The organism is Leptospira kmetyi serovar Malaysia str. Bejo-Iso9, assembly GCF_000243735.2.
Lineage (GTDB): Bacteria > Spirochaetota > Leptospiria > Leptospirales > Leptospiraceae > Leptospira > Leptospira kmetyi.
In genome coordinates, this window is sequence record NZ_AHMP02000003.1 from 3,243,736 (window position 1) to 3,427,500 (window position 183,765).

A 183,765-nucleotide genomic window follows, 5' to 3' on the forward strand; every position below is an offset into this window, starting at 1 on the left:
ATATTTGCCTAAGCTCGCTTCAGGAGAATGGATCGCCGGTCTCGGTTTGACCGAACCCGATTCCGGTTCCGACGCGGCCGGTATGAGAACCTACGCTGAAAAAACCGAAGGCGGTTTTATTCTCAACGGAAGTAAGATGTTTATCACGAATGGACCGATCGGCCAGATTTTTATCATCATGGCTCGCACTACGAAGTCCCGCGGACCTATGGGTGTTTCCGCGTTTATCGTAGAATCTCATCGCAAAGGTTTTCGTGTTTCCAAGGTTTTAAAAAAGTTAGGACACAACACATCGACAACCGCGGAACTTTCGTTCGAGGATATGTTTATACCCGATGAAAATCTTTTAGGACCTTTGAACTCGGGCTTCTTAAGAATCGGTAAAGCGACCTTGGAGTGGGAAAGAACCGTGTTGCTCGCGGCCTTGATGGGAGGAATGGAGAACGCGGTCGAAAGTTGTATTCAATATGCGTGGCAAAGACACCAGTTCGGAAAACCCATTCTTTCCTTTTTTGCGATGAAGGAAAAAATCGCAAGAGTTTGGGCTTATCTTTGCGCTTCGAGAAGAACATTATACTTCGTTGCCCGTAAAAAAGACAACGAACCCGACGTGAGTCTTCCTATGGAAAGCTCTATCTTAAAACTTTTCGCATCCGAAGTAAGCGAAGAGATCGCGTCCGACGCCGTTCAAATTCACGGAGGAATGGGTTACATGAGAGAGGTTCATGTAAGTCGTTTATTCAGAGACGTTAAGTTGGGAACGATCGGAGGAGGAACTTCGGAAGTTCAAAGAAGTATCATCTCCGCGAGTTACGGCGGATACGATAAGTTTAGAAACATCATCGAAAGCGCCGCTTCGGATGAAATTCGAAACGTAACCGAACAAAAAATCAAAGGAACCGCGATCGGAGATTTGGTTCGTTGTTTGGATTCCTTGGTTCGATCGGTGGGAGAAAATCCGGAACGGAAAAAAAGACAAGCCCTTGAATTCGGTTTTGCGGATCTTTTGACGACGACCACGATTTTAAAATTGAGCGTTTGGGACTTGATGACGGACAGCAATCACTATAAAACCTCCGATAAGGAAAGAGATCTCAACATTCTCGCGTATTATCTCACGGCTCGTTATATTAGAGGAATCGCATATCTCAAAGAGTTGGATGAGAATGGCGTAAACGAACTTCTTCGTGCGTTCGGAAATTTAAACGCGCCGGAAAAAGAAATAGAAAGTTGTATAGAATTCCTGAAAGAAGGAATCTTAGGCAACGCGGTGTCGGTTTAATAGAACGGAGAAAATTCGAATGTATCAAAAAGGGAAATCCTACGAAGAAATAGAAATCGGAGACAAGGCGAGTTTTTCAAAAACGATCACGGAAACGGATATCTATCTTTTCGCGGGAATCAGCGGAGATTTTAATCCGCTCCACGTCGACGAAGAATATGCAAAAACCACGATGTTCGGAACTCGGATCGCACACGGAGGTCTTGCGGCTTCCTTGCTCGCGCCCGTTCTCGGGATGAAACTTCCGGGACTCGGAACCGTAGCCTTGGAAACGGTCACCAAGTTTCGTAAGCCGGTTTATCCGGGAGATACGGTGACTTGTACGGTCGAAGTGAAGAATAAGATCGCGAAGATGAAGATGGTGGAGATGAAAATTCTCTGGACCAATCAGAAAGGGGATACGATCGGCAAGGGAGAATGTAAGGTTCTTCCGCCCGGATCGAATTGATTCTTTCAAACGATCCGAACGTTCGTATCGACGTCGATCCGCATGAAAAAAGTTTTTAACGTAGAAATCGATTTCACAAAAATCAAAAATCATAAGGAAGATTCATGAATCCTGTCTTACTGGGAATAAGCGACTCCGTCGCCTCCGACTTTTCGGAAGAGTATAAAGAATGGTCCGGAGAAAAAAAAGTATTAGAACATTATAAAAAATCAATATCCGATCTTCTCGGTTTTCTGGAAATGAAACCCGAAACTCTCAAGGACATTCTCACGGATTTTGTGAGCATCGAACCCGCGTCCTTGGGTAAAACCGGATACGGTCATAGCGTTCGGATCGCAAACGAACTCGGTTATACGGGCTTTCGTTCTCATCTTGTGGATTTAGGCGGAGCGAGCGTGACCGGAGCCTTGGGGCAAGCGAGAACCATTCTCCAGTCCGATCCGGAAGCCGTCGTGTTGATCGCCGCGGCCGATATACCCAAGTCGTCGTTTAGACAAGTATCGGATATGAAACGTTTGAACGAAACCGTATGTCATCCCGTGTACGAACTCAACTACGGAGCGACCTTGATCGCGATGTACGGACTTTTGATGAAAAGAATGATGTTCGAAAACGAAATCACGCAGAAGGATTTGGAAACGATCACGAAAAAATTCAGAGCGAACGCGATCGTAAATCCGAGGGCCAGCGTTTATCAACAAGAGATCACCGAAAAGCAACTTTCAAGAACGATCGCGGATCCCTATCCGGCTCCTATGATCGCAATCGTAACGGATCACGGCTTTGCGACTCTTCTTATGTCCGAGAAGAAGGCTAAAAAACTCCAATCGCAAGGTAAGATCAAAAAAGAAATCGATCCGATGTATCTGATCGGTGCGGGTCACGCGGCCCATGCCGAATACTTTATGCTCAAGGGAGATTTTGCGACTCCGGCGGGAAGAGCGGGTGATATCGCCTTTGCGTCCGCGGGAATCGCAAGAGAAGACATCGACTACGCTTGGATCTACGATTGTTTTACGGGAATGGTGATTCTACAATCCTCCGAATACTTCGGAATGTCCAAAAAGGACGCGGCAGAAAGTTTAAAGAATGGAAAGCTAATATTCAAAAACGGTAAAACGATTTCCGTAAACGAAATGGGCGGAATTCTAAATTACCAAGCCGCCATGTCCATGTCCGCTGCCACGGGTTTGATCGACGTCGCCGCGCATTACGGATTGTATTCCCGTTCGGTTCCGAACGTTCAAACGACTCGTCCCGGAAAATCCTTGGTGGGCGGAAATGGAGGAGTGGACAGCATCAATTCGGTCGCGATCTTTTCTTCGACGCCTTCCAAGTTAAAACCGAAGAAGGTAAAGCCGAGACGTCTTTTTCTAAATCAAAACGGAGCCAAGGAAAACGAAGTCGGAACCGTTTATTCTTCCACAACCGTGAATATGAATCCCGGTTCATTTACGAAGGCGCCTTATTCTTTAGCGCTCGTAAAAATGAAAGCGGGAAGATATGTGATGGTAAACGTCTTTGATTCCAAAGGAGAACTTCTCAAAACCGATCAGGCCCTGCAAATCGATCGTTCGAAATTAAAAATCGTAAATGAAAACGGTTTTTTGAAAGGAATTTTATCTTGAACTGAAAGAAATTTCCACGATCATAAGTCAGTACATTTTCCAAGAGTTCGAAGTTTTATCGAGTCAAAGTAGTGAAGGGCTCTTGCGGATTCTAAGATGAGAGAAATTCTCTAGGGAATGGATCGCTATGCACATAAAGGCTGAGAATGTTCAAACGGGTCAAGTCAGGATTTTTAACGGTTCCGATTTGATTTTGATCCCGGATTCCGATTCTTCCAACGAACAGGAAGGAACGATGTTTCTTCACGGAAGAAGGGTCGAAAACTGTCTCAATCTTAGAAAATATTCCACCTTCTTCGTAGTTTCCGATTCTGTCTCTAAAACCGGCTTTCCCGATACGATTAAATTGCAGGAAGTCGGACCGGACGGATCCGTTTTCGAAATTTCGGAAAACAAAATGGACTGCTATCGAGTGATGGGAATATTTTTAGAATAAGAATCACTTTCTGCTGGATTCGAACCGAAGCAAGGTTAGAATCCGTCTTCAGCATTCTTTGCCTAGGGGAATTCAATCATGGTCCAAAAGAAAAAGACCAAAATTCAGAAAGCGGCTCCGAAAAAAAATAAAAGGCCGATAAATTCTTCCGTTAAAAAAAACGACATCCGTCTTGCGGATATGGTCGATCTTGCCGCGGAAGAATTCGTAAAAACGATCGAGATCATGGCCAAACTCAGCGCCGGAAGTAGAACGAAACTGAAGAATTCCATCAAGGCGGCCGCAAAGAGTATTCTAAAAGACTGAGATCGGATTCGTCCTCTCTCAAAACGCCCGTTTTAAATTCAGTCAATTTTTTTCCAAAAAGATCGAAACGATTCTTAAAAACTTTGGAAAAAAATTTCCAAAATGAATCGATTTTTCGTGGGAATTATAGTCAACTGTATGTATGGAAAACTTATTTCTGATAACACTACTATTCTTAATTCTCTTTGAGCAGTATAAAACCAGGGTTTCCCGGGAAAGAATTCCTATTCGCGCTCTAAAACAATACGTTCACCGTTAGTTTTCGAGTCCATTGAAACCGGGGAAGCCGTAACGCTCCCGGTTTTTTTATTTTTCCGCCCTCCTTTTTCCGTTTCCTCGTATTCGTTCGCTTCTTTAGAGAGTTGAAACATTCTCATTCCGCTGGAACCTTGTCTAAAGACCGAGGAAAGCATGTATAAAAAACCGATGACTCCCACTCGCGCAGTCGAAACATTCATTCGATACAAAAAAAACCGGGAACCGATCTCGGACGAAGTTACGTTGGTATTGGATTCTTTTCAGATTTGGAACGAGATCGAACTTACGGGCCTTCTCAATTCTTCTTTTTATTATCCCGAAATATTAAACGAATATAGAACCGAAGAAGCGATTCGATCCCTTCTCGAAAAATTTAAACAGAGAATCGTGGAAATTCCCATTCAATGACAATGACTCATTCAACCGAACCGAAAGTAATCTATCAGGAAGCGAACCCTTACGGAACCTTCACGGCGTATTTGGAAGACGATGGAAGATCCGTGTATCTTTATCTTCAAGGAGAACAAAATCCGGAATTTGGAATCAAATCCGTATGGGTTTGTAATCGGATCGAAGCTCCGGAAAAACGAAGCGTAAAGGATCTTTCCAGCGGACTCGCGCCCGTTTTAGTTCGTTCCGAAGTGAACGAAACGAAAGCTCATCCGCCTTTGGAGGAAAAGGATCTTTATTTTATCTGGACCGAAGAAGGGGACGGCGTTGCGCTTTTTTATAAGGAGAATTTGATCGCGTTTCTTCCTCCCTGGTCGGGAATCAAAGGGTTTCACGGTTATTCTTTGCATGCAAAGGTGGAATCGATCACGGCGTATCCTCTCGGAAATTCGGAATACGGAATTATACCCGATCGAGTGCGGGCTTCCCGCGATTTTTGGGAAGCGAGGTCCAAACAAGGCGCTTGGAAAGAAATTCAAGAGAAACGTCTTTCGTTTTTGGAATCTAAATTCGGAAAACATGATAAATATTGGTCCGCGGACGGAGGAAAATATCCTCAACTCGGAATCGCGCGTTTTCAATCCGATCGATATCCGGGAATTCTAATCTATTCCACGATCGGAATGAGCGCGCAGAACATGCCTACCGTGGAACTTTTTCACAAGGACTACGAGGATCACGCGAGAATCGAATTGCTTCTCGCCGTTAAAATCGGTTCGGAAGGATTGGAACGATCGGAATCTTGGGTTCCTCATTTGATCGGAGAATTGATTCGTTTTCCTTGGAACATGGCCAAGTGGTTCGGCGACGGACATACGATTACGATGTCGCGCAAAGATCCCGAAGCGTTGTATTTGAATTTTACTTCCGTTCTTTTCAGAGACATGGGAAGTTTTACTTCCTTAACCGATGCGCCGGATTTATCGGGACTCGTTTCCGAAAACGGAAAACAAGTTAAATTCTTAACCTTATTGCCGACTTCGGAAGAGGAAAAAGAATACGCGCAAAAAGGCGGAATCGATTCTTTTTTTCGGATTTGGAATGAAAGACAATATCCTTGGTATCACGACGCGGAAAGACAGACTCTGATTTAAAATGATTCTTTTGGAAGAAATTACACGATCGATCCGACGTTATGCGGATCATTCCGCCTTTTTATTGGCGTTGATCTGCGTAACAACGTTGTGGATTACGCTTCCGTTGTCCCTGTTATCGGAAAGCACGGATCCGTTGAGCGCGCAAGCGCAGGAAAAGATCTGGCAAGAGATATACAATCAGGATTTTCATTCTTCCAAGAAGATGGTTCAACTTGAACTCGCACGTAGTGGTAAAAATGAGACGATTCCTCTCTTATCATTGCTTGAAATTTCTTTAAACGGACTTCAGAGACACAAACAAGCGAACGAAATCCGCAAAAAGATTCTTTCTATATGGGAAAGTAAGTACAAGAAATCCTTTATAGACGAGAATTATCCGATCAATCTCGCCACTTGGACGAGAATGGTGATCGTAAAATCGGATTCGCTCTTGATCGGCGCTGAATATTTTATTCCTTATCCGATCAACGCGAACAAAGACGGCTTCTATTATCATAAATTCACCTTATACAATCGTTTCTCGAAGAAGCCTACGCGTTTCTTTAAGTTGGAAAAATCATCTGCAACAAACCAAGAATATCGTCTTTACGAGATCAATTCGGACGGAGAATCCAAACAGATCAAGACTTACGGTGATATTTTACCAGAGATGAAGGATGAGATGGGTTATCTCGGCGGATTTTTAGGAATTTAATGCGATTTACGCTCGATTGAGCGATTCAAAACGATTGAAAGAGTGTCCTTAAAAGAAAAAACCCGCTTCGAGAAGCGGGTTTTAAAGTTTCATCCCTTCTTAGAATGAAAGTGTGTTGCTAGATTACTTATTTCTTCTTCGCAACTTTCTTTTTAGCTGCTTTTTTCTTAGCAACTTTTTTCTTAGCTGCCTTCTTTGCTGCTTTCTTTTTTGCAACCATTGACTCTTCCTCCGTGTTACTAACATTAAGTTCTGAATGTTCTTCAGAGCTTAACGCCGTGATTAGGGACATAATTAATGGATCAAGATAAAAATGTAAAGTGTTTTAATAAATTTTTACATTTTTTTTTAAAATTTATTTCTAAGAGAGATTTCTTTTTAATTCGTTAGTCTTCTCGTTCACTTCAAGACAGATGAACGATATATCATCGCTAGGATCTTTCTTTCCACGATAGTCTTGAATTGTTTTTAGTACAAGATCCGTTAGATCTTGCGGATTTAATTGGTGATTGTTCTTCAAAAGATTTAAAAAATTCTCATCACCGAAGATCTCTTCGTTATCATTGAACGTTTCAGTGACTCCATCGGTGAATAAAATCAACTTATCACCCGGATAAATCGGTATCGTTAAGTGTTTATACTCGGTAGGAAGCACGCCTAAAACTCTTTGAGTCTCGGTTCTTAATTCTACTTTTCCGCTTTTTCGAATACAAATCGGAGAAGAATGACCCGCGTTGATGTATTTAAACGTTTCTTCCTGAGAATTATATTCTCCGCAGATGAAAGTCATGAACTCGCTTCCTCTATATCTCTCGATAAGAAACGAGTTGATCACTCTAAAGATCGTCGATAAGTCCGATTTTTTTCGAATTTGATTCTGTATGATGCCTCTAATCGCGCTCACTAGGTATCCTGTTCCCAATCCGTGACCTGAAACGTCTCCTAAAGCCAACAACATCGTATTCGAATTTAATTTTTGCAGATCTAAGTAGTCTCCGGAGATTCCCACCGCCGGAATCGAAAAGAATCCTATGTTAATTCCTTTGATCGGTTCTCCTTCCGCAACGTGAAGAGTTTTGTCGATGATCGAAGCCATGTTGAGATCGCGTACGATTCTTTTTTTCTCGACTTCTTCGGCCAAAAGCGCGTAATTCTGCAACAACATCGAAGCCATTCGCGTACATTCCTTCAAAAAGTGAAGTTCTCCGAGATTGAAGTTCTTTCTGTTGTTCTTTTCGCCCACGAGAAACACGCCCAAAACCTCTTTTCCCTTGGAATAATTGAAGATCGGATACGTTAGCTGCACTCCCGAGTTATGCAAAAATTTATAGACCGATTCGCGGATTCCGAGCCCGTACGCGAGGTGTGTGGTTACGATCACCTCGGTATTGGAGGCGAAATACTGCCAGATTTCTGAATTTGAGGAGATTCTAATGAAGTTGATATTCTTTAGATCCGTTCTCGGAAACTTATCCGCGGGAATCAAAACGAGAACTTTAGAGATGTCCAACGCCTCGGAAACCTTTCTCATCAAACTGTTGATCGTCGCCCTCATCGAAATCGGGGCGCTGATCATCGCCGAAATTTCCTCCAAAGCGGAATGTAATTTTTGATTCCGTTTAAAACCCCACGTGTCTACAAGACTCGAAAGACGTCTGTTGATCGAACTCGCCGTATAAACGCTCGAACATAAAAAGAGAATATTGAATTCCTCTAAGTATTTATCCGCGGCGATCGGATTGAATTTAAAAAACGCTCCGAGTAAGAAAAGATAACCGCCCGCCAAGATCAGAATCAGATAAATCGACGTGAGCGAAGAACTGAACGCGATCTGAACCGGAACGATCGAATACGTAAACGTTCCGTATATGATCAGCGCCGGAAAAATCAAAAAGGCGGATAAGATCAAAAGTTTGGAAAGATCGGGTGAGATGAGTTCCGAAAATTCGACGGAAACGAAAGGAAGAATCGAAATCGCGCTGAAGGCGACGATCAGACTGAACTTCTTGAATAAACTCTGAAGAGGAAAAAGATTCCGTATCGAATCCAAGACGAGAAAGAAGATACAAATCACGGAGCAGAAAAGAATAAAATAAACTCCGTTGGTCGCGATGATTCCGAAAATATGCGGATCCGCTTTCTGAGATTTGCCCACAAAACCCGCGATCAAGGAAAAGATGATCTCCGGTGCAAACCAGCGCGTTGGAAGTTCCTTTCCTCGAAGACGGAATGAAATATTCAAGATTACGAATGCTGTAAAATAAAGAAAAAAGAAAAATAGGAAGTGAAATTCGTGAAACCCGACCAGGAAAAAGTTGAACAAACTCAAACACGATAAGGATCCGAACAACAAAAGCATATAGAGATCTCTCGTGTAAAAGAAAAACCAAATCGCAACCGAAAGATACAAAAGCGAAATCAGAATGTCTCTTGTAAAATCCTGAATGACCGCGTAATCGGATTTGGGTGCGAGAATCACGGGAATCGTTTCACTGACTCCCTTGTTGTAAACGTGTATTCCGTTTTCGTAAGATTGTCCGGACTCGGCCATCTTCACCGCGATTTCCAATTCCAGAAGATCGACTTTTTTACCGAGAATGCCCGGAAATTCTTCGCTGCTTTGGATGATCGTTCCGTTCGGATAATAATAAAAAGGAGGTCGTAACGTTTCCGACGAAGATTGTAAAACTCCGACGAGCAACGCAATGCTGAGAAGAATCAGCGAAATGAATAATAAAAGTATGTTTCTCACGAAGAAAACCTCAGATCATGAATGGAAATCATCGGTCTGCTCTTCCAAGTAAGAATCAACGGATCGTTTTCGATGTTTTCTTCCACTTCCCAACCCGCGGAAAGAAGATTCTTACCGAAGTTCGAATTTCTATGAACCTTGAAGTTTTTGCCGGAAGTTTTGAGCGATATCGTATTCTCGCTTCTTCGAATGACTCCGACGAGAAGATCGTAGTCTTCGTTCCAGGAGATTTCCTTTAGATAGGATTCCACGAGATTCTTGATGTAATTCAGACTTTGGACGGACCGCGAAGTTCTCGCGGAATATAAGATTCCTAATATATAACAAAGAACTAATACGGAAATCTGGTTCGTAACCCCTAATTTGAGAATGACGAAGTAGGTTTCTTCTCCGTCCGAATTGAGAAATTCAACGAGTTCGCCCGGTTCTCTGGAAAGAATTTCGATTCGGATGTTTCCGATCATCGGAGGTTCCGCGGCTTCGAGAAATTTACGGATCTTACCGGCGGTTTCCAATTCTTTTCTATATTTTTTATTCTCCGCGACCTGAGAGGAAAGAATATGATTGTGAACCGCGATTCCGCATTTCCCGGAAAGGAAACTCAAATCCTGTCTTACGGAATCTTTCGGAATGTTGGAAACAGCGAGAAAACCGAACAAAGTTTCTCGATATACGAACGGCAATATGAAATTCGCTCTCAGACTTACGAAGTCCTCGTTGATCTCGTGATTCTGATCCGGTTCTCCGATAATCGCTCCGTTCTTTTTGTTGAGGATGTATTGCAGAAGTTTTGCGTCCGGGTTGATCCCGTCGTGTGTGATCACCTTTCTCTGTTTTTTCTTCGCGTATGTGTAGAGTTCGAAAGTTCTTAGATCGTTGTTGAGAAGCGCGAGTTTTCCGTAATTGCTTTCTGTTAAGCGAACTAGATCGGGGAATACGTTTCGAATCAGACCTTCGTGATCGAACTTGCGATACGCGAGTCTTGAAGAACGCGGATCGTCGCTTAAATATTCGGAAATGAGAATGGACTTCAGTTTACCGCTGAGTTTTTCCTGAAGAGGAAACAGGATGAACACCGCGAAGATCAAGGTCGAAAGAAGACTGACTTCCATGTAGTATTCGATTGCGGTCGGAATTACGGTGAGAACGAAAAAATAAAGAGCCAACGCAATGAGAATCGAAATTCCCTTTGCGAACAGGTTGATGATCCCGGAAATAAGATAGTAATCCGTTACGAGCGAACGGAACGCTTCTTTAAAACCGGGTTGTATATCCTCGTTTTCAGGTAGTGTAGTAAGCATTCTCTTCGATATATTTTTCCGTAAAATCGCAACCCCAAAATTTCATGGAAACGGTCCCAACATTCAATACTACATTTAAGGAAATTTCAGTATTATTTTTTAGATATTCGGAAAGCTTTTTCAATGTTTCGGGGTTCGCTTCCTTAACCGGAAGAGTTCCGAAATAAATCTGAAGACCTTCAAAAGGGATCGGTTCGTCGAAAACCTTGCCGACGGCCATCACCAATCTTCCCCAATTCGGATCGCCGCCGTAGATCGCCGTTTTGACAAGCGGAGAATTGAGAATGGACTTCCCGATCTTTCTCGCTTGTGTTTCGTTTTTCGCGCCCGTGATCGTGAGTTCGATCAGCTTCGTCGCGCCTTCCCCGTCGATCGCGATGAGTTTGGTAAGATCGATGCTGATTTCAGTAAGCGCTTTCGAAAACTCATCCACGGAACTTTCTCCCGCGAGTCCGTTGCACAACAATGCGACCGTGTCCGAAGTGGAAGTATCCGAATCGATCGTCAAACAGTTGAAACTCTGATCGACCGAAGTTTTTAAAACGGAATAAAGATTAGTTCCTTCCGGAAGAGAAACGTCCGAAAGAATATAACAGAGCATCGTCGCCATATTCGGTTCGATCATGCCTGCGCCTTTTGCGATCCCGTAAATCGTACCTTCTCCCGATTTCGTTTTAATTTTTCGGAAAGAAATTTTCTTTCTCGTGTCCGTAGTCATGATCGCTTCCGCGACTTCTTCCAAGTTTCCGGGTTTCAGAAGCGATTTCGCTTTTTTACAAGCGGGAAGAATCACCTCCATCTTTAACGGAACGCCGATCACTCCGGTCGACGAGGGAAGAACGAGCTTTTCGGAAATGCCTAACGATTCTCCGATTGCCTTGCAGATATCTCTGGAGTTCTGAACTCCTTTTTCACCGGTTGCGACGTTCGAGTTTTTAGAGTTGATGACTACGGCTTGCAACACGCCGGATTGTACGTGTTCCTTTCCTACGATCACCGGAGCTCCGGGATAATTGTTTTTTGTGAATACCGCGGTCGCTTTGCAGGGAACTTCGGAATAAATGACTCCGAAGTCTTTTGTGTCGTCTTTGATGCCGATATTGATTCCGAAAGATGAAAAGCCTTTAGGCATGTCCATGAAGTTGATCCTTTCTCCAGTCGATTGGATCTATCTTTGGAAAATTAACTCTGCCGAAAAGAAGAATTCAGGACGCGTCGGCTTGATAACGGATGGGAATGGTGACCGCGAAAATGGTTCCGCCTTCGGGATTGTCGTAAACCTTTACGGAACCGTGATGCAAACGTACGATATGTTTTACGATGGAAAGTCCCAAACCGGTTCCGCCTTCTTTGCGGGAACGATTCTTATCGACTCGGAAAAATCTTTCGAAAATTCTGCTTTTGTCCTCGTCTTGAATTCCGATTCCCTGATCGATCACTTGGAACTGAACCTGATCCGTTTTTACGGGAAGAATTTTCAGAGTGATCGTTTTTCCTTCGGGTGAATAAGAGGAAGCGTTCGAGATCAAGTTGAGAAGCATGTGTTCCAAAAGAACCCAATCTGCCGCAATCATCAAAGGTTCCGGCATCTCCACGGCGAACTTCTGACCCTTGGAAGACACGACTCCTTCCACGGTGTAACTTAAATTCTCCACAAGAGATTTGAGGGAGAATTCTTCGTCGCCCGCGATCTTTGTTTGGTTTTCGATTCGGGTGATCGTTAACATGTCTTCGACGATACGAACCATACGATCCGTATTTCTCGAAATCGCGTCCAAAAATCTTTTTTCATGACTTTCGGGAGAAAGACGAAGACGATCGAGTAACGTTTCCGTATATCCCTTGATGGACGTGATTGGAGTTTTGAGTTCGTGAGAAGCGTTTTGAACGAATTGTTCTCGGATGATATGAGATTGTTTTTCTTCGGTGATGTTTCGAATCACCCCGATATACATCAACGTTTTGCCGTTCGTCTTCAACGGATACATCTTGATCGTGTAAAAATTATGCCCGAGATCCAATTCCATTTTGGAATCGCCGGAACCTTTGAGATGACTCGATACGAATTCCAAAAGTCTCGGATCTCTCGTTGCGTCGGTCACCTTTCTCGATCTTGAGTTCGGTTCGATCAAAGAACCCGGAATACTTTTATTCTGAAAAAGAATGGAGGCGTTTTCGGGATCGATCGCAAAAACTCCTTCCTTTAAGTTCTGCAAAACCGAATCGAACTTTTCCTTTTCGATCGTGAGATCCACGAATTGATTCTTGAGTCTTGAGGACATCAAGTTGATCGAAGAGGCGAGATCGGCGAGTTCTCGAATATCGGATAACGCGAGTTCGGAACCGAAGTCACCCGCATTGATATCGCTCGTTTTCTTTTCGATTCGATCAAGGGGCTCGGCCACTCTTTTTGCGATCGAGTAGGACATATAGAACGTCCCGAACATCGCAAAAAGAACGTAAAACGAAAACAGAAGAATTTTGAAGTCGGGATGAACAAACTTCTCCACAAAAAGAACCGCGCCTGCGGCCACGAGGAGAACTAGCAAAAGTAACCAGTTGCTAAGAAGAAGTTTTGAAAATAAGCTACGCCTCATTGAATCTATAGCCGATTCCGCGTATAGTCTCGAGTCTTTCCTTTTCTTCTCCGAGTTTATCGCGTAATCTCTTAATATTTACGTCGACAGCTCTGTCGGTTACGTAAATATCTTTTCCCCAAACCCGATCCAATAACTTGTCCCGAGTAAAAGCCACGCCGGGGTTTGTCATGAAAAGATTCAGGATTTTATATTCGATCAACGTTAAATCGACTTCGGAGTTGTTTATAAATGCCTTATGCGCTTTCAAGTTGAGAAAGATGCTTCCGATGGTGATATTTCCTTCGAATTGTTCCTCTTCTTCGCCTTCCTTCGTTCTTCTCAAAACGGAACGAACTCTCGCGATCAACTCTCTCGTGCTGAAGGGTTTACGAACGTAATCGTCCGCGCCGAGCTCGAGTCCGAGAACCGCTTCGGTTTCTCCGGATTTTGCGGTAACCATAATGATCGGCATGGAATATTTTTCTTTGATCTTTTTGCAAAGATCCATACCGCCGATTCCCGGAAGCATAAGATCTAAAATGACGAGGTCCGGAGTATTCTTTTCGAGTTTCGGAAGTACTTCCAATCCGTTTTGGCAAGTGTCGACTTGGTAGCCGTTTTCTTCGAGGTGGAATCGGATCAGCTCGGCTATGTCTTCCTCGTCGTCAACGACGAGGACTTTTTGCCCTGGGTTCCCTGATTGGTTTTTCATGAGTCCTATTCATCTTTCCGGATCTGTATTTCGACCGGACAAAGTTTATAATCCATAATATTCCAGAAATTCGTTACAATTAGAATACGAAAAAATTACAAACTACAGAAATTCGATTCTCCCTTTTCGAACAAAATGACAGAGAGAAAACAAACGTTATTCTTTATCGCCCAATTGTGAATTGATCTTACGAATCAGAACGCGTTGACGGAAAATCGAAAAGATTAAGAAACCTGAAAGTAATAAAGCTCCGATGAGATAAACTTCATTCAAACTTTTTAATCTTTCGTGTTCTTCTTCGATCGCTTTGATACTTTCCAAGTGGGAAATCAAAAAATAGAATTTGTCCGCGTTAGGCCACTCTTTCTTGGATTCTTCCCGAATTTGAGTGATGAGGATTGCGGCCTCTTCCTTTTTCATCTTTTGGATGATCGGAAATATTTTGTCCAAGTCCGAGTTCAGATAATCCTTCGCTGCCATCGCGGGTTTGGAACCGGAATCCGCCGAGGGAGAATTCTTATCCGCAAAAACTCCGTTTGTCGACGTCAGAGTAAAAAGAATCAAAAGGGACAGGAGGGAAGTTGAAGTTCTAAAAGTATTCGAATTCATTCAAAAAAACCTAATTTATTTTTCCATTCTTTGGTGTAAGGGTTTCTATAATGGACAAGATAGATTCCCGCTAAAATAGCGAAAACACAAAAGAGAATGCTACTCGTGACTAAAATAAAGGGAAGAATGCCGGTCTCGATCAGAAAATCCAAATCCAAAAAGAATAAAACGGACAAAGGCGAAAATCCCAAAAGAAACAAACCGGATAAGATAATCTTAATGTGGCGGACCGGAACGATGTGCAACATCACTCTTCGTTTTAAATCGGGAGGAACGGGCGTGTTCTCGCGGAGATTCAGCGTTTCCTCTTCGAAGAAATGAAGTTTTTCCTCGAGTTCGGCGGGAACGGAATCGACCTCCGCGGAATGGGAAGCGGAATCATTCTTGTTTTTCATTCTCTTCCTTATTTAACCAATCTCTCATGATTTCCTTACCCCTGAAAATATAACTCTTCAAAGTGTTCATTTTCAAGTTTAATTTTTTCGAAATTTCTTTATAGGACATATTCTCAAAATAGTGGAGAGCGATGGGCTTTCGATAGAGTTCGGGCAGGCTTTCTACGAGCTTTCGGATCTTCTCGTAACTTTCCTGTTTTAAGAGTTTGGTTTCCTGTTCGGAGGAGATTTCCGATTTCTTTTCTATTCCGTTTTCGGCGAGAAGAAGCGCATCGAGTCCGGCGACTTCGGGGTGTTCCTTTCGATATCTTCGGATGATTTCGTTTCTTGCGATGACGAACAACCAAGTGGAGAATTGGGATCTTCCTTGAAACGTGGATAAACTTTCGAAGGCTTTTAGGAAAATGTCCTGGGTGAAGTCTTCGGCTTCGGTTTCGTTACGAAAGGCTTTGATCGCCTGAGAGTAAACCAATCCCTGATAACGGTTCATCAATTGTTCGAAGGAATTGAAATCCCCGTGTAAAACTTTTTGAATGCAGTCCCAGTCCTCCGGGTTGCATACAATGGGAAAGTTTTCCCTCATCGAGATCTGGAGAATTTATAATAACAGAGCAATCCCAAACCGGTTCCGAGTGGAACGAGTCCGCCGAGCATTGCGAGTGATTGTCCTAATACGGAAATGAATCCGATGGAGAGTGCGATTCCGACAAAGGTGAGAATCAATCCTAAAAAGAAGGAATACGTCCTAAGATCGAAGGTTTCTTTTTTATAAAGCCCGGCTTTGATGATCTCGATCCTTTGTCTGTACCACCAGTAGAAAACGAAAAACAATAGAGAACAACCGAATACGATTCCGAAGATGGGAACCAAATAAAGGACCACTTTGTAGTCGGATCCGGAGTTTGAACTTTGATTCTGAAGGTGTTTCAGAATCAAATCCAGCGTTTCTAATAATTTTGCTTTTTCTTCTGGGTTCATCTTACAATGGCAGTTGCTTTTTTATTTTCCGCTTTGGTCTTGAAGTAAGGAATTCTTTCTTCGATGCCGGGACGGTTGATCAAGGATTGATACCATTCTTCTTCTTGAAAACTTTCTTTTAAGAATGAATTGCGTATTTCTGTTTGAAACAAGTTCTTGATGATCTTCATAGTTTTTTACCTCCTTTAAAATATTACAGCGCGTTTGAACGTTAAAATGCCTTATCAAAAAAAATCAAACTGCAAGGTTCCGGCCCGTTAGGGGACGGATTCTTATGTCTTATAAAATTATCGGCAGACTCAAAAAATTTGCCGTATAATTTCTCACGTTCCCTCGAACGATTTTTCAAAACAAGGAAATTCAAAATTCCGCCGCTCGATGTTTAGCGACAGAATCTTATCCACAATTTTCAGACGGCAAACTATCTGAAGAAAAAAATGTCTTTTTAATTTTTTTTAGAGAATTTTCGGATCGGATCAAAAAAAGGAGGAGTGCCTAAATTCGGTTCGACTTTGGTTGCTTCTCTTTCAAAGCCCGCATATTCGCGTAAAAAGTTTACGATAATTCTTCCCGTGGCTCCCCAGAGTAATCCTTCTTCCAGATCGAAATAATAAATTTCGATTTCTCTCGCGCCGGATCTTCGGATTCGAATCGAATAAAACGGCGCAGTTTCCAATCGTTTGAGATCGAGTATGATAGAACGTTCTACTTCTTCCGGATTCGTGTTGAACGAAAACGTTCCGTTGTAACGAGCGATGAACGGTGAAATATGAAATCCGGTATGCGTAAAGAGTCCGTGGTATTCTCCCAAAACGTCGAGAACGGAACTGGATTCTCCCATTTCCTCTTCCCATTCCCGCAAGGCCGTATCCAAAAGATTCTTATCCGTTTTGGAATGTGCGCCGCCGGGAAACGAAATTTGTCCGGGGTGTGCTTTTAAATTGGAATTCCTTTTTTGAAGAATGATTCCTTGCTCGTTGTCCGGTTTTTCGTAGATGGGAAGAATTACCGAAGAAGCTCTGGATTTTTCCTCGCCCAACGGAGGAGCGGGAATTCCCGTAAAAGTTTCCTGAGGAACTGCAAGCCGATCTTTGAGCGATTGAAAATCAAATCTCATTCTTAACCTGCATTCAAAATTTTGAATATTCCTCTATTCGAATTTTTTATTAATCGGAATCAATCCTTTGATGTTCGATTCGTACGGTATGTTTTCCAAGGCCGCGAGAATCGAAGGTCCGTAATGAATCACCTTCCATTCCGAAAAAAGATTCATCTCCCTCAGTTCGTCGAGGGTCTTCGGATTTTTGTGCGCGAGTTCCGCGATCATTTTGTTCGAAGGCATCATCTGATGACTCATTCTTCGTATGGACATGATCGTTTCTCTCCAGATCCGCAGACGTTTGAATCGTTCGCCTTCTTCGTTCGTCAAATTCTCGCCCGGCTTTTTAAAAAGTTCGGACTTTTGAATCGGAGGTCCGCTCGGATTCGCGTAAATCTGAAACAAAGTCTCCGCGTCTTTTTTGCCGAGAATTTCGGTTAACTTTGCCATGTCCCTTCTCGACTTTACGAGAAGAACCACTTTCTCGTTATTGAATACTCGGAAAGGAGCCTTGTTCAACTTTCTGGATTTATCGTCCCGAAAAACCAAAGTGTCGTAGATGAATCTTCTTTCGTCCGCGCTGTATTCCAAAATCTCGGGAAATTTATCCATCGAAATGGAATTTCCTTCCGCTCCCGGTTCTTCCGATGCGATCTTTTCGAACTCGGAAAGAGCTTCCTCGTAGAGGTTTCTCTTCGTGAGTTCTTCCTTCATCTTTTCCCAGATCGTTTCTAAATAGACCGTGTCCAAAGCCGCGTATTGAAGCTGGCTCTTTTCAAGAGGGCGCTTTTCCCAATTAGACTTCTGTTCCTTCTTTGAAAGTTTAATTTTATGATAATAATCCACGAGATAGGTTAGGGAATATTGCTCGTGATCCAAAAGACGGGAACTGAATCCGGTATCGGCGATATTTACGAACTTAAAACCGAAGTCTTTTTTGAGCGCTTTTATATCGTCAATGGCGGAATGGAATATTTTTAGAATTTTTTTATCTTCAAAAAGCGTTCCAAGACCATCTAAGTTTTGTAGCTTTAACGGATCGATGATGTAATTTTTTCCCTTAGCCGAAATTTGAATCAGACAGACCTTGGAAAAATACGTATAATAACCGGAGGATTCGGTATCGATGGATATGGAGTCCGCCTGGCTCAAATTAATGAGAACGAGTTGTAGGCTTCGAATTGTATCTACGACTATGTAATCGGAATTTATTTGCATGAAAAACGCGACCTGAGATTTTAAGCTTAAGAAGGCAGAGAATGAGTCGAATTCCCGATAAATCCAGAGTAAGAAGACAAGCCCAGGATGACAAACCAAAAGATGAATGTGCGATTTTTGGTATATTTAATTCTCCGGAAGCATCCAATTTCACATATTTAGGTCTTTACTCGATGCAACATCGGGGCCAGGAATCGAGTGGAATCGTTTCCTCCGACGGAGAGCACCTCTACCGCTACGCCGGAATGGGTTTGGTCGCCAATATCTTTACCGAAACCAAGCTCAAAGAACTTCAGGGCAATTCGGCCATCGGCCACAATCGTTACTCTACCACCGGAGCGAGCTTTTTAAGAAACGCCCAACCGCTTCGGGTCGAATCCCATCTCGGAGCCGTTTCCCTGGCCCACAACGGAAATTTGGTCAATTCCTGGGAACTCAGAAGCCAACTCGAAAAAGAGGGAAGCATCTTCCAAACTACGATCGATTCCGAGGTCATCGTTCACTTGATGGCCCGTTCCGGAGAATCCGATTTCCTCTCAGCGCTTTCTTCTGCGCTCAAAAAAGTGAGGGGCGCTTACTCGCTCGTCATTCTTACCAAATCCCAACTGATCGCGGTGCGCGATCCGAACGGATTCCGTCCTTTGGTGATGGGCCGCCGCGAAGACGGTGCGATTGTATTCGCTTCCGAAACCTGCGCTTTCGATATTACGGATACGAAATATGAAAGAGACGTGGAGCCAGGCGAGATGATCGTCGTGGATAAGAACGGAGTGAATTCTTATTACCCGTTTCCGAAAGCGACTCCGAGTCTTTGTATTTTCGAATATATTTATTTTGCAAGACCCGATTCCAATATCTTCGGAGAATCCGTTTACAAGGTTCGCAAGAACTTGGGAAGATTCTTAGCCAGAGAATTACCTGTGGAAGCGGACGTTGTGATTCCCGTTCCCGACTCGGCGAGTATCGCGGCCTTGGGTTACGCGGAAGAATCGGGTATTTCGTATCAATCCGGTTTGATCCGTTCGCATTACATCGGTAGAACGTTTATCGAACCCGATCAGAAGATCCGAGATTTCGGAGCGAAGATCAAATACAACGTGGTTCGCAACGTCGTCGAAGGAAAACGAGTGATCGTGGTCGACGATTCCATCATGAGAGGGACGACGAGCCGAAAGATCATCAAGATGATTCGAAACGCGGGTGCCAAAGAAATCCATCTCCGAGTTTCCGCTCCTCCTACCATTTCCCCTTGCTACTACGGAATCGACATTCCGACCCACAACGAACTGATCGCCGCAACACATACCATCGAAGAGATCCGCAAATATCTGAGAGTGGACAGCATCGCTTATCTTTCCGTGGAATCCATGAACCGCGCGGTTCTGGATCACAAAGGCGGCGGATTCTGCAACGCTTGTTTTACGGCTCAATATCCTGTTGAGTTTCAGAGCGAAGTCGGAAATCAGAAAAGTCTTTTTAAAGAATATCAGGTGGAAGAAAGAGCCGTTTATTGATCAACGGCTTAACTTCTGTTCGAGATTTTTTACGGAAATTCGGAGAATGTGTAGTAGTTCCTACACATTCCGTCACATCGCATAGGCTGCGAGTCCCTCGGAGAATATTTCTCGTCCGATTTTTGTAAGAGTTCCCACATTTTAGATTTTAGGAAAGGATTCTCGCTCCTCAAATCTTATCGCCGGTCGGATGCACCTTATCGATCTTGATTTTCATGTTGTGAAACGGTCTTTCGATGATCAGGTATAGAATCCAACAAACCAAAAAGATTTTCAAACATACGATCACATAGATCGAAAAGAATCCCGTCCAAGAAAGACTGTCCAATCCCATTTCCTTTCTTACGAACCGAATCGCTAATACCCCGTGCCATAGATAAATCGTGTAACTCAATCTTGAGATCGGTCTGAACACGATCGACGCGAAAAATTTATAGACCGGACTCGAAGGAATCATCGCCGAAAAGGTAAGAAGAATAAAAACAACGTGATATACGTTATAACTCAAAGTATGGGATAAAAGTTCGTTCTTACGGATTTGAACTCCGATAAAAAACAAAACGACCGAACCCACAAAAAGAAGAAACGCATGTAAACCGTTCCATTTATCGAAATATCTTTGATTAAAGATTTCGAATGCTATGATTCCCACGAAAAGCGCGTCGAAACGAGTATGTGTCGCGTAATAAATTCCGCCGATCGGTCCGTTGTAGAAATGATAGATCCGAAAGAATATGGGGAGAATGTAGATCGCCAATAAAACCAAAATTCTTTTTTGAAACGGAAGTTTGAAAAGAAGAAACGAACAAAGAAACGGAAGAACGATATAAAAATGTTGTTCGAGGGAAAGAGACCAGCCGAATTCGAACATACGATTCGGATTGTAATTGGAAAAAAGAAAAATATCCGACCAAGGATTCGAGATCGCTTCGGCCGCGCGGTTTAAAACGAACAACTCCACTTCGTTCGGATTCGTTTTTACTTTCATCTCGTTGTAGATTACGAGCGAGAATAAAAATGTGATGATCAAAACCGTATAATAAGCGGGATAAATTCTTAGAATTCTTTTGAGATAAAATTCCCGGATGTTGATCGTGGAATACTTTTCATAAACGCGAAACAAGCCCGCGTAAATCAGAAGTCCGCTCAAAAGAAAAAACAAATCCATAAAGTGACGCATACTCAGGATCGATTCCAAAGTAGCTTTGGTAACGAGTCCGTTTTCCAAAAAACGATGCGTGTTGTTTTCCCATAAGTGGAAGAAGAGAACGATTAAGATCGAAAAGGCTCTCAGTCCGTTTAACGATTCGATCTCCTTAGGATCTTTTTTAAATACGCCGAAAAAATAATCTAGAATCTTTGTCTTCATTTGTGTCTTTGTGATTTGAATCGAATATCCGCTAATTCTTTTTAGAACTCCACCTTGATGACCGTTGTAAGCATCATTGTCAACTTGGAAACTTCTTGGAATTCTCCGTCGATTCGGTCGATCGGCTCAGCCCCGGAGTTTGTCCGCCAACTTTCCTAACGTTTTGATTTTTTCTTCGACCTTGGAAGTCAATCGAACCCCGCCGCTCAGTCTTAGGAAGTTTCTAAAATTTCCCGTTCCCGAAAAGATCGGACCGGGCGCGATCGACACGTTGTGTTTCCACGCTTCGTTTTGCAAAAGAAGGCTGTCGATCTTATCCGGGAGTTCGATCCAAAATACGAGACCGCCTTGCGGATTGGAGATGTAAGTCGATTCCGGAAAATGTTTCAAAACGGATTCCCGAATCTTTGCGAGATTGGAGGAAAGATTTCTTCTCAGAGGTTTTAAATTTCTTTCGTAAGAAGTCTTTAAGTATTCGCTCAACGCGATTTGCGGGATGCTCGGAAGCGCAAGTCTTGAGAGTTTGATTTCTTTCTGAAGCTCGTGACTTTTTTTTCCGGGAACGATCCAACCGATTCTCAGATCGGGCGAAATGATTTTGGAATAAGAAGAGATCTTATAAACGTTTTCTTTTTTATCAAAGGACTTCAACGAAAGGGGTCTTGAAGCGGTGAAGTATAGATCGCCGTAAATATCGTCTTCGATGATCGGAATATTCTTACCCGCACAAAGATCGACCAGGATCTTTTTGTTTTCGTTGGAAAGAAGACTGCCTGTCGGATTTTGAAAGTTCGGATTAATAATCACACATTGGATCGGATAACGATTGAGAGCTTCTTCGAAATGGGAAAGACTCATTCCGTGAATCGGATTGACCGGAATTTCGATCAGCTTTCTTCCTAGTCTTTGGACGCTTTGTAAAATGCCGAAATAAACCGGAGATTCCACCGCGATCAAGTCGCCCGGTTTTGTGAGAACTTGAATACAAAGATTGAGCGCGTCCTGACATCCGTTGGTCACGATGATTTCGGATTCGTGAGTGGCGACTCCTTGTAAAGAAGAACGAAGAGACAACTGTTTTCTCAAGCCGGGATATCCCTGAGAATTTTGATAGTTATGACTATCCGCCATAAGAATCGCCTTCTTCAGATTTTTATGAAGCGACGGAATCGGAAGATATTCCTTTTCGGGGATTCCGGTTCCCAAAGGAAGGATATTAGGATTTTGTAATGAATCGATGAGCGATGAAATCCGTTCGTCGATTCCGAAGGACGAAACAAGTTTCGGTTTTTTGGGCATGGTCGGAATCTTGGAAGTTCCCTTTCGTGCGAGAACCACGTAACCCGACTTGGGTTTCGATTCTATATAACCTTCGTTTTCCAAAAGTTCGTAAGCCTGTAAGACGGTGGAAATGCTGACCTTCTTTTCCAACGAAATCTTTCTTAAGGAAGGAAGTTTGTCCCCCGCGCGCAAAACACCCGATTCCAACATGGATTTTAAGGTTCCCGCGATCGTTTCGTATTTAGAATTCTGATCTGTACCGGTTAAAATGTTCATTTCTGTATCTGTTATGATCGAAGTAAATTTGTTATAACATGAGTAACGCAGTAAGGAAATCATTTTTTATGAAACTGAGAATTCTCCAAATCGACGCTTTTGCGGAAAAAGTCTTTCAGGGAAACCCCGCCGCGGTATGTCCGTTGCAGGAATGGATTCCGGACGAACTGATGCAGAAGATCGCCTTGGAAAACAATCTGAGCGAAACCGTATTTTTCGTCCGAGAAGGAGATTCGTATCGGATTCGTTGGTTTACTCCCTTGCGCGAGGTCGATCTTTGCGGTCATGCGACCTTGGCGACCGCGTATCATTTGTTTTTTCAGGAAGGATTGGCCGGTGATCGAATCCGTTTTCAATCGGCTTCGGGTGAATTGAACGTATTCAAAAAGGAGAATATTCTTTATCTGGACTTTCCTTCTCGAAAAGCGGACAAGACCGAAGTTCCGAAATCGGTATTAAATTCGTTTTCGATTTCTCCCTTGGAAGTTTTGAAGTCCAGGGATTACGTTCTCGTCTACGAAAACGAAGCTCAACTTAGAAACGTAACCTGCTCGGTCGAAGGTTTGCGCGATATCGACGCGTTAGGCGTCATTCTTACTTGTCCGGGCAACGGAGAATTCGATTTCTTTTCCCGATTCTTTTCCGCGAGCATCGGTTTGGCGGAAGATCCGGTAACGGGTTCCTCTCATTGTACGTTGATTCCTTTTTGGTCCGAGCGTTTAGGCAAAAAAAATCTCAAAGCGTTCCAAGCGTCGAGTCGAGGCGGAAAACTTTTTTGCGAAGATCTGGGAGATCGAGTTCGCATCGGAGGAGTTTGTGTTCCTTACTTGGAAGGATGGATCGAAGTATGAATGAGAACCGATTTTCGTTTTCGGATCGGATCTTAAAATCGAACCGTTCCTTTATCCGTGAAATTTTAAAAGTGACTTCTCATCCGGAAATCATTTCGTTTGCGGGCGGTCATCCCGATCCGGCTCTGTTCCCGGTTCAAGATCTTGCGGCTTCCACCGAATCGGCGTTTCAAAAATACGGATCGAAACTTCTTCAATACGGAATTTCAGAGGGATTTACACCGCTTCGGGAAAAGATTTTCGAAAGATATTATAAAAACATAAACTATTCTTTGAGTCCGGAGAATATTCTCATCACGACCGGTTCTCAACAGGCTTTGGATTTGATCGGAAAAGTTTTTATCAATCCGGGAGATTCGATTCTCATCGAAAGACCGGGATATTTGGGCGCGATCCAAGCCTTCTCTTTATACGAACCGAATTTGGTCGGAATTCCGTTGGAAGACGACGGATTGGATCCGGAATTTTTGAAGAACGTTTTTGTCGACGTCGATCCGAAATTCTTATATTCGAATCCTACGTTTCAAAATCCGACGGGAAAAACTTTGCCTCTCGAAAAAAGAAAACGAATCTCCGAAATTTTGAAAAAGGAGAATTGCATTTTCATCGAGGACAATCCGTACGGCGAGATTCGTTTTGACGCTGAGATTCTTCCGAGCGTTCAATCCTTTTATCCCGAAGGTACGATCAGCTTGGGAACTTTTTCCAAAACCTTATCGCCCGGTTTTCGAGTCGGTTGGATCTGCGCTCCGAAAGAAATGATCGATAAACTTTTGATCGCGAAACAGGCGAGCGATCTTCATTCCAATCTTCTTTCTCAGATCGTTTTGGACGAATATTTGAATCGATACGATTTGGATTCTCAGATTGAAAAAACCCGTGCTTCGTATCGAATCAAAAAAGAACGGATGGAAGAATTTTTGAATCGGTCTATGATCGATTTTGCGGATTGGGTTTCTCCGAAAGGAGGAATGTTTTTCTGGCTGAAGTTGAAAAATGGAGTTCGATCGATGGAATTGTTCGACGTCGCGATTGCAAATAACGTTGCTTTCGTTCCGGGAATTCCTTTTTACGCGGACAAACCGGAATTGGATACGATGCGGATTAACTTTTCGCATTCTTCCTTGGAAGCGATCGAAATGGGGATCGATCGTATCGCGGAGTCGGTTCGTGAAATTTCCAAAATTCGCGTTTAGTAGAATCTTATGTTATCACGGGAATACTGCGGACTTTTGACGCAATCGGGTCACGACGTAGGAATCACCGATCTTCTTTGGATGTAAGTTTATTCGCGTGTGGATTTTTCGGAGGAGAGAATTCTTTCCTTTAAGATCAAGAACGGTTTTTCTACGATCAAATACAAAAGCCAAGAGAATAAAAAACAATAAACGATCGCGGTCAAAATCGCGAATAAGAAATGTTCCGCGTGCGGTTGGGAAACTCCGGAAAAAACTTTGGAAACCGCGATGCCTGCGATTAGAATATTCCAAAGATACATCGTATAACTGAGTCTTGCGATCGGTCTAAAGATCGCAGAACTTAAAACACGGGCGATTCTTCCTTGATCGTTTAAAGAAAAATAGATCCAGATCGCATACCCCACGTTGAAGAAATTGTAACCGAACGTTTTCCGAAACCAGTGTTCGAGAGGAAACATGTGTCCGATCGTCAACGCCGCGATTCCAAAAAACAAAAGAAAAGTATCTATAAGTTTTGGATCGATTAAACTCGAGGTTGTTTGCGGATTCGGTGCATCGAGATCGACGTTGTGATTGCGAACGGCGTTGATCGGGGCGGGGACGGATTGAAAACCGCGCAGAGACGATAAAACTTTGATTTCCGCGAGGATCATCCCGATCACAAGGCTGTCCATTCTCGTATGAGAATAAATCAAAACTCCGAGATCCGCATCTCTAACAACATAAAAAATTCTAAATATTAGAGGAATTGCATACAAGGCCGAAAGGATCAAAATTCTCCGTTTGGCGTTGAATCGAAAAAGAAACAAAGTCGTAAAAAAGGGAAGAATCAGATAAAACTGTTCTTCGATCGACAAGGACCATCCGACCAACGAAAGCCTTTGTTTCGTATAATTGGAAATATAGAGAAAATCCGCGTAACTGCTTCGTAAAACTTCGGAAACAGATTTGAGTTCCGCGAGTTGGAATTCGTTCGGATTTTCGATCAGAGACAATCGATCGAATTGTCCTTGAAAATATAAATACAGAATCGAAAGACAAAAGTAATACGCCGGGAAAATTCTCAAGGAACGCGCGAAAAAGAATCGTTTCTTATCGAAATGCTCCGGACGATCGGAGTATTTTAGAATTCCTGAATATATCAAGAAGCCGCTGAGCACAAAAAACAGATCCACACCCGAGTTGAAGTTCGAGATTACATTCTTAATAATTTGCGGAAAATCGGCGACGCCGAACGGGAGCCACACGTGGTAGACGATCACAAGGAGAATCGCGATCGCTCGGATTCCGTTTAAGGATTGGACTTCTTTTTCGTTTTTTAAAAAGGGCGAGAATAGATAACTAAAAATCGTACGCTTCATTGTAAACGATGAGATTCAGTTTTTGGAATGTCTTTGTTTGGATAAAAGTTCTTTGATGAGATTCTTTTCGGATCTTCCTAAAATTCCTTTCTCTTCGAAAATTCCCAGAATTTCCATCGTGATTTCCGGTTCCAGCAAGGATAAGTCCGCGAACAAGGATTGATGATTGAGTTTTCCGGATCTGTATTTTTCAAGAATTACGTGAGAAGATTCTATGATCTGTTGTTTTCTCGAAACCAAATCTTCCATCGTGGAAAGAATCAAAAAGATCTCCGGATCGTCTTCGAACAATTTTAGAATATGATGATAGATTCCTGGGCTTCGGATCGGCAATTCGTAGATTCCGTCTTTAAGAGAAAGGTAAAGTTCCTTTTCTTCCTCGATGTTTAATCCCGCTAGATGTTTTAAATCCGAAACGGCTTCGGGGGGAAGTACGGTTAAGAATTGAGAAGCGAACTCCGGATCTTTCGCTTCTTGAAGACAATACGCGATAAAACTGCAGATTCGTTGCGGGCTTAAGGAATTCCAATATTCGTTCGTTTTTAAATCCAAAAAGGAGGCGGTTTTTTTGAGCCTTCTTCTTTCGTCTTCGGTTTGCTGAAAGATATTATATTCGTGAATTATGATTTTATAAAGAAGTTTGTTGCTGAACGCCTCGATAACTTCCTTGATCTTCGCGGGTTCTATGATCGCGAGAAAATATCGGAGAACCTCGAAGTATACTTCTCCCTTGGAAATAAATTCTTCCAAGACCAAAGGATGGGCTTGTAAGAACGCGGATGCGCCCACATTGATTCCTGCTTTTCCTTCCGCGAATGCGTTCATCTTCTCGCCGGCGATGCAGGATTCTCTGATTTCCCGGCTCCATTCGTTCGGGATCAAATTCTGTCTGCAGTTGGCCGGGCACGGTTCTCCGAAGGAAATTCCGATTTTACAATGTGTCTTGATTTCTTTTTCCAGGAAAATTTCCACGCAACCTTAGGGAACTAAGTCTCCGCAATCTCTCATTTCGGGAGCGTATGGGTTTTGAATTTTGGTCCCGTGGCTCACCCAAGTTTTGTTTACCATAGGACAAAAGAATTTGTTAAAAACCCCGGTTCCACCGGCCAGCTTGAGACTTTCCGCGAGGTTCTCGGAAAAGGAAGAATAGGCCAGAAAGAATTTTTCGACGTCCTTCGTTTCCTTGTCTTTCAAAGAATTTCCCATTTTTTCGGCGGATTCTTTCAAACCTCCGTTGAGAGAGGAAAGTTCCTGCACGCGAGCGACTAACTTGTTTATGTCGGGAATACGATTTTCTTCCTTCATTAGGAAATCGTGAATGGATTCGTTTTCCACAAGAATCCGTTGTAGGGCGTCCTTTTCGGCTTCGGTGATTTGAGGTTGGGCTTTTTTACAGACGGATAAAAAGATGAGAATACTGATTGATAAGAATAAAATTCTCTGCATTATAACCAATCTCCAAGATCGTTAATAAAGTTTAAGTCTACAATTCTCGAAAAAACCTTGGTGTAAAGTACGGAATCGTTTAAAATCCAAAAAATGCTCATATTTGTTTTTCGATTACCAAGTTCTCAAACGAAGCAATTCGATTTAAAACCGCTCAGAATGACAGGTTATCATACGTCTTTCAGCTTAAGAATGATCGTTAGACCGTCCTCGGGTTCTTTTAAGTTGTTTTTCGAAAGATTCTTCGCATGGAAACGGGTTGCAGAATCGACCGGGCATCCGATTCTACTGAAAATGAAAATCGAGGTTTCTCGTTGATGTCGAACTTTTATACCAAACATATTTTCGTCTGCGAAAACGTAAGAGCGGAAGGGGAAAGGGTTTCTTGCGGACGATCGGGTTCGATTCAACTTCTTGCCTCTCTCAAAAAAAAGATGAAGGACCTGCCGATCCAAGGAAAAATCAGAATTCAAAGAGCGGGTTGTCTGGATCGATGCGAACTCGGTCCCGTTCAAGTCAGTTATCCGGAAGGAAGATGGTTCTCCCTAAGAACGGAAGAGGACGTCGATATATTCTTAAAATATTATATACAATCGGAACAAATTGAAAAGATCGAACATTTAATCATTAAGGAAAACCAATGAACCTCCCAAAAACATACAAGGCGTTAGAACTCAGAGAATACAGCGAAAATAAGAATCGGGCGATCATCGTCGAAAAAACGATTCGACCTTTGAAAAAAGGAGAAGTGTTGATTCGGATGCATTCCGCTTCGATCAATCCGTCCGATCTTATGTTTTTGAGAGGGCTCTACGGAATCAAAAAGAAACTTCCAGTCGTTCCGGGTTTTGAAGGAAGCGGAAACGTCGTCGCTTCCGGCGGCGGACTTTACGGTTCTTATTTAAAAGGGAAGAATGTAGCCTGCACCGCTCCCGGAAGAGGCGACGGTGTTTACGCCGAATATATGATCACCGACGCGTTCAGTTGTCTTCCGATCGGAAACGATCTTTCCTTGGAACAAGGAGCTTGTCTTTACGTAAATCCGATCACCGCGATCGCGATGGTCGAACAAGCGCAGAAAGTAGGTGCAAAGGCTTTGGTTCAAACCGCTGCCGCGAGCGCGCTCGGAAAGATGGTGGTCGGAATCGCGGCTCGCAAAGGAATGAAAGTGATCAACGTGGTTCGTAAGCCCGAACAAGAAGCGGCGTTGAAGGCGGTCGGCGCGGAACATATTCTCAATTCGGAAACTTCCAACTTCGAAAGACAGTTAAGGGTTCTTTCCAACGAACTCAAGGCCACGGTTTGTTTGGACGCGGTCGCGGGAGAATTGACCGCAAGAGTTTTAGGAGCGATGCCTTACGGAAGTAGAGTGATCGTTTACGGAGCGCTTTCCGAAAAAGAAATCCCGTTACATGCAGGACTTATGATATTCCAAGATAAGAAGGTGGAAGGGTTTTGGCTGTCGACTTGGGCGCCCCAACAAAGTTTTTATAAGATTTGGAAACTTTCGAGAGAACTCAGGTCTCTTGCAAAGAAGGAATTGAAGACCGACATCGCCGCGAGATTTCCTTTGGAAAAAGCCGTGGAAGCGATCGACAATTACGCAGCGAACATGACCAAAGGAAAAGTTCTGATTCAAACTCCTTTTGCGGAAGGTAAATAAGATTTTGAACCAGTTCGTTTTCCGGTTTTCGAGAGTTTTGATCGGATGGATTTTTCTTTTAGGAATTTTGATTCTTTTCCATTCTTGTTCGGCCCTAAAGGACAACTACAAGGCGCTTCAAAAATGTAAGTTTCAGGTTTTGTCTTTGGAAACACAAAGGGCGGAATTGATTTCTTTTCCTCCCGTTCCGAAGATCATTTTTTTGGCGAAGGTCGAAATCGAAAATCCGAACGAGATCGACGTGACTCTTCATAAGTTCGATCTTTCTTTTTTCGTCCCCGATCAAACGGAAAAGGAATCGGAGCTGGCCCGGGTTTTATCCAACGAGAAAATCGTTCTACCCGCTCTCCAGAAAAAGATAGTCGATCTTCAGGTGGAAACGCTTTTTGAAAAGAAGATGGATCGAAACCTTCTTCAGATCGCGTTGGGAATTTTACAAGCCGGGCTTGCGGGAAAGGAACTCAACTTTTCGGTTCGTGGAAGTTTCGAATACGAGACGATCTTCGGTCCGGTTCAAATTCCGGTGAACGAAAAAATTCCTTTGAAAACGGGTAAGAAGAACGGACTTGGAATCTGAAAAATTCTTTGGGATTTGATTCCAATCTCTCTTTGATAAGAATGGTAAATATGAAGACTTTCAGGTTCGATCTCAACCTGTTTCCTAAACTCGCTTTGTTCGGATTGATTTTTTGTTTAGGCTGTTATCAGAAAAATACGGACGCGGATTTCTACACGTTCGAAGAGGCCAATACGAAATTGATTTTCGCATACGAATCCAAGGACGTGACCTGCAATACGAACAGAAGAGTTACCGCCTTTGTTCCAGGACGTTCCCGTAAAAAGGACATCGATCTTTGTGTGAGCGCCGTGCTCGCGGTGAGTTGTCAGTCTTGGTCTTCGACTTCCGCGGATTCAACGCCTGCGACTTGTAAGGCGATCGAGTTCCGATATTGAGAAATTAAAATGAAACCCGCGGAATGGTTTTTTATCCTCAGTTTATTCTTTGCGGGTTTGATTTATCTGTTTCTTCTTCTCGTACGGAAAAAGGAAAAAACCGAAGGCAATTCCGTCGTTAAGTATTCTCTTCCAAAGGACGATCCGAACGCTTCGATCAATCGCGGAGCCGACGCAAGGGAGAATAAAAATCAAAAGACGAACATCTTGGAAGTTTTCGATTACAACGGAATCAAGATCATGCACGAAAACGGAATTTATACCGTAAACACCGGCGGCGAGATCGAAGTCTACGGTTCTTGGCAAACTCTTCCTTCCCGTTATCAAAGAATGGTCAAAGAGATGGATCATCGTGCGACCGGAGAAAAAAAAGCCGGTAAGTATTATATGGAGATTTTAAACGGGGTGTATTACGTGATTTTTCCCGATGGAAAAAAACATAAGTACAAACACTTCGAAGATATTCCCGAAAAAATCCGAAAGAATCTCGGTTATTGATTTCGAATACGACAAAGATCCGTTGTTACTAAAGGCGCGTAACGCCTTATCGTTCTTGGCGTAAATCGTTACTGAATTCGAATCGCTCTTGGAAACGTGGGACAAGCGGAAACACATTGACCGCAACCCGTACAACTTTTTGAAAACGAAGGTTTGTTTCCTTTAAAACTCACAACGCCTTCCACGGGACAACTGTCCTTGCAATTCGAGCAAGTCGATTCTCCCGTTTTATGATTGATACAAAATTCGAAAAGTCCCTTTGCTTGGCCGAACTTAGGCGCTTCCGTTAAGGGAAGAAGGGCCTCGTCCTTACACGCGTTGATACAAGGCCAATCCTTACAAAGCATACAAGCGTTGAGATTGACGTCCATTCTCGGGATATGTTTTTCCGAGGTTTCGTCGAAGACCGGAAACAAAACGCTGTAAGGACAGGCGTAGATACAATCTCCGCAGCCGGTGCATTTTTCGAGAAACGCAGTTTCGTCTAACGCACCGGGCGGGGACTGAACGTTTCGAATCTTTCGTTTTCGATTCGGTTTGATTTGTTGCGGAAGAACGAATCCGACTTCCTTCGAGGATTTTTTCGCCTTCGTTTTTTGGGAAGCAGGTTCTGTTTCGGTTTGAGCGCGTTTGTTCTTTGCAAGTTCGGAAGAGGGAGAATCTTCGGAAACGATTTCCTTAAAACCGGAAGCGAGATTGGCCGCGCTTTCCTGAGCGAGGTCGAACATTTTCGCAAAACCTTTTTTAAAAAAATCCTTTCGGTTCAATCTTCCCTAACTCTTTCGATTCTTGCGCCTAACGCACGCAGACGAGTGTCTATGTTTTCGAATCCTCGATCGATTTGACCGATGTTGTGAATATAACTCGTTCCTTCCGCGCAAAGAGCCGCGATGATCATCGCCATACCGGCGCGGATATCGGGGCTCGCGACCTTTTGCCCGTACAATCTAGAATGACCGATTACGATGGCTCTGTGCGGATCACAAAGAATGATTTGAGCTCCCATGGCGATGATATTATCCACGAAGAAGAGTCTTGACTCAAACATTTTCTCGTGAATCAAAACGGTTCCCTTGCACTGGGTCGCGGTAACGAGCGCGACCGAGGTCATATCCGCCGGAAAACCCGGCCAGGGAGAATCGTCTATCTTCGGAGTCGCTCCGTGATAATCGGGAATGATTTCCATTTTCTGATCGGAGGGAACTAAGATTCCGTTTTCGTGCGGTCGCACTTCGATTCCGAGGCGAGAATAAACCATTCGAATCATACGAATGTCTTCGAGTTCAACGTCTCGGATCATGATTTCTCCGCCGGTAACGGCGGCTAAACTGATAAACGAACCGACTTCCAAATAATCCGATCCGATCTTGTGTTCTTTCTCCGAAGGCTTTAAGGATGAAACGCCTTCGATGGTAAGGATGTTCGAGCCGATTCCGGAAATTTTCGCACCCGAAGAATTTAAAAAATGACAAAGTCTTTGTACGTGCGGTTCGCTCGCGGCGTGCCGAAGAATCGTTGTACCTTCGGCGAAAACAGCGGCCATCACCGCATTCTCCGTTCCGGTAACGGAGGCTTCGTCCATCAAAATGTCCGCGCCTCGAAGACGATCCGCTTTGATTTCGTATCCGTCCGGAAAAACCTCGATGCTTGCGCCTAACGCTTGTAAGGCGAGAAGATGCGTATCCAATCTTCTTCTTCCGATTTTATCTCCGCCGGGTTTCGGAAGAAACACTCTTCCCGTCATCGCAAGAATCGGACCCGCTAAAGTTACGGCTCCTCGAATGCGAGAACAGAGTTCCTCGGGTAATTGATTTTTTAAGTTGCCGTCGTGTTTGAACGTATAAGTTCCGGGTTCTTCTTCCGTAATCTCCATACCCAGATGACGCAGAACTTCCATCAGCATCAACACGTCGGAGATGACCGGGATATTGCTGATACGAACGGTTCCCGGAACCATACAAACGGCGCCAAGTAACGGAAGTGCCTCATTTTTATTTCCCTGTGGAACCACGGTTCCATGAAGAGGGGTCTTTCCAATGATCTTAAAATACGAAGAACTCATAGTGATAAGCTGTAGGATCCGGTCTTTCTGGCAATCGAATTGTAATCGGAACAACCGTTCCCGCTGAATTCTGTTGACTTCCCGTTCCGATCAGGAGATGAACGTTTTATCCATGGACAATTTACATCATCGTTTTCAAGAGTTCCAGAAAACAATCTGGTTCAATATCTTTTGTTATTTTTGGACGGGCCTTTTTTCCTTCTTAGCGTTCGCACCCGTTTCACTCAGTCATTTTGTATGGATCGCGCCTTTCGGACTTTTCTGGTTGAGTCTGAAATATCACGGAAAGTATAAAAAACTTTTTTACCACGGTCTTATCATCGGAGTCGTCTTTTATGCGATTTCGTTTCACTGGATCATTCATATGTCGATTACGTTCGGGAATTTTCCGTATGTGGTCGCGATTCTCATTCTTCTTTTTGCGGGACTTTTATTCAGTTTAAAGTTTCCGATTTTTATGATGAGTTTTTCCTTTTTATCGGGAAAGATCGGACGTCATTCGGTTTGGGTCGCGGGGTTCTGCGGGCTTTTGTCCGAGTTGATCGGTCCTCAGTTGTTTCCTTGGTATTGGGGAAATCTCGCGGCCGGGAATCTTCTTCTCGCGCAGAATGTCGAGATCACCGGAGTTTACGGAATCAGCTTTTTAGTCTTCGTCGTTTCTTATACTTTGTTTCAATCGAATCCATGGCATTGGAAAGAAATTATTAACTCAAAGGAAAAGAGAAAACAATACCTTCGTTTTGTGGCGTTGCCCGCGCTGTTACTCTTGAGTTTCGTCGTTTCGGGAGCGATTCTTTATAAAAAATGGGAGAATGTAAAACCTTCCAAATCGTTGAACGTTTTAATCATTCAACCGGACGCTCCTCTGAGTTTTAGAGACGGAAGAGAAGTCAAAGAATCCATCGAAGCGCTTATGGCCCGTATCGAGAAGTTGACGGACGAAGGCGTGGCGAAAATGGGAAAGAAGCCCGATCTGATCGTTCTTCCCGAGGCGGGTGTTCCGTTCTTTTCCGCGCACAATACTCCTGTTACGACCGTTGCGCGCAGGCTCTATTGGCATCGATTCGATTCTTTGATGTTTCTTTTGGCGAATCGATATAAGGCGAACGTGTTTTTTAACGAGATCGACGCCGGTTATAAGGGAGAACCCGGAGCTCGTAATTTAAGATATTATAATAATAACGTATTGTATGATCCGAACGGAGATCGCAGGGACGCGTATCAAAAGAAATTTCTTTTGATGTTCGGAGAATATATGCCTTTCGATTTTCTTTACGAACTCAGTCAACAAACGGGAAGATTCGAACCGGGCCTGACTCATAATTTGATTCGTTATTATTCTCCGGCGGATAAGGAAAAGGCGCCGAAAGGTTTGCATTTAGGTTGGCTTGATACGGAGAATCTGAATCACGAAGCCGTCCGTTCTTATTACGAACCCGCGAAAACCGAAGTTCAAGAATCCGGTAAGTTTCTTCCGTTGATTTGTTACGAGGTGATTCTTCCCGAGTTTGTCCGAGAATTTAGAACGGCCGGAAATCCGGAGTTTATAGTAAATCTTACGAACGACAAGTGGTATGGAACCACGACCGAAAGCGATCAGCATATGGAACTCGGTCGATTGAGAACCATCGAGTTACGAAGATGGATGGTGCGTTCCACCAATTCCGGAATCTCCGCGAACATCGATCATCTCGGAAGATTCGTGGGAGATAAAAAAACGGATTTGATGAAAGCAGAGGCGCTTTCTGAAACGATCGATGTGATCGATTCTCCCCCGACTTTTTATACTCAGTATGGAAATTTGATTCCTTGGTTGATGCTTTTTTTGACCGGACTTTATTATCTCAATCTTTTGATCGGGATCCGAAAAGGGAAAAAAGCTAAGTCTGCTTAAGGGAGAATTTTGGCGGTTGTAGTTGCTGTGGCCTTGTCTTTTGTCGGGCAAGGCGGTCGCGATCGAGCTGGCGGGGCCTATTGCTATGGAGCAGCGGGTTTTTTGTCTGTCTGCGTAGTCAGTGATCGGTAGCGTTTGCGTTTTGCCGCTCTGTGTTATGTCGGAGGACTTTAGATTTTTTGAAAGCTCTACAGGATCGACGCGCTTCTTTTTTGAATTTTCCGATTTTAATTTTCTAAAAACGATTTTTTCCTTCGTGTCTGAGAACCGTTCCTTATATGGGAATTCTTCTTTTAAACTCGGATCAAAATCTTAGTTCCATTCTTCAAGAGAGAAAAACGGAAGTGGTTACTCTTCTGATTCCTGAATCCACTTTTCTTTGTTATGGTCCGGAGGAACAAAGGCTTCTTGGGAAAAGAATTCCCGCTCTTTTGCGGAGGTACGGAAAATATCTTTCTGCGATCTCTCGGTTAGGGAAGAATGCGCGGAAAACATTGTATCAGGTGAGTCCGGGTGCGAAGAAGATGCGTCGAGTGAGTGTCCGACTGAGCACCGGGAGTTGGGCTTTTTTAGGAATGCTCGCACTCGTGCATGGGGTGTCTCGTTGTTATCTTTTCAATTATCTTCTTTGGTTGGATGAGGTAGGAGTCGGAGATTATACCGTGAATACGATGAATGAAGGAGGTCCCACATTTCACAAGAATTACAGATATATCCTCCACCTCGATCTACTCAATAACAACATAGTCCGCAGATTAGAATGCGACCCGACCGACACATTCTACGTTTTAGATTACAGAGACTGGTTCGATTCCTAAAAACTAAAGTCTTACGGATTGATCAGATAATACGAAAGAATTCCGCTAAAAGTTTCCGTGGAACCTGCGGGTAAATTCTTACCCGAACACTGAACATTCAAATCCGCTAATGAATAAATTTGATACGGTTTGGCAAAAAACAAACGGATAAAAAACCGAAGCACCGAAGAAATATTCGAAAGCACGTTGATGCTTCCCACGGACTGTTTGCGAACGATCTCCGCGGAACAACCGTCTTCAAAATAAAATTTTTCACGAACGGGAAGATCGTAACCCGAAAAGGGTTCTTTTTCGGAGTCCAAAACTTCGAACTTCGTGACCTTGCCGGAAACGACCGTCTTTCCATCCGGACTTAACAAAGCCGCCGTTCGAAAGTAACCGCCCGGAAAAGAATCGTTCCCCAAAAAACCGCCGGTATAAAAACGAAATTCCTTTCCGTTGATGGAACGAAACAACTCCCATCTTCGGCTGTACTTATAAACTTCATAATTGGTGAGAAGATGTTCCAAGCCGCCCGTTCCCAACAGTTCCTTTTTCTTTCCGTCTTGAATCAAATAACCCCAAGCCGATTGAAAAGAATAGGCCATATCCGCTTGAACAAAACCGCCGGGATCTTTGACGGTATGTTTGCCGCCCGAAAGGGAAACGCCCTGTTTGAGATCCGATTTAAAGGATAAGAATAACTTAATATTCTCCGTATCTTGTTGAATTTCGATTCCTTCTTGGTTGAGGGACATCCGATTGTTTTCGATCTTGAGATCGAATTTTCCCTTTTCCGCGGTTAATTCTTTTGCCGAGAATTCCTTGGTGATAAACTGAGTTCCTTCTCCCAAAGTATGAATCACCAAACTGATTCCGCAGTTCTTGGTTCCGGGCCCCAAGTTGCTCACCAAAAAAGTCGCGTAGATAAAAGTTTTATCATCCTTATAAGAATAGTTCCAGGCTTGAAAGTAACCTTCCTGCGTATAAGGTTGAAAAGAATAATCCTTAATACCCGCTCTTTTGAGAACCGTCGCGTCGTCGGCCTTTAAAGCCCCGCTTCCATAAAAGGAAAAACAAAAAACCAACGATAAAAAGAATCGAAACGTTGGAAGAGACAGAATTCTAAACCGAATTTTTTCCGAGCGGATTTGGCTGAACATTTCAAAGATGCTTCAACCCGGGAAAAAAATGATCAAGCAGAATCTTTGACCTTCAGAGTTTTCGTTTCCTCCTCTTCTGCGAAAACACAATGGTTTTCATAAAGATCGGACAAGCAGATGATTTGAAAAATATCGTGATCCGTTTTTCCTTCTTTTAAAAAGCGATCCCTTTCTTCTTGAATTCCGTCCAGATGAATCCAAGATTCGAAACGACCATCCACCTTTAAGAAAACGAGGAACTCGCATTCTCGTTTTTTTTTGAAAAACACTTCGAAGTCTTTTACTGGATTCTCCGCAAGACGAAACCTCATTCTTTGGCCTTCGTTCAACTTAGAAAACGGAATTCTCGGAATGTAGAAGCGGTTTAACGTGGATACGATGCGACGGAATTCTTCCTTCTTTGAAACCAGCTTCATCCATTCCCCTTGATTTAGATCGATTGTGTCTTTCATCTTTGATCCTCCCTGAAAGCGGTTCCGAAAGGTCGAAACGAAGAGGTTCAAATTTGAATTTTTTTTTGCCGGATTTCGATTTTACGAATATGTCACGAATTTTCCTAAAGAAAACGGCGATTTGATGTTAAACTGAAGGGATATTCTTTGAGGGATTTTGACTTACCGCTTTGAAGCGAGTTCCTTTTAATAAATCTTGCTAAAATAGCGAAAATCAAAATAGTATCATTCAGAACTATGGAATCCGATCTACTGGCTATATTTTGGACAGAGAAAATCAAACTCACCCAATATATCATTCAGACCACTAAGAATTTTAGTTCCAAGCAACTCGATTTTTCGGTAGCGCCGAGAGAATCGGTTCGTTCCTTTCTGCAAGCCATGGTCGCGGGCGATTTTTTCCTCAGAGTTTCTCTTCCTATTTCCGTAGGAATCAGTTCCATTCTTCCCATCGCGAGACAATCCGAGGAAGAAATCGAAAAGGATCTCGTCCGCTTTCGGGATCAATTCGGTTCTCCCGCATTGCCGATCGGGCTTAAAGAAATCATCACTCAAAGCGCCGAAGAACTTTTTTTTGAGGATTGTAATCCCGAGTTAAAACCTCTTTTTCTTCGTTGGAAAAGAATTCTCGTTCGTTTGGAAAAAACGATCCAGGGTCTGAGTTCGAAGGATTCCTTGAAATACAGATATTTTTCGGTGATCGGAATCGTGTCCCTTCCGGTTGCCATCAATTATTTTGAAATGCAGAATCTCGCGTGGTTGAGAAACGGCGTTATGAAAATCACGGAGAATCCGAATTTTCCTTCCCAATAACCCGTTAGGACTTTAGAACAGAATAATATTCTATTATTATATCATCGCAAATTTTAAAGGAGAATTCAATGGCAAAGATCAAGGTAAAGACCCCGCTTGTGGAGCTTGACGGGGATGAGATGACCAGGATCATCTGGAAGGAAATCAAGGATCGATTCATTCACCCTTATCTCGATATCGAACTGGACTATTATGATTTAGGCGTAGAATACCGGGACAAGACCGACGATAAGGTTACGGTCGATTCCGCTCACGCGATTCAAAAATACGGAGTTGGCGTTAAGTGCGCTACCATCACTCCGAACCAAGACAGAGTTAAGGAATACAATCTCAAACAAGAATGGAAATCTCCGAACGGAACCATTCGTTCGATTCTGGACGGAACCGTTTTCCGTAAACCGATCATCGTAAACAACATTCCTCCCGCCGTCCGTTCTTGGAAAAAACCGATTACCGTCGGTCGTCACGCTTACGGAGATCTTTACAAAGACACCGAACTTTACATTCCCGAAGCCGGAAAAGTGGAATTGGTTTATACCGGAAAAGACGGAAAAGAAAAACAAAGAGCATTGATCCACGACTTCGACGGAGCGGGTGTGATCATGGGTCAGCATAACTTGGATAAATCCATTCTCAGTTTTGCTCAGGCTTGTTTCAATTACGCGATCTCCGAAAAGATCGATCTTTGGTTCGCGACTAAAGACACCATTTCTAAAAAATATCACGCGCGTTTCCGTGCGATTTTCGACGAGCTTGCAAAAGCGAAGGCCGGAGATCTTAAAAAAGCGGGAATCGAATATTCCTATTATCTGATAGACGACGCGGTCGCGCAGATCATGAAAAACGAAGGCGGAATGCTTTGGGCTCTCATGAACTACGACGGAGACGTGATGAGTGACATGGTCGCTTCCGGATTCGGATCCTTAGGTTTGATGACTTCCGTACTCGTTTCTCCGGACGGAAAGTTCGAATACGAAGCCGCTCACGGAACGGTAACGAGACACTATCGTAAATACCAACAAGGTGAAACCACTTCCACAAACTCCGTGGCTTCCATCTTTGCTTGGACGGGAGCTTTGATTAAAAGAGGAGAATTGGACGGAACTCCGGACGTGGTCGCTTTCGGTCAAAAACTGGAAAAGGCCGTGATCGATACGATCGAAGGCGGACAGATGACCAAGGACTTGACACTTCTTTGTACCGATCCGAATGCAAAGTCTCTGGATACCTTTCAGTTCATGGAAGCGATTCAGAAAAAACTTTAACCGTTCCGATATGAAGAATCCGCGTGTGAGCGACCTTTCGGTCTCTCACACGCGGCCCCCAATTCTAAACAACCTTCAAACCGAAACCGCAATGAACCCAAAGACTTTGATTCAAAATCGGATTCTTTCTTCCAAGGCCCCTTGGTGGTTCGTTTTCTTTTTTTTATTCTCCATTGTTTCACTCAATTCTCAAAAAGGTCCTAAGGAACCGACATTACCCACCGAGCCGACCGTCGGAGATTCCCGCAATTCAAGAGGGGAAACCGGAAAACAAACCGGAACCGGAGTCGACGAGAAGGGAGAAAAGAAAGTCAAATTGATTTTATGCGACGGCCGCGACGTGGAAGGATTTTGGAAAAATCCGCCGCTTGAATTTAAGTTTCAGCACAAAAAAAGTAATATAACATATTCAAAATCTCTAAAGTTAGAAGAAGTTTCCAAAATCAAAATCACCGGATGGAAGTTAAAGTCTTCCAATAAAAGAAAGGAAGGAACTCCCTATAAGGCCGAGCCGTATCAGATTCAGATGATCTCTTTTTCGGGAGAAACTTTTTTTAAGGAGCCTTCTCCGACCGGAGAAATCCAACAAATTCAATTCAACAATCAATTCGGCGATACGACGTTGTTCTTATATTGGAACGACTTGCAGTACGAAAACGGACAATGGTTTTCAGGTTTGAAACCTTTTACGGGAGAATTCAGAACGGATTGCCATCCCGATGTGATCCGAGAAATCCAATTTCCGGCGTCGAACTAAAAAGGACGAAAAACGAAGAATGGAAACGACGATCGAAAACGGAACCTGAAATAAAACGATTTCCCATCGAGATCGGATAAATCCGTCGCCTTACTCAATTAAATTTTTCGAATGTATTCGAGAATCTTTCTTTCGGAATACGGTTTTTGCAGAACGTGCACGTTCTTTTGAAGAACGGAAACGTTCAATCCCGCGTTTTCTTCCAATCCCGTGATGACCGCGATCGGAATTTTATCGAATCGATCCTCATTGCGAATCGCTTCCACGAGTTCTTCTCCCGAAAAATGCGGCATGATCCAATCGGTAAGAATGTAAGAGATCGTCTCAGTCGAAGCCCGAAGATATTCGAAAGCCTTTTTCCCTTCCGTAAAGGCTTGGAAAGAATAGCCGTTCTTTTTCAAAATTTTCCCGAGTAAAAGTAGGTTCAGCTCGGAGTCGTCTATGATGAGAATTTTTCCGAACTTCTGGGCTTCGTTGGAACTCGTAATGTCCGCGCCGTAGGCGAGTTCTATGATTTCTTTGATGACCGATTTGAACTCGTCGATTCCGGAAGGTTTCGGAAAAATCCCGTCGAAGCCGTATTCCAAAGATTTGGCGCGATTCGCTTCTATGTCGCCGGACGTGATCAAATATATTTTAGAATTTTTGCATGCGCTGTGTTTGTTGTCGCGTTGGTTGTTTCGAATGATTTTACAAACGGTAAAGCCGTCCGCGTCGGGAAGAATCATTCCGATCGTAATGAGATCGAAATTTTCCCGAAACGCGAGATCGAGCCCGTCCTTTGCGGAACCCGCTTCCACGATTTCGAAATCTTCCGCCGGAAAAAAGGAGGAAATGATTCTTCTTACCGTGGCGCCCGAATCCAAAACGAGTACTTTCAAATCGGCTTCTCTCCGAGTTTGATTTGTGAAATTCCGGATTCAAAAACTTGAATATGATTTTTTAATTCGTCTACAATTTGCGGACGATCGTTCGCGATTTCTCCGTCCGGTTTGGTCCAAACGAGTTGTTGGGAAGAATCCGTATCCAAACTGAGATAATAAATCGGAGAGGTTCCCGCGACCTTGTTTGCTTCCGCAGGAATCAAAGTAAAGGAGCCAAAAATGGAGAATACTGCCTTGTATCTTTTTTCCAAATGAATCATTTCATATTCGCGGGGCCATTCTTCCCCGTTTGATTTAAGTTCCAACGGAAATGTTTCGGAAAGAAAGGAAATCAAACCTTCCGTTTGTTCGATTCTTTTTTGAAACGAACCCGGCCCGTTCATTTTTCCAATCCTTTGGCCTCGTTCCAAAGAGAATCCATTTCTTCCAAATCGGAATCGTTCGGAGTTTTGCCCCGGCCTTGTAAGGTTTCTTCGATGTACTGAAATCGTTTTTTAAATTTTGCGTTCGTTCTTGTGAGAGCGGATTCGGATGAAATTCCGAGATGTCTTCCTAAGTTCACCAAGCTGAAAAGTAAATCGCCGAATTCTTCCTCGATTCTCACTTGATTGGAGCCGTCCGCTTTTGCGCGACCGAATTCGGTTAAGAATTCTTCCATCTCTTCCCTAACTTTTCCTTGTACGTCTTCAACGTTCTTCCAATCGAATCCGACCTTTGCGGCTTTCTTTTGGTATTTTTCCGCTTTCAGCAAAGACGAAAAATTCTCGGGAACGTTTGAAAAAATAGACGAGTAAGTCGGTTTCTTCTTTTCCTTGTCCTTGATTTTTTCCCAATTTTCCACGACTTCTTGAGAAGAGGAAAGGGTCAATTCTTCCGGTCGGAATACGTGCGGATGTCGGAAAATGAGCTTGTCCGAAATGCCTTTGGCTATGTCGCTTAAGTCGAATGCGTTTCTTTCTTCCGCAATTCTCGCGTGAAAGACGACTTGGAAGAGTAAATCGCCCAATTCTTCCTTAAGAAGCTCGTCGTCTTTTTTCAACACGGCTTCGATCACTTCTTGGGATTCTTCGATTAAATAAGGGACCAACGTTTGATGATCCTGTTCCTTGTCCCAGGGGCATCCGTTTTCTCCCCGGAGAACGGCAGTTACTTCTTGGAGTTTGGCGATTTCTTCGGTAAGCGATTTGGCCTGCATTGTTTTTCTCCGAAAGTGAACGGGGTTTGTTCCAATTTTTTATCGGGGAGCCAACTCTGCACTCCTTTTCGGTCGGTTTTGGATTGGGATTGGATTGACGGGAGCCGCAAAATTCAAGTATAGTAATAAAAAATACTTTCTAGGCGCTTTATGGTACGTTCAAAAAGTTTTATCGTTCTTTCACTCATTCTAATCGCGGTCGCAAGCCGTTATTTTCCACACCCGGCTAACTTTTCGCCCATCCTTGCGATTTCCCTTTTTGCGGGAGCCCATTTCGCTTCTAAGAAACTTTCTCTGTTTCTTCCGATCGTCTCTTTGTTTATCAGCGATTTGATTCTCGGGTTCCACGATCAAATGTTGCCGGTTTACGCGACGACACTTCTGGTTGTAGTGGCTGGATGGCAGTTGAGAACTTCTTCTTCCGTCGGAAAGATCGCTCTTACGTCTTTGGGAAGTTCCGTAGCATTTTTTATCCTTACGAACTTTTACGTATGGCTCGCGGGATATTATACGTACGATTTAAACGGACTCGTTCAGTGTTATATTATGGCGGTTCCTTTCTTTCAGAATACTCTCTTAGGCGATCTGTTTTATACCACCGTTCTTTTCGGCGGATTTTCTCTGATCGAAAAAGCGGGTTGGATGAAATTAGCTCCCGTTCCCGTTAAGTAAGATTCTTCCTAAAACGGTTGCCTCGGAAACTTGGAAAGAGTTCCCGCGAGGCAACCGATCGCTTTTCTTTCAAAGCGTTAAAGTAACTCCCAGATAAAATCCGTAATACGTATCGATGACTTCCTTTTGTAAGGCGGGTCTCGTCGTCGCTAAGTCCACCGGTTTCGTGATCGTATTCAAAGCGGTCGTACTTACGAGATCGGGAAATAAAAGATTCGCGTTGTAGTTGTAACCGCTCACGGACGATCTCATTTCCGTATATTGAAAACCGAACGTAAACTTCAACCAGCTCGTTCTTGAAAAAGAAACCCCCGTGTCGATTTGATAACCGGTTCGTTTTACGAGATTCTCTCCTGCGGAGCCGGCCGTTTCGGTGACTAAAAAGTTTTGAGCGCCGTTGTAAGACGTGGTCGCGTTGGTCTTTAGATGATATTTTCCTAATGTTTTAAAGTAATCCGCGTTCGCGTGAAATTGAAAGTAGTTGTTCAATTTTTTTACGATTCTAAATCCGATCTGCGGACCCAAACCTCCGGCCTTTTCCTCCATGTTTCCAAAACCTAAACCGCCCGGTAAGTTTCCGTATTCTTTGGAATAGATGTCCAAGTTTCTGACTCCGACGGAAGGACCGATTCTCGTTCCCGAACCGGTTTCAAAAAAATACAAAAGATTCAGTTGAATATCCGTTCTTCTGAGCTGCGGTCCGTAAACGCTGTAACTCTGATTTAAGTTTGCGGAAGAAGGATTTATGTTCAGGGAAGAATACGAAGGATTGATTCTAAAATCCAGAAAGGTTCCTTCCACTCCGAACTTTTTGGATTCGGTTAAGAATAAGAATCGAATCGGGTACGCGGTCTTCGTGTTTCCCTGAGGATCGGAATAAAAACTTCCCGTGTTGTTGATGAGATGCGCGTCGAATCCTCCGATCCTCGCGATCGAATTTACGTTTTGATAAAACCCGCTCGTATAAAGAAAGGTGTTCGTTTCGTTGATGGAAACGTTTTGTCTTCTCGCTATAGATTCGGGAACCCAAGTCGCTTGGTTGAAAAGAATCGAAATTTCGAACGTCGCTCCTTTCGGAGTTTTGGCGAGTTCCTGTTCGTGAAGTTTATCTCTGAGTTCCGAAGCCTCGGCTCTTTTTCTTTGAATTTCGAGAATCATCCTTTGTCTCGTGACCGGATCCTGAGCCTTGCCCGCTTTGATCTCGAGTTCGTTGGCTTCTTTTTCCAAAACGTCCGGATCGGGCCCGATCGGTTTTGCTTGGCCGAACACGTTCGATGCGCCGATTTGAAACAGAAGGAAAAAAATAGTAAGAAGGAAGGGAATCGTTTTTTGAATTCGTTTTTTCATAGGTTCTAAAGAGTGAGAGATAGATAAGACGAAAGAATCCTAAATTCAAACATTTTTTTCCCGGGCTAAGAAAAAGAAAAACGTTACAGAATTCTTTCCGATGAAAATAAAGAAATAGAACGAACGATTTTATAAAGAATTTACGTTCCTGAAAGTCATATTGAATAGAACTAAAAAGAGAGATTATGAATTCAACCAATTCGGCAGTTTGTGTTTTTTGCGGTTCCCGTTCGGGAACCAATCCGGTTTATACGAAGACGGCTCAGGATCTGGGTCGTTTGCTTGTGGAAAAAAATTTCGACTTAGTATTCGGAGGAGCGTCCTGCGGAATTATGGGAACGATCGCGGACGCGGTGATGGAAAAGGGCGGAACCGTTTCCGGAATCATTCCCGATTTTCTTTCCATCAAAGAAGTAAAACACGATCGGGTTAAGGATCTCATGATCGTTTCCTCCATGCACGAAAGAAAGTTTAGAATGTACGAAAAATCATCCGGCTTTATCGCGTTGCCCGGAGGAATCGGAACCTTGGACGAACTCGTGGAGATCACAACTTGGAATCAGCTGAAACTGATTTCAAAACCTTTGGGCTTGCTCAACGTAAACGGTTACTTCGACTATTTGCTGAAACAGTTGGGGAGAATGGTGGACGACGGTTTTTTAGACGCGGAAACGAAGGAAGGTTTGATCGTATCCGACGATCCGGAGGAATTGCTCGATCTTCTTAGTAAGAGATTCGTTTAATCCGAAATTCCTTTTCGAATCGGGAATCTATATCATTCCTTTTCGGGTTCCGGTTCCAAAAGAAGAATCAATTCTTCCTTTGTTTCTTCTTTAGCGATATCTAATGGAGATTTTCCTTCCAAGTTTTTTAGAAACTGGGAAGCGTTTAAACTCAACAACAGCGTAGCCGTCGAAATCCGGTCGTGAACCACGGCGACGTGAAGGGGCGTGTTTCCTCCCGCGTCGATCGCGTTCGGTGAAATTCCCAATCGAAGAATCGTTTTGCACAAATCGTCTTCACCGTGTTCGGCGGCTTCGAAAAGTTTTTCGGTCAGGACTTTTTTTAGAATTTTAGAAACATGATGATACTTTTGTCTTTCCGCTTCTTCGAGACCGGTTTTTCCCGAAGCGTTTACTTTTAAGAAGTCCGCTCCGATCTTTAAAAGTCTTTCCAAACATTCCACACTGTCGTGCGAAGCCGCGAGCAATAAAGCGGTGTTTCCGTCCGCGTCCCGATTTTCAAGAATACTTTTGGTTTCTTCTTTTTCCAAAAACAAATCCAGGATTTCGTAATCGTTGTGAAGGGAAGTTAAATGAAGAATGGTTCTTCCTTCCGAATTCTTTTTTAAAAAATCCGCGTCTTGTTCCAGAAGATATTCCACGATCGAAAGATGACCGAGATCCACCGCGAGAAGGAGCGGGGTATATCCTTCTCCGTTTCTTTCTTCCAGATCGGGGGTTTCGTTTTCGTTTTCGAAAACCATTTCCACGATTTCCAAGTTTCCGGTGCTTACCGCTTTTGTAAGCGGAGTGTTCCCGGAAAAATCTTTTTTACCGGAATCGGCTCCCGCTTCGAGAAAGATTCGAATCAAATCCTCGTTTCCCTGATCCAAAGAAGTTAAGAGAGGAGTTTCTCCCCTCGCGTTCGTTTCGTCGGGATCGGCTCCCGCTTCGAGAAGAAGTTCGATCGATTCCCGATCCAAATTCTTAACCGCCCAAGATAAAACTCCGGAACCGTAGTTGTCCCGGTATTCTTTCAGCCAATCTATGAGGACGGGTTCTCCTTCCATGGAAGAAAGAAGTTTTTGGATTTCATCCGTCTTTCCGGTTTTGACTGCGGAGAAGAGGTCGATCAATGAGTCTGAAAAATCAGTCAGAAAAAATTCTCCAATAAAGAATAGAGTATAAACAAAGTAGGAATCGAAACAAGAATTCCTACTCCGGGAAACGCCGCGGAAAGCGCCGGTCTAAAACCCATCTGCATCGAAACGATGGAAGCCGTAATCATGGGAGCCATTCCCGCTTCCAAAACCGCAACTTTCAAATGTCTCGGATTCACGTTGAAAAATCGATACACAAGAAAAACCAAAATCGGAGCAACAAGCAACTTATAAATCAGGCCAATCATCAAAGGTGGAACGAAGTTCTCGTTCTTTTCGTTTTGGGAACCCAAGGCGGGAAGTTCCATTTGAAATCCGACGGTAAATAGGGCGATCGGCACCAGAGTTTCTCCCAAGATTTTCAATACGGAATGAATCGATTCCGGAATGGTGAAAAGTCTGAGGAAAAACGAAAAAAGTAAAGCAAGAAACGGCGGGAAAGTGAAGAGCTTTTTCAAAATGGATTTCAAAGGGCTTCCGCTTTTTTCCCGATCGTTTTTGGAAAGGAAACGCAACGCTAAAATAAATCCGGGAATCGCCAAACAAAGAAAGGTGCCGAACTGATCGATGATCAATACGGAATTGGTGACTTCTTCTCCGTAAAACATTCTTAAAACGGGAAGTCCTAAAAACGACGTGTTCCCGAGTCCGCAACAAAGCGTAACGGCGATTCTTGTTTCCCGATCCCAATCTAAGAATTTTCCGATCGAATCAAAGAACAGGATCGAAAGTCCGAAGATCAACCAGGGCATCGTCGCCAAAAAGATCAAAGAACTTTCCAATCTCATCGTTGGAACATTCGCTAAAATCAAGGAAGGTAAGGAAACATAGATCACAAAACTCCCAAGAGATAATCCGGCGTTTTCGGGAAAAATTCTCCCCCGTTTGAGTATCCAACCCGCGATCAGACATACGGGAATGAGAATCAAATGAGACACGATGGACAGAGTGAATATCGAAAGCGAAAGGGCAAGAGATTTAGCGAAAGCCCGCTGCCGGAATTGAACCGGCGACCTTTTCATTACGAGGGAAATGCTCTACCCCTGAGCTAAGCGGGCTTGAAGTCGATTTCAAGTCGGGTTATCGCGTGTTACGATTCTTCCCTTCTCGATTTCTTGAATTCTTTTACCATCATTGCGGTGATGCTGTCAAGATGTTTCACCTGTTCTTTTAGGTCCGGTTTTTCGTGACGTGTCGAAAAAGAATAACAGGAATTTTTCACTCCTCGATCCTTCATCCACCAATGTCTTCCGATTTCCCTTCTTTCTCGGGCCGGAAGATCGCCTTCATACATTTTATATTCGTCGTATTGCGCCGGGAAATTTCTTTCCTTGAGATAAAACGCGTATGCGGAATGAAAATTCATCGCTGCGTTTTGGATCAGCTCGTTGATATGAAGACAGCCTAACGTTTTGTCGGCCGGAAAACGATTCATCAGTTTCGCGTAGGACATTTCCTCTCCGACCAAGTAATCGTATGTTTTCACCGCGGCGGGACAAGTTTCGTACGGAACCCTTTTTTCTTCCACCGCCGATTTCGCGATTTTCATCGTCGTAAGATCGACTTCGAGATACAAGGTCATGTCGTGATAGGGATCGTATTGATTCACTTCGATGACACAAAACGGAGGAGATTCTTCCGGAAACCAATAGTATCTGCTTTCGTAATTTCTTTGAAAGTCCGTGTTTCTAAAACGGATTCTCTCCTTAAGTTCCTGTAGAGCGCTACTCATTCCAACCTCATCTCGCTTTTGTTGCGTTCGATAGGATCATCTTTTTATCGGTTCGGATTCTCTAAAGGATTTTTCCCTCTATTTTCATTTGCTTTTTCGCGTCTTTCTGATATCTTCGATCGGGTTTTATGATCACATCCTTCTTTTTGGAAAAATCGTTTTTGGTTACCGGCGCCAGTTCCGGGATCGGAAAGGCTCTCGTTTTGGAACTCAATCGAAACGGCGCGGTAGTCGGCGCGGTCGCTCGAAGAAAAGAATTGTTGAAGGAATTAAAAAACGAAGCTTCGTTTCCGGACAAGGTGATTTCTCTTCCGGGAGACGTTTCGGATTCTTCCCAAATCAAAAAGATCACGGAAGAATTTAGAAAAAAAGTAAGACGGATCGACGGACTGATTCACAGCGCGGGAATCAGTATGCGCGGCCTTGCAAAAGAGACGGACTTTAAAGTTTACGAAAGTCTAATGAACATAAACTTTTATCCTTTGGTTCATCTGTTCCGTCTTTTGGAATCGGAGCTCAGACAAAACCAAGGACATTTTATCGCGGTCTCATCCTTGCAGGGAAAGTTCGCGACTCAATATCGTTCCGGTTACGCCGCGAGCAAACACGCGGTTCAAGCCTTTATGGACAGCGTTCGATTGGAAACCTACGAAAGCGGAATGCACGTTATGACAGTTTCTCCCGGTTATGTGAAGACCGATATTTCCGTAAAGGCTTTGTCGGGCGACGGTTCCGCATACGGGATTATGGACGAGGGAATTAAGAATGGAATGGCCGTCGAAAAAGTAGCCGCGATTATTTTGAAAGCGATCGAATCAAAGAAGAGGGACGTTTATCCGTCTCAGTTTCGGGAAATGTTCGCGTATTGGATCAGCAGATTCTCACCTTCTCTTTTGGATCAACTTTTGAGAAGGGCCAGAGTGACTTGATCGTTTGTCGGAAGAACGACAGCTAATAATTTATCTTGCAATAAAGTTCGTTTTGTGCTATGGAAATTTTTCCGAATTTTTCCCACAAAGCCCGCCACCTCCACCCAAACTCGGGCGGGGGCCGTTTCGTTTTCACGACAAGATCGTCGTAAGAACGACAATTCTTACTTTCCGGGCAAATCCCAAACGAGACGAATGCCCGCTCTTCGATCCGTTTTTAAATTAGGAATTCCACCGAAGGACCTGAAGTAAGTGGTCGATTCTTCTTTTGTGGAAGAATAAGAACCGCCTCGAATGACTTTATGCATTTTTCCGAATGCGTTTCGTTTTAAAGAATGTCCTCGATACGGAAGATAATCCGAACTCGTCCATTCCGCGACGTTGCCGCACATTCCGATCGCACCGTAAGGACTGGAAGATTTTTTTGCGAGTTCGTACACGGAGATCGTATCGGATTTTTTACTTTCCAACGTGTTGCAAAGAGAAGAATCGAAATCGTTTCCGAACGGATATTCCAACGGACTTGGAAAGAAAGAATACGATTCGTCCCGATTGATCATCCATGTCATCCCGGTTCCGCGCGCGGCCTTTTCCCATTCCATTTCCGTGGGAAGTCGTTTCCCGGACCAACGCGCATAAGCCTCGGCTTCTCTATAAGTGATACCGTTTACGGGATGATGTTCTTTACCCGAGGGAAAAACTCCCTGCTTCCAATGTGGAGGCGGAGGAGTGTTCGTCTCCTTTAGAAATTTAGAATATTCTTGATTTGTAACTTCGTATTTGTCTATGTAAAACGAGGAAATGTCCTGAAGGTTTCCCCGTTCCGGCTTGAAGTAGAACGGATTGTAGCTGTCTTCGGAAGGTTCGTTTCCTTGTCCGTGCAGAAAAAATCCCATGGACTCGTAGAACAATTCTCCGTTTTGTTCGTATCCGCCCGAAACGAGAACCATTTCCTTTCCGTCTCTAGGATGTCTGAGTTGTTTTGCGGGTCTGGTTCTTCTTCTATCTTCGGTGAAGAATGCGCCCGGTTCGACGTAGGCGACTTCCTGTTTGTAGTCTTGGATAAACGTTCCCGCCGTTAAAAGACTTTCAGGAACTCCGGTGTTCGCGCTAAACGTTCCGAAGAGTTCGATTTCGGAAGCCTTTTTTCCTTTCGGGTTGGATTGATAAGCGACGGAGATTTGTCGGATGGAAAAAGAACCGATTTCCTTTTCGGGATTCGATTGTAAAACCGCGTACTGAGATTTTCTCTCGAGAATGGCTTTGATTGCCTCTTCTTCTTTTCCGTAAAAAATAGAACCTCTTCGGATTCGAATTTTTACTTTTCCTTTTCCTCTATAAACGGCTTCGACTTCTCCTTTCCAAAACGGAACCATTCTTAAGTTGAGGGAAGCGTCTTCCTGTTCTTGTGCGAACAAAGACGAAATCGATCCCAACGATAGAATGAGAAGGATAAGAAGGATTCGTTTAAAAGGAGGAATGATATCGGAGATCATAAAAACACGACCATCCGATCCTATCGAAGGGATGGTCCTGTTTCAATTTTCGGCAGAAAACGTTCTTACTTCTTCTTTTTTTTGAAGGAAGAAGCTCCGCCGGTTTTTTTATCCCCTTTGGAGAATTTGGAACCCGAGCCGCCTTGAGATCCTCCGTGCGAACGAGCGCCGCCGCCCGAATGAGAACCCGATCCGCCGCCCGAATTGGCCTTGGATCTTGAACCGCCGCCGCCTCCGGATCTTCCGAAGTTACGATCTCTGTATCTTCCACCGCCCCCGGATTTCTTTTTGGAAGGATTTCTATCATCGTATTTAAAATCGGATTCGAACTTAACGGAATCGTCGAAGGTGACGCTGTCTTTCAGAATCGTCATCTTAAACAAAGCCGCCGCGATATCAAGAGCGGTATAATCGTCACCCATCAGTTTTTCAACTTGGTTAACGTAGTTTCCGATATGACCCGCGTCTACGATGGATCTTACTTTCTCGGTATAAGAATGAATTTTAGTTTCTTCGAGATCATCTAACGTTGGGATTTTTCCGAGTTCGATTTTGATTCCGTTGATACGTTCGATCTTTTTGAGGTTGTAAATTTGTTTTCCGACGATAAAGGAGAATGCGATTCCTTTTTTTCCGGCTCTTCCGGTTCTTCCGATCCGGTGAACGTAGTCTTCTCCGTCTCTCGGAAGATCGTAGTTGAACACCGCTTCCACGTTGTTTACGTCGATTCCTCTTCCCGCAACGTCGGTAGCCACTAGGATTTCGATACTTCCGTTTCTAAATCCGTTCATCACCTTATCTCTTTGTTTTTGATTGAGATCTCCGTGAAGCGCTTCCGCGAAATATCCTCTCGATTTCAAAAGCTCCACGACCGTGTCGACCTGGGCTTTCGTATTACAAAAAACTAATGCGAGTTTTACGTTTCTGTACTCGATCAAACGCGCGAGAGCTTCTCCCTTCGCGTTCTCCTGGATTTCGTAATAGATCTGTTCGATTTTAGGAGCGCTGAGTTTTTGATGAGTTACGTCGATGATTTGAGGATTTTTTTGAAACCGTTTCATCAAGGTGAGAATGTCGTCGGTCATCGTCGCCGAGAACATGATCGTCTGACGATCCGCCGGTGTGTCTTTGAGAATGAATTCCATATCCTCTCTGAAACCCATGTCCAACATTTCGTCGGCTTCGTCGAGTATTACGATCTTGATGTCTTCGAGACGGATGGAACCTCTTCTCATGTGGTCCATCATTCTTCCCGGAGTCGCGATTACGATCTGAGGATTCTTACGAAGCGCTCTTAATTGTCTGTCGATTTCCTGTCCGCCGTAAACGGGAACCACTTCGAAGTTTCCCTTGTATTTCATCAGTTTACGGAATTGTTCGCTGACTTGAATCACGAGTTCGCGCGTTGGACAGAGGATCAGCGCTTGTAGATGTTTGCTTTCAACTTCGAGAAGTTCTATCGTTGGAATGGCGAACGCGGCGGTTTTACCCGTTCCGGTTTGCGCGTGACCGATGATGTCTTTTCCTTTCAGGATGACGGGAATCGCTTCCGATTGAATGGGAGAGGCTTCTTCAAAGCCCATTTCCGCGATCGCGTTTTGGATCTCGGTGGATAAGTTTAGTTCATTAAACTTGAGTTTTTTCATGTTTGTTCCTTTCAAAGCAATGAATCGCCCGTATTCCGGGAACCTCTATACTTTGAATTTTCAAGATGAACTATCCGGAAGATCAAAAAGCCGATCGAAGAGAGGAAGAGCTGGAATCAGGAGATATTGTACGTCTTCGTTTGATAAGACGTCTGTTTTTACTACGATTTTAGAAGAAGTCATTTATACAAGTATAAAAAAACCGAATACAGTCTTCTCAAACTACATTCAACTTTCTGAAAGTTCTTTTTCGAGTTCGTTTTAAAATGAACCGTCATCGAACTGAGCCTGAGGTAAAAAACTCGTTCTTTTGAATTCGGACGAAACGGAACTATCGTATAACCGATAACCGGTGCGAATGCGTACGCGCCGTATTCTTGTCTTTCTTTATAGGCGCTTTTCGTTACAGGTTTGCCCGTAGAGGATCGAAATCGCCCCTCGTATCGGAATTCTCACCGAATGGAGGAATCTACGCTAAAATTGGGGATAAACAAATCGCAATTTTTCATTTCCAACAATAAGATGAGTGCTATGCTTGTGACAATCGCCGCCTTATACGGGGACGTGGTTTTATTGCGAGAATCCTATTCCGTCCGTACTTCCCCGTGATGGTCGAAGACGGATTGGTTTATGTTGCCGTAGAATCTTCCAAGGTGGCGAAATGAAAAACGCGAGGTATGTTTATGATACGCGACGGTTTCGGTAGGAGTTTTAAAACTCTTAGGATCAGCCTTCTGGATCGTTGCAATTTCGCCTGCACTTATTGCGTGGATCGGGAATCGACCGAGTTCGGTTTAAAAAGGATGGATCTTTTAAAAACGGAAGAATGGGTTCGATTGGTCGAAGGTCTTCATTCCACCTTGGATCTTAAGAAGGTTCGTCTTACGGGAGGCGAACCGACCCTTTATCCCGATTTAAAAATTCTCGTTAAAGAACTTAAGAATTTAAACATCCCGGAAATATCGATCACGACCAACGGTTCTGTTTTATCCAAACAGGTTTTAGAACTCAAGGAGGCCGGACTCGATTCGATCAATATTTCTTTGGACGCAGTGACGCAGGAATCGTTTAAAACGATGAGCAGACGTTCCGCGTTGAAACAAACGTTACGCGGAATCGAAGCCGCGATTTCCTCCGGTTTAAAGGTAAGAATCAACTGCACGCTCGTTCGCGGAAAAAACGAGGATCAGATTATTCCAATTCTTGAATATTCTTGGGAGAAGGGAATCGTTCCTCGGTTTTTGGAGCTGATGAGAATGGGTTATCTTCAGAATTCGGATACGGTTCCGATCTTCACTCAGAAGGAAATTTTAGAGCGAGTCGAAAACGAATACGGAAGTCTGACTTCTCAGGTTCGTAAGGAATCTTCCACTGCGAATTATTGGAACACGAAGGACGGAAATTCTTTCGGAATCATCGCCAACGAATCGGCTCCGTTTTGCAGGGATTGCGACAGGCTTCGTTTGGATAGCAAGGGAAATCTCTACGGATGTTTGAGTTCTTCCACGGGATTTCCTCTTCCCAAGTTGATGGAACAGGGAATCGACATGGAGCAGATTCTTACTCTTGCTTTGCGACAAAAACAGGATCTTCGTTTTAAAGGAAGCGATTTAACGATGATGGCGATCGGAGGTTAAGATGAACGTAACCGTAAAAACATTCGGAATTTTAAAAGATCATTTCCAATCGGACTTTATTCTCAATTTGGAAACTCCCGTCCGCGTATTGGACGTCGTTGAGGAAATGCGCAAATCAAAACCTGCGACAAGCGGAATCTTGGACGTATCGCTTTGGGCGGTTCAAGACAAAATGGTCGGCGCGGATCGAATCGTGGAAGAAGGAGAAATCGTTTTGATCCTTCCTCCTTTGAGCGGAGGTTAAGATGTATCTTCAAGAAGAAGCCATAGACCTTTCCTATTTAATCGCACAAGCTCACGATCCTTCGAGCGGAGCGATCGTACTATTTAGCGGAGAACCGAGAGACAGCGGCGGAGCCGAAAAAAAGAAAGTCATTCATCTTTTTTACGAAGCATACGCGCCGATGGCCGAACCGATGATCGCGCAAATATTAAGCGAAGCGACAACGATCTTTCATCTAAAAAAAGCGATCTGCGTTCATAGAACCGGAATCGTTTATCCGGAAGAATCTTCCGTTTGTGTCGTCACAACTTCCTCCCATAGAAAGGAAGCGTATGAATCGAACCGATACATCATCGATCGGGTGAAACACGAGGTTCCGATTTGGAAAAAAGAATTTTTCAGCGACGGAACCTCCGAGTGGACCTTGAATTGTGCGGGTTGTGCCGCGGGTGCGACCGGACATGAACGTTATACGCCTTTGAAGACTCAGGGATGAATTCCAAGAAGCCCATAGGATTGATACTTTGCGGAGGATATTCTTCGCGTATGGGTACCGACAAGGGGCTTATAGTAACCGACGGAAAAACTTGGGTTCAACGCAGAACGGAAACTCTGAGTCCTTTTGTGGAACGTTCGTTGATTTCCGTTCGAAAGGAACAAAGACCTTTTTATTCGGCGATCGATTCTTCCTTCGAGTTCGTCGAGGATTTGTATCAAAACCGAGGACCGATTTCAGGAATTCTTTCCGCGCATCTTTCGGATACGACCGCGGATTATCTGGTTTTGGCCTGCGATATGCCGGTTTTGGAAACTTCGATTCTAAGTCGTCTAATCGAAGTTTATCGTCAATTTCCAGAAAAACAGGCGTATGCTTGGAAGATCGACGGAAAAACCGAACCCTTCCCGGCGATCTACAAAGCCGAACTTTTAAAAGATATATTCAGAGAATGGAATATTCAAGAATCCGCTTATTCTCCTTTGCGGACTTTGGAAAACGGCCGAACTCATTGGATTGTCGATCCGGATTTTACGAATTCGTTTATCAATTTCAATACTCCGAAAGAAATCGGAATTTCGGAGTCGATCGTATAAATCCAAACACGGAAAGGTTTATTTGGTCGGAGTGGGACCGGGCGATCGCGAACTTCGTACTCGAACGCGAGATCGTGACCGGAATACGACCGCCTCGGAAGCCGCCGCGAGTCTCGGTTTTTCTCTCACATATCGGGAATATTCGATAGAGATTCTTTACATTTCGGGTTATGGAAAGAATGGAAAAAATTCCCATAGTTTAAAAAATCTTTCCTGGGAAGGAAAAACTCTAGTAGTATATATGGGTTTGAATTCACTGAAAGAGATTGTGGACGATCTGATAGAGAGTGGAAATCCGGAAAGTCTTGTGGGAATCGTAGAGAACGCGACTCTTGCTCATCAAAGAATGGTCACCGGAAATTTGGAAAACATAGTTCAAGTCGTCGAAGTCGTCGAAGTCAACGAGGTTCGTTCTTCAGCGCTTCTGATTATCGGAGATAAAGTGGACTACTATCAAAAAATGGATTCTTTAAAAACTCTCATCAATCGTCCTTATACGTTCGTTAGGACAAAAGAATGATCGACATCACAGAAAAAAGAATCAGCCTTCGTTCCGCGGCGGCTGAGGGGTTTGTATATTGTACTCCCGAAACCGTAAAAAGAATCCGCGAAAATAATTTACCGAAAGGAGATCTTTTCGGTATCGCAAAAGCGAGCGGCTTACTTGCTTCCAAAAAAACATCGGATCTGATTCCGCACTGTCATCCGGTGAACATAGATTTTTTCGATCTTACTTTCGAAGTCATAGAACGCGGAGTTAAGATCAACGCAGTCGCGAAGTCCATCGGTAAAACCGGAATCGAAATGGAAGTTCTCACGGGTTTGAGCGTCGCCGCGTTGACCATCTACGATCTTCTAAAACCCATCGACAAACAACTTGAAATTTCGGACATACGGCTTCTAGAAAAAAAAGGAGGAAAGAGCGAAACTCAATTCTCCAAGTTTGCGGAAGGTTCCAAAGCCGCGATCCTCGTTTGTTCCGATTCGACTTTTGCCGGAAAAAGAGAGGACGGTTCGGGCAAAACGATAGAATCTATATTAAAAGAATCGAATGTAGAAATTTCCGATTATTCGGTCGTTCCCGACGAACCCGGAACGATTCGTCAAAAAATTCTTTCCTGGGTCGAATCGGGAATCGATTTGATCGTCACAACGGGCGGGACCGGGCTCGGGCCGCGCGACAATACGACCGATACGGTAAAAGAACTTTTGGATCAGGAGATTCCCGGAGTTGCGGAAGCGATGCGTTCTTTCGGTCAGGACAGAACTCCTTATGCGATGTTGTCCCGTTCTCTGGCGGGAAGAATTAAAAAAACATTAATCGTTTGCGTTCCGGGAAGCTCCAACGGCGCGAGAGAAAGTTTAAAGGCGATCTTTCCCGCGATCTTTCACGCAAAAAAAATGATGCGGGGAGAAGGTCATTGATTTCCGTCGAAGAGGCACTTGCGAAAATTCTTTCCGAGGTTTCCAAAGCGAAAACGGAAATACTTCCTCTCCAGGAAAGTTTGGGAAGAATTTTGAGCAGAGATATTTCCGCGGATCGGGATTATCCGCCGTTTCATCGATCGACTATGGACGGTTATGCGATCCGCAGTCAAGACTACGATTCATCCAAGGTTTATACGTGCAAAAAGGAAATTTTCGCGGGAACGGAATCCGTTCTCGATCCCGGAGAAGAAATCGTAAAGATCATGACGGGAGCGGTCGTTCCCGAAGGACTCGATGCGGTGATTAAAATCGAGGAGAGCGAAGAAATTTCCAAGGACGAAGATTCCGTCCGAATTCGATTCAGCGCGAACAAAGTATTCCATTTTTTGAATATAGCGGCTCGAGGCGAAGATTTGAAAAAGGGAGAATCCGTTCTCAAAGCGGGAACAAAAATCGGAATGTCCGAACTTTCTCTTTTGGCATCCCTCGGAATGAATCGTGTTTCCGTAAGTTCATTGCCGAAGGTTACGATCATTTCGACCGGAAACGAGGTCGTTCCCGTCGACGCAAGGCCGTATCCGTATCAAATCCGGGATTCGAATTCTTATTCTCTGATCGCTATATTAAGAAAATATGAAATTCAACCCGAAGCTGCGTTATTGGTTCCCGACGACGAAGTAAAAATCGCGGATGCCTTGCGACAAGGTTTACAATCGGATATTCTTCTTTTATCCGGCGGAGTTTCCATGGGAAGTATGGACTTGGTTCCTCCTTTGTTAAAGCGACTCGGAGTTGAGGAAATATTTCACAAGGTTCAGTTGAAACCTGGCAAACCGATTTGGTTCGGTAAAAAAGGACAAACCGCGGTTTTTGGTCTTCCAGGAAATCCTTTCAGCGTTCAGGTTTGCGCGAGAATCTTTTTGGATCCGTATCTCCGTTCTTTTCTCGGAATGGAAATTTCAAAACCGCAACGTTATACGTTTTTTGGAACGCGTAAAAAGAAGAATTCTTTGCCGGAATATTTTCCGGTTCTTTTGGAAACAAAGGAACAAACCGGAATCGCGGCCAAGTCGTTTAACGGAAGCGGGGACATACGAGCGGGTCTTCTTTCCGATGGGATCGCCTTACATCCCGCGGATCAAAACGAAATTCCGGAAGAGCAGGTTTTGGATTTTTATCCTTGGTAAATATTTTAAAAATTCAGAATATTCTTAATTTTAAATGTATTTTTAAGTTCTTACGGAAGCGCTCATTTTACGGATTTTTTCTTGGCTGGAGTTTTCGGGGAACTCAAGGTTTCGACCATCTTTAGGATCCGCTTGGATCTCGTTTCGGGAGACTTCGCTTCCAAGATCGATTCGATATATTCTCTTTTGTGCGACCAAGCGAGGACCTCGAAGGATTCTTTCGCATTCTTATTTTTAGAAAAGGATTTTTTGACGTCGTCCGGAAGTTGAACCGTTTTCTTTTCGTAGTTTATATATTTGGAAAGTTCGGGTCGTTTTTGTTTTTCGGCTTTTGAACCGCCTTTTTTTACCGTGTCCGCTTTTTTAAAACGCGCCGCCGACCAAGTGTCGTTTAAAGAAATCAAAGAAACTCCGTCGTATCCGTTTTCGGAAAGGATATCCCAACCGTGATCCCGATCCAAATCCGTTTTAATCCCCGAAGATTTTTTCGGATAAGCGATCCAAAGCAGGGTTTCCCTTCCGATCGATTTGAGAATTTTTAAGAACGCGGATTTTAAAGAAGAAGACGAATTTGCAAAAAGAAGAATTCCGTCCGCTTCCGAACTTTGATTCGTAAAACGAACGCCGTCGATGGGAGAGAATTTATATTCTTTCTCGTTGTCGAGAACGATCAGGCTGTTGCCTTCCTTGAGTCGCATCTTTTGAATGAGTTCGGAATTCAGTTCGATCATAAATCGTATTCAGCGTTTGAGAGTTTTTCTTCCGTCGATCACTTTCTCTAAAAGTTCGGAGAGATCGCTTTTGCGAAACGGTTTTCTTAAACTTGCGTGAAACCCGTATTCTTTCGGCGAAGAAATAATCGGATCTTCCGAATAGCCGCTCGAAGCGATCGCGATGACATCGGAATCGATCTTTCTGATTTCGGAAATCGTTTTTTCACCGCCCAATCCGCCGGGAATCGTAAGATCGAAAATCAAGACGTCGAAGGGTTGACCCGAGTCTCTGGCTCGTTTGAAAAGTTGAATCGCTTCCGATCCGTTTTTTGCGTGTGCGGTCGTGTAACCCATTCTTTCCAACATATCCGAAAAAATTTCGAGTATAAATTCTTCGTCGTCCATGATGAGAATTTTTCCGCGTCCGTGATGACGCAACGGGTTTTTGGTCTGATTGTTTTCGACCTTGTTCTTGGACATTGGAAGATAGATGTTGAACGTGCTGCCCACTCCCGGCTCGGAGAATACTTCGATTCCTCCGTCGTGTTTTTGAATGATGGAATAAGAGGTCGCGAGCCCTAGGCCCGTGCCTTTTTGTTTTGTGGTAAAGAAAGGTTCGAAGATTCTGGAAATTAAATCTTTCGGAATTCCGATCCCGCTGTCCTTGACGGAGATCAGAGCGTATTCTCCTTCCTTTAAGTGTTTCGAGTTGTCCTTACTCAAGTATGTGTTCTTTGCCGTGACTTGAATCGTTCCGCCCAAGGGCATGGATTGAATCGAATTGATGATGATATTTTCTATCACTTGGTGGATTTGATTTTCGTCGAAATCGCAAAGACAAAGATTCGGATCGATATCGAAATGACAGGAAACGTTGGAACCGCTCAAAGCAAAAAGAACACAATCGTTTAAAAGAGGAGCCAAAGAGCCGGTTTTACGGATCGGTTTTCCGCCTTTGGCAAAGGTAAGAAGTTGTTGAGTAAGATCCTTTGCTCGATTGAAAACTTGAATCGCCTTATCGAGATACGGCGCGATCGGATCTTCTTCGTCCAACTTTTCTCGGGCTAGATCGATATAACCGAAAATTCCGCCGAGCAGGTTGTTGAAATCGTGCGCGATTCCTCCCGCTAAAACCCCGAGGCTTTCCAGTTTCTGAGCGTGTAAAAGTCTTCTTTCCAATTCGAGACGATCCGACTCGGCGCGTTTACGATCGGTGATATCGGTTCCGATGCTGATGGTTCCGATCACGTTGCCTTCCGGATCTTGGAGAAGAGTGTTGTCCCATTGAACCAATCTCTTTTCACCGCTTTTTGTTTTCAGATAATTTTCATAGTGAAGAGGAAGAGTTTTGGAAATCACCGCGTCCTTGAAGATGGATTTGACCTGATCCCTTTCCTGTTCGAGTAAAAAATAATCGAACCAGTTTTTGCCGATGATCTCTTCCCGTTTCCATCCGCTTAAATTGAGAAGATAATCGTTGCAGAACGTGATGGTCGCCTCCGCGTCCAAACCCAAGCCGATGAGATTTATGTTTTCAAGAGTGACTCTGAATCTTCTTTCGGATTCGATGAGCGCGGTCTCGGCTATTTTTTGTTCTTCCGATTCTTTTTTTAAAAGTAAAAAATATCGATTGAGAATGAAGAATAACAAAACGGTCGTAGTGATTACGAAAGCCCAACCCTTATACGTTTGTAAGGTAGTTAAGATAAAAGGATCGAAAGATAATAAGCTAATAAACTGATCGGAAAAAAAAATCCAAGCGGAAGCAAGCAACAGGTATAAAAAAGAAATCCGGGCCGGGGCTGAGATAGGCAGGTTCTTAATCATATATCGTAAGTTATAAAATGATACTTTCCTGTTTCAGAGAAAAAGAGTATTTAATTTTCGACGATTTAATCTTTTCAATTTCGGGAAAGTATTTTATCCTTCAAGGGTAGTTCCGAACGCATTTTATTTTATAACCCTTTGTACTTAGTTGTCGATTGCAAATTTTTTCAAAGGAAAAGAAGTTCAGAACTTTATTTCGCGCTTCGATCTCTCAAAAACGTTTCATTTTTTTAATCCGACATCCCGCGAAAAATTTAACGAGAGGCGGTTCGGAATTCCGACCAAAATGATCTTGTAAGCGGCTCAGGATGCATAAGATTGTGGCCTAATGATTTCAATTTTGAGTCGATTCCTTCCCGCAAAACCGAAACCTTTACTTCCCAAAGATACGATCGATCGTCTTTATCCTCGTTTTCGATGGAGAATTTTAGAAGCGACCTTTATCGGTTACGCTGTGTTTTATCTCGTGCGGAATAACTTTCCCGTCGTTTCCAAAGAAATGGGAGAGGCTCTTCATTATAGTCAGGAACAGATTACGAATATTCTCGCGGTGACCGCGATCACATACGGAATCGGAAAGTTTGTGATGGGCGCTTTATCGGATCGAAGCAATCCGAAATACTTTATGCCCTTAGGTTTGATTTTAACCGCGATCTGTAATCTTTGTTTCGGCGCATCCAGTCAATACGACGTTCATTTTTATCTTTGGGCTTTGAACGGACTCGTTCAAGGAATGGGATGGCCGCCCTGCGGACGTTCTCTCGGACATTGGTTCGGCGTTGCGGAACGCGGATCTAAATTCGCAATTTGGAATATAGCTCACAACGTCGGCGGCGGTTTGGTCGGAGTTGTCGCCGCGTACAGCGCTTCTTGGTGGGGTTGGAGAAACGCTTTTTATATTCCCGCTTCGATCGCGATCCTTACGGCCGTTTATCTTGTTTTTCGATTGTTGGACACGCCTCAATCGGTCGGACTTCCTCCCATCGAAGAATATCAGGAAGATCCGGATAAGGAACTTAGAATCTCCTCTCAGGAACAGGAAAGGGAACTTTCCTTTCGGGAAATCATCGTTGGATCCGTATTAAAGAATTATTATATATGGACTTTTGCATTCGCCAATTTTTTCGTTTATATCGTTCGATACAGTCTGACGGATATAGGGCCGACCTATCTTAAATTTGCCAAAGGCGCGACGTTGGAAAAGGGTGGGGTCAGTACTCTCATCTACGAATTCGCCGGAATCGGTTCGACTCTGCTTGTCGGTTGGGGATCGGATAAACTCGGAGGAAAAAGGGGAATGGTCAGCTTTTTATGTATGCTCCCGATTCTTTCCGCATTGATTGCGCTTTTATTCACGCCGCCCGGTCATCTTTGGTTGGATTTGACCTTGTTCGGAGTCGTCGGATTTTTTATTTATCCGCCTGTGATGTTGTTAGGGGTTGCCGGTTTGGATTTCACGTCTAAGAAAGCGGTCGGAACTGCGGCCGGGTTTATCGGACTTTTCGGTTATTTAGGAAGAACGGCTCTTTCCAAATCGGTGGGATGGCTCAGCAAACAACCCGGATTTCAATGGGAACAATCCTTGTATCTGATCATCGGTTCCACTTTGATCGCGCTTGCGCTTTTGGCCGTTACTTGGAGTTGGAAACCGAAAGCCTAAGGGAGAATTTTTCGATCTCGGTATTCTTTTTGAAAAAAGGTCGGAACTACGTCCGACCTTAAAGATAAAGTATATTCGTTTAAGAACTAAGAACTAAGATCGATCAAAGTTCCACACAAATGATGTTCGCGGAAGAACCTAACGCGTCGCAGGTGGAAGCAAAGTAAGAGAGCGCGTTCGAGTCGATGCTTCCGGCCCAACCGGTCATTCCATCTACGGAAGAAAGTCCGCTCGTCCAGTTGCTACAATTTTGACTCAACAGAACGGTCCAAGTATTATCCATTCCCGTAATATAACCGCAAGTGGTGCTACTAATCGGGCATGAAAAACCGGTAATCCCAGCATTTACTTTATTGCTCCAGGAAAAAGGAAGAATCGCGCCGCTGTTCGAGTTCGCGATGATCGTGGTAGTGTTATCCCGATAATAAGTATAAAGCGGTTTCAAAGGCCAATCGCTACTCGGAGTCGGCAACGGTTTTCGCGTCGAGGTTCCGATCATCGCTCCCACAGAACCGGAGATATAAGCCGGTTTATTAGAAGTGCAAAGAGTATCTGCACCCGTTTTCCCGCCGACGCTTCCGGTTCCGCTCGCGATATGAACCAGATACATTCTTTTGTCGTTGTCCGTGATCGTAATATCGGAAGTCACTGACACGTTAGTCGCACTTCCACTCGACTGGGCCACTTTTGCGGTGATCACTTCGCTTTCATTTGCAAAATCGGGAGTTCCCGTTTCGTTGGTGGCGCTTACGATACGATTGACCGCAGTGGTCGTGATCGTACTCGGCAACGCGGAATTCACGCTTAGATTGGTGGGAAAATTCGGATACGTGACCGCAACCCCGGACGCAGGGTTCGGTCCAGGCGGGTGAGAAAGGGCGATCGAAAGATTATTGGAAGAATTCGTGGTTCCTTCGACAACCGTTAAACTCGAAGTCAAAACAACCGAATAACAATAGACGTCGATGTCGGCCACGGTTGACGAAATCGTTCCCGAAGAATTAAAGATATTACAGGATAAATTATTGGGGAAAGAAGTGATCGAAACCGAATAAGAAGAACTGCTTGTCAAAGAAGAAGAGAATTGATATGTTCCCGCGCCGCCCGTAATTCCCGGCGAAGTTGGAATCAAAGTCACGGTCGAGGATCCGTTCGTAAGCGTGATACTTCCGCTTACGAGCCCGGAAATATTCCCGCCGAAATTAAAAGAAGAACTCCCGCTCCCTCCGCCGGAACCGCCGCTTTGCTGATTCGTGTTTACCGGAGCGTTGACCGTTTCCGTAGCCACAATCTGAATCACGCTTCCTAAGCCCTTGGAAGCATCAAATTGAATCTTATCTGCTTGAGAGCATCGAAAGAATAAAAACAACGAGATCAAAAGGATAGTTTTACGCATAGGGCTTGCCTCTTTTAACATAACCCTTCGGATACAATTTATTGATAAGTTTTTCCTGATTTATAATTAAATTTGATAAAATTTTTAAATCATAAATAGGGAACTATCCTTTTAAAATTAGGTGTAGGATCTCCCACGTATCAACTTTGCTAAAGCGACAGAAATCCGCCGAGCCATTCCTGTCAAATTGGCCTTTGAATCGATCGTATTTTACACTTGCCTTCCGCCTGCTCGTTAAATAGGTTTCAGTTATGGTACACCCTTGGCATGATATTTCTCCGGGCGAACAAAGCCCCGAATTCGTAAACGGCGTAATCGAAATCAAACGCGGAAGCCGTGCGAAATACGAAGTCGATAAAGAATACGGAATTTTAAAACTCGATCGGGTTTTATATTCTTCCTTTTATTATCCGGCAAACTACGGATTCATTCCCCAGTCCTATTGCGGCGATCACGATCCGCTCGATATTTTAGTTCTTTCTCAAGTGGAATTGGAACCTCTTTGTTTGGTAAAAGCTAAGGTGATCGGAGTGATGAGAATGTTGGATTCCGGCGAAGAAGACGATAAGATCATCGCGGTTGCGGCAAACGATATGTCGGTCAATCATATCAACGATATCTCCGAACTTCCTCCGCACTTCACATTGGAACTCAAACACTTCTTTGAGGATTATAAAAAACTGGAAAACAAAACGGTTGTCATCGAAGAATTTCAAAACGCGACTCTGGCGCGTAAAATCGTATTGGATTCTTTAGAACTGTATAAGAAAACCTTTCCGAAAAAATAATCGAGATCGTTTTCTTGTTACGTTAAAACATCTTTGATTGCGATCGATTTCTGTCAAAAAAAGATAAAGCGGTTCGAGTAACAAAAACAAACGATTACTTAAAATCGTTTCAAACCTGACCCGGAAAATCTCCGGGTTTGGTTCTCCATCTTCTGTGAACCCAAAAGTATTGTTCGGGATACAACTTTACTTCTTCTTCTAAGGCTCTTGTCCAAACCTCGGTATAATGACGGATGGCCGCTTCCCGATCCGGAAACGCTTTCTTATCTACAAAGCCCAAATCTTTTACACGAACGATCACCTTTCCATTCTCCCCGCAGAGAACCGAATACAAAAGCATCTTCGCTCCGGTAAGATAGGCCATCAAAGCAGGACCTTGATACGTCGAAGCAGGGCGGTTGAAAAAGTTTACGAAAATTCCCACCTTGCCTGCGTTTTGATCGGAACCGAAGCCGACCCAATAACCTTGTTTTAACATCTTGGTTACTTGGCTGGATTCTTCCGTGGAAACGAGTTTGATTCCGTTTTTTGTTCTGAGTTTATAAATCAGTTTATCAACGAACGGGTTTCTTACTTTCTTATAAATCCCTCCGCCTTTCATGCGGATTCCCATAAACTGAACGAGAATTTCCCAAGTGCCGAAGTGACCGGAAATCAAAACTACGCCGACACCTTCTTCGTTCGTTTTCTTTTCGATGGCCAAGGATTCGGGATCGTAAACAAGGTAACGATCCATCCACTTTTGATTCAAACGGGGAGCGTATAAGGTTCCTGCGACAAGATTCCCGATATGAAGAATACTTTTCCAAACGAGTTCTTTTTTCTGCGCTTCCGTATATTCCGGAAAAGCGTGCGAAATGTTTTCATATGCGATTCTTCTATGTCTTCTTGCGAGTGGATAAAGAAGAATTACGAGAAATCTTCCGTATAAAAGACAAAAACGATACGGCAAAATTCGAAACGGAAGATAAAATAAATAAACAAAAATAAAAGACGGTATATAACGAATCAAGGGAGCCCCAAATTGTTTTATATTACAAAGGGAACGTTTTCCATCCGGATTGACAAGCAAAAGAACTAGTCGTTCGGAGCTCCGAGAGTTGACCGCAAAGGGTAGGTAGGAAATTCTGGAATTTACCTTTTTATTTTTTTTACGATCTCCTTGCTTGTTTAAAGAAAAATCTTGTACTCGAAAGAACCCATGGACAATCTGAAAACCTCCGTACATGAAATTTATCTTTCTCTTTCGGGAGAAGGAATTTCAACGGGCATCCCGACCGTGTTCGTACGTATGGCGGGATGTTCTCTTCGATGCGGAATGGCTGTCGGAAGAAAGTTATGGTGTGATACTCCGTATACTTTGTCTCCGAACGCAGGGGAAGAATCGAACCTGAATCAAGTCTTGGATAAAATTCAAGAGCTGAGTCCGGTGAATACGCAGATTCTTCTTACGGGTGGAGAACCTCTCGAAGGAAAAAATCGAGACTTTAGTATCGCCTTAGGAAACGAAATTTTCAGAACTAGAAATTCTTCGGGTTTATATCCGAGACCGAGAGTGGAAACCAATGGAGCGGAATCGATCGAAGGTTTGGATCGATTCGTGTTTACGTTGGATTATAAACTTCCCGGTTCGGGTATGGAAGATAGAATGAATCTGAAGAATCTGGAAATCTATAAACAAAGAAACGAAGTGTTGGATGAGATTAAGTTTGTGATTCGTGACAGAACCGATTTTGAAAGATGCATTGAAGTAATCGAAACTTATAAACTTTCGGGAAATCTTTTGGCTTCTCCCGTTCAAGGAGAATTGTCCCCGGAAGTTCTTGCGGAATGGATGAAGTCGTTTCTCGGAAGCGGCCTTCGTCTTTCTTTACAAACGCATAAATACATTTGGGGCGATCAGAGAGGCGTTTAGTTGGAAAATACGGTACAACTCAGTCTCGATTTCGAGTCCAAATCCCGCTCCGGTTTTCGGGGAGATTTTTGTTATCTGACGAATTCTCCCGAATCGGGAATCGGAAAAATCGTAAGCTCGGCCGAAGGTAAGTTTACGATCGAGTTTGCGGCCACCTCTTCCAAGAAGACGATTTCCGAAAATTCTCCGCATTTAAAAATTCTACCGGGTTATCCTTCTCCTTTGCGGAACGTGGGAGAACAAGCCGGTTTGATGGAACTTTCCCTCACCGCTTACGAGTTGAAACTCACGCACGCTTTCGATAAACTTTCGGCGCTTTCCAACTCGAGAACGAGACTTCTTCCGCATCAGATCGAATCGACTTACATCGTGGTCAACAGTTTGCGTCCTCGTTTTATTTTGGCGGACGAGGTCGGTTTGGGAAAAACCATCGAAGCCGCGCTCGTGATGAAGGAACTGATTTTCCGCCGAGGTTACAAAAAGGTTTTGATCGTCGCGCCTTCTCCCTTGCTCGTTCAGTGGCAACAGGAATTGAAGAATAAGTTCAACGAAGATTTTGAAATCGTAAAACGGAAGAATTTTCACACCGAAGGCGATAAGAACTGGAGAAACTTCCAGCACGTTATCACGTCCGTAGACTTTATTAAAAATCCGAAATACGCGGAAGAAATTCTCAAAACGAAATGGGACATCGTCATCTTCGACGAGGCGCACAGACTCAGAAGGGATTATCATAAGATCACGCGCGCGTATTTGTTCGCGGAAAAAATTTCCAAAAAATGCGAATGTCTTCTTCTTTTGACCGCGACTCCGTTCCGAGGAAAACTCGAAGAACTTTATTATCTCATGCACTTGATCGATCCGAATATTTTGGGTCCGTATCATACATTCGTAAACGATTATATTCTCGGGAACAAAACCGATCTCAAGGATAAGATTTCGAAGGTTCTTTTAAGAAGAAGAAAGGTCGAAGTCGGCGGATTTACGAAACGATTCGCCAAAACCGTTCGTATCGAACTTTCTCCCGTCGAACGCGAGTTTTACGAAGAAACCACGAATTACGTTCGCAGAGAATATAATCTCGCGATGAGAACCCAAAACCGCGCGATCGGATTCGTAATGATCGTGTTTCAGAAACTTTTGGATTCTTCCGTGTTCGCGCTTTTATCCGCTCTTACGAAACGAAAGTTTCTTTTGGAGAATCGTTTCCATCATATTAAACAAATGAAATCCAGTTTGGACGAATGGGATCTGGACGAAACCGAGGACGTGGAGGAATTCGTTTCCGGTTTGGACGAATCGGTTCAACTCGATCTTCAGAGTTTAAAACGAGAACTTTTGTCGCTCAATCGATTGATTCTTCTCGGAAAAAAAATCAAAGAAGACAAGAAGTCCATCAAGTTGAAGGAAACGATTCTCAAACTTCAAAAGGAAGGACATTCAAAATTTATCATATTTACTCAGTTTAGAACGACCCAGGATTTTTTGGCCGGGGTTCTTTCCGATTTTCAAGTCACTTTGTTTCACGGTTCTTTGAGCGCGGACGCCAAAGAAAGGGCGATCGTGGAATTTAAAACGAAAACGGAAATTCTGATTTGTACCGAAGCGGGCGGCGAAGGACGAAATCTTCAATTTGCGAACGTTCTTTTCAATTACGATCTTCCTTGGAGTCCGCTGAAGATCGAACAAAGAATCGGAAGGATTCATAGGTTCGGTCAAAAGGATAACGTTTTTATCTTTAATTTTGCGAGTAAGGATACGGTTGCGGAAAGAATTCTCGAAGTTCTTACCAACAAGATCCGTTTGTTCGAAGAATCCATCGGGTCTTCGGACGAACTTCTCGGCGCGATCGAAGACGAGTTGGATTTTAATTCTTCCTTTATGAAGTTCGTTACGGGCAATAAATCCAAAATCGAAATGGAAGAGGAGATGGACAATCGAATCAAAATCGCAAAGAAAGGTTTTGAAAAACTCGGCGCGCTGGTAACTCCGAAGTTGATCGACTTCAATCTTCAGGATTATTACAGTCATACGCTCGAAGAGCGTTCGTTTAACAATACGCACTTGGAGGATTTCGTTTCTCGTTTTACCAGGATTTTTCCCGAAGACGCGGGTTTTAAACTGATCCGAACAAAGCCGCAGATTTACGAAATCGATTCTCCCCAGTACAAGGGCAAATACGGAACCTTCGATTCGGAGCTCGCGCTTCAAAACGACAGTTTGGAATTTTTGGCGTTCGGTCATCCTCTCATCGATAAAACGGTTTCGTATCTGATCCAGAATCAAAAAGGCTGGAGCACTTCGTTTCATTCTGTTTCCAATAAAGAATATTATGTTTTTCTTGTGGACTTTCAGTTCACTCTCAATCGAACGGAGTTGTTTTATTTCGAGACGAACCCGCGCACCGGAACCGTAAAACGTATCGAAGAACTTCCCGAAGAACTCCGAGAATCTCATTCCGTTTCAAAATCCTCGACGTCTTCGCAAGTCGAACTTCCCGCCCGTTTGGAGGAGAATTTAATCCGAACATTTCTCGCTTTGGACGAAATCGTGGAATCCAGAAAAAAAGAACTCGGAGATCAAACCCTCGATCTTTTTCAAAAGGAAGAATTTAAAATCAGAACGAACAATCAGAACACTTTGAGACAACTCGAGGAAAAACTGATGCGTCAGGAAGCCGCTTTTAAATGGGAAGGCAAACCCGAAAAGAAATCGGCGATGAACCGAACCCGCAACGAAATCCAAAAGGTAAAGGAAGATTTTGATCGTGAGCTCCGCAAGGTGAGAAACGGCAAAACGATCCAACACCGTTTTCAACTCTTTCAAGTATATCTTCCGGATTGAACCGAGAGGCGTTTTACTGCTCGACATCCGATTTTGATCGAGGTTTCTGGACCTTAGTAATTGGACCGGAGTTCTCGACGTGAAACTTTCCTTAGACTGGATGAACGATTTTACACCTTTGAAGGAGGTGGGGCTGGACGCGATTTTAAAGAAGATCGCGATCTCCGTTTGTGAGATTGACGGCGCCGATCCGTTTCGTCCCGAGTTGGATTTCGTAAAAATCGTTAAGATCGAATCTCTGGAAAAACATCCTTCCGCGGATAAACTTCAAATCGCGCAGGTTTCCACGGGGACGGGCAAATCTCAAATCGTAACGGGCGCGACCAACGTAAAAGTGGGGGATTTGGTTCCTCTTGCAATTCCCGGCGCGAAACTCGGCGATAAGGAAATTCTCGAATCCGAACTCAGGGGCGTAAAAAGTTCGGGAATGCTTTGCTCCGAAAAGGAACTTTCCTTGTCGGAAGAAAGCAACGGGGTCTGGATTTTAAACGGACTTGAGGGCGCCGAAATCGGAAAAACGATCCGCGCGTTGTTATATTACGATGATATAATATTCGATGTTGATAATAAATCGATCACACATAGGCCCGATCTCTGGAATCATTTCGGTTTTGCGCGAGAACTTGCCTCCCAGTTGAAACTTCCGATCCAGTTTAATCCGTTCGACTCGCTTTGGAATTTCGATCTTTCCGTGGAACTTCCGAAAGTATTAGAAAATCAGAATGCACATTCTTACTATGCCTCTTCGATCCGGGACATTTCCATTCTCCCTTCAAAGCGGAAATTTCAATCCCGTTTGCAGAAATGCGGAATTCGAGTCATCAACAACGTCGTCGACGTTTCCAATTATGTGATGCTTGAAATGGGACAGCCTACTCATTTTTTTGATAAGAAATTTCTCGAAGGTCAAGGTGGAGTTTCTCTCGAAGTTTCCTTTGCGAAGAAGGGGGAAAGTTTCCTTCTTTTGGACGATACTTCTCCCGCGCTGGAGGAAGAAATTCTTTTGATCCGCAATCAGGGAAAACCCGTTGCGATCGCCGGTGTAATGGGCGGAAAAGAATCCGCAGTTCAGAATACCACGACCGAACTCGTGATGGAATCCGCCGTGTTTGCAAGAGAAAGAGTTCGTAAGTCCATTCGTTCCACGGGAATTCGTTCCGATTCTTCGGTTCGATACGAAAAGGGACTCGAAGCGACCACAACTCTTCCGGTCATTCGTCGCGCTTTGAATCTTTTAAAAGAAAACGGTTGTCCTTCTTTGAAAGCGGGCGAGCCGGTAGGATTTTTACACGCGCCTCATAAAGAAGTTCATATTCATACCGACATACATTTTATTAATGCGAAGTTGGGAGTCCAGTTGTCTCAAGGAGATATCACCGATATCCTTCAGAGGCTTCACTTCACCGTCTCTTGGAAAGGCGATCATCTCGAAGTTTTAGTTCCTAAGTTCCGTCACAACTACGACGTAACGATTCCCGAAGATCTCGTGGAAGAAATCGGAAGAACCAGAGGTTACGATACGATTCAAGTGGCTCCCTTGCTTGCGGAAGTCAAAACTCCGATCCGAAATCTAAGCAGAGAATTGGAAAGAAAGTGTAAGAACTTTTTCGCGGGAAGTCTCGGTTATCACGAAGTTTTCAATTATTCGTTTCAATCCTTGAAGGAGAATGAACTGGACGGGGATCCGAAACTTTCCGTAAAGATCAAAAACGAAATGCCGGAGGAACAATCGGTTCTTCGGAATTCTCTTTTGCCTTCTTTGTTGAAAAACGTACGCACCAATCAGGATCGTTTTTCGGAGATTAAGATTTTCGAATTCGGCCGCGCGTATTTTAATCTTCCGGAGCCCGAAAACGAAAAGAAATATCTTTCCTTTGCCGTTTCCTTCGATCGGAAGAATTCTGAGTCCGACCTTAAGGTTTTGGAAGAGGATTTTCTGAAAGTAAGAAAGGAAATCGAATCGCTTTTAAACTCCATTAAGATTTTTGAATATTCTTGGGAAGCGAAACCCGAAACGATCTTTCATCCGGGTGCGAGTTTGTCCTTGATCGTAAATTCTAAGAAGATCGGAAACATAGGTTATGTTCATCCGGCGGTTCTGGATGTGTTCGAACTTAAGAAACGGACCGTCTACGGTTCTTTCGAATTCGAATCGCTCGTGGAACTCTGGAATTCAAATCGAAAAGTTTCCCGTTTTGTGCCTCCTTCTCAATTTCCCGAAGCGGAAATCGATCTTTCGATTTTGATCGGAGAAAAGGAAAATACGAACGCGTTTACCGATCTCGTAAAAAAGGAAAATATTCCCGAGCTACAGGAAGGTTGGGTTTATTCTCAGTTTGCGGGTGGAAACGTCCCCGAAGGAAAAAGATCCGTGAGTTATCGTTTTCGATTGGTGAACTACGAAAAGACGTTCACTCAGGAAAGAATCAAGGAAATCTCCGATCAGCTCGTTTCTTTGGCGGGAAAGAACGGATTCGCTCTTAGATAATCAATTATGAATATTCACGAAACTGCATTCATTCATCCGCAAGCGACCGCGATCGGTCTCGTGGAGATGGGTGCATATTCTTCCCTTTGGCCGGGCGCCGTGGTTCGTGCGGATATGAATCGTATCGTTTTGGGAGAGGGCGTTAATATTCAGGACAATTCCACACTTCATACGGATTCGAGCCGAGGAATTACGATCGGAGAATACACGTTAGTCGGTCATAACGCGATGTTGCACGGTTGTAAGATCGGTCGCGGTTGTTTGATCGGAATCGGAACGGTCGTTTTAGACGAAGCGGAAATCGGAGACGGCGCGATGGTAATGGCCGGTTGTATGGTCCGGGGAGGAAAAAAAATTCCACCCGGCGCGATGGTCATTCAGAAGAATGGAGAATTGAAAATTTTTGAAGGTAAGGCCAAACCCGTTTTCAGCGTGGCCGGTTGTTTGGAATACATTGCCTTAGCAGATCGATTTAAAAAAGGAATTTTCGGTCCATTTACGCCCGAAGAGGAAATCGAATTTCAAAATCGAGCTAAAACAATTCTCAAGGGAATGGGCATCCCTTTTAAAGAATGACGCATAACGTGTGTCGGCGCCGCGAACTTCGATCGCGGCGACATCGCCGACTTCCGAGAAAAAATTCTTTCCCGTTTTAAAGTTTAACGAACTTTCCTAAAACTTCAAGAACCTTCGGTCCTTTGGTTTGCGCGTCCTTGTCCAAAAAAGTTCCCGTAAAGACGTGAGCCTTTTTATCCACGATAAATACTCTTTGATAGTTGTGGATCTTCACGCCTTTTCCGCCGATGGATTGTTCGAATCTACTTTCCAAAAGAACGGATTCCATTCCGTGGATTTTCGATTTTTTAGGCGGGTTGATCATTTCATATTTTTGGAATACGGTCGGATACAAACCGGTCACCGCGGAAACGTAATCATCGAGGCTGATCTCTCTCGGCTGTTTGGAAAGATCTTCCATCGTATAATTTACGTTCGTATTAAATTGGGAAGCTTCCGGACTTCCTTGAGGATATTCGAAAAGAAAGAAATTGATTCCTGCCACTTCTAAAGCCTTTTTGATCGCGCCCGAATTGTCCGACTCGGATGCGATTTGCTCCGCTTGATTGATCAAGTTCGGGTTATCGTTAAAAGTCCAACCTTCATAGTCGAGTCCGAGTCCGAGAGAAGAAATTTGAACGATCTTCGCATTCGGATCTAAGGCGTGTTCCTTTTTACAAGCGAGAAGAACGAACGCTAAAACGATAAAGATGGATACGATACGAAATGTGCGAAACGGATTTTGCTTCATACGATGAATGCTCCTAAGAATTGGAAAGATTAATCGTTTCGATAAAAAAAGCGAGTCAATTTAATTCGGGAAAATCGAAATTAAAGGTTTAAAAGAACAAACATTCCGTATTTAAGAACGAATCTTAGGTTTGTTTGCGGCCGCGAGGATGAGAGCGACAAAGGTCCGCGTTAAAAATAAAAAAGCCGGTCGAAGACCGGCTTTTAAAACATCGTATAACTACGATTTGTTTAGAATGCGAAAGAGATCAATACCTTGAATCTTGTGAAGATATCCGCCGCGGAAAATCCGAACAAAAGAAGAAGGAAAAAGAAACCGGATCCGAAGATCACTCGGTTCATGACCGTATCGTATTTAAGGTGCATGAAGTAAGCGAGAACCAAAGACGCTTTCGCGGTTGCAACCGCCATTGCGATGATTACGTTCATGGCTCCGAAGTCGATCCCCGCAACCCAAACGGTTACGAACGTAAAGAAGATTAAAGTAGCGAAAATGAGCGAATACGTTTTTACGGAAATGATATGATGTCCGCCGTGGCTTTCTTCCGCGTGAGCGGCAGGAGCAGTGGGTGCGCCTTTCAATTTTTCTTGGCCTTTTAAGACCGCGTCTTGAAGAGCTTTTCCGAGTTTGTTGTCTTTGTTTCGAGAAATAAAGTCATTGAGTTTGTTTTCCTCTAAAATCTGAGAGAGGAAGTTAACCGCAAATCCCGCGAGAGTCGCGTTGACGATCGCTCCGGCTCCGACTACAAACCCGGTAAAGGGGATCAGAAACCCGATGCTGACGATTACATAAAGAGCGTAGTTTAAAAACAGTTCCATTTTATATCCTGAATGTGGACCGCAGAGATGCGGATGGTTTTCCGGGCGGGTAAACCGCGACCTGTAGGACATACTGACAAGGTCTAAAAAAGCCTCAAGTACATTTCAATGGAGAATGCGTTTCCTCCATTCGTCATAAAACTTTTGAATTCTTTCCCGAGTCGTTTCCCGAGAATTTTCCAAAAAGCCGAGAAGAACCCAGGAAACCCCATACGATTTTCCCGACGCGTAACGATCCGGCGTCAAAGGAAGAATTTCCACTCCTTGAGTTCTGCCCCAATCCGATATCGTTTGCGTATATTCCGGTATCGGTCGTTTTAAAGGTAAGGGGAGAATCGAAAGATTCTCCCGAAATTCTTTTTTTCTTTTTGGGAGAATCTCGGATTTCGAAAACTCGAGAAGAATTCTTCCCATGGACCAACGAAAGTTTGCTTCGCTGATTCTTTGGATTTTTTTTGAATTTTGAGAATAGAACTCAAAACCGTCGATCGCGACGGGTCCTTTGTATTCGGGCGAAAAGGTTTTCGCTAATTCTTTTGAAATGGGTTCGAGATGAGAAGAGAGAAGATCCGATTCTTTTTCAGTCGGAATATACGCGCCGTTGTATTTTCCTTTTTCATCGCAGATTTGGATCGTACTTCCGAAAAAGGTCGGAACTCCGGCGGAAAAATCATAGAGGCACGAAAAATCATACGTTCTTTCGAACCAAGGTTCGGCTACGCAAGGGAACCAAGAAGAATCCGTTTCTAAATCAAAGTTTGTAGGATCTCCAACGTCCACAGAAGAGAACCTAAGAATTTTATGTCTTCCCGAAAAACTGAAAGAAGGTTTGAGAACGATCTTTTCCGGACGTAGTTCCGACCATTCCGAAGACAAATCCGCCCAATACGAAACCTTCTCGAGAATTCTTCCCGGAACATCCTGAAACCCGTATTCCGACTTCCAACGCGACAAAAGAATTTTAGAATTCAATCGTTTCGAAAGATCCGCTTTCTCCGAAGAATAAAGAATTTCACCGTCGTCGCTCAAATCGGAAATCGAACCCCATTCTTCCCAAACGCGAACTTTGTCCACGGGCGCAGGAGAAACTTGCAAAACCTTCTTCGCATTTCGTTTCAAAATCCGAAAGTCGCAAAAACGAATTCCTCTGGATTTCCAAAAATCCAACCAACTCCGATCGGGAGTTTCGCTTAAGAACATCGTAGAGGACGGATCCCGAATCGATTGAAAAAGGAAGAATAGATTCTCCAGAGATCGGTTCTTAAAATCCAATCGTTCGGGCGCGATCGAGGAGGCTTTTAACTCTTCTTCAAAAAAACCGTTGAATCTATAATAACGAGTCATAATATCCCGAATTTTTTTAGTTTGTAAAATCAAGAACGGGGGATCAGAATTTCGATAATCTGAATAAGGGTAAATCTATGAACATCCGTATTTTATCATTTCTGACAATTCTTTCCTTAGTGGGATTGGGAGCCGCACCTAACAAGGTATTAACTCTCGAAGAAAAGGAAGAATTGAAACAGATTGAAGCCGTGCGTAAGGGCGGTTTTACGGATATAGAAGTGGACAATCTTCACGCTTCGATTGCCGGAAATATTTTAAGAATCAATAATCTTCTTGGAAACGAAACGTATAAAAAAGCGCTCCGTTATATCGAGGACGAACCGCGCGAAGCCGCAAAGTTTTTGTTTCAAGACAAGGAAAACAAACAATACCTCGAACTCGACTTGGGTCTCGGTCAATCTTTTGCGGATTATCCGAAAACGTATCTTTATCAATCTAGAATTTATATTTATCCGGGTACGGACGGACAATCTTTGGAGAAGATCATTCTTCAGTTCAAAAGAACTCCGAACAACAACAGCGAAATTCTTTTGGAATTCTTTTCCAGTCACGATACCGATTTTCTTTGGCCGGACAATCCGATTCAACCCGTTCCCGCGAGCGTAACCTCAAAATTGCACGATGCGGCCAATCCGTTGCCTTATAACAAACAAAGACAGATCATTCTTCAATACAAAAGATATATGAGAAAGGTCGATAAGATGGTAAGTCTGAAACTTCACGCGATGGAACTCGATCAAAAGAGAATGATTTCCAAGATGCTCGAGTTTCGTTGAGTTTTGTTTTAAAGGAAGAATTGAGAGTTTCCGATTCCGAACGAGAATCTAAAAAAGTTTAGAATCGTTTTCACAAATCGCGGATCGAAACTCAAAATCGAAACGTTCATTTCTTGATTAAGAAATCGCTGATGACCTTTTCTTCGGTCAGATATTTTTTATTGAGATAAGAAATGGCGTGGTTGATAAACCGGGGAATTTCCTTTCCCGCGTCCAACAAATCCAATTTAGTCTGAGTCAATTCGTCGATCGTAGCCAACGCAAGTCTCCGTTGACTTTGGTGCGATTCAAACTCGTCTTCGGTTTCAAAAGCCATTCTTACTTTTTACCTTCGAGTAAAACGTATCAAAAAATCCGGGAAAAGCAAGTCCAACTCGTTCCCGGATTTTAAAAAGTGAGAATCAGCTTTCTTTGTATTCGATGGCCGTTTTGATTCCGCGTTCCTCATCCACTAAGAAATTGATGAGAAGCGAAATGATAAAGAAAACACAAACCACAAGAAAGGAATTTCTTAGATCAAAAAGAATCTGCAATCCTCCGACGGCGACAAGACCGAACGCGGCCGCGACCTTACCGGATAAACCCCAAAGACCGAAGAATTCTCCGGACTTGGATTCGGGCGCAAAAAGTCCTACGATCGCGCGGCTCGCGGATTGAGTGGCGCCTAACCCCGCTCCGGCGAAAACCGTAGTTCCGACAAAGACCCATTGTTGAGTGGTCGGAATTCCGATCCCGATTAAAAACGCGGTGAGATCCTTCACCCAATAAATGAGAAGAAGACAGAAGATCCATAAGAAAAGCGTAATATTGAATGTTTTCTTTGCGCCGATTTTATCCTGGATAAAACCGAAGAAGATCGCTCCGACCGCCGCGAAAAGTTGGATCAAAAGGAACATCGCGATTTCGTGTTTTTCTTCCGTTTTGATTTCCTGCGCGCCGTAGATAAACGCGAAACTGATCACGATTCCGAGCGCGGCCATCGCAAAGAACAAAGAAATGAGATACAAGGCCATATCTCTGAACTTGTGAATTTCCTTCATCGTCGAAGTAACTCTTTCGATTCCGATTTTGAGATAAGAAAGTCCTTCGGGTTTTTCTTTTCCCGCGGTGTATTCTCTCAAAAGAAGAAAGGTCGGAATTCCGGCGAACAAAAAGAAGAATGCGGTATAAGGACCGACCAAACGAAGACTGTCGAAGTTCTCCAAAGTTTTCGGACCCAGCGTGTTGACTAACGCAACCGCGACGATTCCTCCGAAATATCCGATTCCCCAAGCGTAGCCCGAGATTTTTCCCAAATCTTCTTTCGGTCCTAAATACGGAAGAAAACTCGATGCGAAGTTTTCCCCGGAAGCGAAAAAGAAATTAGAGAATATGATCAGAATAAACGCGAGCACATACTGACCCGGAGCGATCACGAACCAAAGGGCTCCGGTTGAGATAATACAAAAGACATAACTATAAAAAAGGAATTGTTTCTTACGCGCGGAATAATCGGTGATCGCTCCGAAAATCGGTCCCGTTACGACGACCAAAAGATAAGAGATTGCAAGCGCGATCGACCAAAGAAGATTTCCGTATTCGTATGGATTTTCCTGGTTGGAGGAGGCCGGAACCACCAATTGGCTGAAAACGATTCCGTATGTGACGCTGATAATGACGGTTGTATAAGACGAGTTCGCAAAATCGAACATGCACCAGCCGAGGATCTCTCGAAAGGGGGCTCTTTTTATATCTTGCATGGCTTTCCTTTTTGTTTTCGATCAGAAATTTCAAAAAAGGCTATTTTTCGGAAACCGGATGTCAAATGAAAACCGTAAAAAATTTCTCTTGCAGAAGATTTTCAGACTCTTTAATCTGATTGGAAAATCGCTTTCTGACTGTCCAATTAAATAGAAGAATATGGATTCCTCCTTTTTCAATCAAGTAGACCTGTGCCAGCTGATGCGTCCGCGCAAAGTCTGCGTATGCAATCAGGTTTCGGAAGAAGAGATCCTAACGTCGATCCGAAACGGCAACGATACTTTGGAAAAGCTCATGGATAACACGGGCGCTTCCACGGGTTGCGGAACCTGCATGGGTTCGGTTCGTAAACTTCTGGCTCGTGAACTGAAAGTTCCGAGAACATGACTTCTCTTCCCAACGTTACGATCAATATGGCGATGACTCTGGACGGTAAGGTTTGCCGTCCGGATGGAAAATGGTACGGCCTTTCTTCCAGAAACGATAAGAAGAAAATGGACGAGATCCGTTCCAAGGCGGACGTTTTGATTCTTGGAAAGAATTCCATCATCAACGACGATCCAGTCATTCATCTGCGTTACGTTGAAAACGAAAAAGATCCTCGCCCCGTGATTCTTCTCAGATCGGGAACTCTTCCCGAAGACAAAAAAGTATTCCGTTTTTCTAAACAACCTCCTTTGATTTTTTGTCTGAACGAGAATTATTCCTCGGTTCGGGACAATCTATGTTCCGTCGCGGAAATCGTTTTGATTCCGGGAGAAGATTTAAGTCCTTTGGAAGTTCTGAAAATTCTTTTCGAAATGGGTTATAAAGAAGTTCTTCTGGAAGGCGGGCCGTCCTTGAACGATTCTTTTTTTAGAATGGATTTGATCTCGAGAATTCATCTTACGATCGTTCCTTTTTTAATCGGACAAAAAGATCTTCCGTCGATCACGGGTGGAAGAAAGGAATATCCGAATTTCGATCAAAGCCGTTGGAATCTGGTTTCTTCGGAAATATTAGAAAATGAAGTTTTTCTAATGTATGAAAAAAAGGAAGAAGTTTAGGTCTTCGTTTTTTTATCATGAAACAAAAGGAATTGTTTTATATTTTTTTTCTAAGAGTTCTTCCGATTTTTTTCGCGGCCGTTCTGGTTTACGAACAATTCTTCCCCGAAAGAAAAATCCTGGTTCAACAAGATCGATTGGTCTATCTGCCGGATCAAAAAGAATCGGTTCCCTTGGAGCTGGAATGGGTTCGTCTTTCGGAAATTCCGGAAGAATGGATTTTATATACCGTTCAAGTGGAAGACAGAAGATTCTATTCTCATAGCGGATATTCGATTTCGGACATTCATTCCACCGTGGTTTCGTCGACGTTGTTGTTTCGAAAGATGCGCGGTGCGAGCACGATCACGCAACAGTTGGCGCGGACTCTTTTTCTTTCTCGAGAAAAATCGCTTTCGAGAAAATGGAAAGAGATTCAAATCGCTTCCGCTTTGGAGGAAGAATTTGGTAAGAATACGATCTTGGAATATTATCTCAACAGCGTGTATTGGGGGCGGGGGATGAACGGTTTGAATCAGGCCTCTCGTTATTATTTTCGTAAAAAGCCGATGGATTTGGAAACCAATCAGTTCAAGGCTTTGATTCAAATTTTAAAAAAGCCGGATGCGTATTCTCGCGAGGAAGTGGTTTCTCTTTCGAAGAATCTTTGAGAAGTTTTAGATTTTTTTTTAAATGTAGGAACTACCACAAACTCGGTAGAAGAACCGTGAAATGTAGGAACTACCACGATCCCATTCATTAAAATCTTTCGATTCTTTTTACCAAAGCGCAGATTTCCGCTTCCGATAATTCTTCCTTGAAAGAAGGCATGGTTTGATTCTTTCCGTCTCGGATCGTTTTATAAATTCCTTCGCGCATTTTATCTCCGCCGAATAAGAATCCCATCTTTAACCCGAAACCTCTGAGTTTGCGGGGTTTTGTCGGAAGAGATTCGTTCGGAGTTCCGTCCACTCCGTGACAAGCGGCGCATTTTTGTTCCCACAAACGATCGGCTTCTACCTCGGTGACTTTTAAATCGGAGAAAGGATTTTTCGTTTGTGAACTTTGGCAGGTCGGTAAAACAAAACTCGCGAGAATGAAAACGAATCCGATCGTAAGTTTTATTTTGAGTCGGGAATGTTTTTTCGATTTTGAAAGTTCGAGAGGGAATTTTTGGCCGTAGTTCCGACCTTTTTCGATGTTACGATGAGACTTAGGATTCATGGACGACGGTTCCCCAGGATTTCAAATGATCGACGACGAACTTCAATAAGACTTCTTGATTCTTTCTCGAATCTTCTGTAGGAAAAAGAGGATCTCCGAACGAGATATTGATCTTACGATCTCTAAAAATTCTTCCGAGTTCTTTGACGATTCTTCCGTTTTCCCAAAAATCGGTGCGAAGCGCCACGGGAATCAAGGGAACCTTCGCGCGGGCCGCGAGTTTGACGGCAATGGAATTGAATTCAGCGGGATTGAAGTCGGTGGTTCTTGTGCTTTGAGGAAATACGATGATCGACATTCCTTTTTTCAAAAGTGCGCTTCCTTCTTCCAAAACCGCCACTAAATCTTCTCTGGGATTGGTTCTTCCGACGGAAATCGGATTTCTGGAACGCATGATCGGACCGAAAAGATTGCCTCTCGTTAAACTTTCTTTAACGACAAAGGTCACCGGTTTGTATCGTGTCACAAAGGTCGGAAGTACGAAAGTTTCCAACGTACTCATGTGATTTCCGGCGACGACGACCGGGCCTTCCACGCTGAGAAGTTTTTCGATTCCTTCCACTTGGATTTTGCCGCCGCAATTTTCGATCAAATCCAAAATTCTCGCGGACGATTCGCACCAAGCCGGGTTGTCATAAAGTCCCTTAAGCGCCAAACTTCTGCTTCTGAAAATTTCTTTGAAGTAGCCGTAATGAAATGCGATATCCGTTTCTCGAAAGATCGAATCCAACCAGGAACGTTTTTTATCCGGCGCGGTTCGATACGAAATCGAAAGATCCTGTTCGTATTCCAAGGGTTTGCAAAGATCTTTTCTTTGCAGTGATCGTATGCTCATTCTCGGGCCGTCCTTGATACGCGCAAAGCGTGTGCGCAATTCTATTCTTCCGATAGAATGTTAAACCAAAAATCTTCGTCGGATTGAAAAGAGTTCGTTTAAAGTTTTATCGTCGAGCCGCTTCGGCTTTTCATAAGAACGGAAGAATCAAGGGAAGTTGCAAAATAGAATGAAAGAATCGTGAGGGCATAAAAAAACCCGGCAACGTCCTACTCTCCCATGCAGCGAACCACACAGTACCATCAGCGATGAGAGGCTTAACTTCCGTGTTCGGGATGGGAACGGGTGTGGCCCTCTCTCTATAGTCACCGGGAATCTTGAGGACATTGTTTTGCACACGTCCGCTTTGTCATTCTTAAATTAAAAGAATGGATGAAATTTTTAAACGGAATTCACGAATTTTCGAATCCGATTTTTTCCTCGTTTAAGCGGAGAATTTCTTCGATCGCAATTTCGGCCGCGACTAAATCCGCAAATCCGGGAGAATCCGGAAGCCAAGGCATCAAATGCCAGATTCCCAAAAGTTCCCGATCGCCGGGAAGAACGTATTGGTTTAAAGAAATCGTCTGAAGATTAAAAAGAAACGCAAGGGTTCCGTTCGAATTTTTTTCCGAATCTTTCAACGCGATCGTGAGAATGTTTTGTTCTCCCGGAAATCGATTGACTCTTACATGACGCATAACGTGTATCGGAAAAAATCTTTCCGAAAATAAAAAGTTCGATAGGATCGGAAGTCTCGTTTTGTATCGGATTCTCAATCCAGAAGAATTTACGGTCAACTTAAGACTTTTAGTCATCACAAAGACGAAACTCAAGGTGAAAATTCCTAAAAACAAAATCGAAAACGGAATCATAAAAAGAAGAAAGATCGGTTCCGCTTCTTTGATCGGAAAGAAAATCATCGCCCAAATTCCGTAAAAGATTCCCGCGACCAACGCGATCGTGATTTTTTCCTTTGTCGTTTGGCGTTTAAGCAACTCGACTTCCGTTCCATTTTCGGTTCGATTTAACTTTAGAAATTTTGAATCCGGTTTTACGATTTCGTCGTAGGTCGTAGAGGAGGATGGTTTAAAATTCGATTCAGATGTTTCAAAACCTTCTTTCGAATCATCCGATACGGGAAGGGAAACTATAGATCGGAAAAGAATTAGATTTTTCTTAAGTTCTTCCTTGTTTGAATACGTTTCCAGGATATAAAAGGCCCCGTCCGATTTTAAAAGAAACAAATCCCAATAAACTCCGGAACCTGTTCCCGAATAAGAGGAAGAGCTCGTGGTTCCTCTCTGCGATATCATTCTTTTTTTGATTTTGTAACCTACGAAATCTCCGAGGTTTAGATTTACGATCGCTTGTGCAGTCTCGGAGATGGAATAGATTTCATTGACCGAATCCAATTCTTCCGTCCGAATCGAATCCTTTGTTTTTCGATATGTTCGGATTGTTGAAATCAACAGAAACAAAAATGAAAAACAGAAAAATAAAATCATTCCGGGAGTTAAATATTCTCCCTCGGAAAATCGAACTGCCGCGTACAACGCGGCGCCGATCGAAAACAAGATCACGAATAACAATAGAAAGATCAGAAAACATCCGGAAATTCCGGAAAAGCGATACGGATTCCGAGAAATTTTTTTTGCGCGAGAAGATTCGAAATTCCAAGACGACAATCGGGCCACCTCATTTTTGTTATACGTCTTTTCGTAGAAGGTTGGATACTTCCGTTTCGAAAAATAAGAACGATAAATTATTTCCTTTCGGGGCTCGGTCAAGCGATAAAACCCCGGTTTGCAGATTTCGATTTTTCATCCGGATTCAAGATTCTTACTTTTTAAAAGTTGTATCCTTTACGACTTCCTTTGGAAGCCTTGTAGAAAGAGCTTTTTAAAAAGCCGAAACTCGTTTTAAAACGAAATTCTTTATAAGAAAGATCATGGAGGCCGCATGGCGCAGTTTGAGAACGTTACTATAATTAAAAAAGCGAATGTTTACTACGACGGAAAAGTAACGAGCAGAACCGTTCTGTTTCAAGACGGAAGCAAAAAGACTTTGGGGATTTTAATGCCCGGAGAATACGACTTCGGAACCGACGAAAAGGAAATCATGGAAATTCTCGACGGAGAAATGCTTGTGAAACTTCCGGGTCAGGATTCTTGGAAAGAAATCAAGGGCGGACAATCCTTCGAGGTTCCTGCAAAATCGAGATTTCAAATGAACGTAAAAACGATCAGCGATTATTGCTGTTCTTATATCGCTTAAAAAAACAAAAGCCGAGGTTGATTCCTCGGCTTTTTATTCTTCCTCTCCGTTCTTCATTCGAAAAACGGAATTCGTTTAACAAATCACTGATAACTTTCGATCGGAAGACAGGAACAAACCAGGTTTCTATCCCCGTACACGTTATCCACTCTTCCCACGTAAGGCCAGAATTTGTGATCCTTCAGCCAAGAAGCGGGGTAAGCCGCGCGTTCTCTCGGATATAAGTGATCCCAACGATCCGAAGTTACCATCGCAGCTGTGTGCGGAGAATTCTTCAGCGGGTTATCCGTTTTGTCCAAGGTTCCGTTTTGAACATCCAAAATCTCCTGATGAATCAAAAGCATCGCTTCGCAGAAACGATCCAATTCTTCCAAGGATTCGGATTCGGTCGGTTCGATCATTAAGGTTCCGGGAACGGGAAAGGACATCGTCGGCGCGTGAAATCCGTAATCGATCAATCGTTTCGCAACGTCTTCCACTTCGATCCCTGCGGTTTTTTTGAAAGGTCTTACGTCGAGAATACATTCGTGAGCGACAAAACCGTTCTTTCCTTTGTAAAGAACGGGATACGCTTTTTCCAAACGTTTTGCGATGTAGTTCGCGTTTAGGATGGATATACGAGTCGCGTTCGTAAGTCCTTCCGAACCCATAAGCGCGACGTAAGTCCAAGAGATCAACACGATGCTCGCGCTTCCCCAAGGAGCCGCAGAAACCGCGCCGTGTTCGTTTCCGGTCGTGTTGTCCACAAGCACGTGGCCGGGTAAGAATGGAACGAGATGTTTCGCAACGCCGATCGGTCCGACGCCGGGACCGCCACCTCCGTGAGGTATGCAAAAAGTCTTATGTAGATTGAGGTGACAAACGTCCGCACCGATTTCACCCGGACTTGTTAATCCGACTTGAGCGTTCATGTTCGCTCCGTCCATATAAACCTGTCCGCCGTGTGCGTGAACGATCTGACAGATTTCTTTTACGGATTCTTCGAACACGCCGTGTGTGGAAGGATAAGTGATCATCAAAGCCGCGAGATCGTCCTTGTGTTCTTCCGCTTTGGTTTTGAGATCTTCGAGGTCCACGTTTCCGTTTGGATCGCAGGAAACTACGACGACTTTAAAACCCGCCATCGCCGCGCTTGCGGGATTGGTTCCGTGCGCGGAGATAGGAATCAGACAAACGTTTCTATGAGCTTCTTTTCTGCTTTCGTGATATCTTCGGATCGCCAACAGACCGGCGTATTCTCCTTGAGAACCCGCGTTCGGTTGAAGAGAAACTCCCGCGAACCCCGTGACTTCACAAAGCCATTTTTCGAGTTGTTCGAAGATGATTTTATAACCTTTGGTTTGATCGGCGGGTGCAAACGGATGAATCGCCCCGAACTCCGGCCAAGTTACCGGATACATTTCTGTAGTCGCATTGAGTTTCATCGTGCAGGAACCGAGAGGAATCATCGACGTCGTCAACGAAAGATCTCTGGATTCCAATTTACGGATATAACGTAGCATTTTCGTTTCGGTATGATGCGATTGAAAAACGGGATGTGTTAGATACGAAGTATTTCGTTTTAAGGAATCGGAAACCTTTCCGGAACCCGAAAAAAGTTTTTCGACATCCACATTCTTCGCTTCGAAAATTTCGAACAAATCCTTGAGGTCTTCGACGTTCACGGTTTCGTCTAACGCGATTCCGATTCTTCCGTCTTTGTATTCCCGTAAATTGATCTTTCTGGCGCGGGCCTTGTCGAGAATTCCCTTCGCTTTCGCTCCGGCCTGAATCGTAATCGTATCGAAGTAAGAATCGTTGGTGATCGTAAAACCCGCCGACTTCAACGCGTCCGCAAGAATCGCGGTAAACTTATGAATTCGAGTCGCGATGTCTTTTAAACCTTCCGGTCCGTGATAGACCGCATACATGGAAGAAATCACCGCGAGTAAAACCTGAGCGGTGCAAATATTGCTCGTAGCCTTGTCTCTTCGGATATGTTGTTCTCTGGTTTGTAAGGAAAGTCTGAGTCCTGGATTTCCCTGTGAATCTTTGGAAACTCCGATCAGACGACCGGGCATACTGCGTTTGAATTCGTCCTTGGTCGCGAAATAACCCGCGTGCGGTCCGCCGAATCCCAGAGGAAGTCCGAATCTTTGAGACGAACCGACCGCGATGTCCGCGCCCATTTCTCCCGGAGATTTGAGAATCGTAAGAGCCAATAAATCTGCAGCAACTGTGGAGACCGCGCCCACGTTATGCGCTCTTTGAATAAAGGAAGTATAATCGATTACCTTTCCGTCGGTTGCGGGATATTGAAGAAGAACTCCGAAAAAATCCTCGTTGAGTTCGAGGGATTCGTGATTTCCGATCACAACTTCGATTCCGAGAGGATTGGCTCTCGTTACGACGACGTCCACGGTTTGAGGATGACAAAGTTCCGACACGAAGAATTTTTTAGCGGTTTCATTCTTACGAACGGAATAGGCGAGAAACATCGCTTCGGCCGCCGCGGTTCCTTCGTCGAGAAGGGAAGCGTTTGAAATTTCAAGACCGGTAAGATCGATGATCATCGTTTGGAAATTCAAAAGAGCTTCCAAACGTCCTTGGGAAATCTCCGCTTGATACGGAGTATAAGCCGTATACCAACCCGGATTTTCCAGAATGTTTCTTTGAATCACGCCGGGAACGATACAAGCGTTATAACCCGCGCCGATATAAGAACGAAAAACCTGATTTTGAGAAGCGATAAGTTTTAGATCCTGAAGAATCTTGTGTTCCGTGGAAGCCTTAGGAAGATCCAAGGATTTCTTCAGTCGAATACCGGCGGGAACCGCCTTGTCGATCAATTCTTCCAGAGAAGAAAGTCCCAATTCTTTCAGCATTTCGCCGGTTTGATTCGGATCCGGTCCTATATGCCTTCTTGGAAAGGTATCCAACGGATCTAAGCCGACCTTTTCAAGATTGGATTTGGTTTGGTTCTGGAGAGTGGAGTTCATGTTCACCTGCTTCTAAATTCTATATATTAGACTTTGCTGTTATTCGAGTCCCGCGACGAGAGCCTTGTATTTTTCGGGGCTGAGAAGTTTTTCGAGTTCGGACGGGGAAAAACCTTTCACCTTAACCATCCAGGAATCGAAAGGTTTCGCGTTTACGTCGCCCGGATTTTTGGAAAGAGCAGGATTGGATTCGATCACTTCTCCGCCGATCGGAGCGTATAAATCCTCGGCCGCCTTAACGGACTCGATGGTTCCGAAGGTTTCGAATTGTTTGATATTCTTTCCCGCTTTCGGAAGATCCACGAATACGATGTCGCCTAACGCGGATTGAGCGTAGTCCGAAATTCCGATGAGAGCGGTATCTCCTTCCACTTTCACCCATTCGTGTTTTTCCGAAAATAGATAACCTGCCGGTGCCTGTGTTTCTGCCATGATCCGTTTTTCCTAATTTAATTTTTTCTGATACTGCCTGGGATAAAAGGCTTTGTCGTTATGATAGCTTGTTTGGGTTGTTCGCGAATTTCAATCTGAATCGGTTCGCCGTCCTTGATTTTTTCCGCACGGATCAAAGCTAAACCGATTCCCTTTTTTAAAGAAGGTGAGAATGTGCCCGACGTCGTTTTACCGATTTCGTTTCCGTTGGAATCCAACACGCGAAAATTCTCCCTTGGAACTCCCGCTTCCGTTAATGCGAACGCGACGATTTTGGAACTCGGTCCGTTTTTTTTCTGAGAAAGAATTTTCTCGGACGAAAAGTAAGAATTCTCCTTTTCCTTAACGATCCAACCGATTCCCGATTCGATCGGAGTCCAAAGATCGTTGAGTTCGTGTCCGTACAGAGGATACTTCGCTTCGATTCTCAATGTGTCTCTCGCGCCAAGTCCGCAGGGAAGAAGTCCGTACGGTTTTCCGAATTCCAAAAGTTCGTTCCAAAGTTTTAAACCGAGAGGGATGGAAGAATAAATTTCGAAACCGTCTTCGCCGGTGTAACCGGTTCTAGAAACGATGATCTCCTCTCCTTGATGATTCAATAATGCAAAGTGATAGTATTTAACGGAGTCCAATTCTCTGTTCAAGAATTTGGAAAAGATTTCGTTCGCTTTAGGACCTTGTAATGCGATTTGATGCCAACGTAAACTTTGATCGTCGACTTTTACGCCCGAAGAAGGAAGATGTTTGAGCAAGTGCGCGTTCACGGCTTCGTAGTTCGAAGCGTTGGAACAGATCATATATTTTTCGGGGGAGAATTTGTAGATCGTTACATCGTCCACAAGTCCGCCTTGTTCGTTCAAGACCGCGTTGTATTGAACTTGAAAATCGGAAAGGGAAGAAACGGAGTTGCAGGTAACGGATTCCAAAAAGTCGAGAATGGATTTCGGTTCTCCCGTTACGAAAATTTCACCCATGTGAGAAACGTCGAAAAGACCGGCCGCTTCCCGAGTGGCGTTGTGTTCCGCGATAATGCCGGAATATTGGACGGGCATGTCCCAACCCCCGAACGGAATCATTTTGGCGCCCAGGGCGCGATGGGTTTCGTAGAGCGGCGTTTTTTTATCTTGGGACATAAGGCTTTCCGGGTACCAATTTTTACTACTTCCGTACCGGGACAAATGGATTTTTGGGTAAAAATTTCGGTTCAAAGGGCGTTTGGGGGCGTTTTCTTGCCCTTTCGATTTCTTTTCATCGGAGAATGCGGGGCTTTTCCGCTTTTTTTTTCGGGGAAGAATTATCGTTCGCTCTATAATAAAAATCAAAACAATGGTTTTGTATCAAATTAACTATAAACAAGGTATTGCTGATTTTAAAATGAATATTTTATTCTCAAGCTCGGGGAATATTCTGTTTTTTAAATGTTCTTATTCCATAATGTGTCTTTGATTCAATTATAAGGTGAACAGGGAATGATTTTGTAATTTATTGACTGAATTTTTGATTTCCTAAGATTCAAGGCATGAATAAAATCTTGCTCATCTTATTAAGTATTCTTTTGGGAAGCTTGCTTCACTCCTGCAACGATCTTTCTCCTCGCGAAAAGTGTTTGGATGACAACGGTTGCAAACATCGCGCGGAAAATTGTTTAACCGGACTTGCTATCGTCAAAGGTATGACGAACATCGGGTTTACAGGCAACGAATTGGAGCTGGCCGCTATTAATTGTAATTTATTGCAATCACAGTGTACGTTGAGCTGCCTTGAAAAGCATAAGTATTAATGGGAAAAAATTGAATTAGATACGGTGTTTTTTCGGAAAGAATATTTCGGAAGAGCATCGTATATCTCTCCATTCGTTCGTATTTTTAACTTTTGAACGAACATATGAGTTAATTCTCGTTTATAATGTTTTTATGATTTCTTGAACGATCGTCTGAACTGCTTCGATTTTATAAGGTTTATCTAAAACGTTTTTTACGCCTTCCTCGAGCATCTTTTCTTTCTTTTCCCTTTCGATATGACCCGAGGTGATGATCACCTTTACGGAAGGATCGAAATTCTTCAGTTTCGTAAAAAGAACGTCGCCGCTCATATCCGGCATTCCCAAATCCGAAATTACCAAATCGATTTTGTTTTTCGGGTCTTGATAAATTTCCAAAGCGTGTTTACCGTTGTTCGCGGAGAACACGCGACATCCGGACAATTCCAAAATATCTTTGAGAACGTCGAGAACCATAATCTCGTCGTCCACGATCAGAATATTCGCGTCGATCTTGGTTTGTCTTTTGATCGTTTCGGAATCGATCAATTCGCCGGCCGCGATCGCGGGAAAGTATAAGTGAAATTTCGTTCCTCGATTCGGAAAGGATTCCACGTCGATAAAACCGAAATGATTTTTTGTGATCGTGTCCACGATCGAAAGTCCCAAGCCCGTTCCTTTTCCTCTTTCTTTGGTCGTAAAGAAGGGTTCGAAAATTTTGTCTTTAGTCGCGGAATCCATTCCCTTACCCGTATCGATTACGTGAATACAAACGTATTGATTAGCAGTTCCAGATAAGAATTTTTTTCTTACCTCGTCGCCCGAAACCGTAGTTTCTTGAATCGTAATCTTTCCGCCGTCGGGCATCGCGTCTCTTGCGTTTAAAGCCAAGTTAAGAATCACCTGATGAAGATGGCCGCTGTCCCCGAGAATGATTCCGTTTGCGAGATCGATTTTCGTTTCGATCGTGATGTTTTTCGGAAGAGAAAACGCGAGAATGTCCGTAACTTCCTTGATGATATGCGAAATGGAAACCGGCTTGAGTTCGGACGAGCCTGGACGAGAAAAAAGAAGAAGTTGTTTCGTGATCGATCCGCCTCGTTTGGCCGCTTCTATGATTCTGGTTACGTGTTTGTTCAGATCGGAATTCTTATCGATTCTGAGTTCCATAACCTCCGCGCTTCCGAGAATCATAGTCAATAAGTTGTTGAAGTCGTGGGCGATTCCTCCCGCGAGCAAACCTAGGCTTTCCATCTTCTGAGCTTGTCGAACGATCTCTTCCGTGATTTTTCTTTCGGAAATATTTCTGACGATTCCCTGTAGAAAACCGTTTTCCAAATATCTTGCGTTGATTTCCACGGGCACGATGCTTCCGTCTTTGCGAACGAGTTTTCTTTCCGTTAGAACGGGTTTTCCCGCTTTTAAATCGTTCACACGAAGAGGTTGTTTTTTCAGGTCGTCCGGATCGATCACGTCCCAAAGATGAAGTTTTAAAAATTCTTCTTTGGTATAACCTAACAACGCACAGCCGCTCGGATTGATCTCGATGTATCTTCCTTCCTTATCGGTAAGAAAGATCGTATCCGACGCCTGTTCGACGAGGGAACGATAACGCGCTTCGCTTTCCGTTTTTAAATCTTCGATTCTTTTTCTTTCGATGGCGATGCCGGCGATATGCGCCAAAGAATGAATCAATCTAAGATCCAAATCGGAAGGTTTTTTCGGTTCGTAATAATAAAGAGCGAACGTTCCCAACACTTGGTCGCTCGGAGAAAGAATCGGATGAGACCAACACGCTCTGAGATGAAATCGATTTGCGATCTCCGAATACTTTTCCCAGAGCGGATCGGTTTGAATGTCTTCTACGATCGTAAGTTGTTTCGTGTAAGCCGCGGTACCGCAAGAGCCCGACTTCGGTCCTATCTTTTCTCCGTCCACTAAGGCGCAATACTCTTTCGGAAGACTCGGCGCGGCTCTATGTCTTAACGTTACCCCGTCCTTGTCCAAAAGAAGAATACTCGCGTGAATGTTCGGTCTGTATTTTTCGATCGCCAACGCAAGAGTCGCGAGAATATCGGAGAGGGATTTGCCTTCGGAGAGTTCCTCGAAAACTTGAAAGAGATGATCCAATAAGAGTTCCACTTTTCTTTGTTCTTCCGAATCGGAAAGAGCCAACCAACCTTTGGATAAGAATAGGTTTCGAAAAAAAGTTTTTAAGAATACGATCGGAGAGGTTAAAAATTTAAAAAAAGTTTCGAAGGACGAAGACGCCGTTTCTTTTTTGGAGAATGTCGCAGTATCGATATAATGATGAATCATAGTTTACCACTTTCAATCCTGTCGTTTGTTATTTAGGTGACGGATCAGAAACGAGTCGAGAGCATACCTTCACCGATTTAAAACGGATCGCAGAGAAAAACGATACCATAGAATTCTAAAAAGGAAATCCCAAAGATAAAATAAGGCCGTTTTCAAACGGAAATTTCCAGGAATCAAATTCGGATTAACAAGGATCGTATTAAAGCGAATTTCTGGATTTGTTCGATTCTTTGCAAAGAACGCGTTTTTTACGCCTTAATTGTGCGGAAACTGTGAGGCGTCTGTTTTGCAAAAGCGATAAAATTTATTTTTCCAAATATGGAATTGAGACGAAGGGCTTACGCCTGCGTTTCTTCCCAAAACGAAAACGATTCCGCTTCTCTTTTGTTCAGTGTTTCGGGTTTTATAAGTTTGGAATTTTAAAACTTTAGATTTTTTGAATATTTTTCTGGAGAAATTCCGATCATGGACTTGAAGTCCTTGATAAAATGCGCCTGATCGAAATAACCCAAGTCAAGCGCGAGTCTGCTTCCGTCCACATTCTCCCCGTTTTCCAAACGTTCCGCGGCCTCGTGCAATCTATACCTTTGAATCACCCATTTCGGACTGACTCCCACATACCGATTGAACAGACGCTGTAATGTTCTGAGATTGACTCCGACTTTTTGGGCGACGTCTTCCGCACGGAGAATCTCCTTTTTTTCGAGAATCAGTTGAACGACTTCTTGAATCCAAAAAACGTTCTCTTCGATCTCCGGAAGTTTTTGAAAAAGAACGGACTCGGCGATTTCGATTCTTTGATCGTCGTTTTTCGCCGCGAGAATGGAACCTTCGAGTTTGGAAACGTCCACGGAAAAAACGGATTCGATCGGTATCGATTGATTCGTAAAAGTGCGGATCGGTTTTTGAAAAAACGGATAAAACGCTCCCGGTTTAAATTTGATTCCCCAGACGAAACCTTCGTCTTCGAGAAGATGCGAAAATTTTCCTTCTATGATTCCTTGGATTCTGGATCGTCCTTTTTCAAAAACGATGTGAACGCTCGGATGCGGAAGCGTTTGCGCAAGATACGGTTCCTTTCCTCTCAAATCCCATCGAACCGTCCAGTGATGTTCGATCAAGGATTGAAGACGTTCGCTCGGAAGATAACGCGCGTGTTCCGAATGAATTTGAGTATTCGAATTTTTTAATACTCCTCTCGGTTTGTCCGTTTTGATCTTCATTGCAATTTGTTTTCTCTTTCCTTTTCGGAGGAAATCCGTTTCATTCTAACTTTTATAAAATTAGAATGCGGTTTAAACGGAAAAGAATCAATCCTAAAAATATATGACATATTTTGGCAACTTTCCCGTGATAAACTTAAATCAACGAATTCGATTTGATCGAAGATTCTTTCAAGTTCGAATCCGATAGGATTTATACGATCCGATTTTTGGAAACAAAATTCATATCATTCAGGAAGTTGAATATGTCTTTGAAAAAATATACGGGAAGTTGTCATTGCGGTAAGGTGAGTTACGAAGTCGATTTGGATCTTTCTCAAGGAACGGGAAAATGCAACTGTTCCTTTTGTTCCAAAGTAAGAAATTGGAGCGCGACCGTAAAACCGGAAGCCTTTCGGTTGATCGCCGGAAAAGAGGAATTGGGAAGTTATCAATTCGGAACCAAAAGCGCGACCCACAAATTCTGTAAGAACTGCGGAGTCAGGACGTTTACGGAAGGTTATATCGAGGAGATCGGCGGAAGTTTCGTGAGCGTAAGTTTGGCGACCTTGAACGATTTAGAAATCTCGGACTTGGTTGCCGCCCCACTTTGGTACGCAGACGGTCTTCACAACAACTGGAGACAACAACCCGCCGAGATACGACATCTTTAATCGTAAATTCCGAGAACACAAAATCCGGAATCGAAACGATCCCGGATTTTATTAAGCGAAGTCGGTTTAAATTATTCTTTCAGAGCTTCCAAACCGTTTCGCGCGACCTGTCCGTCCTGAACCGAAGTGCCCCCGGAAACTCCGATCGCTCCCGCGATCTTTCCATCGATTAAAATCAATTCTCCGCCTTCCAGAGGATAAACGCCTGGAAGTCCGAGGATTCTAAGACCCATTCCACCTGCCGCAACGGAATCTTCCATCGCCTTAGTCGGTCTTCGGAAGTTGTTCGCGCATTTCGCTTTTCCTTGAGAGATGTCGATGGAACCGAACTGAGCTCCGTCCATTCTTTCCAGAAGAATTAGGTTTCCGCCGGAATCGACGACGGAGATGACCATCTTCCATCCGTTCTTTTTCGCTTCTGCTTGCGCTTTGAGAACGATCTTCTTTGCCAGATCCAAACGGATCGGATTTCCGTAATCCGGGAAGGCGGGTTGGTTTTGACTCATAACACTTTTCGGGTTTATCAGAAAGATACAAACCGTTGCGACGATCCACAATCTTGTGTACATAGAATTCTCCGTGTTCGTAAAATTGTTGTTTGGTGAAACCGAATTGTAACGATCCGATCGATCGATTCAAACGGGTTCTTGAATGTTAGTTTTACCTTTTGGGATTTGAAACTGAGGTCGATCTTGCGAAAGAATCGCTTCGATCGAGGCGGGCGGTTTGCGAAACGCAAAACCGTTTGAAGAAAGATTCCGAAGAGAACTCGAAATCTACATTAAAAAAAAGCATTCGTTCTTTTGTTTGTCAAGTAATGTCGAAGGAATTTGTAAAAAAAGCTTTTCCATTCTTCGAAAGCAAAAAGAATTCTGCGTTAAGATGAGTTCAAAATTCAAAGTTAGATTCCTTTTAGAGACTTCGTTCTTATTCGTTTTTTGTATCGCGGTTCATTCCTGTTCCAGCGCTCCGATCGTAAACAAGCCATTGGACGGAAGTTTGGATTTGCAGGGTCATAGAGGAGCGAGAGGTTTAAAACCCGAAAATACTTGGCCCGCTTTTGAAGAAGCTGTTCGATATAGGATGACCACCTTGGAGTTGGATACGGTTTTGACAAAAGATCATAAAATCGTAATTCATCACGATTCGGAAACCAATCCTACGATCTGTCAAAAGAAAGACGGAACCGAGATCTTATCCACTTCTTTGTATGAACTTACCTTGGCGGAATTGAAACAACTCGATTGTGGAACGAAAAAAAATCCGAAGTATCCCGAACAGGTTCCCGTTCCAGGCACGGAGCTGATCACGATCGAAGAATTTTTTACGCTCGTCGCCGATTTGGAAAAGAGAAATCCGAAACAACCTAAGTTGAAATTCAACATTGAAACGAAGTTTCCAAACGACGATAAGGCGAACCTTCCCGCGGAAAAAGTGAGAGATCACGTAACTCTATTGGTGCAAGCCGTAGAAAAAGCGAAGGTCGTAGAGAGAACTACGATTCAATCGTTTTACGTTCCCGCCTTGCCGATCGTTAAGGAAAAAAATTCGAAGATCAAAACGAGCGCACTTTTTTCCTTAACTTATTTTCAAGGTGCGATGATGAAACTCGGATTCGGAAACGGAACCCGTCAAAACGCGCTCGAAAAAACCTTGGAAGTCAAAGCGGATATCATTTCTCCGTATTTCTTATACGTAACGAAAGAATTCGTGCAGGAAGTTCATTCTAAAAAAATTTCGGTGATTCCCTGGACCGTAAACGATCCGGAAGAAATGAAACGATTGATCGAAGCGGGAGTGGACGGAATTATTACTGATTATCCCGATCGATTGATTCAAGTTATTGAGAAGTGAGAATATTCTAAAAATATTATATTCTAGAAAAAGTCGAGACGCGCAGCAGGCGAAGGACAAAAAAAAGAACGGTGAACGAAGTGAAAAACATCGAATCACCATTCTCCAGAGAGTAAGTGTTTGGTTTTAGTTCGTAATTTCGGATTTTGTCAGAAACTTTTTGTATTTCTTCGCGTTTCTTCTTCCTCGGATCTGATCCAGAATCAGGTTTCCGACTAAGGATCTCGGAATTCTCGGTTCTTTTCCGTTTCCGATTCTTTTAAACTGGGAACGGATCGCGGACATTTTGGAAAGCGCGTTGAAAGCGGGATTGGAAAGGCTCGGAATATTCACTTCCAACGTATCCAGATTTCCGGAAATGATTTTGGACGCGCAATCCGGTTCGAATGCGAAAGGCGTCGCGATTCCCACCACGTCGATCGCGCCGGAAGAGATCGCGTCTTCCATTACGTTTTTGGAACGGAATCCGCCCGTAGACATCAAAGGCATTTCCGCGACGGCTCTGGCTTTTTTTGCAAAATCTAAAAAGTAGGCTTCCCTTTTTTTGGTTCCGTTCGATTCTCCGCCTTGCATTGCGGGAGATTCGTAGTTGCCTCCCGATATTTCAAGAAGATCTAATTTAGATTTATTTAACATTCGAATCACTTGGATCGCGTCTTCTTCCGCGAAACCTCCGCCTTGAAAATCCGCGGAGTTCAACTTAACGCCCAAGCCGAATTCTTTTTTTGTGCGGGCTCCGATTCCGTTTACGATCTCGAGAAGAATTCTCGCTCTGTTTTCCAAAGAACCGCCCCATTGGTCTTTACGAAGATTCGTCAAAGGTGAAAGAAATTGACTTAACAGATAGCCGTGAGCTGCGTGAACTTCCACTCCGTCGAAGCCCGCTTTTTCCGCGACGACCGCGGCTTGTATAAAACGATCTATGATCTTTTTGATTTCGTCTTCGGTGAGAGCGCGCGGAGTTCCGAAAACCTTTTCGAACATTCTTCCTGGAATATGAACCTTAACGGCGGAAGGAGCCACCGGAGTTTCCGAAACGAAGCTGAAAACCTGTCTTCCGGGATGATTGATCTGCATCCACATTTTAGAACCGCCCGATTTTCCGGCCTCGGCCCAACGTTTGAACGAATCCAAATTTCCCTGATCTCGAACGATCACGTTTCCCGGTCCGGTCACCGCGTTCGGATCGACCATCGCGTTTCCGGTCAAAAGCAAACCCGCGCCGCCTTGGCCCCAGCGTCGGTATAAACCGATCATATCCTTTCCGGGCAGAAAACGATCGTCGGCGAGACTTTCTTCCATGGACGCTTTCGCGATCCGATTTAATAGAACTTGTCCGTTTGGCAGTTTGAGCGATTGGGAAAGAGGGGATGCGGATTTTGACATGTACATTCTCCGTTTGGAAATTCCTTTCCTACCCATCGGTATTTATTCAAGGAATCTTGTCAAACTATAATTCCTACCAGTTGGTATTTATTTTTCGTTTCGAGGATGAATTCGTTTGACCGCAAGAGGACGACTTTCAGAATGAAAGGGAGAATTTCGCCATGTCCAAAACCCTCGGATGGAAAAAATTACCCGAAGACGTTCGCAGAGAATCGATTTTATCCGCGGCGATGCGTTGTTTTTTTTCGAAGGGTTTTGAAAAGACTTCGGTTCAGGACATCGCCGAAACGGCGGGTTTGACCAAGGGCGGAATCTACTTTCACTTTGAAAGCAAGGAAGAAATCCGAGATACTCTCATCCGAGAATTTTTGAATCTGGATCGATTCGGTTTTCAAGATCCGGAAGTACTTTCTCTTCCTCCTCATCTAAGAATGAAGGAATATCTCGAACGTCTTGCAAAACGTCTGACGATCGAGGGAAATTGTTCTCCGCGTTTGTTTGCGGAAGCGACTTCGAGCGGCGGAAGTATGGAGAATGAGATCGTCGCTTTTTACGATTCTCTGGAAACGATTTTTGCAAAGACGATTCAAGAAGGTCAGGACGCGGGAAGCATCGTGAGTTCCATGTCCGCGATTTTGATCGCAAGAACCATTCTCGCAGTGTTCGACGGTTTACAAATTCAAGCCGATATATCTCCGGAAAAAAGAAATCTTCAGATTCGTGGTCGCGAAGTATTGAATTCTTTTTTTAAGAATCTGCTTTTGACTTTCGATCCGACCTGCGAAACGAAATCTTAAATCTTTACTTCTAAATACGATTTCTAACTTCCGATCGAAACCAGGAAAGAATGGATTCCGATTCCTAAATAATTTCCGAGCGCGTAACCGATCAATCCGGTCAGAATTCCGACCACCAAAACGCTTCTGTTTCGAATCGCTTGTACGACCGGAGGAACGAACGCGGGTCCGTAGATGCTCGAGACCGATGTGATGATCCAAGTATCGACGGGGATTCTAAATAAAATTCCCAAGATCAGATGAATTCCAATCGCCCCGAAAAGAATCGATAGTAAGATCAACGATACGGTTCCGAAATCCTTTTTCAATTCTTCCAGATCCGCAAGAAATCCGATCGCGACCGAAAAAACCAAGATGAGATAACTTCCGAATTCGTAGGTTTTGAGTTCTCTTACCTTGGAGTTGAAAGAGATTCCGATTCCCCAAGTCGTGATTCCGAGAAGAATGGAAGGCGCATACAACGAAGAGAAAATCAAAAACGTGAACGCGACCGAAACTCCGAAACCCAAGGTCGCCAACAACAATCCGATTCCGTTGGGAAGAATGATTCTTTTCCAAATCGGTTTTTGTTCTTCGGGGGCGGCTTCGACGTCTTCGATCGGAACGTTGTTTTCTTCTTCCTTTTTTAAAAACAAAGAAAAGAATTTTTTTCCGAGCGTTAATAGGAAGAGAAGATAAATTCCTCCGAAGACGACGTCGATCGTATTGACGAGCGCGATCGTTTCCTTGTTCGCGTTTAAGGCCAACCCGATCGCGTTTAAGTTCGGAGTTCCTCCCGTATACATTCCCGAAAGCATACTCGCGATCTTTGCGGATTCGGGATGTGCGGAAGCGTAGTAATAACCGGCTAACGCGGAGGAGATCGCAACGGCGACCGCGGAAAGAAAGAATGAAAACAAAGCTTGTTTGGCTTCGCCGAAACCTTTTCTAAAATCTGTGGAGCTGAGTAACAAAGGAATCGCAAGAGGAATCGTTATATCCGCGATCGTCAACGGAACCTGTTGGTGAATCCACGAACTCGGAATCAAATTTCCGAGCGCGATTCCGGCGATATAACAAAGAGATACGGCGCCTAATATTCCCAAAACTTTGAACCTTTGAGCCAAACGGATCGCAAGCCAAGGAAATAAAAGAATGAACAAAGTTAGAAGGATGGGTTGAGAGATTGAAAATACCGATTCCATAAGAATTCCTGAATATACAAAAATCTAACTCTTTCTTTAACTTTTCTTTTTGTTAAAAGTATCGAGACCCGATTTTTAAAATTCAAGCAGAAAAGGTTCTGGACGCGGGCCGTAATTATTTCTTTTGTGTGGAAATTCTAAGATTTTATCGAATCGGGTAAATCCTTTGTTCATTGAAATACGGAAGGCGATCGAATCAATGGGTAAAATGATTCGTTTTAGATTTTCCTCAAAGATCGGGAAACGTATTGCCTTCGTTTTCATTCTTTTCGGCTTTTATCTTTCCGTGGGCGGTTGTTTGGACGCGGACCCGATTCCTTCCAAGGTCGGCGAGATTCGTCTTCCGCCCGGCGCGGTTCGAGTCCGTTTTGCAAACGGTTCTTTTCCCGAATTCGTACGCAATCTTCCCTTAAAATCGGAAGCGACCCTTTGGACTTACAAAAAACAAAACATCATCAGACGTTATGATACGATTGCGGTCGTCGACTTGCCTCTTTTGTTCAAGGACGATCTCGAACAATGCGCCGATTATTCCATGAGAGTTTGGGCGGAATACCACAAGCAGACGAATCATTTAAACCGACTTTATCTTTTTGATTATAACGGAAATCGAAAACGTTTTTCCGAAAGCGGACTTTCCTATCATTCTTTTTTACGCAAGGCGTTCGCGTCTTCGAATTCCTATTCTTTGAAAAAGGGCGGCGAGAAAGTCGAAGAAAAGGATCTAAGACCGGGAGATCTTTTTGTCCAAAACGAAACCGGCGGAATCGGGCACGTTTCCGTGATTCTCGATTCGGCGGAAGGGAAGAAGGGCGAAAAATTTTTTCTGATCGGCTTCAGCTTTATGCCCGCTCAGGAAATGCACATCGAAAAGGCTCCGAACGAATTCGGTTCCGCGGGTTGGTTTACGTATAGAGGTTTTGTATCTCATTTGAACGAATCGTATCCGTATGGAACTCCGGTTTTGAGAAGATTTTCCGAACGTTGAGCAGAGAGATCGATTTAAAACATTCTAAGTTTAGAATATTCTAAATTTATAAAAACAATTGCCAGCCGCCCACGTGATAGGCTTGGAAAATCTTTTTCCAACTTTTAAATCCGGCTTCTCGGAATAGTTCTTCGTAACGGGGAGTTGCGATTCTTTTCAAGCCCTTGACGCGGTCCACGTAGGTTTTTAACGCGTCTTTTTCCCAACCTTGAAACTCTTTTAGATAAAGAGAAAGTTCCTCGAATACGATTTCCATATCGGATTGAGAATCGTGAAGATCGAACAGAATGAACGTTCCTCCGGGTTCCAATCGGGAAGAGATATCCTTTAATAAAGAAAGTTTTGTACCGTCGTCGGGAAGAAAATGAAGAACGAACAATAACGTCGCCGCGGAAAATTTTCGATTTGGATCCAAAGAGGAAACCGGAGCGCAGATCAACTCGGCGCCCGGAAAATTTTTTTGAGCGATTGCGATCATATCGGCGGAAGGATCGACTCCCGTGATCCGATAACGATCCGGAGCTACCTTCAGCAGAGAACGAAAGTCCGCGCCCGTTCCGCAACCCGCTGCGAGAATTTTCGAACCCGACGGAATCGATTTTAAAATCAAAGTCGCGACCAATTCGGAAATCCCAGAGTAAAAAGGAATCATCGTCACGATATTACTTTCGTATTTGCTGGCTCTTTCGCCTTCAAAGGGTTCAATATAATCCATGGTCGATTTTTCCTTTTCTTGATTGCCGATCACTTCGTTTAACAATTCGAAGTCGCGACTCATACCATATTTTCTTCGGTCCTCCATTCTTTCCAGCCGATTGCGATCCCCAAGATATGTCCCGCGAAGGCCAAAGGAACAAACAACAAAGGAAGAAACGAAACCGGATATTGCGCGACGATCACGTTAGGCGGATTCGTAAAAAGAATCCGAAACGGAAACGGAGCAGAAAGGATTCCCGTGGAAACGGTCAGACCTAAAACGAAAATTGCGGCGACGTTCCATCCTAAAATCCATCGTTTGGAAAGAATCCCTTTGAAAACGAGAACGTATAAAATCGGAGCGCTGATCGGCACCCAAAGGTCGAAGTTCCGACCTTTGGCCGTCATGATGTCCGAGATCAAATTTTCCCGGACCAACAGGAGGATCAGGATTTCGGGAAGAATTCTCCAGAACTGAAACAGACAAAGTTTGGAAGAACCGAAACGCATAAAGATCGGAAACGCGGATTTCGAAAATCCGAAACCCAAAAACAAAATCAAAGTCGAAAGAACTCCGATCAAAAGTCGAGGAGGAAGATCGAATCGATAAAAGAAATTCTCGTACGCCAAAAACCATTGTCCGATTAAAAAAATCAATACGACGACGAATCCGAGCACGGGTTTCGATTCCGGATCGGAACGATCCTTTTTAAAAAGGAAAACGGCGACGATCGAAATCAATCCTACGCAGGACGCGAGGACAAAGGCGGAAATATAAGCCGGGATAAAATTTGTTTCCATAAAAACCTCGACTCGAGGTTATCGGATTTCGTCCGAATGGTCCATGGTGCGCGCGTCACGAATTCGATTTTGCACCGTGACGATCGTCACGATTTTTCGAAATTACGAAGATAAACGGTAAGTCTTTGGAATTTATCCTTTGCGCCCGAATCTTTTTCGCGATCGATCGTCTTGTCGTAAAGATTCACTAAATGATTTCTGAACGTCCCGTTCGCGATTCCGAGAAAAAATCCGATCTGTTTTCGGGTATAACCTTCGGCGATCAGTTCGCAGATTCTCAATTCCTGTTTGGTAAGACCTTTTAATATTAAGGAATTTGAATCTAATACGTTCGGACTTTGTTTTTTTCGGAACATCCTAAGCGTAAACCAGGCGGCTCCGGCGCCGATCGAGGATAAAAGAATCGTTCGTAATTGGATCGATTCTCCCCATTTTCCCGTTTCTAAAAAAAGAATCGAAATCGATCCGAGACCCAAGGCGACGCTCGCGCTCGCAAAAAGTTCCGCGATCTTATGAAATAAGGAATCCGCACGATCTCTGGAAAGATAAACCGAAACGAAAATGCTTACGATGGAATCGATTCCCATTCCGATCGGAAACAAATTGAAACCGAAAAATGAAATCAGATTCGTAGCGAATCCGAGCCACCAACAAATCACTAAAAACGGAATCCAGCCTTGGATCTCTTTCGGTTTTAAAAGAAGATATAAGGACAATACAAAACCGATTCCGAAAAAACTTCCCACGAGAATTCTCGCCGGAAGTTCGAGAACGGGATACCAACCCCACGCGTAGAATTTCCATTCTAGTATGAGAAAGGATTTTTCGGAAGAATAATCGAGTTCGATCAAAAGTATAAGTCCGATCGCGATCGCCATAAAACTGAAGAGCATCGGGGACTTGGCTTTTCTTCCGGAAAGAATTCTACTCAAAGCCAATAAAAGAGGAGGAACAAAAAAGATAAAATGTCGAAATACGTGAAAGGAAAAATACGCACTTTCCATAGAGGAAGAATGGAACAGAAAAAAAACGCAAAGATTTCCTCCGGCCAACACGATCAATAACGCTCGAAAATAATTTCCAAAGGAATCCCTTTCTTTGAAAAGCGCAAACAACGCCGCGAGATTGGCGAACATCGCCGTCAGAGGAAAAAGCGGAATGATTTCCATAAGATTCAGAATTCTTCTTCGATCGAATCGACCGGGTCGACGCGATTTTAAAAGTAATTTTTTTTCTATAAAGATTTTTTTAGTGTCCGAATCTTGATTCTTGTGCGGTAATAAAGTCGAATCTCAGTTCCGAAATCGTATTCAAAAATTAGCAAGAAGCATGAAATATTTTATATCCTTATCTTTGATTTTAATCTTTTTTTCCTGTTCCAAAAATTCGGTCGACATCCAGGATCTGAACGAGGAAAGTCTCACGGTTTCCTTACATCTTCAAAACCGATTGAACGGTTTGATCGACAAGGTCGCGCCCGCGACGGTCGGCATTTTTCCGAAAGGAAGTACGGAAGGTTCCAGCGCGATCGGTTCCGGTTTTTTCGTGGATGGAGAAGGGCATATTCTCACCTGTCAACACGTGATCCGAGGCGCGAGCGAGTTTATCGTTCAACCTGCAAAATCTGGAAAACGTCTTAAAGCAAAGGTGATCAAAGAAGACGCCGATTTCGATCTCGCTCTTTTGGAATCCGAAATGGACGAAAACAAAAACGCGTTCATTCCCGTTCCTAAACTCAACGTTCCCAAGGAAGGAACGATGTATCTTTCCTTCGGGTCCGCGTACGGATTACCGGATTCGATCTCTTTCGGAATCGTTTCGTTTTCGCAAAGAGCGAAAGTGGATCCGTTTCATCCCGAAAAAGGTTTTGTTCAATTGAGTTTGCCGATTTATCCGGGAATGTCCGGCGGAGCCGTCATCGACATACAAGGTAACCTAATCGGTGTTCAACGATTTACGTACAATACTTCGGGGAATTCTCCCGTTGGTCCCGGCTTTGCGATTCCGGTCGGACACGTTTCGAATTTTCTAGAATCTTCGGCGCAACTTAGGGAGAATAAGGTTCGCGCACAAAGAGGAATCGTTGAGATTCCGTTCGTCACTCCGCATCTCGTCGAAAAATTAAAACTTCCTTATCCTTTAGGAGTGATCGTAAGTTATGTTCAAAAAGATTCTCCCGCCGAAAAGTCAGGAATTCAAAGATACGATTTTATAACGCACGTAAATTCAAAAAAGGTGAATTCCTCTTCGGAGTTTTATCGCGAAATCGGATCAGTCAAAGGGGAAGTTTCGATTCGTTTGTATCGTTCCGGTCGCGAAATCGATGTTAAACTGTCTATTTGGCAATAAATTTACTAAATTAAATATTTCCTAGAAAAATTTGATTTCGATGTCCTATTTTCGAAAAGAGGGCGTATAGATTCTAAAGATCCCTATCTCCAGGAGAATTGAAATGAAATCCAAACAAGGTTTGATCCTTTGTATGATCTTGCTTCTTGCGGTTGTCGCTTGTAAGAAAGATTCTAATGATGATACGAATAAGAACTTGGCCTTATTGGCCCTTTTGAACAATCGAAGCGGCGGACTTTCGCCGGAACAAAAATCGGCGAGTGCGACCGCAAACGGAGCCGTGAACGCTTCGGCAGCGGCGCAGAACAGCGGTACGATGACCGCTTCCAACGATTCTCAAACCGAGCAAATGCTCGTATCCGAAATTTTCGAAAACGGTATGGACCCGGTCGTCGTCCGGGAAGTCGCTTCTCAAATCGCTTCTTTGCGTAAGAACGAACAGGAAAGTCCCGTACAATTAACAGCGATCACCGCGTCTTCCACGGGAACCACTCCGAATAAGACTTGGACTTTTTCGGGAGACGTAAGCGGATCCGGAGTTACGACTCAAAGCAACACCACATTCGGAGCCGCGTTGGGAATTCCAAACTGCGCGATCACCATTCTTTCTCCATCGGGAACACAAGGAACCGCGACGTTTACAAACGGAACGATGGCGTTCAGCGGATCGGGATCGAGTACTACGTTTTCCGGAACGAGTAACTTATCCGCGAATATCGCATTCTCCAATTACGGAGTGTTTTATACGGATTATCTTTCGATGATTCAATTCTATAAAAACCCGCCGACCACTACGCCGGACATTTCGACTTGCGCGGGACTTCAACAAAGTTTCGGAACCTTTTACAGCGCGATCAGCAAGTATGCGGTTATTTCTTCGGGAAGCGCGGCGGTTACTTACAAGAGAACTTACAGCGGACAAAACTCGACTTCCGCAGTTCAGTCCAATTCAAAGTTTGACGCAACCGTAGATTCTCCCGCAGGTTTGACCATGATCGAATACGAAGGCGCGACTCCGGGAACTTCAAAAACGGTAACGCTTCAAAACGTGAAATACGGATACGAATCCAGCATCACTTTGAGCGGAAGTCCTACGTCTCCAACGGGAAGCGGAAACTTCAGCGTTTCTTTTTCCGGAACGGTAAACGGAACCGCAATCGATCAAATCTTTTCTTTTACTTTTTGATCGATTCGAAACGTAAGAATTTTCAAAGGCTCTCCGAAACGGAGGGCCTTTTTTGTATGAATTTATCTTTTTAGAATATTCTTAAATAAGAAACAAATTTAAATTTTTAAATATTCCAAAATCATGTTATAGCGTGAAAAGGAATAAACGCCGCATTCTGTAAAATCTTAAAAGTGCGTTTGTAGAAACGTTCAAATCTACTTTTAGGAAATCACAAAATGAATGCTCCGATCAATTCTTCCTCAAACCTTTTTCAAACCGCGACGCTGGGAAAACTGATTCTTCAAAATAGAATCGTAATGGCGCCTTTGACCCGTTCCAGGGCGATCGGCAATATTCCGAATTCATGGATGGCCGAATATTATTCGCAAAGAGCGGACGCCGGTTTGATCGTTACGGAAGCGACTTCACCTTCTCCCAACGGTTTGGGTTATCCGAGAATTCCCGGAATTTTTAACAAAGCGCAGGTGGAAGGTTGGAAACTCGTTACGGATGCGGTTCATCGGAGAAACGGCAAAATCTTTTTGCAGATCATGCATACGGGCAGGGTCGGAACTACGGCCAATCTTCCCGAAAACGCCGAGGTCATCGCCCCTTCTTCGATCGGACTTACCGGAGAAATGTGGACCGACGCGAAAGGAATGCAGCCGTACTCGATTCCGAGAGAAATGAACGAAGTCGATATTCGAAACGCGATCGAAGAATTCGTTCAAGGCGCCAAAAACGCGATGGAGGCGGGTTTTGACGGAATCGAACTTCACGGAGCGAACGGATATTTGATCGAACAATTCTTAAATCCGAACTCGAATCGAAGAGACGATTCTTACGGAGGTTCGATTGAAAATCGAAATCGTTTTGCGGTCGAAGTCGCCAAACAAGTCGCGTCCGCGATCGGAAACGAAAGAACTTCGATTCGGCTTTCTCCTTACGGAGTGTTCAACGAAATGTCCCCGTTTTACGAAGGAGTGGAAGAACAATACGAACTTCTCGCAAAAGAATTCAATCGAATCGGATTGGCTTACATTCATTTGGTGGATCACAGTTCCATGGGCGCGCCCGAAGTTTCCGAAACCACGGTGCAAAGGATCAGAAAAGAATTTAAGAATATTCTAATATTCAGCGGCGGCTACGACAAAACCCGCGCACAATCCGATTTGCAAAATCATAAATGCGATCTGATCGCTTTCGGAAGACCTTTTATCGCCAACCCCGATTTGGTTCGTCGACTTAAGATCGACGCGCCTTTGGCGCAACCCGACGAAAGCACGTTTTATACTCCGGGAGAAAAAGGGTATTCCGATTATCCGACTTGGAAAGAATAAAATTTAAAAGTAACGCTCACCCGATCGGCATCAAAGTTCGGTCGGGTGAATCGAATATTCAAAATCTATAACATACTATCTAAGGTTTGATATAAAAACAAAAACCGACCGTTTAAAAAAATTTCAATGAACTCCCAAAAAATCGAAATAATTGTTACAAAAAAGGTAACAACTGGCGAACCAACTTGTCTAAGTACTGAATTTCATTTTTTGGAGTATTTAAATGACAACTGAATCAAAGGCATCTGTAGATTTATTCGGTTCCACAAAACTGGGTAATCTGGGTCTTCAGAACCGAATCGTAATGGCCCCTATGACAAGATCCCGTGCGATCAACAATATCCCCAATTCGATTATGGCGGACTATTATTCTCAGAGAGCGACTGCGGGTTTGATCGTTACCGAAGGAACATCTCCTTCGCCGAACGGCTTGGGCTACGCAAGAATTCCGGGAGTTTTCAGTAAGGAACAAGCCGACGGCTGGAAGCTCGTAACCGATGCGGTTCACAAGAAGGGCGCAAAAATTTTTGTTCAGCTGATGCACACGGGTAGGGTCGGAACTACGGCCAATCTTCCGAAAGGCGCCGAGCTCATGGGTCCGTCCGCGATTCAACTTTCGGGTGAGAATTGGACCGATTCGAACGGAATGCAACCTTATTCTTTACCGAAAGAAATGAGCGTACAAGACATTCAAAACACGATTCAAGAATTCGTAGCCGCATCCAAAAACGCGATCGCCGCCGGTTTTGACGGAGTGGAACTTCACGGAGCGAACGGATATCTTCTCGAACAGTTTCTAAATCCGAACGTGAACAAAAGAACCGATTCTTACGGCGGTTCCCAAGAAAACCGAAATCGTTTCGTGGTTGAAGTGGCCAAACAAGTCGCTGCCGCGATCGGAAAAGAAAAAACCGCGATTCGTTTATCGCCTTACGGTGTGTTTAACGAAACCGGAGCCTTTGAAGGAATCGACGAACAATACGAAGCTCTTGCAAAAGAATTGAACGAAGTCGGTTTAGTATATATTCATTTGGTAAATCATAGCGCGATGGGAGCTCCTGAAGTTCCTCAAAGTGTGGTTCAAAAAATCAGAAGCCAATTTAAGAATACTCTCATATTGAGCGGCGGTTACGATAAGAAAAGAGCGCAAGAAGATCTTGAAAAAGGAAATTGCGACTTGGTGGCTTTCGGAAGACCTTTCCTCGCGAATCCCGATTTCGTTTATCGTTTGAAAGAGGATAAAACTCTTGCGGAAGCGGATCAAAGCACCTTTTATACTCCCGGTGAAAAAGGATATTCCGATTACCCAAGTTTAAACTGATTCAAATCAAACGTAAAAACCTCGATCGGAGATTTCCGGTTGAGGTTTTTCTTTTTGTACTTCGGCTTTTTTATGTCGATCGTTTCGTTTTCGACGCCCGCGTACCGATGAATTTCCGAAAAAATCCGAGAATTGAAGGTTATCAGATCCCCGGGTTTCGATTTCGAGCGGCGAGCTTTCGTAAAGAATGTCGGTCTATATTACTTATTTTGAATCCTTTTTGATTCTTTCCTTTCTTCTTACATAGACGACCTTATCCAATTCGGCCACGACCTTTCCCGTTTTTTCGTCGTAGACCTTCGTCTGAAAGAACGCGTCTAACTTTCTTTTTTCGTCCGCTTCGTTTCGGATTCTTTCGACTTCTTCGGGAGAAATTTCGAAATCCGCGTAAACCTTTCCGAGACCGGGCGCGATAAAACGGATCGTCGCGGCCTTGTCCCAAACGATGTATTGATCTCCCAAATTTTCGATCAGCATCAGCATATAAAACGGATCGCACATGGAATACAAGGAACCGCCGAAATGCGTGCCGACCAGATTTCGATTCCACCAATGAAGTTTCATTGAAAGTCGAAAATGGTTAAAACCTTTGCCGATCTTTTTGTAGCGGATTCCGGCTCCGAAGTACGGAGGATAGAAATTTAAAAAATAAAATCTGAGTTTTTGTACTAAGTTCATGTAGTTTGATATCGAACCTTCAAGTTGTTTTTACTTTTGTTGCGGATTCCGTCGATTTTGAAATCAGAAAATAAGTGATTTATAATGAAAATTCCTTAAAATATCCCGTTTCGAAAGAAAGCATCTTGATTTTTCGAAACGATCTTATAGAACAACTCACCCGGAGGAATTCGATTTTGAAAATTTTTTATTTCCGTTTGATCCTTACGATTCCGTTCTTTTTGTTTTTTACGTTCGGTTTCGTGAATTGCAGCGACTTGACGACCTATGTGATTAAGAATAAAAAACCGTCCGTAGTTTCGAACACGAAAGGACTTTTTGCCGGAGCTTCCAAAGTGGACATCACTCCTCCTCCGGGACTTCCTTTGGCCGGTTATTCGATGTTGGCGAATACGGAAAAAGGATTTAGAACCAAAATTTACGCAAGAGTCATCTATATTAGAAAAGATCAACATTCTCCCTTGGTCTTGATTCAAACGGATCTTCTTTCCGGTTCTCTTTTATTGCATCATAAACTTGCGGAAAGACTCGCCGATAAAACGGATATCAGTTTGGGAGGAATCGTTCTTTCGGGAACACATACACATTCCGCTCCCGGGAATTTTTACGAAAATAATTTCTACAACGAGTTCGCCGGAAACAAACCGGGTTTCGAAAAAGAATGGTACGAATTTTTAGAAGATAGAATTTACAACGCGGTCTTGGAAGCGTATCAATCCGCAAAACCCGCAAGAATCGCAACGGGAAAATCGAACGTTTGGGGATTGACCCGAAATCGTTCCATCGAAGCGTATGCGGCCAATCGGAATTCCGGAATCGAAGAGATCAAAACCGAACAGATCTACAATGCGATCAATCCGGAGATGACCATGATTCGAGTCGACGCGAAAGATAAGGACGGAGCTTTTAAACCTCTCGCCGTTTATTCCACGTATTCGATTCACGGAACGACGGTTCCTTCCTGGAACAAGGTCGTGAACGCGGACGTGTTCGCTTATCCCGAAAGAGAACTCGAATTAAAGATCAAGGAAGAATTTAAAACGGATTGGGAACCTTTGCACGCGGTTTCAAACGCGACACACGGCGATAATTCTCCCGATTATAGGGAAGACATGCAGGGTTTTATCGAATCCAAACGTCTCGGTTATGAAATATCAAGAAAATCTTATGAACTCTTTCAACTTCTCGGAAAAAAATTGAACTCGGACGTAACGTATTCTTACAACTCAAAAGAAGTGGACGTTTATGAAAATCCTAAGATGGGAGACGCGGAACTTTGTAGCAGACCGGTTGCGGGAACTGCTTTGACCGGAGGAGCGGAGGACGGAATGACTCCCGTTTTATTCTGGCTTCCTTTTTGGGGAGAAGGTTGGCCTCGTTATATTTTTACCGGAGGATGTCAGGGGCATAAGCGGACCGCCGGTTCGTTCTTTCAATACATCGTATTGGCAAAAAAGAATTTTCCACATAGGATGATTCTCCAGTCCGCAAGAATCGGGGACACTGCGTTACTCGCCGTTCCTTTCGAAGTCACCAACGAGTCCGGCAGAAGATTCTCGAACGCCGCGTTGGAAGCGGAAAAACTTCGGACTTTCAAAAGCAAGGAACCGATCACACAAACATCGGTGTTGTCATGTACGAACGGATATTTCGGTTATACTACGACGCCGGAAGAATATTCCAAACAACACTATGAAGGCGGACATACGATTTACGGACCCGCGACGCAACCGTTCTTACAAGCGCATCTTGCGGATCTCGTAAAACAAATGCCTTCCGAAGGCGGAAAGGAAAGTTTCCCGGATTCATGGGAGTTTCAACTCGATACGAAACGTTATATGCCTGAAAAGAAAGAAGCGAAGGGAACGCGCGAATTGAAAGAATCGCCGAGATTGGTTCTTGCAGAGGAGAATTCCGAAAAACATTGGATCTTTCGTTATAAGGACGTGAATCCTTCTTTGATTCAATTTCATCAGTCCTTGATTTCCATTCAATACAAGGAAGATAAGGGAGAATGGAAAACGTTACAACAAGACGGAAGATCGGTGAACGATAGCGGAACCGAGTTGGACATTCGATTGCAGGGAGATTCTTCCGAAGGAATGTCGATCTACGAAGTTCGCTGGTTTAATCCGGAGTTTCATGCGAAAAGAAAATATAGATTCACGATCGCGCCGAGAGGAACGGAAAAGGAATTTTATTCTCCCGAGTTTTAACGATTCGAAAAACGAAACGCAACGATCCGCATACGATGGAAAAAATCCGTAAGGAAAGAGAACGTTTAAATTTTTCTTGCTCTTTCCCTTCGGATTCTTAACCTCCACCCATGCAAAGAACGATCGCTCTTGTCCGTAAAAAAGGTTCTCTTGAAAATCTTCGTTTAGAAACGGAAACTCTGAACGAACCCGGCGAAAATGAAGTACAAATCGAAGTTCATTCGGTCGGATTGAACTTCGCCGATTTATTCGCAATCCAAGGCTTGTATAGCGCGACTCCCGAAGGCGCGTTTATTCCCGGTTTGGAATTTTCCGGAGTCGTAATCGCGACTGGAAAAAAAGTCAAAAACGTTAAGAAGAAAGATAAGATCATGGGAGTTACCCGTTTCGGCGGATATGTTTCCCACTTGAATATCGATTCGAAATACGTTTTTAAACTTCCTTCGAAGTGGAACTTCGACCAAGGCGCCGGATTTCTCGTTCAAGGATTAACCGCCTATTACGCGTTAGTTGCTCTGGGCGATCTTGAAAAAGGTCAAACCGTTTTGATCCACAGCGCGGCCGGTGGAGTGGGAATTCTCGCCAATCGAATCGCGAAAAAATTGGGCGCGTTTACGATCGGGACGATCGGAACTCCGTCCAAAACCGAACTTCTAAAAAAAGAAGGTTACGATAAACAAATCGTTCGTTCGGATCGATTCGCAAAAGATCTGCAAGAAGCGCTCGGCGGAAAGGAACTCGATCTGGTTCTCGAATGTATCGGCGGCAAAATCTTTCAGGAAAGTTACGATATCATGGCTCCGATGGGAAGAATGATCGTCTACGGAGCCGCGGAGATGATGGGCGGAAGCAGTTCCGTAAATTGGCCGAGGCTCGCATACAAATATCTTTCCAGACCGAAATTGGATCCGATGCAGATGGTTTCGGACAACAAGGCCGTGATGGGATTCAATCTGATTTGGCTTTATGAGAAGGTGGAAAAATTGACCAAACATCTGAACGGTCTCGTGAAATTAAATATTTCCCCGCCGCTCGTGGGCAAAACGTTTCCGTTTGAAAAGATCGACGAGGCGTTGAAATACTTTCAATCGGGAACATCGGTGGGCAAGGTCGTTTTAAAAGTAAAATCCTGACTTTGCTTTACAATCCGGGGTTTTCTTTCAACTTGGAGGCAGAGTGAGCCAATCTGCCTTTTCTCCGATATTCGATTCTTATCGATCCGCGTTTGAGAATTTTTTAAATTCTCAAACTCTTTCCGTTCTTTCCGAACAATCCGCGCCCGAACTTTTCGAAGCGATGAAATACAGTCTTGTCGCGGGCGGAAAAAGACTTCGTCCCGTTTTGGCGTTAGCCGCGTTCGGCGGTTTGCAAACGAAAAGTCCGAACGTACTTTATCTCGGATCTTCTTTGGAATGTATTCATACGTATTCTTTGATTCACGACGATCTTCCGAGTATGGATAACGACGATTTTAGAAGGGGATTGCCGACTCTTCATAAGAAGTTTTCGGAAGCCACCGCGATTTTGGCGGGAGACGCGCTCAATTCTTTCGCGTTTTATTTCGTTTCTTTCGTTCAAGGGGAGAATCTGGATTCCACATTACATAAAGATTTATTAGAAATTTTGCATAAAGGTTCGGGTGCGCCCGGAATGGTTTCGGGTCAGATTTACGATTTACAGATGGAACGCGAAAACGCGGAGGATAAGAATTCCAAAAACGAAAAGCAAAAGATCGAGATGGTTCAATTGACTCATAGTTTAAAAACCGGAGCCTTGATCAAAGCCTCTTTACTTTTGGGAAACCGTCTTCGAAAAGATTGGAAATCCAGGGAAGAATCCTTAACCCGATACGGGGAAAGTTTGGGACTTCTTTTTCAGATCACGGACGACATTTTGGACGTGGAGGGAACCCAGGAATCTTTGGGAAAAACCCCCGGTAAGGATCAGAAATCGGGAAAGACCACCTATCCGGCGTTATTCGGAATGGAACGTTGCAAACAAATGGTGGAAGAACTTCAAAAAAATCTAATCTCATTGGCGTCCGAGTTCTCCGTTTCGGACGAAGAAAAAATATTTTTCCGGGAACTTCCGATCTACATTGGCCAAAGAAAAAATTAGACTCGATGATCTCCTTTTGAAACGGGGATTTGCCGATTCTCCCGAAAAGGCGAGAAGTTTGATTCTTTCGGGTTCCGTATTGGTGGACGAACAGAAGATCACCAAAGTCGGATTAAAATTTTCGGAAAACTGCGAGATCCGAATTCTCAACATAATACCGCAATATGTAAGTCGAGGCGCTTACAAATTGTTGCGTGCCTTCGAGGTGTTTGCGTTAAAAGCGGAAGGAAAACTCTGCGTGGACTTGGGCGCATCGACGGGAGGTTTCACTCAGGTTCTTTTGGAAAAAGGGGCTTGGAAAGTTTTTGCGTGCGACGTCGGTTACGGACAACTTGCGGAAAAAATCAGAAATAATCCCGCGGTGATCGTAAAGGATCGTTTTCATCTAAAAAATTTATCCTCTTCCGAAATCGAATGGGAAACGAACGTTTTATCGGTTCCGAATTCGGAATCGATTTTGATCGTCATGGATTTGAGTTTTATTTCTCTTCGTTCCGTTTTTCCGGTGATTCATCGATTCAGAGAAGAAAAGAATATTCCAAAATTAGAATGTATTACTTTGATCAAACCTCAGTTCGAAGCGAACGAAAACGATCTCGTGAAAGGGGTTTTGCGAGATTCAAAAATCAGAATCAGAATCGTTCGTGCAATTTGTTCCTATTTGAAAAAAGAAATTGGCGCAAAAATTTTAGGTATGGAATGGTCTCCGATCGAAGGTCGGGACGGAAACAAGGAAGTTTTGTTGTTCTGGGAGTTGTGATCGATGGGTTCGGAAATTTCATTCTTTTCGCACGGAAACGATTCGATTCTTGTGAGAAAGAAAACGCGATGGATCGAATTCGGGAAAGAATTCGACCTATCGACCCGAAAGCGGATCCGGAAATCCCGGAGCGTATTTTGAGGGAACGTGCAAGTGCAAGTTTCTTTTTTGCCGTTTTCTTTGTCGGAACAATTAAAATCTACATTCTAAAATACTGGACAGAATAGGAATTCTTCAATGGCTGAGTTACTCAAAGATTTATATTCACGAAACGTCTTGGAGAAAATCGCGGATTCCTTCTCCAAAGAATTGCCTTCGATTTCAAAGGAAGAATGGATTTCCGGATTCAAAAAAAAAGATTGGAAACAACTCGAACTCAAACAAAGAATTCGAAGAATCGCGGAAGTTTTATCCGAAGAACTGCCGAAACCTTTTCCGAAAACGTTGAAACCTTTGTTGAACATCACCGATTCCTTGGATAAATCCTTTGCGGGAAAGGAAGTTTTTCTTACGATCTTCTTGGGCGACGTGGTGGAAATACTCGGGATCGATCATCCGAACGAATCGATGAAAGCATTTGAAAGAATTACGAAACTGATTTCCTGCGAGTTTTCGATTCGTCCTTTTTTAATCCGACATCCCGAACTTACTTGGAAACGTATGTCGGAATGGTCCTTAAACGAAAATGCGGACGTTCGTCGTTTATCTTCCGAAGGGAGCAGACCGCGACTTCCTTGGGGAATGGGAATTCCAGGTTTAAAACAAGATCCGCAAAGAACGCTTCCGATTTTGGAAAATCTAAAGGACGATCCGGACGAAGTGGTTCGAAGAAGCGTCGCAAATCATCTCAACGATATATCGAAGGATCATCCGGATTTGGTTTTGAAAATCGCAAAGGACTGGGCGGGTTCTTCAAAAGAAAGGGACGCACTTTTAAAACATGCGTTACGCGGTCTTTTAAAAGAAGGAAATCCTAAGGCGCTTGAAATCTTCGGTTTCGGCTCCAATGTACATGCGAAAATTCTAAACTTAAAACTGAAATCCAAATCGGTTAAGATCGGAGGCGATCTTTTTTTCGGTTTTAAGGTTCAATCCGAAGATTCGAAGTCGCTTCGGTTGAGAATCGAATATAAGATTCAATATGCAAAAGTTTCCGGCAAAATATCCCGAAAAGTTTTTCAAGTCGAAGAAAGGGTTTTTCTTCCGAAAGAATCCGTTTCTTATGAAAAGAAACAATCCTTTAAACAGATGACGACCCGCGTTCACATTCCCGGAAAACATGTTTTGGAAATTCATATCAACGGGGTTTTGAAAGCGAAGACGGAGTTTCAAGTCGTACGATAAGTTTGACGTTTTCGATTCTCCGTCTTTGATTGGATTAGGTGGACAAGACTCCGTAGATGATCACGAAGATTCCCGCAAGATTGGTCACGACTCCGATGGCGCCTAACAATTTTCCTAAGACCGGGTTTTCTTGGAATTCGTCCTTGATTCCCTGAAGCCAGTTCGCCGTATCTTTCAACGCTAAAAATAAAGAAGAAACCGCGAACAGCGAAGCGCCGATCAAAGCCAAGTTTTCCGATAGATTTGCGTATCGAAACGCAACCACGAGACCCAATAACATGGCTCCTTGCATCAAAGAACCTATGTGCGCCGCTTGTAAGTAGCGGGAAGGATATTCCGCTTTCTTTCTTGCAAGAGCATAAGGAAAACCGGTTAAACTTCCGTAGGCAAGATTCAGGACGCCGGCCAGAATCAATATCTTTTCAGGTAAAAGCATGTCGCACCTCGTTAACGAAAGAAAATAACAGATAACGTTGAGTTCGTCTATAAGATTCCGCTCGGGAACGATTACAAAATTTCGGAATTCGATTTTGCGATCCGATTCGTTTTTCGTTACGTTGATTGATTTAGCGGGCTAAAGGGGGTTAAAAATAAAAAACCCCGCCGTTTGAAGGGCAGGGTTCGTTTCCATTTCGTTTGAAAGAGAGTGTGATTACGGTCTTACTGAAATCACTTCGTCCTTGTTTACAAGGTTAACGATGTGTTTGTATTCAGGAGAATCTTTTCCGTATTTCAACTCGGTCGCTCTCAAAAGGTGAACGTTTTTCTTGTAACGGTATTTGAACATCTGATCTTCGGATGCTCCGCCGTATTTTTTAATCATGTTCTCTTCGAAAGCGTAGCAACTTGCCAAATACTTGTGAGCAGGGTATTCCTTCTCATTCTCGTCGATCTCGATGTAGAGTTCGAGGATGGGGATACACTGTGGAAGATTTTGTAAATCATACTCAGTGAGGATCCATGATCTGTAAGTATCGGAAAGAAGTCTTTTAAACTCTGGTCTTTCTCTTAAGTCCGGGTTTTTGATTTCATCTAAGTGGTTGATCGCCTTGGTGAAATAGTTCAGAGCTTGTTGTTTCGCTACGAGTTTTTCTCGGGAAACGACACGGTCTTCTCTCGCCTTGCGGTCGACCTTTTGCCAATACCACTTTTCATCGAGACGCTTTTTCTCCGCTTCTTCTTTGCGGTATTGTTCAACGGATTCTCTCATTTTGAGAACCGTGTTTACGCCCGATTGGTAGTTGGATAATGCCAATCTAAATTTGTTGTTCGCGAATGCCTTGGAGAGCTGGTGGAGTTCTTGGAAATTCTTGTCATAGCCCTTAAAATCAGGGTTCTTCCACAGAGCTTCTTGTTCTTGGATTGCCTTTTTACGACGTTTCTGCTCTTCCGTGAGGTTCTTGTCATCGTCTTCGGGAACCAACTCGCCTTTTAACAGCTCGTCAATTTTCTCTACTGCTTCGTTGGCTTGCTGATTACCACCCTGATTGTTTTGCTGAGCTAAAACAGACAGGTTGAGTCCCAGCACGGCCAGAAGAATGAATATGCTTTTCATCACCTTCATAATGCTCACACCTTTTACTTCTCTTTCAATGGTATTAGGGAAAAGGTACATCCTGTGCCTTCTCTCCTGTATAACTATCGGACTTACAATCCGAGATATAAACTAGGAACGAATTTTTTTTCCACTTTCTTCCAAATAAGCGACATAAGAGTCGTTTTTCTCGATTTGGGAAGGATCTTTTTCTTTTTTGGTCGGAATTCCGGACCGAAAAAGCTTTCCCTACTTTCTTTTGTTCGTTGCATTTTTCCAGCAGATTCTTCTTTCATAAAAGGTTTTCCTTCAACCTTTTGGTGAAAAAACTGGAATTACCGGTATGATTCTGAAGAAATACACCCCGATCCAAGAAGGCGCTCCCAATTGCCCGCAATGCGGGGGAGTCGGATTCTCCCTTACGGAGAATGTAGCAGGAACCAGTTCCGGAGTTTTATCCATTTGTCATTGTATTTCCGAGAATTGTCCCTGTCAGGGAAAACCTCCTTGGAGGGTTTACGACGAGGCTTTGGGCAAAATGGTTCCTTGTGTTTGTCATAACGCGAGAATGGAACTCGGACATTTGGAAAGTATATTCAAAAAATCTGGAATTCCTCCAAAATACCGTTATAGAACCTTGGACCAAGCCGATCACAGCGCTGACGTGGGAATTTCTTTTACGATCGCTCACGATTGGGCCAACGAACTCGTTCATCGTTGGGCGGATTCGAACGTACATTCTCAGGGATTGTATCTTTGGGGAGGACCGGGAACGGGAAAAACTCTTCTCGCCTGCATCATATTAAACGAACTGATTTTTCGATATAAGACAAATTGCAAGTATGCGAAGATCAACCGCGACTTTTTAAACACGTTACGCGAAACCTATCAGAAAGATTCCGAAACGCACGGAATGGAAAAGACGATCGAAACACTTTTTGCGGAAGTCGAAGTGCTCGTGTTAGACGACTTCGGAGTTCAAAAAGAATCGGATTGGTCGAACTCCAAGTTATACGATTTGATCGACGCGAGATACGAACAGGAAAAGCTCACCATTCTCACTTCGAACACGTCGCCCGCGGAATGGAAGGACAAAGCCGAGGGAAGAATTTATTCCAGACTTCGAGAGATGACTCAGGAAATTCATTTGGAATGCGCGGACTATCGTTTGAAACTTTCCGAGTCCGGAGGAAGAAGATGAAAGAAGCATTTCTTTCCTTAGGATCCAATCTCGGAAACCGCGCCGAGTTTTTGAAAATCGCCGTTCGCAAACTCAAGAACACGATCGGAATCGAAGTGATCAAAGAATCCGAACCGATGAACACGCTCGCGTTGGAAGTCACGGATCAACCCGATTTCTTAAATCAGATTTTGAAAATCGAAACCACTTTCAATCCGGAAGAATTGCTCGAAGTCGCGCTTCGCATCGAAAAGGAAATGGGCCGAGTTCGCGAAATCGAAAAGGGTCCTCGCGAAATCGACATCGATATTTTAACATACGATATCGTAACGATGCACACAAAAGGTTTGCATCTTCCGCATCATTCTCTCTTTACCCGTCCTTTTATCCGGGATATTTTGGAATCGATCGGCGAAGGTTCGTTATACGAGCATTTTACCGGAGGCGAATATGAAAAACGTGCATAAGATTTTTTCTCCTGAAAAAAAGGGGAAAGAAAAAATTTCCGTAGTTACGTGTTACGATTTCAGTTTCGCGAGAATTCTCAACGAAACGGAAGTCGATTGTATTCTCGTGGGAGATTCTCTCGGAATGGTGTTTCAAGGAAACTCGAGTACTTTGCCCGTGACCTTGGAGGAAATGATCTATCATACCAAGGCGGTTCGCCGAGGTGCGCCGGACAAATTCATCGTCGCGGATCTTCCTTTTTTAAGTTATCAAACTTCGATCGAGGACGGGATTCGTTCCGCCGGAAAAATGATGAAGGAAACCGATTGTGACGCAGTCAAAATAGAAGGCGGGTCGGATTTTATCTGCGAGTTGGTCGGCATTCTGAAACAAATCGGGGTTCCCGTTATGGGACATTTGGGTCTGACCCCGCAGAGCGTTCACGTGTTCGGCGGTCATAGGGTTCAGGGAAAAGGGGAAGAATCGGGTGCGAAACTTCTCCGAGAAGCGATTGCGCTTTCGGAATCGGGTGCGTTTTCCATGGTTTTGGAAATGATTCCCGCCGAGCTTGGAAAGAAAGTCAGTCAAGAGGCCGGAGTTCCGACCATAGGGATCGGAGCTGGACCGGATTGCGACGGACAAGTGCTGGTTTTGAACGATTTGTTAGGGACGGATCCCAATTTCCAACCTAAGTTCCTGAAGAAGTTTTCCGACTTACACTCGATCGTAAAGAGCGCGGTTGGAAATTATAATAAGGAAGTAAAATCCGGAGAGTTTCCGGGGAAAGATCATAGTTTCTGATGAATTCTTGACGATAATCGGAACAATAGAAGCTTGTAAACTAAGGGAGAATATCCCGTTTGGAGTGAAGTGTGGACATAGTTGAGTTAGAAAAAGGCCATCCGGAAACGGAGAACAAAATTAAAGATCTCGCAAAAGAATGCGGAAATCAAACCGAAATCATTCGCGGGGCGGCGGTATCGGATACGATTCATTTCATAGGCGATACTCGCAAAATTTCCGAAAAAGAAGGCTATGTCAAAGAACTCCCCGGGGTCGCAAAAATCTGGAACGTGTCCATTCCATATAAAAACATCGCAAAAACCGCAGCCGGTAAAAACGGCGAAGTGGTTCACAGAGAAACAAGAATCGTAGAAGTCAAAGGTCCGGACGGTTTGGTTCGGAAGTTCGGAACCGGAAAACATATCTTTATCGTTGGACCGGATTCTCCACAAACCTACGAACAAACTTTGACGATCGCAAAACAAGCGGTCGAACTTGGAAAGAAATACAACATCTTAGATAGAATCATCTTTCGCGGCGGGGCTTTTAAACCTCGTACTCGTCCGACCGATTGGCGCGGCCTCGGTTGGGAAGGAATTGCGATGATGGATAAGGTTAAGGCCGAAACCGGTCTTCCTTACGTAACCGAAGTGATGGATCATACGATGGCGGAAGAAGTCGCAAAACACGCAGATATGATTCAGATCGGAACCAGAAACGCACAGGATTTCGAACTTCTCGAAGCTGTGGGAAGAACGGGTAAACCAGTGATTCTCAAACGCGGTTTCGGAAACGAAGCGGTAGAATGGTTTTCCGCTGCGGAATATATTGCTAATCAAGGAAATTTGAATATAGTTCTTTGCGAAAGAGGGGTGAAAACCCTTTTTATCAAGGAAGGTTACTGCAGAAACACTCCGGATTTGAACGTGATCACTCACGTAAAGAATCAAACGATTCTTCCCGTGATCTACGATCCTTCTCATGTTGCGGGCGACGATAAGATCGTGATTTCGAATCTTCTCGCTTCGCTTCCGTTCAACCCGGACGGTTCGATCACGGAAACCCTTCACGTGGAAGAATTCAGAAAAGAGCAGATGTGCGACGCGGCTCAAGCATTGCTCATGAGCATCTATGAAAAAGCGGTTCAATCCATTTTAAAATACGAGGAAACGATTCGTCCGATTACGGATGACGTGGATTCTTATTTTGTAAAACGGAAATCGGGAAAGTAATCAGAGAGTAAATAAAAGGCCCGATTGGTTTTGCGAAGGCGGTCTTGAGTTTTCAAGATCGCCTTTTTTGTTTTTAGGGAGAGGGGGAATTTTTAAAATTCGTTTTTGCTATTGTTGTAGAAACAAAGTTTTGTAGGAACTCCTGCGTTTGTTTTAAAGTTCAGTAAAGATTCGTTCTCGAAACTTTTGTAGGAACTACCACGATTCTCCCTGATTTCATTTGATTCTCAGAACAAAAAACGTAGGAACTCATACATTTTTAAAATATTCTACGGAATCGGAGGCGCCGCGGCGGGCGAAGGAGAAGTCGACGCAGGCTTTTTCGTATCCTTCAAACGTTTGATATACCATTGCATCATGTTTTGCTGATTGTCTTCCCAATTGAATTCACTGTAATGAGAAAACGCTTTTTCCGAAGCGCAGTAAGTCTGCGGAGAAAACTGAATCGGTCGATTCGTTACGGCCGAAGCGATTTCTTTTCCCATTTTCGTGGAAGTTTTGCAAACGGAATGAAAATAACTTTCATGAACCGTCGTATCGGTTTTCGCGGATTCAAAATCGAAATCCTTTGCGTTGGCCGCGGTGAGAATTTTTAGGATTTTTTCGGATTCGTTGGGTTTGTTTTTACGGATCGAATTCGCGGCCTCCAAATGAATGTTCTTGCCGTCCTTGTCGAACAGATTCACATTCGCACCTTTGAATATTAAAAATTCTGCAACATCGGATAACCCTTTCATAATCGCCCTTTGCAGGGGAGAATAGCCGTTTATATCCAAAACGTTCGGATCCGCGCCCGCACCGATCAAAACCTTGGTCATTTCAAGATCGTTCGAATAAATCAAGGCTGTATCTCTGCCGATCGGAAATCGTCCCACGTAAGGAATCAATCGAAAACATTCGTAATTACGCACATTCGGATTGGAACCTTTGGAAAGAAGAAGTTCGACGAGTTCCATATTCTTATCGTGAACCGCTATGCTCAAGGCGTTGTAACATTCTCCGACCGCGTTTACGTCCTCTCCTTGTGCGATTAAGGAACGGACTTGTTCCGTGTCCTTTTCTTTTACGGCGCGAATGATCTTCGTGTCCCGGCTGCATTGATGGAAAAGAATCGAAACACAGAATAGGAAAATTAGATTTTTCATAAACGCGCCTTTTTAAAAAAATAAAAGAAGGAACCGGTTCTCCATTCTCCGTTTAAAAAAAGAATTTGAAAGAAATTTCCAAAAGAAATTCCGATCCTCATTGAAAAGGAAAGCCGAACTTCGATTTTGAAACGGAAAAAAAAGATAAAACGAAATATGAATGCGAAGTGAAAGTTAGGCGATCCCGAATTTCTTTTTGAGTTCGTCTCGGGTTTGTTCCCAAAGCGCCGGAGTTTTCAAACTCAGTGTGTACGAAGAATTGGAATCCGCGTTTTTTAAATGATGTTCCGCTTCAGCGACTAAGACTCTCAAATCCTCCAATCCGAAGTTAGCGGAAACGCCCTTGGTTTGATGCAGTTCGGCTTGAAGATCCGCGTCTTTTTTTTCTTCCGTAAAACGAACGATGTTTTTAACTCGAACTTCCATATTTGTAAGAAGGGATTCCACCATCTCCTTCAACCAAGCCGCTTCCTCTTCGTCGTCTCCTTGCTTCAGAGAATCCAGTCTGTTCCAGTCCACAAGCATGTTCGTGACCTCGCTCCAAATATTTCCTTTTTTCGGGTTAAGACAAGCTACTTTTCAGTAAACTATACGGATGTTCAAGACATCTTTAAAAGCTTGAATAAAAAAGCCGAGTCGATTTTTGTATTTTAGAACCGAAGTGAGGTCTAAATGAAAATACATCCGACTGCGATTATCGACCCTCGAGCCGAACTGCACGAATCCGTCGAGGTCGGTCCTTATTCCATTATCGAAGGACATGTTTCCATCCAAGAAGGTACGGTAATTGAGAACCACGTAAAAATTTGCGCGGGTTCCGAAATCGGAAAATTCAATCGTTTTCATCAAGGCGCCGTGATCGGGGTAATGCCTCAGGACTTAGGATTCAATCAACAGCTTTTGACGAAAACGATCATCGGCGATCATAATATTTTTCGCGAATATGCGAATATTCATAAGGGAACAAAAGAAGATTCTCCCACCGTAATCGGAAATAAAAATTATTTCATGGGGAATTCCCACGTCGGTCACGATTGTATACTCGGGAATAATAATATTCTTACCCACGGTTGTGTTCTCGCGGGTCACGTGACTCTCGGAAGTTTCGCTTTTATTTCCGGTCTTGCGGCGGTTCATCAGTTTTGTTTCGTCGGGGACTACGCGATGGTCGCTGGTCTTGCAAAGGTCGTTCAGGACGTTCCTCCTTATTCCACCGTGGACGGAAATCCGAGCACCGTGGTCGGACTCAACAGCGTCGGTATGAAACGCGCTGGTTTTTCTCCGGACGTAAGAAACGCGATCAAACACGCGTATAAGGTCATCTATCATTCCGGAATGCCCACGAGAAAGGCTTTGGACGACCTCGAAGCCTCCGGAAATCTGATCGATCAAGTTAAGTATATTATAAAATTCTTTAGAGATAGCGACCGGGGAGTTACGGATCACAGGTGAGATTACTGATCACGGGCGGCGCCGGATATATTGGAAGTCACGTAGTCGCCCTTCTTCTTGAAAAAAAACACGAGCTTGTGATCGTGGACAACCTCGAAAAGGGAAACAAAGCCAATCTCTTTTCGGGTCCCGAGCTGATCCAAGGAAATATCCAGGACGATTCCGTTTTGGAAAAAGCATTTTCGAAACCGATCGACGCGGTGTTTCATTTCGCCGCTTGGAAGGCCGCCGGCGAATCGATGACCGATCCTTCCAAATACGCTCTGAACAATATCAACGGAACGTTAAAACTTCTTTCCTTTATGGAAAAGGCCGGAACGAGGAAGTTTATCTTTTCTTCTTCCGCGGCCGTTTACGGTTCTCCCGAATATCTTCCGATCGATGAGAATCATCCGGTTCATCCCGAAAATTATTACGGTTATACGAAACTTGCGGTTGAAGAGAATCTAAAATGGTTCGATCAACTCAAAGGTTTTAAGTTTGCCGCATTACGTTATTTTAATGCGGCCGGTTACGATCCTCGGGGAAGAGTGCGCGGTTTGGAAAGAACTCCGGCCAATCTTCTTCCGATCATCATGGAAGCCGCTTCCGGAATGAGAAAAGAATTCGAGGTTTTCGGAACGGATTACGAAACTCCGGACGGAAGTTGTGTGCGCGATTATATCCATGTAACCGATTTGGCAAAGGCCCACGTTTTAAGTTTGGAATATCTGGAAGCGGAAAAAAAATCCCTTACGGTGAACTTAGGTTCCGAAAAAGGATATTCCGTTTTGGAAGTCATTCGTCTTGCCGAGGAAGTGGTCGGAAGTCCGATTCCTCATAAGATTTCCGGTAGAAGAGCGGGCGATCCCGCAAAACTTTTGGCTTCTTCCGCGATGGCTCAGAAATTACTTCAGTGGACGCCCGAATACAGCGACGCGAAAACCCTTTTGAAAACGATGTGGGACGTTTATCAGAATCCCGCGTAAGCTATTCGCATAACGTTTTGCGTGGAAGCATCGAGTCAACGAATCGATTTACATTCCGGGTTGATGGAAGTCACGTATTCCAAGGGGAGGGATTGTAAAAATTCTCCCCCTAAAAATTTATCTTTGAACTGAATCTTTCCTTCCTTATACAATCGAACCCAATCTTCCTGCAGTTTGTTCGCGACCGGCGCATAAGACCAATGCCATTTTTCCTCGTTGTATCCTTTGTTTCCCCGGGAGTTTTTCGGAGAATAAGGTTGGCAGAATCCGAAACGTTTCGCGTTTTTGCTCATCCAGTTGTAAAACTTTTCTCCCCTTCCGCCTTTTTCAAAATAAGAATTTTCTAATGCGTTTAGATCCACGTCCGTTCCCCAGTGATGTCTGGAGGTTCCGGGTGCGCTTGAAAATTCCAAAATCAAGGAAATAATTTCTTGGGGAGTTTTTCCTTTTACGGGTTCTCTCATCTTTCTTTTTCCGGAATACTTTTCTTCCCAGATTCCTTTTTGATCCTTAAAGGATCGGAACGCCGATACGATAAACGGTTTTTGTTTTTCTTCGGGGTTTTCCCTTTGATACGTTTGTATCATCTCGAGAAGTTTTTCCAAAACGTCTTTTCTTAGATAATGAATCCTGGATTCTCCCGGATTGGAATAAGCCGTAAGAACCGCTTCCTGTTTAAAATCGCCGAGAACGTACGCTTCCGAGGAAACGTTTCCCGTTTGGGAAAAAATCGCGTTTTGAAAAAAGAAAAGTAAAACGATGGAGAATAGAATTTTCATATCTGGTTGTCAGAATCGAGGATTCTAAGTCTCTTGCAATGGTTTTTGTCCGATGGAATCCGCAAAATCTTGATTCGAAATCGATTCCATTCTTCGTTACGAATTCTTAATAAGGATTGAAATTTTCCGGAAATGTGTACGTTTAGTGAGTCCGGTTTTCCGAATCCGAATTCTTTTGTTTAAAAAAACTGTACTTCTCGAGCGGGGATCGGATTTTAGTAAAAAAAATTTGAGGGAGATCTTTCCAATGAAAAAGTGGTTCATCACTTCCCTGATTCCGTTTCTGTTGTTTACAAATTGTTACCTTTTCGATTCGATCGGGCTTTCCATTCCTGATACCGTTTCCGGTAAAGAAGCGAAAAACCAAATTCTTACCAGCGCTTTGATCGGAGCGATCGCTTCCCCGGACAACACTGCGATTATCGCGGTCATCTCTCCACAGCTTGCGAAAGTAGACGAAGGTCGTTACTATAAAAAAGTGGACGTGGATGATTGTGCGAATTCCGCTCTGATCATCAACATCGCTACGATCGATATCGGTGGTTTTACTTGTAACTTGGAGCCGAGAGAATACATTCTTTGGTACGTTTACTGATTTTTGAAACTGCGGCGGGCGGACTTCGGTTCGCCTTCCGTTAAAGCGAAATCGCGCGAATTCGATCGCAAATGAATTGTTAAGCGACAAGGCGAATTCTAAATCTTCCGATCAATTCGAGAACAACAATCTTCCTTCGCTGAATCTTCCCCGAATCTCTTCCTTTTCCAAATCGCCCGGATTTCCGAATAAGGCCGCGTCCTCTCTCGTAAGTTCTATCAACTTAGAATCTTCCCTTAGATCCGCGATTCTGAAGTCGGGAAGTCCGCTCTGACGCACTCCCATCAATTCTCCCGGCCCGCGAAGTTGAAGATCGATTTCGGATAACGCGAATCCGTCCGAAAGATTGACCATCGCGTCGAGTCTTACCTTCGCGTCTTCGGTCACTTTGGAATCGGTCATAAGAATACAAAAACTTTCCTGATCTCCTCGGCCCACTCGTCCCCTCAGCTGATGCAGTTGTGAAATTCCGAAACGATCCGCGTGTTCGATCACCATCACGGTAGAATTGGGAACGTCGATCCCGACTTCGATCACGGTCGTCGACACGAGAATCTGAATTCTATTTTTGGAAAATTCTTTCATTACGCGGTCTTTCTCTTCGGTTTCCATTTTTCCGTGAACGAGTCCGACCTCGAAGTCCGGAAAGATTTCGTGTTTGAGTTGTTCGTAGGCTTCGATGCAGGATTTGAGATCGACTTTTTCGGATTCTTCCACCAAAGGATAAACGATATAACACTGTCTTCCCGAGGAAACGTATTTGCGAATGGATTTATAAACTCCGTCTCTTCGATCCTCTTGAAACCATTTTGTCTGAATCGGCATTCTTCCCTTCGGTTTTGATTTGATCGTCAATAGATCCAAATCGCCGTAAAGAGTAAGACAAAGAGTTCTCGGAATCGGAGTCGCCGTCATCGCGAGAATGTCCGGATTTTTTCCTTTGGATCGCAACGTTTCCCTTTGATCGACTCCGAACTTGTGCTGTTCGTCTATGATCACAAGACCGAGTTCCGAAAAGACGACGTCCTCTTGAAAAACGCTGTGTGTTCCAATGACGAATAACGTGTCCCCTTTCTTGATTCGGTATAATTTTTCGTATCGATTCTTTTTCGGTTCCTTTCCGACGAGGAGTTCGATTCCCAGAAAGGGCATGTTTCCCAAAAAGTTAAGAATGGTTTGATAATGTTGTCTCGCGAGAATTTCGGTCGGAGCCACCATACAAACCTGGATCTGATTGTCCATATAACGAAGAGCGGTCAAAAGAGCGACTAACGTCTTTCCGGATCCGACGTCTCCTTGAAGAAGAACCGCGATGGGCTGTTCCTTTTTGGTGAGATCCTGGATCTTTTGAAGCGCCGATTCCTGATCTTCCGTAAGTTGAAAGGGAAGATTTTTGCGGACCGCCGTCGCGGTTTGAGAATCGGGCAAAGGCCAAAGAACCCGTTTGATCTTTTCTCTTTCCTTCTTTTTGTGTTCTATAAGAAGATTAAAATAAAATAATTCTTCGTATTTGAGTCTGTATCTCGCGTTTTCAAGAGTGGATTCGTCGGTCGGAAAGTGTATCTCCCGATACGATTCTTCTCTTGGAACCAAACCTCTTCGCTTAACAATTTCACCGGGAAGAATTTCCGGAATTTTTCCTTTGAGTTTTTCCAAAGCGGAATAAAGAATTTTTCGAAACCCTCTCGAATCGAGTCCTTCCGATTTTAAAGCCTCTCCCGAAGGATATAAGGGAATGATTCTTCCCGCGTGAATCATTTCGGGAAGTTCGGCCAGTTCCTCTTCGGGTTCTTGGTTTTCTTTTTTGCTTCCGCTCGTTTTTGAGGAAGTCGTCGAGACGTTGTAAGTCGGTTTGATCGCGCTCGTAAGAATCTCGTAATCCGGATGAATGAGTTGAAAACCGCGGAAGTATTCGAGTTTGCCGGTGGCGACTAACGTGGTTCCGGGCTGGAAGATTCTTTGAAAGAAGTTCACGCCGCGAAAGAATACGATCGAAATTCTTTCGTTGTTTCTCGTTTTGGCGCCGACTACGAGTCTTGATTTTTTTCCGTGTGCGAGATACGCGTCCACGACTTCCACGATCAGAGTCACCGTTTCGCCGGTTTTTAAAAGGACATTGTCCGTAAGATTCCGATCCAAATATCTTCTCGGAAAAAAATTCAAAAGGTCCTGAAGAGTTTGAATTCCAATGGACGCGAGGGCCGCAGCCTTGGCCGGACCGACTCCTTTGATCACCGTTACCGGCGAAAGAAGTCCGCCGTTTCCGTTTGTGTTTTCCGTTTTAGAGACCGAGTTCTTCATCCTTGACTTCAGTGGGAATCCATTCCGAATCCGTGTTTACCGTTTGTGTTTGATCCTGATTTTCCGCCGGAGTTTCTTCGCTCAAACCGAGATAACAATATCTACATCCGTAAATTCTCGCATGTCGTTTAATACCGGGAGAAGGAGGTTCGGCTATAACGGCGTATAAATATTCCGTTTTTTGCAAGTATTTTCCGCAGACGGGACAAATTCTCGGTTTGGGAAGATTCGGATCCCAATTCTTACCGTAGACTTTTTTCGGATCTCCGTATTCTTTCGATACGCCGTTTGCCGCGTCCCGTTTTTTTTCGGCCTTATCGATCCGTTTCGTATCGACCGAGTAGAGAAGATGAAAAAAAACCGCGGCCACTCCCAAACATAGCATAACGGTTAAAAATCCGGTCATTGTTTCAGATAGTCCTTAATTTTTGCGGCCATCGTGGACGGAAGGCCGATGCCTTTGTCCTGCAATCGATGCGAATACTTATGAAACGAATACGTATGCTGCGAAGTTTGAACGATTCCGTCGAAACAATCTTCGATGGATTCCTCCAAGGATTTACTCAAAGGAATATTGGATGCGATCTGTTGTTCGTATTTTCTCAAAAGTTTGCGGTTCACACCTCTGCAGATCGATCGATAAAAACAGAATCGTATCACCAATTCCGAATCCGATTGTCCGCCCTTAATGTCTTGTTCGAGTTGATTGAGATTGATGCAGTCCACGATCTCGAGTTTATACGCGTCCGTGTTGTGTTCGTAGGTTACGAGATTCATAAACAGATGTTTGAACAGGGAGATCTTATAACAATCCTCCATTCCGCACTCGCCCATTTTGGAATTCTCGCACTGAGTGTACATCACAATATCCGTGTCGGATTCCGCGGTCGCCTGACCGAAATTAAGCGATCCTAAAATGTCGAACGCGACGACGTCTCCTCCGAAGTTGATGAGCTTGGAGAATTTTTTGAAGTCTTCGATTCTTTCTCTGGAGATTTTAGTTTCGTGGGACCGGAAATATCTTTTTAACCCGGTGAACTTTTGGATGGTGGGATTGTTTTTAAAACCTGAGATTGTCATGGTTAGATTCTCACAAAATCTTCCGCTGACACCTCCGAATCTTGACTTACGAACGTCACACAAGGAACGCTTCCTCTGCAATCCACGTTCATTAAGAGGCGAATTTTGTGGTCCACCAGTCTATTCAATTTTACGGTTTCTACAAGCCCATTTTCTAAAAATATTTCCGAGAAGAATCCTCCGGGCTGAAATCCGAACACCGAATCCACCGCTCCGAAGTTGGAAGGATTGAGGAACACGGTTTTTCCTTTTTTGACGATGCCTTGGTCCTCGTGAACGTGGCCCGAAACGACAAGAGTGGGATGATAATCGTCCAAATATCTTCGGATTCCTTGAGAACCCACGTTTCCGTAATTCGGAATCTTATCCAAGAAACCGTAAGGAGGATTGTGAATCACGACTACGTCCGGTTGTTCTTCCTTGAAGAAGTCTTCGGGTTCGCTGTAACTTTTTCCGTTTCGATTGTATTCGTGAAACTTAACGGCCAACTTTTCGGGGATTCCCGACGTTACGATCGGAGCTCCGCCGTAACCCGCGAATTTATAACCGTCTTGTTCGAAGGTTTTTCTATGAATGTCTCTTTCGTATAAGGCGCTGTATTGAAGATCGATGTCGTAGTTGCCCGGAAGAACTCTCACAGGCGCGCGAGAATATTTTTGAATGATGATTTCTATGAGTTCGTATTTTTCCTTCATCGTTTTTGCGGCCTGATGAAAGAGAGTTCTGTATTCTTTAGATTTTTCTACTATATCGGCGCCGTATTTTTCGGGGAAACGAATCGCTCTTGTCGCATAATCATACGCGTTGATCTCTTCTTTCTGATCCTTGGAGATGCGATACATCTCCTCTTGTATGGTGCAGAATTCTATGATGCGATCGGTGCTGAAAAAAGCTTTGTAGATGATGTCGCCGGAAAAGAGATATAGGTCCGCCGTGGTTTGCTGAAGAATTTCCTTCAAGCCTCTCAGACCGTCATGGATGTCAGTCAGATAGATGATTTTCATTTCAATCGACCCGAAACGTTACCGTCTCTTTTGCGCTACACCCTAATTATAAAAAAGGGAAGCTGTACACTCAATTTAGAAATGCGTTACGGAATGTCCAACCTTTCTAAAGATTAGTCTCTCCAGAGAAGAAGAAGGGAATCCTGATTTTCGGAAATCGGTTCGATTCGAATGTATTCCGGCCCGAAAAAATCGAGAAGAGGTTTAAGAATCGTTCCGGATTTTACGAACAAGAATACGTTTCCTTTTTCTGGAATCACCTTTTGAATCGTAATTTTTCCGGCGAGATCGGGAATCTCAGAAAGAAAATAATCCATGTTCACCGTGATTACGTTTCGAATTCCTGTTAGACGAAGAATTTCCGGAATTTCCTCAACGATGGTTTCCAAAATATACCTTCTGTGGAACTGGAATATTTTCGAAAAAATACGGATCGGATCCAATTTTCTCTGAGTGTGACTGAATAAACGGAAGGATTGAATTTGAAGACGAACCTGATTTTGAATCACTCGAACCGGAGTGAGGCTAACGTTGTAATCCACGGAATCCGTTTTTAAAAGCCGCGACCAAAACAAACCTTGGATCGAAAAATGTCCGGTTAAAATCAAAACCCCGTTGCCCGAATCGAACTCGAGGGATTCGAGCGCGTCGTCCGATTCCGAGATTTTTTTCTTCAGAATTTTATTCAGAGAATGGAGTTTGAGAGTGATTTTATAATTGCTCTTCTGGCTTTCCTTTTCGGACGAGTGTCCGAGTAAAATATCCAAAGGATTGAAGCCTATGAGTTTCCTCAAATTGAGCATGGGAGATCAAAAATAGTTTGCGGGTAAAGAAGAGTAAACTAAATTATTGATTCCAAGTCGGGAATGATCTTTCGGATTCGATTTACGAAAGAATTTTTTTCGACTTAACCTGTCATTGAGGAGCTTTCATGAAAATCGGAGTGATCGGATCGGGAAGTTTTGGAACCGCTTTGGGAAGTCTTCTTGCGGACAAGGGATACGACGTTACTCTCTGGTGTAGAAACGATTCTCAGATTGAAAGCATAAACCGCGATCATATCAATAACAAACATCTTCCCAGTTTTACCCTTCCCGAAAAGTTGACCGCGAGCAAGGACCTAAGAACCGTCGTCGAAGGAAAGGATATGATCGTATCTTCTCCTCCTTCTCACGCGCTTACCGATATTTTAAGGGAGATTAAAAGTTATCTTCCCGAAAAAGTTCCCATCGTTTCCGCGAGTAAGGGAATCGAAAACGGAACTCTTCGACTCGTTTCCGAAATTTTCGAATCGGAACTGCCCGGAAAGTATCACGCGTATCTTTCGTATTTATCGGGACCTTCCTTCGCAAAAGAAATCATACAAAAAGTACCCACGATCGTAAGCATCGCATCGAAGAACGAAGCGACCGCGCGTAAAGTTCAGGAAATATTCAGCTTCTTATATTTTAGAACCTATTGGACTCCGGACGTGGTCGGAGTGGAAGTGGGCGGTTCGTTGAAGAATGTGATCGCGCTTGCCGCGGGAGTCAGCGACGGATTGGGCTTCGGACAAAACACAAGAGCGGCTTTGATTACGAGAGGACTCAACGAAATCACAAAGATCGGTTTGAAATTGGGCGCGGACCCGATGACGTTTCTCGGACCATCCGGAATGGGAGATTTGATTCTCACTTGTTGCGGAGAACAATCGCGCAACCGAACCGTGGGTTTTCGTTTAGGCAAGGGAGAAACTCTGGAACAAATTCTTTCCAGCATGAACGAAGTCGCGGAAGGAGTGAAGACAACTCAAAGCGCTTACGAACTTTCTCAAAAGTTAGGAATCGAAATGGCGATCACGAACGAAGTTTATAAAATGCTTTACGAAGGTAAGAATCCGAAAGAAGTTGTGAAAGACCTTATGAAACGCGATCTAAAGAGAGAAGGCGTTTCAGTCTGATCGACCTTGAAGCTTCTTTCCTTTAAATTCCGTCTTTGCCTTATACTGAGTCTCGTATCTTTTCATTCGATTGCGGCTCAGACGAAACAGGAGTTCGGATGGGCCAAAAGTTCGGACGGATTTTCCTTCAATTTAAACGGAAGAACCGTTTTTCAATCCAAGGACGAAATCAATTCCTTTCCTTCCAATCTAACTCTATTAGAAAAAACTGATTATCTTTTTTTTGCGGGAGAATACTTCATTCTCAACAAGGACTTACGCCGTTACGAAGCCTTGCTCAAGTTGACCGCAGACGGCGATTCCGAACTCGTTTTGGGGGGAATCTTTTTAAGAATATTAAAAGAATTGAATTTTAGTTCTAAGGATTCTTCCCGAGCGTCTCTGACTCAGTTTTACAAAAACGAAAAATCTCCGTATCTCAAAGAACTCGCCGAAGGTTTCGATCAGGCGGTGTTCGAAAAAAAATCCCCCGAAAATCTGAAGTGTTCCAGAAAGACGGTTTATTATTCTCTTTGTAAGACTTTGCGTCTGAAAAAATATCTTTCCGATTTTTCTCCCGAAGCGAAATCGCACGAACGGGAATATCTGAATTTAAACCGAACTCTCGCTCCGTTTTTGGAAGATCCCGAACTCAAATACATTCCTTTCTTAAGCAATTTTATCTTCAACATCGCGGATCAACTCGCGGAGCTCGGACTTTCCAGAGAAGCCGTTCACTTTGAAAAGATTCTCATCATATCCGAAAATTTAAGCGGAAGAATCATCGGATATTCGTATGAAAAACTCGCGTACTACTATCTGATCGGAGGAGATCTTACATCCGCCGAAAAGGTTTTGGATTATATTCTCAAATATCATCCCGATCTAAGAACCTCATATAAGAATCATCTTTATCTAAAGTTAGGCACCATCGCTTATCTCAATCAGGAATATAAGAAATCCCTGGATTACTATTTGAATCTGGATTTTTTGGAATGGTCGTCCACGATCTTAAATCCGTTTTTGGGAGAACCGATTTCGATCAACAGCGCTAGAGATTTGATTTCGATGGCGATCTTACGATCTAAAAATTCCTTTAAAGCGGTCGACGCTCTTAAGTCCGTTTCCACTCCGAAGAATTTAACCGAAGACGATCTCTTTACTCGACTTCGCATTATACAAATTCTTATGAACGACGAACCGGAGGTCGCGGGAAAGATGGCGACAGAAATCACTTTTTTAGCGCAAAGCAAAGGATGGAAACGCGTGGAATACGCGTCCACTTTGCTCAACGGATTCATTCATTATAAGAAAAACGATCTTAGAAAAGCGATCATAGAATTTACCAAAGCGTACGGAATTTTAAAAACCGCGGATCCTGTTTATACGGAAGAATGGATTCGGCTTACGGGTTTATTCTATTCTCATAAAGAATCGAGAAATTTAAAAACGGTAAAGGGCGCTTTGGATCAGGCGGTCGCGATTACGATCCACAGAAGACCGGACGATATGCTTCTTCAACTGAAGAATTATCTTCCCGTCGTTTACGGAGTGCGCGAGTTTACGGACGCGGCGATCGGCTACTACATTCTTCACGGACACAACACCGAACTGCTTGGATTCTTATCGCGTTTGGAACAAAAGGAAGTGATGGGAAACACCGCGTATCCGAACACTCTCGTTTCCATGATCGATACGAGCAGAAGAATCTCTTCGTTTCGAGGATTTTATCCCGGACCGAAGGAACACCTGAGTTCGAGCCGTTCGGAGATTCGCAAAACGGAAGTTACACGGCTTCTGGAGGAACTCGATCCGTTCCGAAATCAAGAAATCAAAAAATCGCATATACCCGTGTTGAGCGTTTTTGTTCGGGATAAAAGAACGTATATCTTTTGGAAGCCGGGAGATTCTCAGGAAATCGAACTGAAGGAAATTCCTTCCGAGTCCGCTTCTTCTTTTACGGTTCAAGTCGTATTGAAATCTTTGATAGAATCCTTATACAAACGGGACAGCGTTCAGATTTATCTCAACGTTTCCGGAATGGAATCCTTCGATTATCTAAAGAAGGAATTTCCGGATATCGATTTTCGTTTGTTTACAAAGTTCAGCAGAAAAGAAGACAACGTTAAGTCCGAAAGAATCTACGTGGGCGATTGTAAAAGCGCGGAATCTCTAAACCGATCCAATTTTGAAAAAGTCGGGTCCGCGTATTTCGAAGGAAATAAATTACTCACCGGAACTCATTCGATGATGGTTTGGAATTTGAAGGTGGAAGATAATTCTCCCGGAAGTTTAAACGAATATTCTTGGAACTGCGGAGAGGATCAGATTCGTTTTTCAAGATTACATAGACGTTACGATTTTAGAAACACGCCGCAGAGATTGATTTTTACGAGAGATTCCTTAAGCGGAAACGGTTGGAAGGGAAGATCGGAAGACTTTTTGGATTGGGTTTCTTTTTGGATCAACTCGGGCGTACATAGAATGTATTACATCAAGTCTTTGGACTTAAATTCAGAATCGGACATAAACCTTTTGGAAAGACTTTCCCAAGAAACGAACGAACCCGAATCCTCTTTTCGAGGGATTCGAATTCGAAAACATATAGAATGATCGATGTGGATTCGTTTTTTCAAAACATCGGTTCTATAAAATCTAGGGTTTTTTTCTTTTAAACGATCGACATTTTTCGCCAATTCAAAGACTCTATCCAGTAAAGTCACATGGACCCCGAAGGTAGTCAGTTCTACATTCCAACGATAACCGATTTCCGCACTTTAAACCCAAAGACCGGGCACTTTCTAAACTCACGCAATCTTAGATTCAATCTGATCTCTATCCTCCCAAAATGGAACTAATCGGCTTTTTCATCATAGTCTTACTTATATTTGCCAATGGATTTTTCGTGTCTGCGGAATTCGCTTTGGTTTCGATCCGTCCTTCCCGTCTGGAAGAATTGATTAAGGAGAATAAACCTCTCGCCCTCGTCACCAAACGGGCCGCTCAAAAACTGAACGACATGTTGTCCGTTTGTCAGGTCGGAATTACGGTCGCCAGTCTTCTGTTAGGTTGGGTCGGCGAAGGTTACGTTTCGAGATGGCTTACGTTTCTTTTGGAAACGCTCGGATATTCCACGAACGAAGCCACGATTCACGGTTTGGCGATCACGGTTTCGTTTACGATCATCACGTTCTTGCATATTCTTTTGGGAGAACTTCTTCCCAAGACGATCGCGATTCAAAACACCGAAACGATCGCGCTTTTTATCAGCATTCCTTTATTCTTTTTTTATTATCTGTTTTACCCGATCACGTTCTTTTTAAACGAACTGACTTCCTTTCTTTTGAAGCTGATGGGAATTCAGGCGAACAAAAGTAGAATGATGCATTCTCCCGAAGAATTGATGATCATCATCGAAGAACAGAACAAACAGGGTAAGATCGATCAGGAAGAATTTCAGATCATCCAAAACACGTTTCAGTTCTCCGAACACCAAGCGAAGGACGTGATGACTCATCGTCTGAGTATCATCGGAATTCCGCACGATACCACGATGGATTCTTTGATTTCGATCATTGCGGAACATCATTTTTCCAGATATCCGATCTACGAAGGTAACACCGATAAGATCATCGGGATCATTCACGTTCAGACGTATTTGACTTGGTTGTCCAATTCCAAAAAAGGCCGTAAGGAAAAAGTGACCGCCATCATGCAACCTCCGATCTTCGTTCCCGAAGGTCTTTCGATCGAAAAGGTGATGCAGAAACTGCGCGAGAATAAACAACACATGGCGATCGTCATCGACGAATACGGCGGTGTTTCGGGTCTTTTGACCTTGGAAGATATCATCGAGGAAATTTTCGGACAGATTCGGGACGAAACCGACGATCACGAAACCGATCCGTTTCCGGCCCAACATTCGGACAGTTTTACGATCGACGGAGAAGCAGAACTCGACGAGTTGAAGGAAATTCTCGTGGGTGTTCAAGACGAAGAGATCAAGGACATTCGGACGATCGCGGGTTTTATTCTCGGCCGTTTGGAAGATATGCCGGAAGAAGGTTCTACGATTTCTTTGCAAACCGGAACGCTTACCGTCGAAAAGATGGAAGGTAATAAAATTCTTTCCGTACGTTTTACGCGAGTCAATTTAAGCAATAAAGCTCAGTCTAAAAAATAAAAACCGGAAACGTCCATGTCCAACCCTGGAAAAGAAATACTCATCGCGGTTTCGGGAAGTATTGCGGCTTATAAGGCCTGCGAACTTGTAAGAAATCTCACGAAAGAAGGTTATCCGGTCAGCGTGATCATGACCGCACACGCTACCGAGTTTGTCGGCTCGATCACTTTCGAGGCGATGACCGGTAAAAAAGTCCGCATCGACGAATATGAACAGGGAATGGCTCATATCGACGCTAAGAATTCCGCGTCCGTGATCGCCGTAGTTCCGGCAACCGCAAATATCATCGGTAAAATGGCGAACGGAATTGCGGACGATCTTGTAACCTCCACTTATCTTGCGGCGAATTGTCCTGTGATCGTCGCTCCTGCGATGAATCCTTTTATGTATGCTCATCCCGCGGTTCAAAGAAACCTAAAACGTTTGGCGGAAGACGGCGTGATTCTCGCCGATCCTTCGGAAGGTGTGGTCGTTTGCGGCGACGAAGGTTACGGGAAGTTAGCCGAAATCTCCGTCATCCAAAAGTTGATCTTGGATGTGTATAAAAGAAATTCTTAATTAAAGAGAAACGAGATTGGGATTTTCCAAAGCAATCATCACTTCGGGTCCTACGAGAGAATGGATCGATCCGGTTCGATATATATCGAACGCCTCTTCCGGTAAGATGGGTTTTCATATCGCGGAAGAAATCGGGAAATGGATTTCCGACGTCGTTTATATTCACGGTCAAGTTTTAGAAGATTATAAAAAGCCGAAGGGTTCACGGAGAATTTCCGTTGAGACAACTTCCGATTTATGCGATGCCGTGATCGGCGAGATCGGGCCGGGAACGATTTTGATTATGGCCGCAGCTCCGGCGGACTTCCGACCAGCAAAAAGTAAAGAATCCAAAATCAAGAAAGAAGACGGTAGCGAAACGATTCTTTTAGAGCTGATCAAGAACCCGGATATTTTGAAAACGGTCAGTTCTAAGATCGCTCGAGAGAATATTGTCGGTTGTTGTTTGGTCGGCTTTGCGGCCGAGACCGATTCTTTGGAAGAATATGCTCGGGGAAAACTTAAGAATAAGAATCTGGATTATATCGTAGGCAATTACGTCGGTAAAAATGAAAAAGGATTCGGCGAGGTGGATACGACGGTTTCTATTTTTTCCGCTTCCGGTAAAGCGACAGAAATCGGTCCTTTTCCCAAGGAGTTGATTTCCGAAAAGATCGTCGAGTTTTTGAAGGCGGAGACTTCGAAGTCGGCTTTGAAGTTTTAGTTTTTGGTCGGAAGTACGGCCGAAAGTGATCTACAGATTCGGCGAGAGGTCGGCGGGTCTCCTCGTTTATACTAATCCGGCCAGCTTCTCTTGGTCTTGGGCAAGAAGGATAACCGATTCACAGTATGTTTCCCAGTCGGTTCTTCCGGAAGCAAAGTCGAGATAAATAGATTCTAATAAAAGAAAAAACATAAATCACCTCTTCTTTTAACATCGAACCGGTTTTGGAATTTCCTTGAGTTCTTTTTCTTGTGGAAGAGAATGGGGGAGGTTCTTTTAAGTATTAAAATATGTCTCCCGCGCTTTCAAAGTCGCAGATCTCGGGCTTAAAACAAAGTTTAGAATCTTCTCGAATACCTTTTAGGTCGGAAGTACGGCTAGGAATTCTTTCATCCTTTAAAATAGGCGGAATCTGTCCCGTTGTTGTAGAGCCTGAAAACTCGGAACAGGTGTTGGAAGCTCTTTCGATCTTTTCAAAATCCGAAATTCCTTGGAAAATTCTCGGAGGCGGCTCTAATTTACTGATCTCGGATCATCCTGATAATTTTGTAACGCTCCGTTTGTCGGGAGGTTTTAAGGAATTCGAATCTTTGGGTGGAGGAAAATTCCGAATCGGTTCCGCTACCAATACAACGCCGACGTTTCGCCAAATCTCCCAACTGGGTTATACAGGCGCCGAGTTTTTGAGTACGATTCCCGGTTGGACGGGCGGAGCCGTCATTCAAAATGCAGGTTGTTATGGGGGAGAATTATTCGATTTGATTCAAACCGTTGAATTTTTAAGAAACGGCGAAGTTTTGATTCGTAAACCGGCTGATATTAAACACGGGTATCGATTTACGGAATTTTTAAATGAGAAAGATTCTATTGTTCTTGGAATTGAGATTCTTCTTAAGGAAGGAAACTTGGAAGAAATTCAAGCTTCGTTAAAAGATAAACGAGATCGAAGAAATTCTTCACAACCAGAGAATAAGAAAAGCGCTGGTTCGGTTTTTAAGAATCCTAAAACTTTCGGAGAAGACGGCAAAGAAATTAAAGCTTGGGAACTGATCGATCATGCAGGTTTAAGGGGAACTGCGAAAGGCGGCGCTCAGATTTCTCCGGAGCACTGTAATTTTATCGTGAATGTCGGAACTGCGACTGCAGCCGATGTAAACTACTTGGTTGAATTGGTTTTGGATCAGGTTTTTCAGAAAAGTGGAATTCGCTTAAACAGAGAAATCGAATATTTTGGAGATATACCTTAATTTTTGTTCGGAGTTCCGACCCAAACTACTAGTACAAAACCTCACTCTTTCGAAGCATACATAGAAAGATCCGCTTCGTGAATCAATTCATCCAATTTCTGAAGAGACCCGACAGACATTCCCCAAGTAAAAAGAAACGGCGGATTATTCTCCTTGCACTTTTTCAAAAGAACACTCATTGCCTCATGAAATCGACTTTGTGTCTGAAGGATTTTATCCTTATTCTCGTGCTGAACAAGAACTAAAAACTCATCGCCGCCGATCCTAAAAATCTTATCAGTGCCGCGAATCACGTAACGAAGAATATTCGCAAAATGGCAAAGGACCTGGTCTCCGGTTTTGTGACCGTACGTATCGTTGATCATCTTAAAATCGTTTAAATCCAGAAGAGCGACTAACGCAAGATGGTCTTCCATTCTTCGGCCCGACCATTCTTCCTTTAGATGATTCAGTTTATTACGATTAAAAACCCCGGTCAACGCGTCTCGAAAGGCGAGAACCTTGGTTTCTTCATATTGATTTGAATTCAACAAAGAAATCGCCGTAAAGTCCGCGATCGTTTGAAGAATCACTAAGTCCTCCGGAGAAAAAGACGAACCGTCGAATCGATTTACCAATTCAATAACTCCGTGAACTTGACCTCTAAAGATCATCGGAACCGCAATGATTGTTTTGGTTTCGAACCCCGTTCTATCATCGACCCTTCGGGAGAATCTCGGATCGTTTCTTGCATTCTCAACAAAAACCGCGGATTTCGTTTGAACGACGGATCCGGCAATTCCTTCACCTGACTTTAAACGGATATTCTTAATCCGATCCAGTTCAAGACCTTCTGCGATCAAAAAGAATAATTCTCCCGAACTTTCATCGTATCGCATCAAACTCCAGTTTTCCGGACTAAAGAATAAGCGGACTTCTTCCATGACCGCATCAAGAACCTCTTGTTGTTCGAGAGAAGATGTGATAATTTTACCGATTGAAGAATATAGTTTTATCAATTCGGGTTTTGTGTCTTTTAAAGTCATGGCGATTTCTATTTCTTTAGACGAATCTATGAATTCTTTGCTAATTTAGTAAGAACTTTTATTTTAAAAGACAAAACCGTTATTTATCAAGATATTTCCGAATTGTCTTTTCATTTTATTTCATTAGGAATCGAATATCAACTCAAACGTTATAGAATTCTTTTCTCTTGAAAATTTTTGCAGAAGACTTATTATTCCGAATTTCGTTTTAGAAATTCCTTCTTTTGCCGATTCTTCGTTCGAAAGCCGTCGTTTTTCTAAATTCGTTAATAGGACAAAGGCTTTGCACATCGATACTCCCAAATATCGAGCGATTGATCTCAATTCAGCCCAATCATTCTCGTTCGGTCTAAACGAAAGACGAATAAGCCCTTGAAATTTCATCTGATAGGATGTTCGTTCTTTTTTATGCGGTTCTTGATTTCTAAGAATTTCCAGTCTATGATCTTTTAGGAGTTTCTTTAGATAAAAAGCTAAATTCCTTTCCCGTCTGATTCTTTTGATCACATAGGAATAGAGTTCGATCGGCACATAAAAATCTGCAGTAAATCGACTTTTATCTTTCCCTAACTTTAAGTTTCGATTGTGTAAAAATTTTTTGGAATTTTTCTTTGTTCCACCCATGCCCTAAACGGTTTTTGAAGTCGTCGAGGGAGAAGGGTGTTTGATACTTTTTTTTGAAAAATTTGAGTGATTGTTTAGAGCGGAGTTCCGACCACTAAGATCACTAAAGATCCAAGATCAATCTAACTCGATCCTCCAAGCCGCGAACCCGATCCAAATACAAAGCGTCAACGGAACAAGCAAGAACCAAACTGTGTAATAGATCCACACAAAGAGAAAGTTTCTCGTCTTTTCGATCGATTCTTTCCGTTCTATCGAATGCGACCTCGAGAAGTTTTCTATATTGACTACCGTATCTTTCCGTATATTCGTTTTGAAGGTTCACGGGAGCGGAGTAGATCAAACTGAAAGGCAACCTTGCTTTGTCGGGATATGCTTTTGCAGTTTCCGCAACGGCCTTAAAGATGGAAATCACTTCGATGTGAAGACCTTGGTCCCGGACGACTCTTCTTCTTATTTCATTAAGAATGAGTAAATGGGTCGCAATCAGAGCTTTTCTAAAAAGATTTTCTTTAGAATGAAAGTGGTGATAAATACTCGGTTGTTCTAAACCGCACTCTTTGCTGATTTCTCTTAGGGATGTTCCATGAAAACCTTTTCTAGAAAACGCGATAGCCGCTCCTTCTAAAATTCTTTCACGGGAGTTTTTATAGTCTCTATTTAAGGGATATAGAGGACTTCCGTCTTTTCTTAACACTTGCTTGGTAACTCCGGTTTTATGGACCTATATTTGTTGAGTGGCCCTAAAACTTTTTTTTCAAATATCTTAATATTCTATCATTCAAACGTCAAAATTCTTTTTTGAAAACCTCAAAATAATTTCTAGTCTCGTTAGGAATGATAGAAGGATAAGGTCCGAATCCCGGGTTATTCTGATTCGGATTATATTGACCCTTATTGTCTTTTTTATTTTCGTTTGCTTGATAGCTGATTAAAGTGCTGAATAAAAGTTCAAAATTCGCAACGTTTAAAGTAGAATCTTCTAAAGTGATTTCCACTAAGAAGTGATTGCCCGAACTCGTATAATCGAACTCGTAAAAGAAGACCGGATCGGCATAAGCGGAAAAAATCGGAGCAATCTTCTTATCTTTCTTATCACTTCTATAAATCTGAACAAGGAAAGAATGGGCCGTGTCATCGTGAGCCAAGCCGATTCCTAATTTGTATTTTTGAGTTCCTTCCTCTTGGATAGAAGGAAGATGAATTTTATAAATAACTGAGTTCCCTCTAAAAACGGCTCCGTTGAATTGGTGCTTTTTCTCTACGTTGTATCCGGAATCACGAAGATTTCTTCTTACTTCTTCTAGGTAAGCTCTCAGTTCCTTCTTCTCATCTGCCGGTCTTCCGACCACCGACGTACCAGCAGGCGTTTTGTCTTGTGGAGCAACCGAACTCGAAAGGCAAAAAACCCCTAAAAGCAACGTTAAACTAAAAATTTTGTCTAATTTGGAAATCTTTCCGTTCATTGAATTCTCTTCCTACGTAGTGTAGTCGAGCGGGAACTAGATGAAAAGATTTTTTTATTCATTCATATACCCCTTTTGTTTTTTTCCGGATCGCCGACAAATAAAGTAGATACCAATTCGGCGGAATTTCATGAAATTAAAGACCATATCCGTTTTTATCCTTTTGACCCTAACTAACTGCGTTTCCAATTCCAAATACGATTCGTTATTAAAAGCCTACGAAGAATCGAAACAAGAGAATCAGAGAATTCTCGGAGAAAAAGAAGGTCTTTCCCGATCTTTGGACGAATTAAAACGAATTCAGGAAGAATCCGAGCAAAGAATCCAGGAATACAAGGGATTGATGGCGACTTTTCGTTCTTTGATCGATGCCGGTAAGCTTAAAATCAAGATCGTAGACGGGAGAATGGTGGTCGTGCTTTCATCCGACATCCTCTTTCCAGTGGGATCCGCATTCTTATCCCCGGTCGGAACTACGGCCATCCGCGAGGTCACGACTCTGCTTGCCTCTCTCGAGGGAAAACGTTTCCAAATCGAGGGACATACCGACGACACCCCGACCGGAATCAAAGGTTATACAAACTGGGAATTGGCCTCTTCCAGGGCTCTCAACGTTCTCCATACGATGGTAAAAGCGGGAATGCCCGAGGTGAGAATCAGCGCGGCGAGCATGGGCGCTTCCAGACCCGCCGTACCGAATACGTCGCCCGAAAACAGAGCGGCTAACAGAAGAATCGAAATCGTAATCGTACCCGATCTAAGCAATCTTCCCGGAATGGAAGAGTTGAAAAAATACGCCAACTGATTCGTTTTCGAGAATATTCTATAAATTGAATATTAGGTAAACGTGTAAGCCCAATAGATCAATAAAAGTTGTGTGGGAAGACGCAGAAGCAGAGCCCATTTTGGAGGGTCCGTTTTTCTTCTGGATTGATAGTGATAAAGATTGGCGGGAAACACTGCGATTAAAAGAAGAATGATTCCCCAGGCGCCGAGTTGTCTCGTATCGGGAAGAAACAACATCGCACCCAACGCGATTTCGATCACGCCGCTGATGGAAACGACGAACTTGGGATAGGGAATGTAAGGCGGCATGATTCTTAGATAGAATCTGGGAATGACGAAGTGAAGGATTCCGGCGACCACATAAAGAATCGCCATAGTGTAAAGACTGATAACGGTTAATTCCGGCATATTAGGTTCCTTTTCAAGAATAAAAGATTATACCCGATCGGAACGAAATCGGATTAAAAAAATCAGAATGTTTTCTTTTCTCGTCCCCGAAATCTGCTGTTCCTTTGTTTTCGAACTTTAACTTGAAAGCCCGAAATTCTCAGGGAACTGATGTGCTGTTGACGCGATTCTTCCTTTCTAAAAACGTCTTTCTTGTTTAAGAAACGATTCGAAATTAAATTCATAGGCAACCTTCTCCTTGCCCTGGAATTACTCGGTCATCATAGGAAAACTCGATAAAGTACAAGAAAAAAAAGAATTCCCGCGAAATTTTTTTACCTTTTATTACTCAGGATAGAACGGGTTTTTGAAATATTCTTTTCGACCTTTTTTCGAGTTCGAGTCTCGGAAGAATGGACTTAGACAAACCTCTCAAGGAAATCATGACGACTCGGATCTTTACGACCAACGTCAAAGATTCCATTTCGCGTATCGGAATGATTTTTCAAAAATTCGAGTTCCATCATCTTTTAGTGGTGGACGATCAAAAAAATCTTATAGGAGTCCTTTCGGATCGGGATTATTTAAAGACGATCAGTCCTTTTACGGGAACGAGAATGGAAAGAATTCAGGATTCTCAAGTAATGAATAAAACGGCTTCTCAAATCATGAGTTCCTTTTTGATTACGGCTCACGAGGATCAAAGTCTGCGTTATGCGACCGAGCTCATGCTTCGTTATAGGATTTCCTGTCTTCCCATCATGAACCGCAGAAACGAAATCGCGGGAATCGTAACGTCCAGGGATATTTTGAACGAAATCCTAAAAAGCCCTCTCGATTTGACTTCTTGATTCCACGATTCTCAGGAAGTTGATCTTTTCGTTCGCTTGTTCTTCCAAGTATTCCATAGAAATTGAATATTCAGAATATATGTTTTCCAGGGATTGCGCGACTTTTTCCCAGGTGCATTCCATGGCCTTCTTTCTCGCTTTGGCGGCGATTTTTTTTCTAAGAACCGCGTTGTTGGAAAGAAAACAAGTCATGTCTATAAACTCTTGTTCCTTGCCGAATCTTGGAAGAAACGCGGAAACTCCGTGTTCCAAATAAGAATTAGCCGCGGCGTATTTGTATGCGACCAAACCGAGTCCGCTCGCCATCGCTTCGAGAACCACGTTTCCGAACGTTTCCGTCATACTCGGAAACAAAAACAAATCGCCGGAAGCGTAGTGTCTGGCTAAATCTTCTCCTTTTTTTAAACCGCAAAAGATAAGATCCGGATTCTTATTTTCCAAAGAATCTTTCAAAGGACCCTCGCCGACGAGAACCATTTTCGCGTTCGGATTCGATTCCTGAATTTTACGAAACGCTTGGATGCAAAGTTCTATGTTTTTTTCGGCGGCGATTCTTCCCACATACAAAACCGCGAGTTGATCCTTGTTCACTCCCCATTCTTTTCTTAAGGAAAGATCCCTTTTGGACGGATGAAATAAATCCGTATCGATTCCTCGGGAAACGATTCTTACGTTATCGTATCCTTGTTTGAAAAGATTTTCCACCAAGTCTTGCGACGGCGTAAGAGTGATCGCGGTCCTGTTGTGAAGTCGCTTTAAATAATTTCCAACGAGTTTTCCTGCAAAACCCACCTTGTAGTATTCCGTGTAAGAATGAAAGTTCGTTCTAAAGTCGCTGACTACCGGAATTCCCAAGTCTCTTGCGGCGCGGACCGCGGACCAACCTAACGGGCCTTCGGTGACCACATGAACGATGTCCGGTCTTTCCTTTTTAAAATGTCGCTTTAATATCCGCTTTGCGGGAAATCCGAAACGCATATCGGAATACATCGGAATTCTACAACCCGCCATCAGAACTTCGCGATAACCCCTTCGATCGTTTACCGAATCCTTCAGTCCTTGTCTCGGACGAAACAAAAGAATATCGTGTCCACGATCCACGAGATCGTTCACCATTCTATGAAGGGTTTTTGCAACTCCGTTGATTTCGGGGAAATAAGTTTCCGTAACTACGGCAACTCGAAAGATTCTTCTTCCCGGAATCCGAGCGGGCGAGATTCGATTCGGTTTTGGATTGGATCGCATGCCCGGATACTACCGGGCGGAGGTAAGAATCCCATTAAAGAAATATTAAATTTTCGTTACAGACCTCGTTTTCAATACGAGGACGAAAGTTCAGTTCTTTTTAATTTTAGTCGGTTTAACGGGAGAATTCTTCTTTTTTAATATTTCTTCCCATCTTTCCTTCAACCAAACCCCGGATTCTTTCGTTTTACCGTCCGCGAATTTTACGAGATACGGTTTTCCGGACATGCTCGATTTCGATCCGATATGTTCTATAAAGTCCGGGATCGTTTGTATTTTTCCGTCGGCCGCGTTTAACTTTCTTTCCATGTGTTCTCTCGCTTCTTTGGGATCGTGTTCCGATCCGTTGCGTATGAACTTGCATTGGCAGGATTCGAGGCTTCCCATGAGAAGATTCAAATCGCTACGAAAGTCCGAGTTCGACGGTGTTCCTTGCGCGGACACGAACGCGGAAGTAAAAAACGAACAAAGAAGAATGGAGAATGCTGAGATTTGCTTTTTTATCATGGAATCTTCCTTTGGCTTTTTGAATCAATCCGCATTAGTTCTTTATAAAAAACTCATATATAAAATTCGATTTCTAAAATTCGATCGGAGTAAACAAGGCTAAGTGAAAGGTTCTGAATTCGTACGTATATCCGTTGTCCTTGAAGAGAGGACCTCCGAACGCAACCCGAAACTTAAAGAATCCTATCTTGGGAGTTTCGAAATAAAACATAAACGAAAAAACCTGTTGTTTGCTGAAATTCACTTGGGATCTCGCCAAACTTCCGAGCGCCAAGGCCTCCATCGGAGTATAAGTTCCCGGATGCGCAAAGTAAGCGTAAAGAGCCAGAGGATCGGGTCTAAGTAAACCTTTAGACGCGTAATAATAACCGAGCGTTTCTAAATTCTTACCCTGAGATAAACCCGCTAAAAGATAACTCACAAGTGGATCTCCGCTTGCGGGGCTGATGTTTCCCGTAATGAATTGAAGCGCTGAGATCGTATTTAAGAATTGAGTACGATTTGTGCTATCGAGCAAAAGATAACCCAAACTCAAAGCCGGATCTTGAAAGTCGACCGAACCGGTCATCTTTACGTTTGCGGGACCGGCTCCCACACCGAGACGAAACGAATCAGAGCCTTCTTTTCCTAAGTAAAGAATGGGAACCGCCATCGAATAAACACCCTCGACTCTCGTGTTCACGTCCTGTTTGGTTCGATCATCCGAAGAAGTTGAACTTCCCGATGATTTTGAGGAAGACGAAGAAGAGGATGAAGAACCGGAGGGAGCGTCGATCGGTTTCGGCATAAACTGGTTGTCCAAAAAGAAAGTCGAGTTGTGCAGAAGAAGATGTACTCCAACATATTCAGAAATTTGAAAGTCTCTGGACTTAACGTCCAACATCCAAGTCGCCTTACCAGGGCCGTCTTGCGTCATCGTCGCGTCGTTTCCTTTACCTCGGATGTCGACCGTAACACTTTCCAAGGTCACACCGGGGTTGATGGAAAACCACTTCGGCCCTTTTTTCTTCGGATCCGTTTTGGGAACGTCTTGATTCGGGATCGGAGCCGGGTTGGGATTTAGATACTGATCGTCGTTATAACGGGGCTCTTCCGGAGTCGGTGCTACAGGAGTTTGCGCGAAGATGCGCGGACCGAAAAGAGGTTCGGACGGAATTCCGAAAGACTTGGATTGAGCGAAGGAAGAATCCAACGCGACAAAGAATACGAGAACGAAGACGAGACGGTTTGCTTTTATTTTCATACGGTTTGTTTTTTAGTTTTTATACTTTTGAGAATCCGGTTAGGACAAAAAATCAAAACGTTTCCGATTCGAAAATGATTCTTAGAGAGGGCCGGGTAAAAAAAATCAGGAAAGTTTCAGTTCTTCTAATGCGTCTTCCAAGCGGTCGTCGCCCCAGAAAAGTTCGTTTCCTACGATAAAACTCGGAGCTCCGAAAATTCCGAGATCCATCGCCCTTTCGGTTTGTTTGCGAAGAAGATTTTTCACTTCCTCTTTTTTGGAATTTTCCACGATCTCATTTCCGTTTAATCCAAGTCCGTTTAAAATCGAGATCAGAATTTCCGGATCGGAAATATCGGAATCTTTCGCGAAGTTCGCCCGGAACGTTTCTCGAATGAAGGAAGAGATCCAAGGTTGATCCGCATTGGCGACCGTGATTCTGGAAGCGAGAAGGCCGTTTCTCGGAAATTGGGTCGGAACTACGAAATCGATTCCGTATTTACGGCTTCTTCGGGTTAAGTCCTTCCACATATACTTTCCTTTCGACGGATAGATATTAAAGGGAGAATCGTTCCAGCCCTGTTCCTTAAAGATCGGTCCGAGCAGAAACGGCCTCCATACGATTTCTACGTTTAGATCTTGGATACGTTTTTCGATTCTCATCACCGAAAGATAGGAATAGGTGCTCGCAAACTCGAAAAAGAATTCAATTTTTTGCATACGATTCATTCTCCCTTTTTTGTTCGAACTCGTAAGAATCGATTTCGAATCGGATTAAGGTTCCAAAGTCGATTTAAAAAAAGACCAAATGTCTTCGGCCGGATTCAGCTCGAACGTCGAGTTTCCGAGCGAACCCGCAAACGGAATTTTCCTTTCGATTCCCGGCCAATTGTGACCGCCGCCTACGACCTTGTAAAGACGAACGGAAGTTTTTCCCTTACACTGATCGTAAGAATAAATTTCCAATTTCGTTTGATCGTCCTTTACGTCCCTCGTTTCGAGTTTGGAAGTTTTGGAACAGGAATTCCAACCGAGCCAACGATCGACGGATTCCTCTACGCTGAGAATTTGTCCTCCGTCTCTCACATAACCGCCGTAATACGGAACAGTCGGATCGTCCGTTCCCGCGATAAACGCGACGGAAACGTTCGCGCTCGGTTCGAAATTCTTCAGAACGTATTCGGAAATTTGGGAAGATACGCTGACTCCGGCACGGAATCGTTTCGATTTTTCGAGGAGCATTCTTTGCGTCATAAAGCCACCGTTGGAATGACCTACGATAAAGATCTTATCTTGCGCGATCGGAAAGAGTTCCGAAAGATGTCCGATTAATTTTTCGATAAATTCTACGTCGTCGATCTTATTCCGATCCGCGGGTGTGGCTCCTCGACCGTCGGCCCAACTTCTGCTATAACCGTCCGGATAAGCCACAAAAAATCCTTCCTTGTCCGAGACCTCGTTGAACTTGGAATCCTCCATGATGTTTTTTCCGTTGCCCAATCTTCCGTGAAGTACCAAAACCAAAGGAAGTTTCTGATTTTCCCCGATCGGTTTTTTGGGGGCGTGAAACCAATACGTTCGAGAAGTTCCGTTTAGGTTCAGACTTTCGTGACTTGCTCCGTCCGCGAACTTTTGTCGATCTCCTCGCAACAATCTACAGTTTCCGGAGCCAAGAAGAATCAAAATTAAGAATATTCTAATGATTGAATGCGTTTTTTTGTTCATCGTTATTTTTCAAATTCCTGAATCGAATCGAGAAGAGTTTTTTCAAAACTCGAAGAAGGCCAATAAAAAAGGGATAAGGGAAGAATTAAAAAACCTCTCCACTGATCGAGGACGAGATGATGAACCGTTTCTTTGGGACGTTTTCCCTTTTCCGAAAGTCGATATACGATCGTATGTTCCGTCTTGTTGTAATACGGAATCACTCCGAAAGTCAAAAGGCTCGCAAAAAAGTTTAGTACGTGCAGTTTTCCGTAAGAATAAAACGGTTCCTGTTCTTCGAGAATGATCTCCAGAAGTTCTTCGGATTGTTCGTCCTCGGAAATCCCTCTTTCCAGAAGATTCTTTTTGATATGAAGCATCTCCGCGTTGTAAAGCGTAAAGCCCGTGAACTCAAGACGGAACTTTTTGCCCTTAGAGAACGAATGGGAGTTTTGAATCACTTCGGGAGGATTCGTAAAGCCCGCGCAGAAATCAAAAGAAAGAACACATAAGAATATTATGATTTTCTGATTCATTTAATAGATCGACCTCGAATCGAAAAGGAATTTTTCCGCGTAGACCGAGTATGCGGAACGGATTTCTTCCCTGTCGTCGATAAACGCCAGTCCCAGGGAAACCCAGCCGAGCGCTTGGACGCTATCGATCGAATAGGAATATTCTCCGATCTTTCGGTTCCATTTCCAAACTCGAAAGACCACCTTGTCCTCCGATTTCTGAAGAATGGGAACGACGAAAAAGGTTCTTATTGCAAGAAGCCGGTTGAGAATATATAACGAAAATTGAATGGGTTTTTTCTCCACCATCCACGAAACGGGTTGGGATTGTTCTCCGAATAAAAGACCGAGCCTCGGAGCCTTTTCCAAAACGATTTGAATTTTGATTTCCGTATCCGATTTAGAATGAATGGAAATTTTTTTGAATCGGTTCGAAAGATGGATCGTTCTTAAAATTTCGGAAGCGAGTCTTTTGCTCGAATCTTCCTGCCAACCGATCAACTCGTAAGAAACTTCCTTATCGATCGTGAAAGAATCTTTCGGAATACTCGGAGGAACGTTGCCCGTCAGAAACGTGGAGCAACCCTGCAATCCAAGAAAACAAAATACGAGAATCGAACGAAGGAACATTTAGATTCGATTTCCCCAAGGATCGATTTCGTGGTCCACCGCATAAAGACCGGGAGGAAGAATTTTTCCTTTTTTGGACTGATCGGCCATCCCCAAAGCCGCCGAAGCGAGTTGTCCGATGATCGCGTCCATTCCTTCCGTGGGAACGCCGTAGAATAAAAAGTTGATCGGACTCAAGTCGCTTAACAAAAAGAAGGTCTTTTCGATTTCCTTACCGTCTTTCGAAACGTAGAACGTGACCTTGCCGCCTTGATCGATTCCGGATTGAGGATCCAGGATCCGATCGAATTCCAATCGAGCCGGAAGACCTCCGATTTTTTTATCGTCCGAAAAGGAAAGCTCGTCGATCCAATGGATGAGATCGGTGTATTCCGCGGTTTTTGTGGACCCCGATACGATCAGAATCTTGGATTTGTTTCCGTTGAGAATCAGATCTTCGAAATGTTCCCGTTTTAGGATCGAGTTTCCGATCACGCCGAGAATCAGATCTCTGGAAAGAAATTCTTCCTTTGCGATTTCGTCTATCGTTGCATAATCGTGTTTGTTCGGTTTGGAAACTTTGAGATCGACTTGAACGAGATCTTGATTGGTTTCGTGCAGTCTCGATTCGAGATATTTGCAAAGAAAGGAACCGATGTTTCCTTTGGCGCCGAGAACCAGAATTTTTCTCGAGGAAAGAATCATTCCTTGTCCGTTTAAAATCGCTTCGATCGCGTTTAAGATGGAATAGGCGACTTCTTTCGATTCTTCTCTTACCTTTTGATTGGAGATCGCGATGGAGAATGCGGGTAAGAATAATTTTTCGTTTTTATCACGAACGCTCTTCAGTCGATCGTAACCGTTTCTTGTATGTTCCACGGTTCCGACTAACGTTTGTGAAAGAAACTCGCTTACTTTCATCTTGGGCGCTTCTCGTTGTACGGAATATTCCTTACAAAGGAAGTCTACGTCCTTTCCTGCAAGAGCGAAGTCGTTGAAGAACGGCGCGATATAACCGCCGTCTTCCACGAGGATCGTCTTTTCTTTTTTGGAATGAGAATCCAACAAAAGGTTCAAAAAAAGATGTCCCGAAAGAAGTTTCATCGCGTCGAAAAATCCGAGCTTCTCCTCTTCCAAACGATCGTATAAATTTTTAAGTTTCGACGAATCGCTGTAAAGCGGTGAAACGGAATAATAGATCTTGTTCTTGGGGCCGACCTTGAGTTGAAGACCCGACATATAAAAATGATCGGTGGGAACGTCCAAAAGAACGTCCAAATACGCGGAAGGAACCACACCACCGTATTTTACGAACGAAACCGTGAGTTGTTTTGCGCCGAGTCTTCGAAAGGTTTCGATCAAGGCCACGATTTCGGATGTGATATGATGTATTAGAAAAACGTTAAATCCCGTTAATTCGAAGTCGTGATTTTCGCGGTTCGCGATCTTTTCGAGGATCGGCATCCGTTTTAGATAATGATTCAGATCGAGGGTCGTTCTTTTCGCGTTGAAGCTGAAATTCAAAACACGATCGAGTCTGGAAAGGTCGATGTAAACCTTCGTTTGATCCGTAAGTTGGACCAGAATCGTATGACCTTCCTTGAGATGTTTTGCAATCTCATGATCTTCTAATACAAGAAAAATCTTTTTGAATAAGGGAAGGGCTTCGATCGGATCGGTCTTTACGATTTCGTCCGAAAAAACCTTGTCCCAGAAAACGCTGATCTGATCCAACTTTCCGAGAGGGGTTTTTTCGATCTGTTCGAACACGCGCGAAAAGGAACGATTCTCTTCCGCGTAGGATTTTTCTCCGCGTTGGGCCGCGCTTAGAATTCCGTTATTGATCGCTTCCGCGATTTTTGTACTTCCGGCGATGAAAATTCTCGAGCCGATATCATCCACGATCACGTGAGGAACCGCGGTTAAATCGATGTTGGCGCGATCGTAATTCTCCACCGTCAACCGGAAGAAAAATTCTCCCGGTTCCTTTTGATTGGGAACACGCTCGAGAATGAATTGATAGTCTATGTTTTCGTTCGGACTTGCGTGATGAAACGGAAACACGAGCGCGTAGATCGAACAGTTTTCCGGATCTTCTCCGTAAAACTCGGGATGAATTCTTTTCGCCCAAACCTGTCTTTGAAACGTTCCGAAGACGGTTCTTAAATGATCCTGAAATTCTTCCTTAAAAAGGAGAATGTCCTTCAACACTCCGGCTCTTGCATAAATTTGAATATACCCGATGTGCATATTCAAAAGTTCGCGATTGATGTTCGGATTGATCTTGTAAAAGATCGTAACGTCTCCGATTCCGTTTTGGACCTGCTCGAAAACCTCTTCTCCGAGAGTTCTGGAAAGAATGGAAAGTCCGGTGAAGATCCTGAGATTTCTAAGATCGAGATCCCAGATTCCTTCCTTGCCTTCTTTCAGGGTCGGCCCGAGAGAAGTTTCTAATTCTCTAAGAATGGAAGAATTAGGCATGTTCGATCACTACTTTGATTGCTTCCGGAGTATGTGCGGTCGTAAACGCTTGCGGAAGATTTTCGGGAGAATACGAATGAGTCACCATATTCTTTTCCAGCGCTTCCGAAACGTTTTTGTTTTCCTGAAGGAGTTTGATCGCAAGATGAAAGTCCCCGCATCGGGAAGAATGGATCGATTTATTCGCATTCAAAAATTCTAATAAAGAATTTCCGTTCGATTCTCCCTTAAAAAGAATCGCACTGCGCGGACGGATCAAAGAGTTCTCGTGGTTTTTGTTCGGACGAATGAGAAGATCGATTTCTTCCGCGGTTCCCGCGATTCCCAGATCGAAGCGGGGAACGTGTCCTTTGAAATCGGGCGATTCCAAAATCTTTTCGGCGTCCTCAATACTTCCGTAATATACTTTGAAATGAGAAGGCAATGAAATTTTACCGACGCTCGGGGCCACATAAACGGTTTGGTTGGAACGATTCTCCTTCTCCCAATGAAAATTCAGATTTTCGTCGCTGAACTTTAAAAGGGAAAGTTCGTCCACGACGAGTTCGGTGAGTTTTTTGATTCCGAATACTTCCTGTCCGTTCGTGGTTTTGAGATGAAGTTCTCTATTAGAAAGTTTTAATGCACTTTCGAATCCGCCGGTTGTGCTCGTCGTGTCGTAGATGATCGCGAAGCGATTCTTAAGCGCTTCCAAGCTTTCTTTTCTAAGGTCGATCGCCTCGTCGGCTCCGAGGTTGAGGGAAAGTTTTAAAAGATGATCGTGTCTTGCAAGCGCTGTGATTTTAAAATCGATTTTAGAGGATGCTCTAAAGGCGGCTAACGCGGCTATGACGAGACTTCCCAATCTTCTCGGACCGAGAACGGCTACGTTGTCTCCCTTCTTCGGCGGAGATGCGATCACGGCTTGCAAAGACGCGGCGAACGGTTCGATCAACACGGCGGTTTTATCGGGGAGATTTTGATACGGAATCGCCGCGTTCTGAGGAGCTAAGATATAAGGACCGAATCCACCGGGAAGTCTGTCGATCCCGAGAACTTTTCTTTCGGGGCTGTGCGACGGAATTCCTTCTTCGCAAAATTCATCGGAAGGTTTTTCTCCTCTCGCTTCGAACGTATCGTTGATCTCGACTACGTATTTTTGTTTGGTTCCGTTTTGAGGTTCTATGTCTTCGGCTATGACCTCGTGTCCGATCACTTGCGGAAGCGGAAACGGAAGAAAACGACGGGAAAGATCCGTGGAACAAACTCCGCAGAGTTTGGATTTTAAAAGTTTATAACCGGGTCCGAGATGTAAGTATTCTTTTCCGTTTCTGGAAATGTCCCAACCTTTTTCCAAACTTCCTTCGAATTGATAATCCGCTTTTTCGAAAGTATCATCCGAACGATAGTCCATGGCTTCAAATTGGATTTTCATACATCACCCTTGGTTTAGACAAAGAATCTAAGAATTACGGTCAGTGTAGAATTCGGTTGGATTCCGACAAATCCATTCTCATCGATTGGAGAATACGATTTTGCCTTTCCTCCAGACGGAAAATTCTCCCGGTTTGCAAACGGTCCATTCTTCGTTGGATGTGAGCGGTTGTGTGGCGATCACGGTGACTATGTCTCCCGGTGTTGTCACCTTTCGAAAGTCCACGCTGAGATCGGCGTCCACAAGTCGGGCCTTTCCGAACGGAGATTTGCGTGTGATCCACGAAAGTTTCGTGGAACAGAACGTGTAGAGATTTTTGGAATCGCTGAGAAGCAGATTGGAAACTCCTTTTTGATGGAGTTCCGACATATAACCTTCGACGGCTTGAAAGAGTTCGGTTTCTTTTTTCGGAGGAGAATGGAACTTCTTTTTCAATTTTCCCAAAAGCCAACAAAATGCGAACTCGGAGTCCGTACTTCCGACCGGTTGGAAATCACCGAGGGATTCTTTCTTGATGCCCTTAAACTGACCGTTGTGGGCAAAGGTCCAGTAGGAGCCCCAAAATTCTCGGATGAAAGGATGTGTGTTTTTGAGATCCACTTTGCCGCGGTTGGCTTTTCGAATATGACTGATTACGATTTCGCTTTTGATCGGAAGCGTTTGGACAAAGGCCGCGATCTTGGATTCGACACCGGGTTCCGGGTCGTGAAATACGCGAAGTCCTTTTCCTTCGTAGAACGCAATTCCCCAACCGTCCTTGTGCGGGCCGGTCTTTCCCCCTCTTTGGACGAGTCCGGTCAGGCTGAAACAAATGTCAGTCGGGACATTGGCGCTCATTCCGAGGAGTTCACACATTCCATTCTTCCTTTGATTTTCGTTAATATAATGAAATAATTTTCGCTAAAACAGAATCATTCTGTCCAGTGATTTTTCAAGGATTCCTTGCAGAAATGGACAGGCAACTGGAAACTGAGCCGGTGATTTTGCATATAGATACAGAAACAGGATGGAGAGGGGGAGAAAGACAACTCCTGCTCCTGGCAGAGGGTCTGAAAAAGAGAAAGATTCCTCAACTCATCGTGGGCAAACCGGGTTCCGCCTTGGAAGGACGGTGTTCCGACCATGGACTTCCGTTTCAAGCCGTGGACATGAGGGGAGAATGGGACCTCGCATCCGTCAAAGCGATCCGCGCCTTGGTTCAGGAAAAAAAGATCAAATTGATTCATACGCATACGGCCAAGGCGCATACGCTTGCTTTGTTCGCGAAATCAAAACTTCCCGATACGAAACTCGTGGTTTCCCGACGAGTGGATTTCAGTATTAGAAAAAACTTATTTTCGATTTGGAAATATAAATCCAAACGAAACGATCTTTTCTTAACGGTTTCCAATAAGATCCGAGAAATTCTTCTCAGAGACGGAGTCGATCCCGCAAAAACCGTAACCGTTCACAGCGGAATCGATTTCTCCTTTGCAAAAAAACTTCCCGATCCCGCGCGTTATAAAAAAGAATTCTCGATTAAAAAAGATACGATCGTAATCGGAAATGTCGCCGCGCTTGTGGATCACAAGGATCAAAAAACGCTTTTGAACGCGATCGCAAAAATCGATTCTTCCCGAAACTTCAAGGTGTTTCTTGTCGGTGAAGGCGAACTCAGAAAAGAATTGGAAGATCTCGCAAACACATTAGGAATTTCTGATAAAGTTGTCTTTACGGGTTATAGAACCGACGTTCCGGACATTCTTTCCTTGTTCGATATTTTTACGCTGACTTCCAAGGAAGAAGGTCTTGGAACTTCCATTCTCGACGCAATGGCCGTCGGTCTTCCGATCGTCGCGACCAAGGGAGGAGGAATCGGAGAAATGCTTACGCACGAAAAAGGAGCCTTTCTCGCGGAAGTAGGTGATGCGGACGCGCTTGCAAAATATTATGAAACCTTAATGGATGATTTAAAACTTCGCAAAACGTTCGGAAGTTTCAACAAAGAATCCGTCAAAAGATTCTCCATCAAAAACACGATCCGTAAAACGGAACTCGCATACTATTCCTTTCTGGGTGAGGAACTTTTCGGAGAAAAAGAATGAAACGTCTCTTGATCATCGACGGGCACGCCTTCGTATTCCGAGCATACTACGCGTTCGGAGCTTCCAATCTTACCAATTCGAAAACCGGAAAGCCCAGCGGAGCCACATTCGGTTTTTTTAAAATGCTTTTTAAACTCCTTCAGGATTATACGCCGACTCACGTCGCGATGACGTTTGATCCGGGCGGACCTTTGGAGCGGGGAAAAACCTTTCAAGATTATAAGGCCAATCGCAAACCGATGCCCGAAGATCTTCGTCCTCAGATCAAGGAAGTGATGGAGACGCTTGAGAACATCGGCTTTAAGGTTTTGAAGATGGAAGGTCACGAAGCCGACGACATCATCGGAACCCTTTGCGAAAACTACAAAGCGACCGCCAAAGAAATTCTTATCTTTTCCGGCGATAAGGACTTGTATCAACTATTAGAAAAAAAGAATATAAAAATGCTCCGAGGCAAAAAAGGAGTCACCGAGTTCGTCGAAATCGATTCCAATTGGGTCAAGGAAGAATTGGGCGTGGACGTAAAACAGATTCCCGATTACATGGGAATCGTAGGCGATACTTCGGATAACATTCCCGGCGTAAAAGGAATCGGAGACAAGGGCGCGTCCAAACTTCTCCAGGAATACAAATCCTTGGACGGGGTTTATAAGAATATCGAAAAGATCAAAAATCCTTCGATGAAAACCAAACTCACCGAACAAAAGGAGAACGCATATCTTTCCAAAGAACTCGCAACGATTCGAAGAGATCTGAAATTAAAGATTACCGAAAAGGACATCGAAACTCCGGATTACAAATCCGATCAGGCCATTCTTTATTTTAAATCGCAAGGTTATAACGTTCTTTCCAGAGATCTGGCCAAGTCCGCGGGAAAAGAAGTTCCCAAGGATTCGGACGTCGCATCCGCCGATACGGCCGCGACCGCGGAAGGCGGTGAAAACAAATCCGTTCCCGCCGCGGAAAAAGGAACGTATCGTTTTATCACATCCGCAGAAGAACTTTCCAAAGTATGCAGAGGACTTTTGAAATCGAGGGTTCTTTCGGTTGATACGGAAACAACGTCGCCTAACCCCGCTATGGCGGAGATTTTGGGAATTTCGTTTTCCAATCAGGAAAAAACCGGTTTTTACGTTTCGATCAAAAACAACGCTTCCTTGTTTCAGGATAAGTCCCTGAGTCTCGAAGAGGTAAAGGAACATCTGGGTCCGGTTCTTGCGAGCGAGATTCCGAAGGTCGGCCAGAACATCAAATACGATCTAATCGTATTAGAAAATCATGGTTTTGTGTTAAACAATATTCAGTTCGATACGATGCTCGCTTCGTATGTGATTCGACCGGAAGGAAGACGTCATAACATGGACGATCTCGCCAAGGACCTTCTGAACTACGATACGATCACCTACGACGATCTCGTGGGAACCGGAAAGAAAAAGAAGGAACTCACCGATATCGATCCCGAACAAGTCGCGGAATACGCTGCAGAAGACGCGGACGTAACCTTCAGACTGTATCAAATTTTGAGAAAGTCGATTAAGGATTCCGGAGTCGAAAACATTCTCAAGGATATGGAAATGCCCTTGATTCCGGTTCTTGCAAAGATGGAAAAAACCGGAATCGCGTTGGACGTTCCATACTTCGAGGAATTGGCCCGCGACTTCGATCGCGAAATCCGTCATCTCGAAGGGGAAATCCACAAACAAGCCGGAGGACCGTTTAACATCGCTTCGACGAAGGAACTTCAAAAAATTCTTTTTGAAGATCTCCAGTTGAGAGTCGTAAAAAAAACGCAGACAGGTTATTCCACCGATCACGAAGTTCTCGAAGAACTTGCGGGGGAACATCCCATCATCGAAAAACTTTTGGATTACAGAAAATATACGAAACTCAAATCCACTTATGTCGACGCGCTTCCGAAGATGGTCAATCCGAAGACGGGAAGAATTCATACGAGTTACAATCAAACGATCGCCGCAACGGGAAGATTGTCTTCCACGGATCCGAACCTGCAGAACATTCCGATCCGCGATCGGGAAGGTCGTCTTTTGAGAAAAGGTTTTATCGTCGGATCGAGCGACTACGAGATTTTGAGTTTGGATTATTCTCAGATCGAACTTAGAATTATGGCGCACGTTTCCAAGGACCCGGCGATGCTCGACGCATACAATCACGGGATCGATATTCACAAACGAACCGCGGCGGCGTTGTACGGCGTTCCCGAAAAGGAAGTCACTCACGAAATGAGGGACAAGGCGAAAGTAGTTAACTTTTCCGTAATATACGGAGTCACTCCGTACGGGCTCAGTCGCAACCTGAGAATTTCGAGGGACGAAGCAAAGTCCTTCATCGAACGTTATATGACACAGTATCCGGGCGTAAAAACGTATATGGATTCCATGGTAGAGTTTGCGGAAAAGAACGGTTACGTTCAAACCTTAACCGGACGACGTCGTCCCGTAACTGACATCAACAGCACGCACAAATCCGCAAAAGAAGCCGCAAAAAGAATCGCGATCAACAGCCCGATTCAGGGAACCAGCGCGGACATGATCAAGATCGCGATGATTAAAATCCACGAGGACATCGAAAAGAAGGGCTATCAATCCAAGATGCTTTTGCAGGTTCACGACGAATTGGTCTTCGAGGTTCATAAAAAGGAAAAGGAAGAATTCAAGGCGTCCATGAAAAAGTTTATGGAAACCGCGATGCCTCTCGATCTTCCGATTCTTGTGGAAGGAAAATTCGGAGTCAACTGGGACGAGGCGCATTAAACGGCAAAGGTCGTCGCCGCTCACGTAATTCGGTTCGGATTTATAAAGAATCAAACCGAATTACAAAAAGCCATTTTATTGGTCGTTCATTCCCTAGAATCGAATCCGTACTGAGAATCTGTCTACTATTCCGGCCTGGAATTGTAGAACGAGTATGGGCGCTTACCTTTCATTTAACTCCAATAAGGCGAAATTTCCCGTTTGGGTTGCTTCGTTTATCATTTCGCATTTTCTCACGGTTTCCTGTACCATTTGGCCGGTTCTCACGGGACTTGCCATTCCTTCCAAGTCCTCGAACGGAAACGGGAACGAGTCGATCGAGTTACTTCTTCTTTTGCAACACGGAAACGGATCGGGCGGTTCCGGTTCGTCAACGGGTCCGGGTTCCTCCGGTCCTCCCGCGTCTTCTTGTGCGAACAACGGCGGATGTTCTATTTTTTTGTCCACGGCCACCACCGGAAATTTCGGAGGAGTTTCGGGCGCCGATGCAAAGTGTGTGACGGCCGCAACGGGGGCGTTAGCTCCGGGAAATCCGAGCGATTACAAAGCGCTCATTATGGCCGACGACGGAAGTAGAACGCTTACTACGAATTGGGTTCTTTGGCCCAATACGGTTTATAAAAGTTTCAGCAACGCCGGTCTGACGGTTGCTTCTACCAATGCGAGCGCGCAGTTTGTCTTTCCGGTCACAAACACCATTACATCCCCCGGTGGAAACGCGGTTTTTACCGGAATCGACGCGAGCGGCGCGACTTGGATTCCCAAATCCGGAGCCACTTGTACGATTTCGGGCGTTTCTTGGACAAGCGGTTCGATCACGGAATCCGGTCAGATTGGCGTAAGTAACAATACTGACAAAACGGTTCTCGACGGTACCACATCTTATCCTTGCAGCAACAATCTTGTAATCTACTGCGTGCAAAAATAGGAATGACAATGAATTATAAATATCTAAATTACCTGATTCTAATCTTATTTTCTTTTCAAGCGATCCTTTGTCAACACGCGAGGGTGGAGGTCGCGCCCACACTCAAACAAAAACGAAAGGCGGAAACCAATCGGGAAACCATTCTACTCAAACAGAATTATTATCTCATGGGATTGTTGCCTAGAAAATTGGAATATTCCGAATCCGAGTATTGCCCTCATCGGGGAATCAAGGAAGTCCATCAATATTCTTCGATCACGAATATCCTGGTGGAACAAATGACGATCGGAATTTATTCTCCCCGTTCTTTGGAGATCGTATGTCACTGATCCGCTTAAAAAGTTTTTTCTTAAACGATAGAATTAAGTTTTCATTCTACGGAATTCTCTTGTTTCTTTGTTTGATGTTCGTCGATTGTCATCAGACGAATATCATTCCTTCCCAATTTCCGAGAGACGGAGAATCTTTCAAAGGAGTCAGCTTCACTTCCAAAAGTTATGTGCTCGGATATTTCGAAGGAGGACACGATCGCGCCGAATGTCCCGAAGGAATCCGAAGTTTTAAAATCTTCAGAAGTATCACGGATTTTTTCGTTCATATTTTTGTCGGCGGGTTGTACGACACGAGAAGCGTCGAAATAGAATGTGTTCGCATTAAATTAAACTTTGATTCCATCGTTCGTTCCAAGGGTTTCGTATTAAGAGGAGTTTATTTTAATTCGAACTCGGATCGGATCAACGAAGAATCCTTCGAGATTCTGGACGAACTTTCCGAAATACTCCGGGCCAACCCGGGTTTGAAAATTTTGATCACGGGTCATACCGACTTGAATGGAGGAGAAAAACAGAATCGGATTCTTTCCCTCAAAAGAGCCAAGTCGACAAAGGAATATTTACTCGCGCAAGGAATCGATACTTCCCGAATGGAAATCCGCGGACTCGGATCCAGCAGACCGATCCAAAGAAGTTTGGATGAAAGCGCTTCGTTTCAAAACAGAAGAATCGAAATCAGCGCAACACGAAACGATGAAAACGAATCCGTTAAAAAACGAATCGAACCTGAAGATTCTCCGCCGGAAGAATATACCAGCACGATCATTCTTAGAAACGGAAGGAAGTTATACGGAAACATCACTAAACAAACCGAAAAGGACGTTTACGTGGAAAACAAAGACGGACTTCAGATTTTATCGAAGAGAAAAATCCGAAAAATCAAATACAATCATCGATAGAATCGGTTTTTTACTTTTTTATTCCGCGTTTTCGAAGTAGGTTTTCGAAAGAAAGGAAGAATCAAAAGTATGGATCTCTTGTCTCGTTCCGATTTTTTAAAACGAACAGCAGCGATCGGACTCGCCGCCGGTTTGATCCGATCTTCCTTCGAAAGTCTATTTGCCAAGGAGGGTGCGAAGATGTTGGAAAGAACGATTCAAAAAAGCGGAGAAAAAATTCCCGCGATCGGACTCGGTACTTGGCAAACCATGGATATATCCAAGGATTCTTCCGAACTGGAATCGCTACGAGAGGTTTGGAAAGAATTTATCGATCAAGGCGGAACGGTCGTGGATTCCTCGCCGATGTACGGAAGATCGGAGGAGATCGTTGGAATTCTCGCGTCCTCTCTTTCGGAAGAAAAACGGAAAAAAGTTTTTTACGCGACCAAGGTTTGGATTCGGGGAGAATCCGCCGGAAAAGCCCAGATCCAATCCTCTTTTGAAAAATTCAAAACGAACCGAATCGATCTATTCCAAATTCATAATTTAGTGGATACGAATACACATTTAAAAACTTTGCGCTTTCTTCAGGAAGGTCAAAAGATTCGATACTTGGGTTTGACTCATTACGTTTCTTCCGCTTTTCCCGAAATGGAAAAAATCGCAAAGACGGAGAATATGGACTTTATACAAATTCCGTATTCGATCGTGACGCGCGCCGCTGAGGAAAGAATTCTTCCCTTCGCACAGGAAAACGGAATCGGAGTTTTGATCAATCGTCCTTTTGAAGAAGGAGAACTTTTCAGAAGAGTCAAAGGGAAACCGTTGCCTGATTATTTTAAGGAATGGGATTGCGATTCTTTCGGCCAAACGTTTTTGAAATATATTCTTTCTCATCCTGCGGTCACTTGCGTAATTCCAGCCACTTCCAAAATTTCCCATCTCAGAGACAATCTCAAGGCCGGATTCGGAAAATTACCCTCCGGAAAAGATAGGGAAGAATTTAGAAAACGACTTTTACAAATTCTTTAAGCCGCTTCGAAACGAAATTCTTATGGAGTCTGCGGTGCTTTGTTTAGTATATTCAATAATTTGAATATAATGCCTCATATTCATTTCGGTTTAAATAACTAGTTCTTTCTGATTATTTTTATAGACAAGCTATATAAAATGGGGTATTTTATTGCTTTGGTTTTCTTAGATTTATAACTTAAGAAATCGATAATTATCGTTCCGTGTATTCAAAATGAGTTCTCTAAAAACATTGGTTTCATAACCGATCGGGAGTATTTCATGCGCCGCAGCAGTCTCAAGTTTATTTTATTGATTTCTGGAATTTCGATTTTGTTCGCTCTGACTTGTATCCTATCCGGCGCCGCGTATTTTTTCGGAAGAAAAAAGATCACGGAAAATTATATGAGCCAGATGAAGAGCGTGGTTTCCGTAGTCGGGTTGGAGTTCGATTCTTTTCTGAATTCTCACCTGAACGTCGCCTGGACGATTTCAAAAGATCCGCGTACGATGGAAACCTTAAGAACGGGCGCGCCGATCGCCGGAAGTTTTTATCAGGATCTCATGCAAAGATACGGAGTTTATGAGAATATCTTTATATGCCGATTGGACGTAGATTCTAAAATTCTCGCGGACGGAAGGGGAGGAGTCACACTCGGTTTTAAACTTTCCGAAGCCGGAATCGAAAAAAGTTTAAACGCGGCTAAGGAAGGAAAATTTTATTTGGCCGAAGCAAGAAAATCTCCCGTAACCGGATTGCCGGTCGCGCTTCTTTCGGTTCCGATTTTCGAAGGAAATCGACCGATCGGACTTGTGGGAGTCGCTCTTTCCTTCGATACGGTTTCGGAAAAGATCATCAAAGAAATCAAAATCGGAGAACAAGGTTACGTTTCCGCGATGGATCAGAACGGAATCATCATCGCACATCCGAAAAAAGAGATGATCTTAAACTTGGATATCAGGAAAGAATCGTACGGCGAAACCATGTTGGGTCTGAAAACCGGAGAAGTGATGGAGTTCACATTCAAAGGCGGGGACCGTTATGCGATGGTCTATAGACTCGACGAATGGAAACTTTCCATCGTAGCGATTCAGCCGAAGGCCGAAATCCGCGAATCTCTGGTCGGACTTTTGATTTTGATCGTATTGTCCGGCCTTGTAACCGCGTCGATCTCCGCGTATCTTTTATATCTTCTTTTGAAAAAACGACTCGGTCCTTTGGAGAACGCGAGCAAACTTTTCAAAACCATGGCCGAAGGGGATCTCACGTCGGACATCAAAGTGGTCTACGAGGACGAGATCGGTTCGATGAGTCGGGATATGAATTCTTTTATATTCAGTATTCGTAATTCTTTAAAGGACATTCAAAGGGTTTCCACCGAACTTGCCACTTCTTCGGAAGAGTTGACGGCTTCTTCGGATTCTTTCGCGTCCGGCGCACAAGCGACCGCGGCTTCGACGGAGGAAATGTCGGCCACCGTCGAGGAACTTTCTTCCGGTATGGACAGCATCTCCGCGGGAACCGATCGCCAGTATAAAAATATATTAGAATTTCATAATAATATAAGGACCCTTTCCTCGAGCGTACGAGAGATCGGATTGGAAATCAAACAAGCGCTGGATCTTACGCAGGGAATTTCCACACAGGCGGTCAAAGGGGAAGAATCCCTCGGTCAGATGAAGACGATGGTTCAAAACATCATCAAATCTTCCGGAGAAATGTCCGCGATCATCGGAATCATCAACGACATTTCGGATCAGACCTCGCTTCTCGCATTGAACGCGGCGATCGAAGCCGCCAGAGCGGGAGAGGCCGGTCGAGGATTTGCGGTTGTCGCGGAAGAAATTTCCAAGTTATCCGAAAAGACCGCTTCTTCCATCAAATCGATCAGTGAAATGATATTAAGAAACAATCACGAACTCGATTCGGGCGCAAACGGAATCGAATCGTCTTCCGAAGTCATTCACGGAATCATCAAAAGTACGGATATGGTTTCCAAGGCTATGGAAAAACTTTTCGGAATTACGAGCGCTCAGGAAGGGATCAATCAACAAGTCGCGGAACGCGCGGACAAGGTCGGGGAGGACGCGGAGTTCGTCAAACAAGCGATGGACGAGCAGAAACAGGCGTTCCATGAAATTACGCAAGTGATCATCCAGATCAACGATCATACGCTGGGAACCGCGTCGGGTGCGGAGGAGATTTCCGCGTCCGCAAAAAGTCTCGAACATTCTGCCGAAAACTTGAGAAAGATCGCGGATCGATTCATTCTTTAAATCGCTTTCAAAATTTCGAATTTTCGATCGGGATAGTGATTGTTTTTTTGAAATTTCTTTATAAGATCTGAGTTCCTCAAAGATTCCATTCCTACCCGAGAATGGAAAAGAGGAACCGGATTTGAAAATGAAATCGATTCTTCTCATCTTAACCTCGATCACGTTCTCGTCGTTGACGTTCTGTCAATACGATCCGGAATCTTCCTCTCTTCCCGAACTTTCGATCGCTTGGGCCAAACAAGGGACCACTTCGAATGCAAGCGTCGCAATCGGGCCGTCCGGGCCGATCGGGGTTTCCATCAATCAGGTTTCTCTTTCGAGCGGCGCGACATACGATTTTCAATCTGTGTTGAACGGATTTCGATCTCCTACCGCGACGATTACGATCACGAATTCTTCGGGCGGAGATTTTACGATTCCTACATCCAATTTTTTGAATATATCGGGAGCGAACGCTTCCGATTTTATAGTGACCGGTTCGCCTAACGGAACTATAACGAACGGAGCTTCGGCTACCGCTTCGATTTATTTCAACAGCTCTTCCGCAGGTTTAAGAACCGCGACCTTAAACGTTCAACCCGGAGGGAACATCGCATCCGTAAACGTAACGTTGCAGGGAACCGGCGTTTCCAACGTAGGAACGCTTTCTTTGTTTTCTCAGTTCGAGAGTATTGGCTTTAACGATTCTTCCGGAAACGGGAATAACGGATTTGTAACCGGCAACTTCGGAGGAACCTTCGTTCCGGGAATTGTAGGCAATGCGATTCGGCTCGGATACGGCGCAACGCCGGCCTTTGATTATATCGACATTCCCGATTCGGCCGCACAGAACTTTCATTTTGCGGGGACTCAACCGATCAGCGTTACCGCGTGGGTCAGTCCCGATACGTCCTCGATCGGAACCATATTCGATAAGTCGGAGAACAACGGACCGTTTTCGAATTTGATCTTTGACCTTATCGTAAGCAATACGTTGTTAGGCGTGCAATCCTGGCAAGAAGGAGCGTTTAGCGAAGGTTTTAGTTGGAACGGTTCGATCGTAGGTTGGCATCACGTCGCCTGCGTGTACGATCCTACTTTAGGAAATCCGAATACGACCTTGTATTACGACGGAGTCGCTGTTCAAACGGGATATATTTTTTCTTCCACGTTCGCGCCTCCCAATTCTCAGGCGGCGAACATCGGAAGATTTAGACGCGACGCGAGTCAATTGTACGTGGGTTTGATCGACGAACTTCGGGTGTATTATCCGGTTGCTTTATCTGCTTCTCAAATTCAAATCATCTATAATAGCCGGTAAACGGTTGAAACGGAGAATTTATGACATTAGAAGAATGGAAACGTTCCGGTTCCTTCGTATCGTACGGGGATTGGAAAATTTTTTATAAAGAAGAAGGAAATGGGGAGAATCTTCTATTGATCCACGGATTTCCCACCGCGTCCTTTGATTGGGAAAAAATTTGGAAACCTCTCGCACAAAAAAGAAGATTGATCGCGACCGATCTGATCGGATTCGGATTTTCCTCCAAACCTGCGATTGATTATTCGATCTTTTTACAAGCGGACATCATAGAAAAATTGTTAAGCGACAAGGGAATCGAAGAAGTGAAAATTCTCGCGCACGATCTCGGCGACACGGTGGCGCAGGAACTTCTCGCTCGTTTTATCGATCGAAAACAATCCGGACAAAAGGGTTTGAACATCAAGGCGGTGACTTTTCTCAACGGAGGAATTTTTCCCGAATCGCACAGACCCAGGTTCATTCAAAAACTTTTACACAGTCCGATCGGTTGGATTCTTTCGAGATTGATGAATCGCAAATCCTTTCAAAAAAGTTTTTCGGCTGTTTTCGGATCGAATACAAAACCGAGCCAAGAAGAACTCGACGTTTTTTGGGACTTGGTCGCTGGCGATAACGGAACCAAAATCGCGCACCGATTGATTCGATACATTCAAGAACGAAAGATCAATCGAGAACGTTGGGTAGGCGCCGTGCTCCATTCTCCCGTGCCGATCCGAATGATCAACGGCGTCGACGATCCGGTGAGCGGAGCTCATCTTGTTGCGCGTTTTCGAGAAATTTCTCCGTCCGCGGATATCGTGGAATTGAAAGGGATCGGACATTATCCTCAAGTGGAAGCGCCGGATTCCGTTTTTAAATCCGTTTTATAGAACGAAGAGTCGTATCGGATTCGATTTAGAATCGTTCTTCTGCTTCAGGGATTCTCCTTGAAAAAAAGGAGTACTAAAAGATCGTGATGGAATCGGGAAAAAAGAATTTTTTTTGTTTTGAAATTCTTGGATTCTTTTCATGGCTAAATCGAGTTACAACAATCCCAGATTTTTCGATTTCGTTTACGATGAATTTTTAGCCGCGGCCGTAGACGATTCGAGCGCTTCGTTTCAAGAAGGAGTTCTTTTTAATTCTTTAACGAGCGAAAATATTTTAGAACTTCTCGAGATCACTGGAATTCTTCCGGAGATCGAAAAGAAAGGTTATAAAAACGTTCAGCTTGAAATTTCCGGAATGGGTCAGGATTTTCAAAGACTCGCTTTGATTTCCGATAAGGAAATTCTTTTACATCTTCGTTTGAGCGTTCAAGAATACAGACTTGAAATCAACGATTACTTCTTTAAGGAAAAATATCTCATCATCAATTGGCTTCAGACACGTCATCCGAAATCGCCTTCGATGGATAAAAGCAGATTGTATCCGGGGCAGGACGTTCCCGGTTTGGGAATCTTTCATCAGATTTCGGACTTTATCGGTTTTTTGATTCTTTCTCTTCGATTGAACGGCGCGGTGATTCGTCCCGAGTATTTTCACGATGCGGTTTTGTTTTCCAAAAAATTTCATTTCTTAACTCCCGAGGCGCAGGCGTTGTTCATCGCGTTGAGAAGGGATTTTAAAAACGAATCGATTCGGGGAATTTCCACGTATCTTCATTCCGGTAAAATTCGGGATCACAAAACCGTTCTCGAATGGAAGGCCGTGGAGATGATTTTATTTTTGGAAAAAACCCTGAACGCGTTCGTATTCAATAAGAAGTTTGATAAGAAGGTCGGGAAAATTTTGGATTCGATGAAGTTAAACATCGTTGAATCGTAGGCTCGCAGTTTCTCATTTGCGGACTTCGAATGAATAGAATGATCAGATGGATTTCCCAACTTCGTGCGAACCAATGGGGTCGCTTTGCGGCATTTGTCAATCTCGCTTCCTATGGAGTTCGAGATTGGTCGGAACTACGGCAAATAAAATAATCCTTTCAGTCTAGTTTTGGTTCTTTATTGACGAAACGTTATGAATCAATTGAAAAACGTGCAACTCTGGCTCGCTTTTGATTTGAGAATGCAGACTTTTTTGTCGTTCTTGAATACAATATTTCACTTTTATAAAAAGCTATAAAAAGAACTTGTATTTCAATTCTGTTGATTTCAAAATCTGACTTCGTCGAATTTTACATGAAAACGGGCGTCACAATGGATCACAGAAAGTTTCCGAGAGTTCTTCCTGCAACAAACGAAATCATCGAAATTCAACTTATGGGTCTTAACTTCATCGATATTCTGAACGCAAAAGACATCAGCATCGGCGGCGTCGCCGTGGAAGTTCCTCACCTTTTTGAAGGTTGCGATCTCAATTCTCCGGTTCAAATGATTCTTACTTTGCCTGGTCGGAACCCCATCAAACTTTCCGGAAAAATCAAACGCAAGGTCGCGGCTCCCGAGGCTTCTTTGTTCGGAGTGGAATTCGGCGCTTTAGATCCGAAAGCGAAGTATCTTATCGAGACTTACATCCAATCTCGTATGCAGATGGCCTCCTAAGTTATAGAGAGCCCATTTTCTGCATTCTTTCCAAGATTGAAAAACGCTTCGGAAAACGTTTCGTTTTTTTCTTTAATTTCCAAGGTTCCGAAATAAATTCATTCTTCGTAATCTTTTGGGATCGGTTTTTGTCGTTTTAAAAAGAGTCGGTTTTTAAACGTTTTTGAAAGAATTCTTCCCTTTTTCTCAAAATTCTAAACCGAACTTTTTCGAGGTTCGAGTCACCGGAATTTATTTTCTGTGTAATCTGAACGTAACGAGAACGAATATGATGGGGGACAATTTAAAACCGAAGGATAACCGCTATGGGCACAGGTTTAGAGAACAAGGTTAAAACAGAAAGAAAACTGGAAGTTCGTATCGCACAGAACCAGTTGGAAATAGAGCGCACTCTCGCACTTCGATACGAGGTTTTCAATCTTGAATTGGGGGAAGGTCTTCCTCAATCCGCGGCGACTCGTAAAGACAGAGACGAATACGATCTCTTCTGCGATCATCTCATCGTTATCGATAAAAACCGCGAAGACAAGATCGTGGGAACGTATAGAATTCTCCGCAGATCCGTCGCAAAACAAAATCTGGGTTTTTACTCGGACAACGAATTCAACATCACTAAAATCTACGAACTCGACGCGGAAACCGCGGAGATCGGAAGAAGCTGTGTTCATCCCGAATACAGAGACGGTTCGGTGATCTCCATGCTTTGGGCCGGACTCGGAATGTATATGCAGAAGAATAACGTTAGATACCTTTTCGGTTGCGGTTCGATTCATCACACCGACGCACAATCCGCGAACGAAGTTTACGCTTATTTAAAAGAGAAAAAGGTTCTCGCCGGAAAAGAATTCGACGTAACTCCTCTTGCTGGATTCGAAGTTCCCGGTTTCGATCCGAACTACGTAATCGACGATATGAAAGTGGTTCAAAAAAGAATTCCGGCTTTGATCAAAGGTTATATCCGCGCAGGTTCTCAGATCTGTGGAATCCCCGCTTTGGATAGCGTCTTTAAAACCATCGATTTCTTCATCCTCTTCGACCTCCGTGACATAGAATCCAAATACGAAAAACGTTTTCTGGATTAAAACCCCCTCTGCACCGCACCGGAACCCCCTTGACGGGAGTTCCGGCGTTTTATTATTATCTTTTTAAGCGTTCGCTTAGAGATATCTTTTCCGATGAAACAAAATGAAATAGATTTCCAGCATCCTAGTACTCAGGATCAGATCCGATTTTATTCCTTGGTGGCGGTCGCTGGCATTTTGATGGTTGTCGCTTATCAATTAGGATCTCCTTCGTATTATCTCGGATGGTTCGCGTTTTTTATCAGCGCGTTTTCCGTCGCCGGAAACGACGCCGTTCAAACGGTGGGAACGTTTATTGAAAGCAAACGAACCGTTCATTGGATTCCGAAACTTGTCGTTTTAGGCGGAACCGTAGTTCTTATCTTTTTGGGCGCCTGGGTTTTTAACGATTCGCAGGTTCACTTCGGACGTTTGGAAAGTTTTCCGGAAGTCCGGCAATTCAATCTCATACAACTTTTAGCGCCTTTGATTTTGGTCGTAATTACGCGGTTGAAGTCGCCGATCTCCACCACGTTTTTGATCTTGGGTCTTTTCGGAGGAAGTAATATCGAAAAGATGCTCACGAAATCCTTCTTCGGTTACGGGATCGCTTTCGGTGTCGCCATTCTCGTTTGGGGAATTCTCGTAAAAATCGATCCGAAAGAATACACCGAAGACCACGTTCCCGATCCGAGAAGCGAAAAACGTTGGGCCTTGTTTCAATGGTTGTCTACGATTTATCTTTGGATCGCTTGGTTGCGTCAAGACGCGGCCAATATCGTCATTTATCTTCCGAGACAACTTTCCATCTTAGAATTCGCTCTTGCGATTTCGATGCTCGTCGTCGCGCTTGGAATTATTCTTTACACGAACGGCGGAACGATTCAGGAAATCGTAACCGAAAAATCGGACATTCAATGGTCTAAAGCCGCGACGATCGTCGACTTGGTTTACGGAACGATTTTGATCGTGTTCCACGAATGGAGTAAGATGCCCATGTCCACGACTTGGGTTTTTTTGGGAATGCTCGCCGGAAGAGAAATCATTTTGAACTTTATGACGTTCCGAGATTTACCGTATCTCGAAACGTTTCGAAAGGTGGGAAAGGACGTTCTACTCGCGTCGATGGGAATCGCGATCAGCGTTTTTATTTTTATTCTCGCTTCTCAGATTTATCCGGAAACTTCCGCAGGGTTTTTAAAGTAGGGTTCGGGATCTGGGTTTGAAATTTAGAATATTTTAATTTTTGAATATTCTAAAAACGGAAGAATGAAAAAAGATTTTGCGTTCCGGTGAAACCTTTTTTGTTTTGTCAACAAAGGTTTTTAAGTTGTTCCGACAAACGATCCGGATTGAAAAAATCGAGAATACGAAGTTGCTGTTCCGCAGAGAAAAATCAGTCTGAAATCAACTTAAAACCGTTCCAATGTAGGAACTACTACACAAATTCCAATCTCTACAAAAGGTCGTTCGAAATCCGAAACGATCCAAAAAGCGGAATTTTGTGGGAACTCCCACATTTCAAGACTGGATCGATGAAATCTTCGCTGTTTCGAATCGATTCTCAGTTAAAAAGATTGTATCTCAAGATGCAGTAAATCGCGCGGAAACCGTCTTTCCAACCGATCTTTTTTCCTTCCGCATACGTTCTTCCGTAATAGGAAATACCGACTTCGAAAATTCTTACGTCCGGAATTTTTGCGACCTTTGCGGTGATCTCGGGTTCGAAACCGAAACGATTTTCTTTGATGTCGATGGATTGGATGATTTCTCTTCGGAACGCCTTATAACAAGTTTCCATATCCGTTAAGTTGATATTGGTGAACATGTTGGAAAGAGTGGTAAGAACCATATTCCCGAGACGATGCCAATAATAAACGACTCTGTGCGGACCGCCGCCTAAGAATCTGCTTCCGAAAACCACGTCCGCCTTACCCTTGTAAATCGGATCGATCACGTCCGGAATTTCAAACGGATCGTATTCGAGATCCGCGTCTTGAACGATTACGATGTCTCCGGTCGCCGCTTTAAAGCCGGTTCTGAGAGCCGCGCCCTTACCTTGATTGACTTCGTGAAAGATGATTTGATCCGCGAGTTTTTTCAGAGCGGGAGTTTGTAAAAGATCTCTGGTTCCATCTTTGGAACAATCGTCCACGAGAATGATTTCCTTGTTTTTGATCGGAACCTTCTTCACCGTTTCGAGAATGTTGCGGATCGTATTTTTTTCGTTATAACAAGGAATGACGATGGAAACTTTCATATTTACCCCAGACCGGTGATCTCAGCCATCCGGAAATCCCGGATAATCGTTTCAGCTCGTACTATTATTTTTTCAAGAGCAATCCCGAAAACCAAATTCTGATACGATTCCGCGGCTCTCGGAAATTCTTTCTCGTCGATTTTCACGGAAAGAGTTTGGGAAACCCTGTTTTTTTCCATACATTCCCGAATGGAAGTGATGATTCCCTTGAGAGAGATGCAGACTTCCTTTAAAATATTTTGACCGTCTTTTTCCATCGCGCTTTGATTTCCGTTCGCGTCGAGAAGCGCTTTGACGTGTTCGTTGATTCGAATCGAAGGCATTCCTCTTCTGCTGATTCCCATTCTTTCGATGATGGGAATCGTATCTTTGAAGATGGAAAATTCCGGAGTTCCTTTGAAGATATAAATCAAAGCGGGGAGTTCGCATTCCGCAAAGGAAAGAATCGCTCCGTAAAAATAACGGATCTCGGGTTTTGCCAAAGGATGAAAATCGATTCTCTGGTATTTTTTAAGTCTCGCTTCCTGTTCTTCGAGAATCTTATTGATCGTATCGCCCTTGGCCGCCTGTTTTTTATCTTCCAGTTCTTTGTGTTTGGCTTTGAGGGTTTCTATAAATTGAATTTCGTCTTTGAGAAATTGAGCGAGGCTTCCCTTTTGTTGAAGGACCATCGTCAATCTGGACTCGAATGCCTTGAGGTCGAAAACCTTCGGATTCTTTTTGGAGTTTTCCGTATATTCCGCCCTGAGTTTATCGAGAACGGCTTTGATTTCTGAGCTTTGTAAGGGTTCCATAGGAGATATCTCCTATTCAGTATCGACCCATCTTTCCAAGGAGATAAGCAAAGAAGATACGTCTTCGGAACAATACAAGAGCGCGGTTCTGGAATCCCGGAACATCTGCTGTTGGTTGTACGGAAGTTGTTTGATATGATTGTCGTTTTTCGTGTTGAGAACGTTCAACGTATTCAAAACCATCTTCTTCAGTTTTTGAATCAAACCAAGCATCATCTCCTGCATTTCCCAAAGAGTCACCAATTTGAGTTTTTCGCTGTCCAAATTTTTGGACTGGAGAATCTGCTTTCTCGAAGATTCGTATTTTGCCGTATAATAGTTTACCGATCTCGGATACGTCGTAAGTTCCTTGTGGTAGTTGAGAATCTTATCCAGCTTTTGAAAGAATTCGATATCGAATTCCCGGTTTAAATTTCCGATGATGTTTTTGTTTTCCGAAGGATCTCCGGTGATTTCGAAAATTTTGGAGTTCTGAAGATTGTTCAGAACGGAATGAATTCTTTCTTTGATCTTCGTAAGTTCGGCGATTCTTTTTTCGATCAAGTTGCCGTCGCTCATGGACGAAACTGAACCGTATTCCATTTTCAAAGAATCGCCCGTATCTCTGCGGACGGGAACGGAATGTTCCATGATATTCAGGTCCATTCTCCCCAAATCCAAATTGGAACTATCCTTGGATTTATGATGATCCCAAGCCGGTTCTTGAAAGATGTTTTTTTGAACCGCGGCTTCGTTTACGTTTTGGGAAAAATCCGCATTCGGCTTCGGAATTTTCACGGAAGTCTGTTGTTGCGTTTTTGCGATGATTTCCTGAAGGGAAATCTTTTTAACGGGAGGAGGAGTTGCAGGACGAGAAGGATTTGGATTCGCATTTTGTGGAACCCTGCGCGGAGCCGGATGAGAAACGTGTTTGTGTTTTTGAGCTTCATTCGGAGATTCTAATGTGATTCTAACGAGCTCCGCTCTGCGAGTGGTTCGGTTGAATCGAAGCGCGAAACGGTTTCCCTGTTTATCGATGAACTTCTGATTGAGTTGATCCAAAGAAAGAGCGTTTGGATCGACGGAAGAGATGGAATCGACTACGATGTATTCGGATCGTTTTAACATGCAAAACCTTCGGGAAGAATCCCATTTACGGACGAAGAAGAATCAAAACTAAGCGCACGATGTTCGTCGAAAAGAAAAGAATTCGATTCGTGAAAAGGGCGAATATAAAAATCCAAGTAAACGTTTTGCAGAATTTCTTCCATGAGAGAGTAGAGCGAACGGGAACTATGGAAGCAGTACGTGAAGATCTGTAAATAAGAAGTTTCCTGAATTATAAACGAGGTGGAAACTTTTTCCCTTTCCATCGACAAAAAACATCTCCCTGAGTTTTCGAAGTCCTGCAAAAGAAGAATTCCCAATTCCGCAAGTTCCGAAAGATTCACTTCTTCTACTTGAAGACGGGAAAAAAAGTCCCGATCCAATGGAATAGTCAGAAAAATATTTCCAAAACGGTTTCGTATCATTTTTTATCCTCCGTTTGGAGCGGTTCCGGGACAAAGCGCGGCGGAATTTGCGGAGTTTTTTGCGGCTTTTAATTTTCAAAGAAATGACGTTTCCAACACGGAATTTTCCAAGAATTCATTTGACAGGGGGTAGGGTACAGAAAACCTGGAAACACTTATTCGATAGGAAGTGTAAGCCTTGGCTAATATCAAGTCTTCAGAAAAGGACATTCGAAGAACAAAACGCAGAAATGCGGCCAATTCTCAGAATAGATCCAGGCTCAGAACTCAAGCTAAAAAAGTTCTGAAAGCCATCAAAGAAAAAGACCAAAAAGCGGCGTCTGCTCTCTTTGTAGAGTACACCTCTCTTTTGGACAAAGCTGCTAAAACAAACCTGATCCATTCTAAAAACGCTGATAGAAAAAAAAGTAGAATGGCAAAACGCCTCAACGCGGTATCCGCAGCCTAAAAAAACGGAATTATAGAGGGCGATTAGCTCAGCTGGTAGAGCGCCTGCCTTACAAGCAGGATGTCGGCAGTTCGATCCTGTCATCGCCCACACCCTTTCTTCCGAAAAAACCCCCTAAAACTCCATGAATACAAAAAACCCCGTATTCAATCATCCTGACTTGATGGTTTCGGTATCCGGGATTCGAGGAATTATTCCTACAGGACTTTCTCCTGAAGTTATTTTTGACGCTCTGCGTGCATTCGGCACCTGGATCGAAGGATCCAAAATCGTAATCGGACGAGATTCTCGTCCATCCGGTCCTTATATAGAAAACATCGCCCTCGGTTTGATGCAGGCGATGGGAAAAGACGTTTTACAACTCGGAATCGTTCCGACCCCTACGGTCAAAGCCGTGGTCAATCTTTCCAAAGCGGGGGGCGGAATTATGATCAGCGCCTCGCACAACCCGATCATCTGGAACGCATTCAAATTTGTCGGCCCCGGCGGATTCTTTACCGGAGCGGCGGATTTGGAACAAATTCTGGATACGGTTCGAAATCAATCTTATCGGCCCATTCAATACAAACCCGTTTCCAAGATCGTTTCCGGGAAAGAATGGTGTGAAAAACACATCGAGTCCGTTCTCAAACGAGTGAACGTAAACGCAATTCGAAAGAAAAAATACAAGGTGCTCGTGGACGCGGTCAACGGAGCCGGAAGCACGTTAGTTCCCGAGCTTTTGGAAAGACTCGGTTGTAAGCCGATTTTACTCCATTGTAGTCCCGACGGAACGTTTCCAAGACCGCCCGAACCGACTCCGGAAGCGCTCAAACAAACCTCACGCAAAATGAAATCATCCGGCGCGGATATCGGATTCGCTTTGGATCCGGACGCGGACCGACTTGTGGTTCTTACTCCGAAGAAGGGCGCGATTTCGGAAGAATATACTCTTCCTCTCAGTTTTCTTTCTTTGAGCCTGGAAAAAACGCCTAAAAAGGCCAATATGGTCGTAAATCTTTCCACGAGTTTTATCAACGAGTTCGTGGCCGGAAAATACGGGGTTCCCGTTTCCCGTTCCAAAGTCGGAGAAGCGAATGTGGTTTCCGAAATGCTCCGACAAAAATCCATCTTCGGCGGAGAAGGAAACGGCGGCGTAATCGATCCTACGATCGCTTCTTTTGGAAGAGATTCTCTTTCGGGAATCGCGCATATCCTAAACGTGATGGCCGCAACCGGAAAGAAGATCGATTCGATCCTCGAAGAACTTCCGGCGATCCACATGCAGAAAACGAGCTTTAAAATCGCCGGAAAAAATCTCCAAGATATCTACTCAAAGTTTCGGGGAGAATTTTCTTCCTATTCCGAGGAGACTTTAGACGGTCTTAGACTGGCTTCCGAAGATTCTTGGATTCACATTCGTCCTTCTAACACGGAACCCATCATTCGAGTCATAGGTGAGGCGAGGACTAAAAAAGACCTCAATTCTCTGCTGGACCGCGCGGGAAGGCTTATGGAGAATGCCTGAATATGTGTGGAATTGTCGGTTATGCCGGTAGTAAGAATGCGGAATCGGTACTTGTAGTAGGTTTAATCTGCCTCGAATACAGAGGTTATGATTCTGCGGGGATCGCAGTCCTCGATCAAGGCGATATTCTCGTCAGAAAAGCAAAAGGAAAGATCAAGGATCTAGAAGCCCATCTCCGGGAATTTCCGGCTCCGGGTAACGTAGGGATCGGTCACACGCGTTGGGCGACTCACGGAGAACCGAATCAAATCAACGCTCACCCTCACACCGATACGAATTCTACCGTCGCGGTTGTGCATAACGGAATCATCGAAAATTATCTCGAACTCAAAAACGAACTGAAGAAAAAGGGCCACGTATTTCAGAGTTTGACGGACACGGAAGTTCTTCCACACCTTCTTGAAGAAAGTAAGAAGAGCGGAAAGTCCAACAAGGACGCGTTCCTAGAACTGTTCGGAAGAATCCACGGAAAGTGGGCGGTTTCCACCGTATTCGAAACCGAACCCGATCGTGTTTATTTCGCGCAAGACGGCGCTCCTCTTTTGATCGGTAAAGGAAAGGGAGAATTCTTCCTCGCTTCCGATATTTCTCCTCTTACCAGAAACTGCGAAGAAGTGTATTACGTAAACTCCGGAGAATGGGGTTACTTTTCTCAAAACGAATTCAAACTTTTTAATTTTGAAGGAAAGGAAATCACTCCCGTTTTCAAAAAACAGGAACTTCGTTGGGAAGACCTGGACAAGGGCGGTTATCCTCATTACATGATCAAGGAAATCCACGAACAAGCGGGGATCTTCCGTAAAATCATCCAAGAAAGAATATTAGAAAACGGTGATATCGTTTTCCCGGAGATCAAACTCAACAAGGACGTTCTTTCCAGAGTCAATCGTATCATCATCCAAGCCGCGGGAACCAGTTATTACGCGGGAATGATCGGGAAACACTATCTCGAAAATTTCGCGAAGATTCAAACGGATACGGAAGCTTCTTCCGAATTCCGTTATAGAAACCCGGTCGTAGAAGGCGATACGCTCATTATGGGAATTTCCCAATCGGGCGAAACGGCTGACACGTTAGCTTCCATTCACGAAGCGAAAGCGAAGTTCATCAAAGTCGTTTCTCTTGTGAACAACGTAAATTCCACGATCGCAAGAGAATCCGATTCTTATATCAGAACCGATGCGGGACCGGAAATCGGAGTCGCGAGTACAAAGGCGTTTACCGCTCAGGTTTTGAATCTTCTTTTATTCTCCATTTATATGGCGAACCTCAAATGGCTCATCAGCGACGAAGAGAAAAAAACTCTCATCGAAGAGATCCGTCTTCTTCCCGCGAAGATCGATCGGATTCTCGCTCAGGCGAGCAAGATCGAAGAGATGTCTTCTCACTTTACGAACGCGAAGGATTTTATCTTCTTAGGAAGAACTTACAATCATCCGGTCGCAATGGAAGGCGCGTTGAAGTTGAAGGAAATTTCCTACATTCACGCTTCCGGTTATGCCGGTGGAGAATTCAAACACGGACCGATCGCTCTGATCACGAACGAAGTTCCGGTCGTTTGTATCGCTCCTAAATCCGAAATTTATACGAAGATGGTTTCCAACATTCAGGAAATCAAAGCAAGAAAAGGAATCATCATTTCGATCGTAACCGAAGGAGATCACGAAGCGAAATCGCTTTCGGATTATTCTTTCGAGATCCCGGAATGTTCCGAGATTTTGAGTCCGATCCTAAACGTGATTCCTCTACAGCTTCTCGCATATTACTCCGCGATTTCGAGAGGTTGTCCTCCGGATCAACCGAGAAACCTCGCCAAGTCCGTTACCGTAGAGTAGGCCATGTCGAAGATTCAGAGAATTCTCATCGACGAAAGAGAGGTTCCGGCGGGTTTAAGATCCCTAACGAGAATCCGATCTTTTTCCGAGATTCGAAACGGAATTCTCAATTCGCTCCAAAGAACGAAGGAGCTGTATCCGGACGCAAAGATATTCTATGCGCATTCGAATCCGGCGTTTCAACAGGCGTTCTTGGAAAGAAATCCGAAACTTTCCGCATACGACGAAAAGGACGTGGATCTCGTTTTATCTCCGGAATCCTGTCTTCCTTGGAACCTGATCGACGGAACGGCGAAGAACATCGAGGCCGATCTCGAACTCAGCAGAGACGTTCAGAAATGGATTCGAAAACTGAAAGTGAAATCGAATCACTTTCACGTGGTCGGAAAATCGAAACATCTTCACGTTCATCCTTCCGCAAAAGTTTATCCGGGAGTCGTTTTCGATACGACCAACGGACCGATCGTCGTCGACAAAGACGCGAAGATCACATCTTTCACTTTTATAGAAGGTCCGGTTTATATAGGACCGAATTCCCATATCGACAACGCGAGAATTACCGGCGCAACAAGCATCGGTTCGACTTGTAGAATCGGCGGAGAAGTTGGAACCTGTTTGATCGGAGACTTTACGAACAAACATCACGAAGGATTTTTAGGACATTCCATTCTCGGGAGTTGGGTGAACATAGGCGCGCTTGCGACCACGTCCGACTTAAAGAACAACTACGGTGTCGTAAAAATCAGGGAAGAACAAGACGAATGTATCACCGGTTCCATCAAGTTCGGCTCCGTGATCGCGGACTATTGTAAGATCGCGATCGGAGTTATGCTGAACACGGGAACCGTGGTCGACTTCGGGTCAAACGTCGTCGCTTCCAGAATCGGCGGATACGTTTCTCCATTTACCTGGGCGGAATCGGGACAACCTTATATTCTCGATCTGTTTTTAAGGGACGCTCGCAAAATTATGGCGAGAAGAAACAGAGAACTCACGTTATCCGAAACCGAACTGATCCGCATTCTATACGAATCAAAAGTAAAAAAATAAAAATCCGGAGGGTTTTGTGGAAATCATAGAATCCAAAATACGTACGTCCTCATCGGAGTATAAAGAGAATTTTGAAGATTTAAAACTGAAGGTGGATTCTTTACGCGGACTGATTCGAAAGATCGAATTGGGCGGCGGTGAAAAAGCGATCGAACGTCACAAAGGAAGAGGAAAATTAACCGCAAGGGAAAGAATTTCCTCTCTCATCGATCCGGGAACTTCGTTCTTGGAATTTTCACCCTTAGCGGCCGAAGGCGTTTACGCGGACTCGGTTCCTTCCGCCGGAATTTTAACGGGCATAGGAAGAATCTGCGGAGTCGATTGTGTGATCGTCGCAAACGACGCAACCGTCAAAGGCGGAACGTATTATCCTCTTACGGTCAAAAAACATATTCGCGCACAAGACATCGCGCTTCAGAATTTTCTCCCTTGTATTTATCTCGTGGATTCGGGCGGGGCCTTTCTTCCGATGCAGGACGAAGTGTTTCCGGATAAGGATCATTTCGGAAGAATCTTTTACAATCAGGCAAATCTTTCCGCACAGAAAATTCCTCAGATCTCCGTCGTGATGGGAAGTTGTACTGCGGGCGGCGCGTATATTCCCGCGATGTCCGACGAATCGGTCATCGTAAAAGGAAACGGAACGATCTTTTTGGGCGGTCCTCCTCTCGTAAAAGCCGCAACCGGCGAAATCGTAACTCCCGAAGAATTAGGTGGAGCCTTGGTTCACAGCACGATTTCGGGTGTAACCGATCATTACGCGGAAGACGACGCGCACGCGATCGAGATCACGAGAAACATCGTTTCCACTTTGCATCACGCGGGCAACGTCGCACAAAGAGGCGGAATCAGTTGGGAAGAACCCTTGTATCCTTCCGAAGAAATTTACGGAATCATTCAGAAAGACATTCGAAAGTCGTATGACGTGCGCGAAATTATCGCGAGGGTCGTGGACGGTTCCCGGTTTCAAGAATTCAAAAAGTATTATGGAACCACTCTCGTAACCGGCTTCGCAAAAATTTACGGGAAGATGGTGGGAATCATCGCGAACAACGGAGTTTTGTTTTCGGAAAGCGCACTCAAAGCGTCTCACTTCATCGAACTTTGCAATCAAAGAGAAATTCCCCTGTTATTTCTTCAAAACATCACAGGGTTTATGGTGGGAAAAAAATACGAGAACTCCGGAATCGCAAAGGACGGAGCCAAGATGGTAAACGCGGTTTCCACTTCGGTGGTTCCCAAGTATTCCGTGGTGATCGGCGGTTCTTATGGAGCCGGAAATTACGGAATGTGCGGAAGGGCTTTCAATCCTAGATTCTTATGGATGTGGCCGAACTCGAGAATTTCCGTAATGGGCGGCGAACAAGCGGCTAACGTTCTTCTCACAGTAAAGATGGAACAACTCGAAAAGGAAGGGAAAAAACTTTCCGAAGCGGAACAGTTCGCGTTTCGAAAACCGATCTTAGATGATTACGAAAGCAGATCCTCTTGTGTTTATTCTTCCGCAAGACTTTGGGACGACGGTGTGATTGATCCCGCGAGAACGAGGGATATATTAGGAATCGCTCTTTACGCGGATCATTCCAAAAGACCGGAATATCCTAAGTATGGAATTTTTAGAATGTAGAAAAAATTGCTTTCAAATTATAGTTCGACTGTTTCCTTATGGAAAGCATTCCGTAGTTAACATGTCTGCAAGAAGTTATTTCCTTTTCTTATTTCTACTCTGTTTTTTCCCGACATTTATTTCGGGAGAATCCATCATTCTCAAAGACGGAAGCGTTCTGAAGGGAAAGGTCGCCGCTCAGAACGCGTTTAATGTTACCGTTAAAACCGAGGATGGAAAGAGTCAGGAAATTCCCAAAGTTCGTATTCTAAAAATCGTATATAAGGACGTTTCGAACGAAGAAGCTCTTCGCATTAAAAAAGAAGAGGAAGCGAAACAGTTAGAAAAGGAACAAAAAAAGAAAGAACAGGAAGATAAGAAAAAAGAGGAAGAGGAACTTTCCAAAAAAGCCAAGGAAGAAAAACAAAAACAAGAGCTCGTGGAAAAACAGGCAAAAGACGCGGACGCGCAAAAAAAGGAACAGGAACGATTGTCGCGTCTTCAACAAAAGGGTTTGAGTCCTTGGAGCGTCGCTTGGAGATCGGCGGTTCTTCCCGGTTGGGGACAATGGACCGACGAAAGAAAGTTACCCGCCATCGTCTATTCTTCCCTATTTGTCGGTTCACTTTATCTCGTCTATCGCGAGAATCAGATCTATAAAAATTCCGTCAGAGATCTGAATCACATGAACAATCCGTATGAAACCCTGATTCCGATTCCTTCTTTTTCCGATCCGGCAGCGCTTTACTTATACAATAAACCTTTCGAAGAACAACGAAAGAATGTGAACGACAACTATCACAATTATCAGATGTCCATCGCTTTTACCGTGTTTTTATACGCAATCAACGTTTTCGACGCGTATTTATTTCATCCTCGATTTGCAAAGTCCGCGGCTTCTCATTTGTTTTTGGATTACAATCCAATGGCCCGTTTGGATTCTTCTTTGAATTCAAATTCTTCCGCATCTATAGAAAGCTACTTAAAGTTCGGTTTGCGATTCTCCTTAGAATAATAGCAGTTTTTGGATTTTGTTAGCATCTTCTATAGAGAAAGAGCAAAATCTGAAAATTTGCCAGTTTTTTGGGCAATTTGGGGTACTTTATAAACTGTGCATTTTGTATCTTTCGTAGTTCCGACCTTGTTTTCTTTTGAATTTCGTTTTATAGTCCCAAAAGTGTAGGATCTCCTACGTTTTCCGGGGATTCTTTCCATTCTTAAGAATTCTTAAATAATTCTCCATTTGGTACCAATCTTGCATTAATGTAGGCAAATTGATTTGGGATGAGAATGATTATGAATTGGACCAAGAGACTACTCTTATTGCTCACTCTGCTTCTTCCATTTGTTTTATTTGGACAAGAAGCAACCGCTCCTGCGGCGGCGCCGACTCCGGTAGCCGATAAAGGAGACACCGCATGGATGATCGTTGCATCGGCTCTCGTGTTTTTTATGATTCCCGGACTGGCTCTGTTTTACGGCGGTCTCGTAAGATCTAAAAACGTTCTTTCTACCATGATGCACAGCTTTGTTGCGATTCTGGTGTTAACGCTCCAGTGGACCATTTTCGGATACAGCTTCGCTTTTTCCGGAACCAATCCTTACTTCGGAAATTTTGATCTCGCTTTCCTCAACGGAATCGACGAGAATACTTTGGAACTTACGATTCCTAAATACGTTCACTTCCTCTTTCAGGGAATGTTCGCATTGATTACTCCGGCTCTGATTTCGGGCGCGATCGCTGAAAGAGTGAAACTCGGCGGGTATGTCGTGTTTATTCTTCTTTGGTCCACACTCGTTTACGATCCGGTCGCGCACTGGGTATGGGCGGCGGACGGCTGGCTCTTTAAAATGAGCGCACTCGATTTCGCAGGTGGAACCGTGGTTCACTTACTTTCCGGTATCGCGGGGCTTGCCGCTGCGATCGTTCTCGGAAAGAGAAAGGGAGAAGGCCCTGCTTTGATCGCTCCAAACAATCTTACTTATACTTTGATCGGCGCCGGTTTACTCTGGTTCGGTTGGTTCGGATTTAACGCGGGTTCCGGTCTTGCGGTAAACGGAATTGCGGCTCGCGCTTTCTTAGTAACTTTAATCGCTCCCGCGGCGGCCGGTGTGGCTTGGCTCGTGATCGAGTATATTCACACTAAAAAAGCGACCGCTCTCGGCGCCGCTTCCGGAATCGTTGCCGGTCTGGTTGTGATCACTCCTGCATCCGGTTTCGTAGGCGTTCAAGGCGCGATCATCATGGGACTTATCGTGAGCCCCGTATGTTACGGTGCGATTCTCCTGAAAGGAAAACTCGGATACGACGATAGCTTGGACGCGTTCGGTATTCACGGCGTGGGCGGTGCGTTAGGCGCGATTCTTACCGGTGTTTTCACTCTTTCACTCGGCGCAGGCGTTGCGACTAAGGGAGATCAGATTCTGGTTCAGGTAATCAGCGTTCTCGCTACCGGCGCTTATTCTTTCATCGTGTCCGTAATCCTCGTGTTCTTAATCGATAAAACGATTGGATTCCGTATCTCCGAAGAGAAAGAAATCACCGGTTTGGATTCCGAGATCCACGGTGAAAAAGGTTATATCCTTTAATTTACGTTACTGAAGAATTTTAATAAGGAGATTATATGAAATTAATCGTTGCTATCATCCAGCCTCATAAATTGGAAGAGGTTAAGGCAGAATTGACCAAGAACGAAATTTACAGACTTACCGTAAGCGACGTTCAAGGTTACGGTCAACAAAAAGGAAAGACTGAGGTTTTCCGCGGACACGAATATCAAGTGAATCTTTTGAGAAAGGTTCGTCTTGAAATCGCCGTAAACGACGAGTTCGTGAAACCGACCGTTGACGCGATTCTCAAAGCGGCAAAAACCGGTGACGGAAAAATCGGAGACGGAAAGATTTTCATCACTCCTCTCGAAGACGTGATCCGCATCAGAACCGGCGAAAGAGGAAGTTCGGCGATTTGATTTTTCTTTAAAATGGAGACGGATTCGAGTTAAACCGAATTCGTTTCAAATCGATTCTTTCTAAATTGGAAAGAAAAAGCCGGGCGTTGAACCCCGGCTTTTTCTTTTGGAATCAAAGAATTGTAGGAACTCATACGAAAAGAAAGCCCTCGCAGTTTCATTCGTCGTCCTTACCAATAAAAGTAGGAACTCCTGCATTTCGCCTAAAAGGATCTTACGAACCCCAACCGAAATCTAAACCAAAACACGACTTACTTCGTCAAAACGACGAATCTGTTTTTTCCGGAAAGATCCTTTTCCACCTTTCCTTCCTTCCAACCCCTTGCGATCGAATCGGAAACGAGTTCTTCCGCCAAAGAAGGAAGAGTTTCCATATAGAATTTTCCGCCTTCGTTGAGACGCGCGCGCGCGTCCGCGATCAGAGAAGTTAAGAATTCTTTCGGATTCTCCAGAAACAAAGCCAGATGCGGTTCGTAGTCGATTACGTCCTTCATCATCGAATCCTTATCCGTCATAGGAATATACGGCGGGTTGGTCGCAATCACGTCGAATTTGAGATCGCCGGAAATGGATTTGAACAAATCGCTTTCCAAAAGTTGAATGTGATTTTCTTCGCCTAGAATTTTGTCCGCGTTTTTCTCCGCGATTTCCAGAGCTTCCTTTGAGATGTCGCTTAACGTTAAGCTCCAGTCTTTCCGCGCGAGTTTGAGGCTGATTCCGATACAACCGCTTCCCGTACAAAGATCGAGAACGTTTTGTCCGGTTCCATTCTCCTTAAAATCCGAAAGGATTTTTTCCACGAGCTCCTCGGTTTCGGGTCTCGGGATCAGAACGTTTTCGTTTACGAAGAACACGGAATTGTAAAACGACTTTTGTCCGATGATATAAGCCGTGGGCTTGTTTTTGGAACGGTCCACGATTCTTTCCCGATACGCGTTTTTTTCCGTTTCGGTGAGAAGTCGTTCGAAGTTTACGTAGAGTTTTACCCTTTGTAGTTCGAGTAGGTCGGCCAATAGAATTTCGGCGTCGAGTCTCGCGCTGGAAATTTCTTTTTTCTTTAGGAATTCCTCTGACTTTTTAAGCAGGGAGAGAATGGAATCTGGATGTTGTTGCATGGCTTGGATCGGTTGCGATTCTTTCCCTGCAATCCACAAGAGTATCCTTCGGCGGGTTTTGCCCCCGAGAGGATTCGAACCTCCGACCAAAAGTTTAGGAAACTTCTGCTCTGTCCACCTGAGCTACGGGAGCTTTTAAGAATTCGGTTTCCGTTTTTGTGAGACTATTCTCTGGAAGTCGGCGATATTGTGTATAACAATTTTGTCTTCGTAAAGTTCGATTTTTCCGCTCTTGGAAAGGGTGTTGAGAACCTTTTGAACCTCTCCTACCGGTTGCGCGCACCATTCGGCGACGTCGTGTTGCGAAACGTTCAAAACGATCTCCTTGAAATCGCTGTGCGCGTGCATCTTTTCGTAAAGCATCAAGAAAACGTCCGCGACTTTTCCTTGGATATCGTCCATAAGAAGAATCAAAAGTCTTCTTTTGGCGTCGTTGATCCGAACCGAAAAGATGGTGAGAATCTTCAAAGCCAACATCGGATTTTTGGTCATCAAAAGTTCGAAATTCGCGCGGTTGAAGTTCAACACCTTTACTTCCGAAATCGCGATCGCGGTCGCGGATCTGGGTTGTTCTTCCAAAATCGCCATCTCTCCGAAAATATCCCCTTGTTCGAGAATATCCAAGGTTTTGATGAGATAGTCCTCTTTTTTCGTCGGGTTCGGAACGGTTTTTACGATCTTCACCTTTCCGGATTGGATCAGATAAAAGTCGTTTCCGGGTTCGTTTTCGCAGAAGATGATTTGATTCGGTTCATACGTTTTACCGAACTTGGAAAACATGGATTCGAGCATCAGATCCATCAGGTACTCATCTCCTTGGCCTTCAATCTGGACTTTTGGGAGATGCTGTCCTTTTCGGGCGGCAGAAGCGCGACCTTACCGTACAACATTCTCGCTCTTTGACGATCCCCTTGGAGTTCGGAGATTTCCGCGAGATGAAAGAGAGATTCTTTGATCGATTCTCCCGAAGGATATTTTTTGATATAAGTCGAAAAGGAAGAATTCGCGTTGTCCAGATCGTTTTGTTTCAAAAGACAGACGCCGAGTTGGAAGAGGGAATTCTCCACCAGCTTCTTTTCGGAATCGAATTTGAAATCGGTCCGGTTGAGAAGATCCTTGTAGATCACCATCGCTTCCCCGTGTTTTCCCACGTTTACGAGAGTATGCGCGCGGTTGTAAAGCGAAGTGATGGAGTTATCGACGCCTGCGGTGATCGTAGATTTTTCGACCGCGGGTTTCATGATGTTCTGAAGAGTCTCTTGAGTGACTCTGCTTCCGCCCTCGTAAACCAACGGAGGCATGTTTAAAGGAAACGGACTTCCTCTTCTTGCGAGTTCGAGAAGTTCCGTTGCGCGTCCCGTGTAAGCGGTTCCCGGGTAATTTTGTAAATATTTTTCAAACGCATATACTGCGTGGGGAAGATTGTTGTTTTTGTAAAAAACTTCCGCGACGTTCATCAACTCGAACGCGGGATTGCGCGTATCGGATTGGCCTAAAATTTCTTTGAGTTTTTTGTGAACCTGTCTGAGCTGACTGGAAAAAACTTTCATCATCTTAAGAATGAGGTGGGTTTTTTCGGCGACGAATTGTTCGAACTCGTTCGGTTTAAAAACGAGGACAGTGGCGCTCCCGATTACTTGGGCGGTCTCTTCTCTGGGGTATTTTCCGAGAGCGGATTTAACGCCGAAGAATTCTCCGATGCGAACGTCTTCCTTTACCTCTTGTCCGGTGTCCACGGCGGGGAAAGTAAGGATGACGCGACCGTTCCTTAGGACGTAAATATCCTCGGCTTTATCCTTCTCAAAATATATGATGGATCCGCCTTTATAATTTCTGATGATCGGACCGGCCAATGGATTACCTACTCAAAGTTATCAAATTCTTTCTGTGCGGGGAAAAATGCCAAATCCTTTTTGTAGCCAAGGGAGATGACAAGGGATTCCAGGAGTTTTCCGGGAGATGCTACCAAATATTTATCGGCATTGTCGATGCGAATTCTTTCCACGGCCGCGCCGGATTCTTCAAAAAAAGATTCTAAACTTGCATCCCCGTAAACGGGAACTCCGTCCCGAACGACAAGTCGAACGCTATTCAAGTCGGATTCGCAGAGGTTGATATGCGGATCTTCGGAATTTCGGGTAAGGATCACTAAATCGGCGATTTTTCCGACTTCGATGCTTCCGAGTTGTTTTTCGATTCTAAAAGCCTTTGCAGGATTAGACGTAACCATCTCGAAAAGTGTTTTGGGAGAAAGATCCTCTCCGTATTCCGTTTGATAAAATTTTCGCGCGCCTCGAATTTCCTCCAAAAGATTGAGCGATCCGCAGACGCTCGAATCCGTTCCCAGGCTTACGTTGATTCCGTGTTTCAATACGTCTCGTATATCGGTGGTTCTTTCGTATAAGAATTGGTTCGCTTCGGGGCACCAAACCAGATGAGATTTTTTTTCGGCGATCAACGCGATGTCCGATTCGGATAATACGACGCCGTGAACGAGAACCGTGTGTTCTCCGAGACATCCCAACTTGTTGAGAGTTCTCAAAGAATCCCTCGATTCGGAATCGAATCCTTCGGCGATTCGAGTTATGTAAGGAATGTCGTTCTTTAGAGCTTTTGCATATTCTTCCCTGGGTCCGTCCCCCCAGTTTAAGGAATACGTGCAGATGCTGTGCGATAACGCGTATTTGTGGAGAATTCTCACGGGCATCGTTTCGACGAACGGATCTTGAACGAAATGAGGAATATGATCTTGAACCGAAGTGACGCCCGAGATGAGATTCTTATAAGAACCTAAAAGATAAAGTTGTTCCGGATCGAGTTGTTGTCTTTCCGAAAATACGATCGAAGATTTCAGATCGTTGTCCCAAGGAAGCCAGTTTAAGTAGGGTTTGCTCGGAGCGACTCTCGGAAGATACGTGCTTAAAAGATGATCATGCGCGTTGATGAGCCCCGGATAAACGTAAAGACCGTTCAGGTTCAATCGAATTCTTTTTCCGGAAGGAGGTCCGCCCGCGTTTACGGACGTG

179 protein-coding genes, 3 tRNA genes and 1 rRNA gene (2 of these 183 cut by a window edge) are annotated in these 183,765 nt (G+C 43.9%); 93 read left to right on the forward strand and 90 right to left on the reverse strand.

The window, feature by feature from the left end:
* The 8 genes from LEP1GSC052_RS17640 to LEP1GSC052_RS17680 all read left to right on the forward strand — a co-directional run.
* Nucleotides 1-1,282: the 3' portion of an acyl-CoA dehydrogenase family protein gene (locus LEP1GSC052_RS17640; RefSeq protein WP_010572938.1), read on the forward strand. 341 nt of this gene lie to the left of the window's left edge; 1,282 of the gene's 1,623 nt are visible here — the last part of the coding sequence; the start codon falls outside the window, past its left edge; it ends in the stop codon at nt 1,280-1,282.
* Between the two features lie 19 nt (nt 1,283-1,301).
* Entirely contained in the window at nt 1,302-1,730 is a 429-nt protein-coding gene (locus LEP1GSC052_RS17645; RefSeq protein ID WP_010572937.1) for a MaoC family dehydratase, read from the forward strand.
* Nucleotides 1,731-1,834: 104 nt separating this feature from the next.
* A complete protein-coding gene (locus tag LEP1GSC052_RS17650; RefSeq protein ID WP_010572936.1) occupies nt 1,835-3,358 on the forward strand; it encodes a thiolase C-terminal domain-containing protein in 1,524 nt (507 codons plus the stop codon).
* Between the two features lie 127 nt (nt 3,359-3,485).
* Nucleotides 3,486-3,794 carry a hypothetical protein gene (locus tag LEP1GSC052_RS17655; RefSeq protein ID WP_010572935.1) on the forward strand — a complete coding sequence of 103 codons (309 nt, stop codon included), beginning with the start codon at nt 3,486-3,488 and terminating at the stop codon, nt 3,792-3,794.
* Between the two features lie 78 nt (nt 3,795-3,872).
* Entirely contained in the window at nt 3,873-4,100 is a 228-nt protein-coding gene (locus LEP1GSC052_RS17660; RefSeq protein WP_020986247.1) for a hypothetical protein, read from the forward strand.
* A 411-nt stretch (nt 4,101-4,511) separates the two neighbouring features.
* Nucleotides 4,512-4,766, forward strand: a complete 255-nt coding sequence (locus tag LEP1GSC052_RS17670; RefSeq protein WP_010572931.1) for a hypothetical protein — start codon at nt 4,512-4,514, stop codon at nt 4,764-4,766.
* Between the two features lie 2 nt (nt 4,767-4,768).
* A complete protein-coding gene (locus tag LEP1GSC052_RS17675; protein WP_040913173.1) occupies nt 4,769-5,902 on the forward strand; it encodes a suppressor of fused domain protein in 1,134 nt (377 codons plus the stop codon).
* Nucleotide 5,903: 1 nt separating this feature from the next.
* Nucleotides 5,904-6,599 (forward strand): hypothetical protein, encoded by a 696-nt coding sequence (locus LEP1GSC052_RS17680; protein ID WP_010572929.1) that lies wholly within the window; start codon nt 5,904-5,906, stop codon nt 6,597-6,599.
* Between the two features lie 361 nt (nt 6,600-6,960).
* Here the strand turns inward: LEP1GSC052_RS17680 and LEP1GSC052_RS17690 are convergent, their stop codons facing one another.
* The 12 genes from LEP1GSC052_RS17690 to LEP1GSC052_RS17740 all read right to left on the reverse strand — a co-directional run bounded on the left by LEP1GSC052_RS17690 (nt 6,961) and on the right by LEP1GSC052_RS17740 (nt 18,242).
* Nucleotides 6,961-9,351 (reverse strand): GAF domain-containing SpoIIE family protein phosphatase, encoded by a 2,391-nt coding sequence (locus LEP1GSC052_RS17690; protein ID WP_010572928.1) that lies wholly within the window; start codon nt 9,349-9,351, stop codon nt 6,961-6,963.
* Nucleotides 9,348-10,652: a hypothetical protein gene (locus LEP1GSC052_RS17695; protein ID WP_010572927.1), complete on the reverse strand. Its 1,305-nt coding sequence runs from the start codon at nt 10,650-10,652 to the stop codon at nt 9,348-9,350. The genes LEP1GSC052_RS17690 and LEP1GSC052_RS17695 overlap by 4 nt, the downstream gene beginning before the upstream one ends.
* Nucleotides 10,633-11,784, reverse strand: a complete 1,152-nt coding sequence (gene argJ / locus LEP1GSC052_RS17700; RefSeq protein WP_010572926.1) for a bifunctional glutamate N-acetyltransferase/amino-acid acetyltransferase ArgJ — start codon at nt 11,782-11,784, stop codon at nt 10,633-10,635. Before argJ ends, LEP1GSC052_RS17695 begins: the two co-directional genes overlap by 20 nt.
* Nucleotides 11,785-11,857: 73 nt before the next feature.
* Nucleotides 11,858-13,249, reverse strand: a complete 1,392-nt coding sequence (locus tag LEP1GSC052_RS17705) for a HAMP domain-containing sensor histidine kinase (RefSeq protein ID WP_010572925.1) — start codon at nt 13,247-13,249, stop codon at nt 11,858-11,860.
* The gene (locus LEP1GSC052_RS17710) at nt 13,239-13,943 is read right to left on the reverse strand and encodes a response regulator (protein WP_010572924.1); all 705 of its coding nucleotides are present in this window, start codon (nt 13,941-13,943) and stop codon (nt 13,239-13,241) included. Before LEP1GSC052_RS17710 ends, LEP1GSC052_RS17705 begins: the two co-directional genes overlap by 11 nt.
* Before the next feature lie 156 nt (nt 13,944-14,099).
* Nucleotides 14,100-14,552 carry a hypothetical protein gene (locus LEP1GSC052_RS17715; protein WP_010572923.1) on the reverse strand — a complete coding sequence of 151 codons (453 nt, stop codon included), beginning with the start codon at nt 14,550-14,552 and terminating at the stop codon, nt 14,100-14,102.
* Complete coding sequence (locus LEP1GSC052_RS17720; protein ID WP_010572922.1) at nt 14,549-14,947, reverse strand: hypothetical protein; 399 nt, start codon at nt 14,945-14,947, stop codon at nt 14,549-14,551. Before LEP1GSC052_RS17720 ends, LEP1GSC052_RS17715 begins: the two co-directional genes overlap by 4 nt.
* Nucleotides 14,931-15,530 carry an RNA polymerase sigma factor gene (locus tag LEP1GSC052_RS17725; protein ID WP_010572921.1) on the reverse strand — a complete coding sequence of 200 codons (600 nt, stop codon included), beginning with the start codon at nt 15,528-15,530 and terminating at the stop codon, nt 14,931-14,933. Before LEP1GSC052_RS17725 ends, LEP1GSC052_RS17720 begins: the two co-directional genes overlap by 17 nt.
* Nucleotides 15,527-15,925, reverse strand: a complete 399-nt coding sequence (locus tag LEP1GSC052_RS17730) for a hypothetical protein (protein WP_010572920.1) — start codon at nt 15,923-15,925, stop codon at nt 15,527-15,529. Before LEP1GSC052_RS17730 ends, LEP1GSC052_RS17725 begins: the two co-directional genes overlap by 4 nt.
* Complete coding sequence (locus LEP1GSC052_RS21345; protein ID WP_010572919.1) at nt 15,922-16,095, reverse strand: LIMLP_16695 family PerRB-regulated protein; 174 nt, start codon at nt 16,093-16,095, stop codon at nt 15,922-15,924. The genes LEP1GSC052_RS17730 and LEP1GSC052_RS21345 overlap by 4 nt, the downstream gene beginning before the upstream one ends.
* A 275-nt stretch (nt 16,096-16,370) precedes the next feature.
* Nucleotides 16,371-17,042: an NUDIX hydrolase gene (locus LEP1GSC052_RS17735; protein ID WP_020986343.1), complete on the reverse strand. Its 672-nt coding sequence runs from the start codon at nt 17,040-17,042 to the stop codon at nt 16,371-16,373.
* Between the two features lie 33 nt (nt 17,043-17,075).
* Nucleotides 17,076-18,242 (reverse strand): ribonuclease D, encoded by a 1,167-nt coding sequence (locus LEP1GSC052_RS17740; protein ID WP_040913175.1) that lies wholly within the window; start codon nt 18,240-18,242, stop codon nt 17,076-17,078.
* A gap of 41 nt (nt 18,243-18,283) precedes the next feature.
* On the opposite strand from LEP1GSC052_RS17740, the gene purF reads away from it, so the two are divergent.
* Complete coding sequence (gene purF / locus LEP1GSC052_RS17745; protein ID WP_010572916.1) at nt 18,284-19,756, forward strand: amidophosphoribosyltransferase; 1,473 nt, start codon at nt 18,284-18,286, stop codon at nt 19,754-19,756.
* Between the two features lie 169 nt (nt 19,757-19,925).
* On the opposite strand, the gene LEP1GSC052_RS17750 is transcribed toward purF, so the two are convergent.
* Nucleotides 19,926-21,125, reverse strand: a complete 1,200-nt coding sequence (locus LEP1GSC052_RS17750) for an acyltransferase family protein (RefSeq protein WP_010572915.1) — start codon at nt 21,123-21,125, stop codon at nt 19,926-19,928.
* Between the two features lie 126 nt (nt 21,126-21,251).
* Nucleotides 21,252-22,682: an aminotransferase-like domain-containing protein gene (locus LEP1GSC052_RS17755; RefSeq protein ID WP_020986453.1), complete on the reverse strand. Its 1,431-nt coding sequence runs from the start codon at nt 22,680-22,682 to the stop codon at nt 21,252-21,254.
* A 68-nt stretch (nt 22,683-22,750) separates the two neighbouring features.
* Here LEP1GSC052_RS17755 and LEP1GSC052_RS17760 point away from each other — a divergent pair, with 68 nt between their 5' ends.
* Together LEP1GSC052_RS17760 and LEP1GSC052_RS17765 are read left to right on the forward strand one after the other, a co-directional pair.
* Nucleotides 22,751-23,533, forward strand: a complete 783-nt coding sequence (locus LEP1GSC052_RS17760) for a PhzF family phenazine biosynthesis protein (protein ID WP_010572912.1) — start codon at nt 22,751-22,753, stop codon at nt 23,531-23,533.
* A complete protein-coding gene (locus LEP1GSC052_RS17765; protein WP_020986734.1) occupies nt 23,530-24,729 on the forward strand; it encodes an aminotransferase-like domain-containing protein in 1,200 nt (399 codons plus the stop codon). The genes LEP1GSC052_RS17760 and LEP1GSC052_RS17765 overlap by 4 nt, the downstream gene beginning before the upstream one ends.
* Before the next feature lie 89 nt (nt 24,730-24,818).
* On the opposite strand, the gene LEP1GSC052_RS17770 is transcribed toward LEP1GSC052_RS17765, so the two are convergent.
* Genes LEP1GSC052_RS17770 through LEP1GSC052_RS17780 form a run of 3 tightly spaced genes read right to left on the reverse strand, consistent with a single transcriptional unit; the run spans nt 24,819 to nt 27,539 of the window.
* Complete coding sequence (locus tag LEP1GSC052_RS17770) at nt 24,819-26,093, reverse strand: acyltransferase family protein (RefSeq protein WP_010572910.1); 1,275 nt, start codon at nt 26,091-26,093, stop codon at nt 24,819-24,821.
* 15 nt (nt 26,094-26,108) lie between these two features.
* Nucleotides 26,109-27,065, reverse strand: a complete 957-nt coding sequence (locus tag LEP1GSC052_RS17775) for a hypothetical protein (RefSeq protein WP_010572909.1) — start codon at nt 27,063-27,065, stop codon at nt 26,109-26,111.
* Between the two features lie 6 nt (nt 27,066-27,071).
* Nucleotides 27,072-27,539, reverse strand: a complete 468-nt coding sequence (locus LEP1GSC052_RS17780) for an LIC13259/LIC11441 family protein (protein ID WP_010572908.1) — start codon at nt 27,537-27,539, stop codon at nt 27,072-27,074.
* A 317-nt stretch (nt 27,540-27,856) separates the two neighbouring features.
* On the opposite strand from LEP1GSC052_RS17780, the gene LEP1GSC052_RS17790 reads away from it, so the two are divergent.
* Genes LEP1GSC052_RS17790 through LEP1GSC052_RS17810 form a run of 5 tightly spaced genes read left to right on the forward strand, consistent with a single transcriptional unit; the run spans nt 27,857 to nt 30,654 of the window.
* The gene (locus tag LEP1GSC052_RS17790; RefSeq protein ID WP_010572906.1) at nt 27,857-28,183 is read left to right on the forward strand and encodes a (2Fe-2S) ferredoxin domain-containing protein; all 327 of its coding nucleotides are present in this window, start codon (nt 27,857-27,859) and stop codon (nt 28,181-28,183) included.
* On the forward strand, nt 28,180-29,202 hold the full coding sequence (locus LEP1GSC052_RS17795; RefSeq protein ID WP_010572905.1) for a zinc-binding dehydrogenase: 1,023 nt from the start codon (nt 28,180-28,182) through the stop codon (nt 29,200-29,202). The genes LEP1GSC052_RS17790 and LEP1GSC052_RS17795 overlap by 4 nt, the downstream gene beginning before the upstream one ends.
* Before the next feature lie 4 nt (nt 29,203-29,206).
* Nucleotides 29,207-29,779, forward strand: a complete 573-nt coding sequence (locus LEP1GSC052_RS17800) for an LEA/WHy family protein (protein ID WP_020985531.1) — start codon at nt 29,207-29,209, stop codon at nt 29,777-29,779.
* A gap of 50 nt (nt 29,780-29,829) precedes the next feature.
* Nucleotides 29,830-30,156, forward strand: a complete 327-nt coding sequence (locus LEP1GSC052_RS17805) for an LIC13255 family lipoprotein (RefSeq protein ID WP_020986845.1) — start codon at nt 29,830-29,832, stop codon at nt 30,154-30,156.
* 9 nt (nt 30,157-30,165) lie between these two features.
* Nucleotides 30,166-30,654 (forward strand): hypothetical protein, encoded by a 489-nt coding sequence (locus tag LEP1GSC052_RS17810; RefSeq protein ID WP_020986425.1) that lies wholly within the window; start codon nt 30,166-30,168, stop codon nt 30,652-30,654.
* 68 nt (nt 30,655-30,722) lie between these two features.
* On the opposite strand, the gene LEP1GSC052_RS17815 is transcribed toward LEP1GSC052_RS17810, so the two are convergent.
* Nucleotides 30,723-31,421: a 4Fe-4S dicluster domain-containing protein gene (locus LEP1GSC052_RS17815; protein ID WP_020986088.1), complete on the reverse strand. Its 699-nt coding sequence runs from the start codon at nt 31,419-31,421 to the stop codon at nt 30,723-30,725.
* Entirely contained in the window at nt 31,418-32,716 is a 1,299-nt protein-coding gene (murA, locus tag LEP1GSC052_RS17820; protein ID WP_010572900.1) for a UDP-N-acetylglucosamine 1-carboxyvinyltransferase, read from the reverse strand. Before murA ends, LEP1GSC052_RS17815 begins: the two co-directional genes overlap by 4 nt.
* 112 nt (nt 32,717-32,828) lie before the next feature.
* Between murA and LEP1GSC052_RS17825 the strand changes: the two genes are divergently transcribed.
* Both LEP1GSC052_RS17825 and LEP1GSC052_RS17830 read left to right on the forward strand, forming a co-directional pair.
* Nucleotides 32,829-34,610, forward strand: a complete 1,782-nt coding sequence (locus tag LEP1GSC052_RS17825; protein ID WP_040913679.1) for an apolipoprotein N-acyltransferase — start codon at nt 32,829-32,831, stop codon at nt 34,608-34,610.
* A gap of 278 nt (nt 34,611-34,888) precedes the next feature.
* Entirely contained in the window at nt 34,889-35,428 is a 540-nt protein-coding gene (locus LEP1GSC052_RS17830; protein WP_010572898.1) for a DUF1564 domain-containing protein, read from the forward strand.
* An 11-nt stretch (nt 35,429-35,439) separates the two neighbouring features.
* Here LEP1GSC052_RS17830 and LEP1GSC052_RS17835 read toward each other — a convergent pair whose 3' ends face one another.
* Both LEP1GSC052_RS17835 and LEP1GSC052_RS17840 read right to left on the reverse strand, forming a co-directional pair.
* Nucleotides 35,440-36,570: a hypothetical protein gene (locus tag LEP1GSC052_RS17835; RefSeq protein WP_010572897.1), complete on the reverse strand. Its 1,131-nt coding sequence runs from the start codon at nt 36,568-36,570 to the stop codon at nt 35,440-35,442.
* A 32-nt stretch (nt 36,571-36,602) separates the two neighbouring features.
* Nucleotides 36,603-37,022: an LIC_13246 family protein gene (locus LEP1GSC052_RS17840; protein ID WP_020986525.1), complete on the reverse strand. Its 420-nt coding sequence runs from the start codon at nt 37,020-37,022 to the stop codon at nt 36,603-36,605.
* Nucleotides 37,023-37,259: 237 nt separating this feature from the next.
* Here LEP1GSC052_RS17840 and LEP1GSC052_RS17845 point away from each other — a divergent pair, with 237 nt between their 5' ends.
* The 3 genes from LEP1GSC052_RS17845 (at nt 37,260) to LEP1GSC052_RS17855 (ending at nt 39,857) form a co-directional block, all read left to right on the forward strand.
* A complete protein-coding gene (locus LEP1GSC052_RS17845; RefSeq protein WP_010572895.1) occupies nt 37,260-37,835 on the forward strand; it encodes a hypothetical protein in 576 nt (191 codons plus the stop codon).
* Nucleotides 37,836-37,903: 68 nt separating this feature from the next.
* Nucleotides 37,904-39,100 (forward strand): NADP-dependent isocitrate dehydrogenase, encoded by a 1,197-nt coding sequence (locus tag LEP1GSC052_RS17850; protein ID WP_010572894.1) that lies wholly within the window; start codon nt 37,904-37,906, stop codon nt 39,098-39,100.
* 91 nt (nt 39,101-39,191) lie between these two features.
* The gene (locus LEP1GSC052_RS17855; RefSeq protein WP_020986055.1) at nt 39,192-39,857 is read left to right on the forward strand and encodes a hypothetical protein; all 666 of its coding nucleotides are present in this window, start codon (nt 39,192-39,194) and stop codon (nt 39,855-39,857) included.
* 98 nt (nt 39,858-39,955) lie between these two features.
* Here LEP1GSC052_RS17855 and LEP1GSC052_RS17860 read toward each other — a convergent pair whose 3' ends face one another.
* The 3 genes from LEP1GSC052_RS17860 to mazG are packed head-to-tail and all read right to left on the reverse strand — an operon-like array spanning nt 39,956 to nt 41,936.
* Nucleotides 39,956-40,738: a response regulator gene (locus tag LEP1GSC052_RS17860; RefSeq protein ID WP_010572892.1), complete on the reverse strand. Its 783-nt coding sequence runs from the start codon at nt 40,736-40,738 to the stop codon at nt 39,956-39,958.
* The gene (locus tag LEP1GSC052_RS17865; RefSeq protein ID WP_010572891.1) at nt 40,735-41,124 is read right to left on the reverse strand and encodes an LIC_13241 domain-containing protein; all 390 of its coding nucleotides are present in this window, start codon (nt 41,122-41,124) and stop codon (nt 40,735-40,737) included. The genes LEP1GSC052_RS17860 and LEP1GSC052_RS17865 overlap by 4 nt, the downstream gene beginning before the upstream one ends.
* Entirely contained in the window at nt 41,121-41,936 is an 816-nt protein-coding gene (gene mazG / locus LEP1GSC052_RS17870; RefSeq protein ID WP_010572890.1) for a nucleoside triphosphate pyrophosphohydrolase, read from the reverse strand. Before mazG ends, LEP1GSC052_RS17865 begins: the two co-directional genes overlap by 4 nt.
* A gap of 150 nt (nt 41,937-42,086) precedes the next feature.
* On the opposite strand from mazG, the gene LEP1GSC052_RS17875 reads away from it, so the two are divergent.
* The gene (locus tag LEP1GSC052_RS17875) at nt 42,087-42,608 is read left to right on the forward strand and encodes a DUF6580 family putative transport protein (protein ID WP_010572889.1); all 522 of its coding nucleotides are present in this window, start codon (nt 42,087-42,089) and stop codon (nt 42,606-42,608) included.
* Between the two features lie 69 nt (nt 42,609-42,677).
* Here the strand turns inward: LEP1GSC052_RS17875 and LEP1GSC052_RS17880 are convergent, their stop codons facing one another.
* On the reverse strand, nt 42,678-43,955 hold the full coding sequence (locus tag LEP1GSC052_RS17880; RefSeq protein WP_010572888.1) for an LA_2444/LA_4059 family outer membrane protein: 1,278 nt from the start codon (nt 43,953-43,955) through the stop codon (nt 42,678-42,680).
* Nucleotides 43,956-44,140: 185 nt separating this feature from the next.
* Here LEP1GSC052_RS17880 and LEP1GSC052_RS17885 point away from each other — a divergent pair, with 185 nt between their 5' ends.
* Nucleotides 44,141-44,698, forward strand: a complete 558-nt coding sequence (locus tag LEP1GSC052_RS17885; RefSeq protein ID WP_010572887.1) for an LOG family protein — start codon at nt 44,141-44,143, stop codon at nt 44,696-44,698.
* 32 nt (nt 44,699-44,730) lie between these two features.
* Here LEP1GSC052_RS17885 and LEP1GSC052_RS17890 read toward each other — a convergent pair whose 3' ends face one another.
* From LEP1GSC052_RS17890 to LEP1GSC052_RS17905, 4 genes are all read right to left on the reverse strand, one after another.
* A complete protein-coding gene (locus LEP1GSC052_RS17890; protein ID WP_040913681.1) occupies nt 44,731-45,747 on the reverse strand; it encodes an ankyrin repeat domain-containing protein in 1,017 nt (338 codons plus the stop codon).
* An 83-nt stretch (nt 45,748-45,830) separates the two neighbouring features.
* A complete protein-coding gene (locus tag LEP1GSC052_RS17895; RefSeq protein WP_020986266.1) occupies nt 45,831-46,775 on the reverse strand; it encodes an AEC family transporter in 945 nt (314 codons plus the stop codon).
* A 48-nt stretch (nt 46,776-46,823) separates the two neighbouring features.
* Nucleotides 46,824-46,895 (reverse strand) — tRNA-Thr (locus LEP1GSC052_RS17900).
* Between the two features lie 32 nt (nt 46,896-46,927).
* Nucleotides 46,928-47,569 (reverse strand): DUF2889 domain-containing protein, encoded by a 642-nt coding sequence (locus LEP1GSC052_RS17905; RefSeq protein ID WP_010572884.1) that lies wholly within the window; start codon nt 47,567-47,569, stop codon nt 46,928-46,930.
* Between the two features lie 128 nt (nt 47,570-47,697).
* Between LEP1GSC052_RS17905 and LEP1GSC052_RS17910 the strand changes: the two genes are divergently transcribed.
* Complete coding sequence (locus tag LEP1GSC052_RS17910; RefSeq protein WP_020986212.1) at nt 47,698-48,498, forward strand: SDR family oxidoreductase; 801 nt, start codon at nt 47,698-47,700, stop codon at nt 48,496-48,498.
* 164 nt (nt 48,499-48,662) lie between these two features.
* On the opposite strand, the gene LEP1GSC052_RS17915 is transcribed toward LEP1GSC052_RS17910, so the two are convergent.
* On the reverse strand, nt 48,663-49,994 hold the full coding sequence (locus LEP1GSC052_RS17915) for a formylglycine-generating enzyme family protein (protein WP_010572882.1): 1,332 nt from the start codon (nt 49,992-49,994) through the stop codon (nt 48,663-48,665).
* Between the two features lie 65 nt (nt 49,995-50,059).
* Nucleotides 50,060-51,640 carry a DEAD/DEAH box helicase gene (locus tag LEP1GSC052_RS17920; protein WP_020986480.1) on the reverse strand — a complete coding sequence of 527 codons (1,581 nt, stop codon included), beginning with the start codon at nt 51,638-51,640 and terminating at the stop codon, nt 50,060-50,062.
* Nucleotides 51,641-52,317: 677 nt separating this feature from the next.
* Between LEP1GSC052_RS17920 and LEP1GSC052_RS17930 the strand changes: the two genes are divergently transcribed.
* The 7 genes from LEP1GSC052_RS17930 to LEP1GSC052_RS17960 are packed head-to-tail and all read left to right on the forward strand — an operon-like array spanning nt 52,318 to nt 57,207.
* Complete coding sequence (locus tag LEP1GSC052_RS17930; RefSeq protein ID WP_010572880.1) at nt 52,318-53,277, forward strand: GTP 3',8-cyclase MoaA; 960 nt, start codon at nt 52,318-52,320, stop codon at nt 53,275-53,277.
* A gap of 1 nt (nt 53,278) precedes the next feature.
* On the forward strand, nt 53,279-53,521 hold the full coding sequence (locus LEP1GSC052_RS17935) for a MoaD/ThiS family protein (protein WP_010572879.1): 243 nt from the start codon (nt 53,279-53,281) through the stop codon (nt 53,519-53,521).
* Between the two features lies 1 nt (nt 53,522).
* Nucleotides 53,523-53,996, forward strand: coding sequence for a molybdenum cofactor biosynthesis protein MoaE (locus LEP1GSC052_RS17940; RefSeq protein WP_010572878.1), 474 nt, complete (start codon nt 53,523-53,525; stop codon nt 53,994-53,996).
* Nucleotides 53,993-54,592: a molybdenum cofactor guanylyltransferase gene (gene mobA / locus LEP1GSC052_RS17945; protein ID WP_010572877.1), complete on the forward strand. Its 600-nt coding sequence runs from the start codon at nt 53,993-53,995 to the stop codon at nt 54,590-54,592. The genes LEP1GSC052_RS17940 and mobA overlap by 4 nt, the downstream gene beginning before the upstream one ends.
* 31 nt (nt 54,593-54,623) lie before the next feature.
* Entirely contained in the window at nt 54,624-55,112 is a 489-nt protein-coding gene (locus tag LEP1GSC052_RS17950; protein WP_244265299.1) for an SAM-dependent methyltransferase, read from the forward strand.
* On the forward strand, nt 55,109-56,017 hold the full coding sequence (moaCB, locus tag LEP1GSC052_RS17955) for a bifunctional molybdenum cofactor biosynthesis protein MoaC/MoaB (protein ID WP_010572875.1): 909 nt from the start codon (nt 55,109-55,111) through the stop codon (nt 56,015-56,017). Before LEP1GSC052_RS17950 ends, moaCB begins: the two co-directional genes overlap by 4 nt.
* Nucleotides 56,014-57,207, forward strand: coding sequence for a molybdopterin molybdotransferase MoeA (locus LEP1GSC052_RS17960; protein ID WP_010572874.1), 1,194 nt, complete (start codon nt 56,014-56,016; stop codon nt 57,205-57,207). Before moaCB ends, LEP1GSC052_RS17960 begins: the two co-directional genes overlap by 4 nt.
* A 62-nt stretch (nt 57,208-57,269) precedes the next feature.
* Here LEP1GSC052_RS17960 and LEP1GSC052_RS17965 read toward each other — a convergent pair whose 3' ends face one another.
* Nucleotides 57,270-57,938, reverse strand: a complete 669-nt coding sequence (locus tag LEP1GSC052_RS17965; protein ID WP_010572873.1) for a YdeI/OmpD-associated family protein — start codon at nt 57,936-57,938, stop codon at nt 57,270-57,272.
* Nucleotides 57,939-57,947: 9 nt separating this feature from the next.
* Nucleotides 57,948-59,747, reverse strand: coding sequence for a hybrid sensor histidine kinase/response regulator (locus LEP1GSC052_RS17970; RefSeq protein ID WP_084492250.1), 1,800 nt, complete (start codon nt 59,745-59,747; stop codon nt 57,948-57,950).
* Between the two features lie 328 nt (nt 59,748-60,075).
* Between LEP1GSC052_RS17970 and LEP1GSC052_RS17975 the strand changes: the two genes are divergently transcribed.
* A complete protein-coding gene (locus LEP1GSC052_RS17975; protein ID WP_010572871.1) occupies nt 60,076-61,407 on the forward strand; it encodes an MFS transporter in 1,332 nt (443 codons plus the stop codon).
* 103 nt (nt 61,408-61,510) lie between these two features.
* Here the strand turns inward: LEP1GSC052_RS17975 and LEP1GSC052_RS17980 are convergent, their stop codons facing one another.
* Entirely contained in the window at nt 61,511-62,803 is a 1,293-nt protein-coding gene (locus tag LEP1GSC052_RS17980) for a DUF1554 domain-containing protein (RefSeq protein ID WP_010572870.1), read from the reverse strand.
* 251 nt (nt 62,804-63,054) lie between these two features.
* On the opposite strand from LEP1GSC052_RS17980, the gene LEP1GSC052_RS17985 reads away from it, so the two are divergent.
* Nucleotides 63,055-63,591: an inorganic diphosphatase gene (locus tag LEP1GSC052_RS17985; RefSeq protein WP_010572869.1), complete on the forward strand. Its 537-nt coding sequence runs from the start codon at nt 63,055-63,057 to the stop codon at nt 63,589-63,591.
* 109 nt (nt 63,592-63,700) lie between these two features.
* Here LEP1GSC052_RS17985 and LEP1GSC052_RS17990 read toward each other — a convergent pair whose 3' ends face one another.
* Nucleotides 63,701-64,603 (reverse strand): lysophospholipid acyltransferase family protein, encoded by a 903-nt coding sequence (locus tag LEP1GSC052_RS17990; protein WP_040913685.1) that lies wholly within the window; start codon nt 64,601-64,603, stop codon nt 63,701-63,703.
* 189 nt (nt 64,604-64,792) lie between these two features.
* On the opposite strand from LEP1GSC052_RS17990, the gene LEP1GSC052_RS17995 reads away from it, so the two are divergent.
* The 4 genes from LEP1GSC052_RS17995 (at nt 64,793) to LEP1GSC052_RS18010 (ending at nt 71,414) form a co-directional block, all read left to right on the forward strand.
* Nucleotides 64,793-65,506, forward strand: coding sequence for a 7-carboxy-7-deazaguanine synthase QueE (locus tag LEP1GSC052_RS17995; RefSeq protein WP_010572867.1), 714 nt, complete (start codon nt 64,793-64,795; stop codon nt 65,504-65,506).
* On the forward strand, nt 65,507-68,350 hold the full coding sequence (locus LEP1GSC052_RS18000; protein ID WP_010572866.1) for a DEAD/DEAH box helicase: 2,844 nt from the start codon (nt 65,507-65,509) through the stop codon (nt 68,348-68,350).
* Nucleotides 68,351-68,429: 79 nt separating this feature from the next.
* A complete protein-coding gene (gene pheT, locus LEP1GSC052_RS18005; RefSeq protein ID WP_010572865.1) occupies nt 68,430-70,838 on the forward strand; it encodes a phenylalanine--tRNA ligase subunit beta in 2,409 nt (802 codons plus the stop codon).
* 6 nt (nt 70,839-70,844) lie between these two features.
* The gene (locus LEP1GSC052_RS18010; RefSeq protein ID WP_010572864.1) at nt 70,845-71,414 is read left to right on the forward strand and encodes a gamma carbonic anhydrase family protein; all 570 of its coding nucleotides are present in this window, start codon (nt 70,845-70,847) and stop codon (nt 71,412-71,414) included.
* Nucleotides 71,415-71,490: 76 nt separating this feature from the next.
* On the opposite strand, the gene LEP1GSC052_RS18015 is transcribed toward LEP1GSC052_RS18010, so the two are convergent.
* The 3 genes from LEP1GSC052_RS18015 to LEP1GSC052_RS18025 all read right to left on the reverse strand — a co-directional run bounded on the left by LEP1GSC052_RS18015 (nt 71,491) and on the right by LEP1GSC052_RS18025 (nt 74,339).
* The gene (locus tag LEP1GSC052_RS18015) at nt 71,491-72,144 is read right to left on the reverse strand and encodes an LIC_13215 family putative lipoprotein (RefSeq protein WP_010572863.1); all 654 of its coding nucleotides are present in this window, start codon (nt 72,142-72,144) and stop codon (nt 71,491-71,493) included.
* Nucleotides 72,145-72,374: 230 nt separating this feature from the next.
* Nucleotides 72,375-72,962: a cytochrome C oxidase subunit IV family protein gene (locus tag LEP1GSC052_RS18020; RefSeq protein ID WP_010572862.1), complete on the reverse strand. Its 588-nt coding sequence runs from the start codon at nt 72,960-72,962 to the stop codon at nt 72,375-72,377.
* 105 nt (nt 72,963-73,067) lie between these two features.
* Nucleotides 73,068-74,339, reverse strand: a complete 1,272-nt coding sequence (locus LEP1GSC052_RS18025) for a hypothetical protein (RefSeq protein WP_040913179.1) — start codon at nt 74,337-74,339, stop codon at nt 73,068-73,070.
* A 44-nt stretch (nt 74,340-74,383) separates the two neighbouring features.
* On the opposite strand from LEP1GSC052_RS18025, the gene LEP1GSC052_RS18030 reads away from it, so the two are divergent.
* A complete protein-coding gene (locus LEP1GSC052_RS18030; protein WP_010572861.1) occupies nt 74,384-75,085 on the forward strand; it encodes a hypothetical protein in 702 nt (233 codons plus the stop codon).
* A gap of 106 nt (nt 75,086-75,191) precedes the next feature.
* On the opposite strand, the gene LEP1GSC052_RS18035 is transcribed toward LEP1GSC052_RS18030, so the two are convergent.
* Together LEP1GSC052_RS18035 and LEP1GSC052_RS18040 are read right to left on the reverse strand one after the other, a co-directional pair.
* On the reverse strand, nt 75,192-75,401 hold the full coding sequence (locus LEP1GSC052_RS18035; RefSeq protein WP_010572860.1) for a hypothetical protein: 210 nt from the start codon (nt 75,399-75,401) through the stop codon (nt 75,192-75,194).
* 85 nt (nt 75,402-75,486) lie between these two features.
* Nucleotides 75,487-76,824: an MFS transporter gene (locus tag LEP1GSC052_RS18040; protein WP_020986485.1), complete on the reverse strand. Its 1,338-nt coding sequence runs from the start codon at nt 76,822-76,824 to the stop codon at nt 75,487-75,489.
* 160 nt (nt 76,825-76,984) lie between these two features.
* Here LEP1GSC052_RS18040 and LEP1GSC052_RS18045 point away from each other — a divergent pair, with 160 nt between their 5' ends.
* Genes LEP1GSC052_RS18045 through LEP1GSC052_RS18055 form a run of 3 tightly spaced genes read left to right on the forward strand, consistent with a single transcriptional unit; the run spans nt 76,985 to nt 78,521 of the window.
* The gene (locus tag LEP1GSC052_RS18045; RefSeq protein WP_040913181.1) at nt 76,985-77,212 is read left to right on the forward strand and encodes a (2Fe-2S)-binding protein; all 228 of its coding nucleotides are present in this window, start codon (nt 76,985-76,987) and stop codon (nt 77,210-77,212) included.
* A complete protein-coding gene (locus tag LEP1GSC052_RS18050; RefSeq protein WP_010572858.1) occupies nt 77,209-77,871 on the forward strand; it encodes a RibD family protein in 663 nt (220 codons plus the stop codon). The genes LEP1GSC052_RS18045 and LEP1GSC052_RS18050 overlap by 4 nt, the downstream gene beginning before the upstream one ends.
* Before the next feature lie 17 nt (nt 77,872-77,888).
* On the forward strand, nt 77,889-78,521 hold the full coding sequence (locus LEP1GSC052_RS18055) for a biosynthetic peptidoglycan transglycosylase (protein WP_020986662.1): 633 nt from the start codon (nt 77,889-77,891) through the stop codon (nt 78,519-78,521).
* 88 nt (nt 78,522-78,609) lie between these two features.
* Here the strand turns inward: LEP1GSC052_RS18055 and LEP1GSC052_RS18060 are convergent, their stop codons facing one another.
* From LEP1GSC052_RS18060 to LEP1GSC052_RS18075, 4 genes are all read right to left on the reverse strand, one after another.
* A complete protein-coding gene (locus LEP1GSC052_RS18060) occupies nt 78,610-79,074 on the reverse strand; it encodes a c-type cytochrome (RefSeq protein WP_010572856.1) in 465 nt (154 codons plus the stop codon).
* Nucleotides 79,064-79,909, reverse strand: a complete 846-nt coding sequence (locus LEP1GSC052_RS18065) for a lysophospholipid acyltransferase family protein (protein ID WP_084492252.1) — start codon at nt 79,907-79,909, stop codon at nt 79,064-79,066. The genes LEP1GSC052_RS18060 and LEP1GSC052_RS18065 overlap by 11 nt, the downstream gene beginning before the upstream one ends.
* 196 nt (nt 79,910-80,105) lie before the next feature.
* Nucleotides 80,106-80,222 (reverse strand): 5S ribosomal RNA (gene rrf / locus LEP1GSC052_RS18070).
* 79 nt (nt 80,223-80,301) lie between these two features.
* Nucleotides 80,302-81,303, reverse strand: coding sequence for a hypothetical protein (locus tag LEP1GSC052_RS18075; RefSeq protein ID WP_156892132.1), 1,002 nt, complete (start codon nt 81,301-81,303; stop codon nt 80,302-80,304).
* Between the two features lie 547 nt (nt 81,304-81,850).
* On the opposite strand from LEP1GSC052_RS18075, the gene ppnP reads away from it, so the two are divergent.
* A complete protein-coding gene (gene ppnP / locus LEP1GSC052_RS18080; protein WP_010572853.1) occupies nt 81,851-82,165 on the forward strand; it encodes a pyrimidine/purine nucleoside phosphorylase in 315 nt (104 codons plus the stop codon).
* Nucleotides 82,166-82,248: 83 nt separating this feature from the next.
* Here the strand turns inward: ppnP and gcvP are convergent, their stop codons facing one another.
* The 3 genes from gcvP to gcvT are packed head-to-tail and all read right to left on the reverse strand — an operon-like array spanning nt 82,249 to nt 86,708.
* Complete coding sequence (gcvP, locus tag LEP1GSC052_RS18085) at nt 82,249-85,143, reverse strand: aminomethyl-transferring glycine dehydrogenase (RefSeq protein WP_010572852.1); 2,895 nt, start codon at nt 85,141-85,143, stop codon at nt 82,249-82,251.
* A 39-nt stretch (nt 85,144-85,182) separates the two neighbouring features.
* Nucleotides 85,183-85,575 carry a glycine cleavage system protein GcvH gene (gcvH, locus tag LEP1GSC052_RS18090; RefSeq protein ID WP_010572851.1) on the reverse strand — a complete coding sequence of 131 codons (393 nt, stop codon included), beginning with the start codon at nt 85,573-85,575 and terminating at the stop codon, nt 85,183-85,185.
* A 17-nt stretch (nt 85,576-85,592) separates the two neighbouring features.
* The gene (gene gcvT, locus LEP1GSC052_RS18095; protein WP_010572850.1) at nt 85,593-86,708 is read right to left on the reverse strand and encodes a glycine cleavage system aminomethyltransferase GcvT; all 1,116 of its coding nucleotides are present in this window, start codon (nt 86,706-86,708) and stop codon (nt 85,593-85,595) included.
* 386 nt (nt 86,709-87,094) lie between these two features.
* Between gcvT and LEP1GSC052_RS21835 the strand changes: the two genes are divergently transcribed.
* A complete protein-coding gene (locus LEP1GSC052_RS21835) occupies nt 87,095-87,355 on the forward strand; it encodes an LA_0364 family Cys-rich lipoprotein (RefSeq protein ID WP_084492253.1) in 261 nt (86 codons plus the stop codon).
* 120 nt (nt 87,356-87,475) lie between these two features.
* Here the strand turns inward: LEP1GSC052_RS21835 and LEP1GSC052_RS18100 are convergent, their stop codons facing one another.
* Both LEP1GSC052_RS18100 and LEP1GSC052_RS18105 read right to left on the reverse strand, forming a co-directional pair.
* The gene (locus LEP1GSC052_RS18100) at nt 87,476-89,653 is read right to left on the reverse strand and encodes a hybrid sensor histidine kinase/response regulator (protein WP_020986028.1); all 2,178 of its coding nucleotides are present in this window, start codon (nt 89,651-89,653) and stop codon (nt 87,476-87,478) included.
* 419 nt (nt 89,654-90,072) lie between these two features.
* Complete coding sequence (locus LEP1GSC052_RS18105) at nt 90,073-90,876, reverse strand: helix-turn-helix domain-containing protein (protein ID WP_020985683.1); 804 nt, start codon at nt 90,874-90,876, stop codon at nt 90,073-90,075.
* A 245-nt stretch (nt 90,877-91,121) separates the two neighbouring features.
* Between LEP1GSC052_RS18105 and LEP1GSC052_RS18110 the strand changes: the two genes are divergently transcribed.
* Nucleotides 91,122-91,529 (forward strand): GFA family protein, encoded by a 408-nt coding sequence (locus tag LEP1GSC052_RS18110; RefSeq protein WP_040913689.1) that lies wholly within the window; start codon nt 91,122-91,124, stop codon nt 91,527-91,529.
* Nucleotides 91,530-91,600: 71 nt separating this feature from the next.
* Here LEP1GSC052_RS18110 and LEP1GSC052_RS18115 read toward each other — a convergent pair whose 3' ends face one another.
* Entirely contained in the window at nt 91,601-92,098 is a 498-nt protein-coding gene (locus tag LEP1GSC052_RS18115) for a GlcG/HbpS family heme-binding protein (RefSeq protein WP_020985557.1), read from the reverse strand.
* 313 nt (nt 92,099-92,411) lie between these two features.
* On the opposite strand from LEP1GSC052_RS18115, the gene LEP1GSC052_RS18120 reads away from it, so the two are divergent.
* Nucleotides 92,412-93,383: a glycerophosphodiester phosphodiesterase gene (locus LEP1GSC052_RS18120; protein WP_020986728.1), complete on the forward strand. Its 972-nt coding sequence runs from the start codon at nt 92,412-92,414 to the stop codon at nt 93,381-93,383.
* A 126-nt stretch (nt 93,384-93,509) separates the two neighbouring features.
* On the opposite strand, the gene LEP1GSC052_RS18125 is transcribed toward LEP1GSC052_RS18120, so the two are convergent.
* Nucleotides 93,510-94,769, reverse strand: a complete 1,260-nt coding sequence (locus tag LEP1GSC052_RS18125) for an NADH:flavin oxidoreductase/NADH oxidase family protein (RefSeq protein WP_010572844.1) — start codon at nt 94,767-94,769, stop codon at nt 93,510-93,512.
* Nucleotides 94,770-94,930: 161 nt separating this feature from the next.
* Between LEP1GSC052_RS18125 and LEP1GSC052_RS18130 the strand changes: the two genes are divergently transcribed.
* The gene (locus tag LEP1GSC052_RS18130) at nt 94,931-95,566 is read left to right on the forward strand and encodes a TetR/AcrR family transcriptional regulator (RefSeq protein ID WP_020985904.1); all 636 of its coding nucleotides are present in this window, start codon (nt 94,931-94,933) and stop codon (nt 95,564-95,566) included.
* 23 nt (nt 95,567-95,589) lie between these two features.
* On the opposite strand, the gene LEP1GSC052_RS18135 is transcribed toward LEP1GSC052_RS18130, so the two are convergent.
* Nucleotides 95,590-96,750, reverse strand: coding sequence for a DUF819 family protein (locus LEP1GSC052_RS18135; protein WP_010572842.1), 1,161 nt, complete (start codon nt 96,748-96,750; stop codon nt 95,590-95,592).
* Nucleotides 96,751-96,958: 208 nt separating this feature from the next.
* Here LEP1GSC052_RS18135 and LEP1GSC052_RS18140 point away from each other — a divergent pair, with 208 nt between their 5' ends.
* A complete protein-coding gene (locus LEP1GSC052_RS18140; protein WP_370739497.1) occupies nt 96,959-97,738 on the forward strand; it encodes a DUF4846 domain-containing protein in 780 nt (259 codons plus the stop codon).
* Between the two features lie 46 nt (nt 97,739-97,784).
* Here LEP1GSC052_RS18140 and LEP1GSC052_RS18145 read toward each other — a convergent pair whose 3' ends face one another.
* From LEP1GSC052_RS18145 to LEP1GSC052_RS18155, 3 genes are all read right to left on the reverse strand, one after another.
* On the reverse strand, nt 97,785-98,516 hold the full coding sequence (locus LEP1GSC052_RS18145; RefSeq protein ID WP_010572840.1) for a class I SAM-dependent methyltransferase: 732 nt from the start codon (nt 98,514-98,516) through the stop codon (nt 97,785-97,787).
* Nucleotides 98,513-99,235: a hypothetical protein gene (locus LEP1GSC052_RS18150; protein WP_010572839.1), complete on the reverse strand. Its 723-nt coding sequence runs from the start codon at nt 99,233-99,235 to the stop codon at nt 98,513-98,515. Before LEP1GSC052_RS18150 ends, LEP1GSC052_RS18145 begins: the two co-directional genes overlap by 4 nt.
* 86 nt (nt 99,236-99,321) lie before the next feature.
* Nucleotides 99,322-100,404: a helix-turn-helix transcriptional regulator gene (locus LEP1GSC052_RS18155; RefSeq protein WP_010572838.1), complete on the reverse strand. Its 1,083-nt coding sequence runs from the start codon at nt 100,402-100,404 to the stop codon at nt 99,322-99,324.
* Nucleotides 100,405-100,564: 160 nt separating this feature from the next.
* Between LEP1GSC052_RS18155 and LEP1GSC052_RS18160 the strand changes: the two genes are divergently transcribed.
* The 4 genes from LEP1GSC052_RS18160 (at nt 100,565) to LEP1GSC052_RS18175 (ending at nt 105,413) form a co-directional block, all read left to right on the forward strand.
* Nucleotides 100,565-101,584 carry a S1C family serine protease gene (locus tag LEP1GSC052_RS18160; RefSeq protein WP_040913187.1) on the forward strand — a complete coding sequence of 340 codons (1,020 nt, stop codon included), beginning with the start codon at nt 100,565-100,567 and terminating at the stop codon, nt 101,582-101,584.
* Between the two features lie 103 nt (nt 101,585-101,687).
* Nucleotides 101,688-102,770, forward strand: coding sequence for a hypothetical protein (locus LEP1GSC052_RS18165; RefSeq protein WP_010572836.1), 1,083 nt, complete (start codon nt 101,688-101,690; stop codon nt 102,768-102,770).
* A gap of 218 nt (nt 102,771-102,988) precedes the next feature.
* Nucleotides 102,989-104,092, forward strand: coding sequence for an alkene reductase (locus tag LEP1GSC052_RS18170; protein WP_010572835.1), 1,104 nt, complete (start codon nt 102,989-102,991; stop codon nt 104,090-104,092).
* 223 nt (nt 104,093-104,315) lie between these two features.
* A complete protein-coding gene (locus LEP1GSC052_RS18175; RefSeq protein ID WP_020986768.1) occupies nt 104,316-105,413 on the forward strand; it encodes an alkene reductase in 1,098 nt (365 codons plus the stop codon).
* Nucleotides 105,414-105,617: 204 nt separating this feature from the next.
* On the opposite strand, the gene LEP1GSC052_RS18180 is transcribed toward LEP1GSC052_RS18175, so the two are convergent.
* Nucleotides 105,618-106,091 carry a DUF4442 domain-containing protein gene (locus LEP1GSC052_RS18180; RefSeq protein ID WP_010572833.1) on the reverse strand — a complete coding sequence of 158 codons (474 nt, stop codon included), beginning with the start codon at nt 106,089-106,091 and terminating at the stop codon, nt 105,618-105,620.
* 176 nt (nt 106,092-106,267) lie between these two features.
* Between LEP1GSC052_RS18180 and LEP1GSC052_RS18185 the strand changes: the two genes are divergently transcribed.
* From LEP1GSC052_RS18185 to LEP1GSC052_RS18210, 5 genes are all read left to right on the forward strand, one after another.
* Nucleotides 106,268-108,307 carry a neutral/alkaline non-lysosomal ceramidase N-terminal domain-containing protein gene (locus LEP1GSC052_RS18185; protein WP_244265286.1) on the forward strand — a complete coding sequence of 680 codons (2,040 nt, stop codon included), beginning with the start codon at nt 106,268-106,270 and terminating at the stop codon, nt 108,305-108,307.
* A 110-nt stretch (nt 108,308-108,417) separates the two neighbouring features.
* Nucleotides 108,418-109,440, forward strand: coding sequence for a synaptic vesicle VAT-1 family membrane protein (locus tag LEP1GSC052_RS18190; protein ID WP_010572831.1), 1,023 nt, complete (start codon nt 108,418-108,420; stop codon nt 109,438-109,440).
* Nucleotides 109,441-109,483: 43 nt separating this feature from the next.
* Nucleotides 109,484-110,425: a polyprenyl synthetase family protein gene (locus LEP1GSC052_RS18195; protein WP_010572830.1), complete on the forward strand. Its 942-nt coding sequence runs from the start codon at nt 109,484-109,486 to the stop codon at nt 110,423-110,425.
* Complete coding sequence (locus LEP1GSC052_RS18200) at nt 110,406-111,185, forward strand: TlyA family RNA methyltransferase (protein ID WP_010572829.1); 780 nt, start codon at nt 110,406-110,408, stop codon at nt 111,183-111,185. The genes LEP1GSC052_RS18195 and LEP1GSC052_RS18200 overlap by 20 nt, the downstream gene beginning before the upstream one ends.
* 237 nt (nt 111,186-111,422) lie before the next feature.
* Nucleotides 111,423-112,529, forward strand: coding sequence for a DNA alkylation repair protein (locus LEP1GSC052_RS18210; protein ID WP_020986220.1), 1,107 nt, complete (start codon nt 111,423-111,425; stop codon nt 112,527-112,529).
* 34 nt (nt 112,530-112,563) lie between these two features.
* Here the strand turns inward: LEP1GSC052_RS18210 and LEP1GSC052_RS18215 are convergent, their stop codons facing one another.
* On the reverse strand, nt 112,564-112,965 hold the full coding sequence (locus LEP1GSC052_RS18215) for a hypothetical protein (RefSeq protein WP_010572826.1): 402 nt from the start codon (nt 112,963-112,965) through the stop codon (nt 112,564-112,566).
* A gap of 216 nt (nt 112,966-113,181) precedes the next feature.
* Entirely contained in the window at nt 113,182-114,093 is a 912-nt protein-coding gene (gene fcpA / locus LEP1GSC052_RS18220; protein ID WP_026131228.1) for a flagellar coiling protein FcpA, read from the reverse strand.
* Nucleotides 114,094-114,406: 313 nt separating this feature from the next.
* Here fcpA and zapE point away from each other — a divergent pair, with 313 nt between their 5' ends.
* The 4 genes from zapE to LEP1GSC052_RS18245 all read left to right on the forward strand — a co-directional run bounded on the left by zapE (nt 114,407) and on the right by LEP1GSC052_RS18245 (nt 117,705).
* Entirely contained in the window at nt 114,407-115,264 is an 858-nt protein-coding gene (gene zapE / locus LEP1GSC052_RS18230) for an AFG1/ZapE family ATPase (protein ID WP_010572824.1), read from the forward strand.
* Nucleotides 115,261-115,710 carry a 2-amino-4-hydroxy-6-hydroxymethyldihydropteridine diphosphokinase gene (folK, locus tag LEP1GSC052_RS18235; protein ID WP_010572823.1) on the forward strand — a complete coding sequence of 150 codons (450 nt, stop codon included), beginning with the start codon at nt 115,261-115,263 and terminating at the stop codon, nt 115,708-115,710. Before zapE ends, folK begins: the two co-directional genes overlap by 4 nt.
* Nucleotides 115,694-116,491: a 3-methyl-2-oxobutanoate hydroxymethyltransferase gene (gene panB / locus LEP1GSC052_RS18240; RefSeq protein WP_020985687.1), complete on the forward strand. Its 798-nt coding sequence runs from the start codon at nt 115,694-115,696 to the stop codon at nt 116,489-116,491. Before folK ends, panB begins: the two co-directional genes overlap by 17 nt.
* Before the next feature lie 71 nt (nt 116,492-116,562).
* Entirely contained in the window at nt 116,563-117,705 is a 1,143-nt protein-coding gene (locus LEP1GSC052_RS18245) for an N-acetylneuraminate synthase family protein (RefSeq protein ID WP_010572822.1), read from the forward strand.
* Nucleotides 117,706-117,974: 269 nt separating this feature from the next.
* Here LEP1GSC052_RS18245 and LEP1GSC052_RS18250 read toward each other — a convergent pair whose 3' ends face one another.
* Nucleotides 117,975-118,850: an ankyrin repeat domain-containing protein gene (locus tag LEP1GSC052_RS18250; RefSeq protein ID WP_010572821.1), complete on the reverse strand. Its 876-nt coding sequence runs from the start codon at nt 118,848-118,850 to the stop codon at nt 117,975-117,977.
* A 174-nt stretch (nt 118,851-119,024) separates the two neighbouring features.
* Entirely contained in the window at nt 119,025-119,375 is a 351-nt protein-coding gene (locus LEP1GSC052_RS18255; protein ID WP_020986193.1) for an Hpt domain-containing protein, read from the reverse strand.
* A 147-nt stretch (nt 119,376-119,522) separates the two neighbouring features.
* On the opposite strand from LEP1GSC052_RS18255, the gene lpxA reads away from it, so the two are divergent.
* The gene (gene lpxA, locus LEP1GSC052_RS18260; RefSeq protein ID WP_010572820.1) at nt 119,523-120,302 is read left to right on the forward strand and encodes an acyl-ACP--UDP-N-acetylglucosamine O-acyltransferase; all 780 of its coding nucleotides are present in this window, start codon (nt 119,523-119,525) and stop codon (nt 120,300-120,302) included.
* A 5-nt stretch (nt 120,303-120,307) separates the two neighbouring features.
* The gene (gene galE / locus LEP1GSC052_RS18265) at nt 120,308-121,270 is read left to right on the forward strand and encodes a UDP-glucose 4-epimerase GalE (RefSeq protein ID WP_208855711.1); all 963 of its coding nucleotides are present in this window, start codon (nt 120,308-120,310) and stop codon (nt 121,268-121,270) included.
* A 35-nt stretch (nt 121,271-121,305) separates the two neighbouring features.
* Here galE and LEP1GSC052_RS18270 read toward each other — a convergent pair whose 3' ends face one another.
* Nucleotides 121,306-122,049 (reverse strand): M15 family metallopeptidase, encoded by a 744-nt coding sequence (locus LEP1GSC052_RS18270; protein WP_010572819.1) that lies wholly within the window; start codon nt 122,047-122,049, stop codon nt 121,306-121,308.
* Nucleotides 122,050-122,296: 247 nt separating this feature from the next.
* On the opposite strand from LEP1GSC052_RS18270, the gene LEP1GSC052_RS18275 reads away from it, so the two are divergent.
* Nucleotides 122,297-122,644, forward strand: a complete 348-nt coding sequence (locus LEP1GSC052_RS18275; RefSeq protein WP_020986701.1) for a TIGR04452 family lipoprotein — start codon at nt 122,297-122,299, stop codon at nt 122,642-122,644.
* 111 nt (nt 122,645-122,755) lie between these two features.
* Here LEP1GSC052_RS18275 and recG read toward each other — a convergent pair whose 3' ends face one another.
* The 5 genes from recG to LEP1GSC052_RS18300 all read right to left on the reverse strand — a co-directional run bounded on the left by recG (nt 122,756) and on the right by LEP1GSC052_RS18300 (nt 127,832).
* On the reverse strand, nt 122,756-124,945 hold the full coding sequence (recG, locus tag LEP1GSC052_RS18280; protein ID WP_020986413.1) for an ATP-dependent DNA helicase RecG: 2,190 nt from the start codon (nt 124,943-124,945) through the stop codon (nt 122,756-122,758).
* Nucleotides 124,926-125,351, reverse strand: coding sequence for a hypothetical protein (locus LEP1GSC052_RS18285; RefSeq protein WP_010572817.1), 426 nt, complete (start codon nt 125,349-125,351; stop codon nt 124,926-124,928). Before LEP1GSC052_RS18285 ends, recG begins: the two co-directional genes overlap by 20 nt.
* Nucleotides 125,348-126,025 carry a hypothetical protein gene (locus LEP1GSC052_RS18290; RefSeq protein ID WP_010572816.1) on the reverse strand — a complete coding sequence of 226 codons (678 nt, stop codon included), beginning with the start codon at nt 126,023-126,025 and terminating at the stop codon, nt 125,348-125,350. The genes LEP1GSC052_RS18285 and LEP1GSC052_RS18290 overlap by 4 nt, the downstream gene beginning before the upstream one ends.
* Before the next feature lie 2 nt (nt 126,026-126,027).
* The gene (locus LEP1GSC052_RS18295; RefSeq protein WP_010572815.1) at nt 126,028-127,029 is read right to left on the reverse strand and encodes a metallophosphoesterase family protein; all 1,002 of its coding nucleotides are present in this window, start codon (nt 127,027-127,029) and stop codon (nt 126,028-126,030) included.
* 113 nt (nt 127,030-127,142) lie between these two features.
* The gene (locus tag LEP1GSC052_RS18300; protein WP_020985910.1) at nt 127,143-127,832 is read right to left on the reverse strand and encodes a hypothetical protein; all 690 of its coding nucleotides are present in this window, start codon (nt 127,830-127,832) and stop codon (nt 127,143-127,145) included.
* A gap of 128 nt (nt 127,833-127,960) precedes the next feature.
* Between LEP1GSC052_RS18300 and LEP1GSC052_RS18305 the strand changes: the two genes are divergently transcribed.
* The 6 genes from LEP1GSC052_RS18305 (at nt 127,961) to murB (ending at nt 135,638) form a co-directional block, all read left to right on the forward strand.
* A complete protein-coding gene (locus LEP1GSC052_RS18305; RefSeq protein ID WP_010572813.1) occupies nt 127,961-128,968 on the forward strand; it encodes an NAD(P)H-dependent glycerol-3-phosphate dehydrogenase in 1,008 nt (335 codons plus the stop codon).
* 6 nt (nt 128,969-128,974) lie between these two features.
* A complete protein-coding gene (locus LEP1GSC052_RS18310) occupies nt 128,975-131,560 on the forward strand; it encodes a tetratricopeptide repeat protein (RefSeq protein WP_010572812.1) in 2,586 nt (861 codons plus the stop codon).
* Between the two features lie 235 nt (nt 131,561-131,795).
* Complete coding sequence (locus tag LEP1GSC052_RS18315) at nt 131,796-133,130, forward strand: hemolysin family protein (protein ID WP_040913188.1); 1,335 nt, start codon at nt 131,796-131,798, stop codon at nt 133,128-133,130.
* 15 nt (nt 133,131-133,145) lie between these two features.
* On the forward strand, nt 133,146-133,688 hold the full coding sequence (locus LEP1GSC052_RS18320) for a phosphopantothenoylcysteine decarboxylase (protein WP_010572810.1): 543 nt from the start codon (nt 133,146-133,148) through the stop codon (nt 133,686-133,688).
* 16 nt (nt 133,689-133,704) lie between these two features.
* The gene (locus tag LEP1GSC052_RS18325; protein ID WP_010572809.1) at nt 133,705-134,391 is read left to right on the forward strand and encodes a phosphopantothenoylcysteine decarboxylase domain-containing protein; all 687 of its coding nucleotides are present in this window, start codon (nt 133,705-133,707) and stop codon (nt 134,389-134,391) included.
* Nucleotides 134,392-134,681: 290 nt separating this feature from the next.
* Entirely contained in the window at nt 134,682-135,638 is a 957-nt protein-coding gene (gene murB / locus LEP1GSC052_RS18330) for a UDP-N-acetylmuramate dehydrogenase (protein ID WP_040913189.1), read from the forward strand.
* Nucleotides 135,639-135,679: 41 nt separating this feature from the next.
* Here the strand turns inward: murB and LEP1GSC052_RS18335 are convergent, their stop codons facing one another.
* The 4 genes from LEP1GSC052_RS18335 to LEP1GSC052_RS18350 form a co-directional block, all read right to left on the reverse strand.
* Nucleotides 135,680-136,663 (reverse strand): sensor domain-containing diguanylate cyclase, encoded by a 984-nt coding sequence (locus LEP1GSC052_RS18335; RefSeq protein WP_010572806.1) that lies wholly within the window; start codon nt 136,661-136,663, stop codon nt 135,680-135,682.
* 123 nt (nt 136,664-136,786) lie between these two features.
* Complete coding sequence (locus tag LEP1GSC052_RS21840; protein WP_010572805.1) at nt 136,787-137,287, reverse strand: DUF1564 family protein; 501 nt, start codon at nt 137,285-137,287, stop codon at nt 136,787-136,789.
* A 103-nt stretch (nt 137,288-137,390) separates the two neighbouring features.
* Nucleotides 137,391-137,984, reverse strand: a complete 594-nt coding sequence (locus LEP1GSC052_RS18345) for a TetR/AcrR family transcriptional regulator (RefSeq protein WP_010572804.1) — start codon at nt 137,982-137,984, stop codon at nt 137,391-137,393.
* Nucleotides 137,985-138,075: 91 nt separating this feature from the next.
* A complete protein-coding gene (locus LEP1GSC052_RS18350; RefSeq protein ID WP_010572803.1) occupies nt 138,076-138,753 on the reverse strand; it encodes a hypothetical protein in 678 nt (225 codons plus the stop codon).
* Between the two features lie 130 nt (nt 138,754-138,883).
* On the opposite strand from LEP1GSC052_RS18350, the gene LEP1GSC052_RS18355 reads away from it, so the two are divergent.
* A complete protein-coding gene (locus tag LEP1GSC052_RS18355) occupies nt 138,884-139,558 on the forward strand; it encodes an OmpA/MotB family protein (protein WP_010572802.1) in 675 nt (224 codons plus the stop codon).
* Nucleotides 139,559-139,590: 32 nt separating this feature from the next.
* Here LEP1GSC052_RS18355 and LEP1GSC052_RS18360 read toward each other — a convergent pair whose 3' ends face one another.
* Nucleotides 139,591-139,947 (reverse strand): DoxX family protein, encoded by a 357-nt coding sequence (locus LEP1GSC052_RS18360; RefSeq protein ID WP_010572801.1) that lies wholly within the window; start codon nt 139,945-139,947, stop codon nt 139,591-139,593.
* A 392-nt stretch (nt 139,948-140,339) separates the two neighbouring features.
* On the opposite strand from LEP1GSC052_RS18360, the gene LEP1GSC052_RS18365 reads away from it, so the two are divergent.
* Entirely contained in the window at nt 140,340-140,777 is a 438-nt protein-coding gene (locus LEP1GSC052_RS18365; protein WP_084492254.1) for a CBS domain-containing protein, read from the forward strand.
* On the opposite strand, the gene LEP1GSC052_RS18370 is transcribed toward LEP1GSC052_RS18365, so the two are convergent.
* From LEP1GSC052_RS18370 to LEP1GSC052_RS18415, 10 genes are all read right to left on the reverse strand, one after another.
* Complete coding sequence (locus LEP1GSC052_RS18370; RefSeq protein ID WP_020986046.1) at nt 140,748-142,022, reverse strand: glycosyltransferase family 4 protein; 1,275 nt, start codon at nt 142,020-142,022, stop codon at nt 140,748-140,750. The two genes, LEP1GSC052_RS18365 and LEP1GSC052_RS18370, sit on opposite strands and share 30 nt — an antisense overlap.
* Nucleotides 142,023-142,112: 90 nt before the next feature.
* Nucleotides 142,113-142,529, reverse strand: a complete 417-nt coding sequence (locus tag LEP1GSC052_RS18375) for a YfeK family protein (RefSeq protein ID WP_010572798.1) — start codon at nt 142,527-142,529, stop codon at nt 142,113-142,115.
* A gap of 73 nt (nt 142,530-142,602) precedes the next feature.
* Nucleotides 142,603-143,772, reverse strand: a complete 1,170-nt coding sequence (locus LEP1GSC052_RS18380) for a hypothetical protein (RefSeq protein WP_010572797.1) — start codon at nt 143,770-143,772, stop codon at nt 142,603-142,605.
* Between the two features lie 105 nt (nt 143,773-143,877).
* On the reverse strand, nt 143,878-144,471 hold the full coding sequence (locus LEP1GSC052_RS18385; RefSeq protein WP_010572796.1) for a 2-hydroxychromene-2-carboxylate isomerase: 594 nt from the start codon (nt 144,469-144,471) through the stop codon (nt 143,878-143,880).
* A 54-nt stretch (nt 144,472-144,525) separates the two neighbouring features.
* Entirely contained in the window at nt 144,526-145,476 is a 951-nt protein-coding gene (locus LEP1GSC052_RS18390; protein WP_010572795.1) for a CE1 family esterase, read from the reverse strand.
* A 2-nt stretch (nt 145,477-145,478) separates the two neighbouring features.
* Entirely contained in the window at nt 145,479-145,991 is a 513-nt protein-coding gene (locus LEP1GSC052_RS18395) for a hypothetical protein (protein ID WP_010572794.1), read from the reverse strand.
* Complete coding sequence (locus tag LEP1GSC052_RS18400; protein ID WP_010572793.1) at nt 145,992-146,600, reverse strand: hypothetical protein; 609 nt, start codon at nt 146,598-146,600, stop codon at nt 145,992-145,994.
* Nucleotides 146,601-149,060, reverse strand: coding sequence for a hypothetical protein (locus LEP1GSC052_RS18405; protein WP_010572792.1), 2,460 nt, complete (start codon nt 149,058-149,060; stop codon nt 146,601-146,603).
* Nucleotides 149,053-150,474, reverse strand: coding sequence for an MDR/zinc-dependent alcohol dehydrogenase-like family protein (locus tag LEP1GSC052_RS18410; protein ID WP_020986783.1), 1,422 nt, complete (start codon nt 150,472-150,474; stop codon nt 149,053-149,055). The genes LEP1GSC052_RS18405 and LEP1GSC052_RS18410 overlap by 8 nt, the downstream gene beginning before the upstream one ends.
* A 78-nt stretch (nt 150,475-150,552) precedes the next feature.
* Nucleotides 150,553-151,329 (reverse strand): class II glutamine amidotransferase, encoded by a 777-nt coding sequence (locus LEP1GSC052_RS18415; protein ID WP_010572790.1) that lies wholly within the window; start codon nt 151,327-151,329, stop codon nt 150,553-150,555.
* Nucleotides 151,330-151,451: 122 nt separating this feature from the next.
* Between LEP1GSC052_RS18415 and LEP1GSC052_RS18420 the strand changes: the two genes are divergently transcribed.
* From LEP1GSC052_RS18420 to LEP1GSC052_RS18480, 13 genes are all read left to right on the forward strand, one after another.
* Complete coding sequence (locus tag LEP1GSC052_RS18420; RefSeq protein WP_040913192.1) at nt 151,452-152,558, forward strand: glycosyltransferase; 1,107 nt, start codon at nt 151,452-151,454, stop codon at nt 152,556-152,558.
* Nucleotides 152,555-155,329 (forward strand): DNA polymerase I, encoded by a 2,775-nt coding sequence (gene polA / locus LEP1GSC052_RS18425; protein WP_010572788.1) that lies wholly within the window; start codon nt 152,555-152,557, stop codon nt 155,327-155,329. Before LEP1GSC052_RS18420 ends, polA begins: the two co-directional genes overlap by 4 nt.
* Nucleotides 155,330-155,483: 154 nt before the next feature.
* On the forward strand, nt 155,484-156,257 hold the full coding sequence (locus tag LEP1GSC052_RS18430; RefSeq protein ID WP_010572787.1) for a DUF1554 domain-containing protein: 774 nt from the start codon (nt 155,484-155,486) through the stop codon (nt 156,255-156,257).
* Between the two features lie 8 nt (nt 156,258-156,265).
* Entirely contained in the window at nt 156,266-156,586 is a 321-nt protein-coding gene (locus LEP1GSC052_RS20780; RefSeq protein WP_010572786.1) for a Bor/Iss family lipoprotein, read from the forward strand.
* Nucleotides 156,577-157,488: an OmpA family protein gene (locus tag LEP1GSC052_RS18440; RefSeq protein WP_010572785.1), complete on the forward strand. Its 912-nt coding sequence runs from the start codon at nt 156,577-156,579 to the stop codon at nt 157,486-157,488. Before LEP1GSC052_RS20780 ends, LEP1GSC052_RS18440 begins: the two co-directional genes overlap by 10 nt.
* A 69-nt stretch (nt 157,489-157,557) precedes the next feature.
* The gene (locus LEP1GSC052_RS18445; RefSeq protein WP_010572784.1) at nt 157,558-158,502 is read left to right on the forward strand and encodes an aldo/keto reductase; all 945 of its coding nucleotides are present in this window, start codon (nt 157,558-157,560) and stop codon (nt 158,500-158,502) included.
* Nucleotides 158,503-158,763: 261 nt separating this feature from the next.
* Nucleotides 158,764-160,758 (forward strand): methyl-accepting chemotaxis protein, encoded by a 1,995-nt coding sequence (locus LEP1GSC052_RS18450; protein ID WP_010572783.1) that lies wholly within the window; start codon nt 158,764-158,766, stop codon nt 160,756-160,758.
* A gap of 127 nt (nt 160,759-160,885) precedes the next feature.
* On the forward strand, nt 160,886-162,058 hold the full coding sequence (locus tag LEP1GSC052_RS18455) for a LamG-like jellyroll fold domain-containing protein (RefSeq protein WP_010572782.1): 1,173 nt from the start codon (nt 160,886-160,888) through the stop codon (nt 162,056-162,058).
* Between the two features lie 20 nt (nt 162,059-162,078).
* Nucleotides 162,079-162,930 (forward strand): alpha/beta fold hydrolase, encoded by an 852-nt coding sequence (locus LEP1GSC052_RS18460; RefSeq protein WP_010572781.1) that lies wholly within the window; start codon nt 162,079-162,081, stop codon nt 162,928-162,930.
* 139 nt (nt 162,931-163,069) lie between these two features.
* Complete coding sequence (locus LEP1GSC052_RS18465) at nt 163,070-163,867, forward strand: hypothetical protein (protein WP_010572780.1); 798 nt, start codon at nt 163,070-163,072, stop codon at nt 163,865-163,867.
* Nucleotides 163,868-164,220: 353 nt separating this feature from the next.
* A complete protein-coding gene (locus tag LEP1GSC052_RS18470; protein ID WP_010572779.1) occupies nt 164,221-164,583 on the forward strand; it encodes a PilZ domain-containing protein in 363 nt (120 codons plus the stop codon).
* 305 nt (nt 164,584-164,888) lie between these two features.
* Nucleotides 164,889-165,665, forward strand: a complete 777-nt coding sequence (locus LEP1GSC052_RS18475) for a GNAT family N-acetyltransferase (protein ID WP_010572778.1) — start codon at nt 164,889-164,891, stop codon at nt 165,663-165,665.
* A 93-nt stretch (nt 165,666-165,758) separates the two neighbouring features.
* Entirely contained in the window at nt 165,759-166,850 is a 1,092-nt protein-coding gene (locus LEP1GSC052_RS18480) for a hypothetical protein (protein WP_010572777.1), read from the forward strand.
* Between the two features lie 358 nt (nt 166,851-167,208).
* On the opposite strand, the gene LEP1GSC052_RS18490 is transcribed toward LEP1GSC052_RS18480, so the two are convergent.
* From LEP1GSC052_RS18490 to LEP1GSC052_RS18505, 4 genes are read right to left on the reverse strand one after another with little or no spacing between them, the layout of a single operon-like run.
* Complete coding sequence (locus LEP1GSC052_RS18490) at nt 167,209-167,904, reverse strand: glycosyltransferase family 2 protein (RefSeq protein ID WP_010572776.1); 696 nt, start codon at nt 167,902-167,904, stop codon at nt 167,209-167,211.
* A gap of 2 nt (nt 167,905-167,906) precedes the next feature.
* Complete coding sequence (locus tag LEP1GSC052_RS18495) at nt 167,907-168,698, reverse strand: hypothetical protein (RefSeq protein WP_010572775.1); 792 nt, start codon at nt 168,696-168,698, stop codon at nt 167,907-167,909.
* 12 nt (nt 168,699-168,710) lie between these two features.
* Nucleotides 168,711-169,805 (reverse strand): LIC_10450 family protein, encoded by a 1,095-nt coding sequence (locus LEP1GSC052_RS18500; RefSeq protein WP_010572774.1) that lies wholly within the window; start codon nt 169,803-169,805, stop codon nt 168,711-168,713.
* On the reverse strand, nt 169,799-170,209 hold the full coding sequence (locus LEP1GSC052_RS18505) for a hypothetical protein (RefSeq protein ID WP_040913195.1): 411 nt from the start codon (nt 170,207-170,209) through the stop codon (nt 169,799-169,801). The genes LEP1GSC052_RS18500 and LEP1GSC052_RS18505 overlap by 7 nt, the downstream gene beginning before the upstream one ends.
* A 178-nt stretch (nt 170,210-170,387) precedes the next feature.
* On the opposite strand from LEP1GSC052_RS18505, the gene rpsT reads away from it, so the two are divergent.
* From rpsT to LEP1GSC052_RS18550, 9 genes are all read left to right on the forward strand, one after another.
* Nucleotides 170,388-170,657, forward strand: coding sequence for a 30S ribosomal protein S20 (gene rpsT / locus LEP1GSC052_RS18510; protein ID WP_020985732.1), 270 nt, complete (start codon nt 170,388-170,390; stop codon nt 170,655-170,657).
* Nucleotides 170,658-170,674: 17 nt separating this feature from the next.
* Nucleotides 170,675-170,747, forward strand: a tRNA-Val gene (locus tag LEP1GSC052_RS18515).
* 34 nt (nt 170,748-170,781) lie between these two features.
* Entirely contained in the window at nt 170,782-172,164 is a 1,383-nt protein-coding gene (glmM, locus tag LEP1GSC052_RS18520) for a phosphoglucosamine mutase (protein WP_010572771.1), read from the forward strand.
* A gap of 2 nt (nt 172,165-172,166) precedes the next feature.
* On the forward strand, nt 172,167-173,999 hold the full coding sequence (glmS, locus tag LEP1GSC052_RS18525; protein ID WP_010572770.1) for a glutamine--fructose-6-phosphate transaminase (isomerizing): 1,833 nt from the start codon (nt 172,167-172,169) through the stop codon (nt 173,997-173,999).
* 3 nt (nt 174,000-174,002) lie between these two features.
* Nucleotides 174,003-175,049 carry a GlmU family protein gene (locus tag LEP1GSC052_RS18530; RefSeq protein ID WP_010572769.1) on the forward strand — a complete coding sequence of 349 codons (1,047 nt, stop codon included), beginning with the start codon at nt 174,003-174,005 and terminating at the stop codon, nt 175,047-175,049.
* Between the two features lie 16 nt (nt 175,050-175,065).
* Nucleotides 175,066-176,676 (forward strand): carboxyl transferase domain-containing protein, encoded by a 1,611-nt coding sequence (locus tag LEP1GSC052_RS18535; RefSeq protein ID WP_010572768.1) that lies wholly within the window; start codon nt 175,066-175,068, stop codon nt 176,674-176,676.
* A gap of 61 nt (nt 176,677-176,737) precedes the next feature.
* Nucleotides 176,738-177,670, forward strand: coding sequence for an LA_0442/LA_0875 N-terminal domain-containing protein (locus tag LEP1GSC052_RS21355; RefSeq protein ID WP_010572767.1), 933 nt, complete (start codon nt 176,738-176,740; stop codon nt 177,668-177,670).
* Nucleotides 177,671-177,951: 281 nt separating this feature from the next.
* On the forward strand, nt 177,952-179,244 hold the full coding sequence (locus tag LEP1GSC052_RS18545) for an ammonium transporter (RefSeq protein ID WP_040913196.1): 1,293 nt from the start codon (nt 177,952-177,954) through the stop codon (nt 179,242-179,244).
* A 35-nt stretch (nt 179,245-179,279) separates the two neighbouring features.
* The gene (locus tag LEP1GSC052_RS18550; RefSeq protein WP_002619748.1) at nt 179,280-179,624 is read left to right on the forward strand and encodes a P-II family nitrogen regulator; all 345 of its coding nucleotides are present in this window, start codon (nt 179,280-179,282) and stop codon (nt 179,622-179,624) included.
* A 251-nt stretch (nt 179,625-179,875) separates the two neighbouring features.
* On the opposite strand, the gene prmC is transcribed toward LEP1GSC052_RS18550, so the two are convergent.
* The 5 genes from prmC to LEP1GSC052_RS18575 form a co-directional block, all read right to left on the reverse strand.
* The gene (gene prmC, locus LEP1GSC052_RS18555; protein ID WP_040913197.1) at nt 179,876-180,739 is read right to left on the reverse strand and encodes a peptide chain release factor N(5)-glutamine methyltransferase; all 864 of its coding nucleotides are present in this window, start codon (nt 180,737-180,739) and stop codon (nt 179,876-179,878) included.
* A gap of 59 nt (nt 180,740-180,798) precedes the next feature.
* Nucleotides 180,799-180,872 (reverse strand) — tRNA-Arg (locus LEP1GSC052_RS18560).
* A gap of 2 nt (nt 180,873-180,874) precedes the next feature.
* On the reverse strand, nt 180,875-181,540 hold the full coding sequence (locus LEP1GSC052_RS18565) for a Crp/Fnr family transcriptional regulator (protein WP_010572764.1): 666 nt from the start codon (nt 181,538-181,540) through the stop codon (nt 180,875-180,877).
* Complete coding sequence (locus tag LEP1GSC052_RS18570; RefSeq protein WP_010572763.1) at nt 181,540-182,592, reverse strand: tetratricopeptide repeat protein; 1,053 nt, start codon at nt 182,590-182,592, stop codon at nt 181,540-181,542. Before LEP1GSC052_RS18570 ends, LEP1GSC052_RS18565 begins: the two co-directional genes overlap by 1 nt.
* An 8-nt stretch (nt 182,593-182,600) precedes the next feature.
* Nucleotides 182,601-183,765 carry the 3' portion of an amidohydrolase family protein gene (locus LEP1GSC052_RS18575; RefSeq protein ID WP_010572762.1) on the reverse strand. The gene runs 86 nt beyond the window's last position, so only the last 1,165 of its 1,251 coding nucleotides appear in the window; its start codon lies off the right edge, out of view; its stop codon occupies nt 182,601-182,603.

What these genes read in the sequence shown, in the direction of transcription:
- LEP1GSC052_RS17645 (WP_010572937.1), top strand. Translation starts at nt 1,302, where the DNA reads ATGTATCAAAAAGGGAAATCCTACGAAGAAATAGAAATCGGAGACAAG.
- LEP1GSC052_RS17650 (WP_010572936.1), top strand. Translation starts at nt 1,835, where the DNA reads ATGAATCCTGTCTTACTGGGAATAAGCGACTCCGTCGCCTCCGACTTT.
- LEP1GSC052_RS17655 (WP_010572935.1), top strand. Translation starts at nt 3,486, where the DNA reads ATGCACATAAAGGCTGAGAATGTTCAAACGGGTCAAGTCAGGATTTTT.
- LEP1GSC052_RS17660 (WP_020986247.1), top strand. Translation starts at nt 3,873, where the DNA reads ATGGTCCAAAAGAAAAAGACCAAAATTCAGAAAGCGGCTCCGAAAAAA.
- LEP1GSC052_RS17670 (WP_010572931.1), top strand. Translation starts at nt 4,512, where the DNA reads ATGTATAAAAAACCGATGACTCCCACTCGCGCAGTCGAAACATTCATT.
- LEP1GSC052_RS17675 (WP_040913173.1), top strand. Translation starts at nt 4,769, where the DNA reads ATGACTCATTCAACCGAACCGAAAGTAATCTATCAGGAAGCGAACCCT.
- LEP1GSC052_RS17680 (WP_010572929.1), top strand. Translation starts at nt 5,904, where the DNA reads ATGATTCTTTTGGAAGAAATTACACGATCGATCCGACGTTATGCGGAT.
- LEP1GSC052_RS17695 (WP_010572927.1), bottom strand. Translation starts at nt 10,652, where the DNA reads ATGCTTACTACACTACCTGAAAACGAGGATATACAACCCGGTTTTAAA.
- argJ (WP_010572926.1), bottom strand. Translation starts at nt 11,784, where the DNA reads ATGCCTAAAGGCTTTTCATCTTTCGGAATCAATATCGGCATCAAAGAC.
- LEP1GSC052_RS17705 (WP_010572925.1), bottom strand. Translation starts at nt 13,249, where the DNA reads ATGAGGCGTAGCTTATTTTCAAAACTTCTTCTTAGCAACTGGTTACTT.
- LEP1GSC052_RS17710 (WP_010572924.1), bottom strand. Translation starts at nt 13,943, where the DNA reads ATGAAAAACCAATCAGGGAACCCAGGGCAAAAAGTCCTCGTCGTTGAC.
- LEP1GSC052_RS17715 (WP_010572923.1), bottom strand. Translation starts at nt 14,552, where the DNA reads ATGAATTCGAATACTTTTAGAACTTCAACTTCCCTCCTGTCCCTTTTG.
- LEP1GSC052_RS17720 (WP_010572922.1), bottom strand. Translation starts at nt 14,947, where the DNA reads ATGAAAAACAAGAATGATTCCGCTTCCCATTCCGCGGAGGTCGATTCC.
- LEP1GSC052_RS17725 (WP_010572921.1), bottom strand. Translation starts at nt 15,530, where the DNA reads ATGAGGGAAAACTTTCCCATTGTATGCAACCCGGAGGACTGGGACTGC.
- LEP1GSC052_RS17730 (WP_010572920.1), bottom strand. Translation starts at nt 15,925, where the DNA reads ATGAACCCAGAAGAAAAAGCAAAATTATTAGAAACGCTGGATTTGATT.
- LEP1GSC052_RS21345 (WP_010572919.1), bottom strand. Translation starts at nt 16,095, where the DNA reads ATGAAGATCATCAAGAACTTGTTTCAAACAGAAATACGCAATTCATTC.
- LEP1GSC052_RS17735 (WP_020986343.1), bottom strand. Translation starts at nt 17,042, where the DNA reads ATGAGATTTGATTTTCAATCGCTCAAAGATCGGCTTGCAGTTCCTCAG.
- LEP1GSC052_RS17740 (WP_040913175.1), bottom strand. Translation starts at nt 18,242, where the DNA reads ATGCAAATAAATTCCGATTACATAGTCGTAGATACAATTCGAAGCCTA.
- purF (WP_010572916.1), top strand. Translation starts at nt 18,284, where the DNA reads ATGAGTCGAATTCCCGATAAATCCAGAGTAAGAAGACAAGCCCAGGAT.
- LEP1GSC052_RS17750 (WP_010572915.1), bottom strand. Translation starts at nt 21,125, where the DNA reads ATGAAGACAAAGATTCTAGATTATTTTTTCGGCGTATTTAAAAAAGAT.
- LEP1GSC052_RS17755 (WP_020986453.1), bottom strand. Translation starts at nt 22,682, where the DNA reads ATGAACATTTTAACCGGTACAGATCAGAATTCTAAATACGAAACGATC.
- LEP1GSC052_RS17760 (WP_010572912.1), top strand. Translation starts at nt 22,751, where the DNA reads ATGAAACTGAGAATTCTCCAAATCGACGCTTTTGCGGAAAAAGTCTTT.
- LEP1GSC052_RS17765 (WP_020986734.1), top strand. Translation starts at nt 23,530, where the DNA reads ATGAATGAGAACCGATTTTCGTTTTCGGATCGGATCTTAAAATCGAAC.
- LEP1GSC052_RS17770 (WP_010572910.1), bottom strand. Translation starts at nt 26,093, where the DNA reads ATGAAGCGTACGATTTTTAGTTATCTATTCTCGCCCTTTTTAAAAAAC.
- LEP1GSC052_RS17780 (WP_010572908.1), bottom strand. Translation starts at nt 27,539, where the DNA reads ATGCAGAGAATTTTATTCTTATCAATCAGTATTCTCATCTTTTTATCC.
- LEP1GSC052_RS17790 (WP_010572906.1), top strand. Translation starts at nt 27,857, where the DNA reads ATGTCGAACTTTTATACCAAACATATTTTCGTCTGCGAAAACGTAAGA.
- LEP1GSC052_RS17795 (WP_010572905.1), top strand. Translation starts at nt 28,180, where the DNA reads ATGAACCTCCCAAAAACATACAAGGCGTTAGAACTCAGAGAATACAGC.
- LEP1GSC052_RS17805 (WP_020986845.1), top strand. Translation starts at nt 29,830, where the DNA reads ATGAAGACTTTCAGGTTCGATCTCAACCTGTTTCCTAAACTCGCTTTG.
- LEP1GSC052_RS17810 (WP_020986425.1), top strand. Translation starts at nt 30,166, where the DNA reads ATGAAACCCGCGGAATGGTTTTTTATCCTCAGTTTATTCTTTGCGGGT.
- murA (WP_010572900.1), bottom strand. Translation starts at nt 32,716, where the DNA reads ATGAGTTCTTCGTATTTTAAGATCATTGGAAAGACCCCTCTTCATGGA.
- LEP1GSC052_RS17825 (WP_040913679.1), top strand. Translation starts at nt 32,829, where the DNA reads ATGGACAATTTACATCATCGTTTTCAAGAGTTCCAGAAAACAATCTGG.
- LEP1GSC052_RS17830 (WP_010572898.1), top strand. Translation starts at nt 34,889, where the DNA reads ATGGGAATTCTTCTTTTAAACTCGGATCAAAATCTTAGTTCCATTCTT.
- LEP1GSC052_RS17835 (WP_010572897.1), bottom strand. Translation starts at nt 36,570, where the DNA reads ATGTTCAGCCAAATCCGCTCGGAAAAAATTCGGTTTAGAATTCTGTCT.
- LEP1GSC052_RS17840 (WP_020986525.1), bottom strand. Translation starts at nt 37,022, where the DNA reads ATGAAAGACACAATCGATCTAAATCAAGGGGAATGGATGAAGCTGGTT.
- LEP1GSC052_RS17845 (WP_010572895.1), top strand. Translation starts at nt 37,260, where the DNA reads ATGGAATCCGATCTACTGGCTATATTTTGGACAGAGAAAATCAAACTC.
- LEP1GSC052_RS17850 (WP_010572894.1), top strand. Translation starts at nt 37,904, where the DNA reads ATGGCAAAGATCAAGGTAAAGACCCCGCTTGTGGAGCTTGACGGGGAT.
- LEP1GSC052_RS17855 (WP_020986055.1), top strand. Translation starts at nt 39,192, where the DNA reads ATGAACCCAAAGACTTTGATTCAAAATCGGATTCTTTCTTCCAAGGCC.
- LEP1GSC052_RS17865 (WP_010572891.1), bottom strand. Translation starts at nt 41,124, where the DNA reads ATGAACGGGCCGGGTTCGTTTCAAAAAAGAATCGAACAAACGGAAGGT.
- mazG (WP_010572890.1), bottom strand. Translation starts at nt 41,936, where the DNA reads ATGCAGGCCAAATCGCTTACCGAAGAAATCGCCAAACTCCAAGAAGTA.
- LEP1GSC052_RS17875 (WP_010572889.1), top strand. Translation starts at nt 42,087, where the DNA reads ATGGTACGTTCAAAAAGTTTTATCGTTCTTTCACTCATTCTAATCGCG.
- LEP1GSC052_RS17880 (WP_010572888.1), bottom strand. Translation starts at nt 43,955, where the DNA reads ATGAAAAAACGAATTCAAAAAACGATTCCCTTCCTTCTTACTATTTTT.
- LEP1GSC052_RS17885 (WP_010572887.1), top strand. Translation starts at nt 44,141, where the DNA reads ATGAATTCAACCAATTCGGCAGTTTGTGTTTTTTGCGGTTCCCGTTCG.
- LEP1GSC052_RS17890 (WP_040913681.1), bottom strand. Translation starts at nt 45,747, where the DNA reads ATGGAAGGAGAACCCGTCCTCATAGATTGGCTGAAAGAATACCGGGAC.
- LEP1GSC052_RS17905 (WP_010572884.1), bottom strand. Translation starts at nt 47,569, where the DNA reads ATGAGTAGCGCTCTACAGGAACTTAAGGAGAGAATCCGTTTTAGAAAC.
- LEP1GSC052_RS17910 (WP_020986212.1), top strand. Translation starts at nt 47,698, where the DNA reads ATGATCACATCCTTCTTTTTGGAAAAATCGTTTTTGGTTACCGGCGCC.
- LEP1GSC052_RS17915 (WP_010572882.1), bottom strand. Translation starts at nt 49,994, where the DNA reads ATGATCTCCGATATCATTCCTCCTTTTAAACGAATCCTTCTTATCCTT.
- LEP1GSC052_RS17920 (WP_020986480.1), bottom strand. Translation starts at nt 51,640, where the DNA reads ATGAAAAAACTCAAGTTTAATGAACTAAACTTATCCACCGAGATCCAA.
- LEP1GSC052_RS17930 (WP_010572880.1), top strand. Translation starts at nt 52,318, where the DNA reads ATGTTTATGATACGCGACGGTTTCGGTAGGAGTTTTAAAACTCTTAGG.
- LEP1GSC052_RS17935 (WP_010572879.1), top strand. Translation starts at nt 53,279, where the DNA reads ATGAACGTAACCGTAAAAACATTCGGAATTTTAAAAGATCATTTCCAA.
- LEP1GSC052_RS17940 (WP_010572878.1), top strand. Translation starts at nt 53,523, where the DNA reads ATGTATCTTCAAGAAGAAGCCATAGACCTTTCCTATTTAATCGCACAA.
- mobA (WP_010572877.1), top strand. Translation starts at nt 53,993, where the DNA reads ATGAATTCCAAGAAGCCCATAGGATTGATACTTTGCGGAGGATATTCT.
- moaCB (WP_010572875.1), top strand. Translation starts at nt 55,109, where the DNA reads ATGATCGACATCACAGAAAAAAGAATCAGCCTTCGTTCCGCGGCGGCT.
- LEP1GSC052_RS17965 (WP_010572873.1), bottom strand. Translation starts at nt 57,938, where the DNA reads ATGATCGAACTGAATTCCGAACTCATTCAAAAGATGCGACTCAAGGAA.
- LEP1GSC052_RS17970 (WP_084492250.1), bottom strand. Translation starts at nt 59,747, where the DNA reads ATGATTAAGAACCTGCCTATCTCAGCCCCGGCCCGGATTTCTTTTTTA.
- LEP1GSC052_RS17975 (WP_010572871.1), top strand. Translation starts at nt 60,076, where the DNA reads ATGATTTCAATTTTGAGTCGATTCCTTCCCGCAAAACCGAAACCTTTA.
- LEP1GSC052_RS17980 (WP_010572870.1), bottom strand. Translation starts at nt 62,803, where the DNA reads ATGCGTAAAACTATCCTTTTGATCTCGTTGTTTTTATTCTTTCGATGC.
- LEP1GSC052_RS17985 (WP_010572869.1), top strand. Translation starts at nt 63,055, where the DNA reads ATGGTACACCCTTGGCATGATATTTCTCCGGGCGAACAAAGCCCCGAA.
- LEP1GSC052_RS17995 (WP_010572867.1), top strand. Translation starts at nt 64,793, where the DNA reads ATGGACAATCTGAAAACCTCCGTACATGAAATTTATCTTTCTCTTTCG.
- LEP1GSC052_RS18010 (WP_010572864.1), top strand. Translation starts at nt 70,845, where the DNA reads ATGAATATTCACGAAACTGCATTCATTCATCCGCAAGCGACCGCGATC.
- LEP1GSC052_RS18015 (WP_010572863.1), bottom strand. Translation starts at nt 72,144, where the DNA reads ATGAAGCAAAATCCGTTTCGCACATTTCGTATCGTATCCATCTTTATC.
- LEP1GSC052_RS18020 (WP_010572862.1), bottom strand. Translation starts at nt 72,962, where the DNA reads ATGGAACTGTTTTTAAACTACGCTCTTTATGTAATCGTCAGCATCGGG.
- LEP1GSC052_RS18030 (WP_010572861.1), top strand. Translation starts at nt 74,384, where the DNA reads ATGAACATCCGTATTTTATCATTTCTGACAATTCTTTCCTTAGTGGGA.
- LEP1GSC052_RS18035 (WP_010572860.1), bottom strand. Translation starts at nt 75,401, where the DNA reads ATGGCTTTTGAAACCGAAGACGAGTTTGAATCGCACCAAAGTCAACGG.
- LEP1GSC052_RS18040 (WP_020986485.1), bottom strand. Translation starts at nt 76,824, where the DNA reads ATGCAAGATATAAAAAGAGCCCCCTTTCGAGAGATCCTCGGCTGGTGC.
- LEP1GSC052_RS18045 (WP_040913181.1), top strand. Translation starts at nt 76,985, where the DNA reads ATGGATTCCTCCTTTTTCAATCAAGTAGACCTGTGCCAGCTGATGCGT.
- LEP1GSC052_RS18050 (WP_010572858.1), top strand. Translation starts at nt 77,209, where the DNA reads ATGACTTCTCTTCCCAACGTTACGATCAATATGGCGATGACTCTGGAC.
- LEP1GSC052_RS18055 (WP_020986662.1), top strand. Translation starts at nt 77,889, where the DNA reads ATGAAACAAAAGGAATTGTTTTATATTTTTTTTCTAAGAGTTCTTCCG.
- LEP1GSC052_RS18060 (WP_010572856.1), bottom strand. Translation starts at nt 79,074, where the DNA reads ATGAATCCTAAGTCTCATCGTAACATCGAAAAAGGTCGGAACTACGGC.
- LEP1GSC052_RS18065 (WP_084492252.1), bottom strand. Translation starts at nt 79,909, where the DNA reads ATGAGCATACGATCACTGCAAAGAAAAGATCTTTGCAAACCCTTGGAA.
- ppnP (WP_010572853.1), top strand. Translation starts at nt 81,851, where the DNA reads ATGGCGCAGTTTGAGAACGTTACTATAATTAAAAAAGCGAATGTTTAC.
- gcvP (WP_010572852.1), bottom strand. Translation starts at nt 85,143, where the DNA reads ATGAACTCCACTCTCCAGAACCAAACCAAATCCAATCTTGAAAAGGTC.
- gcvH (WP_010572851.1), bottom strand. Translation starts at nt 85,575, where the DNA reads ATGGCAGAAACACAGGCACCGGCAGGTTATCTATTTTCGGAAAAACAC.
- gcvT (WP_010572850.1), bottom strand. Translation starts at nt 86,708, where the DNA reads ATGTCCCAAGATAAAAAAACGCCGCTCTACGAAACCCATCGCGCCCTG.
- LEP1GSC052_RS21835 (WP_084492253.1), top strand. Translation starts at nt 87,095, where the DNA reads ATGAATAAAATCTTGCTCATCTTATTAAGTATTCTTTTGGGAAGCTTG.
- LEP1GSC052_RS18100 (WP_020986028.1), bottom strand. Translation starts at nt 89,653, where the DNA reads ATGATTCATCATTATATCGATACTGCGACATTCTCCAAAAAAGAAACG.
- LEP1GSC052_RS18105 (WP_020985683.1), bottom strand. Translation starts at nt 90,876, where the DNA reads ATGAAGATCAAAACGGACAAACCGAGAGGAGTATTAAAAAATTCGAAT.
- LEP1GSC052_RS18110 (WP_040913689.1), top strand. Translation starts at nt 91,122, where the DNA reads ATGTCTTTGAAAAAATATACGGGAAGTTGTCATTGCGGTAAGGTGAGT.
- LEP1GSC052_RS18115 (WP_020985557.1), bottom strand. Translation starts at nt 92,098, where the DNA reads ATGTACACAAGATTGTGGATCGTCGCAACGGTTTGTATCTTTCTGATA.
- LEP1GSC052_RS18120 (WP_020986728.1), top strand. Translation starts at nt 92,412, where the DNA reads ATGAGTTCAAAATTCAAAGTTAGATTCCTTTTAGAGACTTCGTTCTTA.
- LEP1GSC052_RS18125 (WP_010572844.1), bottom strand. Translation starts at nt 94,769, where the DNA reads ATGTCAAAATCCGCATCCCCTCTTTCCCAATCGCTCAAACTGCCAAAC.
- LEP1GSC052_RS18130 (WP_020985904.1), top strand. Translation starts at nt 94,931, where the DNA reads ATGTCCAAAACCCTCGGATGGAAAAAATTACCCGAAGACGTTCGCAGA.
- LEP1GSC052_RS18135 (WP_010572842.1), bottom strand. Translation starts at nt 96,750, where the DNA reads ATGGAATCGGTATTTTCAATCTCTCAACCCATCCTTCTAACTTTGTTC.
- LEP1GSC052_RS18140 (WP_370739497.1), top strand. Translation starts at nt 96,959, where the DNA reads ATGATTCGTTTTAGATTTTCCTCAAAGATCGGGAAACGTATTGCCTTC.
- LEP1GSC052_RS18145 (WP_010572840.1), bottom strand. Translation starts at nt 98,516, where the DNA reads ATGAGTCGCGACTTCGAATTGTTAAACGAAGTGATCGGCAATCAAGAA.
- LEP1GSC052_RS18150 (WP_010572839.1), bottom strand. Translation starts at nt 99,235, where the DNA reads ATGGAAACAAATTTTATCCCGGCTTATATTTCCGCCTTTGTCCTCGCG.
- LEP1GSC052_RS18155 (WP_010572838.1), bottom strand. Translation starts at nt 100,404, where the DNA reads ATGGAAATCATTCCGCTTTTTCCTCTGACGGCGATGTTCGCCAATCTC.
- LEP1GSC052_RS18160 (WP_040913187.1), top strand. Translation starts at nt 100,565, where the DNA reads ATGAAATATTTTATATCCTTATCTTTGATTTTAATCTTTTTTTCCTGT.
- LEP1GSC052_RS18165 (WP_010572836.1), top strand. Translation starts at nt 101,688, where the DNA reads ATGAAATCCAAACAAGGTTTGATCCTTTGTATGATCTTGCTTCTTGCG.
- LEP1GSC052_RS18170 (WP_010572835.1), top strand. Translation starts at nt 102,989, where the DNA reads ATGAATGCTCCGATCAATTCTTCCTCAAACCTTTTTCAAACCGCGACG.
- LEP1GSC052_RS18175 (WP_020986768.1), top strand. Translation starts at nt 104,316, where the DNA reads ATGACAACTGAATCAAAGGCATCTGTAGATTTATTCGGTTCCACAAAA.
- LEP1GSC052_RS18180 (WP_010572833.1), bottom strand. Translation starts at nt 106,091, where the DNA reads ATGAACTTAGTACAAAAACTCAGATTTTATTTTTTAAATTTCTATCCT.
- LEP1GSC052_RS18190 (WP_010572831.1), top strand. Translation starts at nt 108,418, where the DNA reads ATGCAAAGAACGATCGCTCTTGTCCGTAAAAAAGGTTCTCTTGAAAAT.
- LEP1GSC052_RS18210 (WP_020986220.1), top strand. Translation starts at nt 111,423, where the DNA reads ATGGCTGAGTTACTCAAAGATTTATATTCACGAAACGTCTTGGAGAAA.
- LEP1GSC052_RS18215 (WP_010572826.1), bottom strand. Translation starts at nt 112,965, where the DNA reads ATGCTTTTACCTGAAAAGATATTGATTCTGGCCGGCGTCCTGAATCTT.
- fcpA (WP_026131228.1), bottom strand. Translation starts at nt 114,093, where the DNA reads ATGAAGGTGATGAAAAGCATATTCATTCTTCTGGCCGTGCTGGGACTC.
- zapE (WP_010572824.1), top strand. Translation starts at nt 114,407, where the DNA reads ATGATTCTGAAGAAATACACCCCGATCCAAGAAGGCGCTCCCAATTGC.
- folK (WP_010572823.1), top strand. Translation starts at nt 115,261, where the DNA reads ATGAAAGAAGCATTTCTTTCCTTAGGATCCAATCTCGGAAACCGCGCC.
- panB (WP_020985687.1), top strand. Translation starts at nt 115,694, where the DNA reads ATGAAAAACGTGCATAAGATTTTTTCTCCTGAAAAAAAGGGGAAAGAA.
- LEP1GSC052_RS18250 (WP_010572821.1), bottom strand. Translation starts at nt 118,850, where the DNA reads ATGAAAAATCTAATTTTCCTATTCTGTGTTTCGATTCTTTTCCATCAA.
- LEP1GSC052_RS18255 (WP_020986193.1), bottom strand. Translation starts at nt 119,375, where the DNA reads ATGCTTGTGGACTGGAACAGACTGGATTCTCTGAAGCAAGGAGACGAC.
- lpxA (WP_010572820.1), top strand. Translation starts at nt 119,523, where the DNA reads ATGAAAATACATCCGACTGCGATTATCGACCCTCGAGCCGAACTGCAC.
- LEP1GSC052_RS18270 (WP_010572819.1), bottom strand. Translation starts at nt 122,049, where the DNA reads ATGAAAATTCTATTCTCCATCGTTTTACTTTTCTTTTTTCAAAACGCG.
- LEP1GSC052_RS18275 (WP_020986701.1), top strand. Translation starts at nt 122,297, where the DNA reads ATGAAAAAGTGGTTCATCACTTCCCTGATTCCGTTTCTGTTGTTTACA.
- recG (WP_020986413.1), bottom strand. Translation starts at nt 124,945, where the DNA reads ATGAAGAACTCGGTCTCTAAAACGGAAAACACAAACGGAAACGGCGGA.
- LEP1GSC052_RS18285 (WP_010572817.1), bottom strand. Translation starts at nt 125,351, where the DNA reads ATGACCGGATTTTTAACCGTTATGCTATGTTTGGGAGTGGCCGCGGTT.
- LEP1GSC052_RS18290 (WP_010572816.1), bottom strand. Translation starts at nt 126,025, where the DNA reads ATGACAATCTCAGGTTTTAAAAACAATCCCACCATCCAAAAGTTCACC.
- LEP1GSC052_RS18295 (WP_010572815.1), bottom strand. Translation starts at nt 127,029, where the DNA reads ATGAAAATCATCTATCTGACTGACATCCATGACGGTCTGAGAGGCTTG.
- LEP1GSC052_RS18300 (WP_020985910.1), bottom strand. Translation starts at nt 127,832, where the DNA reads ATGCTCAATTTGAGGAAACTCATAGGCTTCAATCCTTTGGATATTTTA.
- LEP1GSC052_RS18305 (WP_010572813.1), top strand. Translation starts at nt 127,961, where the DNA reads ATGAAAATCGGAGTGATCGGATCGGGAAGTTTTGGAACCGCTTTGGGA.
- LEP1GSC052_RS18315 (WP_040913188.1), top strand. Translation starts at nt 131,796, where the DNA reads ATGGAACTAATCGGCTTTTTCATCATAGTCTTACTTATATTTGCCAAT.
- LEP1GSC052_RS18320 (WP_010572810.1), top strand. Translation starts at nt 133,146, where the DNA reads ATGTCCAACCCTGGAAAAGAAATACTCATCGCGGTTTCGGGAAGTATT.
- murB (WP_040913189.1), top strand. Translation starts at nt 134,682, where the DNA reads ATGTCTCCCGCGCTTTCAAAGTCGCAGATCTCGGGCTTAAAACAAAGT.
- LEP1GSC052_RS18335 (WP_010572806.1), bottom strand. Translation starts at nt 136,663, where the DNA reads ATGACTTTAAAAGACACAAAACCCGAATTGATAAAACTATATTCTTCA.
- LEP1GSC052_RS21840 (WP_010572805.1), bottom strand. Translation starts at nt 137,287, where the DNA reads ATGGGTGGAACAAAGAAAAATTCCAAAAAATTTTTACACAATCGAAAC.
- LEP1GSC052_RS18350 (WP_010572803.1), bottom strand. Translation starts at nt 138,753, where the DNA reads ATGAACGGAAAGATTTCCAAATTAGACAAAATTTTTAGTTTAACGTTG.
- LEP1GSC052_RS18355 (WP_010572802.1), top strand. Translation starts at nt 138,884, where the DNA reads ATGAAATTAAAGACCATATCCGTTTTTATCCTTTTGACCCTAACTAAC.
- LEP1GSC052_RS18360 (WP_010572801.1), bottom strand. Translation starts at nt 139,947, where the DNA reads ATGCCGGAATTAACCGTTATCAGTCTTTACACTATGGCGATTCTTTAT.
- LEP1GSC052_RS18365 (WP_084492254.1), top strand. Translation starts at nt 140,340, where the DNA reads ATGGACTTAGACAAACCTCTCAAGGAAATCATGACGACTCGGATCTTT.
- LEP1GSC052_RS18370 (WP_020986046.1), bottom strand. Translation starts at nt 142,022, where the DNA reads ATGCGATCCAATCCAAAACCGAATCGAATCTCGCCCGCTCGGATTCCG.
- LEP1GSC052_RS18375 (WP_010572798.1), bottom strand. Translation starts at nt 142,529, where the DNA reads ATGATAAAAAAGCAAATCTCAGCATTCTCCATTCTTCTTTGTTCGTTT.
- LEP1GSC052_RS18380 (WP_010572797.1), bottom strand. Translation starts at nt 143,772, where the DNA reads ATGAAAATAAAAGCAAACCGTCTCGTCTTCGTTCTCGTATTCTTTGTC.
- LEP1GSC052_RS18385 (WP_010572796.1), bottom strand. Translation starts at nt 144,471, where the DNA reads ATGCAAAAAATTGAATTCTTTTTCGAGTTTGCGAGCACCTATTCCTAT.
- LEP1GSC052_RS18390 (WP_010572795.1), bottom strand. Translation starts at nt 145,476, where the DNA reads ATGAACAAAAAAACGCATTCAATCATTAGAATATTCTTAATTTTGATT.
- LEP1GSC052_RS18395 (WP_010572794.1), bottom strand. Translation starts at nt 145,991, where the DNA reads ATGAATCAGAAAATCATAATATTCTTATGTGTTCTTTCTTTTGATTTC.
- LEP1GSC052_RS18400 (WP_010572793.1), bottom strand. Translation starts at nt 146,600, where the DNA reads ATGTTCCTTCGTTCGATTCTCGTATTTTGTTTTCTTGGATTGCAGGGT.
- LEP1GSC052_RS18405 (WP_010572792.1), bottom strand. Translation starts at nt 149,060, where the DNA reads ATGCCTAATTCTTCCATTCTTAGAGAATTAGAAACTTCTCTCGGGCCG.
- LEP1GSC052_RS18410 (WP_020986783.1), bottom strand. Translation starts at nt 150,474, where the DNA reads ATGAAAATCCAATTTGAAGCCATGGACTATCGTTCGGATGATACTTTC.
- LEP1GSC052_RS18415 (WP_010572790.1), bottom strand. Translation starts at nt 151,329, where the DNA reads ATGTGTGAACTCCTCGGAATGAGCGCCAATGTCCCGACTGACATTTGT.
- polA (WP_010572788.1), top strand. Translation starts at nt 152,555, where the DNA reads ATGAAACGTCTCTTGATCATCGACGGGCACGCCTTCGTATTCCGAGCA.
- LEP1GSC052_RS18430 (WP_010572787.1), top strand. Translation starts at nt 155,484, where the DNA reads ATGGGCGCTTACCTTTCATTTAACTCCAATAAGGCGAAATTTCCCGTT.
- LEP1GSC052_RS20780 (WP_010572786.1), top strand. Translation starts at nt 156,266, where the DNA reads ATGAATTATAAATATCTAAATTACCTGATTCTAATCTTATTTTCTTTT.
- LEP1GSC052_RS18440 (WP_010572785.1), top strand. Translation starts at nt 156,577, where the DNA reads ATGTCACTGATCCGCTTAAAAAGTTTTTTCTTAAACGATAGAATTAAG.
- LEP1GSC052_RS18445 (WP_010572784.1), top strand. Translation starts at nt 157,558, where the DNA reads ATGGATCTCTTGTCTCGTTCCGATTTTTTAAAACGAACAGCAGCGATC.
- LEP1GSC052_RS18450 (WP_010572783.1), top strand. Translation starts at nt 158,764, where the DNA reads ATGCGCCGCAGCAGTCTCAAGTTTATTTTATTGATTTCTGGAATTTCG.
- LEP1GSC052_RS18455 (WP_010572782.1), top strand. Translation starts at nt 160,886, where the DNA reads ATGAAATCGATTCTTCTCATCTTAACCTCGATCACGTTCTCGTCGTTG.
- LEP1GSC052_RS18460 (WP_010572781.1), top strand. Translation starts at nt 162,079, where the DNA reads ATGACATTAGAAGAATGGAAACGTTCCGGTTCCTTCGTATCGTACGGG.
- LEP1GSC052_RS18465 (WP_010572780.1), top strand. Translation starts at nt 163,070, where the DNA reads ATGGCTAAATCGAGTTACAACAATCCCAGATTTTTCGATTTCGTTTAC.
- LEP1GSC052_RS18470 (WP_010572779.1), top strand. Translation starts at nt 164,221, where the DNA reads ATGAAAACGGGCGTCACAATGGATCACAGAAAGTTTCCGAGAGTTCTT.
- LEP1GSC052_RS18475 (WP_010572778.1), top strand. Translation starts at nt 164,889, where the DNA reads ATGGGCACAGGTTTAGAGAACAAGGTTAAAACAGAAAGAAAACTGGAA.
- LEP1GSC052_RS18480 (WP_010572777.1), top strand. Translation starts at nt 165,759, where the DNA reads ATGAAACAAAATGAAATAGATTTCCAGCATCCTAGTACTCAGGATCAG.
- LEP1GSC052_RS18490 (WP_010572776.1), bottom strand. Translation starts at nt 167,904, where the DNA reads ATGAAAGTTTCCATCGTCATTCCTTGTTATAACGAAAAAAATACGATC.
- LEP1GSC052_RS18495 (WP_010572775.1), bottom strand. Translation starts at nt 168,698, where the DNA reads ATGGAACCCTTACAAAGCTCAGAAATCAAAGCCGTTCTCGATAAACTC.
- LEP1GSC052_RS18500 (WP_010572774.1), bottom strand. Translation starts at nt 169,805, where the DNA reads ATGTTAAAACGATCCGAATACATCGTAGTCGATTCCATCTCTTCCGTC.
- LEP1GSC052_RS18505 (WP_040913195.1), bottom strand. Translation starts at nt 170,209, where the DNA reads ATGATACGAAACCGTTTTGGAAATATTTTTCTGACTATTCCATTGGAT.
- glmM (WP_010572771.1), top strand. Translation starts at nt 170,782, where the DNA reads ATGAATACAAAAAACCCCGTATTCAATCATCCTGACTTGATGGTTTCG.
- glmS (WP_010572770.1), top strand. Translation starts at nt 172,167, where the DNA reads ATGTGTGGAATTGTCGGTTATGCCGGTAGTAAGAATGCGGAATCGGTA.
- LEP1GSC052_RS18530 (WP_010572769.1), top strand. Translation starts at nt 174,003, where the DNA reads ATGTCGAAGATTCAGAGAATTCTCATCGACGAAAGAGAGGTTCCGGCG.
- LEP1GSC052_RS21355 (WP_010572767.1), top strand. Translation starts at nt 176,738, where the DNA reads ATGTCTGCAAGAAGTTATTTCCTTTTCTTATTTCTACTCTGTTTTTTC.
- LEP1GSC052_RS18545 (WP_040913196.1), top strand. Translation starts at nt 177,952, where the DNA reads ATGAATTGGACCAAGAGACTACTCTTATTGCTCACTCTGCTTCTTCCA.
- LEP1GSC052_RS18550 (WP_002619748.1), top strand. Translation starts at nt 179,280, where the DNA reads ATGAAATTAATCGTTGCTATCATCCAGCCTCATAAATTGGAAGAGGTT.
- prmC (WP_040913197.1), bottom strand. Translation starts at nt 180,739, where the DNA reads ATGCAACAACATCCAGATTCCATTCTCTCCCTGCTTAAAAAGTCAGAG.
- LEP1GSC052_RS18565 (WP_010572764.1), bottom strand. Translation starts at nt 181,540, where the DNA reads ATGGATCTGATGCTCGAATCCATGTTTTCCAAGTTCGGTAAAACGTAT.